General features: G+C 44.4%; 211 protein-coding genes, 12 pseudogenes, 1 riboswitch and 1 other annotated feature (2 of these 225 cut by a window edge). Of the genes and pseudogenes, 188 read left to right on the top strand and 35 right to left on the bottom strand.

The window, feature by feature from the left end; genetic code table 11:
- The 31 genes from A4V09_RS08365 to A4V09_RS08215 form a co-directional block, all read left to right on the top strand.
- Nucleotides 1-169 carry the 3' portion of a M73 family metallopeptidase gene (locus A4V09_RS08365; RefSeq protein WP_065541944.1) on the top strand. The gene continues 143 nt to the left of window position 1, outside the view, so the window shows 169 of its 312 coding nt (coding positions 144-312); its start codon lies off the left edge, out of view; its stop codon occupies nucleotides 167-169.
- A gap of 172 nt (nucleotides 170-341) precedes the next feature.
- Nucleotides 342-1088 (top strand): hypothetical protein, encoded by a 747-nt coding sequence (locus A4V09_RS08360; RefSeq protein WP_065541943.1) that lies wholly within the window; start codon nucleotides 342-344, stop codon nucleotides 1086-1088.
- A gap of 145 nt (nucleotides 1089-1233) precedes the next feature.
- Nucleotides 1234-1986 (top strand): bacteriocin-associated integral membrane family protein, encoded by a 753-nt coding sequence (locus A4V09_RS08355; protein WP_065541942.1) that lies wholly within the window; start codon nucleotides 1234-1236, stop codon nucleotides 1984-1986.
- Nucleotides 1986-2240 (top strand): ATP-binding cassette domain-containing protein, encoded by a 255-nt coding sequence (locus A4V09_RS25965; protein ID WP_084043489.1) that lies wholly within the window; start codon nucleotides 1986-1988, stop codon nucleotides 2238-2240. Before A4V09_RS08355 ends, A4V09_RS25965 begins: the two co-directional genes overlap by 1 nt.
- Entirely contained in the window at nucleotides 2234-2548 is a 315-nt protein-coding gene (locus tag A4V09_RS26965; protein WP_084043488.1) for an ATP-binding cassette domain-containing protein, read from the top strand. Before A4V09_RS25965 ends, A4V09_RS26965 begins: the two co-directional genes overlap by 7 nt.
- Nucleotides 2521-2961 (top strand): signal peptidase I, encoded by a 441-nt coding sequence (gene lepB / locus A4V09_RS08340; protein WP_084043487.1) that lies wholly within the window; start codon nucleotides 2521-2523, stop codon nucleotides 2959-2961. The genes A4V09_RS26965 and lepB overlap by 28 nt, the downstream gene beginning before the upstream one ends.
- A gap of 191 nt (nucleotides 2962-3152) precedes the next feature.
- Entirely contained in the window at nucleotides 3153-3656 is a 504-nt protein-coding gene (locus A4V09_RS25265; RefSeq protein WP_242964026.1) for a hypothetical protein, read from the top strand.
- A gap of 159 nt (nucleotides 3657-3815) precedes the next feature.
- A complete protein-coding gene (locus A4V09_RS08330) occupies nucleotides 3816-4517 on the top strand; it encodes a lantibiotic protection ABC transporter ATP-binding protein (RefSeq protein WP_171285517.1) in 702 nt (233 codons plus the stop codon).
- A gap of 3 nt (nucleotides 4518-4520) precedes the next feature.
- Entirely contained in the window at nucleotides 4521-5243 is a 723-nt protein-coding gene (locus A4V09_RS26410; RefSeq protein ID WP_065541939.1) for a lantibiotic immunity ABC transporter MutE/EpiE family permease subunit, read from the top strand.
- Nucleotide 5244: 1 nt separating this feature from the next.
- Nucleotides 5245-5976 (top strand): lantibiotic immunity ABC transporter MutG family permease subunit, encoded by a 732-nt coding sequence (locus tag A4V09_RS08320; protein WP_065541938.1) that lies wholly within the window; start codon nucleotides 5245-5247, stop codon nucleotides 5974-5976.
- Nucleotides 5969-6784: a NisI/SpaI family lantibiotic immunity lipoprotein gene (locus tag A4V09_RS08315; protein WP_065541937.1), complete on the top strand. Its 816-nt coding sequence runs from the start codon at nucleotides 5969-5971 to the stop codon at nucleotides 6782-6784. The genes A4V09_RS08320 and A4V09_RS08315 overlap by 8 nt, the downstream gene beginning before the upstream one ends.
- 61 nt (nucleotides 6785-6845) lie before the next feature.
- Complete coding sequence (locus A4V09_RS08310) at nucleotides 6846-7505, top strand: response regulator transcription factor (protein WP_065541936.1); 660 nt, start codon at nucleotides 6846-6848, stop codon at nucleotides 7503-7505.
- On the top strand, nucleotides 7496-8863 hold the full coding sequence (locus A4V09_RS08305; RefSeq protein WP_065541935.1) for a sensor histidine kinase: 1368 nt from the start codon (nucleotides 7496-7498) through the stop codon (nucleotides 8861-8863). The genes A4V09_RS08310 and A4V09_RS08305 overlap by 10 nt, the downstream gene beginning before the upstream one ends.
- A gap of 422 nt (nucleotides 8864-9285) precedes the next feature.
- Nucleotides 9286-9459 (top strand): gallidermin/nisin family lantibiotic, encoded by a 174-nt coding sequence (locus tag A4V09_RS08300; protein WP_065541934.1) that lies wholly within the window; start codon nucleotides 9286-9288, stop codon nucleotides 9457-9459.
- 28 nt (nucleotides 9460-9487) lie between these two features.
- The gene (locus tag A4V09_RS08295) at nucleotides 9488-9661 is read left to right on the top strand and encodes a gallidermin/nisin family lantibiotic (RefSeq protein ID WP_065541934.1); all 174 of its coding nucleotides are present in this window, start codon (nucleotides 9488-9490) and stop codon (nucleotides 9659-9661) included.
- A gap of 27 nt (nucleotides 9662-9688) precedes the next feature.
- Complete coding sequence (locus A4V09_RS08290; protein ID WP_065541934.1) at nucleotides 9689-9862, top strand: gallidermin/nisin family lantibiotic; 174 nt, start codon at nucleotides 9689-9691, stop codon at nucleotides 9860-9862.
- Nucleotides 9863-9890: 28 nt separating this feature from the next.
- A complete protein-coding gene (locus A4V09_RS08285; protein WP_065541934.1) occupies nucleotides 9891-10064 on the top strand; it encodes a gallidermin/nisin family lantibiotic in 174 nt (57 codons plus the stop codon).
- Between the two features lie 27 nt (nucleotides 10065-10091).
- Nucleotides 10092-10241, top strand: coding sequence for a gallidermin/nisin family lantibiotic (locus A4V09_RS08280; protein WP_084043486.1), 150 nt, complete (start codon nucleotides 10092-10094; stop codon nucleotides 10239-10241).
- 146 nt (nucleotides 10242-10387) lie between these two features.
- Nucleotides 10388-11053, top strand: a complete 666-nt coding sequence (locus A4V09_RS08275) for a response regulator transcription factor (protein WP_065541933.1) — start codon at nucleotides 10388-10390, stop codon at nucleotides 11051-11053.
- Nucleotides 11038-12411, top strand: coding sequence for a sensor histidine kinase (locus tag A4V09_RS08270; RefSeq protein WP_065541932.1), 1374 nt, complete (start codon nucleotides 11038-11040; stop codon nucleotides 12409-12411). The genes A4V09_RS08275 and A4V09_RS08270 overlap by 16 nt, the downstream gene beginning before the upstream one ends.
- An 82-nt stretch (nucleotides 12412-12493) precedes the next feature.
- Entirely contained in the window at nucleotides 12494-15559 is a 3066-nt protein-coding gene (locus A4V09_RS08265; RefSeq protein ID WP_065541931.1) for a lantibiotic dehydratase, read from the top strand.
- On the top strand, nucleotides 15546-17351 hold the full coding sequence (locus A4V09_RS08260; RefSeq protein ID WP_065541930.1) for an ABC transporter ATP-binding protein: 1806 nt from the start codon (nucleotides 15546-15548) through the stop codon (nucleotides 17349-17351). The genes A4V09_RS08265 and A4V09_RS08260 overlap by 14 nt, the downstream gene beginning before the upstream one ends.
- Nucleotides 17352-17353: 2 nt before the next feature.
- Entirely contained in the window at nucleotides 17354-18676 is a 1323-nt protein-coding gene (locus A4V09_RS08255; RefSeq protein ID WP_065541929.1) for a lanthionine synthetase C family protein, read from the top strand.
- A 71-nt stretch (nucleotides 18677-18747) separates the two neighbouring features.
- A complete protein-coding gene (locus A4V09_RS08250; protein WP_065541928.1) occupies nucleotides 18748-19425 on the top strand; it encodes a DUF6973 domain-containing protein in 678 nt (225 codons plus the stop codon).
- 453 nt (nucleotides 19426-19878) lie between these two features.
- Nucleotides 19879-20259 carry a helix-turn-helix domain-containing protein gene (locus A4V09_RS08245; protein WP_084043485.1) on the top strand — a complete coding sequence of 127 codons (381 nt, stop codon included), beginning with the start codon at nucleotides 19879-19881 and terminating at the stop codon, nucleotides 20257-20259.
- A gap of 26 nt (nucleotides 20260-20285) precedes the next feature.
- Nucleotides 20286-21011, top strand: a complete 726-nt coding sequence (locus A4V09_RS08240) for a LytR/AlgR family response regulator transcription factor (RefSeq protein WP_065541927.1) — start codon at nucleotides 20286-20288, stop codon at nucleotides 21009-21011.
- Nucleotides 21004-22332, top strand: a complete 1329-nt coding sequence (locus A4V09_RS08235) for a sensor histidine kinase (RefSeq protein WP_065541926.1) — start codon at nucleotides 21004-21006, stop codon at nucleotides 22330-22332. Before A4V09_RS08240 ends, A4V09_RS08235 begins: the two co-directional genes overlap by 8 nt.
- A gap of 70 nt (nucleotides 22333-22402) precedes the next feature.
- Nucleotides 22403-22555, top strand: a complete 153-nt coding sequence (locus A4V09_RS24860; protein WP_157766918.1) for a cyclic lactone autoinducer peptide — start codon at nucleotides 22403-22405, stop codon at nucleotides 22553-22555.
- A 1-nt stretch (nucleotide 22556) separates the two neighbouring features.
- Nucleotides 22557-23165 (top strand): accessory gene regulator ArgB-like protein, encoded by a 609-nt coding sequence (locus A4V09_RS08225; RefSeq protein ID WP_065541925.1) that lies wholly within the window; start codon nucleotides 22557-22559, stop codon nucleotides 23163-23165.
- On the top strand, nucleotides 23158-23556 hold the full coding sequence (locus tag A4V09_RS08220; protein ID WP_065541924.1) for a PleD family two-component system response regulator: 399 nt from the start codon (nucleotides 23158-23160) through the stop codon (nucleotides 23554-23556). The genes A4V09_RS08225 and A4V09_RS08220 overlap by 8 nt, the downstream gene beginning before the upstream one ends.
- 63 nt (nucleotides 23557-23619) lie before the next feature.
- Nucleotides 23620-24072 carry a hypothetical protein gene (locus A4V09_RS08215; protein WP_065541923.1) on the top strand — a complete coding sequence of 151 codons (453 nt, stop codon included), beginning with the start codon at nucleotides 23620-23622 and terminating at the stop codon, nucleotides 24070-24072.
- Between the two features lie 305 nt (nucleotides 24073-24377).
- On the opposite strand, the gene A4V09_RS26730 is transcribed toward A4V09_RS08215, so the two are convergent.
- The 3 genes from A4V09_RS26730 to A4V09_RS08200 all read right to left on the bottom strand — a co-directional run bounded on the left by A4V09_RS26730 (nucleotide 24378) and on the right by A4V09_RS08200 (nucleotide 26039).
- Complete coding sequence (locus tag A4V09_RS26730) at nucleotides 24378-24674, bottom strand: transposase (protein WP_084043483.1); 297 nt, start codon at nucleotides 24672-24674, stop codon at nucleotides 24378-24380.
- Nucleotides 24659-25090 carry a hypothetical protein gene (locus tag A4V09_RS08205; RefSeq protein ID WP_157123475.1) on the bottom strand — a complete coding sequence of 144 codons (432 nt, stop codon included), beginning with the start codon at nucleotides 25088-25090 and terminating at the stop codon, nucleotides 24659-24661. The genes A4V09_RS26730 and A4V09_RS08205 overlap by 16 nt, the downstream gene beginning before the upstream one ends.
- Before the next feature lie 94 nt (nucleotides 25091-25184).
- Entirely contained in the window at nucleotides 25185-26039 is an 855-nt protein-coding gene (locus tag A4V09_RS08200; protein WP_065541922.1) for a transposase, read from the bottom strand.
- A 944-nt stretch (nucleotides 26040-26983) separates the two neighbouring features.
- On the opposite strand from A4V09_RS08200, the gene A4V09_RS08190 reads away from it, so the two are divergent.
- The 9 genes and pseudogenes from A4V09_RS08190 to A4V09_RS08150 all read left to right on the top strand — a co-directional run bounded on the left by A4V09_RS08190 (nucleotide 26984) and on the right by A4V09_RS08150 (nucleotide 34251).
- On the top strand, nucleotides 26984-27316 hold the full coding sequence (locus tag A4V09_RS08190) for a helix-turn-helix domain-containing protein (RefSeq protein WP_157766917.1): 333 nt from the start codon (nucleotides 26984-26986) through the stop codon (nucleotides 27314-27316).
- A gap of 952 nt (nucleotides 27317-28268) precedes the next feature.
- The gene (locus A4V09_RS08185; RefSeq protein ID WP_065541920.1) at nucleotides 28269-28700 is read left to right on the top strand and encodes a hypothetical protein; all 432 of its coding nucleotides are present in this window, start codon (nucleotides 28269-28271) and stop codon (nucleotides 28698-28700) included.
- Nucleotides 28685-29161 carry a hypothetical protein gene (locus A4V09_RS08180; RefSeq protein ID WP_065541919.1) on the top strand — a complete coding sequence of 159 codons (477 nt, stop codon included), beginning with the start codon at nucleotides 28685-28687 and terminating at the stop codon, nucleotides 29159-29161. Before A4V09_RS08185 ends, A4V09_RS08180 begins: the two co-directional genes overlap by 16 nt.
- 77 nt (nucleotides 29162-29238) lie before the next feature.
- Nucleotides 29239-29730, top strand: coding sequence for a hypothetical protein (locus A4V09_RS08175; protein WP_157123473.1), 492 nt, complete (start codon nucleotides 29239-29241; stop codon nucleotides 29728-29730).
- A gap of 21 nt (nucleotides 29731-29751) precedes the next feature.
- Nucleotides 29752-30501: a hypothetical protein gene (locus A4V09_RS08170; protein WP_084043480.1), complete on the top strand. Its 750-nt coding sequence runs from the start codon at nucleotides 29752-29754 to the stop codon at nucleotides 30499-30501.
- A 4-nt stretch (nucleotides 30502-30505) separates the two neighbouring features.
- Nucleotides 30506-31060: a DUF4314 domain-containing protein gene (locus tag A4V09_RS25950; protein ID WP_065541917.1), complete on the top strand. Its 555-nt coding sequence runs from the start codon at nucleotides 30506-30508 to the stop codon at nucleotides 31058-31060.
- A gap of 49 nt (nucleotides 31061-31109) precedes the next feature.
- Nucleotides 31110-31640, top strand: a pseudogene (locus A4V09_RS08160) (ABC transporter ATP-binding protein); the annotation flags it as partial.
- 17 nt (nucleotides 31641-31657) lie between these two features.
- Nucleotides 31658-32647 (top strand): FtsX-like permease family protein, encoded by a 990-nt coding sequence (locus A4V09_RS08155; RefSeq protein WP_065541916.1) that lies wholly within the window; start codon nucleotides 31658-31660, stop codon nucleotides 32645-32647.
- Entirely contained in the window at nucleotides 32599-34251 is a 1653-nt protein-coding gene (locus tag A4V09_RS08150) for an ABC transporter permease (protein ID WP_065541915.1), read from the top strand. Before A4V09_RS08155 ends, A4V09_RS08150 begins: the two co-directional genes overlap by 49 nt.
- Nucleotides 34252-34341: 90 nt before the next feature.
- Here A4V09_RS08150 and A4V09_RS08145 read toward each other — a convergent pair whose 3' ends face one another.
- Nucleotides 34342-35556, bottom strand: coding sequence for an FprA family A-type flavoprotein (locus A4V09_RS08145; RefSeq protein ID WP_065541914.1), 1215 nt, complete (start codon nucleotides 35554-35556; stop codon nucleotides 34342-34344).
- Nucleotides 35557-35933: 377 nt separating this feature from the next.
- Nucleotides 35934-36031, top strand: a riboswitch (purine riboswitch).
- Nucleotides 36032-36085: 54 nt separating this feature from the next.
- Between A4V09_RS08145 and A4V09_RS08140 the strand changes: the two genes are divergently transcribed.
- From A4V09_RS08140 to A4V09_RS08110, 6 genes are all read left to right on the top strand, one after another.
- Complete coding sequence (locus tag A4V09_RS08140; RefSeq protein ID WP_065541913.1) at nucleotides 36086-36733, top strand: CatA-like O-acetyltransferase; 648 nt, start codon at nucleotides 36086-36088, stop codon at nucleotides 36731-36733.
- 602 nt (nucleotides 36734-37335) lie between these two features.
- Entirely contained in the window at nucleotides 37336-37899 is a 564-nt protein-coding gene (gene ahpC, locus A4V09_RS08130; protein WP_065541911.1) for an alkyl hydroperoxide reductase subunit C, read from the top strand.
- A 72-nt stretch (nucleotides 37900-37971) separates the two neighbouring features.
- Nucleotides 37972-39621, top strand: coding sequence for an FAD-dependent oxidoreductase (locus tag A4V09_RS08125; protein WP_065541910.1), 1650 nt, complete (start codon nucleotides 37972-37974; stop codon nucleotides 39619-39621).
- Between the two features lie 151 nt (nucleotides 39622-39772).
- The gene (locus tag A4V09_RS08120; RefSeq protein ID WP_065541909.1) at nucleotides 39773-41524 is read left to right on the top strand and encodes a putative bifunctional diguanylate cyclase/phosphodiesterase; all 1752 of its coding nucleotides are present in this window, start codon (nucleotides 39773-39775) and stop codon (nucleotides 41522-41524) included.
- An 82-nt stretch (nucleotides 41525-41606) separates the two neighbouring features.
- Nucleotides 41607-42884 carry an ABC transporter substrate-binding protein gene (locus A4V09_RS08115; protein ID WP_065541908.1) on the top strand — a complete coding sequence of 426 codons (1278 nt, stop codon included), beginning with the start codon at nucleotides 41607-41609 and terminating at the stop codon, nucleotides 42882-42884.
- Nucleotides 42881-46225, top strand: coding sequence for a response regulator (locus A4V09_RS08110; RefSeq protein ID WP_065541907.1), 3345 nt, complete (start codon nucleotides 42881-42883; stop codon nucleotides 46223-46225). Before A4V09_RS08115 ends, A4V09_RS08110 begins: the two co-directional genes overlap by 4 nt.
- A gap of 96 nt (nucleotides 46226-46321) precedes the next feature.
- Here the strand turns inward: A4V09_RS08110 and A4V09_RS26405 are convergent.
- Nucleotides 46322-46450, bottom strand: a pseudogene (locus A4V09_RS26405) (DUF2461 family protein); the annotation flags it as partial.
- A gap of 199 nt (nucleotides 46451-46649) precedes the next feature.
- Here A4V09_RS26405 and A4V09_RS08100 point away from each other — a divergent pair.
- Both A4V09_RS08100 and A4V09_RS08095 read left to right on the top strand, forming a co-directional pair.
- Nucleotides 46650-49820, top strand: coding sequence for a response regulator (locus A4V09_RS08100; RefSeq protein WP_065541906.1), 3171 nt, complete (start codon nucleotides 46650-46652; stop codon nucleotides 49818-49820).
- A gap of 31 nt (nucleotides 49821-49851) precedes the next feature.
- On the top strand, nucleotides 49852-51261 hold the full coding sequence (locus A4V09_RS08095; RefSeq protein WP_065541905.1) for a GntR family transcriptional regulator: 1410 nt from the start codon (nucleotides 49852-49854) through the stop codon (nucleotides 51259-51261).
- A 60-nt stretch (nucleotides 51262-51321) separates the two neighbouring features.
- Here the strand turns inward: A4V09_RS08095 and A4V09_RS08090 are convergent, their stop codons facing one another.
- The 3 genes from A4V09_RS08090 to A4V09_RS08080 are packed head-to-tail and all read right to left on the bottom strand — an operon-like array spanning nucleotide 51322 to nucleotide 55020.
- Nucleotides 51322-52284 carry an FAD binding domain-containing protein gene (locus tag A4V09_RS08090; RefSeq protein ID WP_065541904.1) on the bottom strand — a complete coding sequence of 321 codons (963 nt, stop codon included), beginning with the start codon at nucleotides 52282-52284 and terminating at the stop codon, nucleotides 51322-51324.
- Between the two features lie 11 nt (nucleotides 52285-52295).
- Entirely contained in the window at nucleotides 52296-54542 is a 2247-nt protein-coding gene (locus A4V09_RS08085) for a xanthine dehydrogenase family protein molybdopterin-binding subunit (RefSeq protein WP_065541903.1), read from the bottom strand.
- Nucleotides 54529-55020: a (2Fe-2S)-binding protein gene (locus tag A4V09_RS08080; RefSeq protein WP_065541902.1), complete on the bottom strand. Its 492-nt coding sequence runs from the start codon at nucleotides 55018-55020 to the stop codon at nucleotides 54529-54531. Before A4V09_RS08080 ends, A4V09_RS08085 begins: the two co-directional genes overlap by 14 nt.
- A gap of 177 nt (nucleotides 55021-55197) precedes the next feature.
- On the opposite strand from A4V09_RS08080, the gene A4V09_RS08075 reads away from it, so the two are divergent.
- Nucleotides 55198-57384: a BTAD domain-containing putative transcriptional regulator gene (locus tag A4V09_RS08075; protein WP_065541901.1), complete on the top strand. Its 2187-nt coding sequence runs from the start codon at nucleotides 55198-55200 to the stop codon at nucleotides 57382-57384.
- 76 nt (nucleotides 57385-57460) lie between these two features.
- Nucleotides 57461-58990 carry an HAL/PAL/TAL family ammonia-lyase gene (locus A4V09_RS08070; protein ID WP_065541900.1) on the top strand — a complete coding sequence of 510 codons (1530 nt, stop codon included), beginning with the start codon at nucleotides 57461-57463 and terminating at the stop codon, nucleotides 58988-58990.
- 43 nt (nucleotides 58991-59033) lie between these two features.
- Here the strand turns inward: A4V09_RS08070 and A4V09_RS08065 are convergent, their stop codons facing one another.
- From A4V09_RS08065 to A4V09_RS08050, 4 genes are all read right to left on the bottom strand, one after another.
- The gene (locus tag A4V09_RS08065) at nucleotides 59034-60803 is read right to left on the bottom strand and encodes an oleate hydratase (RefSeq protein WP_065541899.1); all 1770 of its coding nucleotides are present in this window, start codon (nucleotides 60801-60803) and stop codon (nucleotides 59034-59036) included.
- Between the two features lie 139 nt (nucleotides 60804-60942).
- Complete coding sequence (locus A4V09_RS08060; protein ID WP_065541898.1) at nucleotides 60943-61509, bottom strand: TetR/AcrR family transcriptional regulator; 567 nt, start codon at nucleotides 61507-61509, stop codon at nucleotides 60943-60945.
- A gap of 25 nt (nucleotides 61510-61534) precedes the next feature.
- Nucleotides 61535-62806 carry a 3-phosphoshikimate 1-carboxyvinyltransferase gene (gene aroA, locus A4V09_RS08055; protein ID WP_065541897.1) on the bottom strand — a complete coding sequence of 424 codons (1272 nt, stop codon included), beginning with the start codon at nucleotides 62804-62806 and terminating at the stop codon, nucleotides 61535-61537.
- Between the two features lie 9 nt (nucleotides 62807-62815).
- A complete protein-coding gene (locus tag A4V09_RS08050; protein ID WP_065541896.1) occupies nucleotides 62816-63913 on the bottom strand; it encodes a prephenate dehydrogenase in 1098 nt (365 codons plus the stop codon).
- A gap of 335 nt (nucleotides 63914-64248) precedes the next feature.
- Between A4V09_RS08050 and A4V09_RS08045 the strand changes: the two genes are divergently transcribed.
- From A4V09_RS08045 to A4V09_RS07980, 14 genes are all read left to right on the top strand, one after another.
- The gene (locus tag A4V09_RS08045; RefSeq protein ID WP_065541895.1) at nucleotides 64249-66339 is read left to right on the top strand and encodes an elongation factor G; all 2091 of its coding nucleotides are present in this window, start codon (nucleotides 64249-64251) and stop codon (nucleotides 66337-66339) included.
- Nucleotides 66340-66479: 140 nt separating this feature from the next.
- Nucleotides 66480-68072 carry a hypothetical protein gene (locus A4V09_RS08040; RefSeq protein WP_065541894.1) on the top strand — a complete coding sequence of 531 codons (1593 nt, stop codon included), beginning with the start codon at nucleotides 66480-66482 and terminating at the stop codon, nucleotides 68070-68072.
- A gap of 115 nt (nucleotides 68073-68187) precedes the next feature.
- Nucleotides 68188-68417, top strand: a binding site (T-box leader).
- Between the two features lie 90 nt (nucleotides 68418-68507).
- The gene (leuS, locus tag A4V09_RS08035; protein ID WP_065541893.1) at nucleotides 68508-70922 is read left to right on the top strand and encodes a leucine--tRNA ligase; all 2415 of its coding nucleotides are present in this window, start codon (nucleotides 68508-68510) and stop codon (nucleotides 70920-70922) included.
- Between the two features lie 132 nt (nucleotides 70923-71054).
- Nucleotides 71055-71450 (top strand): hypothetical protein, encoded by a 396-nt coding sequence (locus tag A4V09_RS08030; protein ID WP_065541892.1) that lies wholly within the window; start codon nucleotides 71055-71057, stop codon nucleotides 71448-71450.
- Nucleotides 71438-71764 carry a hypothetical protein gene (locus A4V09_RS08025; RefSeq protein WP_065541891.1) on the top strand — a complete coding sequence of 109 codons (327 nt, stop codon included), beginning with the start codon at nucleotides 71438-71440 and terminating at the stop codon, nucleotides 71762-71764. Before A4V09_RS08030 ends, A4V09_RS08025 begins: the two co-directional genes overlap by 13 nt.
- Nucleotides 71751-72572, top strand: a complete 822-nt coding sequence (locus A4V09_RS08020) for a CheR family methyltransferase (RefSeq protein ID WP_065541890.1) — start codon at nucleotides 71751-71753, stop codon at nucleotides 72570-72572. The genes A4V09_RS08025 and A4V09_RS08020 overlap by 14 nt, the downstream gene beginning before the upstream one ends.
- A 4-nt stretch (nucleotides 72573-72576) precedes the next feature.
- Complete coding sequence (locus A4V09_RS08015) at nucleotides 72577-72948, top strand: response regulator (protein WP_065541889.1); 372 nt, start codon at nucleotides 72577-72579, stop codon at nucleotides 72946-72948.
- Nucleotides 72949-72962: 14 nt separating this feature from the next.
- Nucleotides 72963-74639 carry a methyl-accepting chemotaxis protein gene (locus A4V09_RS08010; protein ID WP_065541888.1) on the top strand — a complete coding sequence of 559 codons (1677 nt, stop codon included), beginning with the start codon at nucleotides 72963-72965 and terminating at the stop codon, nucleotides 74637-74639.
- An 18-nt stretch (nucleotides 74640-74657) separates the two neighbouring features.
- Nucleotides 74658-75281: a chemotaxis protein CheC gene (locus tag A4V09_RS08005; protein ID WP_065541887.1), complete on the top strand. Its 624-nt coding sequence runs from the start codon at nucleotides 74658-74660 to the stop codon at nucleotides 75279-75281.
- Nucleotides 75274-75750, top strand: a complete 477-nt coding sequence (locus tag A4V09_RS08000; protein ID WP_065541886.1) for a chemotaxis protein CheD — start codon at nucleotides 75274-75276, stop codon at nucleotides 75748-75750. Before A4V09_RS08005 ends, A4V09_RS08000 begins: the two co-directional genes overlap by 8 nt.
- 17 nt (nucleotides 75751-75767) lie before the next feature.
- Nucleotides 75768-76709, top strand: a complete 942-nt coding sequence (locus A4V09_RS07995; protein WP_065541885.1) for a GGDEF domain-containing response regulator — start codon at nucleotides 75768-75770, stop codon at nucleotides 76707-76709.
- Between the two features lie 13 nt (nucleotides 76710-76722).
- On the top strand, nucleotides 76723-78789 hold the full coding sequence (locus A4V09_RS07990; protein ID WP_065541884.1) for a chemotaxis protein CheA: 2067 nt from the start codon (nucleotides 76723-76725) through the stop codon (nucleotides 78787-78789).
- Nucleotides 78776-79219, top strand: a complete 444-nt coding sequence (locus A4V09_RS07985) for a chemotaxis protein CheW (RefSeq protein ID WP_065541883.1) — start codon at nucleotides 78776-78778, stop codon at nucleotides 79217-79219. The genes A4V09_RS07990 and A4V09_RS07985 overlap by 14 nt, the downstream gene beginning before the upstream one ends.
- A 309-nt stretch (nucleotides 79220-79528) precedes the next feature.
- Nucleotides 79529-81157, top strand: coding sequence for an amidohydrolase (locus tag A4V09_RS07980; RefSeq protein ID WP_065541882.1), 1629 nt, complete (start codon nucleotides 79529-79531; stop codon nucleotides 81155-81157).
- Here A4V09_RS07980 and A4V09_RS07975 read toward each other — a convergent pair.
- Nucleotides 81154-82902 carry an Rqc2 family fibronectin-binding protein gene (locus tag A4V09_RS07975; protein ID WP_065541881.1) on the bottom strand — a complete coding sequence of 583 codons (1749 nt, stop codon included), beginning with the start codon at nucleotides 82900-82902 and terminating at the stop codon, nucleotides 81154-81156. The genes A4V09_RS07980 and A4V09_RS07975 overlap by 4 nt on opposite strands.
- A 271-nt stretch (nucleotides 82903-83173) precedes the next feature.
- On the opposite strand from A4V09_RS07975, the gene A4V09_RS07970 reads away from it, so the two are divergent.
- The 7 genes from A4V09_RS07970 to A4V09_RS07940 all read left to right on the top strand — a co-directional run bounded on the left by A4V09_RS07970 (nucleotide 83174) and on the right by A4V09_RS07940 (nucleotide 88526).
- Nucleotides 83174-84052: a YicC/YloC family endoribonuclease gene (locus A4V09_RS07970; RefSeq protein WP_065544692.1), complete on the top strand. Its 879-nt coding sequence runs from the start codon at nucleotides 83174-83176 to the stop codon at nucleotides 84050-84052.
- 13 nt (nucleotides 84053-84065) lie between these two features.
- Entirely contained in the window at nucleotides 84066-84338 is a 273-nt protein-coding gene (locus A4V09_RS07965) for a DUF370 domain-containing protein (protein WP_065541880.1), read from the top strand.
- Nucleotides 84331-84963 carry a guanylate kinase gene (gene gmk, locus A4V09_RS07960; protein ID WP_065541879.1) on the top strand — a complete coding sequence of 211 codons (633 nt, stop codon included), beginning with the start codon at nucleotides 84331-84333 and terminating at the stop codon, nucleotides 84961-84963. The genes A4V09_RS07965 and gmk overlap by 8 nt, the downstream gene beginning before the upstream one ends.
- 3 nt (nucleotides 84964-84966) lie before the next feature.
- Nucleotides 84967-85227, top strand: a complete 261-nt coding sequence (rpoZ, locus tag A4V09_RS07955) for a DNA-directed RNA polymerase subunit omega (RefSeq protein WP_065541878.1) — start codon at nucleotides 84967-84969, stop codon at nucleotides 85225-85227.
- A 106-nt stretch (nucleotides 85228-85333) separates the two neighbouring features.
- Nucleotides 85334-86674: a 30S ribosomal protein S12 methylthiotransferase RimO gene (gene rimO, locus A4V09_RS07950; protein WP_065541877.1), complete on the top strand. Its 1341-nt coding sequence runs from the start codon at nucleotides 85334-85336 to the stop codon at nucleotides 86672-86674.
- On the top strand, nucleotides 86658-87200 hold the full coding sequence (pgsA, locus tag A4V09_RS07945; protein WP_065541876.1) for a CDP-diacylglycerol--glycerol-3-phosphate 3-phosphatidyltransferase: 543 nt from the start codon (nucleotides 86658-86660) through the stop codon (nucleotides 87198-87200). The genes rimO and pgsA overlap by 17 nt, the downstream gene beginning before the upstream one ends.
- 45 nt (nucleotides 87201-87245) lie before the next feature.
- The gene (locus A4V09_RS07940; RefSeq protein ID WP_065541875.1) at nucleotides 87246-88526 is read left to right on the top strand and encodes a competence/damage-inducible protein A; all 1281 of its coding nucleotides are present in this window, start codon (nucleotides 87246-87248) and stop codon (nucleotides 88524-88526) included.
- 126 nt (nucleotides 88527-88652) lie between these two features.
- Here the strand turns inward: A4V09_RS07940 and A4V09_RS25250 are convergent, their stop codons facing one another.
- On the bottom strand, nucleotides 88653-89609 hold the full coding sequence (locus A4V09_RS25250) for a hypothetical protein (protein ID WP_242964023.1): 957 nt from the start codon (nucleotides 89607-89609) through the stop codon (nucleotides 88653-88655).
- 12 nt (nucleotides 89610-89621) lie between these two features.
- On the bottom strand, nucleotides 89622-89954 hold the full coding sequence (locus tag A4V09_RS07930; protein WP_065541874.1) for a hypothetical protein: 333 nt from the start codon (nucleotides 89952-89954) through the stop codon (nucleotides 89622-89624).
- Between the two features lie 108 nt (nucleotides 89955-90062).
- On the opposite strand from A4V09_RS07930, the gene A4V09_RS24280 reads away from it, so the two are divergent.
- Nucleotides 90063-90221 (top strand): hypothetical protein, encoded by a 159-nt coding sequence (locus tag A4V09_RS24280; RefSeq protein WP_157123471.1) that lies wholly within the window; start codon nucleotides 90063-90065, stop codon nucleotides 90219-90221.
- A 92-nt stretch (nucleotides 90222-90313) separates the two neighbouring features.
- On the opposite strand, the gene A4V09_RS07925 is transcribed toward A4V09_RS24280, so the two are convergent.
- Nucleotides 90314-90568: a chorion class high-cysteine HCB protein 13 gene (locus A4V09_RS07925; RefSeq protein ID WP_084043477.1), complete on the bottom strand. Its 255-nt coding sequence runs from the start codon at nucleotides 90566-90568 to the stop codon at nucleotides 90314-90316.
- An 81-nt stretch (nucleotides 90569-90649) separates the two neighbouring features.
- Entirely contained in the window at nucleotides 90650-92344 is a 1695-nt protein-coding gene (locus tag A4V09_RS07920; protein WP_065541872.1) for a S8 family peptidase, read from the bottom strand.
- Nucleotides 92345-92459: 115 nt separating this feature from the next.
- Between A4V09_RS07920 and A4V09_RS07915 the strand changes: the two genes are divergently transcribed.
- The 7 genes from A4V09_RS07915 to A4V09_RS07885 all read left to right on the top strand — a co-directional run bounded on the left by A4V09_RS07915 (nucleotide 92460) and on the right by A4V09_RS07885 (nucleotide 99241).
- Nucleotides 92460-93302 carry a S8 family peptidase gene (locus tag A4V09_RS07915; RefSeq protein ID WP_065541871.1) on the top strand — a complete coding sequence of 281 codons (843 nt, stop codon included), beginning with the start codon at nucleotides 92460-92462 and terminating at the stop codon, nucleotides 93300-93302.
- 126 nt (nucleotides 93303-93428) lie between these two features.
- Nucleotides 93429-94817, top strand: a complete 1389-nt coding sequence (locus tag A4V09_RS07910; protein WP_065541870.1) for a hydroxymethylglutaryl-CoA lyase-like TIM-barrel protein — start codon at nucleotides 93429-93431, stop codon at nucleotides 94815-94817.
- Between the two features lie 24 nt (nucleotides 94818-94841).
- The gene (locus A4V09_RS07905; protein WP_065541869.1) at nucleotides 94842-95543 is read left to right on the top strand and encodes a GntR family transcriptional regulator; all 702 of its coding nucleotides are present in this window, start codon (nucleotides 94842-94844) and stop codon (nucleotides 95541-95543) included.
- Nucleotides 95525-96736: an NADP-dependent isocitrate dehydrogenase gene (locus A4V09_RS07900; protein ID WP_065541868.1), complete on the top strand. Its 1212-nt coding sequence runs from the start codon at nucleotides 95525-95527 to the stop codon at nucleotides 96734-96736. The genes A4V09_RS07905 and A4V09_RS07900 overlap by 19 nt, the downstream gene beginning before the upstream one ends.
- Before the next feature lie 164 nt (nucleotides 96737-96900).
- Entirely contained in the window at nucleotides 96901-97551 is a 651-nt protein-coding gene (locus A4V09_RS07895; RefSeq protein WP_065541867.1) for a TetR/AcrR family transcriptional regulator, read from the top strand.
- A complete protein-coding gene (locus tag A4V09_RS07890) occupies nucleotides 97548-98447 on the top strand; it encodes an ABC transporter ATP-binding protein (protein WP_065541866.1) in 900 nt (299 codons plus the stop codon). Before A4V09_RS07895 ends, A4V09_RS07890 begins: the two co-directional genes overlap by 4 nt.
- Nucleotides 98444-99241 (top strand): ABC transporter permease subunit, encoded by a 798-nt coding sequence (locus A4V09_RS07885; RefSeq protein WP_065541865.1) that lies wholly within the window; start codon nucleotides 98444-98446, stop codon nucleotides 99239-99241. Before A4V09_RS07890 ends, A4V09_RS07885 begins: the two co-directional genes overlap by 4 nt.
- Before the next feature lie 24 nt (nucleotides 99242-99265).
- Here A4V09_RS07885 and A4V09_RS07880 read toward each other — a convergent pair whose 3' ends face one another.
- A complete protein-coding gene (locus tag A4V09_RS07880) occupies nucleotides 99266-101173 on the bottom strand; it encodes an ABC-F family ATP-binding cassette domain-containing protein (RefSeq protein ID WP_065541864.1) in 1908 nt (635 codons plus the stop codon).
- Between the two features lie 243 nt (nucleotides 101174-101416).
- Between A4V09_RS07880 and A4V09_RS07875 the strand changes: the two genes are divergently transcribed.
- The 4 genes from A4V09_RS07875 (at nucleotide 101417) to A4V09_RS07860 (ending at nucleotide 105265) form a co-directional block, all read left to right on the top strand.
- Nucleotides 101417-102061: a redox-sensing transcriptional repressor Rex gene (locus tag A4V09_RS07875; protein ID WP_065541863.1), complete on the top strand. Its 645-nt coding sequence runs from the start codon at nucleotides 101417-101419 to the stop codon at nucleotides 102059-102061.
- 69 nt (nucleotides 102062-102130) lie between these two features.
- Nucleotides 102131-103633: a bifunctional ADP-dependent NAD(P)H-hydrate dehydratase/NAD(P)H-hydrate epimerase gene (locus tag A4V09_RS07870; RefSeq protein WP_065541862.1), complete on the top strand. Its 1503-nt coding sequence runs from the start codon at nucleotides 102131-102133 to the stop codon at nucleotides 103631-103633.
- On the top strand, nucleotides 103630-104769 hold the full coding sequence (gene alr, locus A4V09_RS07865; RefSeq protein ID WP_065541861.1) for an alanine racemase: 1140 nt from the start codon (nucleotides 103630-103632) through the stop codon (nucleotides 104767-104769). The genes A4V09_RS07870 and alr overlap by 4 nt, the downstream gene beginning before the upstream one ends.
- 145 nt (nucleotides 104770-104914) lie before the next feature.
- Nucleotides 104915-105265: a type II toxin-antitoxin system PemK/MazF family toxin gene (locus A4V09_RS07860; protein WP_018594007.1), complete on the top strand. Its 351-nt coding sequence runs from the start codon at nucleotides 104915-104917 to the stop codon at nucleotides 105263-105265.
- On the opposite strand, the gene A4V09_RS07855 is transcribed toward A4V09_RS07860, so the two are convergent.
- On the bottom strand, nucleotides 105258-105497 hold the full coding sequence (locus A4V09_RS07855) for a hypothetical protein (protein WP_065541860.1): 240 nt from the start codon (nucleotides 105495-105497) through the stop codon (nucleotides 105258-105260). The genes A4V09_RS07860 and A4V09_RS07855 overlap by 8 nt on opposite strands.
- A gap of 523 nt (nucleotides 105498-106020) precedes the next feature.
- On the opposite strand from A4V09_RS07855, the gene ltrA (A4V09_RS07845) reads away from it, so the two are divergent.
- Entirely contained in the window at nucleotides 106021-107310 is a 1290-nt protein-coding gene (gene ltrA / locus A4V09_RS07845; RefSeq protein WP_065541859.1) for a group II intron reverse transcriptase/maturase, read from the top strand.
- 254 nt (nucleotides 107311-107564) lie between these two features.
- Here the strand turns inward: ltrA (A4V09_RS07845) and A4V09_RS24275 are convergent, their stop codons facing one another.
- Nucleotides 107565-107705, bottom strand: coding sequence for a hypothetical protein (locus A4V09_RS24275; RefSeq protein WP_157123470.1), 141 nt, complete (start codon nucleotides 107703-107705; stop codon nucleotides 107565-107567).
- Between the two features lie 213 nt (nucleotides 107706-107918).
- On the opposite strand from A4V09_RS24275, the gene A4V09_RS07840 reads away from it, so the two are divergent.
- The 10 genes from A4V09_RS07840 to rlmH all read left to right on the top strand — a co-directional run bounded on the left by A4V09_RS07840 (nucleotide 107919) and on the right by rlmH (nucleotide 119295).
- Entirely contained in the window at nucleotides 107919-109298 is a 1380-nt protein-coding gene (locus A4V09_RS07840) for a hemolysin family protein (protein WP_065541858.1), read from the top strand.
- The gene (locus A4V09_RS07835; protein ID WP_065541857.1) at nucleotides 109268-109996 is read left to right on the top strand and encodes a YebC/PmpR family DNA-binding transcriptional regulator; all 729 of its coding nucleotides are present in this window, start codon (nucleotides 109268-109270) and stop codon (nucleotides 109994-109996) included. The genes A4V09_RS07840 and A4V09_RS07835 overlap by 31 nt, the downstream gene beginning before the upstream one ends.
- A 141-nt stretch (nucleotides 109997-110137) precedes the next feature.
- Nucleotides 110138-110842, top strand: a complete 705-nt coding sequence (locus tag A4V09_RS07830; RefSeq protein ID WP_065541856.1) for a ClpP family protease — start codon at nucleotides 110138-110140, stop codon at nucleotides 110840-110842.
- A gap of 147 nt (nucleotides 110843-110989) precedes the next feature.
- On the top strand, nucleotides 110990-111865 hold the full coding sequence (locus A4V09_RS07825; RefSeq protein WP_065541855.1) for an undecaprenyl-diphosphate phosphatase: 876 nt from the start codon (nucleotides 110990-110992) through the stop codon (nucleotides 111863-111865).
- Nucleotides 111866-111902: 37 nt separating this feature from the next.
- Nucleotides 111903-114437: an FtsK/SpoIIIE family DNA translocase gene (locus tag A4V09_RS07820; RefSeq protein ID WP_065541854.1), complete on the top strand. Its 2535-nt coding sequence runs from the start codon at nucleotides 111903-111905 to the stop codon at nucleotides 114435-114437.
- 70 nt (nucleotides 114438-114507) lie between these two features.
- Nucleotides 114508-115635 (top strand): chitobiase/beta-hexosaminidase C-terminal domain-containing protein, encoded by a 1128-nt coding sequence (locus A4V09_RS07815; protein WP_065541853.1) that lies wholly within the window; start codon nucleotides 114508-114510, stop codon nucleotides 115633-115635.
- A 122-nt stretch (nucleotides 115636-115757) separates the two neighbouring features.
- Nucleotides 115758-116645 (top strand): sulfide/dihydroorotate dehydrogenase-like FAD/NAD-binding protein, encoded by an 888-nt coding sequence (locus A4V09_RS07810; RefSeq protein ID WP_065541852.1) that lies wholly within the window; start codon nucleotides 115758-115760, stop codon nucleotides 116643-116645.
- Nucleotides 116645-118039: an NADPH-dependent glutamate synthase gene (gene gltA, locus A4V09_RS07805; RefSeq protein WP_065541851.1), complete on the top strand. Its 1395-nt coding sequence runs from the start codon at nucleotides 116645-116647 to the stop codon at nucleotides 118037-118039. Before A4V09_RS07810 ends, gltA begins: the two co-directional genes overlap by 1 nt.
- A gap of 84 nt (nucleotides 118040-118123) precedes the next feature.
- Nucleotides 118124-118819 carry a DNA alkylation repair protein gene (locus A4V09_RS07800; RefSeq protein WP_065541850.1) on the top strand — a complete coding sequence of 232 codons (696 nt, stop codon included), beginning with the start codon at nucleotides 118124-118126 and terminating at the stop codon, nucleotides 118817-118819.
- The gene (gene rlmH, locus A4V09_RS07795; protein WP_065541849.1) at nucleotides 118816-119295 is read left to right on the top strand and encodes a 23S rRNA (pseudouridine(1915)-N(3))-methyltransferase RlmH; all 480 of its coding nucleotides are present in this window, start codon (nucleotides 118816-118818) and stop codon (nucleotides 119293-119295) included. Before A4V09_RS07800 ends, rlmH begins: the two co-directional genes overlap by 4 nt.
- Nucleotides 119296-119327: 32 nt before the next feature.
- Here rlmH and A4V09_RS07790 read toward each other — a convergent pair whose 3' ends face one another.
- Nucleotides 119328-119885, bottom strand: a complete 558-nt coding sequence (locus A4V09_RS07790; protein ID WP_065541848.1) for a ferritin-like domain-containing protein — start codon at nucleotides 119883-119885, stop codon at nucleotides 119328-119330.
- Nucleotides 119886-120069: 184 nt separating this feature from the next.
- On the opposite strand from A4V09_RS07790, the gene A4V09_RS24270 reads away from it, so the two are divergent.
- Both A4V09_RS24270 and A4V09_RS07785 read left to right on the top strand, forming a co-directional pair.
- The gene (locus A4V09_RS24270; protein ID WP_157123469.1) at nucleotides 120070-120228 is read left to right on the top strand and encodes a hypothetical protein; all 159 of its coding nucleotides are present in this window, start codon (nucleotides 120070-120072) and stop codon (nucleotides 120226-120228) included.
- 31 nt (nucleotides 120229-120259) lie between these two features.
- Entirely contained in the window at nucleotides 120260-121138 is an 879-nt protein-coding gene (locus A4V09_RS07785; protein WP_065544690.1) for a carbon-nitrogen hydrolase family protein, read from the top strand.
- Between the two features lie 367 nt (nucleotides 121139-121505).
- On the opposite strand, the gene A4V09_RS07780 is transcribed toward A4V09_RS07785, so the two are convergent.
- Together A4V09_RS07780 and dapA are read right to left on the bottom strand one after the other, a co-directional pair.
- The gene (locus A4V09_RS07780; protein ID WP_065541847.1) at nucleotides 121506-121772 is read right to left on the bottom strand and encodes a hypothetical protein; all 267 of its coding nucleotides are present in this window, start codon (nucleotides 121770-121772) and stop codon (nucleotides 121506-121508) included.
- Between the two features lie 94 nt (nucleotides 121773-121866).
- Nucleotides 121867-122739 (bottom strand): 4-hydroxy-tetrahydrodipicolinate synthase, encoded by an 873-nt coding sequence (gene dapA / locus A4V09_RS07775; RefSeq protein ID WP_512698673.1) that lies wholly within the window; start codon nucleotides 122737-122739, stop codon nucleotides 121867-121869.
- Nucleotides 122740-123019: 280 nt separating this feature from the next.
- On the opposite strand from dapA, the gene A4V09_RS07770 reads away from it, so the two are divergent.
- The 10 genes from A4V09_RS07770 to A4V09_RS07720 all read left to right on the top strand — a co-directional run bounded on the left by A4V09_RS07770 (nucleotide 123020) and on the right by A4V09_RS07720 (nucleotide 130790).
- Nucleotides 123020-123352: a DUF6054 family protein gene (locus A4V09_RS07770; protein WP_065541845.1), complete on the top strand. Its 333-nt coding sequence runs from the start codon at nucleotides 123020-123022 to the stop codon at nucleotides 123350-123352.
- An 81-nt stretch (nucleotides 123353-123433) separates the two neighbouring features.
- Nucleotides 123434-123967, top strand: a complete 534-nt coding sequence (locus A4V09_RS07765; RefSeq protein ID WP_065541844.1) for a DUF3877 family protein — start codon at nucleotides 123434-123436, stop codon at nucleotides 123965-123967.
- Nucleotides 123968-124476: 509 nt separating this feature from the next.
- Nucleotides 124477-124866, top strand: coding sequence for a BlaI/MecI/CopY family transcriptional regulator (locus tag A4V09_RS07760; protein WP_065541843.1), 390 nt, complete (start codon nucleotides 124477-124479; stop codon nucleotides 124864-124866).
- Nucleotides 124867-125189: 323 nt separating this feature from the next.
- Nucleotides 125190-125912 (top strand): alpha/beta fold hydrolase, encoded by a 723-nt coding sequence (locus A4V09_RS07750; RefSeq protein WP_065541841.1) that lies wholly within the window; start codon nucleotides 125190-125192, stop codon nucleotides 125910-125912.
- A gap of 297 nt (nucleotides 125913-126209) precedes the next feature.
- A complete protein-coding gene (locus A4V09_RS07745) occupies nucleotides 126210-127112 on the top strand; it encodes a damage-control phosphatase ARMT1 family protein (protein ID WP_242964021.1) in 903 nt (300 codons plus the stop codon).
- On the top strand, nucleotides 127109-128098 hold the full coding sequence (locus A4V09_RS07740; RefSeq protein WP_065541840.1) for a DUF4003 family protein: 990 nt from the start codon (nucleotides 127109-127111) through the stop codon (nucleotides 128096-128098). Before A4V09_RS07745 ends, A4V09_RS07740 begins: the two co-directional genes overlap by 4 nt.
- Before the next feature lie 2 nt (nucleotides 128099-128100).
- Complete coding sequence (locus A4V09_RS07735; protein ID WP_065541839.1) at nucleotides 128101-128697, top strand: sce7726 family protein; 597 nt, start codon at nucleotides 128101-128103, stop codon at nucleotides 128695-128697.
- A 15-nt stretch (nucleotides 128698-128712) separates the two neighbouring features.
- Nucleotides 128713-129183: a hypothetical protein gene (locus A4V09_RS07730; protein WP_065541838.1), complete on the top strand. Its 471-nt coding sequence runs from the start codon at nucleotides 128713-128715 to the stop codon at nucleotides 129181-129183.
- A gap of 101 nt (nucleotides 129184-129284) precedes the next feature.
- Nucleotides 129285-129989 carry a 3'-5' exonuclease gene (locus A4V09_RS07725; protein ID WP_065541837.1) on the top strand — a complete coding sequence of 235 codons (705 nt, stop codon included), beginning with the start codon at nucleotides 129285-129287 and terminating at the stop codon, nucleotides 129987-129989.
- Nucleotides 129990-130010: 21 nt separating this feature from the next.
- Nucleotides 130011-130790 carry a GNAT family N-acetyltransferase gene (locus A4V09_RS07720; RefSeq protein WP_065541836.1) on the top strand — a complete coding sequence of 260 codons (780 nt, stop codon included), beginning with the start codon at nucleotides 130011-130013 and terminating at the stop codon, nucleotides 130788-130790.
- 65 nt (nucleotides 130791-130855) lie between these two features.
- Here A4V09_RS07720 and A4V09_RS07715 read toward each other — a convergent pair whose 3' ends face one another.
- Nucleotides 130856-131458 carry a TetR/AcrR family transcriptional regulator gene (locus A4V09_RS07715; protein WP_065544688.1) on the bottom strand — a complete coding sequence of 201 codons (603 nt, stop codon included), beginning with the start codon at nucleotides 131456-131458 and terminating at the stop codon, nucleotides 130856-130858.
- Nucleotides 131459-131817: 359 nt separating this feature from the next.
- On the opposite strand from A4V09_RS07715, the gene A4V09_RS07710 reads away from it, so the two are divergent.
- Nucleotides 131818-133926, top strand: coding sequence for an efflux RND transporter permease subunit (locus A4V09_RS07710; protein WP_065541835.1), 2109 nt, complete (start codon nucleotides 131818-131820; stop codon nucleotides 133924-133926).
- Nucleotides 133923-136634: a YhgE/Pip domain-containing protein gene (locus A4V09_RS07705; protein ID WP_065541834.1), complete on the top strand. Its 2712-nt coding sequence runs from the start codon at nucleotides 133923-133925 to the stop codon at nucleotides 136632-136634. Before A4V09_RS07710 ends, A4V09_RS07705 begins: the two co-directional genes overlap by 4 nt.
- A 111-nt stretch (nucleotides 136635-136745) precedes the next feature.
- On the opposite strand, the gene A4V09_RS26725 is transcribed toward A4V09_RS07705, so the two are convergent.
- On the bottom strand, nucleotides 136746-136880 hold the full coding sequence (locus A4V09_RS26725; RefSeq protein ID WP_157123559.1) for a DUF3795 domain-containing protein: 135 nt from the start codon (nucleotides 136878-136880) through the stop codon (nucleotides 136746-136748).
- Between the two features lie 80 nt (nucleotides 136881-136960).
- Between A4V09_RS26725 and A4V09_RS07700 the strand changes: the two genes are divergently transcribed.
- From A4V09_RS07700 to A4V09_RS07620, 17 genes are all read left to right on the top strand, one after another.
- Entirely contained in the window at nucleotides 136961-137497 is a 537-nt protein-coding gene (locus tag A4V09_RS07700) for a DUF2284 domain-containing protein (RefSeq protein WP_084043475.1), read from the top strand.
- A 156-nt stretch (nucleotides 137498-137653) separates the two neighbouring features.
- Nucleotides 137654-137929: a YabP/YqfC family sporulation protein gene (locus tag A4V09_RS07695; RefSeq protein WP_065541832.1), complete on the top strand. Its 276-nt coding sequence runs from the start codon at nucleotides 137654-137656 to the stop codon at nucleotides 137927-137929.
- A 20-nt stretch (nucleotides 137930-137949) separates the two neighbouring features.
- Nucleotides 137950-139182, top strand: coding sequence for a sporulation protein YqfD (locus A4V09_RS07690; RefSeq protein ID WP_065541831.1), 1233 nt, complete (start codon nucleotides 137950-137952; stop codon nucleotides 139180-139182).
- 188 nt (nucleotides 139183-139370) lie between these two features.
- Nucleotides 139371-139775 carry an ACT domain-containing protein gene (locus A4V09_RS07685; RefSeq protein WP_065541830.1) on the top strand — a complete coding sequence of 135 codons (405 nt, stop codon included), beginning with the start codon at nucleotides 139371-139373 and terminating at the stop codon, nucleotides 139773-139775.
- A 1289-nt stretch (nucleotides 139776-141064) separates the two neighbouring features.
- Nucleotides 141065-143254 carry an alpha-galactosidase gene (locus A4V09_RS07680; protein ID WP_065541829.1) on the top strand — a complete coding sequence of 730 codons (2190 nt, stop codon included), beginning with the start codon at nucleotides 141065-141067 and terminating at the stop codon, nucleotides 143252-143254.
- Nucleotides 143255-143477: 223 nt separating this feature from the next.
- Nucleotides 143478-144488: a LacI family DNA-binding transcriptional regulator gene (locus A4V09_RS07675; protein ID WP_065541828.1), complete on the top strand. Its 1011-nt coding sequence runs from the start codon at nucleotides 143478-143480 to the stop codon at nucleotides 144486-144488.
- Nucleotides 144489-144796: 308 nt separating this feature from the next.
- A complete protein-coding gene (locus A4V09_RS07670) occupies nucleotides 144797-146164 on the top strand; it encodes an ABC transporter substrate-binding protein (RefSeq protein ID WP_065541827.1) in 1368 nt (455 codons plus the stop codon).
- Nucleotides 146165-146253: 89 nt separating this feature from the next.
- Entirely contained in the window at nucleotides 146254-147255 is a 1002-nt protein-coding gene (locus A4V09_RS07665; RefSeq protein WP_065541826.1) for a carbohydrate ABC transporter permease, read from the top strand.
- Nucleotides 147252-148103, top strand: coding sequence for a carbohydrate ABC transporter permease (locus tag A4V09_RS07660; protein ID WP_330396530.1), 852 nt, complete (start codon nucleotides 147252-147254; stop codon nucleotides 148101-148103). The genes A4V09_RS07665 and A4V09_RS07660 overlap by 4 nt, the downstream gene beginning before the upstream one ends.
- 27 nt (nucleotides 148104-148130) lie before the next feature.
- Nucleotides 148131-149153: a glycoside hydrolase family 130 protein gene (locus A4V09_RS07655; RefSeq protein ID WP_065541825.1), complete on the top strand. Its 1023-nt coding sequence runs from the start codon at nucleotides 148131-148133 to the stop codon at nucleotides 149151-149153.
- Between the two features lie 2 nt (nucleotides 149154-149155).
- Nucleotides 149156-150370 (top strand): AGE family epimerase/isomerase, encoded by a 1215-nt coding sequence (locus A4V09_RS07650; protein WP_065541824.1) that lies wholly within the window; start codon nucleotides 149156-149158, stop codon nucleotides 150368-150370.
- Entirely contained in the window at nucleotides 150367-151536 is a 1170-nt protein-coding gene (locus A4V09_RS07645) for a glycoside hydrolase family 130 protein (RefSeq protein WP_065541823.1), read from the top strand. The genes A4V09_RS07650 and A4V09_RS07645 overlap by 4 nt, the downstream gene beginning before the upstream one ends.
- A 28-nt stretch (nucleotides 151537-151564) precedes the next feature.
- Complete coding sequence (locus tag A4V09_RS07640; RefSeq protein WP_065541822.1) at nucleotides 151565-152215, top strand: hypothetical protein; 651 nt, start codon at nucleotides 151565-151567, stop codon at nucleotides 152213-152215.
- A gap of 84 nt (nucleotides 152216-152299) precedes the next feature.
- Nucleotides 152300-152842, top strand: coding sequence for a YesL family protein (locus A4V09_RS07635; RefSeq protein WP_157766915.1), 543 nt, complete (start codon nucleotides 152300-152302; stop codon nucleotides 152840-152842).
- A gap of 93 nt (nucleotides 152843-152935) precedes the next feature.
- Nucleotides 152936-154660 (top strand): phospho-sugar mutase, encoded by a 1725-nt coding sequence (locus A4V09_RS07630; RefSeq protein ID WP_065544686.1) that lies wholly within the window; start codon nucleotides 152936-152938, stop codon nucleotides 154658-154660.
- 84 nt (nucleotides 154661-154744) lie between these two features.
- Nucleotides 154745-156598 carry a type I phosphomannose isomerase catalytic subunit gene (locus A4V09_RS25945; protein WP_065541820.1) on the top strand — a complete coding sequence of 618 codons (1854 nt, stop codon included), beginning with the start codon at nucleotides 154745-154747 and terminating at the stop codon, nucleotides 156596-156598.
- 47 nt (nucleotides 156599-156645) lie between these two features.
- Nucleotides 156646-160008, top strand: coding sequence for a glycosyl hydrolase (locus A4V09_RS07620; protein ID WP_157766914.1), 3363 nt, complete (start codon nucleotides 156646-156648; stop codon nucleotides 160006-160008).
- Between the two features lie 255 nt (nucleotides 160009-160263).
- Here A4V09_RS07620 and A4V09_RS07615 read toward each other — a convergent pair whose 3' ends face one another.
- The gene (locus tag A4V09_RS07615; protein ID WP_065541818.1) at nucleotides 160264-161169 is read right to left on the bottom strand and encodes a LysR family transcriptional regulator; all 906 of its coding nucleotides are present in this window, start codon (nucleotides 161167-161169) and stop codon (nucleotides 160264-160266) included.
- A gap of 347 nt (nucleotides 161170-161516) precedes the next feature.
- Between A4V09_RS07615 and A4V09_RS07610 the strand changes: the two genes are divergently transcribed.
- Nucleotides 161517-161996 carry a GNAT family N-acetyltransferase gene (locus A4V09_RS07610; RefSeq protein ID WP_065541817.1) on the top strand — a complete coding sequence of 160 codons (480 nt, stop codon included), beginning with the start codon at nucleotides 161517-161519 and terminating at the stop codon, nucleotides 161994-161996.
- Nucleotides 161997-162284: 288 nt separating this feature from the next.
- Here A4V09_RS07610 and A4V09_RS07605 read toward each other — a convergent pair whose 3' ends face one another.
- The 5 genes and pseudogenes from A4V09_RS07605 to A4V09_RS26400 form a co-directional block, all read right to left on the bottom strand.
- Nucleotides 162285-163829 carry an amidase family protein gene (locus A4V09_RS07605; RefSeq protein ID WP_065541816.1) on the bottom strand — a complete coding sequence of 515 codons (1545 nt, stop codon included), beginning with the start codon at nucleotides 163827-163829 and terminating at the stop codon, nucleotides 162285-162287.
- A 156-nt stretch (nucleotides 163830-163985) separates the two neighbouring features.
- Nucleotides 163986-164108: a hypothetical protein gene (locus tag A4V09_RS25710; RefSeq protein WP_274537192.1), complete on the bottom strand. Its 123-nt coding sequence runs from the start codon at nucleotides 164106-164108 to the stop codon at nucleotides 163986-163988.
- 124 nt (nucleotides 164109-164232) lie between these two features.
- Entirely contained in the window at nucleotides 164233-164397 is a 165-nt protein-coding gene (locus tag A4V09_RS24855; protein ID WP_084043474.1) for an ATP-binding protein, read from the bottom strand.
- Nucleotides 164398-164434: 37 nt separating this feature from the next.
- A pseudogene (locus A4V09_RS26720) lies at nucleotides 164435-164512 on the bottom strand (hypothetical protein); the annotation flags it as partial.
- Entirely contained in the window at nucleotides 164512-164865 is a 354-nt protein-coding gene (locus A4V09_RS26400) for a response regulator (RefSeq protein ID WP_089280659.1), read from the bottom strand. The pseudogene A4V09_RS26720 and the gene A4V09_RS26400, both read right to left, overlap by 1 nt.
- A gap of 155 nt (nucleotides 164866-165020) precedes the next feature.
- Here A4V09_RS26400 and A4V09_RS26960 point away from each other — a divergent pair, with 155 nt between their 5' ends.
- From A4V09_RS26960 to A4V09_RS07565, 6 genes and pseudogenes are all read left to right on the top strand, one after another.
- Nucleotides 165021-165581 (top strand): P-loop NTPase family protein, encoded by a 561-nt coding sequence (locus A4V09_RS26960; protein ID WP_242964019.1) that lies wholly within the window; start codon nucleotides 165021-165023, stop codon nucleotides 165579-165581.
- 44 nt (nucleotides 165582-165625) lie between these two features.
- Nucleotides 165626-165739, top strand: a pseudogene (locus A4V09_RS07585) (arsenate reductase/protein-tyrosine-phosphatase family protein); the annotation flags it as partial.
- 221 nt (nucleotides 165740-165960) lie between these two features.
- The gene (locus tag A4V09_RS07580) at nucleotides 165961-166218 is read left to right on the top strand and encodes a hypothetical protein (RefSeq protein ID WP_065541813.1); all 258 of its coding nucleotides are present in this window, start codon (nucleotides 165961-165963) and stop codon (nucleotides 166216-166218) included.
- A gap of 286 nt (nucleotides 166219-166504) precedes the next feature.
- A complete protein-coding gene (locus A4V09_RS07575) occupies nucleotides 166505-167533 on the top strand; it encodes a GGDEF domain-containing protein (protein WP_162291104.1) in 1029 nt (342 codons plus the stop codon).
- A gap of 15 nt (nucleotides 167534-167548) precedes the next feature.
- The gene (locus A4V09_RS07570; protein ID WP_065541812.1) at nucleotides 167549-168790 is read left to right on the top strand and encodes a GGDEF domain-containing protein; all 1242 of its coding nucleotides are present in this window, start codon (nucleotides 167549-167551) and stop codon (nucleotides 168788-168790) included.
- 233 nt (nucleotides 168791-169023) lie between these two features.
- Nucleotides 169024-169491 (top strand): hypothetical protein, encoded by a 468-nt coding sequence (locus tag A4V09_RS07565; protein WP_065541811.1) that lies wholly within the window; start codon nucleotides 169024-169026, stop codon nucleotides 169489-169491.
- A gap of 1283 nt (nucleotides 169492-170774) precedes the next feature.
- On the opposite strand, the gene A4V09_RS07545 is transcribed toward A4V09_RS07565, so the two are convergent.
- Nucleotides 170775-171536, bottom strand: coding sequence for an EFR1 family ferrodoxin (locus tag A4V09_RS07545; protein WP_065541809.1), 762 nt, complete (start codon nucleotides 171534-171536; stop codon nucleotides 170775-170777).
- 369 nt (nucleotides 171537-171905) lie between these two features.
- Nucleotides 171906-172982: a helix-turn-helix domain-containing protein gene (locus tag A4V09_RS07540; RefSeq protein ID WP_065541808.1), complete on the bottom strand. Its 1077-nt coding sequence runs from the start codon at nucleotides 172980-172982 to the stop codon at nucleotides 171906-171908.
- 236 nt (nucleotides 172983-173218) lie between these two features.
- On the opposite strand from A4V09_RS07540, the gene A4V09_RS07535 reads away from it, so the two are divergent.
- The 11 genes and pseudogenes from A4V09_RS07535 (at nucleotide 173219) to A4V09_RS07490 (ending at nucleotide 184180) form a co-directional block, all read left to right on the top strand.
- Complete coding sequence (locus tag A4V09_RS07535) at nucleotides 173219-174595, top strand: MFS transporter (RefSeq protein WP_065541807.1); 1377 nt, start codon at nucleotides 173219-173221, stop codon at nucleotides 174593-174595.
- The gene (locus A4V09_RS07530) at nucleotides 174582-177137 is read left to right on the top strand and encodes a glycoside hydrolase family 2 TIM barrel-domain containing protein (protein WP_065541806.1); all 2556 of its coding nucleotides are present in this window, start codon (nucleotides 174582-174584) and stop codon (nucleotides 177135-177137) included. The genes A4V09_RS07535 and A4V09_RS07530 overlap by 14 nt, the downstream gene beginning before the upstream one ends.
- A 56-nt stretch (nucleotides 177138-177193) precedes the next feature.
- A pseudogene (locus A4V09_RS26395) lies at nucleotides 177194-177316 on the top strand (transposase); the annotation flags it as partial.
- Nucleotides 177317-177508: 192 nt separating this feature from the next.
- On the top strand, nucleotides 177509-177748 hold the full coding sequence (locus A4V09_RS26390) for an alpha/beta hydrolase family protein (protein WP_065541805.1): 240 nt from the start codon (nucleotides 177509-177511) through the stop codon (nucleotides 177746-177748).
- A gap of 115 nt (nucleotides 177749-177863) precedes the next feature.
- Nucleotides 177864-178939 (top strand): annotated as a pseudogene (locus A4V09_RS07520) (ABC-2 transporter permease); the annotation flags it as partial.
- A pseudogene (locus A4V09_RS07515) lies at nucleotides 178936-179942 on the top strand (C40 family peptidase). The pseudogenes A4V09_RS07520 and A4V09_RS07515, both read left to right, overlap by 4 nt.
- A gap of 15 nt (nucleotides 179943-179957) precedes the next feature.
- The gene (locus A4V09_RS07510; RefSeq protein WP_065541804.1) at nucleotides 179958-180851 is read left to right on the top strand and encodes a conjugal transfer protein; all 894 of its coding nucleotides are present in this window, start codon (nucleotides 179958-179960) and stop codon (nucleotides 180849-180851) included.
- Between the two features lie 161 nt (nucleotides 180852-181012).
- Entirely contained in the window at nucleotides 181013-181705 is a 693-nt protein-coding gene (locus tag A4V09_RS07505) for a response regulator transcription factor (RefSeq protein WP_065541803.1), read from the top strand.
- Complete coding sequence (locus A4V09_RS07500; protein ID WP_065541802.1) at nucleotides 181706-182626, top strand: sensor histidine kinase; 921 nt, start codon at nucleotides 181706-181708, stop codon at nucleotides 182624-182626.
- Nucleotides 182627-182736: 110 nt separating this feature from the next.
- Nucleotides 182737-183234: pseudogene (locus A4V09_RS07495) on the top strand (ABC transporter ATP-binding protein); the annotation flags it as partial.
- Nucleotides 183235-183502: 268 nt separating this feature from the next.
- Entirely contained in the window at nucleotides 183503-184180 is a 678-nt protein-coding gene (locus tag A4V09_RS07490; protein WP_065541801.1) for a DUF6664 family protein, read from the top strand.
- A 139-nt stretch (nucleotides 184181-184319) separates the two neighbouring features.
- On the opposite strand, the gene A4V09_RS07485 is transcribed toward A4V09_RS07490, so the two are convergent.
- Entirely contained in the window at nucleotides 184320-184568 is a 249-nt protein-coding gene (locus A4V09_RS07485; protein WP_065541800.1) for a helix-turn-helix domain-containing protein, read from the bottom strand.
- 140 nt (nucleotides 184569-184708) lie between these two features.
- On the opposite strand from A4V09_RS07485, the gene A4V09_RS07480 reads away from it, so the two are divergent.
- Nucleotides 184709-185011, top strand: coding sequence for a hypothetical protein (locus A4V09_RS07480; RefSeq protein WP_242964018.1), 303 nt, complete (start codon nucleotides 184709-184711; stop codon nucleotides 185009-185011).
- A 35-nt stretch (nucleotides 185012-185046) separates the two neighbouring features.
- On the opposite strand, the gene A4V09_RS07475 is transcribed toward A4V09_RS07480, so the two are convergent.
- Nucleotides 185047-185283: a helix-turn-helix domain-containing protein gene (locus A4V09_RS07475; RefSeq protein ID WP_065541799.1), complete on the bottom strand. Its 237-nt coding sequence runs from the start codon at nucleotides 185281-185283 to the stop codon at nucleotides 185047-185049.
- A 114-nt stretch (nucleotides 185284-185397) separates the two neighbouring features.
- On the opposite strand from A4V09_RS07475, the gene A4V09_RS07470 reads away from it, so the two are divergent.
- The 44 genes and pseudogenes from A4V09_RS07470 to A4V09_RS07235 form a co-directional block, all read left to right on the top strand.
- A complete protein-coding gene (locus A4V09_RS07470) occupies nucleotides 185398-185799 on the top strand; it encodes a hypothetical protein (RefSeq protein ID WP_065541798.1) in 402 nt (133 codons plus the stop codon).
- A gap of 217 nt (nucleotides 185800-186016) precedes the next feature.
- Nucleotides 186017-186925 (top strand): ParM/StbA family protein, encoded by a 909-nt coding sequence (locus A4V09_RS07465; protein ID WP_162291132.1) that lies wholly within the window; start codon nucleotides 186017-186019, stop codon nucleotides 186923-186925.
- Nucleotides 186922-187185, top strand: a complete 264-nt coding sequence (locus A4V09_RS07460) for a plasmid segregation centromere-binding protein ParR (protein ID WP_065541796.1) — start codon at nucleotides 186922-186924, stop codon at nucleotides 187183-187185. Before A4V09_RS07465 ends, A4V09_RS07460 begins: the two co-directional genes overlap by 4 nt.
- Before the next feature lie 199 nt (nucleotides 187186-187384).
- On the top strand, nucleotides 187385-187789 hold the full coding sequence (locus A4V09_RS07455) for a hypothetical protein (RefSeq protein WP_065541795.1): 405 nt from the start codon (nucleotides 187385-187387) through the stop codon (nucleotides 187787-187789).
- A gap of 82 nt (nucleotides 187790-187871) precedes the next feature.
- Nucleotides 187872-189053: a DNA (cytosine-5-)-methyltransferase gene (dcm, locus tag A4V09_RS07450; protein WP_065541794.1), complete on the top strand. Its 1182-nt coding sequence runs from the start codon at nucleotides 187872-187874 to the stop codon at nucleotides 189051-189053.
- A gap of 85 nt (nucleotides 189054-189138) precedes the next feature.
- Nucleotides 189139-190036: pseudogene (locus tag A4V09_RS07445) on the top strand (amidoligase family protein).
- Between the two features lie 16 nt (nucleotides 190037-190052).
- Nucleotides 190053-190556 carry a gamma-glutamylcyclotransferase family protein gene (locus tag A4V09_RS07440; protein ID WP_065541793.1) on the top strand — a complete coding sequence of 168 codons (504 nt, stop codon included), beginning with the start codon at nucleotides 190053-190055 and terminating at the stop codon, nucleotides 190554-190556.
- Between the two features lie 59 nt (nucleotides 190557-190615).
- On the top strand, nucleotides 190616-194974 hold the full coding sequence (locus A4V09_RS07435; protein WP_065544683.1) for a SpaA isopeptide-forming pilin-related protein: 4359 nt from the start codon (nucleotides 190616-190618) through the stop codon (nucleotides 194972-194974).
- Nucleotides 194967-195737, top strand: coding sequence for a class B sortase (locus A4V09_RS07430; protein ID WP_065541792.1), 771 nt, complete (start codon nucleotides 194967-194969; stop codon nucleotides 195735-195737). The genes A4V09_RS07435 and A4V09_RS07430 overlap by 8 nt, the downstream gene beginning before the upstream one ends.
- A gap of 308 nt (nucleotides 195738-196045) precedes the next feature.
- Complete coding sequence (metK, locus tag A4V09_RS07425; RefSeq protein ID WP_065541791.1) at nucleotides 196046-197206, top strand: methionine adenosyltransferase; 1161 nt, start codon at nucleotides 196046-196048, stop codon at nucleotides 197204-197206.
- Complete coding sequence (locus A4V09_RS07420) at nucleotides 197206-198174, top strand: DUF3991 domain-containing protein (RefSeq protein WP_065541790.1); 969 nt, start codon at nucleotides 197206-197208, stop codon at nucleotides 198172-198174. Before metK ends, A4V09_RS07420 begins: the two co-directional genes overlap by 1 nt.
- 5 nt (nucleotides 198175-198179) lie before the next feature.
- Nucleotides 198180-199337, top strand: coding sequence for a hypothetical protein (locus A4V09_RS25230; RefSeq protein ID WP_242964016.1), 1158 nt, complete (start codon nucleotides 198180-198182; stop codon nucleotides 199335-199337).
- 29 nt (nucleotides 199338-199366) lie between these two features.
- The gene (locus A4V09_RS07410) at nucleotides 199367-200182 is read left to right on the top strand and encodes a DNA-methyltransferase (RefSeq protein ID WP_065541789.1); all 816 of its coding nucleotides are present in this window, start codon (nucleotides 199367-199369) and stop codon (nucleotides 200180-200182) included.
- The gene (locus tag A4V09_RS07405; RefSeq protein WP_065541788.1) at nucleotides 200172-201101 is read left to right on the top strand and encodes a DUF5688 family protein; all 930 of its coding nucleotides are present in this window, start codon (nucleotides 200172-200174) and stop codon (nucleotides 201099-201101) included. Before A4V09_RS07410 ends, A4V09_RS07405 begins: the two co-directional genes overlap by 11 nt.
- Nucleotides 201102-201185: 84 nt before the next feature.
- Entirely contained in the window at nucleotides 201186-201512 is a 327-nt protein-coding gene (locus tag A4V09_RS07400) for a DUF7768 domain-containing protein (protein ID WP_065541787.1), read from the top strand.
- 128 nt (nucleotides 201513-201640) lie between these two features.
- On the top strand, nucleotides 201641-202009 hold the full coding sequence (locus tag A4V09_RS07395) for a hypothetical protein (RefSeq protein WP_065541786.1): 369 nt from the start codon (nucleotides 201641-201643) through the stop codon (nucleotides 202007-202009).
- Between the two features lie 4 nt (nucleotides 202010-202013).
- Nucleotides 202014-202322 (top strand): plasmid mobilization protein, encoded by a 309-nt coding sequence (locus tag A4V09_RS07390; RefSeq protein WP_065541785.1) that lies wholly within the window; start codon nucleotides 202014-202016, stop codon nucleotides 202320-202322.
- A gap of 6 nt (nucleotides 202323-202328) precedes the next feature.
- Nucleotides 202329-203636 carry a relaxase/mobilization nuclease domain-containing protein gene (locus tag A4V09_RS07385; RefSeq protein WP_065541784.1) on the top strand — a complete coding sequence of 436 codons (1308 nt, stop codon included), beginning with the start codon at nucleotides 202329-202331 and terminating at the stop codon, nucleotides 203634-203636.
- 4 nt (nucleotides 203637-203640) lie between these two features.
- Entirely contained in the window at nucleotides 203641-204435 is a 795-nt protein-coding gene (locus A4V09_RS07380; RefSeq protein ID WP_065541783.1) for a PcfB family protein, read from the top strand.
- A gap of 6 nt (nucleotides 204436-204441) precedes the next feature.
- A complete protein-coding gene (locus tag A4V09_RS07375; protein ID WP_065541782.1) occupies nucleotides 204442-205392 on the top strand; it encodes an ArdC-like ssDNA-binding domain-containing protein in 951 nt (316 codons plus the stop codon).
- An 80-nt stretch (nucleotides 205393-205472) separates the two neighbouring features.
- On the top strand, nucleotides 205473-205781 hold the full coding sequence (locus A4V09_RS07370; protein WP_065541781.1) for a hypothetical protein: 309 nt from the start codon (nucleotides 205473-205475) through the stop codon (nucleotides 205779-205781).
- A 472-nt stretch (nucleotides 205782-206253) separates the two neighbouring features.
- Entirely contained in the window at nucleotides 206254-207669 is a 1416-nt protein-coding gene (gene ltrA / locus A4V09_RS07365; RefSeq protein WP_065541780.1) for a group II intron reverse transcriptase/maturase, read from the top strand.
- Between the two features lie 544 nt (nucleotides 207670-208213).
- Entirely contained in the window at nucleotides 208214-209455 is a 1242-nt protein-coding gene (gene ltrA, locus A4V09_RS07360; protein WP_065540556.1) for a group II intron reverse transcriptase/maturase, read from the top strand.
- 177 nt (nucleotides 209456-209632) lie between these two features.
- Nucleotides 209633-209890 (top strand): DUF4314 domain-containing protein, encoded by a 258-nt coding sequence (locus A4V09_RS07355; protein ID WP_065541779.1) that lies wholly within the window; start codon nucleotides 209633-209635, stop codon nucleotides 209888-209890.
- Between the two features lie 65 nt (nucleotides 209891-209955).
- Nucleotides 209956-210642 (top strand): type IV secretory system conjugative DNA transfer family protein, encoded by a 687-nt coding sequence (locus A4V09_RS07350; protein WP_330396523.1) that lies wholly within the window; start codon nucleotides 209956-209958, stop codon nucleotides 210640-210642.
- A 938-nt stretch (nucleotides 210643-211580) separates the two neighbouring features.
- A pseudogene (ltrA, locus tag A4V09_RS26385) lies at nucleotides 211581-213253 on the top strand (group II intron reverse transcriptase/maturase).
- Between the two features lie 194 nt (nucleotides 213254-213447).
- Complete coding sequence (locus tag A4V09_RS07330; protein ID WP_084043471.1) at nucleotides 213448-214485, top strand: VirD4-like conjugal transfer protein, CD1115 family; 1038 nt, start codon at nucleotides 213448-213450, stop codon at nucleotides 214483-214485.
- 111 nt (nucleotides 214486-214596) lie between these two features.
- Nucleotides 214597-214875, top strand: coding sequence for a glutamyl-tRNA amidotransferase (locus A4V09_RS07325; RefSeq protein WP_242964014.1), 279 nt, complete (start codon nucleotides 214597-214599; stop codon nucleotides 214873-214875).
- A 71-nt stretch (nucleotides 214876-214946) separates the two neighbouring features.
- A complete protein-coding gene (locus A4V09_RS07320) occupies nucleotides 214947-215786 on the top strand; it encodes a VirB6/TrbL-like conjugal transfer protein, CD1112 family (protein ID WP_065541775.1) in 840 nt (279 codons plus the stop codon).
- Nucleotides 215787-215820: 34 nt separating this feature from the next.
- On the top strand, nucleotides 215821-216240 hold the full coding sequence (locus tag A4V09_RS07315; protein WP_065541774.1) for a DUF4313 domain-containing protein: 420 nt from the start codon (nucleotides 215821-215823) through the stop codon (nucleotides 216238-216240).
- 2 nt (nucleotides 216241-216242) lie between these two features.
- Entirely contained in the window at nucleotides 216243-216689 is a 447-nt protein-coding gene (locus tag A4V09_RS07310; RefSeq protein WP_065541773.1) for a PrgI family protein, read from the top strand.
- On the top strand, nucleotides 216682-219009 hold the full coding sequence (locus tag A4V09_RS07305; protein ID WP_330396521.1) for a VirB4-like conjugal transfer ATPase, CD1110 family: 2328 nt from the start codon (nucleotides 216682-216684) through the stop codon (nucleotides 219007-219009). Before A4V09_RS07310 ends, A4V09_RS07305 begins: the two co-directional genes overlap by 8 nt.
- 22 nt (nucleotides 219010-219031) lie before the next feature.
- On the top strand, nucleotides 219032-219400 hold the full coding sequence (locus tag A4V09_RS07300; RefSeq protein WP_065541771.1) for a hypothetical protein: 369 nt from the start codon (nucleotides 219032-219034) through the stop codon (nucleotides 219398-219400).
- 30 nt (nucleotides 219401-219430) lie between these two features.
- Nucleotides 219431-220612, top strand: coding sequence for a lysozyme family protein (locus tag A4V09_RS07295; protein ID WP_065541770.1), 1182 nt, complete (start codon nucleotides 219431-219433; stop codon nucleotides 220610-220612).
- Between the two features lie 725 nt (nucleotides 220613-221337).
- Entirely contained in the window at nucleotides 221338-223155 is a 1818-nt protein-coding gene (ltrA, locus tag A4V09_RS07285) for a group II intron reverse transcriptase/maturase (protein ID WP_198135805.1), read from the top strand.
- A 101-nt stretch (nucleotides 223156-223256) separates the two neighbouring features.
- Nucleotides 223257-223871: pseudogene (locus tag A4V09_RS07280) on the top strand (CHAP domain-containing protein); the annotation flags it as partial.
- Nucleotides 223872-223963: 92 nt separating this feature from the next.
- Nucleotides 223964-224554: pseudogene (locus A4V09_RS26380) on the top strand (CHAP domain-containing protein); the annotation flags it as partial.
- Nucleotides 224555-224653: 99 nt separating this feature from the next.
- Nucleotides 224654-225178, top strand: a complete 525-nt coding sequence (locus A4V09_RS07270) for a GNAT family N-acetyltransferase (RefSeq protein WP_065541766.1) — start codon at nucleotides 224654-224656, stop codon at nucleotides 225176-225178.
- Nucleotides 225179-225551: 373 nt separating this feature from the next.
- Nucleotides 225552-225833, top strand: coding sequence for a hypothetical protein (locus tag A4V09_RS07260; RefSeq protein ID WP_157123468.1), 282 nt, complete (start codon nucleotides 225552-225554; stop codon nucleotides 225831-225833).
- 238 nt (nucleotides 225834-226071) lie between these two features.
- On the top strand, nucleotides 226072-226482 hold the full coding sequence (locus A4V09_RS07255) for a hypothetical protein (protein WP_065541763.1): 411 nt from the start codon (nucleotides 226072-226074) through the stop codon (nucleotides 226480-226482).
- A gap of 58 nt (nucleotides 226483-226540) precedes the next feature.
- Entirely contained in the window at nucleotides 226541-228046 is a 1506-nt protein-coding gene (locus tag A4V09_RS07250) for an amino acid adenylation domain-containing protein (RefSeq protein WP_065541762.1), read from the top strand.
- 4 nt (nucleotides 228047-228050) lie between these two features.
- The gene (locus tag A4V09_RS07245) at nucleotides 228051-229268 is read left to right on the top strand and encodes a diaminopimelate decarboxylase family protein (RefSeq protein WP_065541761.1); all 1218 of its coding nucleotides are present in this window, start codon (nucleotides 228051-228053) and stop codon (nucleotides 229266-229268) included.
- A complete protein-coding gene (locus A4V09_RS07240) occupies nucleotides 229234-229461 on the top strand; it encodes an acyl carrier protein (protein ID WP_065541760.1) in 228 nt (75 codons plus the stop codon). The genes A4V09_RS07245 and A4V09_RS07240 overlap by 35 nt, the downstream gene beginning before the upstream one ends.
- Before the next feature lies 1 nt (nucleotide 229462).
- A protein-coding gene (locus A4V09_RS07235; RefSeq protein WP_065541759.1) for an MBOAT family O-acyltransferase crosses the window boundary here: on the top strand, nucleotides 229463-230686 show its 5' portion. 366 nt of this gene lie beyond the right edge of the window; only the first 1224 of its 1590 coding nucleotides appear in the window; its start codon is at nucleotides 229463-229465; the stop codon falls past the right edge of the window.

The following is a 230686-nucleotide window of genomic DNA, read 5'->3' as shown; positions in this document are numbered from 1 at the left end:
TCCGGGAGTTTATGCATCATCTTCCTATTATCACAGAACAGCGACACATTCAGCTTCAGCACAGGTTGGAACGGGAAGCGTTGTTGTAGACGTGAAAAATCCTGGTGGCACAGCGCAGGCAACCGCATATGGTGTAGGAACAACCAGAGTATGGTGGGATGTACTTTAATATTGTCTTAGCGGAGAAAAGGGATGGACGGCTAGCACCATCCCTTTTGCCGCATAGTGTGGTTTGGCTTTAGTATTGTAAAAGTTGCCTGACACACAACTTCGATATTATTTTGAGACGGTTATATTTTAGGTATGATATTATAGATACCAATAGAAACAGGAGGGCAACAATGAAAAAGTTAATGACAATGAGTTTTATTATCTTATTTTCAGTGCTTGCGGTTTTGTCTTGTATAAATTTTTCATATAATGCACTTGAGACCATTGAAAATGACAAACAGACTATTACGATAGAAAAGCCTGAAGATATTACAAATGAAAAATTTTTGGAAGATATAGATAAAGCACTAGGAGAAAATAATGCGGATATTATGTATAGGTATGTTGATGTTACTGGTAAGAAACCGCATTATATATACTTTAAAACAAATCATACAAATAATTTTATACATGGTGCCAGTTTGAAATCGGACTTTCAGATTAGTGAAGAGGAATGTATTTCTACGCTGACCCCTATGGGGTATGAGGTATATCCATTGTATGTATCTTCTGTGTTTCAAGATATTTCGTTTTATAATTGGGCAGATGCCGCAAAATACGATCTATCATCATGCACATACTATGTGAAAAATGATGTGTGTAGCGAAAGTGCAGGGATAATAAGCCAACTGGGATATCATGTAATAATTAACACAAATGTATTTCTGTCTGGGAAAATGCCGGTCTTATTGTTTTCCTTTATTCCTATATTTCTGTTAATAATGAGTATGGTGTTTTATGTGCTTGCAAATGGAAAAAGAAATGTAATAAAAAAGATGGATGGATATACTTTAAAAAGCATTCTTCTTGATGAGATAAAAGTCTGTGGGGTTAATTTTATTGGCTCATTTTTGATCGTTGAATTGACGGGAGCATAATGGAATTCTGATTGATGCAAGTAACTATGAATATAATATAACTACAGGATCAACGCTGTGTGAACAGTATGGACAGGACTATGTATCTATTAATTACAACTATTTGCTGTTTAATCCGGTTTACGATGTAGATGGAAATCAAATAATGGCGGATTCTTTTAATAAAGATAAATTAAATGTATTGCTGCCATTAACAAAACAGAAAGAGACTGAGAAATATGAGGCATTCGCTAGTGAGGCATATTCTTTGGAAGCAAATGTTATTTTATATGATGATGCGATTTTAGAAATATATTCATACAATGCCAGAGTAGGAACAGGGAATTTTGGACGAATAGAATCACCGGTTATTCTTGCGTTACCTGATGAACTCATGAGTGGAATATTTATTAAAAGTTATTGTTCAAAAGGAAGTTACTTCCTTAAAACGAAGACAGATGATCCGTATTTGGAATTGCAGCCTATACTGAAGAAAACTGGCATTGATAAAGTCACACCACAGACACCGTATATCTCTTCTAATTTTAACGAGATTTTAGATCAGCAATTTCAGATGTTGATTTTATATGGTTCGCAGACATTGATATTATCAATAGGATTGCTATGTTTGATAATATTTACTGGGAAATTATATTGTGAAAATTACCGGGATCGTCTGGCTTGTAGACTATTTGAAGGATATACACTGGAATTATGTATGCAAAAGCACTTTGTTCTTACATTTGTTAATTATATAGTAAGTATGCTGGCAATTTACGTCATTGGGAAAATGGTAAATATGACGATTAATGGATATATTCCAGTTTTTACATTAGTTTTAGATATTATCTGTACGATTATACTATGTAAGAAATATACAATGAAAAACTTGCATGAAGTGTTGAAAGGAGCAGAGTGATGGCAATTATAGAACTGAAAGAGATTTGTAAAAATTATGGTGACCATGTTGTGTTGGATAAGTTTACATTGGAAATAAATGAGGGAGATTACGTGTCAATTACTGGCCCAAGCGGGAAAGGAAAAACAACAATTCTCAATATTATAGGATTGCTAGACAACCCAACCAGTGGAAGTGTTAAAATATGCGGACATAGGAATTTAAAGTTTTCTTCCAGGGCAGCAGTAAATATTAGACGCAATAATCTATCGTAAAGATACGGAAGTCTGAGAAGCGTGAACTGATTTCTAATGCTTTAAGTCAAGTGGGGCTGGCTGGATATGAAAAGAGAAAAATTTATACATTAAGCGGTGGCGAGCAACAAAGAGTAGCATTGGCAAAAATAATAGTCAAATCACCTAAAATTATTTTAGCAGATGAGCCAACAGGAAGTTTGGATGAAGTAAACAGAGACTATGTTTTAAAGGTATTAGAAAAATTTAATGAGGAGGGAAAAACAGTAATTGTAGTTACTCACGATTCCTGTGTAGCATCATGCGCAAAAAGACATATTTGCTTATAGGGAGCATACAAATAGTCATTATAATCGTTTTTATACTTTTGTTTAAAATTACAATTATAAGCGGGCAATCAATGTCTCCTACATTAAAAGATGGTCAAATAACACTGGTATATAAGAGTTGTGATGACTATGAAGTTGGAGAGATTATTACTGTGAACACTAATGAATATGGCGTTTGCGTAAAAAGAATCTTGGCCAAAGGAGGAGATGTGATAACATTTCACGATGGAAAAATTCTAAAAAATGGAATTGAGTTACAACCATATGAATGTGAACCTAATTTAGAGCAAGAGTATAATTTGGAAGATGATCAATACTTTATTATAGGCGATAATTATAAGGCAAGCATAGATAGCCGAAATTATGGGCCTGTTATGAAAAGTGATATTATTGGAAAAGTGGTATTGTATTAAGAAGAATAAAAATGTAGTTTACAGAGATATTGTTTCATAGATGAGAGACATCTACGAAATAATATCTCTGTTTTTACGTTATGGTAATACAAGTGGAAATGATAATTGAGTAATTGTTTGTTTCTATTATTTGTATCAGAATGTGCTGATTGAGTTTGTATGAGATTATTGCTAAGCAGATGAGAGATTGATTGTGGAAAATCGTATCAGACAGCTTCGTGAAAAAGGGACTTAGCGCAGTAGAGATAGAGGTTTACAGAACGAATGCGGAAAAGAAACTGCATCAGATTGTCTATCAGTGGCGTTCAGTCATTGACTATTCGGAGGTTGATGTGTGGGAGGTGTTGAAATGTCATCGTGCTAACCAACATCCCTGTTACAGCGCCGGGTGGAAACGTTGCAACTGTGCTATGTGTATTTTCACTGCACCGAAGCTGTTTGCCGGGATTCGTGAATTATATCCGGAAGAATATCAGTTGTTAAAGCATGATGAAGAAATTCTGGAATTTATGCTGGATAATAAGTGTGATTTGGATACCTTTGTGGGAAATGCAAAATCCTGTGTGTATCATGGAGATGAGAAAGCGATTCGCAGTCTGGTCGCTGGAAAGTTTTCGGTAGACGATATCTATGTAGAAGGACAGTGGATGTATCCGGCAGGGGCATTTCATGGGGTAGAAGGAGAGCCATGTTGAAGGAAGGATAGAATACCAGTTTATTCAAGTGATGAAACAAAAAATTCATAGAAGAGTATTTTACTATTTCAAACTCATTTGCTGTATAGATGGAATATCTTTATGAAATCTTCAAAATTGATTGATATTATGAAAAAAACAGAAAGGATGATTATAAATATGAATATGATTTTAAAAACAACAAATCTCTGCAAATCATTCAGCGGGCAGACAGCCGTAAATAACATATCGCTGAACATTGAAAAAAATTCCGTCTATGGATTGTTAGGACCAAACGGAGCCGGAAAATCCACAACACTCAAAATGATAACAGGCATTTTGAAGCCCACATCTGGGAGCATTGAGTTTGACGGCCACGCATGGAAGCGGAGCGACTTAAACCATATTGGAGCATTGATTGAAATGCCGCCGCTTTATGAGAATTTAACCGCCTATGAAAATCTGAAAGTTAGGTCAACCCTTTTAGGGCTGACAGACAATAGGATTGAGGAAGTGCTTCAAATCGTCCGGCTGACAGAAACAGGCAGAAAAAGAGCCGGACAGTTTTCTCTTGGAATGAAGCAGCGGCTTGGAATTGCAATTGCATTATTAAATAGTCCGAAGCTGCTTATTCTTGACGAGCCTACAAACGGTCTTGACCCGGTGGGGATTGAAGAACTTAGGGAGCTTATCCGTTCATTTCCGGAAAAGGGAATTACCGTTATTTTATCCAGTCATATTCTTTCCGAGGTACAACAGACCGCCGATCATATCGGCATTATTGCGGGCGGTGTCTTAGGCTATGAGGGGAGACTTAATGCGAATGAAAATTTGGAACGGCTTTTTATGGACGTTGTGAAAAGCAATCACAGGGAGGGCTAAAGTATGAATTACTTAAAATCAGAGCATTTGAAATTCAAAAGGACAATATCAAACAAGCTGCTTTTCATCATTCCGCTAATCACAGCTATTTTTGCATGGATAGTGGGAGGTTTTATCGGGTTTCAATATATAACGCTTTACTGGTGGTATGCGTTCCTGCTTCCGGGAGCAATCGCAATCTTATGTTCCTTATCACACCGGAAAGAAGAAAGTGCGGGGAAATATTATTCTGTATTTTCTATGCCCTTGAACCTTTCAAAATTTGAAATGGCAAAAGGAATGATTTTGATTGAAAAGCTGCTTGTGGCAGGAGTATTTTTAGCATTGCTTATCTCAATCAGCAATATCATTTCCCCGGCAACAGCGGTATATTCTGTTCCGCAGAGTATGGCAGGCAGTATAGCGATTGTGATAGCGTCCGTCTGGCAAATCCCATTGTGCCTGTACCTTGCGCGTAAAATAGGACTTTTTGTACCGATAATGCTAAATACTGTACTTGGGATATTTCTTCCTATCCTGTTAGGAAACACAGCCGTTTGGTGGCTCATGCCGTATTGTTGGGCGGCGAAGCTGGCGGAGCCGCTTATGGGGATTGAATTAAACGGAACTTTTGCGGGAAATTCCGGTTTTTCTTGTACCATTTTTATCTCTGTCGCACTATCAATATTCTTATTCATTGTCTTATCTTTTGTAGACGCGAAGGACTTTGCAAAAGGAGGTAGATAAGATGGGCTTTCTTGGGGCGGTTCGTTCCGAACTAATAAAAGTAAAGCATACGTCCTTTGGGGTAATTCATTTATGCGTACCTGTTCTTGGGGCGTTACTGTTTATTGTTTACTATGTCCTATATGGAAACACAGCGGATTACAAAAAACTAAAAATGATATTAGAGCTTACGGCGACTATTTTCCCTTTGCTGATAAGTGTTGTTGTGAGCTTGAATGTCTTATTGGAAGAAAAGGCTTCACACTTTCAAATATTGCTCGGAGTGCCTAACCGGTATAAAGTTGTACTGACAAAATTAGCCGTTTTATATGGAGCAGGAATAACCGCGCTGTTTTGTCTATTCCTTGTCTTTCTGCTCGGCGTTCATTTTTTGAGAATAGATGATACCGTACAACTTAGTATGTTAGTCAAAGCAGCCGCAGGAATGGCATTTTGTAATTTAATTATTTATGCGCTGCACTTATTCCTTAGCTTTCGATTTGGACTGGGTATCTCATTGTTTTGGGGAGTATTTGAAAGTCTGCAATGTATTCTATACAGTAATATCGAATTAAAAGGTGTAGGGCGATATATCCCCTTTGCATGGTCTATGAACTGGGTGCATGATGTTATGAACAACGTGCTGTCCACTCATGGGACAGAATGGATAGGAATTGCTGTATTGACAATGGGCGGTGTATTATTAACTTTACTATGGTTTTCTCATTGGGAGGGACGAAAAAATTATGAATAAAAACAAAAAAATAGTTATATTTCTGCTGTTTACCTTTATCGTTTGTGTGGCTCTTGCAGGCTGTTCTTTACAGGACAGAATCGAAGAATATTCCAGTGACAAAGAACAATGCTATTTGAATACGGAAAGCGTAACACGTTTTTCCTATAAGGGTAACGATTACACCATTTTGGCAGATACCGTATCAAATGGTGGGCTTGGAGAATGGATTGGATATATCCGGCAGCTTGCCGCCATAGATGAGAACGGAAAAATATTGCTGCAAGAAAATGTTGAAACGGCGACTTTTCAATCCTTAGCGGATTTGGCAGAGAAAGCACCAGAAGCCTCTTACATTATTCCGTTTCTCAATGTATATGCAGCACCTAACGCAGACGATTATCTGATTGTAGATGTAAACGGAGGGTATCATAAAGCTGTTATCAGCGAGAATATCAAGGATAGCGATACTGTTTTTGATTTTAAGGAAACAGAAAAATCTATAAACGGCAGCTTTGAAATCAATCCAGAAAATGCGACACAGCTTCTTTGTGGCGGGACGGTTTATCAAGTAACGTCTGAAATGGTATCTGATGATAAATTAGGCAGCTACATTGATATTCTTGCAGAAAGTGTTACATTTGACACAGAAACGAAAATCCCTTTGTCAAAGGAAGATTTAAGCAATGTTGACTGGTACGGGGAGAATACCGGACAGGGGCGGGAGTATTGGTTTTACACAGATGTCTATGAGATTTACGGAACCGATAAAGCGGAAGCGGTTGCGGTCAAGATAAATAATAACTACTATATTGCAAAGCGGCAATGACAGCTTTCCTGCCCTTGTAGCTTGTGCTATACTAAAAAGGACAACGAAAGGAGGCGACAATATGGCAGCGATCCTTATGATTGATGATGAACGGGCTATTTTAGAGCTTGTCAAAAATGGGCTGCAAAAGGACGGGCATTTCGTGACCGCTTATACCTCTGCTGCACAGGTACCGCTTGATAAGCTGAACAGATATGACTTGATTATACTGGATATTATGATGCCGGATATAGACGGCTTTTCCTATTGTGATAAAATCCGTTCCCTTGTGGACTGCCCTATTCTTTTTCTGACAGCAAAGACAATGGAGCATGACATCACATTTGGGCTTGGTCTGGGCGCAGACGACTATCTGACAAAACCATTCCGCATTGCAGAATTGCGGGCGAGGGTAAATGCCCACTTACGGCGTGAACACAGGGAACGACATACCGCACTTACCTTTGACCGGATAAAAATTGATTTGTCTGCAAAAGAATTACGGGTAGATAACACGCCCGTTGCCTTAACCAAAAGCGAATATCTGATTTGTGAATATCTTGCAAGGAACAAAGGACAGGTATTTTCAAAAGAACAGATTTACGAAGCTGTTTTCAGCTTAGAGGGCGACAGTGATAATTCTACGATTTCTACTCATATCAAGAATATCCGGGCAAAATTGAACAAACTGGATATTCAGCCGATAGCGACAGTCTGGGGGATTGGATATAAATGGGAATGAAGAAAACAACATCATTGAAAGCGTCTTTTTGGAAATTCTTATGTATGCTACTGATTGGACTAATAGGTGCGGTGGCGATACCATTCAGTCTTATTTTAGCCGGAACCAGTACGGGACTTATTACCTATGCGGATTATTCAGAACGCAGCGCAAAAAACCTTGCTCCTGTTATTGCTGCAACGCCGGATTTGACAGACGTGCAGCTTCCTATGGGTTGCAAGTATTTGGTACTGGATAAGAATTATCAAGTGACTGAAACGACCTTAGGGGGCGACGATTTAGACCGGGCTATGGAGTATGCAATATCCGGGAAGATAAATACAAACCTCAACAAACAGTATTTGCTTGTGACCCGCGAAAATGAATATGTGGTGCTGCAATATTATATAGGCTCACAGTTTACAAATGAATGGCTTTATGAGCATTTCCCCTCACCGGAAATTCTGCTTTATATTCTTATAACAATCAACTGTATTACAGTATGCGTGATATTAACAGCGAAGTTTGCAAAAAATATGCGGGCGCAGCTTTCCCCGCTTTTTGAAGCAACAAGGCAGGTTGCGGGACAAAATCTTGATTTTGAAGTAGGACATTCAAAAATCAAAGAATTTGAGGACGTACTTTGTTCTTTTGCGAATATGAAAGATAATCTGAAAATATCTTTAGAGAAACAATGGCACGCGGAACAATTACAAAGAGAACAGATTGCAGCACTCGCTCACGATTTGAAAACACCTTTGACCGTCATTCAAGGAAATATTGATTTGATAAGTGAAACAGAACTCAATGAGGAACAAAAGTTATATGCAAGGTATATTACAGAAAGTTCAGAGCAAATGTTCACTTACATTAAATTGCTAATTGATCTTTCTAGGGTATTAGGTGGTTATCAGTTAAAAATAGAAGAGGTAAATGTTGATGAATATATACAGCATATAAAAATGCAAGTAAAATCTTTATGTGATTTTGGAAAGATTCATTTACAAATGAAAATATTATCTATGCCTAAAAGCCTGAAAATTGATATATTATTAATGGATCGAGCAATACTGAATGTTGTGGATAATGCGCTAGAACATTCTTCAAAAGGAGGAACACTTTATATTGAAGTTCGAATTGAAGAAAAATATCTGGTGATTTCCATAATTGATGAAGGGATTGGTTTTTCTAGGGAAGCATTGAGATATGCTCAAGATAAATTTTTCATGGATGATCATAGTAGAAGTTCTCGAATGCATTTTGGAATGGGATTATATATTACCGAGTCGATTATGAAACAACATGGGGGGTGCCTTGTTTTAGAAAATTCTCTCCAAACACATGGAGCAAAAGTAAGCATGAAACTGCCATGTGATTAGGCAATTATTTAAGAGTGGAATAATAAAAGGACTATCACAATTTTTTGTGATGGTCTTTTTATTTGAAATTAGTGAGAATATTTAAAATAATTTATTATTCTTGATTTTTTTTTGATTTTTAGAAGATATAACTATTGATATAAAGAAGCAAAACATTATTCTTAGAAATTTATTTTCCAAATGAATTAGTGTTTTGTGAAAAATGCATTTATTAATTAGGAAGGAGGGATAAAAAAACATGGCCAGGTTTGATGATTTTGATTTAGACGTTACTAAAATTATTAGAACACCAAATGCAATGCCAGCAAGCACTGTGGGGAGTCATTCGTTGTGTAGTACACAATTTTTGTGTCCACAAACTTTAACCTGCGGATGCCAGATTACTGGTAAATAAGTTAAGAAAAAAATAGGAGGAAAAGACGATGGCAAAATTTGATGATTTCGATCTGGATGTAACAAAGACAGCAGCAGGGGAAGGCGGAGTAGAACCGCGAATCACAAGTAAGTCCCTGTGTACACCGGGTTGTGTGACGGGAATCCTGATGACCTGTCCGGTTCAGACAGCAACCTGCGGATGCCAGATTACTGGTAAATAAGTTAAGGAAAAAATAGGAGGAAAAGACGATGGCAAAATTTGATGATTTCGATCTGGATGTAACAAAGACAGCAGCAGGGGAAGGCGGAGTAGAACCGCGAATCACAAGTAAGTCCCTGTGTACACCGGGTTGCGTGACGGGAATCCTGATGACCTGTCCGGTTCAGACAGCAACCTGCGGATGCCAGATTACTGGTAAATAAGTTAAGAAAAAATAGGAGGAAAAGACGATGGCAAAATTTGATGATTTCGATCTGGATGTAACAAAGACAGCAGCAGGGGAAGGCGGAGTAGAACCGCGAATCACAAGTAAGTCCCTGTGTACACCGGGTTGTGTGACGGGAATCCTGATGACCTGTCCGGTTCAGACAGCAACCTGCGGATGCCAGATTACTGGTAAATAAGTTAAGGAAAAAATAGGAGGAAAAGACGATGGCAAAATTTGATGATTTCGATCTGGATGTAACAAAGACAGCAGCAGGGGAAGGCGGAGTAGAACCGCGAATCACAAGTAAGTCCCTGTGTACACCGGGTTGTGTGACGGGAATCCTGATGACCTGTCCGGTTCAGACAGCAACCTGCGGATGCCAGATTACTGGTAAATAAGTTAAGAAAAAATAGGAGGAAAAGACGATGGCAAAATTTGATGATTTCGATCTGGATGTAACAAGGATGGAATCAGGAAATAATAAAACGCAGCCAAGAATTACAAGCATTAGCTTATGTACTTCCGGTTGTAAAACAGCCTTTTTTGGGACATGTTCATTTACAAAAGACAAATAAACTATTATATTTTTATACATAAAAGTGCTTTACCCTTTAGATTTGAAGGGTAAAGCATTTTTTACGTGGTAGAGGGGTTTTTATTACGAGATGCTTATGAAGCAACAGTTTTTTGATATACTTGAGAAAAAATAAGAGGACTAGATATGTCAAAAATACTTGTTATTGATGATGATAAAAAAATACTGGAATTAGTATATGAGGTATTGATGCGAGAAGGGTACGATGTAGAAACAAAAGAGTATATTGAAAATATAAATATAGCGGAATTTGAAAAATTCGATCTCATTTTACTTGATATTATGATGCCAGTATTTGATGGATTTGAAATCCTAAAAAAAATAAAGTGTATTATTTCGTGCCCAGTAATTTTTCTTTCCGCAAAATCTAGCGAAGATGCAAAGGTAAAAGGATTGATGGAAGGCGCGGATGATTATATAACAAAGCCATTTAGCATAAAAGAATTGGTGGCTAGAATAAAAGTTGCGCTAAGAAGAAATACGAATATTAAAGAAGATAAAGTAGAAGTTGATGGATTAGTATTTGATTTAAATACAAATTCTATTGCACTAGATAATAAAACTATTATCTTGACTAAGAATGAATTTAGAATATGTAAAATTCTTGTACAAAATCAAGGGCAAACTTTTTCAAAGGATATGTTATATGATTTTTTATATGATTTGGATACGGATACTCAATTAAGAACAATCACGGAATACATTTATTCAATACGGAAGAAATTCAAACGTTTTGAAAAAGATCCAATAAAAACTGTATGGGGGATTGGTTATAGATGGTGCATAGATTAATACCTATGAAGAAACAGTTAATGTTCTATATATTACAGTTAGTATTAGGATTGGTAATAGTAGGTATGGGATGGCTATTTATCACAAATATATTGATATGTGCCAAGATAGTTATTCCTGCAAATTATAGTGAAAATATATTAAAAGAAAATAGTGCTAAATTATCAACTTTGGATAAAGTTACATCAGATTTTTTGCCAATCGGATGCGAATTTGCTGTATTTGATTTTAATAATAATAAAAAATATGGAAATATGAGTTCGATTAATGAACAACATGCTTTGAACGTTATTCTTGGAAACGAGAATAATATCCAAGGAAATAAGATTTATTCAGTGATATTTAGGGAAAAAGAAATTTGTGTAGTTAAATATAATATGCGACCTTATTTCAATTTGACGAAAAGAAATTTGCAACTTCCCAATTACGATATTATTTCCTATGCAGTTATGCTAATAGTGTATGTTATATATGTTTATATTTCTACATTCAGGCTAGTAAAAAATTGGGGAAAGGAGTTTGAAAAAATCAAAAAAATAACTTTAGAGATTGAAAATGGGAATTTAGATTTTGAATATTGTTCTAGTAAAGTAAAAGAGTTTTCTAACGCTATAGATTCCTTAATAAGAATGAGAGATGCTTTAAAAGATACATTATATTCGAATTGGAAAATGGAATATGAAAAAAATGAAGAGATAGGTGCCTTGGCACATGATATTAAAATTCCATTAACTATTATTAAGGGAAATACGGAATTAGTATTAGATTACAATTCTGATTCATACAATTTTTTACATTTGAGAAATGTGCTAGAGGCGGCTGAAAAAATAGAAAAATATCTTGTAGTGCTTCTTCAATATGTCAAAGCTAAAAAAATAGAAAATAATAAAAGGGAACGAATTGATTGCGATACGTTTTCCGAAAGGATTTGTCTTGAAGTGAAAAAGTACACAGCTAATTTACATACAAAATTTGAATTTTCAGTTGACCATGTTAGCGGCATGATTTATATAGATTACTTTTCTATAGAAAGGGCCATATTTAATATCATAGATAATGCGATTGAGTATAAAGTCGAAGATGATAAGATTTTATGTCATACGATGCTAGAGGATGGAATGTATACTATTTCTGTATCAAATAGTTGTGGACAATTTGACAAGGAAGTTTTAGCGAATGCTACTAAATTATTTTATACATCAGATAAAAATAGAAATACATTACACTACGGAATTGGATTGGCATATGTACAAAGAGTCGTTGAAACGAACAATGGATATATGAGTATATTTAATTCAGATAAATTGGGTGCGACAGTAAAAATTCAGTTACCGATAATATCAAAAGAAAATAGTTGATTTCTTTAATTTACTGATTTGATTTTGAAAATTAAGTGATATAGTTTCAGCAAAAAATAAATTTAAAATTCGGAGGATAAAAATGAAAAAATTATTTTATGACATTGGAGAATTTATGTATCGCAGACCGACTGAGTATAAGTCTCAAATTGACTTTTCCGAACATGAGGTTAAGTTAATATGTAGCAATCCTGCATTTAGGGAAAAAGTAAATATTGCAAGTCCTTCATTGGTGGAAATGATGGATATATATATGAAAAATCCTAAACAATTATCAGAAAAGAAATCAAATGGATTAAATATTTCTTTATTGAAATATTTAATCCGGAGTAAAGAAAGGACTACTCCGTTTGGCTTGTTTACAGGTGTTGGAACTGGCTGCTTTAGCAAAAGTGAAAAATTCCCCATATTGATGACGAAGACAGAAAAAAAAGTTAATGTTGATTCTGAATGGTTATTTGGACTAGTAAATATTGTAGAAAAAAATTATGCTGAGAAATTGGAATTTAAGTTTAATGACGCATGTTATATAAAAGGCAATAGAGTTATATTAGTATACTCAACTGAAAAAGATGCAGAAGAAATCAGTATTCGATTTACAAAAGTTTTTAAGGTACTTTTTGATAAAATTAAGGATTACGAAAGATATGAAAAATTCATTGAAATACTTAGTTCTGAATATCCGAGTACTTCAATGAAGAAAATCAAATTGTATATAAATGAACTGATTTCTAAAGGTTTTTTGATTTCTAATTTGAGACCATCGTTTAGCAATGCAGATCCGCTAATGTACTTTATCAAGCAGTGTGAGCGAATGGAAATTACAGATATATGTGAAAAGGCTAATGAAATATATAAAATGTGTGAGGATTATAGCAAAACAGATATTGGTAATGGGATAATTAAGTATAATGCGATAAAAACAAAAATGCAGACATTATATAAATGCTCATCATATTTACAAGTGGATACTGTTATAGGTGGAGGCGACTTTCAACTTAATCAAGACATTTCCAAGGCAATATGTGAAGTGGCAAGTCTATTTGTGTATCTTAGTAATAGTCCTAAGAAACAACATGGTTATTTAGAACATTATAGAAATAAATTTATTGAAAAATATGGAATAGATCGGGAAGTACCTTTATTGGAAATGATTGATTCTAGTAATGGTATTGGAGCTCCAACACCATACTTAAAGCCACAAAATGATTTTTACGATGAGTACAATACAAAAGACAATTATAAATATGAACTAAAAAATTATTTTTTGGTGGAGTATGAAAAAGCTTTGGCTAATAATTCATACATTGATATTAATATGGAGACTCTTCAAAAAATAACAGATTGTACCGTGCAAGAAGAAGAAATCCCTATTTCTTTAGAATTATATTTTATTTTGAAAGTAGAAGATGGAAAAGTGAGTCTTAATCTAAGTCCTAATTGTGGCTCATTTGTGGCAGGTAAAACTTTTGGTAGGTTCTCCGTACAGTCTGACAATTTTGCAAATGTTTTAAAGAAATGTAACAAAGAAGAAAGAAAAATTCGTAGTCCGCATAGTGAAATTTGTGAAATAAGTTTTTTGCCTTCTCCAACGAGAAATGGAAATATTGTAAGAACATTATCGTTTAGAGAGAAAGAAACTGCCGTTTTTACCTGTGGCAGCAAGGATAAAAAAGACATTGTTAGTCTTAATGATATTTATATAGGAATATTTAACGAAAAGTTTTATGCAAGGGATAAAAAGACTGGGAAACTGATTATTTTCGAATCAAACAATATGTATAATCCGATGCTTAATCCCAATGTTTTTAGGTTTTTGCAGGATATTTCTTATGAAGGAAAAAGGGAGTGGTCTGAGTTCCCATGGAGTTATATCTATGCAGATTTGAGACATATTCCAACAATAAAGTATAAAGGAATTGTACTCCAAAATGAAAAATGGAAAGTTAATATACAAGAACTTGAATTACTCAAAAAGGATTTTGAAAGTTTTAAAGAAAAATTTTTAGCATTGATTATTGGCCGCAACATGCCTTTGAATATTTATATTGTTGATGCAGATAACCGTATTAGACTTAATCTGGCAACAGATTTATCGATGCGGATTGTTTATGACGAATTTAAGAAGCATAAGGATAGTGATTTGGTTTTTGAAAAAGTAGAAAATGGTTCAGATATTATTTATGATGATGGGAAAACGTATGCAACGGAAATAGTTGTTCCGCTTTTCAGGAAAAATAAAGAAGAACTATCATTAATTCCATTATCCCAAAAGACGTATACCAGAGAGCAGCATATGATTTTGCCATTTAATAACTGGCTTTATTTAAAATTGTATTGTAATGAGAATCGAGAGGAGGAATTAATTGCATTTTATATTATGGATTTTTATGAATCATTAAAGGAAAAATATGGTATTTCATATTTTTATATGCGTTATGCTGATCCGAAGCCACATATAAGATTGCGATTACATGCAACAAGAGAATTGCTATTGCAAGTCTATCCACAAATCTTGAAATGGTACTCAGAATTGTTCTCAGATCAGATAGTAGGGGATATGACTATTTCTGTATATGATCGAGAAATTGAAAGATATGGAGGGGCATTGTTGATGGATACTGCGGAAAAGGTATTTTTTGAAGATAGTTATATTGTTGAAAACATACTGCGTTTAAAACGTTTGGGGAAAATATCTTTAAATTTGGATGATGTTGCTGTTGTTTCCATCATAATGTATGTTTCGCAGTTCTATAATAAATATGAAGAGCAATTGCAGTTTTTGTCAATCAATTATCATTCTTCCGATTTTATAAGCGAATTCAAGAAGAAAAAAGATAATCTATTAAGAATTTGCGATATTGAAAATGAATGGAATAATCTAAATAGCATGAAAGACGGTAAAGTTGTTTATGAACTTATGTGGCGAAGATGTAAAGTAATTAGCGAGTATAGTGAAAAAATTAGGAAGATTAATCCAGATCCGATGTTTAAAAATAGTATTGTTGCAAGTGTTATTCATTTACATTGCAATAGATTGATTGGTACAAATCGTGAATTAGAAAGGAAGCTGATGGCATTTGCAGAAAGTGTGTTATATGCAAAAAAATATGTAATGAGAAGGATTGAAGTCAATGGAAAGAAATAGAATTGGAATCAAAGATATACTAATAGCTTTAAAACAATTACCTAAAACGGTTTCTATTATTATGCATGTAAGTAAGGGATTGTTTTTTCTTATTATATTATTTAGTGTGGTTGCTGGAGTTTTTCCGGTAATTACACTGATTCTTTCCCAAGAATTGATTAATTGTCTTGTGCAAGGGAAAAACTTTTTTGATGGTACATTTATAATGTTTGTATTATATTTGCTTGCATCATTTGCCGGAGAACTAATTATTGAAGCAAAAGGATTTATAGAGGGAAAATTTCAATATTTGTTACAGTATCGCTTGAATTATCTGGTTATGGAAAAATGTACGGATCTATCTTTGGAAGATTTTGAAAACTCTGAAATGTATGACAGAATCGAAAAAATAACAGGGGAAATTGCATATAGACCATTTCAGATTTTTCTGGCGATTATTAATCTTTTGACATCTGCGATTACTATGATATCGTCCGCTATTTTGCTTTTTAGCTGGAATCCTTATATATCAATTGTTTTATTGGTTGTTCCTATTGTTTCAGTACTATATTTTTTGAAAATAGGTCAGCAGGAGTTTGATATTATATGGAATCGTGCAAAAGACGAAAGAAAGACTTGGTATTTAAGCTATTTATTGACACATGATTTTTCTTACAAGGAAATATCTTTATTAAATATAAAAGACTATCTTTTAGGAAATTTCATAAAAATAAGTAATCGTTTTATTGAACAAAATATCAAAATCTTAAAAAAGAAAACAGTATTTAACATTATCTATGAGATGATCATGCAAGTAGTAAGTGGCTTGATTATTGGTGAGGCAATTATATCGGCATACGCAGGGGATATTCTTGTTGGAAACGTTATGAGCTATATACGGAGCGTGGGATTAGTTCAGAGCAATTCACAGGCTATTATGGCAAATATCTATACCATATATAATAGCTCATTATATATGGATATGTTATTTGAGTTTTTGAAATATTGTGGAAAAGGTAAGATTACTGGGAATATGAAAAAAATTGAAGGTGAGATTACAACGATAGATATAAAAAATCTCTCTTTCTCTTATAAAAATAAAAAAGAGACGTTGAAAGATATTAGCATCAGTTTTCAAAAAGGGGAGAAAATTGCATTAGTAGGTCCTAATGGCTCTGGGAAAAGTACATTAATTAAAATTTTAAGTGGATTATATGAGATTAAGTATGGCGAAATTTTGATTAATGGCATACCTCTAAAGAAAATTGATATTGAAGATTATCATACGAAAATGTCAGTACTATTTCAGGACTTTGTAAAATATGAACTCACATTGAAGGAAAATATAGGATTTGGAGATATAAAGGAATTTAATTCAACTGATAGAATGAAAGAAATTCTTGATAAACTTCAAACAAAGTTTCTAAAAAAAGATGGTGAATATGATTTCGATATGCAGCTTGGAAATTGGTTTGATGATGGACAGCAGTTATCACAAGGACAATGGCAAAAAGTGGCACTTGCGCGAGCATATTTTAAGAACGCATCAATTTATATCTTGGATGAGCCGAATGCTGCGCTTGATACAGTTTCTGAACGGGAAATTTTTGATGATTTTTTTGAAATATCAAAAGGAAAAATAGGAATTTTTATATCACATCGACTTAATGCGGCAAAAAAGGCAGACAAAATAATTGTTATGGATGATGGAAGAGTTGTTGGAATGGGTAAACATGAAGACTTACTAAAAAATTGTCTTGTATATCAAACTTTATATCAGGCTGAGACATACGAGAATGAGGAGGATATGTAAATATGGATAACAGCATAATTTCTATTGTAAAAGAGATTGCTAGAAACTTAGGCGACTATGATAATGTAAAGAGGATTGTAGCGGATAAAGACAATATACGAGTGATGGGAGAATTTAATTTTCAGGGATGGGAACCACTTACATTAAGTCATGGAATACCAGGAATCTGTTTGCTATATGGGAAATTAATGGAATGCTTTCCTGATGAGGAGATTTGGGCTGAATTAGCACATCAGTATCTTGGTTATTTGGTGCAGGAAATAAATAAAGAGGGGTTTCAAACCTTGTCAATGTTTTCAGGAACTTCTGGTATTGGGTTGGCTGTTGCAAGTGTTTCAAATAATTTTTGTAACTATAATAAACTGTTAAATACGATAAATTCGTATATAATTAATTGGTTTGATGAGTTTATTGATAGTATTGATTTAAAAAAAGGGACTAGAAGTATCTGTTATGATGTAATAGAAGGCTTGAGTGGTATTTTGAGTTATTGTTCAATATACTATGAACAGGAATCCTTTTCTCCGATATTACTTAAAGGCTTGAAAAAATTAGTTGAACTTACATATGATATTGAAGTAAAAGGATACCATGTGCCTGGATGGTATATTCCATCGGATAATCAGTTTAGTACTGTAGAAAAAGAGTTATATCCATATGGTAATTTTAATACAAGTTTTTCTCATGGAATTGCAGGTCCATTAACACTACTTTCAGAAATGAAAAGTAAAGGATTTATGATTGAAGGACAAGAAGAGGCAATTGAAAAGATTGTAAAATTTCTATTTGATTTTAGATCTAACGATCAAAAACGAGATTTTTGGAAAGGCCAAATTGACTTCCATGAATATATAACCGGAAAAGTGTCAGAAAAAAATATAATTCGTCGAGATGCTTGGTGTTATGGAAATCCGGGAGTGTGTTATTCACTTATTATGGCTGGCAATGCAATGAAAAACCAAAGTTGGATAGATTATGGAATACATAATATGAAAAAGACATTGAGCGATGTAAAAGGTATATTTTCACCTACATTTTGTCATGGTTTTTCTGGATTGTATCAAGTTGTTAATTCTATAGAATTTACTATTGGAAAGGACATTTTTTATAGTGAGAAAAAAGAATTGCTTAATAAAATTATGAGTTTTTATGACTCTAACTATATTTTTGGATTTAGAAATATGGAGGTAGGTGATGAGAATGGAAATATAAGAGCTTTTGAACATTTAGGTTTATTAGATGGTACAATTGGAGTATGTCTGGCTCTTTTAGAAGGAGAGCATAAGACAAAGAACATTTGGAAAAGAGCTTTTTTGTTAGCATAGGACTCAATCTTAGGTTATAAACAATAAAGTTGTGCGTATGATTGCGATAAAAATACTAGGAGGAGATTATTATGAAACACAATTTTTTAAAAACTACAGTAGTATGTTGCACTTGCACTATGTTGATTGGAATTCCCATATCTGCGTCCGCAGAAACAGTTTCATCAGCAATTAGTGAACAAGTAGTCACATCTTCTGAAATGGAGGATTTGATTGAAACGGTATTGGAAATTAAAAATGCTAATCCAGAAAACTCTGAAGATGAAATTGTAAGTATGATTTCATTACATATAAATACAATGCGAAATGAAAACATAGGAATTTCAGATATTTGGAATGCATTAACAGATTCGGAAAAGAAATTGGTTGTTAGGTATCCGTTTGCGGCATTGAAAGTAAATGATGCAAAAAATATAGCGACAACGCAAACGGAAAGAAAGTTCGGATATAATGGTTTGGGAGACCGGAGCGATGCTTTTAGACATGGAATTTGGAATGCCGAAATGACCATCCTAATTGGCACCGAAAAAGCGGAACTATTTGCAACTGCACATGAGGATAAAGACACTTCTGGTTTGGAATCGGATGGCCATACTAAGGAAGAACATAAAAACATGGACTTACACAATAACAGCATTGGACGGGATATTGGACAGTCTAATCCTAATCTAACAGAGGATCAGATGGCCGATTACATATATGAAGTGATTTATCAAGAAAATACACCGTTTATCTGGCTGAACAATTAAAACATAAAAAGCCTAGTCTACTGTTTGGTAGGCTGGGTTTTTTCTATAAAAAGATAAAAATAAACAATGTTAAATATAAAACTATCTATTTCAATAAAATGTATTTGTTTTCAATCTGGATCATAATTGAATATTTTGATATAAAATGACCAATATTTATGATATGAGTTGTGCGCTGATTATTTGATTGAGTCAGCTTACTGAATTAAGTACCGCAAGATGACACTAACATTAACTCCAGATGCAGTAATTTCAGCAACAGTAAAAATTACATGATCATTCGTATTTATTACGCGATGATTACATAATCTTTTTTGGAAAAATAACGGTCGTAAATGGTCATTATCTTGATGATGAGTCATATATATTCCTAAAATGAGAAGTATATATGTGTTAATAAGTCATTTTTGTGTGTGTATGATATAAATATATTCTTATTGTGGAGGGACTCCAATGGAATCGAAAGCAAATACACACAAGGGTGAAAGCCGTAAGTGCAGACGAAATGTACAAAATGATTTGTATGTAGAAATAGGGAAAAGACTTCGTATTTCACGCATTGAATTAAATTACACACAGGAACAGATGGCGGAAATATTGGAGATGAGTTCTGCATATTACGGAAAGGTTGAACGGGGACTTCATGGATTATCACTGGAAAAGCTTGTTATTGTGAATAAAAAACTAGATATGGATATAAATTATTTGCTTACAGGGACGAAACGGGGTGAGATCTCCCTGGGTGAAATTATGGAACAATGCCCGAAAAGCAAAAGATCCGATATGGAGATACTGATAAAATGTGCTATGAATCTTGCAAAGAGTCCAGAATAATGTCTGCAGGATAAGGGAGAAAATCAATGCTGGAAATTGCGGTATGTGATGATGAAACATTTGTTGCATCAAATATTGAGAAAATGATTGAAAAACTGGCGGTAACAACAGATACAAAGGTAGAAATAGATGTATTTTATGATGGGAGTACATTGGTTGATTATATAGATAAAGGGAAAAGATATGACATTATTTATCTTGATATAGAGATGACAAAACAAAACGGAGTAGATGCTGCAAGAGCTATCCGTGTAGTGGATACAAAGGTGTTGATTATTTATGTTACGAGCCATGAAAGTTTTGCAAAAGAAGTGTTTGAGGTGGAAGCTTTTCGCTTTATCACAAAACCGATTGATCAACGAAAGTTTCAAAGATACTTTTTAGATGCAAGAAAAGAGATATTAAAAAAGCCGAAATATTTTCAATATCAATATAACAAAGTATCCTATAGAGTGGCTATTGATGAGATAATATATTTTCAAAGTGATAGACGTGTTACATATATTATTACAAGTGACGGAAGTAAAAAATGTTATGGGAAATTAAATGATATTGAAAAGAAATTGGTACAGTCAAATACATATTTTTACAGAACGCATCAATCCTTTTTAGTTAATCCCAGATACGTGTACAGGTATATTTATGATTCGATGGAATTAATGGATGGGACAACTTTAACAATCAGTGAGAATAGAAGGAAAAGTGTAAATGAACTTTTTTGTATGCTAAAAGGGGAAGATATTATTGTTTAGTGATAGCATAATATGTAAATTGGGTACAGAGCTATTGACAACATTTTTGTCGATTGTCATACTTAAAATTTATTTTGGTATTTTCTTTAAAAGGAGTAAAGGAAGTTTCTTTGGCATTACTACATGGCTGATTTACTTCATGTGGCAGATGTTGATCGGGAAGGGAAATGCCTTTCCGGCATATGTAAATGTTGCAATAAGTATTATTCTCGTATGTGGAATATGTATTAGTGCATACACGGGAGGCATTTTACAAAAAATAGTTTTTTCAGCGCTTATTAATGTCATATGGATGCTGGCGGAATTTTTAGTAGGCTACATATTTATAATGTGTGGAATTTATTATACGGTTCCACAATTTTGGGGATCAATTTTATCAAAGTTGTTAACTCTGCTTTTGCTTTTCGGATTGAAGAAGTTCTTCAAAAGTGAAAATATGAGAGATATATCAAATAATTATAATTTGATTTTTCTATTGATTCCTATAGGAAGTATGTATGTAGTTTATAATATATTTATGTTGAGTATCGATTTAAATAATCAAAAATATATTAAGGAATCATTGACAAGCTCTGTGATTGTTTTACTGATCAATTTTATTATATTTAAACTATATTTAAGTTTATCGAAAGAAAAAGAATTACAAAAGTATAATACTGTTTATGAACAGCAATTAGAGTTATGCAATCAGCATATGCGTGAAAAAGAGACTGTTATGATGGATTTTCGAAATGCCAGACATGACCTGAAGCAACATTTTATTGTACTTATGGAAATGCTGGATAATAAAGAAAATGAATCGGCTACAAACTATTTAAGAAAGCTTATTAGTATGGATACATTCAGTAATATTGGAATATCAAGGACTGACAATATAGTGGTAGATTCTTTAATAAATGCAAAATATTCGATAGCCTTGAAATTGAAAATAAAATTTGAATGTGATATTCATATACCTATGCAGCTTCCATTTAGGAGTGCTGATATAAGTATTTTGTTGGGAAATATTCTCGATAACGCTATTGAAGCATCAATGCAGATTGAAGAAGAGAAAAGATATATAAAGTATTTTATGAAATATGAAGTAAATACATTGATCATAACAGTCATAAACGCATTTAATGGTGATATAATTAGAAATCGTGATGGAAAAATCATAACGAATAAGGGAGATCCGTGGAATCATGGGATAGGGTTGGAATCGGTAAAAAAAGTAGCAGACCGATATCATGGTTCTGTGGTGATTGAAACAAAGTCTGAAAATTTTAAAATAAAGATTATTCTGTGTGATATACAGAAAAAATTACAGACAACCTCGTAAAAATTACATGCTGGATTCTTTGGTATGTTTCTATGGTAAGATAGGAAAAAATGAAATGGAGGCATTAAAAATGAAAAAAATCGAACATTTTATTCAAAGTCATGTAAACGTCTTGGCGAGTCTGGCAATGGTGTTTAGTGTACTAGCTGCTAACAGTCGATGTGTATGTATTTACCATCAGCCAAGTATTCCTGAAGGTTTGCAGAAATTAAAGAGAAGTTAACATGGAAAGATTTGCAACATTTTTAACGGATTGCATTGCACACAAAAATGCTATTACCGAAGAAGACTATGAAATCTATAAATATGGATTTCTAACTGGTTTGGAATTGTTCGTCTATATGGTTACGTGCCTTACTGTAGCCATATGGATGGGCATGACTGTAGAATGTATAGTATTTTTACTCATATTTTTTTGCTTACGGTCTTTTGTAGGTGGCTTACACATGAACAGTTTCAAAGTATGTTTTCTTTTTTCGTGTATTGTGACATTTTTTTCACTTTTAGTAATAAAATATTGTCCTATATCAAAAGAAATATCCATTGTTGCATCTGTTTGTGAAATTATTTTTATCTTTTTTTTGCCACCAGTTGAAAATGTAAATCGTCTAGTAGATGAGAAAGAAAAAATCATTTTTTCACTTAAAATAAAAAAAATTTTATTAGCGTTATCTTTGCTTGTAATATTCTTTTATATTTCTGGGCTTGATCGTTATCTGACTACAGTTACTTATACTTTAGCTGTCATTATTTTCTCTATGTTTTTGGGAAAATATAAAAATACAATTGATGAATGTAAAGGGATTGATGAGTGTGGAGATATTATTGATTAGTGAAGATGATATTGTATATCAACAGACCAAAAGAGTGTTGGATGAACAGGCAAAATTAACAGTGATTTCATTTGAAGAGATTAAAGAGAAATTGTATATACATATACCATATGATATTCTAATTATCGATTTTAATCAGACAAAAGTAACCGAAAGGGAGTTTAAAACAATTCTAGATATAAAATGTAGAAGTAAAATTCCAATTCTTGCACTTATGGAAAAAAGTAGCATTTCGGATCAGTTCGAAGTATTGTCTATGGGAGCGTTGGATTTTCTTAAACGCCCTGTAAAAGATGAGGTATATGCCCAAAAAATAAATCAATTATATAAATGGAAGTGGTATTATGATTGGGAAAAAAAGAAGGTATCTGACGAGGACCATGGTAAGTAATAGAAGTTTAAAGGGTCAGTCACAGAATGACTGACCTTTTACTATGTAAAGGAGAAACCAGACATGGAGATAGTGGGACTGGATGATTTGATTATGATTACATATAATGGAGACGACGGAATACTTACTTTGGAATTTGTTGGTACACTTTTGTTGAATTTAAAACTTACTAGTAAGAAACGCATATTTAAAGTAAAAGATATGTTTCATAAAGACGAACTATGTAAGAAAATAAGATTGTTAAATAAAAAAGAAGCTGCGAATAAACACAAAATAGCCAATTATATTAGTTGTAAAAAATTTGGCGAAGTTCTTTCAGAAAAGTTGAAAATGATGAGGATTGGAAATCGGAAGTGTTTTAGAACTGTGAGTTTAACATCTAACTACCAAAATGAACTAATGTTAGAGATTACTTGTACAGAATATCTTTGGAAAATTCTGCAACATAAGGCAGAATTGATTTTTATAAGAGAAGAGCATGATAATATATATTACAAATTAACAAGGTATAATTAAAAATATCAGACTGCCTTTTGGAATTCGATTTAGATTTGAATAGAATATATGCCTGGTTGCTCATATTCAGGTTGCGGCCAGTATGAAAGAGCAAAGTGAACACTTTGCTTTTTTTGTTTACGCGCCATGGACGCGCTCTAACGGGTGCAAGTCGTGTGTTCTTCAAGCTGTTATTGGCTTGCCAGTGAAAGTCTGGTCAAGGTAATCGCCAGTGAACCTTGTAGCGAGCCTCCAATTAGTACAAGGTGTTTGAGTATTCCGGGCGGTTTTACACCGCAATTCCGGAGGTTGGGGTTCTTCCGCAATTATCCGTTCCCGTTAGCTTTCATGCACCTCAATTTTGCTTCTAGCAGTTGTTTCCTACAGCGACCAATCATCGTTCTTTTTATCATTTTTAATCTGCTGTTAGTTCCCTCTACAAAACCATTGCTGTATTCATATGCGACTGCATTCTCAACTGCATCCATTTCGCGTTTTAATCCGTCAGCAAAGCTCTTAAGCCCTTTAATCTCACTGGTGCTGTACTTTTCCACAAACAGATAAAGCAACGGGACATTTAGCTTTTTAAATATATCCCGAAACTCTTTTATACAGCAATCCATTCCCAAATGTGTGGGTACTTATCATAAATATATTTTTTATGCTCTTCTGCGAGTTCTGTATTCATCCACATATGCCGGAATACCCCTTCCCGTGTAATATAATCCATATTTTCTCCCTTGCTGCCTGTTTTATATTTTAGACCCTCCGTCATTGTCCGGACATATGGTTGTGGCTCAAAGTATTTATGTTCCTTTTCTTCGATTTTGCCCAAATGCTCAAAAGCGTTGCTGACTGAACCGCTATAACCTTTTTCATATATCGCTTTTACCGTTTTGCTTTTACTCCATCCTAAATTGAGACACTGGATGATAAAGTCGTAATACGGATCCAGTTTACTCTGTCGGATCCCGTACATACTTAACTCTTTTGGATCCCCTTCCCGATACTTCGCAATCGTATTGCGGCCTATTCCCATACGTTTTGCTATTTCCCGGTAACTACATCCTTCTTTTAAAAATTCCTGTATCTGACAGACCATCTGATAACGTTTTTCAGAAAAACCAGGACAGTTATCCACATCCGATGCGATTTTTTTTACACTGCTTCTCATTGTCTGTGGACTTCTCATCGTGTGGAATGGTGATTGTAGCTGGAACCTCATGGTTTAAAGCTTTTTTAATTGTTTCCAGCAGATTTTGATGCAGGTGAAATCTGTCAGCAACCTGCATTACATCTGGCAATTCTTCTGAAATCACTTTTGCATATGCGCTTGCGCGATCACGCGTAACAACTTTGATATGTTTATTGTTTTTAAGCCATTCCCGTAATGTGTCCCCATTTCTTCCATCCAATAGTGTAATGGGTTCATGTGTTTTTTCATTTACAACAATCGTTCCATAAGTATACCGTTTTTTATACGCAAAATCGTCTACGCCTATCACATCTCCAACTTTCGGATCCGGAAGGGATTCGTATCTTCTCAGGAGTAGTCTTATAACGGTATCCCCGCTGGTCTTAATTCCAAGCGTCTGGCAAATACGGGCACAGCCTTCGCAGCTGCTTTCCATTGCCAAAGTACAAATAAAATCAACGCATCTTTCCGTCATACGGCTATAAGAATTGAGGAATCCGCCAAAAGTTTCAGCAATCGATATAGTTTCACATTCATCATTCGTGCATTCATACTCATGTGACCGTATCTCGAGCTGAACATTTTTCCCCAATATTGGGAGATCCTGTACCTTGAGGATATAAGTTCCGTGATATTTATCCGTTATACAGTTACACCTTGGGCACTTACAGCTTCTGGATATAGATTTCATTTGTATCAGGATTTTATCTTTTTGTTGTTTGACTTCTGTTATCTTCAAATCTTTTTGTGGATAAAATGTATCTATGTATAATGTACTATTTGAATCACCCATATAAATATCTCCCATATAGCTTGATATATCGATTATATAATATATCAAGCTATGTGGATAGAGAAAAAACGGAAAATTGCGGAAGAACCTCCTGCACGAGAATATTCAGTGTTGGGGTTTGATCTCCGGGGGCTGTTTGATGACATCAGACATGATTATCTGGAGATGGTAAAGAGACATACCCGGGAGAAGTGAAATCCGGAACCCCGTAAGACGGGTACTAAGTCCGGTATTGGTAAAACTGTTTCCGCGCTATGTGTTTGATGAGGATTTCATGGTAAAGAAATTTCCGACGATACCGTAGACACTGCGCCCCCAGAAACAGACAAAATATTTACGGAGAAGGTTGTAACAGAGATTTCAGAGTTATGGACTGGAACTGAACTAGGAAAAGACAGTCTGGTAAAGTGGGTTCGGAGGAAGTATAAGAAGCACAAGGCGCGAGACGAAAGGTAGAACATTGGCTTGGTAAGATAGTAAAGCGTGCCAGGAAGTTGTTTGCGTACTGGAAATTTGGGATATTGCCAGCGGCTGGATAATGGGAGCCGCATGAGCTAAGAGGTTCACGTACGGTTCTGAGAGAGACTTGAGGGGAGGTTTCTCAGATCTACTCACGGCAGGAATGCTAAACTCCACGCTGACTAAAACAATAATAGTGGATAGGCTTGGATATCCGTCCATGTAGGTCTACTATCTGAAAATCCGTATAAACTATTGAACCGCATAGTACCGAACGGTACGCTACATGGTGTGGAAGGGGAGTGTAAAATCTTCTCTATCCGATGCCTAAATAATAGAATTTTTTGTGGTGGAGTTATGTGTCAAATATTGAAAAAAATGGACTAAATTCTGAATTAGACATATCTGGATAAAAATGTCACTGTTGGTCACTATGCAGATTGAATTTGGATTTATATAATAAAACACGCAGGGAGGTAATGTGGATGTACATTGGAGATAGCGATATAGGAGAAACAATTAGAATATTGCGTACTGAACGTGGAATGTCTCGTGAAGAGCTGGCAGAAAGAGTAGGAATCAGCCGTTCTCACTTGAATAAGATAGAGGTGGATATTAAGCGGCCGAGCATCATTACATATCAAAAGATTATGGATGTCCTTGAAGCGGATATATCCATACGGGATGAAGAAAAGACAGAAAAAGGGAAATGCGTTGCAAAGGCGAAAGATATTTTGATGAGAAGGCCAGAGAAAGAAGTTAAATATCTGGTCAAAGTATTGGAGTGTGCAGCGGATAACTTGGATTATGTAGTTTAACGACAGGTAACGTTTGTCAGCCTGCCAAAGTATATCAGAAAGCTGCTGTATTTTGGCAGGCTTGTAAACGCAGCCGTAGCGGACCTTGAAAACTGAATATCAGTATGGTGATATTTTTTTGAATAGAACATGTCATTTCTGACATTAAAAATAGAAATATCTTAGAGGACACAAAACATTCAGAACATCCTTTATGGGATGATGAGGGGCAATGAGCTGCGCGAAGAGGTATTTGTCTGCGTGATGCGATATTAGGACTGGAAAATTGCAGATCAAACAAGGAATCGTAATAGAAGAAGGAAAAGTATGAGCGGCACCCCGGCATGGGATATCGGTGGCAGATATTCCGAAAGTTTGAATGATAATGATACCTTTGCTGAAACGAAAACACGGCAACCAGGGTAGCGTCTGGTGCATGTTGCGGCGGGACAGGGTGCCGCAGGGTGTAAGGCGGTCGGCCTGACCGGTCCTACATACTCCGATCCACACCGGGGAGAGAAATAAAAGCCAAACCAGACGTATGTACAGTTTGATTTATGTGTCTGGTTTGGAGTGTGGATATTTTTAGAAAGGATTGAAGGAATGAAAATCTTTGGCTATATCATGTGGGGGATAATCATTTTTGATTATATTATGATTTTTTTATTCCCCCATTACTTTTGTTTAGTATTTTCCTCGTTTTTTGAGAATCATTCATCCCGGAGATATGCGGAAAATCTTTTTCCGTATATCCCTGGGATGAAAACAGAATAATGGATTCTGTATGGGATGGGCAAAAGGCTTGTGTGGCTGGTGGCTCATTTTTATTTCGCAGGAAACGGGAAGCACATAAGAAATATATGCAGCAACTTACCCACAGAAAAAGGTTCTGTATGAAAGAAAAGTACTTATAGAGAAAACAGTATAAAGGATGCTGGAAAATAGAATTTGAAGAAATGTGGAGGTAAGAGATTTGACAGCAGCAGTATATCTCAAATTTTCAGGACCGGAAGCATGGTCGCGCTTAGAAGTATATAAAGAAAAGGCATTTCGGTATTGCGAAAAGAAAGGATACGATATTCTTGTCCTGATTGAATATGTGGGACCGGAAGATATCGTAAAGGAGCAGGGGCGAAAAAAAATCCTGGAATTGGCCAGAAAGGAATTGGTTGATGCGATCATCATTCCGGATTTATATACGATCTCCGGATTTCTGCCGGAGGCGCTCTCTGTACTGCAGGAGATATACGATTATGGTGTGACGGTGGAAGATTTGGATTGTGATCCCGTGGAGCATGATATATTCCTGCAGCATTATAAAAAAATGAAGGTAACAAAAGGCAAAGATAGAACAAAGTGGGTGTTTATTCGGTGGAGCCGATTGAAAAAATGGTGCTTCAACTGATCAGACAACAGGCGGCAATGGCAGATGAAACATTGAAACAGATTAAAGAAATGAATAAGACGCTGGATATTTCAAAATTGAGAAGAAAGAAGGGCGCATATGAAGGACAGCTAAAAAACTGTAGGAGCAGGAAAATGGAGCTTTATGAATCATATGCGACAGGTAATCTGACAAAAGAGGAATATCTGGACAAAAAGAAAGGGATTGCCCAAAAAGAGTCAGGGTACAAAGAACAACTCCTTGAACTGCAGGAAAAGATTGCAGAAGCCGAAGCACAGAAAGCAAAAGAAAAAGATCCAGGGCTGAAGGCATTTGTCAGATATAAAAATCTGGAAGCACTTTCTTATCCGGTGGTACAGGAACTGGTAAAAGAAATCCGCTTTTACGACCCAGAGCATATGGAAGTGATCTGGAATTTTCGGGACGAGTATATGGAAGCGGAAAAAAGAATATCGGATTAAAGATTTTGATTTATAAAAGCGGGAAGGTTTGCGATGCAGCCTTCCTCTTTTATTTGAAATGAAAATAGCAGGTAAATATGAAAATGAGGAGAAGTATGTATCTTGAAAGGATGACGATTGATGAAATAAGGGAACTGATCGAAAGTAAAGGATATCAGTCTTTTGAAGCTATGGCAATTTTGGAGGAAATAGAGAATTCAAAACGGATTTATGACCGGCTGATAGCTGCACAGGGAGTTGAAAATGTGGGAAACGCCGGTTTAGACAATGCTATAGTGAGGTACTATTTATTTCAACTTGACCAGTTAAAAAGCGAGTTGCCATATGACGCTATGGGAGGGCAATTTGTTGTACCGATTTTATTAATGCAGGAATTCCGGGATAGCGGCATTGTTGATAAAGTACGGAGTTTCTGCGGACCTAATGCATATTTGAGTGAAAGAGAGATAAAGGGGGAAATACAAAAGTTTATTACGGTTCATCTTGATCCGCAGGGGATTGTCCTTTATATGGATATACTGGGGCATTTGTCGGATATGAAAAAAAAGGAACATGACAATAATCGGTAGGTAAAGGATGGGAGGCAGCATTTGGTAAAAGAAAGAAAACTTGCCGTGCCTGATTCAACGATATTTATAGCTCAATTGCCGGCAGGGACCAGACATATTATCCGTGAGGATTTAGAACAGCACGCACGGGAGAACGGATACCGCCTTGAGTGGGATTGGGAAGCAAAGGACTATGTAGGCATGACAAGACGGTTTTGCGATGTTGATGAAATATATAAAGATACAAAACTGATATTTTGTGAACGTGGAGAAGATATAGAAGCTTTTGAATTGAGTAAACGGCGGAATATGACGCTGGTCTTACCAGATGATGATATTGATGCGTTATGTAAGAAAGCTGGAAAATACCAATTAACAGTTTCTCAGTTAATAGAAAATTTCATATCTGATCTGATTGAAGGCTCGAAGACGAATGGCTCGGACGAGCGTATGTATGCACAGCAGTGGTTTGAACGCTGTTGGTTCAGTACTCTTAGTGAAAAGACTTTTCTCTCTTATCTGATTGATTTCGATCAGATAGATTCTGTAATAGAAATGTGGGAAGAACTGCAATATTACAAAAGACAGGACGAGTTAGATGAGTACGCTAAAGAAGAGAAGGAAGTACTTCAGGAAGAGCTGGAGGAAATGTTTAAGGATTACAGGGAATGGTATAGTGAACCTGAGGATGCAACGCTTGAAGATGGAATGGAGAAAGTTGCTGCATGGAGTAAGGAACGTGAGGGGCTAATAAATGGGAGTAAAAATATAGAACAGAAGAAGGCAAGATAATATTATGGAGAGGAGAGAGAATATTGTGGTTCATACGCTGACGAAAGCGGAAAGACTGATTTTGGAGGAAATATACCCGGTTGGCAGCCGGGTACAGCTCGAATATATGGAACCTGATCCATATAGTAAGTTGAAGCCGGGGGACATGGGGACTGTTAAAATGATTGATGATGCCGGAGGGATACATATTTCTTGGGACCGCGGCGGCAGTCTTGCTTTGATTTATAAGGTAGACCGATGTAATTGCCAGATGAAGAAAGAACAGATGGATGCTTTTTTTAATCATTTGTTCATAATGCCTTTTGAAAACTGCGAAAAAATGAAATCCTGGATTGAAAAAAAGTTAAGGCCTGCGTTTCCGGCAATGACCTTTGAAAATGATACGAAAGGCAGATTGGAATTGAGGTTAAATGTAAATGCTTTTGAAATGAAAAGTACCCAGATCGGTATTGAATATCAGACTGACGAAAACGGGCATTTGTTTATTAAAAAGTGTGGATGGACACAAGATGATCCGGCGAAAGATAAAATCAGTAAGACACAAAAACCGAAGAGATAAAAAGTTGCAGAAATCGACAATTTTTTTTGAACAGTAGTTGACACATGGAGGTAAATCCACCCTCCTTAATCTGCTGGGCGGCCTGGATGTTCCCACAAGCGGAAGGGTGATCATGGATATGAAACAGCTGGAACAGCTCAGTGACGATGAATTGACTATTTTCCGCAGAAGAAAGATAGGGTTTATTTTCCAGCAGTTTAATCTGATCCCCATGCTGAATGTGTGGGAAAATATCATTCTGCCGCTGAAGCTGGATAATAAAAGGGTGGATAAAAAGTATATCCAAGATATTATTGGGATTTTGGGACTGGAAAAGAAATGTGTCAGCCTGCCGGGGCAGCTTTCAGGCGGACAGCAGCAGAGAGTGGCAATTGCCAGGGCAATGGCAATTAAGCCCTCCGTGATCCTGGCTGACGAGCCCACCGGAAATCTTGACTCTAAAACCAGCCAGGATGTACTCGGAATCCTGAAAGTGACCAGTGAGCAGTACCATCAGACCATCGTTATGATCACCCATAATGAAGAGCTTGCGCAGATGGCTGACAGGATTGTCCGAATCGAGGATGGAAAAATAGTTTGATGATGGGGAGGAGACCAATGGAAAGACAGGAAGAGGCGGACAGCAGGTTATGTCTGCGGCATCGTTTTATGAGGAGCTATAAAAAGAACACCCTTGCCTTATTATCCTGCTTTGTTCTCAGCGTAACGCTGATCACATCCTTACTGATCCTGGTTCATACGAATCATAAGATGGAAAATATTCAGGGTAAGATGGTTTTTACGGATTCTGACTGCAGCATAAATGAAATTGATGGCAGCAAGGTGGAAAAGCTGGCTTCTGACCCTGATTTGGAGTGGCATGCAGTGAAGCAGCTGGAGTATGGGGAATATCAGAAGGATTTTCAGGACAATCGCCTGGAGCGTGGGGACAGCCGCTATATTACCCTGACCGCGATCGTAGAAAAGGGAAGACTGCCAAAGACGGAGCATGAAGTGGCAGCAGAGCGCTGGGCACTTTTAAATATGGGGATAGAACCCGTATGCGGGCAGGAAGTGGAGATATACAGCGAAAAAGAAAACCGTACAGAGACGTATAAAGTAGTGGGGATCCTGTCGGATGTGCCGAGCAATAAAAAATACGGGGTCAAAATGCTCTATGCACCTATAAAGTCCGGAGGAGAGGACAGCTTTTCTGTGTATGTCCGTTTCCGGGATGGAACGGATTACGATAAAAAAGTAAGCGAAGTCTGCAGGGATTTGGGCATAGAGAAAAGGCAGGTGAAGAAATGTCCGGGCAGGGAAGATATTCAGGGGTTATGGCTGACTGACATTAAGTTTATCAGTGTGCTGCTTCTGATAACTATGATCGTCTTTTATGGGATATTTCAGATCACTATAATGTGGCGGAGAAATCCATATGGTATCCTGAGGGCTGTGGGTATGCAGGCAGGCCAGCTTAGGAGGCTTATTTTATCGGAAATGTATGAGATATTTCTTCTCAGCATTCCGGTAGGAGGGTTCCTGGTATTGGCATTGCATTGCTTATTTCCAAATTATCAGGAGACAGCAGTCAGGAAATTTGCCTGAATAATGAAAAAATATCATTTGCACCTGTTATACCCATTTGGCAGATCGCGGTCTGCATCGCAGTCATTGCATTTCTGATCGGACTTGTGGGGTATTTTACAGGAAAAAAAATCGTACGTGAGCCGGTGCCGAATCTGATCACAAACCATGGGAATAAAGAGAATCTGAGTGACCTGTTCATGCGTCATTTTCACCGGAAAAGAAGCGAGGACAGACACGGAAGGGCATATACATTGTTCTCACTTGGCAACAAATATATTTTAAAGGAGAAAAAGACTTCTGTCTTTGTTGTGCTGACCATATGTGCCGGGGTTACTTTATTTACAGGTCTGGCCTATCAGACAAAAATTGCAGAACACTACCGGGAAGACACGGAAGAGATGTACTATTTAAACGGGCAGTACGAGATGGGGACACTGCGTATAAACAGTACGGCAGATGGGGTATCCAGGGAGTGCGCAGAAGAGATATCATCTCTGGAGGGGATCCACAGTATCAAGACCCAGGCCGGAATCCCGGTTCGTGTGATAGATGATAAAAAAATCAAGAGAAATGATGCCTATTATAAGGAGAGGAATGAGGCGTTCCTGAAATATCAGGGGTATCCCCTTGCCGGAAATGACGGGAAGGACCAGATTTTTAAATCGCTTATCTATGGGTATCATAAAAATGCATTGTTGGAATTAAAGAAATATGTGATAGACGGGGATTTTGATGAAAACGGATTAAAAGATGACGAAATTATTCTCTCCATCCTGCACATGGATGACACAAAGAATAACCAGTATCCCGGTAACTATAAGGAAGGTACCCCGCTGATGCAGTACCGGGCAGGGGATGAGATTCAGGTCAAGTACCGCAAAGATTTTGACACCGCGCATTTGCCTTATGAACAGTTGACCGATACAGAGGCACAGTATTGTTACAAAACTTATAAAGTGGCGGCGGTTGTTTCCTTTGCCTACATGTATGACTGCAACATAACCGTGTACCCGCTTTTGATCACCAGCGATGACCAAGTACAGAAGCTTTGCCCGGACAGTCATTTCCAGCGCATATACATGGACGGAGAGGAGTACCTGACAGAGAAAGACCGGGATAAATTGGAGCGGAAGCTGATTCAGCTTGGCAATCAGTTTCAGGGTATATCCACCCGGAGTATGATATCTGATATCAAAAAAAATGAGGTGCTTTTCCGGAAACAGATGGTATATGTGGCAGGGATCGCAGTGATTTCTTTCATCCTTGTATTGATAAACATAATCAATAACCTGAGTTACCGGATGCAGATAAGAACACAGGAGATTTGTATGTTCCGTGCCATAGGCATGAGTGTAAAAATGATCCGCCGCATGATGATATTTGAGAATACCATGCTTGGGTTTTGTGGCGCGGTACTGGCATATTTTTGCTCCATTCCTGTACTCCGGTATCTGTATAGGCAGTCCGATATGAGGGCCTTTGGCCACAAATACCAGTTTGACTATCCGGCCTTTTTCATGATTTCCGCTGTGGCGGTTTTACTGTGTATCCTGCTGGCTGGCTGCCTGTCAAAAGACTGGAAAACGAAAAAAATCATGGAGCAGATGAATAAGGTAGTTTAATAAAATCAAGTTTCTGCAGAAGAATGCAGCCATGAATATTTATGATCGGGCATACGCTGTAAAGCGGATGCCCGATCATTATCTTTCTGTCTATTCTGCATTTGCCTGAAGGGAGGCAAGAATACTTTCTTTCAGCGCATTGAGTTTGTCCATAGAATCCCCTTTCAGAGCGGATTTGATGGTGACTGCAGGTTCCAGTATCCGCATCTGCTTCATTTCTTCCAGCAATGCTCTTATCTGTTTGGTACTGGTCGGTGCCCAGGTGCCGTTTTCTATGAGTCCAATGGTCCGGTTCTGGAGATTCAGGGCCTTCATATCATGGAGCAGATTCAAAGCGGCCGGATAGATTCCGCCGTTGTAAGTAGGTGACGCGATCACAAGATGGCTGCAGCGGAATGCCTCTGCGATCAAAGTGGAGATATGGGTGTTTGAGATATCATAAACAGCTAGGTTTCTCACTCCTGATTCTGCCAGTCCGGCGGCCAGTATGTTGGCAGCGTTTTCCGTATCTCCGTACATGGAAGCATAGAACAGTGCCACAGCCTGTTCTTCCGGCAGATAACTGCTCCAGTGGGCATATTTGTCCAGAAGGTACTCCAGGTTTTCTCTCCAGACAGGGCCGTGGAGAGGGCAGATCATACGGATATCCAGTCCGGACAGCTTTTTCAGCGCAGATGTGACCTGAACGCCGTATTTTCCCACAATATTGCTGTAATAGCGCCGTGCATCGGGCAGCCAGTCTTTGTCAAAATCCACCTCATCGCTGAACAAATGTCCGTTCAGTGCACCGAAGCTTCCGAAAGCATCTGCGGAGAAGAGGATTTTTTCGCTTTCCTCATAAGTTACCATGACTTCCGGCCAGTGTACCATAGGTGCGAAATAGAAACGCAGCGTATGCGCACCAAGGGAAATAGAATCATTTTCCTTTACGGTTATGGTCTTGCCCTCCAAATCTGTGTCATAAAACTGTTTGGCAAATGCCAGAGTTTTGGCATTTCCCACAACTTTCAGATCAGGGAACCGCAGCAGAAGTTCTTCGATATTGGCACAGTGATCCGGTTCCATGTGATTGATGATCAGATAGTCCAGAGAACGTCCGTCCAGGACATAGTAAATATTTTCCATGAACTGATGGGTAATAGAGGCATCCACTGTGTCGATCAATGCCGTTTTTTCATCTGTGATCAGGTAGGAGTTGTAAGAAACACCCCGGGGTATGGGAAACAGGTTTTCAAAAAGTGCCAGTCTGCGGTCATTACCGCCTACCCAGCTTATTGTGTCATTCAATTTTCGCGTGCAGTGCATAAATGATTGCTCCTTTCGTAGAGAAACTTTCATAAAAATATGTATTTTATTATGTACGTTAGAATTTGCTAACTTATAAAAGAATATAACATTTTTCTGCAAAAATCAATAGAACCGAAGGAACATCTTATGGTTTTCTTAAAAAACAAAATTGTGGTATAATAAAACAAAAAATACCGGACGAGCAGGACATGAAGCGTTTGGTCAAGTGTTATTTTTATTTATTGACGCAAATTTGCTCCTGCGGACGGTTAGAAGCCGTTTTCGGGAGTAGGTGGTATAAATCCTGTTCCCCGTTGTCGGCGGCGAAATGTCACGGCAAAAATCCAGACGGTCAAGGGTTTTATTCACATAAGATGTTGCAATTAAGGTTTGGATATGGTATTATATATGATAATTATATAAGCTCATAATATGGTTGAGCGTCTCTACCAACTTCCGTAAATAGTTGATTATAATTTTAGGTATATCAACTATTTACGGAAGTTTTTTGTTTGTTTCTATATTTTATAAAGAAAGAGGGATTACAGTGGATTACAAATATCTGGATATGAGCGTATACAATAGAAAAGGGCATTTTGAGTATTTTAATAGCTTATCTTACCCATATGTTGGATTAACAGTAAATGTTGATATAACAGACTTACTGAAAAAAATCAAAGCGAAAAATCTGCCGTTTTTTCTTACGGTTTGCTACTGTGTGTCGGAAGCTGCCAATGGTGTTCCTGAATTTAAGCAGAGAATACGGGATAATAAGATCATAGAATTTGATAGCTGTGAAACATCCCATACGGTAGCTTTGGAGGATGGAACCTATTGCTACTGTACCCTTAAAAGTAACATGCCGTTTTTAGACTTTATACCTTATGCGGTACAGAAGCAGGAAGCCGCACGACGAAATAGAACAATAGACGAAGATGATACCAATAAATTCAATAAAATTTTTATCTCCACATTGCCTTGGGTCTCTTACACATCTCTTGTTCAGCCTGTGCCGATTCCGGCAGACAGCAATCCAAGGATCACGTGGGGAAAATATTTTGCTCAGGGAGATAAAATATTGATACCTGTATCTGTGCTGTGCCATCATGGATTAGTTGACGGAATACACATTGCTGGTTTTTATCAATTATTGGATAAGTATATTTTCTCTATTAGTCAGTCAGGGCTAGCTTAGATCGGCAGGTTCTATAAAGGATAGTGCGCCCTGCCCGGCGGAATCACAGTGTATTTTATTTTGCTGGCAGTTACCCTGTTTTGTTTTAGAAGGCCGGTGACCGCAGAACTGTTATGATCGTGGGGTGGGCTATGCTGGCCTGGCAGAAATCAATGCCCTGTATTCCTGCCAATGTTTTCCCTGGCGCGTTGCTGTTGTATTTATAATTGTGATCGGTATAGCGGTGGTATCAGTCTGGTATGTTATGTGCCCTATTATCATCTGGACAGCGGTGCGCGCTATTATGACGGCATGGTGCCCTTATGGATGGCTGCACTGGTGATGTTGGGGATCACGGTTGTCATGGTGACCCGCAGATAATGAAAAAATTTCCTGATAAATCCACTTGCTTTGCCAAAAGAAGTGTGTTATATTTACAATTAGTTAGCAATAACTAACTGTAAAATGATCGTATGGTGCATATATTTTCCGTCTTACTTCATAGGTTGGCCGCACCCCGGAGGATGTGGAAGAAATGCCGGGAATGATTTGACACCATGCAGACAATAATAAGACTAGTGCGATGGAGCACTAGAAAACAGTACATCACTAGGAGGTAATATATGTCATTAATAAATAAAGAAATCGGATACTTTACTGTCCAGGCTTATGTGGACGGAGATTTTAAAACAGTAACAAAGGCAGACGTGATCGGAAAATGGAGTGTATTCTTTTTCTATCCTGCTGACTTCACCTTTGTGTGCCCCACAGAGCTGGAAGACCTGGCAAATAAATATGAAGAATTCAAAGGGATTGGATGTGAGATTTACAGTGTCTCCTGCGATTCCCATTTTGTGCATAAGGCATGGCATGACGCATCCAAAACCATTCAAAAAATCAAGTATCCTATGCTGGCAGACCCTACCGGTGCCCTGACAAGAGACTTTGAGGTGATGATCGAGAAGGATGGTATGGCAGAGCGGGGAAGCTTCATTGTGAATCCGGAAGGAAAGATCGTGGCATATGAAGTGATCGCCGGTAATGTTGGAAGGAATGCGGATGAACTGTTCCGCCGCGTTCAGGCATCTCAGTTCGTAGCTGAACACGGAGACCAGGTTTGCCCTGCAAAATGGCAGCCAGGAGCAGAAACTTTGAAACCGAGCCTCGACTTAGTTGGATTGATCTGAGCATACTCAGAAAACAGAACCCTCCCATCTCGTCCTGAGTTGCGGAGGGTTTTTAATAAGAAAGGAGATGCCATGCAGACAGAAAATGATCTATATGACCTGGCAATCGTCGGAGGCGGTCCTGCAGGTCTCTCTGCCGCTCTTTATATGGCCCGTGCCAAATACAGAGTCATTGTTCTGGAAAAAGCGGAGATTGGCGGACAGATCACCATAACCTCTGAGATCGTGAATTATCCGGGAGTGGAAAAAATAAGCGGAAAAGAGCTGACAGGGAACATGCGCCGTCAGGCAGAGAATTTTGGCGCAATATTCGCGGCTGCCCAGGTGCTTGACATGGAGCTTGCAAAGGATATCAAGATCCTGCGCACCACCAAAGGGGAATATAAGGCTCTGGGCGTGATCCTGGCAACCGGCGCGAATCCCCGGAAGCTGGGATTTAAAGGAGAGCGGGAGTTTCAGGGCAGAGGTGTTGCCTACTGTGCCACCTGTGACGGTGAATTTTTCTCCGGCCTGGATGTTTTTGTCATCGGAGGCGGATTTGCTGCTGTGGAGGAAGGGATTTTCCTTACAAAATATGCGAAAAAGGTGACTATAGTTGTGCGGAAGAAAGAATTTTCCTGTGCCAGGACGGTTTCTGACCAGCTGAAAAATTTCAGGAATATAGTGGTCCTTTTTGAGACAGAGCTTTTGGAAGTGGGGGGCCGGGATATGGTCACTTATGCCAGATTCAGAAATAACCGAACACAAAAAGAGTGGGTCCACGAGGCAGGGAATGATCCCGGATTCGGTGTTTTTGTATTTGCCGGATATGTACCGAATACGGACTGGATCGGTGCGGAGGTGGAAAAGGATGCCCATGGATATCTGCTTACGGACCACAGCCAGAAGACAAATCTGGACGGTGTCTATGCAGCGGGGGATGTGTGTGTGAAAAATCTGCGCCAGGTTGTGACTGCAGTATCGGATGGGGCCGCTGCTGCTACTTCCCTGGAAAAAGAAGTATCCGAACTGCACAAGAAATTAGGGATTCCCGAGCTGGTTACAGAGACAAGCACGCCGCAGCCCCAAAAAACAGAGTCTGCTGCGGCCCATGAGTGGGGCGGGGAGGGATTTCTCAATGATGCCATAAGAGGACAGCTCCAAGGGGTGTTTGGAAAGTTCAGGCAGCCTGTGGTGTTGAAAGCCTGGCTCAATGAGGAACCCTTGTCAGGGGAGATCCTTGGCTTTCTGCGGGAACTGGAAGGCGTCAGTGATAAGCTGACCTGGAAAGAGGCAGGGAATGAGGAATCGGCAAAAGGCCGCATTCTGCCCTCCATAGAGGTGTGTTACCCGGACGGCAGAAGCAGCGGGATCTGGTTCCACGGAGTGCCGGGAGGCCATGAATTTAATTCCTTTATTATTGCCCTTTACAATGTGGCAGGACCGGGGCAGGAGATTGGACAGGAAATCAGAGAAAAACTGGAAAAGCTGGACAGCCCGGTCAATATAAAGGTCCTGGTATCCCTGTCCTGTACCATGTGCCCGGAGACGGTCATGTCCGCGCAGAAGGCTGCCGCTGTTTCCGGATATGTAGAGGCGGAAATGTTTGACCTGGCGCATTTTCCAAAACTGAAGGAAAAGTATAAAGTGATGAGTGTACCCTGTATGATCCTCAACGATGAAAAAGTGTACTTTGGAAAAAAAGGAATTGGTGACATTGCTGATATTTTGAATAAGAAGTAATTTATCAAAATTATGATTCAGAGCAGAAAAAGGCTGAGGCTGTTTTCTGCTCTTTTCTTTACATAAATAGGCATAATATTACAGAAAACCACCTGGTAAAGACAAATAAATTAAGTTATAATGTATTTATTAAGGTGCACAGGAGGTTGCCATGCCTAATTTAATTAAACAAACGGAATTTTCAGCCAGTGTATTTTTGGATCTGCTTTCCGAGACTACAGATGATTATCTATATATGTGGGATATCCAGAACGGAACTTTTTACATATCGGAAAATGCATATGAAGATTTTAATGTAGACCGGGGCATAGAGGAGGATGTGGTTGCTGTCTGGGGAAGCGTGATGGTAGCGGAAGATCTGCGGCTATGGCTTGAGGACCTGCAGCTTATCCAGGATGGTGTCAAGGACTATCATGATATGGAATACCGGGTCTATGGAAAAACAGGACAGATCATATGGGTATCGTGCAGAGGAAAAGTGAAGACCGATGAACAGCACCGGCCCCTTTTTATGCTTGGCAGGATTTCCAACATTGGTAAGCAGAACAAATTCGACAATGTTACAGGTCTGATGAACAGAAACCAGTTTGAACACGATATCTGTCAGGTCCTAAAATGTGGGAAACGTATGCAGGGAGTCATGGTAGTCCTGGATATAGACAATTTTAAAAATATTAATGAAAAATATAGTTATGCTTTTGGTGACAGGGCACTCAACATGATTTCCACACGCATATCAGAACTGCTTCCCCCGGGATGCCAGATGTATCGTTTGGATGGAGATGAGTTTGCCTTCTGGATGGAGGGGGGTACCAGGGAGAACATCCAGGAGATTTATGATAATATTCAGTTGTTTGTTGCAAATCAATTTACTGTGGATGACCAGACGCTGCTCATATCTGTTTCTGCCGGGGCCTGTGTGATACCTGGGGATGGACGGACATATCAGAAATTATTCAGGCACGCGGAAAATGCAGTGGAGATCGCGAAGATGAACGGAAAGAACCAGCTTGTGTTCTTTTCCAGGGAAATGTACAACAGAAAGCGGAAGATCATGGAACTGCAGGAGAGTCTGCACACCTGTGTAAACAACGGATGCAGTGAATTTGAGCTGTTTTATCAGCCCCAGATCGATGCGGAAAATAAGCGAGTAGTGGGGGCGGAAGCCCTGCTGCGCTGGCATTCCCCTGACCACGGCGAGGTCTCGCCTATTGCATTCATTCCTCTTCTGGAAGAAAATCATCTGATCATCCAGGTGGGAAAATGGGTATTGGAGGAGGGCGCAAAGCAGTGCCGGGAGTGGCAGAAATATAATCCTGATTTTACCATGAGCATCAATGTGTCTTACATCCAGTTGAAAGAAAATGCCTTGCTGGAATATCTGAAAAATGAACATGTGCCCAAGGTATCCGCAAAAAATCTGATCCTGGAGCTGACAGAGAGCTGCTGGGTGCCCAATCTGCATTTCCTGAACCAGGAATTTAAGGATATGCATGAGATGGGATACGGAATCGCCATTGATGATTTTGGGACAGGTTATTCTTCTCTGAGCCACCTCAAGGAACTGCCGGCCAATGTCATTAAGATAGACCGCAGCTTTATCAAGGGCCTCTGCAAAGACAGTTATGAGTATATTTTTCTGGAGTACATTGTCAAGCTGGCACATATCATTCATTTAAAGGTCTGTGTGGAGGGTGTGGAGACAAAAGAAGAGTTTGCGACAGTTATGCAGGCTTCACCGGATTATATACAGGGATTTTTATTCGGAAGGCCTGTGAGTGCCGGCGAATTTGAGAGACTTTATTTTTCGGAGGAGGGCGGCTCTGTTTTATCACTGCCTCATAAGACAGCAGAACAGGGGTTACAGATTGATTGCACTTTTTGCACTCCTATGATAGAATGAAACATATATGAACAGAGTTTGCGGGGTTCGGGTGACTGTCATACATATACAGAACATAGAGGGGCAAAGGAGTGCGGGCTGGATGAAAAGAAAAGAGTGTGTACTGCTTTCGCTGGTGGTATTGAGCAGCATTTATACACTTGGCGGATGCGGTGAAAGGAATACCGTGACAAATTATCAGGAGATACCGGAGAATGTTACATCCATAACTTTTTTTGGAAATAAATATGAACCTGAAAATGTAACGGTTATTGAGGAGATCATATCCGGATTCATGGATGAGAATCCGGATATTCGTGTGTCGTATGAAAGCCTGAAGGGGGATGAATATTTTGAGGCTCTGAATAAGAGAATGGATGCCCAAAAAGGTGATGATGTTTTCATGGTGAATCACGATGTGGTGCTGGAGCTGGAGCGCCAGGGAAAGCTTGCGGAGTTGTCAGGGCTGGATTCCATATCAAATTACACGGAAGCCATGAGGGGGCAGATGGAGGACGACGGAGGTATTTACTGGGTTCCCACTACAGTGTCTGTATTTGGTCTGTACTGTAACCTGTCCCTCCTGAAAGAACATAAACAGGAGGTTCCGGGGAATCTTGAGGAGTGGGAACAGGTCTGCAGTTATTTTGTAAAAGAGGGAATCACACCTGTGATCGCCAACAATGATATCTCTTTAAAAACACTGGCTATTGGAAAGGGATTCTATTCCGTATATCAGGACAACAGCCAGGCGGAGGTGTTTGAACGGCTCAATCAGGGCAAGGTAAAGCTCAGTGAATATCTGGCCCCCGGTTTTTCTCTGGCGGAGAACATGATCACCAAAGGATATATCAATGCAGCAGCAGCTTTGGAAACGAATAAGACTTCCGATGATCTGGTGGAGTTTGTCAAGGGGAAAACCCCGTTTATGCTGACCGGAGCCTGGGCTGCCGGACGGATGAAGAGTATGAATCCGGAATTTGAGTTTGAGGTGGCGCCCTATCCTGTATTGGAGGATGGTTCCCTTCTGGTCATCAATGCGGATACCAGGCTGGGTGTGAATGCGGACAGTGAACACCTGAATGCTGCGCTTCAGTTCGTTGAATATTTTACCGGGCCGGAAAATATACAGAAGCTTGCGGACCAGCAGTGCTCCTTCAGCCCCTTAAAGGGTGGAAGCCCTTCCTCTGTCCAGGAGATCCAGCCTCTGGTCTCCTGTTATCAGTCAGGAAAAACGGTGATAGGAACTGACGGGCTTTTGTCCATTCCCATATGGGAATGGACAAAAGAGGTTTCTGTCAAACTGCTTTCCGGGGAGACTCTGGATGAGACCATGGAATGGATGGATGAACAAAATACCGCAGAAAGGGGATCACAGTGATTCAAAACAAAGAAGCTTCAGGCATAAAGAAAAAGACGGCACTGGCTGCAGTGCTGGTGGGTATTGTTCTTTTCCTTCTTACTTTTCTTTTTGTGCAGGGGGTTAAAAAACAGCTCTGGGAACAGTCGATCAATACCATCATGGAGAGCACCCGGCAGGGATGCAACACACTGAAGGTTCAGCTCGGGAAAAATTATGAGTCTATGGATACCATAGCCGGTTATATGGAGCAATATACAAGGGAACAGGAACAAGAGCTGGCTGATGTGATGGAAGATTACAGTAATTTAGAAAGCGGTATGCAGCTCTATCTCTCAGACGGCACTTGTATTCCTGAACAGTCCGAAAAGGATGAAGCGGTGGAGAAGGCCCTGCAGGATAAGAAGCAGGATTCCGGAATTCTGGACACCCATATCAGCAGTGTTACAGGCATCAATGTTTTTGAATTGTTTGTCCGGGTAAAACTGCAGGATGCCACTGGATACCTTATAAAACAGTATGAGGTGGAGAGTATTGTGAACAGTTTCAGCCTGTCCTTTTACAATGATGCCGGATTTTCTTATGTTGTCAATACCCAGGGGGATGTGCTGATACGTTCGCCTCATCCGAACAGTAATAAAACGGTCCAGAATTTGTTCGATATGCTGCCGGCTGCCAAAAATGAGGAGGCTGGTATTACAGAATTCCGGCAGTCTCTGGAAGACCTCCGTACCGGATGGGCTGTTTTTTACTATCAGGAGGAGGATACGGTTTTTTGCTATACGCCCCTGAAGCTGGATACGGACTGGTATCTCATATCCATTATACCAAAGCAGGTGGTGGATGCACAGACCAATGTTATCCTGCTGCGCTCTCTGGCGCTTATTGCCAGTATACTGGTGGGGATTTTCCTGCTTTTTGCATTCTACCTGCACTATGTGAATAAAACGAATAAAAGGCTGAGAAGCCAGGCGAATTATATCGGACATTTATATAATGCCATTCCGGAGGGCGTTGCTCTCATAACCGTGGAGCAGCCCTATCATCTGCTTCAGCTGAACAGAGAGGGACTGCGCCTTTTGTCTTATCCGGACAGCGCCTCCAATGATGCGCCCAAAGGGGTCAGCCTTCAGGAAATCATCCATCCGGATGAATATCAACAGGTAACAAGACTTTCTAAAGTAAAAGCGGACAGGGATAATAAACATATATTTGAAAACAGGGTCATAAAAAAAGACGGCACTTATTTCTGGGCTGCCGGGATTGTTGAGAAAACTCTGGATGAAAATGAAAATCCGGTTTTGATCGCAACCTTCCATGATGTGACGGAGGAAAAGTTAAGAGCAGAGGAAGAAGAGAGACAAAAGCTTCAGGAGCGTCTGACTTTGGTAGGGGCGATCTCCAATGCCTATCCGGTTATCATCAGTGTGAACCTTACAAGAGATTCGCTTGGATTTATCTATATCGACCCGGCACTGAAGCTGAACATAGGAAAACAGGAAACATACAGTGAACTTTTTGAAGACATGCTGCATACCATACATGAGGACAGCCTCAGTGATTATATCAGCCGGTTTGCACTTGAAAATCTAAGAGAGGTGCTGGGGACAAAAAAAGAGGTATTTATGGAAGCCAGGCAAATGCTCACAGACGATGTCTACCACTGGACCTCCACACAGATCATCCATGTGGATAACCCGTATTCTGAGGACAGGCTGGCAATCCTGATATCACGCCGTATAGATGAGCAGCGCTATGAGGAGGAACAGCAGCGTCAGGCGCTTCAGAGTGCCCTTGACAATGCCATGGCGGCCAGCAGGGCAAAGAGTCAGTTCTTGTCTAATATGAGCCATGATATCCGGACCCCCATGAATGCCATTGTGGGAATGGCAGCTATCGCGGCAGCCCATCTCAACGACAGGGACCGTGTAGCAGAGTGCTTGAAAAAAATCGGGCTTTCCAGCAAACATCTGCTCAGTCTGATCAATGATATACTGGATATGTCAAAGATTGAGAGCGGAAAACTCTCCCTAAGATATGAACCTTTTAATTTCGCGGAGCTTATATCTGAACTTACGGAGCTTTTAAGACCTCAGGCAGACGCAAACAGGCTGAACCTGGAAGTGGAGCTTATTAAACTGCGGAATGAAAAGGTTATCGGAGATTCCCTGCGTGTCCGGCAGGTATGCATCAACATTCTGAGCAATGCCATTAAATATACGCCTGCAGGGGGAAACATCCATGTGACTGTGACGCAGAAAGCAGGGAACCGCAAGGGCTATCTGAATTATGTATTTTGCTGTGAAGATACCGGAATCGGCATGAGCGGAGAATTTATAGAACGGATTTTTCAGCCGTTTGAGCGCGCCCAGGATTCCACAAACAGTAAAGTGACCGGTACCGGGCTTGGGATGGCTATCACAAAAAATGTAGTTGATCTGATGAACGGTGATATCCAGGTGGAGAGTACACCGGGGGCAGGCTCTGTATTTACGGTGACGCTTTCTTTGAAGCTGCAGGAGAACGAGGAGGAGGAAGTGCCCCAGGAGTGGATCGGCGTTCGCTGTCTCATGGTGGATGACGATAGGCTCATCTGTGAAAATGCGGCCGAACTGTTGGAAGAGATGGGACTCAAAGCTGAATCTGTCACAGACGGCAGCACCGCTGTCCATAAAGTCCTGCAGGCAGAGAAGACGGCAGACCCCTATGGTCTGGTGATCGTGGACTGGAAGATGCCGGATATGGACGGAGTGGAGGTGACCCGCCGTATCCGAAGAGTTATAGGAGCCGGGATTCCCGTGATCGTACTGACTGCTTACGACTGGTCAGAGATAGAGCGGGAGGCTGTGGAAGCCGGGGTTACAGCATTTCTGGCAAAGCCGTTTTATCATGCAAAGCTGTGCGGCCTGCTGGAGGAGCTCAGCGGCGAAAAGCCATCAAAGGAAATGATACGGCCTTCTGTCAGGAAAGATTATTCAGACAAGAGGATCCTGCTTGTGGAGGATAACGAGATCAACAGAGAGATTGCCCGGGAACTGATCGGGGAAACGGGAGCAAGGATAGAGGAAGCGTGTGACGGGGAGGAAGCCGTGAAGATGGTATCTGATTCCGGGGAAGGGTATTATGATATGATACTCATGGACATCCAGATGCCGCGGATGGACGGATATGAGGCTGCCAAAATAATCCGCGGGATGGACCGGAAGGATGTGAAAAAAATGTCTATTATAGCCATGACTGCCAACGCATTTGCTGAAGATGCACATGCAGCCATACGGGCAGGCATGAATGCCCATTTTCCAAAACCCATAGACATGGATGCTCTGGATAAACTTCTGTATCAATATCTGGCAGTGGAATAAGGAATATAAGCACCCAAGGAAAAAAAGGAGAGCCTGCTGTCCGTGATACGGAAGGGGCTTCTCCTTTTTTGTGTGTTTTAGAAAATCAAGGTCTCTCTCATCACCTATGGGATATTCCAGATACCAGCTTTTATCTTTCAGGTATTGGGCCTGAGGATGTGCTTTGTGGTATCCGGCAGGTACATTTTTCAGGGAAGTGCCGCCGACAGTAAAATATTTTAGTTTATGATCAGTTACATGATAGAGGATGGGGCAGGAAGAAGTAATGATGGAATACCAGGGAGAAAAAATCCGCCGGGTGGTGACGTATGCGCCCGCGCACATAAAATGCACCGTTTACAATAATTTCGATAAGTGTTAAGATAAAATGAAGAGGAAAAGAGACAAGCAGAAGGAAGAATGCTGTAATGAGAGGAATGAATCAATGGGAAAGAAAAGAGATGCCGGGCTGGCTGTAGAAGAATTCTGTAATACCTGGTTCGCACTGCGGGAGCCTGAGAAGGCAGCGGAATTTTTGGACAGTGATATTCGCTTTATGGACGCCGGAAAAAGGGAATATGCCCATGGAAGACAAGAGGTGCTGGATCATATCCGCAGAGATATAGAAAATATAAATGATGTTTTTTATCCGCAAGTCTCTGTTATATACGAACAGCCTCTGGGCCATGGGATTTGCAGCCTTTCCTGCAGGCTGGATTTAAGAAATGAGACATATACCTGGCAGATGGAGGGACATTTCACACTGGCCCTGGATCAGGAAAAATGGCTGATAAAGAATATCTGTCTCTCGGATACAGGGGGACTCCATGAAGATCTGCTGCATATCTATAATAATATACCCGGTGCGGTATTCCGCTGCAGATTTGACGAGTTCTTTTCCGTCATTGAAGCCAATGACGGTCTTTTTGAATTCCTTGGCTATACCAGACAGGAGTTTGCCGGCATGGGCAGCCGCATGTCTTCTGTTATTTATCCCGAAGATCTGGCGGTCATGAAAGACAAGCTGAAGGCCCAGTTAAAGTATGGCAATACCATACATAATGAAAATCGTCTGATCTGCAAAGACGGTACTGTCAAATGGATCTCCATAAAGGCACAGCTCTTTACCGAAAAAACAGGGGAACAGTATTTTTACTGTATCTTTGTGGATATTACAGAGGAAAAACAGATTCAGGAGAGGTCCAGGGAATTGTTTGAAAAAGAGATGGCTTATTTTGCGGAGCTGTCCTCCTCAGAGAAAAATTTCCGAGGCCGGATCAATGTGACGAAGAACTGTGTGGAGAGCTATGTATCTGCCTTCGATGATGCCATTACCCATGTGGGCGCCACATATGAGGAATCCGTGCAGAATATGGCACAGTCTGCTGTGGATTGGCAGTACGGAGAGAAGATCAGCAGCGCCCTTGACCGGGAGAAAGTGCTGGCGGACTATCATGGGGGAAAAGTAGATTACAGGTTTGAATTTTTAAGAAGGAGAAAGGATGGGAGCGTATTCTGGAGTAATACCAACTTCCGTTCCCACTTAAATCCCCAGAGCGGTGATATCATTACCTTTTTTTATACCTTTGATGTGACGGAACAGAAAATGCAGGAACAGCTCTTGAAAAAGATCACGGATCTTGGTTTTGAGCTGATCGCGGATATTGATATCCGTCGTGATACCTATCATCTCATTTCTTTTGATGAACGGGCATACGGAATTCTTCCGAGGAGCGGGCGTTTCCAAAGTGAGATCAAAAAAGTGGCAGCAGGGACCATGGAGGAACCAATCTGTACCTCCTATCAGAAGCACTTGGAATACAGCTATATGGAAGAACAACTGGAGGAATGTGAATCCTATTCCTTTATTGTGGAGATGAAGGATGAGACCGGGAATCTGCGGGTTAAGCGCTGTGAGGTTTTCTACATAGACAAGGAACTGGGACGGGCATGTCTTGCGAGAACGGATGTGACTGACGTGGTGCGCCAGGAACAGCGTCAGAAGGAGGAGATGGCAGCAGCCCTGGTTGCCGCGGAACAGGCCAACGCGGCAAAATCAGACTTTTTGTCACGCATGAGCCACGAAATCCGTACACCTATGAATGCCATCATAGGTATGAGCACCATAGCGGCCCAGTCGATCGGGGATGATGAGCAGGTGGCAGACTGTATTGCCAAGATAGGCATTTCCTCCCGTTTCCTGCTGTCATTGATCAACGATATTCTGGATATGAGCCGGATCGAGAGCGGCAAGATGCTGCTGAAGAATGAGAAGATCCCCACAGAGGAATTCCTCAATGGGGTCAACTCCATCTGCCATGCGCAGGCAACCGCAAAAGGTGTGGACTATGAGTGTATTGTGGACCCCGTGCTGGATGATTATTACATGGGAGACGCCATGAAACTGCAGCAGGTGCTTATCAATATCCTGTCAAATGCCATAAAATTTACCGGTGAGGGCGGTAAAGTGACCTTCTCGGCTGCCCAGATGCGCAGAACAAAGAATGATGCTGTCCTGCGGTTTGTCATCAACGATACAGGCGTGGGGATGAACGAGGAGTTTCTCCCCCATATATTTGAACCCTTTTCCCAGGAAAGTACAGGGACTACCGCTCTTTATGGGGGAACAGGCCTTGGCCTTGCCATTTCTAAAAATATTGTGGATATGATGGACGGACGTATTATTGTCCGTTCCATCAAGGAGATCGGTTCAGAATTCACTGTGGATGTAAAGCTGGGCATCACAGAGGAGGAGAAACTGCATCATAAGCAGAAGAAACAAACCTATAATTTTGCAAATCTTAAAACACTGGTGGTGGATGATGATGTGGCAGTGTGCGAGAGTGCCATGGTCACCCTGAAAGAGATGGGAATATCTGCGGAGTGGGCCGACAGTGGGTTTAAGGCGGTGAACCGGGTCCGGGATTTGTGGAATAACGGGAAATATTTTGATATGATACTGATCGACTGGAAAATGCCGGAGATGGATGGAATCGAGACGGCCCGGCGTATCCGCGGCATTGTGGGGCCTGAGGTGACGATCATCATAATGACGGCATATGACTGGAGTTCCATTGAGCATGAGGCGAAATTGGCAGGTGTTAATCTGCTGATCAGCAAACCTATGTTCAAATCCTCTCTTATATCTGCATTTTCCAAAGCGCTGGGCAAAAAGGATGAAGAGAAGGCAGAAAAAAAAGAGGCAGAGATGGACTATGATTTTACAGGAAAACGTGTGCTTTTGGCTGAGGACCATCCCCTGAATACAGAGATAGCGGTCATGCTACTGGAAGGAAAAGGGTTTATTGTGGAGACAGCGGAAAACGGTCTGCGTGCCCTGGAGATGTTCAGCAAATCAGAGGAGAAATATTATGATGCAATTTTGATGGATATCCGGATGCCTCTCATGGATGGCCTGGCAACAGCCACCAATATCCGTCATCTGAGCAATACCGATGCCAAAACCATTCCGATCATTGCCATGACAGCTAACGCCTTTGACGACGATATTGAGAAGAGCAAAGCAGCGGGAATGAATGCGCATCTGGCAAAGCCCATAGACCCGGCAAGACTATTCCAGACATTATATGATTTCATCTTCAGAAAAGAAGACTAAAATACCAACGAATCCATTGAGGTGAAGAATTATGCTGCTTGAAAGCGGAATTTACAGACTTGTTTATGAATATTATGAGACCAGAATCCTTTTTGGGTACAATAGATACGGGGATCATCTGCCGTCCATCAGCAGAATCTGTGATATGTTCCAGATGGCTCCCGCTACGGTGAGAAACGCGCTTTCTGTCCTTGAAAAAAAGGGACTTATCCAGGTGGATGCGAGAAAAACCGCAAAAGTTATTTATAAAAGCAGCCCGGCAGGCTTCCGAAAAAATGCGATGAAATACTTTGCTCCCAGAGAAGCAGGAATCCAGGAACTGTGCGAATCGGGAAGGCTTCTCCTGGAACCTCTCTGGGAGGAAGGGGTCCGCAGGTGGGATGAAAAAAACTGGCAGTGGTTTATGAACAAACTCATGGCTCCATCGGCCAATGCCGTATCCCTTCCGGTGGAATTCTACTATCTGGCTCTTCTAAGTCTGGATAATGGTCTGGCGCTGAATTTTTATTGGGAGGTCATCGGCTATATCCGGCTCCCGTATCTGGTAAATAAGGATGAAAAAGAAATCATGCCCTACACCAGTACAGGCAGCCGGCGGGAAAACGTAGTTATATGGCTGCATGAGCAGTTTGCAGATTTTTACTGCGAAGCAGTACAGGAGATCAAGACATTTCTCCGCAAAAATGAGAAGACGGTATTTCCAAAAGGCGCGGAACAGTTACCTTTTCACTGGAATGTTTACAGACAGAGGCCTCAGCTCTGCTATACCATGGTGTCCCTAATAATCAGGGAAATCAACCTGGGCGTCTATACAGCAGGCAGCTATCTGCCGTCACTGCCCAAGATGGCAGAGATATATGAGGTATCTGTCAGCACGGTGCGCCGTACCCTCAGTATTCTAAACAGTCTGGGTCTGACAGAGTCTTATCATGGAAAAGGGACACAGATTTGTACAACTGTGCGCTCCATGGATTTCTCCAGAACAGAGATAAGGGAAGGGATGCGTCTGTATCTGGAAAGTCTGGAGGTCCTGGCTCTGACCATACGCCGGATTTCTTTTTATACGCTGGAGCATATTTGTGAGGATGAGAGAAGACGGCTGGAGGAGGAATTTGTAAAGATGCTGAGGGAAGGAAAAAGCTATCGTTCTTTTGAAATCTGTCTCTTTTTTATAGAGGAAAAGTGCCCGCTTTCCATTGTGCGGGAATGCTATGGAAAAATAAGAGAGATGCTGGCTTGGGGATACCCGTTTACGCTGCACCGGCTCAAGGCACGTTCTCTTCATGATGAATATAAAGAACGAATCCAAAAGGCTGCAGAGGATTTGCACCAAAAGAATTATATGGCGTTTGCAGAAAAGTGGGAATCCCTGTTAAAGCATGAGGAGAAAATGATGAAATCCAGACTGTCAAATGATATGGCGGCAGCAGAAAAAGAGTAAGGGGCAGGTGAGGGCGTTCACCTGCTCCTTACTCTTTATAGGGAATGAGAATTTGAAGAATTATCCTTCCGGCGGGCAGATCAGGGTTTTCAGCAGCGTGCGGATATTTTGAAAGGAATCTTTCTTTACCTTTACGGAAATGGTAGATTCTTTGATCAACCTGCTTTTGGAAAGAAGCTCTTTTACTGCTGTTTCCGCTATTTGATCCAGGTCAGTTTCCTTTCCGGCAGAGATGAAGGCTGCGGTGTCATGCAGTTCCACGGGATTGTCAGCCACAGCTCCAACGAGGAGCCGTGCATCTCTGGTCTCGGGACAATAAGCGCCTGCAAAATTGACGGTGGGGAAATCAACAGAGCCACGGATACTTATTTTTTCAAAGGCACTTTGGTATCCCTTTAGCGGGAAGGGAAGCAGAAACCCTTCAAGAAGGATATCTGATCTTTCCGTGGTTCCGTTCTGTGCGGTATGGTTTTGAATGAAAGTTTCTACGGGCAGCTTGTGTTTTTCTCCCTTTTTGTAGAACAGAGCCTGCGCGTGATAAAGCATCAGGGCGGGGGCCAGATCTGAATAATACAGAGCGCGGCACACAGGAGAGTTGGGAATCTGGTGGCAGAGGTTTCCGCCTGTTTTAAAACATTTCGGTATACTGCTCCTCCAGTAAGAAGACTGGTTGAAATAAATGCAGCGCCTGTCCTGGAGGATATTTCCGCCGATAGTCCCCATATTTCTTATTTGCGGGGAAGCCGTAACACGCAGAGCCATCTCAAGAGCAGGATATGAGGTACAGAGGGCAGAATTGCAGGAAAGTCCGCTTAAAGTAACGGCAGCCCCCAAAAACCAGCCCTCTGTTGTCCTCTTGACTGCGCGGAGGCTTGGAATGTGGGTGATATCCAGATAATTTCCAGAGGGCTTTAAATCGTTTTTTATTAAAGGCATAAGATCTGTCCCGCCGGCAAGGATGACGGGGGATTCGGAAGACAGGCAGGAAAGCGCGTCTTCCAGATTCTGCGGTTTATAATACATGGTCATCTCTCCTATTTTTTGTTTGGTTTTATGAAAAAGGACTCAGACAGCGGTATCCGGTTGATCTCTCTGCCCGATGCCTGTGATACGGCGTCTGCGATGGCAGGCGCTACGGGTACGGTAGTCAATTCCCCTACACTTTTTGCGCCCAGGGGACCGGTAGGCTCAAAACTTTCAATGTATTCTCCATGGATATCCGGCATATCCGAAATTAACGGTACACGGTATGTCAGAAGATCCGAGGAGATCACCTTGCCAGCGCGGCGGTTGTGCTCCAAAGTCTCTGTCAGAGCGTAGCCCACCCCTTGTCCGATCCCCCCCTCAATCTGCCCTATGACAGTGAGGGGATTGATGGGGGTGCCCACGTCCACAACCTCGATCACGTGCCGCAGGATGATGCTGTTGGTTTTCTTTTCGTATTCTGCCTTCACCATGCAGACGGCAAAGGGGTTGGGGCTTTCCTGGGCTTTATAGCTGGAATTTCCCATAATGACTGCTCCTTTCATACCGAAAAACACCTGCCCCGCAGCCTCCTGAAAAGAAAGATGCTGATTTTTTGACGGGATATGGAATTTTTTGTCTTCCCCGAATGTTATATCCATGCTGCCGTAACAGTCTGACAGGGCATGGACAAGCTTTTGTATGATATCCTGACAGGCAAGCACAACCGCGTTTCCGCTTACATAAGTCTGGGAACTGCCAAAGGTTCCGGTATCGTAAGGGGAGATTCCGGTATCGGCCGCAGTGATCTTAACAAGAGAGAAGGGAATTCCCAGGCATTCCGCCGCTATTTGGGAAAGCATGGTTTCACTGCCCTGTCCAATATCCGCGGAACCGGTCATAAGGTGGATGCTGCCGTCATCGTTTGCCAGTATGACGGCAGAACTCATTCCTTCTTTGGAGGAGGGACCTGATCCATGACAGGCAAAAGAGACACCCCACGCCTGCCGGATTTCCTCATTATGGGCCAGCCCTTCCTTTTCGTCGATCTCCCGCCGGATCTCCTGACAACGGCGGGCACACTTTTCAATGCCGCAGCTCGTAACCGCTGCTGAGGCGGCAGGGAACTTTTCTCCTGCCTGTACATGATTGCGCAGACGGAATTCCACGGGGTCAAGGTGGAGCTTTCTGGCGATCCGGCTCATCATAAGTTCCCGTCCGAAGGTGAGCTGTGCATTGCCGTATCCCCGGAAGGCGCCTGCGGTGGGACCGTTGGTCGCTATGCTGTATCCGTTAAAAAGATAATTGGGTACCTTGTACTGGAACTTTCTGCTGGCAGCAGCCACGATCGTGGGGGTGTGGGTAGTATAAGGACCTGCATTCAGATAGTATTCTGTCCGGAAGGCAGTTAAAATGCCCTCTTTTGTCACACCGAATTTTAAATGTGTCTGCATTTCATGGCGTACTACGGAAGCATACATCTCTTCTTCCCGAGTGTTGATAAGCTTAACGGGTCTTCTTATTTTTTTTGACAAAAGGGCAGCGGCAGGCTGGTTATGGAGCTGCTGCCTGGCACCGAAACCTCCGCCCATGACAGGCTTCACAACACGGATATCATTTTCGTTCATCCCAAACAGTTCCGCCATAATTCTTCGCTCCTGATAAGGTGTCTGGGAGTTGCTCCAGATATGCAGTTTCCTGCCGTCAGTAAAATCGCAGATACAGGATGTGGGTTCCATAGCCACATGCTGCATGGCTGAAGTGTGGAAATCATCCTCAAAAATATAGTCCGCTTCTTCAAAGCCTTTTTCCGTATCACCGGCAGAGGCTTCCCTGGAAGCAAGAATATTGTTTTGGGACAGATGCGGCTGGATCGGAGCGGCATCAGCCTTTAATGCATCCTTTATGGTATGTACGGAAGGCAGAAGCCTGTAGCTGACCTTTACGGCTTTGGCTGCCTTTAAAAGCGCCTGTGGGGTCCTGGCGGCAATGGCCAGGATGCGGTCTCCCACACAGAGAGGGTGGGCGGTGAGTATCTTCTCATCTTTCATGAGCAGCGGGGACGGGGGATTGCCGGAACAGTTGTAAAAGGTGTCAGGAACCTCCCAGGGAAGAAGTGCGCCTATGTAGCCTTCGGTTTTCTCCGCTTGGGAAAGGTCAATGTCTGTGACTTCTGCATGTGCATGAGGGCTTCGGATCATCATGCCGTACACCATTTGAGGAAGGGAAAAATCTCCTGTGTAGAGAGCCTTTCCGGTGACTTTTGCGGCGGACTCATGTCTTGGGATTCCGTGTGCAGCAGTTTTATATGGATTCATGGGACACCTCCTCCAGTTTTTGGGCGGCAGTTTTAACGGCTGCCTCAATCTTTGTATAACCGGTACATCTGCAAATATTTCCGGAGAGCGCTTCCCGGATCTGGGAACCGTCAGGCTTGGGAATCCGGTCCAATAGGGCTTTTGTGGACATGATCATGCCCGGTGTGCAAAAACCGCACTGTACGGCACCCTCGTCCATATAAGCCTGTTGAATGGGATGCAGCTCATTTGGAGATTCCAGCCCCTCAATGGTTTCAATTTCCCCATTGTCCGCCTGCAGTGCCAGTACACAGCAGGAATTTACGGCTTTTCCGTTCAAAAGCACAGTGCAGGCTCCGCACTGCTCACAGCCGCATCCCTGTTTGGTGCCTGTAAGTCCTGCTTTTTCGCGGATCACGTCGAGAAGGGTATCTTCTTCCGTGACGGAAAAAATGAAGATTTCCCGGTTAATGGTAAGGGTAATGTTATAATGGTTCATAGAACAGATTCCTCCTGCTTTCCCTTAGAGTTGTTTAAAAATTCATTCCTGGAACTTTTGTCTCTATTATGGAACATAGCTGTTGAAGTTTTGTTAAAAAAGTGTTATTGACTAATTTCCCTGTGGTGCCTATGATAAATAGATAGAGTGTGCGGAACAGAAAAGGGAGAGGACAGCATGGATAAAATAGAAGTTTTTCTTTTAGGAACACCCAGAGTTTATGTAAATAAAAAAAGATATCTGTTCCCCTATGGAAGGGCGGAGGGAATGTTCTATTACCTTATTACCAAAGGATATGAAAATAAGCAGGTACTGGAAGATATCTTCTGGGGAGATAAATATGATGAAGAAAAGGCAAACAGAAATTACAGAAATGCGCTCTATCATATCAGAAAGGCTTTCGGGAAGGATTTTTTGATCACAGACGGCAGACAGCAGCTCAGGATCAACCCGGAAGCGGACTTGTGGATGGATCTGCATGAGATGAAAAGTGATCTTGAGATCCTTTCCGGTAAGGAGAATTTCTGGTATTTAGAACATTTTGAAGTAAAAGAAAGCAGTCAGTTTGAAAATTTTATACGTCAGAAAAGGATCGAGACCGCAGAGAAGATTTATTTCCTTACTGAGGAGGAACTGTTCAAAGACAAGTGCAGACTGGATCTGTGTGAGGAGATATGTAAAAACCTCATAGCCATGGACGAATTCTGTGAAAAATATTATCAGCTTCTTATGAAACTATATGAAAAGGCAGGGCAGAGGAACCGGGCGGATATGGTCTACCGGGAGCTGCAGTACATATTGGAACAGGAACTGGATGAGGTGCCCGGTGAGGAGATCACAAAGCTCTGGCAAAAAATCATCAGCCAAAAAGAGCGGGAGCGTGTGCAGGAGGAGGAAACGCATTTCTCCCATACGGGTGAAAGCCAGTCGGATATCTGCAAAAGCCTGCTGGAATGGATATCCATGTTCTGCGACAGAGCGGAATACAGAAAATTAATGTATTTTTCCGGCCTGGGGGATTCCCTGTTTGTGGAGGGGATAGAATCCCTTGTCCAAGGGGGGATGATACGGGAGGAAGAGGATGCCGGCAGGATCTATTATTCTTTTCCGGATGAGGAGGAAAGGATAAGGGTTTATGAAGGCCTCAGCCTGACGAAAAGGAAAAGTCTTCACAGCCTCATGGCAAAACGGTTTGAGAAGCAGTTTTTTATGGGAAAGAACGAGGATCTCCTGCCTAAGATCAGCTATCATTACTTTAAGAGCCAGGACAGAAAAAAATCGGATTTTTACCTGAAAGAATATCTGCGCAGATATCTGGCCATCGCCCACGAATTTTTCCCGGTACTGCATGCTTACGATGTGATGTATAACACGGAAACATATCTGAACAACAGAAAACAGATAGAATTTATTTATCAGCAGATGGAAGCCTATGTGGAAGCGTATAAAGAATCCGTCAATCCCGGGGGCTTTGAAAAAGAGCGGCTGGAGCTTTATCTCACTATGCTGGTCCAGTCCTATGTAAAGATCCCGGACTATGAAAGGTCCTGGGAATATATCGGTCTGCTGGAGCAGCTGCAGGGCACGGCAAAGGAAACTCTGAAGCAGAAGGCGTATCTTGCCATGGACACCTGTCAGGCGGATGCACTCATCCGTTTCAGCCGGGAAGGACTTTGGCAGGCTGCTGACACATCTGCAGAACAGGGCTTCTGGAAAAGGTTTCAGGGCATTGGCTATGTGCTCAAAGGGGAGATGGAAAAAGGCAGCCGGGAACTGCTTGAGGCAGCGGATATCTTCCTGGATAAGGAGTGGAAAGAGGAATGGGGGGCCAATGCAGCAGTGGCCTACAGCTGGCTGGGAGAAATCGGCCGTCTGACAAAAGATTATGACAGTGCCATGGAATATTACAGAAAATCACTGGATATCCATGCCAATATCCATAATATCAGCGGCAAAACCCTGCTGTATCTCCATATGGGAAAAGGATTGTTTGATACAGGCAATGACTGTATGGCAGAGCGTTATATAAAAGCAGCGGTCCAGAGCTTTGAACATCTCCATGTGGTGTATAAGAGAAGCACTGCCTATGCCTACGAAGCGGTTCTGTTATTCAGAAAAGGCGACTTTGAGGGAGGTGCCATGTATCTGAAAAAGGCCGGACAATACGCGCGGCACAGCAGAGACCCCGTGGAACGCTGTCTGTACAGCAGGATCTTCGGCCTGATCACCCACTCTTCAGACTGTCCTTGTGAAAGCAGGCTGAAGATCGGGGAAGACAGGCAGACCTTTGATGTCAGAGAGGAACGGTCAAAGATCCCATCCATATGGGAAAGAAAATATCTCGACCAATTCTGCATTTTTTAAACAAAATTTTGATGGAAATATATTATATTTTCAGAAAACAGTGCAACGGTACTGAACAGAATGGGAGAGAACAGTTATGGAGAAAATTGTTTTAGACGGAAAGAATCTCACCTTGGATCAGATTTACGAAGTGGTATATCACGGAGCCATTGTGGAACTCTCGGAGGAAGCCATGAAAAGGGCCGAAAAGGCTAAACAGGTATTATACAGAATGGTAGATTCGGAAACACCTGTTTACGGGACAAACAGAGGGGTTGGATGGAACAAAGACCGAAAGGTTTATACCGAATATTTTGACCAGTATAATAAAAACCTTCTGCGTTCCCATTCTCTTTGTGTGCCTCCGTATTGTACGGAGGAGGAGGTCAGAGCCATTATGCTGATCCGCCTGAATACGGCTTTGTACGGCTGTGCAGGCCTTTCCCGGGACGTACTGGAACGTTACAGGGATTTTTTAAATAAAAGGATCCATCCCCTGGTTCCGAGAAGAAGCTCTGTGGGGGAAGCGGATCTGGCGGTAAATGCCATGATCGGCATGTCCATAATCGGGGAGAATGATGTACTCTATCAGGGCCAGCCCACAGACAGCCGGAAAGCCATGGAAAATGAGGGAATGAAGCCTCTGGTCCTGGGTCCAAAAGACGGCCTTGGCATTGTATCCTCCAACTCTCAGGCGGCTGCCATGGCGGCTCTGCTTCTGAGAGAAGTAAAAGAGCTGACCGATAACTCCAATCTTATATACTGCATTGGACTGGAGGGATTAAACGGACAGATCCAGCAGCTTGATGGGAGTGTAACAGAGGCAAAAGGATTTCCGGAACAGACAGAATGTGCGCAGGAATGCCTGCATATGTTAGAGGGCAGTTATCTCTTCGACGGTACAGAGGGCAAAGCGCTTCAGGACCCTTTAAGTTTCAGGGATTCCGCTTTTATAAACGGAGCTGTACTGGAATGCGTCAAGCTGCTTGAAATGAGTCTGAACCAGCATCTGAACCATTCGGATGACAATCCCTGTGTTCTTCCTGATGAGGAGAGGGTGTCTGTGAGCTGTAATTTTGAGCCTCTGAATCTGGCGTTAAAGGCGGAAATGCTGAATATTGCACTGAACCATATATCAAAAGGCGCATGTCACAGGATTCTCAAGCTGGCAGATCCATCCTTTACAGGGCTGCCCCGGTTTTTATCCCCGGACGGAGGCAAGACCGTGATCGGATATTCCACCATCCAGAAGACGTTTACATCTCTGGATACCGAGAACAGAGCTTTGGCGAATCCCTCATCCATGGATTTCTTTGCATTGTCCGGGTATATTGAGGACCATGCCTCCAACGCTGTGCTCATATTGGAAAAATCCTTTAAAATTGTGGATAATCTCAGGTATATCCTGGGTATGGAACTGATGCACGCAGCGCAGGCAGTGGATCTGCGCGGAAACTATAAGCTTGGGAAATGTACGGGAAAGGCGTTTGAGGAATACAGAAAAATCGTTCCTTTTTTGGATAAGGACAGGAAGCTGTCTGTGGATATCCAGGCTTCCTATGAAGCGGTAAAAAGTAATAAGCTGTTAAAAGCAAGTGGGTGCTGTAACTCAGTACCACGGCAGTGATGATGGGAGGCAGGTGACGGATCTCACCTGCCTCCCCTTTATCTTATATCACATTATATTCTTTCAGCAGTTCTTCGATCACCGTGCCGGAAATCTTTCGCAGGGCTTTCTTCTCCACGAGCTTCATGATCCACGGCACCTTCATCTCTATGGCTTTTTTGCCGTCCAGCATTTTGGATGTGGCATCCAGAAGGGTACGGATATCATAACAGGAACCATAGACTTCGGGTACGCCGCGGTCCACGTCCAGTAGTGTGTAGACTGCCTCCATGGCTGTCCGCACGGAATACTCCGTGGTGAATACTGTGTCGCGGACGGTATCTGAAAACTGTCCGATAAATGCAAAATTCACGCAGCCGTCCGGCACCACCTTAGGTCTGTCGCCTGCTGTCCTTGGCATGAAGAACGCTGTGATATACGGCATCATGCAGGGGATACAGCGGGCCGAATTGGCTGCCATATCCGGGATTTCTTCTACAGGGACGCCCAGATGGTACAGCCATTCCTCCGTGATCTCTCTTCCTGTACATTCACGCATGGGCTTTTTTACATAGTCTCCGGGAACATCTGTGAACAGACCGTAGACCCAGACCACGAGCTGGTCTTTGGGCTGTTCCTTAAAGTGCGGCTGCCGGTTTAAGGTATAGCTCATAAGCCAGGAGGAATCCTTGCAGGTCACAATGCCTCCGGTTACCACTTTGCCGCTGAAGGGGTCCCTTTTGCAGACTTTCCGGATATAGGCGGGAATCCTGTCATCCAGGGTGGTGACGGTTGCGGATTCCCAAGTGGTCTTATCTGTTTCACTGCAGAACTTGTCAGGATTTCCGAAGGAGAGGTCCTGGGCTGCAATGTTTTTCCACAGCTCCCAGCATCCGCCGGGAGTGTCATTGAATACCGGGGCGTGATCATCATCCCCAAGGCTGGAATTCTCTGTACAGCTTCCGTTGGTGACAAAAACCAGGTCATCATCCAGCAGATCAATGCACTCTTCCCGGCCGTTGTGGATCATCATGATTTTTCTGGCAGCCTTTTTTTCCGGTGTGATGTCAAAAATCACGTTGGTCACTTTGGTGTCATACTGGAACTGAACTCCATGAGCTTCCAGGTATTTCACCATGGGCAGGATCAGGGATTCATACTGGTTATATTTTGTGAATTTCAGGGCAGACAGGTCCGGAAGCCCGCCGATATGGTGGATGAAACGCTGGATATACAGCTTCATTTCCAGAGCGCTGTGCCAGTCTTCAAATGCAAACATGGTTCTCCAGTAGAGCCAGAAATTGGATTTGAAGAATTCCTCCGTAAAAACATCATTGATTTTTTTGTCGTACAAATCCTTATCTTTTGTGAAAAAGAGCTGCATGATCTCCATGGCTGCCTTGTCGCTCAATGCGAATTTATTGTCCGTGTGGGCATCCTGCCCCCTGTTCTCGGTCACACGCATGAGAGAGTAGTTGGGGTCTTTTTTGTTCAGCCAGTAAAATTCATCCAGCACAGAGGCGTTCTCCACCTCAAGAGATGGAATGGAGCGGAAAAGATCCCAGAGACATTCAAAATGATCTTCCATCTCACGTCCGCCCCGGATGATAAAGCCTTTCTGCGCATCTTTGATGCCGTCACAGGCGCCGCCGGGCAGGGACAATTCTTCCAGAATGTGGATATGCTCCCCCTTCATCTGTCCGTCTCTCACCAGAAAACAGGCGGCTGCCAGGGAGGCCAGTCCGGAACCTGCCAGATATGCGGATTTTTTATCCACGCCTTCGGGTTTTACCGGGCGCGCGAATGCTTCGTAATTGCCATTGCTGTAATACATAGGAATACCTCCTTGTTCTTGGGGATCATAGTTTTTTGTTTTATCTGTCTTTACTATAACCGCTGAGAGAGAAGACTGCCATAAACAGAAAATGCGCAGTGTCAAAACTTTTGACACTACGCAAAAAGTGTATAAAAAATCAATGCCTCTTATCTGTCCGAAACCGTTCCAGCGCTCCGGTGATGGTACCGTGTACCAGAAGGCTCAGGCGGTCGGTCATGGCCTGGGGATTTTCTTTCATGCCATCCTCGATCCACTCACAGATCAAACCCACAAAGGCGTATTTATAAAAATTGGCGATAAACTGTTTATCCGTGTCGCGGACAGCCATGCCTGCCGCTTTTTCTTCTATGACTCCCAGCAGAAGCCGGTACATCTGCCGGAAAAGGAAGTGTTCCAGATACTCCCTGCTGACAGAGTGGTACGTGTTTTTTACAAAGTTCCGGTTACTTAAAATATAGGAGAGGATTTGGAGAAAACCTTCCTGCCAGGTATCATATGTGGTCTTTTCTCCCAGCCGTTTTTCCGCCTCATTGATATAGATCCATTCGATCAGGTCATAGATATCCTGAAAATGGTAGTAAAAAGTCTGACGGTTCACGCCGCAGTCTTCGGAGATATCCACCACGGTTATTTTCTCCAGGGGTTTTTGTTCCATGAGATGTTTCAGGGACTGGGACAGTGCCCGTTTTGTAGTCTGCGACATATTCCGCTCCTTTCTGCGGCAGGTTTTATTTTTTCAGCAGATCCTTGTAAAATCCGGGGTAGGAAATATCTACACAGTCTGCCTGCAGGATTTCTGTCTCACCTTCCGCGGCAATACCTGCCACGGCAAAGGACATGGCGATCCGGTGATCCAAATGGCTTTCCAGTACAGCGCCGTGGAGCATTCTGCCGCCTTGGATCATCATACCATCCTCTGTTCCCGTGATATCAGCACCCATTGCGCTTAAATGGTGCACCAGAATATCCAGCCTATTGGATTCCTTGACTTTTAGCTCCTGTGCGTCACGGATCATGGTGCAGCCTTCCGCAAAGGCTGCCATCACTGCAAGTATGGGAAGTTCATCAATGAGTGTGGGGATCGCCGCCCCTTCAATGACTGTTCCCTTGAGCGCACTGTGCTTTACCAGCAGATCTGCCACCGGCTCTCGGCCATGTTCCCTTTGGTTCAGGATCGTGATGTCAGCGCCCATCTGACGGCATACGCGTAGGATACCATCCCTGGTGGGATTGATGCCCACATTTTTGATCAGCAGTTCAGAGCCTGGCACTAAAAGGGCAGCAGCGATAAAATAAGCAGCGGAAGAGATATCTCCCGGTACGGCTACCTCCTGTCCAACCAGTTCCGGTTCCGGCTGTATGCTTACGGTGCAGCCCTCTGTTTGAAGGCTGGCTCCAAAGCCTGACAGCATACGCTCCGAGTGGTCTCTGGAGACATAGGGTTCTGTGACGCTTGTCTGGCTGTCCCCGTACAGTCCGGCCAAAAGGATACAGGATTTTACCTGGGCGGAGGCCACGGGGGAATCGTAATGTATCCCTTTTATATGACTGCCCCGGATGCGCAGAGGAGCACAATCATTTCCATGGAGGCTCTCAATATCTGCCCCCATCATAGACAGGGGGGTGATGATCCGTTTCATGGGGCGCTTCCGGATGGAGGCGTCTCCTGTCAGTGTACTTTCAAAAGTCTGTCCGGCCAGAATGCCGGATATGAGTCTTGCAGTGGTTCCGCTGTTGCCTACATCCAGGGTATCCGACGGGGCCTTCAGGCCATGGAGGCCTTTTCCGTGTACCAAAATCTGTTCCGGGGACACCTGGATGTCAATTCCCATTTTTCGGAAACAGGCTATGGTGGAGAGACAGTCCGCGCCTCTTAAAAAATTAGTGATACGGGTGGTGCCCTGTGAGATGGCGCCCAGCATGACTGCCCGGTGAGAGATGGATTTGTCTCCGGGTATGGTAACTTCGCCCCTCAGGGCATTTCTTTTTGTGAATTTCATGTGCTGCTCCTAACGCTCATATATAATATAGTTCCGTTTTCCAAGCTGTTCTGCGGCCTCTTTCTGGGCTGTCTGATCATAGAAATCAATTTTTAGTACACCTTCGTCAAATTCCCGGTTATGGATAATGCCGATATTTTTAATACTGATATTGTTCATGGACAATAAGGTGGCAATGGTGGCGATGGCACCTGTCTCGTCAATAATATCACAGTATAGGGCATACTCTTTCTTGATGGGCCCGCTGGAAGTGTCGCTGATGGAATCCCTGTACTCCCTGGAGTCTGAGAACATCCGGAACAGACCCTCCCCGTCGTGCTGGTCCACCAGATATTTTGCCTGTACGATCAGGCGGATAAACTCATCTAAGACCTGGGAGATGTTCTCCGGGTTTTCCATGCAGATCTGCTGCCACATATAAGGGGAGGAGGAGGCGATCCTGGTAATATCCTTAAAACCTCCGGCCGCAATGGCTTTCATATGCTCCGAGGGGGAATCCAGCTTGTGGACCAGATTCACAAGGGCGGCTGCCACCACATGAGGCAGATGGCTGACTGCTGCGGTAATGTAGTCGTGTTCCTCATAGGTCAGTATCATGGGCAGGGCACCGATAGAGGTCACAAGCTCTGTGTAAACCCCTATTTTGTCAAGCCCTACCTCCTCGGAAGGAGTCAGGATATAGTAAGCATTTTCAATCAGATGGTCAGTGGAATGTTCATATCCGGTTTTTTCGCTTCCCGCCATGGGATGCCCGCCAATGAAATTTGGGGCCATGGACAGGGCTGTGATCGCTTTATGTATCTCGCCCTTCACACTTCCCACATCGGTGAGAATACAGCCGGGCCGTATGATCTGCTTCAGCCAGGGGAGACATTCTATATTATAGTCCACGGTGGCGCACAGGAAAATAATGTCACAGAGGGCAAATTTGGAATCCTGTTCATCACAGGCAATATCCACAATACCGTCGAAGACGGCGTCCTCTAAAGTGTCCCTGGTCCGGTTGTATGCGAGAATCTGATATTCCGGATGAAATTTCCGGATGGCTTTGGCTATAGAGCCGCCGATCAAGCCGAGACCGATAAAGCCAATCGTAGTTGTTTCCATAAGATATATGCTCCTTTTTCGTAACTGTTCCGTCAAATCTGCGCATGGACTGCGCCGACCGTGTATAAGAGTAGTTACCCTTCTTCTTTTTGTGACAGCAGAAAGCCTGTAACCGATGCATTTCTGCCGTAATAAACAGCGGATATATGTCCGCCAAACATTATTATTTTATGACAAGGAGCGTCAATTGTCAACGATTTTGCGCTTTAAAGTGATACACTGCAAGGATAACCAAACATATAGAAAAATTTCTTGTCTAATTTGAATAAAATACTTGAATTGTTGCTACCTTTTTAGTAAAATATATACATATCAAAAATTGGGAGGTATTACATATGGACGTTTTCAGAAGCGACAGAATTAGAAATGTGGTCCTGCTCGGTCATGGCGGTGCCGGAAAGACAAGTCTGGTGGAGGCAATGGCTTACTTGTCAGGTATTACGAACCGCTTGGGAAAGGTAACAGATGGTAACACGGTAAGTGATTATGATAAAGAGGAGATCAAAAGAAAATTCTCAATTTCGACATCTGTGGTTCCGATTCAATGGGGAAAAGTAAAAATCAATGTACTGGACACCCCGGGCTATTTCGACTTTGTAGGGGAAGTGGAGGAAGCAGTTGCGGCAGCCGACGCGGCGATCATTGTGGTTTCAGGAAAAGCAGGCGTACAGGTGGGAACCCAGAAAGCCTGGGAGATGTGTGAAAAATACAATCTGCCCCGCATGTTCTTCGTCACAGAAATGGATGTGGACAATGTAAGCTACAGAAAAGTAGTGGAAAGCCTGACCGAACTGTACGGAAAGAAAATTGCACCTATCCATATGCCGATCCGTGAAAATGAAGAATTCGTAGGCTATGTAAACATTGTAAAACAGGCCGGAAGAAGATACATAGACAGAGGCCAGAAAAAGGAATGCCCGGTTCCTGACTATCTGCAGGATTACCTGGAGCAGTACCATGATACCCTGATGGAATCCGTTGCTGAGATCAGTGAAGAATTCATGGACCGTTACTTTGCAGGGGAAGAGTTCTCCGTGGCAGAGGTTTCGGCAGCCCTGAAGATGAATATCTCAGACGGCAGCATTATTCCCGTATGTATGGGCTCCGCCGTGAACGTACAGGGTGTTGCCAACCTGCTGGATGATATCTGCGGTTATTTCCCAAGTCCGGACCAGAAGACATGCGCAGGCATGAATGCCAAGACAAACGAGATTTACCAGGCCAACTATGATTTCGCCAAAGCAAAATCCGCATACGTGTTCAAGACCATCGTGGACCCGTTCCTGGGCAAATATTCACTGGTTAAGGTTTGCTCTGGTGTTATCAAAGGTGACGACACCTTATACAATGCGACCAAGGATTCGGAAGAAAAATTAAATAAACTGTATGTGCTGGAAGGCTCCAAACCCATCGAGGTACCGGAGCTGCATGCCGGTGATATCGGTGCCATTGCCAAATTAAACACCGTGGCTACCGGAGATACGCTTTCAACCAAGAGCACCCCTCTTGTGTTCGGCAAGACAGAGATTTCCGTTCCGTATACATACAAGAGATACAAAACCGTGAACAAGGGCGATGACGACAAAGTTTCCCAGGCTCTGTCCAAAATGATGCAGGAAGATTTGACACTGCGTGTGGAGAATGATTCCGCCAACCGCCAGACCTTGATCTATGGTATCGGTGAACAGCATCTTGACATTGTGATGAGCAAAATGAAAGAACGCTATAAAGTGGATATTGAGCTTTCCAAACCTAAAGTTCCGTTCCGCGAGACTATCCGTAAAAAAGCTGACGTGGAGGCAAAATATAAGAAACAGTCCGGCGGCCACGGCCAGTATGGCCATGTAAAAATGACCTTTGAGCCTTCCGGCGATCTGGAGAAGCCTTATGTGTTTGAACAGATTGTAGTCGGCGGCGCAGTTCCTAAGAACTACTTCCCGGCAGTGGAAAAGGGTGTTCAGGATTCCGTGGTGAAAGGACCGCTGGCATCTTATCCGGTCGTTGGTGTGAAGGCAGTGCTCTACGATGGTTCTTACCACCCGGTAGACTCTTCTGAGATGGCGTTTAAGACAGCCGCAGTTCAGGCCTTTAAGAAGGGCTTTATGGAAGCGTCCCCGGTACTTTTGGAGCCGATCGTTTCCATGAAAGTAATGGTTCCGGACAAATACACCGGTGATGTTATGGGTGATCTGAATAAACGCCGCGGCCGTGTGCTGGGCATGAATCCGGATCCTGACCATAAGGGATGCACCGTGGTGGAAGCAGATGTACCGATGTTATCTATCTATGGATACTCCACAGACCTGCGGTCCATGACAGGCGGAAGCGGAAACTTCTCCTTTGAATTCTCACGTTATGAGCAGGCACCTTCTGATATCCAGGAGAAAGAAATTGCAGCCCGCGCAAGTGCAGAAGAGAACGAATAATCAGATATTTTCACCCCGGAAACCGAAAGATTCGGTTTTCCGGGGTCTTTATATGAAAAAAACTTGTATCCGGCGTTCTCTCATGGTAAACTGTATGCTAAACAAATCGGGTGAGCACCCGGAAAGGATTTGGTAAAAGTATGAAGAAAAAAATTGCGGCGGGTCTTGCTGTGGTAATCCTGGCATTCCTCTATTACTATTTTACGCTGCCTGCCATCAACATTCATGAAAGCGGCTTTTGGTTCTTCCTGGCAGCGATCGTAGTGGTGATCCTGGTAGTGTACGGAATCAGGAAGCGCTTTCACAGTGTGGAGGACATAAAAAAGAACAAGGTGATGAAGGGGGGATTGCTGGTGATCGCAGCGATCATCGCAGTATATGCCATTGGAACCCTGTTGTCCTCCCCGATCGTAAACGCCAACAAGTATCAGCAGCTTGCAGCACCGGAAGAGAGGGATTTTACAGAAGACATTGAGGAGATCAGTTATAATCAGATTCCTCTTCTTGACAAAGATTCCGCAGAACTTCTGGGCAACAGAAAAATGGGAAGTATGGTGGATATGGTGTCCCAGTTTGAGGTGAGCAAAATTTATTCACAGATCAACTATCAGGGACAGCCTTACAGGGTAACGCCTCTTGTGTACGCCAGCCCCATCAAATGGCTGACAAACCAGAAGGAGGGAATCCCGGCTTATATCCGCATTGATATGGCCACACAGAATACAGAGCTGGTAAAGCTGGAGGAGGGAATTAAGTATTCCGAATCCGAGTATTTCAACAGGAACATTTACAGACATCTGCGGTTCAGCTATCCAACCTACATGTTTGACCAGTTAAGTTTTGAGATCAACGATGAGGGAGTTCCTTACTGGATCTGTCCTGTTAAGAAATTCAACATAGGCCTTTTCGGCGGACAGACCATCGGCAAGGTGGTTCTCTGTAACGCCATCACAGGAGAGACCACAGAATATAAGATAGAAGACTGTCCCCAGTGGGTAGACCGTGCCTATCCGGCAGACCTTTTGATCCAGCTCTATAATTATCACGGAATGCTGAAAAACGGATTTTTTAACAGCATTCTTGGACAGAAGGGATGTCTCAAGACAACAGACGGGTATAATTACCTGGCGCTGGAGGATGATGTGTGGGTATACACAGGCATTACCTCAGTCAGCGGCGACCGTTCCAACGTGGGATTTGTGCTGATGAACCAGCGTACCATGGAGACAAGATATTACTCCTGTGCCGGGGCTGAAGAGTATTCCGCTATGGAATCCGCGGAAGGACAGGTACAGAACCTAAAATACACGGCAGCGTTCCCGCTGCTTCTGAATATCTCCGGGGAGCCCACATATTTTATGGCTTTAAAAGATGGGGCAGGTCTGGTGAAAAAATACGCCATGGTCAATATCCAGAAGTACCAGAATGTGGCCATCGGGGATACAGTGGCTGAATGTGAGAAGGCTTATGTGAAGCTATTGTCAGCCAACGGCATCTCCTCCGACGGCGGAGAGCTTACGGCACAGAAAGTATCCGGCAAAATTAAGCGTGTGGCCCAGGCGGTCATTGACGGAAACTCCCATTTCTATGTTGTGCTGGAGGACAAAAACCTGGTGTTTGATCTGCCGGTAACCGAGTATCCGGAAATCGTGAAGTTTGATGTGGGTGATTCCCTTACGATTGAATATACGGAAGGGGAGCCTGTCTGCACCGTGCTTTCTTTGGAAGAATAGAAACTGCTGCTCACAGTCACGAACAGGATTTTTTGGAAAGATACCGTATAGAGTCTTGACAAAATCTGGCGATATCGGTAGAATAACAGGTAGTTTATAACAAAAAGCCAATATGGAAGAGACTGTGATGAGGAGTAGTAGAGAGTATTCTTTATTCAGAGAGCTGCCGGCTGGTGCAAGGCAGCATAGAGAAGCTTTTGAACTGGCCTCGGAGTTCCCGTACTGATAGCCGGAGTGCAGGTAAGTGGGGGCGGGAGTTCCCGTTACAGAACCGAAATGAGTGCATCCGGCATTGTGGATGAATTAGAGTGGTACCACGGAAAAATAAGCCCTTTCGTCTCTAAATATAGTGACTAAAGGGCTTTTTCTATGCTTCGGCATAAATGATAGCTGCCCAAACAGGCATGAAAAACGAAAACCAGGAGGAATAAAATTATGGCAGTACCTTATAATCATAAGGCGATCGAACAGAAATGGAAAAAAAACTGGGAAGAAAAGCCGGTGAACACAGATGACGGCCAAAAGCCCAAATACTACTGTCTGGATATGTTCCCATATCCGTCAGGAAACGGACTTCACGTAGGACATTGGAGAGGATATGTTATCTCTGATGTGTGGAGCCGCTATAAAATGATGCAGGGTTATTATCTGATCCATCCCATGGGATGGGATGCGTTCGGCCTTCCGGCTGAGAATTACGCCATTAAGATGGGTGTTCATCCTGCAAAATCCACCGCACAGAATGTGGCGAACATCAAGAAGCAGATCAATGATATTGCAGCTATTTATGACTGGGACAGAGAAGTCAACACCACAGATCCGGGCTTCTACAAATGGACTCAGTGGATTTTCGTGAAAATGTTCAAAGAAGGCCTTGCGTATGAAAAGGAATTCCCCATCAACTGGTGTCCGTCCTGTAAAACAGGTCTTGCCAATGAGGAGGTTGTAAACGGATGCTGTGAACGCTGCGGTTCTACTGTGACGAAAAAGAACCTTCGCCAGTGGATGCTCCGCATCACAAAATACGCGGACCGTCTTTTAAGTGACCTGGACAAACTGGACTGGCCGGAGAAGGTTAAAAAGATGCAGTCTGACTGGATCGGAAAATCCTACGGTGCTGAGGTAGACTTCCCGGTTGAAGGTCGAGATGAGAAAATCACAGTTTACACCACAAGACCGGATACGCTTCACGGCGCTACCTTCATGGTTTTAGCACCGGAGCACAAACTGGCTGCCTCCCTTGCCACACCGGAAAACAAGGATGCCGTAGAAAAATATATCTATGACGCTTCCATGAAGTCTAATGTGGACCGTCTCCAGGATAAAGAGAAGACGGGTGTGTTCACAGGGACTTATGCAGTCAATCCGTTAAACGGAGCGAAAGTTCCCATCTGGCTGTCAGATTATGTACTGGCGGACTACGGCACAGGCGCTATCATGTGTGTACCTGCCCATGATGCCCGTGACTTTGAGTTTGCCACCAAATTTCATATTCCGATTATCCAGGTGATTGCCAAGGACGGCAAAGAGATTGAAAACATGACGGAAGCCTACACAGAGGCCAGCGGTACCATGATCAATTCCGGTGAGTGGAATGGCATGGAATCCTCGGTGCTGAAAAAAGAGGCACCTGTTATGATAGAAAAAATGGGAATTGGCAAGAAGACCGTAAATTACAAACTACGTGACTGGGTATTCTCCCGCCAGCGTTACTGGGGCGAGCCTATTCCGGTCATCCACTGTCCGCACTGCGGAAATGTTCCGGTTCCGGAAGATCAGCTTCCGCTCACACTGCCGGAGGTGGAATCCTACGAGCCTACAGGCACTGGTGAGTCACCGCTGGCCGCTATTGATGAGTGGGTCAATACCACCTGTCCCGTCTGTGGTGCTGCTGCGAAACGTGAGACCAACACCATGCCTCAGTGGGCAGGGTCCTCCTGGTACTTCCTGCGTTACGTGGACAATAAAAATGACGAAGAATTGGTTTCCAACGAAAAAGCAGATAAATACCTGCCGGTTGACATGTATATCGGCGGTGTGGAGCACGCGGTTCTCCACCTTTTGTATTCCCGTTTCTATACCAAGTTCCTTTGCGATATCGGAGCGATTGATTTTGATGAGCCTTTCCAGAAACTGTTCAACCAAGGTATGATCACCGGCAAGAACGGCATTAAGATGAGCAAGTCAAAAGGAAATGTAGTTTCCCCGGACGACCTGGTAAGAGACTACGGATGCGATTCCCTGCGTCTCTACGAATTGTTTGTAGGACCGCCGGAGCTGGATGCAGAGTGGGATGACAGAGGGATTGACGGTGTATACCGTTTCCTGAACCGTTTCTGGAAGCTGTCCATGGATAGTTTGGAAGCAGGCATCGCTGAGACAAAAGAGATGGTGAAGCTGCGCCATAAACTTGTCTTTGAGATCACACAGCGTCTGGAGAGCTTCAGCCTGAATACCGTTATTTCCGGTTTCATGGAATACAACAATAAGCTGATCGAGCTTGCCAAGAAGACAGGCGGAATAGATAAGGAGACTATAGAGACATTTATCAAGCTTTTGGCTCCTTTTGCACCCCATCTGACAGAGGAGCTCTGGGAGGCGTACGGACATGAAGATTCTGTATTCCACACAGAGTGGCCTGAGGCTGATGAGGAGGCCATGAAGGATGACGAGATCGAAGTGCCGGTACAGATCAACGGCAAGACAAGAGCGGTTATCAATATAAGCGCAGAGGCATCCAAGGAGGAGGCCGTTGCCGCAGGAAAAGAAGCCATTGCAGATAAGATCACCGGGACCATAGTAAAAGAGATTTATGTTCCGAAAAAGATAATCAATATTGTGCAGAAATAATCTATAACCATATTCGGCGCAGGCAATGAATGCGAATCGTTGCCTGCGCTGTTTTTATATTTATATTGTCTTTTCTGCGGCAATCAAGTATTATAGAGATAGTAGAAATCCATTAAGAAAGGCGGCGTTGTAATGGGAGACCAGCAGCTGGAATATCTGGAATTTATGGCAGATGAAGTGCATTATCTTCTTCCTCTGTCCTGGGTGGACAGAATCAGCGAGAGGACGAAAAAAAAAGGGAAAACTTCCCTTATAGATTTTGCCGGACTTACCAGCCCCGGATATAAAGGAAAAACACAGGAATACCTGATTCTGGCGGACGAGGAGAATGCAGGGTTTCTGGCGGAAAGGGTATTGGGGATCCGGGTCCTTGACAAAAGAGCTTTCCTGTCTCTGGCTGAACCGGCATGGAATGAGACGAATCGGTATCTGGAGGCAGCTGTACTGCTTCAGACAGGGCAGGAGGATGAAGTGCTGGCCTATGTGCTGAAGCCGGAGATATTGAAGGAGAGACAATGGAAGTTATAAAGGTGAGAACCAGGGAAAGAATTTTGTATATAGAGAAAGAGAAGACGGAAACCCTTTACCTGAATCCCCAAATATGGAAAGTTCCCGGAGCAGGAGACGAAATACTGGGCATCTCTGTTTATAAAGGCCGCCTTGCCGTATATTACCGTCTGGGCAGCGGAAGAGATGCAAAATGCGGTATTCTTATGAAGCCGCAAGGTGATTTGATCGTGGGGGCTGCTGCAGAGGAACTGACCGGGGAAGAAGAGATTGACCGGGAAGAATTGACAGAAGTGAAACCGGGGATATGGGAGAGAAAAAGTGATCAGGCTTAAAGAAGAAGAATTTGCTGAGATAGTGGAATATATGCGTCAGAGTTACGGCATTAATCTGGAGAAAAAAAAGACATTGATCGAATGCCGCATGTCCAAAGAACTGGAATCCCAGGGTGTGACAACCTTTGGCAGATATATGGAGCTTTTAAAGAAAGACAAAACCGGAATGACGGCTTCCAATATGGTAAGCCGTCTGACTACCAATTATACATATTTTATGAGGGAGCCGGCTCATTTTACAATCCTGCGTGACCATATCCTGCCGGAATTATCCAAAAGCAGCAGAGGTATTCTGAATGTTTGGTGCGCGGGATGTTCCACCGGAGAAGAGTGTTATACCATTGCCATGATCCTGCAGGATAACAGGGACCGGACAGGAAAACTGTTAAATTACAGGATCCTGGCAACAGACATTTCCGGTCAGGTGTTGGAAAAGGCGGGGAAGGGGATCTACACGGCAAAAGAAGTGGAAGGGCTTCAGGCGGATTGGAAGAATAAATACTTTCGGTCAGCGGATGCAAAAACATTCTGTGTGGAGGAGCGGCTGAAGCAGAACATCCGGTTTCAGAATCAGAATCTGCTGTCACCTTATATGGGGACGGAGCAGTTTGATCTGATCTTCTGTAGAAATGTTATGATATATTTTGATAAAAAAGCCAAGGAGACCCTGGTGAAGAAACTGGAGGCCAGCCTGAAGCCGGGGGGCTATCTGGTGATTGGACACGCTGAACTTTTAAACCGCGGTGAGATCAAATTGGAACCGGTATTTCCTGCCGTGTATAAAAAAAATAGAGAGAAGCTAAGGTGAGTATATGGAAAAGAAAATCTTGATTGTGGATGACGCCATGTTTATGAGAAAGTCCATCCGGAAAATTTTGTCCGAAGGAGGATATGCCAATGTGGAGGAGGCCAGGGACGGTGATGAGGCAATTGCCATGTTCGGAGAATACAACCCGGATCTGGTCCTTTTGGATATCACCATGCCGGGCAAATCCGGACTGGAAGTGCTGGAAGAGATTTTAAGGCAGGACGAGGATGCCGCGGTTGTAATGTGTTCAGCTATGGGTCAGGAAACTGTGATCCAGAGAGCGATTGTAATGGGGGCCAGAGATTTTATTGTAAAGCCGTTCAAGAAGGATGAGTTTTTAAGAATCGTGGACAGTTGTTTTCCCATAGATGAGTGAAAGGAAAAAGTGTGATGAAAAACTACTTTTTGAATCTGAAAATAGGAACAAAACTGATCGCAGCTTTTGCGTCAATTATTGTTTTGTATATATTTACTGTTTTCATCTCTCTGCATACCATCCGGAACATGTCGGAAAAAATAGATAATTTTTATAACCAGCCTTTCGCCAATGTGGAAGCGTCCATGAGTATGTTGTCCAACCTTCATCTGGTTGGAAAGAATCTGACTATTATGGCGGCAACGGATAATGTCATGGATGAAGATGAACTGATGATGCAGACAAAGTCAGCTAGTCAGGAAGTGGAAAAAAAGCTGGAATTTCTGCAGACCGGATACGGAAGTGATACAGAACTGATCAAGAATCTGGGCGAAGGATTCGCATCCTATAAACTCACCAGGGACAGGGTCATATCCCTGCTGGAGAGCGGTGATGCAAAACAAGCGTTGGAAATCTATGTAAATGAATACGCATCAAAAATGAAACAAGTAAGTGATACCCTCTCCCAGGTGACCGATGAATGTATAATGGATGCGGAGAATACGCTGAATACTTCCCTGATATCCAACGGGGAGGCCAGGATCATGATCCTTATCCTGGCTTTTGTCAGTATCCTGATCACCTGTGTCTTGTGGCTGACCATTACCAGAAGTATTCTAAAACCTGTAAATGAGATAAAAAAAGCGGCGCAGTCTGTGGCGGAGGGGAAACTTCAGGCCAATCTGTCCTTTACCTCCCGAAATGAGCTGGGGCAGCTTGCGGAAAGCATCCGTCAGACCACAATGGCCCTGAATGCCTATGTATCGGAAATTAAGACAGGAATGACAGCCCTTGGCAAAGGAAAGTTGAACTATCGTACCAAAGTAAAATTCAAAGGGGACTTTGTAGCCCTGGGAGATGCCCTGGATGAAATCGGGGAGCTGCTGCGCAATGCGATCCGGCAGATCAACGGCAGTGCGGAGCAGGTGGCAGGCGGCGCGGAACAGGTATCTAACGCTGCACAGACCCTGGCACAGGGGACATCCCAGCAGGCCAGCTCCATTGAGGAATTGGCTGTCAGCATCAGCGAGATCACAGAGAGCATCAACGGCAATGCAGAGAAAGCCGTAAGATCCAGCAAACTGGCAGATAACGTGGGACGCAGCCTGGAAAACAATGACCAGCAGATGCACAGACTGCTGACCGCCATAAAAGAGATCAAGAACAATTCTCAGGAGATCACCGGGATTGTAAAAGAAATAGAGGATATTGCCTTCCAGACCAATATACTGGCTCTGAACGCATCTGTGGAGGCAGCAAGAGCCGGGGAAGCAGGAAGAGGCTTCTCTGTGGTGGCCGGAGAGGTCCGCCGCCTGGCATCTAAGACAGCGGAAGCATCCAAACTGACTGCAGGACTGGTAGATAAGAATTCAGAGGCAGTCAATGTAGGGATGGATACGGTCCATACCACGGCTGACTCTTTAAAGGACTCTGTAGAAAGGGCCCAGGAAGTAAATCAGATGATGGATGAAATCTCAGAAGTATCGGTCCAGCAGGCGGATGCGATCATGCAGGTGCGCAAAAGCATGGATTTGATCTCTGATATTGTACAGGGCAATTCGGCATCCTCGGAGGAGAGCGCGGCTGCCAGTGAGGAGCTGTCCGCACAGGCGCAGATGTTAAAGGAACTGGTGGAACAATTTGAGATTTGATGGATAAAGGGGAAGAGAATGAATTGTGAAGTGGAATTGGAGGAACTTTCTAAGGATTTTATAAAGGAGCTGGGCAATATCGGGACCGGAAATGCGGTCAGTGCTCTGTCTCAGCTTCTGAACTGTCCGCTGGAGATTGATACGCCCAATCTGAGAGTATTGCCTTTTCAGCAGATAACAGAGATCATTGCCGAAGCGGAAACACCGCTCACAGGAATTATGGTGGAAGTTTTCGGAGAGATAAACGGTATGTTTCTCTTTCTTCTGGATGAGACGTTTACCGGCCAGGTGGTGCGTCTGGTACTGGGTGAGGAGATAACAGATTTCACCAGACTGACAGAGATGGAAGAATCATTGCTGCTGGAACTGGGGAATATTATGTGCGGCTCTTATATCCGGGCCCTGTCCCAGCTTCTGGATATGGAGATGGATGTTTCGGTTCCCCAGATCAGCGTTGATATGGGCGGTGCCATACTCACTGCCGCTATGTCACGTTTTCTCAGAACAAGTGAGGAACTCTTGATGATAGATAATCTGTTCTGTATGAATACCGGAACTTTTTCAGGCCGTATCTTGTTCCTTCCGGAAATGGATACTCTGCATACTTTGCTCCGGAAACTTGAGGAGTTGCAAAATGGATAAAATTACAGTAGGTATTGCGGAAGGCAGGATTGCCTTTGACGGACAGATGCTGGTCACTTATGCATTAGGGTCCTGTGTGGGTATCTGCCTGTACGACAGCAAAATAAAAATAGCCGGACTGGCTCATATCGTGCTGCCGGATGAGAACAGCGCTACCGTAAAGAGTAATCCCTATAAGTTTGCAAAAAGCGGGATTCCCGCACTGATCATGGAAATGCAGAAACACGGGGCCGACAAAAAAAGGATGACAGCTAAAATAGCCGGGGGAGCCAAGATGTTCCATACCGGCGGTTTGGAATGGGATATTGGTGAAAAGAACACTGTGGCTGTCAGGCAGACCCTGCGTATGGCAGGTATCCGTATTGTTGCCGAGGACACAGGGGCCAATTACGGCAGGACTCTGGAATTTTGTGCTGACGACGGCACAGTCCAGGTAAAAACAGTAAGAAAAAAAACAGTAAATTTATAACAATATGGGAGGCAGATATGGATTTTAACGGTAAGAATATCGTTTTGGCTGTTGATGACAGCTTGATGGTATGTAAACAGATTCAGACAGCACTGAAAGAAGAGCCTGTTTTTCTCTGCGAGGCACATAATGGGCAGGAGGCTGTGGATATGGCTATGCAGTATCAGCCGGATTTGATCCTTCTGGATGTGGTACTGCCGGATATTGAGGGATATGAGCTGATTGGAAAACTGAAGGAAGTAGGGCAGAACGAAGCAGCAGTTTTGTTTCTCACTTCTAAAGACAGGGACGAGGATGTGGTCAAGGGATTTTCTATGGGCGCCTGCGATTATATCAAAAAGCCTTTCACCACTGCAGAACTGCGGTCCAGGGTTCACGCCCATCTTGAGATGAAAAAGCAGAAAGATATGCTGAACCGGCAGAATAAAGAGCTGCTCACCAATATGGAAAAGCTGAATTTTATGGCTTTCAGAGATGGGCTTACCGGTCTGTACAACAGGAGATATGTGGTTGGGAACCTTATGGAGGATATGAGGGACCATAATGCGGAGAAAGCCACAGAAGTTCTGATCATGGCAGATATTGATGACTTTAAGAAAATCAATGATACATACGGACACGATGCCGGGGATGCAGCACTTGTGTGTATTGCCAATATACTGGAAGAGCAGTGCAGGGACCACAGGGTCATCCGCTGGGGCGGGGAAGAGTTCCTGATCGTCCTCTTTGCCGTGACGGAGGAGGAGGCTTTTGAGATCAGTGAGCGTATCCGCAGGGAAGTGGAGGCATTCCGGATTTATCATCCGGACGGGGAATTCTCCTGTACATTGACTATGGGGCTTCATACCTATAAGGAACCGGACAGGATAGAGGACAGCGTCAACTGTGCGGATAAAGCACTTTACTACGGGAAACGAAACGGAAAGAACCGCAGTGTCTGGTACAAAGACATACGGTGAGCGGTGAATAAATATGGGATATTTCGATGCAGATGCAGAAGAAATGCTGGAAGTGTACCTTCTGGAGACACGCCAGCTTATGGAACAGCTAAACGGAGTCCTGCTGGAAGCGGATAAAAACAAGACGTTTTCAGAGGATGATATCAATACAGTTTTCAGGATCATGCACACCATCAAAAGCTCTTCCGCCATGATGGGGCTTCACGCTCTGTCAGGCATGGCACATAAACTGGAAGACCTCTTCTCCTATTACAGGGAGCAGAAAGGGGAGATCAGCCGCATAAAGCCGGAGCTGTTTGACCTGCTGTTTAAGGTGTCTGATTTTGTGGATAATGAACTGAAGCGGATGCTTGAGGATAATTATACGCCAAAGGATACTAACGAGATAGAGAAGAAAATAGAAGACTACCTGAAAAGTCTGGAGGAGTTAAGTCATATAAAAGATGCGGCGGATATGCCTATACCGGCAGAAGCGGATTCTGCTTCTTCCCGGACAGAAGAAACAGAAAAAAAATCAGAGACCATACCGGTAGGAATCCCGGAAAGCTTCCAGAAAAAGCCAGGTGTTGTTATACGGATCCGGTTTGAAGAAGGCTGCCGTATGGAGAACATCCGTGCCTATATGATCATCAGAAAGATCGGAAGTCTCTGCAGCAGTGTGGAGAGTTATCCCCAGGATTTGGAAAAATCCCAGCAGGGAGCAGAGTATATCAACAAAAACGGGGTTTTCATCCGGTTTGAAAGTGATAAAAAGGAAGAAGTCCTGGATGCAGTCAAACGCGGACTTTTTGTAAAGGATCATGAAGTCCTCAGAGATGAAGAGAAGAAACCGGAAGCACCGCCGGAAAAGAAAGCACGGAAAGCGGACAGTCCTTCAGAGACAAAAGAGGTGGAGTTTCTCAATGTACGGACGGACCGTTTGGACAGACTTCAAAACCTGTCGGGAGAACTGCTGATACTGATGCTGACTCTGGATGAGGAGCTGAAAAGCCGTGGTATGGATGATTTAAGAGAAGGGACGGCCTATCAGGTCAACCGTCTGATCGAGGAGATGGAGCGTACCGTCATGGAAATCCGTATGGTCCCCGTGTCAAAGGTCATTCCAAAGCTGAAGCGGATTCTGCGGGATATCTGCAGGGACCAGGGAAAAGAAGCGGAACTGATTGTAAACTGTGGTGATATTGAAGCGGATAAAAGTGTGGTGGACTATGTCTCAGAATCGCTGCTCCATATTATCAGAAACGCGGTGGACCATGGACTGGAACTTCCGAAAGAGCGTGAGGCAGCAGGCAAGAATCCAAAAGGCAGCATTACTTTCAGTGCGGAAAATACCATAGGTGAGCTGATGATCTCCGTTTCTGATGACGGAAGAGGCATAAACTTAGCAAAAATCCTGGAAAAAGCCAAGGAAAAACATCTCCTTACAAAACCGGAAGAAGAGTACGATCCCCAGGAGACTCTGGAACTGATCCTCTCCCCTGGGTTTACCACCAATCAGGAGGTTACAGAGTATTCGGGCCGGGGCGTAGGTTTGGATGTGGTGAAGAATATTCTGGAGGAGGCAGGGGGCCATCTGTATATCCAGAGTGAGGAGGGGAAGGGAAGCACCTTCACGATCACCCTCCCCCTGTCCCTGGCCACCATTGAGTGTACCAGGTTCCGGGTGGGAGAATACCGCTTTTCTGTTCCATCCAGATATGTACAGCGCTTTTTCAGCTATGAGGAGAACAGAGATTATATACACTGGAGAAATGACAAAAAGTATATCTTGTATGACAGCCGTATGTTTCCCCTGCTGGATTTGAGGGAAGCTTACCAGATAGAGGGCGCATATCCTGACACCTCCCTTTTGGTATATGTGAAAAGCGCCAAGCGGGAGGGTGTTCTTATCATTGACTCTATGTATGAGCAGAAGAGGATCGTGGTGAAGCAGCTTCCGGCTCTGTTCGGCCCTGGCTTCAGGCGGCATACGGGCATCAGCGGATGCAGTATTATGGGAAACGGCAAAATATGTGCGGCTCTTGATATTGAAACCCTGATTGAAAAGTTTACGAAGGAGGCAGTCCATGAGCGAGAGTGAAATAACGGAAATTCTGTGTTTTCCCGGTAGCAGAAAAAATTATGCAGTGGACTTTTCCTGCGTGGTTGAGATCAGCTATGACTTTAAGATTTCAAAGATTCCGTGTATGCCATGGGATTTTGAGGGGGTGTGCAGCTACAAGGGAGCTATGATTCCTGTCATAAAGATTGAGGAGGCACAGGAAGCGGATGAGGGGAATCAGAGTCGGGTGATCGTGGTGATCGTAAAGCACCGGAAGTATTTTCTGGGCATCCGGCTTTCCAGGGAGCCGTACATCATCTCCTATACAGATGCGGAAAAGATAACAAATCCACTGGGCGTAGCTGCTTCAGAGAGATGGAAAGAGAAGGGGCTTTACCGGTACAGGGATAAATTGTATTCCGTCATTGATGTGGAAAAAACACTGGAGGGCATGGTCTTTTATCCCTGACCGTATCCCCTCAGTTTAGGAAGTGTTGATGCACCAACAGAGAAAAAACAAGCTCTGTTGGTATTTTTTTATGCTTTTTCTTATGCTATAATTAATGGCAGGAGGAAAACAAGCTGCTTCTTCTGAAAGGGGAGCGGCTTTTTGAAGAGACTGTGGGTGATAACAGACGGCGGATGGAATATGAAATACAGAAATTTGAAATGGTGTTAAATACAAGGGACCGGGGTAAAATAGAAGAAGCGGCAAAACATTTTGCACAGGTTATGGAAGAGGTGGAAGAAGATAATTTATAGACCCGGAGGTATGAAAATGGGACAGAAACTATATGAGAATGGAACGATCCTGACTATGGAAAAGCAGATGTATGCGGAAGCGGTACTTGTCAGGGACAATAAAATAGCGGCGGTGGGAAAGAAAGAGGCTGTGGAGGCTTTTGCTTCCCCGGATGCAGAGAGGATAAACCTGGAAGGAAGGACCATGATGCCGGCCTTTTTGGATGCCCACAGCCATTTTATGGCCTGTGCCAACGGGGAACTGCAGATTTCACTGGATGGTGCGGGAAGTTTCAAGGAGATTGCGGAGCGCATAAAGAACTATATCAGCAGCAGGCACATAGAAAAAGGGACATGGCTGGTGGGAAAAGGATATGACCACAATTTTCTGGAGGAGAGATCCCATCCTGACAGGCGTCTTCTGGATGAGGCAGCACCCGACAATCCTCTGGTCATCCAGCACCAGTCCGGCCATATGGGGGTCTTTAGCACAGAGGCCCTCAGGCAGTTAGGCATTCCCATGGACGGGACCGGAGACCTTTTGGAAATACCGGGGGGAAAAATTGCAGTGCAGAGCCAAATCCCCACAGGGTACATGGAGGAGAATGCATTCCTTACCTTTCAGAAAAAAATCCCGCTTCCCTCACCCAAAGAATTTATGGAGGCTGTAAAAAAGGCGCAGGAAAGATATGCCTCCCACGGAATCACCTTGGTTCAGGAGGGCTTTATGGTGGAGGAGATGCTTCCTCTTTATCAGGGGATCATAAGTGCCGGGATTTTGAAGCTGGATATAGTGGGATATCTGGACATAAAAGGCACAGGAAAATTTCTGGATGCCATGAAACAACACAGAGAAGGATTTTTCCGCCACTTTAAGATCGGGGGATACAAAATCTTTCTGGACGGTTCTCCCCAGGGCAGGACAGCCTGGATGAGGACTCCTTATACACCGGGAGAGGAAGGCGCGGGATACCGGGGATATCCGGTACACACAGAGGAAGAGGTCCTCACTTTTGTGCGCCGGGCCATGGAAGAACACATGCAGCTACTGGCCCACTGCAATGGAGATGCGGCCTGCGAACAGTATATCCGGGCTTTTGAAAAGGCTGTTTCCATGGATAGCAGTGTACTTCCCGCTGATATCCGCCCGGTTATGATACATGCGCAGCTTCTTGGAATTGACCAGATACCAAGTGTAAAGGCCATGGGTATGATCCCCTCCTTCTTTGCCGCACATGTGTACCACTGGGGAGATATCCATACAGCCAATTTCGGCATGGAGCGCGCTTCCCATATAAGTCCGGCAGCTTCCGCCCAAAAAGAGGGCGTTGTCTACACCTTCCACCAGGATTCTCCGGTCATTGAACCGGATATGCTGGAAACCGTGTGGTGCGCTGTGAACCGCTGTACAAAGGACGGAAAAGTGCTTGGAAGTAAGGAGCGCATCTCTGTGGAGGAGGCGCTGAAGGCTGTCACCCTGCATACAGCATACCAGTATTTTGAGGAGCGGGAGAGAGGCAGCATTGCGCCGGGAAAGAGGGCTGATTTTGTGATCCTGTCAGAAAATCCCCTGGAGAAGGAAAAGATGCAGATAAGAGAGATCAGGGTCCTGTCCACCATAAAAGACGGGGAGGTCATTTACCGCAGGGACCCTGACTGCTTTTAGTCGTCTACCTGCGTGATCCCGGTGATATCGGGTTCAATGATCAGGGAATAATTGGTGTAATACACCACAAAGCCCGGTTTGGAGCCGTTTGGTTTTTTGACATGTTTTTTCTGGATATAGTCAATCTCTACCTTGGGCGCAGTGCGTCCGCCGGAGTAATACCCTGCCAGACGGCCCGCCTCCTCGAAGGTGCGGTCAGGCAGGTCTTCACTGCCTGATTTTACGATCACATGGGAACCGGCCATTTTTTTTGCATGGAACCACCAGTCATTGCCTGTGGCAGATTTGAAGGTCAGTTCCTCATTCTGGTAATTGTTTTTTCCCACAAACATGTGATAGCCGTCGCTGGAGATATAATGCAGGGGTTTTGATTTTGCCTGCATTTTCTTTTTGCCGCCGGTATAGTGTTTTTTAATATATCCGTATTCCGTCAGTTCATCTTTGATCTGAGACAGATCATTTTCCTGCTGGGCAATATCAAGGGCAGCCTGTATGGACTCCAGGTGGCGAATCTCACTTTCCGTATCTTCAAGCTGTTCTTTCAGGGCCTGAGCCGTGCGTTTCAGCTTGTTGTACCTGTCAAAGTATTTCTTTGCGTTCTCCTGGGGTGTCATGGTGGGGTCAAGGGGGATGGTGATCTCCTCATTGGTGTAATAGTTCAATGCTTTGAAGGATTTGCAGCCCTCCTCCAGGTTGTAGCCGTAAGTGTTGATCAGTTCCCCGTAGACTTTGTATTTATCCATTTTTTTGGTGTCCTGCATCTGCTTTGTCTGCAGGTCGAATTTTTTCCAGTTGCGGTCCAGGGCGGTCTGCACGATTTTGCGCAGGTCGGCTGATTTTTGGCGGATACGGGTGATGATATTTTTCTGGGCATAAAACTGCTCCAAAACCTGGGAGATGGAGTCATACGTCTTAACAGTATAATCTGTATACTGGGTCAGCGCGACAGCTCCGTATTCCACAGGCTCTCCGGATGGGCTATATACGATATTGGGTGTAAAATGCCCTTCCCGGACATCCTCCATAAAACGTGTGAATGACCGGAATACCTGTTCCTTTTCCTGTACCCCAAGCCCGTCTGCCGGGTCACTTCCGTGCACCAGCCCGCGGGCGCAGATCGCCTCCGCCGCCACAGGACTCAGTCCTGTGAGGGAGGTATAGAGGGCTTTTGTAAGATTGGACGGCTTCCGGTATACGGTCTGATAAAATTCTTCCTCTGTGACGGTAAGAGGGTTCTTCTTGTCCTGGGTCTGCACAATAAAATAATCCCTTCCCGGAAGGACTTCCCTGACAGAGCTTATATTCAGGGATACATGCTTGATGCTGTCCAGGATCATCCGCTCCTCATTGAGGAAAATGATATTGCTGTGCTTGCCCATGATCTCCACCACCAGGGTCTTAAAACACAGGTCTCCAAGTTCATTTAAATGTTCTATTTTTATTTCTATGACACGTTCCAGCCCGGGCTGTGTCACAGCCGTGATCTTGCCGCTTCCCACGTGCTTGCGCAGCAGCATACAGAAATTGGGGGCGGTGAGTGGGCTTACTTTATTTTTTTCCGTAAAATAGATCAGGGGCAGGGACGCGCTGGCTGATATGAGCAGCCTGTACTGGGTCCTGTTATTTTTAATAGTCAGGATAAGCTCATCCGCCTCAGGCTGGGCAATCTTGTTGATTTTACCCCCTACAATGGTGTCATTTAGTTCTTTTACTATATTTGCAATGGTAATACCGTCAAATGCCATATAAATTCTCCTTCCGATTCCACTATCACGATTATATACGAAATGGAAACACAAAGCAAATAAAAAAAAGATTTGACTGGCAATTGTGATTGCTTTATAATAACCATGTATGTTTATGTTACGATTCGCGATGCACACAGAATGCAATAAATTGCATTCCGGCGCTGACTGACTCGGGATCTTGCTTTGCAAGATACCCCGCGGAACTGTCACTGTGAATAGTAACAGGTATATGCCATGTGCAAATAATAACAGCAGAAAAGAGAAAGACATGATAAAGAGCATGACAGGCTTTGGAAGAGCCGAGGTGATTGACGCAGAAAAAAAAGTTACGGTTGAAATGAAATCCGTAAATCACCGTTATCTGGATATCAATATGCGCATGCCCAAAAAGCTGAGTAGTTTTGAGGCTTCCATACGTGCCGTATTGAAAGAATATCTCCAGCGCGGCAAGGTAGACCTCTTCATCACCTATGAGGACTACACCCAGTCCCGTGTTTCCGTAAAGTACAACAGGGAGATCGCAGGACAATATTTAGAATACTTACAACAGATGAGTGAAGAATTTCATCTGGAAAATGACATAAGAGCGTCCAGGCTTCTTAGCTGCCCGGAGGTGTTCACCATGGAAGAGCAGACAGTGGATGAAAAAGAACTGTGGAGTTCCCTGGAGGAAGTGTTAAGGGAAGCTGCCCGGCAGTTTGTGGATACCAGGGTCAAAGAGGGCGGACATTTAAAGAGCGATATTCTCGAGAAGCTTGACGGCATGTACAGCAAAGTAGAGCAGGTGGAGGCACGTTCCCCTGAGATCCTGCGGGAGTACAGGGAAAAGCTGGAGACAAAAGTGGGAGAGCTTCTGCAGGATACCCAGATAGAGGAGAGCCGCATTGCGGCGGAAGTGATCCTTTTCGCGGATAAGATCTGCACGGATGAGGAGACGGTGCGCTTAAAGAGCCATATTTCCCATATGAAGGATGTACTGGAAACCCAGGACGGCATCGGCAGAAAGCTTGACTTCCTTGCCCAGGAGATGAACCGGGAGGCCAACACCATTTTGTCGAAAGCCAATGATCTGGAAACCTCTAATCTTGCCATTGACTTGAAGACAGAGATAGAGAAAATCCGGGAACAGATTCAGAACATTGAATAAAGGCAGGAAAACTATGTCCAAATTGATCAATATCGGTTTTGGTAATGTGGTGAACACAGATAAAGTGGTGGCAGTTGTTAGCCCGGATGCGGCGCCCATTAAGCGGATGGTGCAGTCAGCAAAGGAATCCGGCAGATCCATAGATGCCACACAGGGCCGCAAGACAAAAGCAGTGATCATCACCAACAGTGATATGCTGATCCTATCGGCACTGCAGCCGGAGACCATTGCAAAACGTTTTGGTACGTTTTATGAGAATGATACAAAAGGGGAACAGGATGGATAACAGAGGAATCTTAACCGTGGTATCCGGTTTTTCCGGTGCGGGAAAAGGGACGCTCATGAAGCGTCTGCTGGAGAAATATAACAATTATTCCCTTTCTGTTTCCGCGACCACCAGGGCACCGCGGGACGGCGAGGAGCATGGAAGGGAATACTTTTTTCACACAAAAGAGGAGTTCGAGGAGCTGATCTCCCAGGATGCACTGATTGAATATGCCCGGTATGTGGAAAACTATTACGGTACACCAAAGGCATATGTGGAAAAGCAGCTGGAAGCAGGCAGGGATGTGATCCTGGAAATTGAGATCCAGGGCGCACTGAAGGTAAAAGAAAAAATGCCGGATACCCTGCTGATGTTTGTCACGCCCCCCACGGCCCAGGAGCTGAAACGCCGCCTGACATACAGGGGAACAGAGACTCCGGAAGTGATAGAATCCAGGCTTCGCAGAGCATCTGAGGAAGCAAAGGGAATGCCGTGTTATGATTATGTGCTCATCAATGATGATCTGGAAGAATGCGTTGACAGGCTGCACGGTATTATTCAAAGCCAGCACAACACTGTGAAAAACAGTGGACCTTTTATAGAAAAAATAACTAGTGAAGTAGCAGTATTTGCGAAAGGAGAATGAGATATGATACATCCGTCTTACACAGAATTAATGGACGCAATCAACGAGGAGGGCAATATTGAGGACGAACCTTTAGTGACCAGCCGTTACTCTGTCGTACTGGCTACCAGCAAGAGGGCCAGACAGCTGATCGCGGGCCGCGAGGCTATGGTACACTCTTCAGGTAAGAAGCCTCTTTCCACAGCCGTGGAAGAGATCTATCAGGGCAAGGTGAGGATCATGCCCGAAGAACCTGAGGAAGAAGAAGGGACCGAAGAAAACTAAGATATGATAAAAAGTACGCTTGGCGGACTTTTTATTGTTATGAAGGATACGGGGACTGCCGCCAGATGCGGGCAGTCCTTTCTACCATTACTGACAAGGAGTATGCATGAGGAAAGTTTTATTTATATCTCTTGGATGTGACAAAAACCTGGCGGATTCTGAGGAAATGCTGGGTATGCTCGTGGCGCATGGCTATACCATCGTAAATGATGAGACAGAGGCTGATGTGGCCGTTGTCAACACCTGCGCCTTCATCCATGATGCCAAAGAGGAGAGCATTTCCAACATTCTGGAAATGGCAAAGTATAAGGAGACAGGTACACTGAAAGTTCTGCTGGTGACAGGCTGTCTGGCGCAGCGGTACAAGGAGGAGATCATAGGGGAGATTCCAGAGGTGGACGCTGTTCTGGGGACCACAAGCTTTGATGGTATCATCGAAGCGCTGGATAAGGCCTTTGAGGGGGAAAAATATCTGGAATTCAAGGATACCTCCTATCTGCCGGAGGTGGAGACAAAGAGAATGATCACCACAGGAGGATACTATGAATATCTGAAGATCGCAGAGGGATGTGACAAGCACTGTACCTACTGCATTATCCCGAAGCTCAGGGGCAGATACCGCAGTGTACCCATGGAAAAACTTATAAAACAGGCCCGATACCTGGCAGAGCAGGGCGTGAAGGAACTGGTCATAGTGGCCCAGGAGACAACCATATACGGCTGTGACCTGTACGGGGAGAAATCACTGCACAAGCTTTTAAAAGAGCTGTGCCGCATTCCGGGTATTGCCTGGATCCGGGTTCTCTACTGTTATCCGGAAGAGATTTATCCTGACCTGATCCGGGTGATGAAGGAGGAGCCGAAGATCTGCCATTATCTGGATCTGCCCATTCAGCACTGTAATGACAGGATCTTAAAGCGCATGGGAAGGCGTACCACCAGGCAGGAGCTTGTGGATATGGTCACGGTTCTGAGAAAAGAGATTCCCGATATTGTACTGCGCACAACACTGATCACAGGATTTCCGGGTGAGACACAGGAGGAACACGAGGAGCTGATGGACTTTATTGATGAGATGGAGTTTGACAGGCTGGGCGTCTTTACCTATTCCCCGGAGGAGGATACCCCTGCGGCTGGTATGTCCGATCAGATCGACGAGGAAGTGAAAAAGGAACGCCAGGCAGAGCTTATGGAGCTTCAGCAGGAGATTTCCCTGGACAAAGGCCAAGATAAGATCCATTCGGAAGTCCAGGTCATGATCGAAGGCAGGGTGGCAGAGGAAAATGCTTATGTGGGACGCACGTACGGTGACGCACCGGGTGTGGACGGATATATTTTCATCAACACGGATACCGAGCTTATCTCAGGTGACTTGTGCACGGTGCATATAACCGGTGCTCTGGAATATGATTTGATAGGAGAGTTAAAAGATGAATACACCGAATAAACTGACCATCGCAAGAGTTGTTATGATTCCGTTCTTTGTGGCTTTTTTAATGTATGATATTGCAGGGGATGCCGGGAAATGGATCGCTCTGGCTATCTTTATCATTGCCAGCCTCACGGATACCCTGGACGGATATCTGGCAAGAAGAGATAATCTGGTGACAAACTTCGGCAAGTTTATGGACCCGCTGGCAGACAAGCTTTTGGTCTGCTCCGCTCTGATCTGCTTTACCGGCCTGGGTGAACTGCCGGCCTGGATCACCATCGTTATTATAGCCCGTGAGTTTATCATCAGCGGTTTCCGACTTGTGGCCGCGGACAACGGCATAGTGATCGCTGCCAGCTACTGGGGCAAATTCAAAACCGTATCACAGATGATCATGATCATCCTTATGATCATGGATATAAGGAATCAGGCATTCCAGATCCTGATCCAGATTTTTGTGGTAATCGCAGTTGCGCTCACCCTGATTTCTCTTGTGGATTATATTTTGAAGAATAAAAGTGTTTTAAGCATGCAGGACTAAAGGAAGAGAAACTTCGGCTATGCTGCCTGGGAAGGAGAGAGACTTATGACAGCGGAATTAATATGTGTGGGAACAGAATTGCTGCTGGGCAATATCGTGAATACGAATGGGGCCTACCTGGCAAAAAAATGTGCCGCCCTTGGGCTTTCTATGTATCATCAGAGTATTGTGGGTGACAATGACAAACGCCTGGAGGAGACGATCCAGACGGCGGTAAAGCGTTCGGATGTGGTGATCCTCTGCGGCGGCCTCGGGCCAACCAAAGATGACTTGACAAAAGAGGTGGCTGCAAAGGTTATGGGGAAAAAGCTGGCAGAGGATAAACACTCCAGAGAGCGCATTCAGGCCTATATGGAAAACTATGTGAGAAGCCATCCGGGCACCAAGATCACAGAAAACAACTGGAAGCAGGCACTTCTCCCGGAGGGGGCCATTGCAGTGGACAATGAAAACGGAACTGCACCGGGGATCATCATGGAGGAAAACAAAACCATTCTGATCCTGCTTCCCGGCCCGCCAAACGAACTGATCCCCATGTTTGAGGATAAGATCTATCCTTATCTCAGGAAAAAGCAGCCGGAGGTGATCGCTTCCGAGATGGTCAAGGTCTGCGGTATTGGTGAGAGCCAGGTGGAGACAGATATTGCGGATCTGATCGAGAAGCAGTCTAACCCGACGATAGCCACATACGCCAAGACCGGGGAGGTACACCTGCGTGTGACAGCCAAGGCGGAAAATGATAAAGCGGCAAGAAAGCTGATCAAGCCGGTGGTGCGTGAACTGAAGGTGCGCTTTGGCGCCAATATCTACACCACCGACGAGGACAAATCCCTGGAGTGTGCGGTGGTGGACCTGCTCCGAAACCAGGATATTTCCCTGACCACAGTAGAATCCTGCACAGGCGGTGCCCTGTCAGCCAGGATCGTGGATGTACCGGGTGCTTCTGATGTACTGAAACAAGGATTCGTCACATACACCAACCGGGCTAAGAGAAAATACGTCATGGTAAAGAAAAGTACCCTGAAGGAATATGGGGCAGTCAGTGAAAAATGTGCAAAGGAAATGGCAAAAGGCGGATGCTTCGTCACAGGCTCTGATGCCGCAGTCTCCATTACCGGATTTGCCGGGCCGGACGGCGGTACAGAGCAGGCTCCTGTGGGTACGGTATTTATCGGATGCTGTTTAAAAGGAAAGACCGTGGTGCGGGAATTCCACTTTGGCGGAGACCGCAGCAAGATCAGGGAGCAGGCAGCAACGTATGCGCTGATCCTTTTAAGAGAGTGCATATTGGAAAACTTTGAGCGCCGCAATGAAGAGAAAGCGTAACGGTTCAGCAGGTCCGTGTTGTTAAGACGCTGACCGTAAGAGAATAGCTGCTGTACAGACAGCCGTCCGGTATTGTATGCCGGACGGCTGTTTTTAACGAATGCGCAGACCTGCTGCCTGGTTATATCAATGCATCATTTTAACAATCTGCATCATACGGTTGATGCGGGATACCTCTTCCGGTGATTTTCCCATTTTTAATACCTCTATTATGGTGTCCATCTCCTGACGCGAAAAATCAAGTCCCCCGGGTTGACTTTTGTTCTGTGAAACTGCTGACATGAGAAAGGGCATCAATTCATTCATTCCCTTCTGACTGCCCTGATTTGCTATATTGTTGAGCATTTTCAGTTTTTCGGGGTCCATGCCTTTCAGATTAGGATTGTTCATCCAGTTATCCTGTGAATTGCTCTGCTGCTGCGTATTTCCCTGCTGCTGTGCATTCTGCTGGTACTGCCCGTATGCCTGCGGCCCGGATTGGTATGGGGGAATTCCCTGCTGCGGGCCGTTTTGGTAAGGCGGGGTTCCCTGCTGCGGGCCGTTTTGGTAAGGCGGGGTTCCCTGCTGCGGGCCGTTTTGGTAAGGCGGGGTTCCCTGCTGTGAGCCGTTTTGGTGAGGCGGGGTTCCCTGCTGTGAGCCGTTTGGATAAGGCGGAGTTCCCTGCTGCGGGCCGTTTGGATAAGGCGGGATTCCTTGCTGCGTCCCATTGGGGTTAGCATAGGAGGCATTTCCCTGCTGCGGACTATTTTGATTAGATGTATTTCCCTGTTGCGGACTATTTTGACTAGATGTATTGCCCTGCTGGGAACTATTTGGGCGGGACGTACTGCCCTGCTGAGGCCGGTTCTGAAATGGCGGGGAGCCAGACGGGGAGTTGTTCGGATAAGCCGTGGATTCTGTCTGGGAACCGGGCTGCGGGCCGGCGTGGTAGGGCTGCTGGTTTCCCTGGGGATAACCGGGACCATTTTGCCGGAAGCTGGTCTTGTTTAAACCGCCCTGGCGGTGATTGGGCTGCTGTGTTTCGTCTGCCCCGGGCTTTCCGGCAGGATTCTTGAAATTCTGCCTGTAATTCTGATTATTCATATTTACCTCCGTTTACTGTTTCGGCATATCCTGTGCCAGCTCGAAGAGCTGCAGCATAGCCATGGTATTGATGAGATTCTCTATTCTTTCTTTTGCCGGCCCGCTGCATACTTTACTGCAGGCTGAAAGCATTTCCAGTGGGTCTGCATTGACCTGTTCCTGGGCATGCATCTGCATATCTGCCTGCGGCCGTGAGAAAAGACGTATGGTATTGGATAACTCCAGAAATTTAGCATAGACGGATATAAGCCTCTGGCCCTGCGCCGGAAGATAAGGCATGGCCGCTTTTAGAATTTCTACCTGATCCTCCGATATCATTTCGTCCAGAATATTATGTTCTTCCATTCTCGCTCCTTCCAAAACTTCCGCTTTTTAAACCTTATGTTTCCACTATACAGGATATGACGAAAAACCAGTTCTGCCATAGTATAATAGGGAAAGGAGTGTTTAAACATGGAACAGCATGAAATCAGACTGGTGGAGGAAGACAACACCATTTATGAAATAGATATGGACTGTGTAAAAAGAAAGCAACTGGCAGCCAAAAGAGCCATGGAGGCGGAAGAAAAAAGAAAATTGAATTGGGAAAACAGGAAAGCAAAAGAAATGTAAGCAAATTAAAAGCCGGGGCTCATCACCCCGGCTTTTCTAAGATGAGGCTGCTTTACAGCAGCCCCACACTGGTATTTTATGCTCTATTCAGATTAGCAGAATCCATTTCCGCCGCATCCGCACAGAAGCAGCAGGATGATGATGATACAACTGCAGTCGCCGCCGAAGCCGCCGCCACAGCCACAATCATTTCCACAGCCGCTGTTTCCATTTCCACAGCAGCAAAGCAGAAGAAGAATCCAGATAATACAGCTGCAATCGCCGCCGAATCCACGGGAAACTCCACATCCTCCTCCACAGTTATCGTCGCATCCGCAACCACAGTTTGTAGCAGCTAAATCACTCATTTTGTATCCTCCAAAGAATTTTGATTACACTTACATGATATGTGCCGGGGAGGAATTGGTGCATCTTTGTGTGAAAAAAGTTTAAATATTTGTGAAGACCGAAAAGATCCGGTACACATCCAGAGCGCCATATCCCCATTCCCGGTTGGGATAAAGCTGCACCTGGCTTCTCCTGGCTCCCCGGATGAAAAGGGCTTTAAGTTCTGCGTTATTAAAAATTTTGGGCGGATTTCTTTTAGCGCCCCATTCGATCACCAGGGCACAGGCGCCGGCAGTGATCGCCGCCGCCACGGAGGAGCCTGTCATGGTGGTAAAACGGCCGCCCGGAGCCGGACCGGGGACATTTACACCGGGAGCCGCTATATCGGGTTTGATGATGCCTGTGCGGGTGAATCCCCTGCTGGAATTGACGAACAGGCTGTTAGTGTATCCATTATAAGTAGATGTAGTGAGGGCAACCTGTGCGGCGGAGGGGGCTGTAATGGTGGTGTTGGGATCAGGTCTTAAAAATGTGACGTCCGGCTGCATAAAACCAGAGACCGGAAGCCAGATATGGAAGTTCCCCGCATTGTTGCTGCTGGAATAAACCTTGATCTTCCAGGCGCCGGGCGTTGGATTTGAGAACCGGAAAAATATCAGCTGATCCCCGGATACAGTCTGGATCAGTTCTGAGGCAATAAAAATCTCTGTATCTTCCAATACAAACTGTATGGTATCTGTGTAATTGATCCTGGTAGGCAGCCTTTGGATGACTTCTCCCAGGGGAGATTCAAACCCCACGGAATAGATTTCTGGAGGAGCACCCCATAACTCTGCGGTGAATCCCCTGGTATTTTCTGGAACCAGTATCTCCACTGTCACGCTGGTATCGGGTGCAGGTGCGTCCGAGAAGAAATGATGTGCCTTCCCCGCTTCATTCCCTGCGGCTGCAACAGAGTAGACCCCCCAGTAATTGGCGGATAAGGTCAGGGATATTGCCAGGGCAGATTGTCCTGAATGAGCTCCCTGGTTTGAACCCAGGCCAATGCAGATGACCAGCGGTGCCTGCAGTTCATTGGAGAGAAACAGAAGATAACGGATTCCCATCATAATGTCTGATTCCTGGTAAACAGGGTTGTCGCTTGTGTGGTAGAAGAGTTCTTTCAGATACTTTTTCGATTCTTTTAGCTTTACCACTGCCAGCATACTGGACGGGGCCGCTCCGATAAAATCATTTTCGGGTATGCTGCTTCCGGCGGCAGTGCCGGCCAGAAATGTTCCGTGTCCAATGGTATCCTGGGAGGGGACAAGTTCCAGCGGATTTTCCGAAGCCAGCGCGTTATTCAGATCTTCATTTGTATACCCGCTTCCATACAGCATTTCATATGGCGGCGTACCACTCTGGATGGTCTGGTCCCACAGTCCGTATATACGGCTGCTTCCGTCTGAACGCCGGAATGCCGGATGGGTGTAATCAATTCCCGTGTCAATGAAGCCGATGAGAATTCCCCGTCCTTTCAGATTGAGGGCAGGCTGGTTCTGAACCGTGGTGATCCCTGAGACCTCCAGATTGACGGTATCCAAAAGTGAATAGAGATTCGGGACTGTATTGTAAAAAAGCCCGTTTGAATAGTAGTCTCTGATATCTGAGGAGGGAAGAAGCCTATGGATCATCCCATAATAGTTATTGAAAAGCTGGGCACCGTACTGCCGGTAATCATCCAGAAACTGCGGATATATGGGGAGGATATAATCTGCATAGTCCTCAGATAAAATCATTTCCTTTATTGTGGCCATAAAATTTCCATACTGTCTGTTTTTAATAAGTCTATGAGGAAAGCCGGGAAAATATTGGCAGTAAAGCTGTTTTCTGAATACCATAAAGAAGAACTAATATACGGAGCTTTGAGAAATGATGCAGAAATGGCTTACTGGAAAAAATATAGGTGTCGCCATCCTGGACACCGGGATTTATCCTCATATAGATTTCGACTGCCGGATCCGTGCTTTTCTGGATATGGTACACGGGAGAACCTTCCCTTATGATGACAATGGGCATGGCACACACGTGGCCGGTATTCTGGCCGGAAACGGGGCTGCGCTGAACGGAAAATACAAAGGCGTGGCTCCTGGCTGCGATATCATTGCAGTGAAGGTGCTGGATGAGAGCGGCAATGGCAATAAAGAGCAGGTCATCGAAGCACTGCACTGGATCAAGGAAAACAGGATAAAGTACAATATCCGGATCATCAATATTTCCGTGGGCACCACACAAAAAGAATCTCACCAGGATTTGATCCATGCAGTGGAATCCGCCTGGGACGATGGTTTTATTGTTGTGGCAGCAGCAGGCAATATGGGTCCGGGGCAGGGGAGCATCACAGCTCCCGGAAGCAGCCGGAAGGTCATAACCGTAGGTTCTGCGGATATGCTGGTGCGCCATCAGGGCATATCCGGGAGAGGGCCTACCTGTGACTGTATTATCAAGCCGGATATTGTGGCACCGGGCAATGCCATTGTTTCCTGCGCCAACAGAAGCGGCAGTATGCCCTATGCAGTGAAAAGCGGTACCTCCATGTCCACGCCCATGGTGTCAGGAGGGATTGCCCTGCTTCTTGAAAAAGATCCCGCCCTGACAAATCTGCAAGTCAAAAAAAGACTCATGCAGACAGCAAAGGATTTAGGTTATCCCCACAACCTGCAGGGTTGGGGGCTTTTTCAGTTAGAGCATTTTTTATATGACGAAAAGAGTTGAAAATTTATATTGACAAATAATGTATCATTGTATACAATGATACAAGAAATTCATTAGGATAAAGTGATAGCATATTGAAAATGTGATGCCGGGATATCCCGGAAGTTAGGATGAGGAGTGACGAAAATGATAAACAGAGCTGTCAGAATGAATTACCATACAAATTTACTGGAACTGGAAGAGCATATGTATCCCCTGGTGGATGTACAGACGCCGAATGTATTTCACAATCTGTTTCCCTACACAGAGGTACCAAAGATTGCGTTTAACGACAGGATCGTGCCCCACCATATGCCGGATGACATTTGGATCACTGACACCACGTTCCGCGACGGGCAGCAGTCAAGAGCTCCTTACAGCACTGAGCAGATTGTGACCATCTTTGATTACCTGCACAAACTGGGAGGTCCAAACGGAAGGATCCGTCAGAGCGAGTTTTTCCTCTACAGCAAAAAGGACAGAGACGCCGTATATAAATGCCTGGAGCGGGGGTATAAATTCCCCGAAGTCACAAGCTGGATACGCGCCAGCAAAAAAGATTTTGAACTGGTAAAGGACATCGGACTTAAGGAGACAGGTATCCTGGTAAGCTGTTCGGATTACCATATTTTCTATAAAATGAAAATGACCAGAAGAGAGGCCATGGAGCACTATTTGAGTGTGATCCGTGAATGCCTGGAGACAGGGATCAGCCCCAGATGCCATCTGGAGGATATTACAAGAGCCGATATCTACGGCTATGTGATCCCCTTCTGTTTGGAGCTGAACAAACTGATGGAGGAGTATTCCATACCGATCAAAGTGCGGTGCTGCGACACTATGGGTTATGGCGTCAACTATCCCGGTGCTGTGATCCCCCGCTCCATACCGGGTATTATCTACGGTATTTTGACACATGCCGGAATCCCCTCTGAGCTGATAGAGTTCCACGGCCATAATGATTTTTACAAAGCTGTGAGCAACTCCACAACCGCATGGCTCTACGGCGCAAGCGGTGTGAACTGTTCCCTGTTCGGTATTGGTGAGAGAACCGGCAATACCCCCCTGGAAGCCATGGTATTTGAGTATGCCCAGATCAAAGGCTCCCTGGATGGCATGGATACAAGGGTCATCACAGAGCTTGCAGAATATTATGAAAAAGAGATTGGATACAAGGTTCCCTCCACTACACCGTTTGTGGGAAGCGCATTCAATGTGACAAGGGCCGGTATCCACGCAGATGGTCTGCTGAAAAACGAGGAAATCTACAATATCTTTGATACGGATAAATTCCTGGGCCGTCCGCCTCAGGTGGCTGTTTCCAACACTTCAGGCCTGGCAGGTATTGCCCACTGGATCAACAACCACTACCGCCTTTCGGGTGAGAGCCAGGTACGGAAGAACAGTGAACTGGTGCAGATGATAAAAGTCTGGGTGGATGCCCAGTATGAGGAGGGACGTGTCACAGTCCTGACAGACGAGGAGCTAATATCCGTCATTGAGGAGAGCTGCAGGAGATTGCATATAACCTTATAAGGCATAAGCGAGGAAGGAAGTAAAATGGCAGTTAGAGAGAAGTCCCTGCGGGGCCAGGTATTTGACAAGATTCGTTCTGATATTCTGAAAGGCCATTACCAGCAGGGAGATGAACTGGTGGAATGCACCATTGGAAAAGAACTGGGAGTCAGCAGAACTCCGGTGCGGGAAGCCATTAGACAGCTTGAACTGGAGGGGCTGGTGCGCCTGGTGCCAAACAAAGGAGCCTTTGTCAACGGAATATCCGCAAGGGATGTAACGGATATTTATTTGATCCGTTCCCGGCTGGAAGGGCTCTGTGCCCGGATGGCCGTGGAAAATATAACACCGGAACAGTTAGAAGCCATGGAGGAAGCCATCGTATTGTCAGACTACCACGCGAAAAAAGAACATTATGAGCAAGTCTGTGAGATGGACGGCAAATTCCACAAGCTTCTCTATGAAGCCTCCGGCAGCCGGATGCTTTCCCACACACTGTCTGATTTCCATCAGTATGTACAGCGTGTGCGGCAGGTATCCATCATGAACCGTATGCGCCTGAATAAATCAGGCAACGAGCACACAGAAATATTGGAAGCCATAAAAAATAAGGATGCAGATTTAGCGGAACAGGTGGCGGCGAGGCATATTTTTAATACGGTTGAGAATCTGAAGCATTATAATCTGGAAGAAATTCTGCAGGAAGAACGGAAAGGAGAAGGACAACAATGGAAAGAATTAAAATGACAACACCTTTAGTGGAGATGGATGGAGACGAGATGACACGAATCCTCTGGAAAATGATCAAAGAGGATTTGCTGGAGCCATATGTGGAACTCAATACAGAATATTATGACTTGGGACTGGAATACAGAAATGAGACAAATGACCAGGTTACAGTGGATGCGGCCAATGCCACAAAGAAGTACAAAGTAGCAGTTAAATGCGCAACCATCACACCCAATGCGGCGCGTATGGATGAGTACCACTTAAAAGAAATGTATAAAAGCCCCAATGGTACCATCCGTTCCATGCTGGACGGTACCGTCTTCCGTGCTCCTATTGTAGTAAAGGGGATTGAACCCTGCGTAAAAAACTGGAAGAAACCCATCACCCTGGCAAGACATGCCTATGGAGATGTCTATAAAAATACGGAGATGGTCGTTCCGGGACCGGGAAAAGTGGAGCTGGTTTATACCTCTGCTGACGGCACAGAGAAAAGAGAACTGGTGCACAATTTCACAGGTGCCGGTGTGGCACAGGGGATGCACAACTTAAAAGACTCGATTGAGAGCTTTGCGAGAAGCTGTTTTGAGTATGCGCTCTCCACAAAACAGGATGTATGGTTTTCCACCAAGGATACCATCTCCAAAAAGTATGACCATACCTTTAAGGATATTTTCCAGGATATTTACGATAAAGAATACAAAGAAGCTTTTGAGAAGACCGGTATTACATATTTCTATACGCTGATCGACGATGCAGTGGCACGTGTCATGAAAGCAGAGGGGGGCTTTATCTGGGCCTGCAAGAACTATGACGGGGATGTTATGAGTGATATGGTATCCTCTGCCTTCGGTTCTCTGGCTATGATGACTTCTGTTCTGGTATCCCCTCACGGATATTTTGAATATGAAGCAGCACACGGAACCGTGCAGCGCCACTATTACAAACATCTGAAAGGTGAGGAAACTTCCACCAACTCCGTGGCAACTATTTTTGCCTGGACAGGCGCACTTAGAAAACGGGGAGAATTAGACGCAAGCAGCAGCCTCTGCCAATTTGCTGACCGTCTGGAAAAGGCCACGCTTGCTACGATCGAAAAAGGCGAGATGACAAAAGACCTTGCGCTGATCACATCACTGGAGAATCCGACTGTGCTGAACAGCCGTGAATTTATCCTGGCTGTCAGAAAAAATCTGGATGCTTTATACGCATAAAAATAAGCTTAATTCATTTCACAAGTCCATGTAAGAGAGTATAAGTCCCTGCTTACATGGACTTGTTCTTTTATAAAAAGTTTTCAGACAGGGGTTGAAAATCTGAGTCAATTTCTTATAATGGGTATTAACCGAATCGGTAAAGTACATAAAGGGGGCTCAATATGGAGGACAAACTTAGCAGTCTTTCAGAGGAAAAAAAGAATGCGATCGTCAATGCGGCACTGGAGGTTTTCGGCACCTGTGAATATAAACGTGCATCTACAGATCTGATCGCCGCCAAAGCCGGGATCTCAAAGGGACTGCTGTTTTATTATTTTAAGAACAAAAAAGAGCTGTATATGTATCTGTTTGAGTATGTCTTTGAAAAGGTGGGTTCACGTCTTTTGGATCTGCGTTTTTTTGAAATTACGGATTTCTTCGAGTTATTGGCTTACACAACCGAAAAGAAAGCCCGCATTCTCTCTGATTTCCCCTATCTTATGGAATTCAGCGTCCGGGCATTTTTTACATCCAGGGAGGATGTATCGGAGGCAATGAATTCCTTTATGAAAAACCAGATTGCAAATATGTTTGAGGACTATTGCAAAAATGTAGATATGACAAAGTTCAGGGAGGATGCAGAACCCAGAGAGATACTGCATATGCTTCTCTGGCTTACTGACGGATATATGCATCATAGAATGTTCTATACCGATACGGTAGATGCGGATTTATTGATGCAGCAATTCAGAAAGTGGTCGGAAATGCTGAAGCGGATCGCATACAAAGAGGAGTATCTGACAGAAATGGTTGGAAGGAGGCAAGAAATATGAACGTAATAGAAATCAGCCATATTACAAAAGACTATGGACAGAACCGCGGTGTTTTTGACGTGAGTTTTTCGGTGAAACAAGGAGAGGTACTTGGATTTTTAGGCCCAAACGGAGCCGGGAAGACCACAACGATCCGTCAGATCATGGGCTTTATCAAGCCTGACAGCGGCAGCCTGTCTATCCTGGATATGGATTGTTTTAAGGAGGCGGATAAAATCCAGACATCCCTTGGATATCTTCCCGGGGAAATTGCTTTTATTGACTCTATGACAGGAATGGAATTTATCCGTTTTGTGGCAAAGATGAAGAAAATGAGAGATTTGGGCCGGGCTCAGGAATTAATGAAAATGTTTGAACTGAATCCCTCCGGCAAGTTGAAGAAAATGTCAAAAGGCATGAAGCAGAAGATTGGAATCGTCTGTGCATTCATGAATCCGCTGGCAAGCATCCTGATCCTGGATGAACCGACCAGTGGTCTGGACCCTTTGATGCAGAACCGGTTTGTAGAGTTGATCCTTTCAGAGAAGAAAAAAGGAAAAACCATACTTATGTCTTCCCATATGTTTGAGGAGATTGAACGAACCTGTGACCGTGCCGCGATCATCCGTGACGGGCGCCTGGTTGCGGTGGAGGAAATTGAAAAATTAAAAGAGGGAAGACAGAAAGTGATAGAGATCACTTTCCGGGAGCCAGCTATGGCGGAAGCGTTCGCTGCTGCATTTCCTGAGGTCTCTTATCAGGCCGGGGGAAAAGCAGTGACTGCCAAAGTGGGAAAAAATATTGATCCTTTCCTGAAAAAGGCCAGTGCGTATACGATAACAGATTTAGATGTGCGCACACAGAGTCTGGAAGAGTTTTTCATGCATTTTTACGGAGAGGAGGCAGCACGACCATGAATGCTACGTTATTTAAAAAAGAGATCAAATCAAACTGGCTGCTGCTCGTCATCTTTCTTGCGGTTCTCAGTGTCTATGGCAGTATGATCACTATGATGTTCAATCCTGAAATGGGAGACAGCCTGAAAATGATGGCTGACAGCATGCCGGATTTGTTCGCGGCATTTGGCATGGCTGATGTGGGCCAGACATTGCTGGAATTTGTATCAGGATACTTATACGGAATGCTGTATGTGGCTTTCCCGGCGGTATTCATCATAATTCTCTCAAACAGACTGGCAGCCAAATACGTGGACAACGGCTCCATGGCTTACCTTTTGGCGGTACCTGCCAAACGCTGGAAAATCATGATGACACAGTGTGTTTTCATGCTGGTGTCCCTGCTTGTCATTGTCATTTATGTGACTTGCCTGATACTTGTTGTCAGTGAGGTGCTTTTCCCCGGGGAAATGGAAACAGCAGCGTTTATCCGGATCAATGTGGGTCTGCTGGGAATGCTTGTATTCTTTGGCGGTGCATGTTTCTGTGCTTCCTGTTTCAGCAATGAGTCAAAAACTTCCTCTGCAGTCAGCACAGCCATAGTAGTATATTCGGTCCTTGTGCAGATGATATCGCAGGTTGGAGACAGATTTGAGAAAGTAAAATATGCCACACCTGTGACTTTGTTTGACATAGACGGTCTGAGCGCAGGTGACGGAAAAGCATGGATGATGTGCGGTATTTTGTATCTGGCGGGGATTTTACTTATGGGAATCGGAATTATACGGTTCAGCAAGCGGGACCTGCCCTTATAACAGGAAAAACGGGAAGAACTGGCATTATGCCAGTTCTTCCCATTTTTCATAGAGTTCTTCCAGTTTTTGTGCGATTTCGGCTTTTTCGTTGGCCAGCTTTACGCATTCGGCCACATTGACCGCCACATCCGGCTTCTCCATCTCGGCGTCAATCTCCTTGTCTTTGGCTTCCAGGCGTTCAATCTCTGCTTCAGTCTTTTTCAAATCATTTTCGCGTTTTCTTTGACGTGCCTGTTCCTCTTTCTGTTGTTTCCAGTCCAGCTTTGTGGCAGAGACAGATTCCGCAGTTTCTTCCTCCGCCTGGCCAGGTGCATAGATACGGGTAAGTTCCTCTCTTTTTTCCATGTAGTAATCATAATTGCCGATGTAATTCACCATACTTTTGTTAGTCAGCTCCAGGATCCTGGTGGCTGTCCTGTTGATAAAATACCGGTCATGAGACACATACAGCACAGTTCCGGTGTAATTGCACAAGGCATCCTCCAGAATCTCCTTTGACATAATATCCAGGTGGTTGGTAGGCTCATCGAGGATCAGAAAGTTGGCTTCTGACAGCATGAGCTTAGCCAGGGATACACGTCCCCGTTCCCCGCCGCTTAACGAAGAGATCTTTTTAAACACATCATCTCCGGTGAAGAGGAAAGCTGCCAGCAGATTGCGGATCTCTGTGTTGGTGAGCTTTGGAAAATCATCAGAGATCTCCTCAAAGATGGTTTTCTCCATATGGAGTACATGGTGCTCCTGGTCATAGTATCCGATGTGTACTTTGCTTCCCAGATGAAAGACCCCGGCGTCGGCGGGAACCAGCTCGTTTAAGATTTTCAGTATGGTGGTCTTACCTGTTCCGTTGTTTCCGATGATCGCTACCCGTTCCCCCCGTTTGATAGAAAAATTCAGGTCCGAAAAGAGGGGGAGAGAGGGGAAGGATTTTGTGAGATGTTCCACTGTCAGTACATCCGTTCCGCTTTCCATACGGGGCTTTAAGTAAATACGCATGGAAGCGTTTACCTCTGTGGGCTTTTCTATGACTTCAATCTTATCCAGCAGTTTTTCTCGGCTTTCTGCCCGCTTTATGGATTTCTCCCTGTTAAACTGTTTTAATTTGGCGATCACTTCCTCCTGATGTTTGATCTCCTGCTGCTGGTTCAGATACGCCTGGTAGGCATCCCTGCGAAGCTGGGCCTTTTTCTCACTGTAAGCAGAATAATTTCCGGTAAATGAGCTTACCTTTCCGTTGTCAATATCAATAACTTTGGTTACGATCCTGTCCAGAAAATACCGGTCATGGGATACGATCAGGACAGCTCCCGGATAGTTCAGCAGATAGGTCTCCAGCCAGGAAATGGAATCCATATCCAGATGGTTGGTAGGCTCATCCAAAAGGATGATGTCCGGTTTTGACAAAAGCAGGCGTCCAAGTGCCACACGTGTTTTCTGCCCTCCTGACAGAGTGGAGATTTCTTTTTCAAAGTCACTCTCAGGAAAGCCAAGCCCTTTCAGCACGCCCACAAGCTCGCTTTTATATGCGTAGCCGTTTTCCATTTCAAATTCATGGGTCAGCCGGGAATACGTCTCCATCAGGTGTTCCAGTTCTTTCCCGGAAGCGTGCTTCATCTGCTTTTCCGTTTCCCGCATATGAAGCTCCATATCCAGAATATGCTGTTTGACCTGCAGCAGGGCATCGTAGATGGTGAGGGCGCTGTCCAGCTCCTGGTGCTGGGCCAGGTAGCCGATGGTCCTGCCTCTGGATAAGATGACCTCCCCGCTGTCCGCAGGAATCTCCTGCATGATAATGCGCAGTAGTGTGGATTTGCCCGCTCCGTTGATGCCCACTAAGGCGGCTTTTTCGCGTTCCTCTATATGGAAGGAGGCGTCATGGATCAAATTCATGCCTCCAAACGATTTTTCAATATTTTGACATGCCAGTATCATATTTAAGAATCTCCTTTATCTTTAGGTGTAACTGTTTTGTCTCTTACAGTCATAGACAAAATTCCACTGGGAATGGTCTTTGGCCGTGGGATTTTTGCTTCACCCTTCCTATTATATCTGAAATTCAGAATTTGACAACAGATAAAAACAACAATAACTGGAATTGTATTTGACTTTATTTTAACAATTATATATAATATTCCTATATGAAACAGAAAACTAAGACATAAGGAGGGTAAAGTCGTGGACGAAAAATGCATATCAAAAGCAGTCATCAGAAGACTTCCCCGATATTACAGATATTTAGGAGAACTTTTGGAAGATGGTGTGGAGCGTATTTCCTCAAATGAGCTGAGTACCAAAATGCGCGTGACGGCATCCCAGATCCGCCAGGACCTGAATAATTTTGGGGGTTTTGGGCAGCAGGGATACGGATATAATGTGCAGTACCTGTACACGGAAATAGGTAAGATCCTGGGACTTGACCGGACCCACAACATGATCATCATCGGAGCCGGTAATCTGGGCCAGGCTCTGGCGAATTATGTACAGTTTGAAAAACGCGGGTTTAAGGTTGTAGGCATCTTTGATGTGAATCCGGTTCTGAAAGGCATCTCCATACGAGGCAACGAAATTCTTATGATGGATGAACTTCCCCAGTATCTGAAGGATAATGACGTTCAGATAGCAGCGCTCACTCTGCCTAAGAATAATGCGGAGGAGACAGCGAACCTGCTGGTGGAAAACGGGATCAAGGCCATCTGGAATTTCGCACATCTGGATCTGGAGGTGCCGGAGGATGTTATTGTGGAAAACGTACATCTATCCGAGAGCCTCATGCGATTGTCTTATAATCTGAATTGTTATGTGACGGAACATAAAAAGTAAGAAAAGGCTGCTGCGGGACTTTTGCGGCGGCCTTTTTGCTGATACCGGCAAAAGAGAGGAGTGAATGACATGAAACAAATCGTAACCGGCGGACAGATGAAATTTTTGGATGATTATACCATCCGCAAGATCGGGATCCCATCCCTGGTCCTTATGGAACGGGCAGCCCTGAGTGTGTACCAGGCCCTCCTGGAGGAAAAATTTCCGCTTAAAAAGGTTCTGGTACTCTGCGGAACCGGAAATAACGGTGGGGATGGCGTAGCTGTGGCCCGTATGCTTCATGTGACAGGGGTTTCGGCAGATATCTGTATCCTTGGAAAAAAGGATCATTATACAGAAGAAATGAGAAAGCAAGTGAATATTGCGGAAAATTATCACATATCCTTTGTCAAGAATGCCGTACCTGCTGAATATACTACTATAGTAGATGCTGTCTTTGGTGTAGGACTGTCCAGAGAAGTGGATGGAATTTACAGAGACACCATCGAAGCCCTGAACCGGTCAGAGGCCAGGATCATGGCAGTGGATATCCCCTCCGGTATCAGCGCGGATACGGGAAAGGTGCTGGGCTGCGCAGTGAAAGCTGACGTGACTGTGACCTTTGCCTATGAGAAGGCGGGGCTGTTATTCTATCCGGGTGCTTCCTATGCGGGAAAGGTCAGGACTGCTGATATCGGGATCTATAAACTGCCCCGGAACGATTTTGAACTGTCTGTACTGCGCTGTGAGGAGAAAGATCTGTACCGGATCCCGGAAAGAAAGCCGGATGGAAACAAGGGAACCTATGGGAAGATATTCCTGGCAGCCGGAAGCCGTGATATCAGCGGCGCAGCGTATCTCTCTGCCTGTGCAGCACTCAGGACAGGTGCAGGCATGATCAAGGTACATACCAGGGAGGAGAACAGGCAGGTACTGACCACAATGCTGCCGGAGGCTATGTACAGCTTCTATGACGATGAGGAGATCAAAAAAGAACAGATACAGGAAGGGCTTACCTGGGCTGATGTGATCGGAGTAGGACCGGGACTTGGCACAGGACAGCAGGCAGAAGATATTCTCTACACCATACTGGCCGAGGGCGGTAAACCGCTGTTGATTGATGCGGACGGGCTGAATCTGCTGGCGGGCAGGATGGAGGTGCTGACACAGTATCCGGCACCTATCCTCATAACCCCCCATCTCGGTGAGTTCTCCAGAATCTCCGGGGTCTCTGTCAAAGAGTGGAAGGAAGCCCCCCTTTACCTGACAAGGCGTTTTGCACAGAAATATCACCTGACCGTAGTGTGCAAAGATTCACGTACCGTCATATCCGACGGCAGTGAGGAGATATTTATCAACACTTCCGGCAACAGCGGAATGGCAACAGCGGGAAGCGGAGATGTGCTTTTCGGAATCCTGATGGGGCTTTTGGCCCAGGGCCTTACGGCAAAAGAGGCAGCGCCTTTGGGTGTTTATTTCCATGGGATGGCAGGGGATCTGGCAGCTTCCCAAAAGGGAGAGTACAGTATGATAGCCGGAGATATGATTACACAGACAACGGAAATCTTGAAGAAAAGAGGAACAGTTTTATGAAGACACCAAGCAGGATTTACGTTTCCATAGATTTGGATGCGGTTTCCTATAATCTGGAAAGTATGAAGAGCCATATCCGCAAGGATACAAAAATCATAGCCGTACTGAAGGCGGACGGCTATGGACATGGTGCACTTCCCATTGCCAGGCATATAGAACCCCTGCCTTATATCTGGGGCTTTGCTGTAGCCTGTGTGGAAGAGGGACTTGCACTCAGGGAAGGCGGAATTGAAAAACCCATTCTGATCCTTGGATATACCTTCATGGAAGATTACGAGACGATCATTGAAAACGACTTCCGTCCCACCGTTTTTACCGGAAAGATGGCTGAAGATTTATCGGACACGGCAAAACGGCTGAATAAAACAGTAAAGATACATATTAAGCTGGATACAGGCATGACACGTATCGGCTACCGCAACCTGGAGCACGATGTACCCGAGATCCTGAAAATCGCTGAAATGCCCGGGCTTTTCGTGGAAGGGCTCTTCACACATTTTGCCAGGGCAGATGAGACGGGCAGGGAACCGGCCTATGTACAGCTTGAAAGATATTTGGAATTTGTCCGGGCCTTAGAGGAAAAAGGGCTGCATGTGCCTATGAAGCATTGTTCCAACAGTGCGGGTATCATCCGTATTCCCGAGGCGAATATGGATGCCGTGCGGGCAGGTATTATTCTGTACGGTCTCTATCCGTCCGGTGAGGTGGAAAAGGAGCCGGTGCCTTTAAAACCGGTTATGGCTCTCAAAAGCAGAGTTGTATACATAAAGACAGTGGAACCCGGCGTGGAGATCAGCTACGGCGGCACATTTGTCACAAAGCGCCCTACCAGGGTTGCCACCATTCCCGTGGGATATGCGGACGGGTATGCCAGAGGGCTGTCAAACAAGGGCAGTGTGCTGATACGCGGCAGGCGTGCGCCGATCATAGGACGAGTCTGCATGGATCAGTTTATGGTGGATGTGACGGATATTCCGGAAGCGGAAGAGCTGGACGAAGTGACATTAGTTGGACGGGACGGGGAAGAGAGCATTACGCTGGAGGAACTGGGAGAGCTTTCTGGCCGCTTTAATTACGAGTTTGCCTGCTGTATAAACAAGCGTGTGCCCCGCCTTTTTCTTCCCGCAGAACCGTAAGAACACATCCCGCAGCAAGCAAAAATCCTACCGCCCAAGGCGGTTTGGCTTCAGAAAAGTAAAAAACAAGAAAAACCATGGAATACACACGAGAGAACTTGGGAAGAATTATATCTGAACAGAAAAAAATCGGAGTGTGAAATGTGTGGTTATCAAACGAGGTGATATTTTTTACGCGGATTTAAGGCCGGTAGTCGGCAGTGAACAGGGCGGGATCCGTCCGGTGCTGATCATTCAGAATGACATCGGCAATAAACACAGCCCCACAGTGATCTGTGCGGCCATAACATCAAAGATGAATAAGGCGAAGCTGCCTACCCATATAGAGATCGACGCGTCCTCCTACGCCATTGTGAAGGATTCCGTGATCCTGCTGGAGCAGCTTCGCACCATTGATAAACGAAGATTAAAAGACAAGGTATGCCATCTGGATGCGGAAATACTGAAGAAAGTCAATCATGCCCTGTGCGTGAGCCTGGAACTTCCCACTACATAGTGAAAATTTCCTTTTCGCAGGCTTTCGCCTCCTGCATGGCGATGGGGAACCACCAGGTCTTTACCGGGACGAAGGCAGTTGTATAGATTCCGTTCTTAGCGCAGGATAAAACTTCTTCCCGGATACGGCTTCTGACTTCCTCCTCTGTCAGGCTGCCTGCCGCTGCCGCGGCTTCCAGATCCTGATATTTCGGTGTGATGTTATAGGACAGGCTATGGCCTGTCTTTTTCATTGCTGTGTGTCCAGCGAAGCTGTACCACACTTGCCGGTGTAAGTCCGGTCACGGTAATCGCCAGTGAGCCGTGTAGCTAAACTCGGTGCGTTGTAGTAATACAGGGTGCTAAGCGAGTGGATAAAGTAACCCGATAAGGGAGCGAGCAATCATGCAGACCGTAACATAAAGTGAATTCTGCCGTATCGTTAAAAAAAGGTCTCGAAAGAGAACAAAGGGAAGTTGAGCCTTGGGCATATGGGCGAAAACCATGGAACGTGTGAAGATACTGGAAAGCAACACGGAGGAATCCCTCGGTATAGAGGAAGCGGTATGTATGAAAAGTGTGGTTCGGAACTGGAGAGACCCTACCCATCACCGAAAGGTAAAGAGAAAGCGTATAAGCTTGGCGAAGTCGTATTTCTGATGGGAGGGAGTCGGAGGGGAACATAGTACCGATAATGACTGTGCAAGAAAACGCAGTCTATGGAAAGGTTCCCTGCTTCATTCATGTTTGTAGAGAGGGTAAGAGTGAGAGAATGTAATGAATACTAACAACTCCAAAGAAAAAGTTCGACAACTTCAAAACAAACTATATCTGACAGCCAAGAAATGTGATAGCCGAAGATTCCATGCACTATACGATAAAGTATATCGGGATGATGTGCTTTTCGAAGCATGGAAACGAATAAAAGCTAACAAAGGTTCTAGTGGTGTAGATGGTATCAGTATCGAAAATATTGAGACGATGGGGATTGAGAAATACCTAACAGAAATCAAATCGGAACTGATGGATGGAAAATACAAACCATTCCCAGTAAAACGTGTCATGATACCAAAACCAGACGGAAGTGAAAGACCACTTGGAATACCAACGGTTAAGGACAGAATTGTGCAGTTGGCTACAAAGATAGCGATAGAGCCAGTATTCGAAGCTGACTTTAGAGATTGTTCCTATGGATTCAGACCAAAAAGAAGTGCAAAACAAGCACTAGAGGTGGTAAGAAAAGCATGTAACAACAAAGGCTATTATGTAGTAGATGCAGATATCGAAAAGTTCTTTGATAACGTAAACCAAGATAAACTGATGTTGCTTGTGGAACAACGCATATCGGACAGAAGAATTCTGAAACTGATAAGACAGTGGCTTAAGTCAGGGATACTGTATGGAAATATCCTAACAGTCTCTGAATTAGGAACAGCCCAAGGTTCGGTGATATCTCCGTTACTGGCAAATATCTACCTAAATACACTAGACAGACTATGGAAAAAGTATGGACTTACTCATGGAATTCTTGTAAGGTACGCAGATGACACAGTGGTTATCTGTAAGAACAAGAAAAGTGCAAATCATGCACTGAATCTGCTTCAATACATCATGGGAAAACTGGATTTAAAGATACATCCAGTGAAAACAAAAATTGTCAGTATGTGGGATGGTAAAGAAGGATTTGATTTTCTTGGTATGCACCACAGAAGAATGACAACGGAAACAAGCAAAGGGCAACTGTATAAAGAAACATACCAGTACCCAAGCAAAAAAGCCATGAAGAAGATGAAAGCAGAAATCAAAAGGAATGTTAATAACCGATGCATGCTGGTTGCAAAGGAAGAAGATTTAATTAAAAATCTAAATCCGAAAATCACAGGATGGAAGAATTATTATTCAACCAAAACTAACGAAAAATGGATGCTGGCACTGGATTGGTATATTATCTGCACCTTTACAAGATGGTATAACAAGAAACACCTAAGACGAAATCATATGTCTAAGGTAGGCTTTGTTAGAAAAAGTATTTGCGAAAAAGGACTAAAGAAAATGGCTAGCGCATGACGTAATGCTGTAGAAAGAAGAATGTCGGAAAGCCGTGTGAGGGATAACCTCATGCACGGTTTGATGAGGGGCGAGTGAAAATATCACTCGCCTACTCTACCCCACAATGTCGTTGATGCCCTGTCCCTGGAAAGAATCAATACCTATTTCCGGAAACTCGGCAATGATCTGGTCCATTTTACCGCAGGAATGCATATCGAAAAACATGCCCAGTGTATGGCAGTGTTCCGCGATTTTTTTGATCCGCGGTTTTATCAGGCTGCGCCAGATTTCAGGTCTGCCAGCCGGTCGTAAATTGCGCCCACCTCATCCGGATCTGTGAGCATGGCGCAGAGGGCATTTTCAAATCCCATGAGTGTGTGAAGCCGTTGTCTGCCTTGGCGCTTGCCTCCCAATCCACAGCATCCAAATCCGGGAATACCACTTTTTCTCTCCAGTCACAGATATCCTCCAGAATCGGCAAAATACTAGTGTCGGGAATTACGGCTTTGCGGCCCGGACAGGCATTCTTTTTTCTTGACTGCTGTGCATGAAAATGGTATCTTATTATAGGACAGCCCTGTAAAAAGGGCAAATATGAGGGAAGAAAGAAGGAATTTTTTAATCATATGGATGACGGGAGTAGTCCTTTATGGGCGGTAATGGTTTTTCTATTATTCATCATCATTAACGGGATTTTATATGGATTTGGCTCTGCCATACAGAAAGTAAGCGAAAGTGAAGTGGAGAAGCGGCAGCAGGAGGGTGATAAGAGGTCCCGCTGGCTGTTGGATGTGGTGAACGATCCGGTTATGGTTGTCAATACCATTCTTACTGTGGGCACACTTTTAAGCATACTGGCCGGGTATGTGGGAATTCGCCGGCTTGTTCCCCATCTGTATACGGCACTGCATGGGGTTTCCGCATTTTCCTACATACCGGACGCTGTTCTGCGCGGCATCTGCATTGTGGTCGTGGTGCTTCTGGTATTGATCTTACTTGTGGCTGTAGGCGTAATTTCCGCCAAGAAGCTGTTTACCTGTAATCCGCACCAATGGGTTTACCGGACAGCAGGGCTGGTACGGCTGATCGTAAAGCTGTTTTATCCGATCACGTTTCTGATCATGAAACTGTCCAATGGGATGGTGCGCCTGCTGGGTGTGGATCCCCATCATAACGAAGAAGATGTGACGGAAGAAGAGATTATTTCAATGGTGGATGATGCCCATGAACAGGGTGTGATTGAAGAGAATGAAGCGGAAATGATTCAGAATATCATGGAGTTTTCCGACAAGGAAGCGCAGGATATCATGACTCACCGGAAAAATGTCAGCGCCATAGAGGTAAATACCCCTCTTGCTGAGGCCCTTTCCTATATGCTGAACGGAAGTAATTCCAGGTATCCGGTATACAGGGAAGATATGGATGATATTATCGGCATCCTGCATCTGAAGGATGCTATGAAGCAGATGACCTTTGAGAATAAAGGAGATGTTCCTGTGGGCCAGATACCGGATCTGATTCGTGAAGCCTCCTATATTCCAGAGACCAGGAGCATCAACGATTTGTTTAAACGAATGCAGGCCAAGAAAATCCACATGGCTGTGGTGGTGGATGAATATGGACAGACTTCCGGCATTGTTACCATGGAGGACATACTGGAAGAGATTGTGGGCAATATTCTGGACGAATATGATGAAGACGACCATTTTATTGTGGAACAGCTTGATGACTCCTATCTTATGAAAGGTCTCACACCTCTGGAAGAGGTGGGGGAAGTGCTGGATATTGATTTTGAGGATGAGGATTATGAGACATTAAACGGATATCTGACCTCTTTGCTGGGCCATATCCCCAATATCCAGGAGGACAAGGAAGTCAGGACAAACGGATATTTATTTACCATCCTGGGGGTGGAAAATAATACAATTCAAAAAGTAAGGGTAGAAAAACTGCTCAAAAAAGAAGGAGAAGAGAGATGTCAGGACATTCAAAATTCGCAAATATAAAACATAAAAAAGAGAAAAACGATGCTAAAAAAGGCAAAATTTTTACTGTGATCGGAAGAGAGATCGTGGTAGCCGTAAAAGAGGGCGGCCCGGACCCGGCCAACAACAGTAAACTGCGTGATGTGATCGCGAAGGCAAAAGCCAACAACATGCCAAACGACACCATTGACCGCGGGATCAAAAAAGCAGCGGGCGATGCCAATGCTGACAACTACGAATATATCACCTACGAAGGCTACGGCCCAAGCGGTGTGGCTGTCATTGTGGAGACGCTGACAGATAACAAGAACCGTACAGCCAGCAATGTGAGAAGTGCATTCACAAAAGGAAACGGCAATATCGGAACACCTGGCTGTGTGTCTTTCATGTTCGATAAAAAAGGGCAGATCATCATTGACAAGGAAGAGTGCGAGATGGATGCGGACGACCTGATGATGATCGCCCTGGATGCAGGCGCAGAAGATTTTTCTGAGGAGGAGGACAGCTTCGAGGTCCTCACCACTCCGGATGACTTCAGCGCTGTGCGCGAAGCCCTGGAAAAGGAAGGAATCCCTATGGCAGAGGCAGATGTTGCCATGATCCCCCAGACTTATGTGGAGCTTTCCGATGAGCAGGATGTGAAGAACCTGCTAAGAACACTGGATTTACTGGAAGATGACGACGACGTGCAGTATGTATGGCATAACTGGGACGAGTAAATAAAATCCCCCCTTTGCGTTTTAACAGGCGCAGAGGGGGCTTTTTTCCAGCCAACGAGCCGTACATCTGCACCGGAATGTGCATAATAATCACCAAACTACGCATCCTACCTCCAGGAATAAATTCTTGGAGGTAGTTTTATGTCTGAAGAAAAGAAAAAAGAACTGGAAAAAACAGAAAAACAAAATGAGCAGATAGAAGATATGGGGCAGTTAGATTTATCCGACAATGAAAAACAATATCATATCCACCTTTTGTCCATTATTGGTGAGGTGGAAGGCCATGAATCTCTGCCAAACAACAGCAAGACCACCAAATACGAGCATGTTCTTCCAAAGCTTGCCGTGATCGAGGACAGCAAAGATGTGGACGGCCTTCTCATCCTCCTCAACACTGTGGGTGGAGATGTGGAGGCAGGACTTGCGATTGCGGAGATGATCGCATCCCTGAGCAAGCCAACCGTTTCTTTGGTCCTTGGCGGCGGCCACTCCATCGGCGTGCCTATGGCAGTCTCCGCTGATTATTCTTTTATTGTGCCCTCTGCAACTATGGTGATACATCCGGTCCGGAGCAACGGTATGTTTATCGGCGTGATGCAGTCCTATAAAAATATAGAAAAAATACAGGACCGCATCACAGGCTTTGTCTCCTCCCATTCCAAGATGTCGCAGGAGCGTATCGAGGAACTGATGCTGGATCCCACACAGCTTGTAAAGGATGTGGGTACAATGCTGGAGGGTGAAGAAGCAGTGAAGGAAGGACTGATCGATGAAGTCGGCGGAATTTCCCAGTCTTTGGAAAAACTGTACGAACTTATTGAAAAAAACAGAAAAAATGAGGGATGATCGAAATTTCTTAAATTTTGTAAAGACTTTTAAGTTGTGTGAAATGCAATTTTATGATAGAATAAACATTTGATAAAGTTTATCACTCCATCTGTGCGCTTTACACAAAAAACAGATGGAGAAAATACATATGAAGAGGTTGACCACATGTCATTACTACAGGCACTTCTGCTTGGGCTGGTGCAGGGGATCACAGAGTTCCTTCCGGTGAGCAGTTCCGGGCATCTGGCTATTATGCAGAATCTTTTAAACATCAACACGGACACAGGCGTGTTGTTCGATGTGATTTTACATTTGGGAACGCTGACAGCTATTTTTATTGCGTTCTGGAAGGACATTAAGAAACTGATTCTGGATGGATGTGGGATGATTTATGACATTGTTCAGAATTTCAAAATATGGTCACACAACAGAAGAGAACACGATGCAAAGCGTTATAAAAAAATCGTGTCCACCAATTACCGAAAATTTATTCTGCTTATTATTGTCTCTACCATTCCTACGGCAGTTGTGGGACTGCTTCTAAAGAACGTGGTGGTGACAGCCGGCAGTAATCTGCTGGCACCCGGGGTGGGACTCTTCATCACCGGAATTTTGCTTTTGGTGGTGGATTTCTTCCCGGCAGGAAATAAAATACCAAGAGATGTATCCTTTGGGATCGCACTGGCTATCGGCTTTTTTCAGGGAATTGCGGTATTTCCCGGGATCTCACGGTCCGGTATGACCATAGCAGCCTGTCTGCTCTGCGGTCTCAACAGAAAATTTGCAGTAAAATATTCATTTATCATGTCCATTCCGGCTGTATTGGGGGCAGCTATCCTGGAATTAAAGGACATACCCGGCTCGGGAGCCACACTTCCCATGTTCGGGGAATATCTGGCAGCAGCGGTTCTGGCAGGAGTGGCGGGGTACTTCTGTATCAAGACAATGCTGCGGTTTGTGCAGCGCAAAAAATTCCGGTATTTCAGCATTTATTGTTTTATCATGGGAATTGCCGCTGTAACGTGTAATTTTGTCCTGTAGGCACAGGCCGCAGGAACTTTAAGGGGAGTCAAGAAAAATGGCAGCGACGAAAAAAAACAACACAAGAAAAAAGACGGGCACCCGCTCTGGAAGCAGAAATAAGAAAAAACAGGACGAAGGGATCGGCCTGTATACGGAGATTATTTTATGGATCACACTGGCAGGTTCTATCCTGCTGTTACTTAGTAATTTCGGCATGGGAGGTCTGGTAGGAAAGACGGTCAGCGGTGTGTTTTTCGGGCTGTTTGGCCTGGTGGCTTACATATTTCCTATCTTTTTATTTCTGGCTGTATCCTTTGTCATATCGAATAACAGAAATCCGAAAGCTTACCGGAAAATGGCAGGCTTTCTTTTGCTGTTCATTTCTGCCTGCGCATTGATGCAGCTTTTAACGGACGGCTACTTCAGCGGAACTTCCATTATGGACTACTACAAAACTTCCTCCACATACCAGACCGGCGGCGGTATATTGGGTGGCCTTCTCTGTAATATCTGCGGAAAAGCCTTCGGTACTGTGGGAACGTATGTGATCGTTATCATTGCAATGATCATTGCTTTGATCCTGATCACCCAGAAATCTATGTTTGCCCTTCTCAAAAAAGGCAGCACCCGTGTATATGGAAGCGCAAAAGCAGGCCATGCCCGCAGAAAACAATATGTATCAGAGAGAAAAGACAATCCAGTCACAGGAAGAAGAGCAAAACACGGGGAAAAGACACAGGAATCCGAACCTTTAAAATTGAAAACAAGAAGAAACAAGAACGAAGACAATGCTGCAGCCAATCCGGCTGCTGAAAATATAGACAATATCCGGAAAGAGGCCGCTGCTGCAGAAGCGTTTGCAGCGGAACCTGTGGAAGAGATTCCGGCAGATGACATCCTTTTAAAACCTGAGAACGCTTTCCCGATCCATCGTTCCGACGCAGCCCCGGCGGAGGTGGAAGAAATTGTGGAGGAGATCCCTGCAGAACCGGTGCGGGAGGAAAAACCACAGAAACCAGCATCTGCGAAAAAAACACGTTCCTCCAAAGATGAGATCGCGGACGGAATTGAAAATATTAAGGATGAGATCGCAGACAAAGAGCAGGAGATAAAAAAGGAATATGAGATACCACCTGTTTCACTGCTGAAAAAGGGAAGCGGGGTAAAAGGCGACTCTGATTCCCATCTGCGCAGTACAGCCAAAAAGCTGCAGGAAACTTTACACAACTTCGGCGTTAATGTGACGGTGACCAATGTAAGCTGCGGTCCGGCGGTCACGCGGTATGAACTGCAGCCGGAGCAGGGGGTTAAGGTCAGCAAAATTGTCAGCCTGACAGATGATATCAAATTGAATCTGGCGGCAACGGATATTCGTATTGAGGCACCCATTCCCGGTAAGGCAGCTGTTGGAATAGAGGTCCCCAATGCCACAAACAGTGCAGTTATGCTTCGTGAACTGATACAGTCCGAGGCTTTTTCCACATGCAAATCAAAACTGGCTTTCGCAGCAGGAAAAGATATCGCCGGACAGCCGGTCATAGCGGATATTGCCAGGATGCCCCATCTGCTCATAGCAGGTGCCACGGGTTCCGGTAAATCTGTATGTATCAACACCTTAATTATGAGTATCCTTTACAAAGCCTCCCCGGAAGAGGTACGGCTTATCATGATAGACCCAAAAGTTGTGGAGCTGAGTGTTTATAACGGCATCCCCCATCTGCTGATCCCCGTGGTCACAGACCCAAAGAAAGCAGCCGGCGCCCTGAATTGGGCGGTTGCGGAGATGACTGACCGTTATAACAAATTTGCAGAGTACAATGTCAGGGATTTAAAAGGATACAATGCAAAGGTTGATAAGATCAAAGATATTGAAGAGGAAGGGAAGCCGGAAAAGATGCCGCAGATCGTTATTATTGTGGACGAGCTGGCAGACCTTATGATGGTAGCTCCCGGTGAGGTGGAAGACGCGATCTGCCGCCTGGCACAGCTTGCCCGGGCAGCGGGGATCCATCTGATCATTGCAACGCAGCGGCCTTCCGTCAATGTCATTACCGGCCTGATCAAGGCAAACATGCCTTCCAGGATTGCCTTCTCCGTATCTTCCGGCGTGGATTCCCGGACGATCATTGATATGAATGGTGCGGAAAAGCTTCTGGGCAAAGGTGACATGTTGTTTTATCCCCAGGGCTACCAAAAGCCGGCCCGTGTACAGGGGGCTTTTGTCAGTGACCAGGAAGTGGGGGCTGTGGTTAAATTCTTATCAGAGCAGAACCCTGCCCATGTCTACAGCCAGGAAATCCAGGACAAGATAGAAGCGGCCAAAGATGCTTCCGGTAATCAGGCGGGAGCAGCATCCGGCGGCAATGACCGGGATGCCTATTTTACAGATGCAGGCAAGTTCATCATTGAGAAGGAAAAGGCCTCTATCGGTATGCTGCAGCGTGTCTTTAAGATTGGCTTTAACCGGGCGGCCAGAATCATGGACCAGCTCTGTGAGGCCGGCGTTGTGGGTGAGGAGGAAGGTACCAAACCCAGGAAAGTTCTTATGTCCATGGATGAATTTGAACAGTATATAGAAGAATGTCTGTAACTGTGAGGGGACGGAACAGGTAAAAGAATATTTGTAAAATGTTGATATAGATGAGAAATGAGGTATTTACATGAAATGTGCGAACTGCGGTACAGAATTTGAGGATGGCATATTGTTCTGCCCCGTATGCGGCAAAGAAGTTCAATGGGTGCCGGAATATAATACGCTGGAGACGATCATCCAGCAGCGTGAGATACAGGAAAAAGAAAAGAAGAAAAAGGAAGAGCAAGCGCTTCGGGAAAAAAAGCGGCAGGAGCAGGAGATGAAACGGCGAAAGAAAAAACGTATGGCTGTGGGCTTTACAGTCGTCGGGGTATGCGTGCTGGCAGTGGGCGCCGGTGTCATCTTTTATCAGAAGCAATACAATTCTTTTGATTTCCAGATGGCCCAGGCAGAGTCCGAGTTCAGCAACAAAGACTATGACACTGCCCTGAAATACCTGGAGCGTGCTCTGCACCTGCATCCCGACAGTACGGAGGCAAATATTCTGCAGGCCAAGATATATCTGAAAAACCAGGAGGAGGACAAGGCTCTGGCGATCCTCATCGCTACGATCTCCAATGCGCCTGACAGTGTCAGCGCCTACGGGGAGCTACTGCGCCTGTATGAAAAGCAGGGCGAAGTGAAAAAGATAAAAGAACTTATGGATGACTGCGAGAGCACAGAGGTCAAGGAGCGCTATTCTTCTTATATCAGCACGCTTCCCGTCATTTCACTGGACGGCGGCACTTACAACAGCAAAGAGGAAGTGGATTTCAGCGCGATCGAGAACGGGACCAAAGTGTACTACACTCTGGATGGAAAGGACCCGGATACTACAAGTACATTGTATGATTCTGCCAGTGGGATATTACTGGAGGAAGAAGGGGAGTATACCCTGAAATATGTGGCATATAATGCCAAGGGAATCCCAAGTGATATCGGCATGATGTCCTACACGATAGAGTTCAAGGCGCCGGATGCGCCAAGGATAACCCCTGCCTCCGGACAGTATGAGGATTCTATGACTATAAAAGTATATGTGCCAAAAGGGTGCACTGCATATTATGAATTTAACGGAACGCCAACCACTGACAGCGAAGAATATACAGGACCGGTTTCCATGCCGGTTGGGGAAAATATTTTCTCCGCAATTTTGGTGGATGAAAATGGCAAGATAAGCAGTCCTGCAAGTGCAACTTATGTCATTTATCAATGATTTATAAAGTAATTTGGAAATTTTTCTAAAATTCGGATTGAATTTTTGTTCATTTTGCTCTATACTAAAAAGAGCGACTATAGCAATAGAATTACCATATTTGGAGTTGTGAGGAGGACATTATGTACAAGATTCTGAAAGCAGAAAAGCTTAATGAGATAGTTTATCTCATGGTTGTTGACGCACCAAGGGTTGCAAAACACTGCGAGCCCGGACAGTTCGTCATCGTGAAAAAGGACGATGCAGGGGAGAGAATTCCGCTTACTATCTGTGATTATGACAGAGAGGCAGGAACTGTTACGATCGTTTTCCAGCCGATAGGTGCTTCCACGGAAAAATTCGCTAAAATGCAGACAGGAGATTTCTTTGAAGATTTCGTAGGTCCGTTAGGATGTCCATCTGAATTTGTAAATGAAGATTTAGAAGAGTTAAAGAAAGAAAGACTTTTATTTGTAGCCGGCGGCGTTGGAACAGCACCGGTATATCCGCAGGTAAAATGGTTGCACGAGCACGGCATTGAAGCTGATGTCATTGTGGGTGCTAAGACAAAAGACCTGATCATCCTGGAAAAAGAGATGGAAGAAGTAGCAGGTAATTTATACATCACCACAGATGATGGTACATATGGACGTCACGGAATGGTAACAAAAGTCATCGAGGATCTGACTGCTGAAGGCAAGTCTTATACAAAATGTATTGCCATCGGACCAATGATCATGATGAAGTTCTGCTGCCTGACAACTAAAAAACTGAACCTGCCGACTATTGTTTCCATGAACCCGATTATGGTTGACGGAACCGGTATGTGCGGAGCCTGCCGTGTTATCGTCGGCGGCGAAGTAAAATTCGCCTGTGTGGACGGTCCTGAATTTGACGGTCATCTGATTGACTGGGATCTGGCAATGAAGAGACAGCAGATGTACAAGACAGAAGAAGGAAGAGCATTATTAAAACTTCGTGAGGGGGACACCCATCACGGCGGATGCGGAAACTGCGGAGGTGACGAATAATGGGTGATGTATTAAAGAAAGTTCCTGTAAGAGAGCAGGACCCAAAAGTGAGAGCAACAAACTTTGAAGAGGTTTGCTATGGATATAACAAAGAAGAGGCAATGGAAGAAGCAGCTCGCTGCCTGACCTGTAAAAATGCCAAATGTATCAAAGGATGTCCCGTAAATATTGATATTCCGGGATTCATCAGAGAAGTAAAAGAAGGTAACTTTGAAGAAGCGTTCAAAGTGATCGGACAGTCCAGTGCCCTTCCGGCAGTCTGCGGACGTGTCTGCCCTCAGGAAACACAGTGTGAAGGCCTGTGCATCCGCGGTATCAAAGGCGAGCCGGTTTCCATTGGTAAACTGGAACGTTTTGTTGCTGACTGGGCAAAAGAAAACGGAATCAAACCGGAACCTCCCAAGGAGAAAAACGGACATAAAGTGGCAGTGATCGGTGCCGGACCTGCAGGCCTTACCTGTGCAGGCGATTTGGCAAAGATGGGTTATGATGTGACTATCTTTGAAGCCCTTCATCAGCCGGGCGGTGTTTTGGTATACGGTATTCCTGAATTCCGTCTTCCGAAAGACAAAGTCGTAAAAATGGAAGTTGAAAATGTAAAAGCCTTAGGCGTTAAGGTTGAGACAAACGTTATCATCGGAAAATCCACCACGATTGATGAACTTATGGAAAAAGAAGGCTTTGAAGCTGTATTTATCGGTTCCGGCGCGGGACTTCCTATGTTCATGGGAATTCCGGGTGAGATCAGCAACGGTGTGTTCTCTGCCAATGAATACCTGACAAGAAGCAACCTGATGAAAGCGTTCCGCGATGACCATGATACCCCCATTAAAATGGGCAAAAAAGTGGCTGTTGTAGGCGGTGGAAATGTTGCAATGGATGCAGCAAGAACAGCACTTCGTCTGGGCGCTGAAGTACATATTGTATACAGAAGAAGTGAAGCAGAGCTTCCTGCTAGAGCAGAAGAAGTACATCATGCAAAAGAAGAAGGCATCATTTTTGATCTTCTGTGTAATCCAACAGAGATCCTGGCAGATGAAAACGGCTGGGTAAAAGGTATGAAGTGCGTCCGCATGGAACTGGGCGAACCTGATGCATCCGGAAGAAGACGCCCGGTACAGATTCCAGATTCCGAGTTCGAGATGGAACTGGATACCGTTATCATGTCTCTTGGAACTTCCCCGAACCCGCTGATTTCCGCCACCACCATCGGTCTTGATACAAACAAGAGAAAATGTATCATCGCTGATGAAGAAAACGGCAAGACAACCAAAGACGGCGTTTACGCTGGCGGTGATGCTGTAACAGGCGCTGCTACGGTTATCCTGGCTATGGGTGCTGGTAAAGCAGCAGCACAGGGAATTGATGAATTTATCAAAGGAAAAAATAATTAATTAAGCATATAGGGAGCCGTCACCGGACGTGGCGGCTCTTTTTGCAACTATATGGAAGCTGTTTTGTAAAACACGAGGAAGATCATGATCGAGGCAATAAGAGAAGAACTGCGGCAGTCTGCTGATGCGAAATACAAAAAATTTCAAGAGTCCCTGGTTCCGGGCCTGACCACAATGATGGGGGTCCGAATGCCAAAGCTCCGGGAAATGGCAAAGAAGATTGCAAAAGAAGATATTACGGAATTTTGGGAAAAAGCGGATGATACCTGTTATGAGGAACTGATGCTGAAAGGTATTGTAATTGGATATGTGAAAATGGATCAGGAAAAACAGGCCCAGGCATTGGAGGATTTTGTTCCTAAAATCAATAACTGGGCAATTTGTGACTGTAGCTGTGTCACTTACAAGTTTATGAGAAAGGATACTTCCTACTGGTTCGCATTCCTGGAACGGTTTCTGGACTCGAAACATGAATTTGAAATCCGTTTTGCCCTGGTGTCCATGCTGAACCATTTTGTAACAGAAGAGTATATAGACCGTCTCCTGGAAAGATTGAACCATATAAACAGCCATGCCTATTATGTCCAGATGGCAGCTGCTTGGGCTGTGTCTGTGTGTTATATCAAATTCCCGGAAAAAACGACACTGTTTCTGCAGACGGATACTATGGATACTTTTACACACAATAAATCCATCCAGAAGATCAGAGAGTCCTACCAGGTGTCTAAAGAGGAGAAAGACAAACTTTTGAAATGGAAGCGGGAGGAATCCGGCAAATGAAAATTACTGTGCTGACGGTTGGAAAAATCAAAGAGAGATTTTATCGTGACGCCATTGCGGAATACGCAAAACGCCTTAGTAAATACTGTAAGCTTGAAATCCTGGAAGTGGCAGATGAGAAGACCCCGGATGCCGCCAGTGAAACCCTGGAGGAGAATATCCGCCAAAAAGAGGGGGAGCGCATCCTGAAATGCATCCGGGAGGATTCCTATGTGATCACACTGGAGATCAATGGAAAGATGCTGGATTCCGTTGAATTCTCCCAAAAAATAGAGAGTCTGGGGATACAGGGAAAGAGCCACATTACGTTCGTTATCGGCGGCTCCATTGGACTTTGCAAAGAGGTGCGGAAACGTTCTGATCTTGCCCTCAGTTTTTCCAAAATGACTTTTCCGCACCAGCTTATGCGGGTGGTACTGCTGGAACAGATTTACAGGAGTTATCGGATCATCAATGGGCATTCTTATCACAAATAACAGACATATTTCTGCTGGATGCGGCGGTACATTTAGTATTTTTTACAAAGACTTTCAAAAATTTCAATATGCAGTTCCTCATCTGAAATAATGCGTTTCAGGCATTTTACCATATGGACATCTTTAATATGTTCACATTGCATGGTGTATTTTTGTACGGCTTTCTTTTCCCCTTCCAGTGCATTTATAAGCAGAGGTTTTAAATCCGTGGGATAGCGATTGCAGCCGGGTGACCAATACTGCATTTTGTTCCCTCTGTGAGTCCAAAGCCTTGGATTTTCTCCGTTTAGTCTGGCAAGCTGTCCGAATATTTCCAAATGATGCATTTCCACAATACTGATTTTATGGAAAACATAAGACAGATATTGGTCAAAATCCAACAGCAGATTATTGTAAAGATAGAGGCTTACAGCAGACATTTCCGAATTGGCGCCCCCTATATTATCCAACATCATACGTCCATATGTACAATTTCTTTCAGCTATGCATACAGGTGGATATGGCTTTTGAGAGGCAAATATTTCTTCGTTTTCTGCTGTGTCTTTTTCCTTATTGTTACACTCATTTTTACTGCTGCCGCAATTTTTCATATATGGCTGCCCCTTTAAAAGGAAGTTTGATAGAACAATCTATGAAAGGAGATGGCAAAATATGATAGAAATCCGAGGGCCTGTTGGTTATGGCCTATAAAGCAGTAAATGTCATTGTCCAGGCGGTCGGGAGATTTAAAAATAGAATTGCGCGGAGCACATAAGAAAGGATGATCGAAAGAGCATGGAATTATTGATTGAACGTGGTGCTTACAGTGATTTAGATGAAATAGAGCACTTATATAATGACGTTAATGAAGCATTGGAAATGGGTATTAATTATCCCGGATGGAAAAAGGGCGTGTACCCAATACGGGAGGATGCCATAGTTGGAATTATATAACGAAAACAGATTTATAAGGAAAATGGTTGAAATGAAAAGTCTAAAAGTAGCATTACTACAATTATTGCCGGAGAACACTCTGGAGGGAAATATGAAAAAGGGCATGGATTTCTGCAGGAAAGCCAAAGCTATGGGAGCGGATATTGCTTTATTCCCGGAAATGTGGAGCAGCGGCTACCATATTCCGGAAGATATAGAGGAGCTAAAGGCGGCTGCCGTGTCATCTGACAGCGAATTTGTCCGTTCCTTCGGTGCACTTGCAAAAGAGCTGCACATGGCTGTGGGTATCACATTTCTTGAAGCGTTTGAGCCACTGCCCCGCAACACGATCTGTCTTTTTGACCGTTTTGGAAGCTGTGTCTTAAAGTATGCCAAGGTACATACCTGCGATTTTGGGGATGAGTGCAGGCTGACGGCAGGGGATGATTTTTATACTGCGGTTTTGGATACGGAGCAGGGCAGGGTGAAGGTTGGAGCCATGATCTGTTATGACAGGGAGTTCCCCGAAAGCGCCAGGATCCTCATGCTGAAAGGAGCTGAAATTATTCTGGTTCCCAATGCTTGTCCCATGGAAATTAACCGGATTTCCCAGCTTCGGGCAAGAGCTTACGAAAATATGACGGGAATAGCCACCGTCAATTATCCTTATGGAAAACCTGACTGCAACGGACATTCAACGGCTTTTGACGGAATCGCGTACAGGGAGGGACAACCCGGTTCAAGAGATACACTGATTTTGGAAGCTGGGGAACGGGAAGGGATTTATCTGGCTGATTTCCCGATAAAGGAGATCCGTGCCTACAGGAAACATGAAGTCCACGGTAATGCATTCCGCCATCCTCGAAAATATGGTCTGCTTATTTCCGAACTTATAGAGGAACCGTTCATCAGGGAATGTTACAGGAAATAGCCCTACAATATAAAAAACGGAGAATGATAATGTTTAAAGTGATCTTATAGACGGAACACTGCTCAATTTTGACAAATCAGAGAAATATGCATTGCGGAAGTCTTTTGCAAAATTCAATCTGAATGACTGCACAGATGCCCTGATTTCCAGGTATGCGGAAATAAACAAAAGTTATTGGAAACGTCTGGAGGCCGGACAAATTACAAAAGAACAGGTATTACCCGACCGGTTCAATAGGCCCTTATGAGAAGAAGGACATCCTTATAGCGGGAGATTCCCTGACCAGTGATATGCAGGGGGAAACAATGCGCAGATCCCCTGCTGCTGGTATGAGCCCAAGGACAAAGAAAACAATACAGAGCCGACATCAAGCCGGCTCTAAAATATTTCGGAAGAGATATAAGTGCTTTTTCTGCAGAAAATAAATGATCCAGTAAGCACTGCCTGAATCCTCCTTTTCTTCCCTGATATCCACAGTATACACTTCTCCCTCAATCCTTACCAGCAAAGAATCCCCGGTGATCGGGCCGGAATAATATAGATCATGTTTGCGGCAGAATTCTTTGATCAGGGAAAAAATCTCTTCTTTATTCTGCGGGTACTCATTTCTAAATAGGATATATGCGTCCTTCATATGAAATCTCCTTCTTGTATTTCCTAAAATGTCCAATGGTCCTTAGCCTGCATGGTTACAAGATCACACATTATGTTTGAGAACCGAACCGGTGTTACCAGGCATCGGAGTGTGTGTGTTTGGATGCTTCCGTCAGATTGTATTTTTCCAGTACAGCATACAACTTTTCTGCCATGGTATTGTCCATATTGCAGAGGGGCAGCCTGCAGGGACCCACGTCATAACCCATGGCGCGCATTGCCTGTTTTAAAGGAATAGGATTTACATCTAAAAACAGTGCTTCGATAAGCTCCAGATATTTTAGTTGTAAATGATCACTCTCCTCATGGTTCCCCTCAAAATAAGAGGTACAGATAGCGTGTGTTTCATTTGGTATAAGATTGGAGAGAACAGAGATCACCCCTTTTCCGCCAAGAGCCAGGGATGAGGTGATCTGGTCATCATTTCCGGAATATATCGTTAAATCCTCTTTACATAGGCTTGCAATCTTTGCTATCTGAGAAAAATTGCCGCTTGCCTCTTTTACAGCCACTATATTTTCTGTTTCGCTAAGGCGTTTATACGTGGCCGGACAGATATTGACCCCTGTACGTGACGGTATATTATATAAAATGATGGGCAGCTTGGTTGACTTGGCACATTCCGTAAAATGCAGAAACAACCCCTGCTGGGACGTTTTATTGTAATAGGGGGTCACATGGAGAAGGGCATCCGCCCCTGCTTTTTCACATTCCTTTGACAGATAGACTGCATGGGCGGTATTGTTGCTTCCGGCACCGGCAATGACCGGAATACGTCCTTTGACATGTCTGACTGCGTGCCGAATAAGTTCTATATGCTCTTCATCTGTGAGCGTGGCACTTTCTCCTGTTGTGCCCGCAACTAGAATTGCATCCGCGCCGCCTGCGATCTGCATATCCAGTAAATCCTCAAACACAGAATAATGAATAGAAAAATCCTCTTTCATGGGTGTAACGATTGCTGTACCCACGCCTTTAAATATTTGCTTTTTCAATTTCATATCCTCCTGAACCTTTGTATTTAGATTATGGAAATTATAGCAGTTTGGTTATTAAATAGGAGTGAAGTTCCGGACAGGGGTATTAAGTTTCGATTAAAGAAGAAAAGAACAGCTAAAAGATAATGATTGTCATAATTTTCAATATATTATATAATTAATCTGGAACTTTTTAACGGGCAGCGTGGTAAATGCACAGACCTGCCGCGTTATAACAGGAGGATGTCATATGGCAAAATACGAAAAAGTTGTCCACGGAGATTTTGATGATATTATAAATAAACTGCACGATGCTGTAATGAAGGGAAGTATGTCCGCATCATACGAGGACAGCAGTAATTTCAGCAATGGGGATTTTCAGTGTGCCGTGAGAATCTATGAGCGTTACAGCGCAATGGGCAGCAACAGAGTCAGTTTGTCCATCACTTTAGTTGGAGGCAGAGGTGAATATTACTTGTCCGCGATCACATCCGGCGGGAGTCAGGGGATAGTCTTTAAGTTGAACACGTATGGGGAAGAATCTTTCCTGGAGACTATTCGGGATGTGGTGGACAGTTTATAGATCAATGCAGAATTTGCAGGGCGTTTCAAAGTTAAGCCGCTTTGCGGGTCGCTGCAAATAAAAAAGACAGGAGCATGCAGCATGGATTTAAAAAGGAATATTTTTGACAATATTAAAGAGTGTGAAATAAAGATCGGTTACCGGGAAGAGGATATGAATCTGTATTATCCAAAAGAATCTTTGCAGGAACTGCTCTTGGCAGCAGAGGAAGACCTTTCCCAGGTCATCGAAGCATTTTGTAAATCTGCAGAACAGGAGCTGGGCGGACTGACCATAAAGGAAACAGAGGAAAAGGGCCGTTATTGTATCCGTGTTCCTTCTGAAGGAGTAAAATATGTTCATGAAAATGTAAATGACAGCCCATTTTTAAAGGCTTTTTTAGAAGAAATATTTAAACCCGGGAATTCTGTGGACGATATTGTAAATATTTTCAAAAGATTCTCCCAGGATGTAGTAGTTGAAAAAATTCATGAACATGAATGGGGCATTTCCTTTCAGAACCCGGAAATTGACCCTTACGTTTATTACCTGGAACAAGATGAGTTCGGCCTGCAGTATCACCGCTTTACAAAGAAGGCCTATGATGCTCTGAAAGACAATCATAGAACGGAATAAGATTAGATATGATCCCCCTGCTTTTCTATCGAAGCAGGGGGATTTCCTGTGTGATCCAAAATCCCTCCAGGCAGAATACGCACTGCCGGCAAGTAGGTGATAATCGAAAGCGGCACCTCTTGCACAGGAAGACGAGTCTTTTGTTCTTGCTGACTTTTAATGATATTTAAATATATTTTAATGTACCATCATGCAGTTTGGCAGCTTTGTGTTGATTGACGGAAAGATGTTAGTCTTTGGGATCCTGTTCCTTGTCTTGGGCAAATTCACGCTGCATAAGACAGAAAAAATAAAAGTGAGGTACAGCAATGAAATTTATCATGTCATACAGCTGCGGCAAGGACAGTCCCCTTGCGCTGCACAATGAAGTATTGGAGAAATTTTCACAAAAACCATTGACATTTATCTACTACTAATGTAAAATAACAATATGTATTACGATTGTAGAAAAACACTCTGTAACCTAACCTGAAAATCCGGTATCTGCAGACAGTACAGGAGGTGATAACATGAAAAACCGTATTCAAAAACTACCTGATTCAGAGCTGGATGTGATGCTGGCTTTATGGAACGGCCATCCGGACATGACACGTCTGGAGGTGGAGGCTTTTGTGAATCAAAAGAAAGAGCTGGCACCCACCACAATCCTCTCCATGCTCACACGGCTTGAAAACAAGAATTTCGTCTCAGTAAAAAGAGAAGGAAAAACCAATCTCTACAGCCCTGTTGTGATGCAGAGTGAATACCAGCAGCAGGAAGGGAAAAGCGTGCTGGAGAAACTGTATGGGAATTCATTGAAGAATTTTGTGGCATCCCTGTACCAGGGAAAACAGATTGGCGGAGAAGAGATACAGGAACTGGAGAAGTTCCTGAAGGAGCTTGAGCGAGAGGGGGAATAGTTTATGGCAGAGTTTATGCTGCACATAATTAAGGTGAATGTTTTATCGGCTGTCATCATTTTCATAGAATAACAGCAGTGTCAGCATGGAGGGGATCCGCTGCGGACAGCAGTGCAAAGAGGCGGAATCAAACCTTCTGCAGAGCGGATACCGGAATCTGGGTGACAGCGATCCGCGGCCAGCAGTACACACTGACCTTTGTTGTTCCGAATATGGCACAATAAAATTATCTGGATTTGATGACGCCATCACTCTTGGTGACACCTTCTGGAATTCGCAGGCCATGCATACAAGTTAAATAATTTTGAAATCGGAGAGTGAAAATGCAGTATAAAAAAAGGCCCTGGCCTCTATGGAAGAAACTATCTTTAAGCCTGTCAACCGCAGTGCTGTTTCTGTTTTTTGGTTTTGCCGTGTATGTTTCAAATTATTACCATTCACAGGCATATGAACCAAAGGATGCCATCACAACCGAATCGGACGATTACCTTACATATGGGGATAAGAACAGCGGCACAGGCTTTATCTTTTATCCGGGAGGCTTGGTTGAGGCCAAAAGCTATGCGCCGCTGCTTGAAAGGATTGCAGGGGAAAATGTCTTTTGCGTTCTGGTAAAAATGCCGTTTCATCTGGCTGTTTTTAACTCTAATGCGGCAGATACGGTGATCCAGGATTTTCCGGACGTAAAAAACTGGTATCTTGGCGGACATTCACTTGGTGGTGCTATGGCTTCCTCTTATGCGCAGAAACATGAAGACTCACTGGAAGGACTGGTTTTGCTTGCGGCGTATCCCACAGATACGCTTAAATCACTGCCGGTTTTGTCCATCTATGGCAGCAGGGACGGAGTTCTGAACCGGGAGAAATACAAAGAATCCATTAAAAACGCAAAAATCTGTAAGGAAATAATCATACAGGGAGCCAATCATGCAGGCTTTGGAAATTACGGAGAACAGAAAAAAGATAAAACAGCCAGTATTTCCGGTGAAGAGCAGTGGGACAGCACGGCTGAATATATACTGGAATTTTTGGATGCATTGGCATAGGAAAATGCATGACCATACTGGCAGGAAAAAACAGTAACTAAATCCGGTAACGGAAAAGAAAAACCAAGAAAAGCAGCGGCATTTGAACCATAGATGCCCTGCTTTCTTTTTGTTCCAATATCTGCAAAATATGCCGCTGTTTACACGCTGCGATCCCGGAAGACGATTCATAAGAGCAGACAGGCCGGATGCTTTTTACTATTGGAAATCAACACACAATAGGGTATAATGAAATCGTAAATAAATAAAATACCAGTAAGGATCCTGGGACATTCTATAAATTGAAACGGAGATACCATGAAAATATCCACAAATGTAAAATTAAGCGCCCAGTGTATGAGCTGCCTGATCACCCGTCAGATGGAGAATCTGAAGGACGTCGCTTCCGAGGAATTAAAGTCTGCCTATATGCGGGAAGTGTTTCAGATCATCGGTGCAGCGCAGCCGGAGGACACAGCACCCGTGCTCATCGCTAAAATAAATGTGATCCATCAGAAGTATTTTGGACGCGCATACAGTTTTGAACAGTTAAAAAAAGATTACAATCATAGGATGCTGGAGGCAGAGGATGCGGTACGCAGCCGGATCGCCCAGTCAGACGACCCTGTATACCAGGGGATCCTGTACGCCCGGGCAGGCAATTATATTGATTTTGGAGCCATGGGCAGTGTGAGCGATGAAAAGCTCTGGGAGCTGATCGACACAGCTTCCGGGGAAACCCTGGATGCCTCCGAATACAGTGATTTCACAAACCAGATGGAGACTGCCGGAAACCTGGTCTACCTTACCGATAATTGCGGTGAGATCGTTCTTGATAAGCTTTTGATCGAACAGCTTATGAAAAAATATCCGCAGATTCATGTTACCGTTATTGTACGGGGTGAACCGGTGATCAATGATGCCACAATTGAGGATGCCAATATGACCGGGCTTTCTGATCTGGTGCCTGTCATCGGCAATGGCACGAAAATTGCAGGCACAAGCCTGAAGCATATCTCCAAAGAGGCCAGGGACCTGATCGCTGCTGCGGACCTGATCCTCTCAAAAGGCCAGGGAAATTTTGAGACGCTGAACAACAGCGGGCTGAATGTCTACTACATGTTTCTCTGCAAATGTTCCTGGTTCGTGACCAGATTTGGGCTGGAGCAGTATAAAGGTGTGTTTGTAAATGACAGAAGTCTTGGGAGGGATATATCTTGAGAGAAGAACTGAGAAAACGCTGTGATCTGTTTATTGAAAACAGAGATATCATCAAATCCACCTTTGGGTGGGAGAGCCCGTATGTCTATCCAATGTGCGCGGGGATCCTGACGTCAAGAGGTTCTCTTGCCGATGCGGACCGCCTGCTTAGCTGCCGGGATATTTTAAAGGCCAATACCGGACCTTTTTCTAATTTCAGAGGTGTTTCAAAACTGGCTGTCATTACCATGCTCTCGCTGACGGAAAACCCCGAAATGGTGATGGAGCAGATGCTGACGCTTTACGGACGGCTAAAGGAATACTTCTGGGGTTCCGAATATCTGACAGTGGCGGCTGCCACCGTAGCGGAGATGGCAGACCCGTCCCGGTATGAGGAGATCATACGCAAAACAGGCCGTATTTACAGCCGTATGAAAAATGCCCATCCATTTCTCACATCCGGCGAGGACAGTGCATTTGCCGTACTTCTTGCTATGTCTGAACTGGATGATTCCTGTATTGAACGGGAGATGGAGCAGTGCTATCATATTTTAAAGCCCTGCTTCTTCTCCGGGAATTCGGTGCAGTCCCTCAGTCACATTCTGGCTCTCGGTGAGGATTTTGCGGTGCCGAAGTGCAGAAGGGCGCTGGAATTATTTGATTCCCTGAAATCCCGGGGGCTGAGATACGGAACAGGCTGTGAGCTTGCAACATTAGGTGTTCTGGCGCTTCTGGATGTGGAAAAAGATATACTGGTACAGGATATCACAGAGGCGGATGCTTTTCTGAAATCCCGGAAAGGATTCGGGGCTTTTGGTGTGGGGGCCAGACAGAGGCTGATGTATGCCGGCATGATGGCTTCCTGCGATTATGTGCCGGACCTGCATTCCATGCAGACAGCGGCATTAAACGGCGTTGTGGCTTTGGTCATAGCCCAGCAGGCCGCAATCTGCGCCTCCGCAGCCGCAGCCAGTGCAGCCGCGGCTTCCTCCTCCTCCAATTCCTGATCATGCTGTACGATAAGGATATCCGGGAGCCTCTCTTTGACTTTTTAGAGGAGAGGTACGGTAAGATCAGGATCTTGGAGGAAAAACAAATGGGTAAGTCACGTGCGGACATTGTGATGGTCCTGCCGGACACCATTGCCGGTATTGAAATAAAGAGCGATGCGGACACCTATGTGAGACTGAAAAGACAGGTGAGAGATTACAACCGCTATTATGACAGCAACCTTGTTGTGGCAGGATCCACCCACGCTCTGCACATCAAAGAGTATGTTCCTAAATGGTGGGGAATCATCACAGCGGAAAAGATGGGAAATACCGTGGATTTTTATACCCTCCGGGAACCAAAGCCTAATCCGAAAGTGGATATGAAGAGAAAGCTCAGTATCCTATGGCGCCCGGAACTGGCACATATTCAGGAACTGAATAAGATGCCAAAATACAGGGAAAAAAGCAAAGCCTTTGTGATTGAAAAGATACTGCTGAAGGTTCCACGGGAGACGCTTGCCCTGCAGATCAGTGAAGAATTGTTTGAGAGGGATTACACCACAATTGAGGAAAGGATAAGGGAGTATAAGAGGAAGAAAAAGCATGGTTTATAAAGGAGTAAGGGGTATATGACAAGATACGAGAAAATGAGCCAGCTTTTTAATGAGGATTACCGGGTGATTGATTTTCTGCCCGGAAGGGTTCCCCATGAAGCTGAAACAATATTTGAAGAAGTAGAACAGTATTTTATGCAGGACAAACAGCTTCAGGTTTTCTGTGATAAGGTGATTGCTATTGTGTTGAAGCTTTTATGCTATTATCCTTTTGAAATGTATGTGCAGGAACATATTCCGCTCATTCGTCAGAGGGAAGGATGGCTGAAAGATAAACGCTGTGATACCATAGTCAAAATCATGAAAAAGACCATTTTGAAAAGGAAAGGACAGATTGACATTCTCCTGACCAGGGAAAACTCCATGCTGAGTATCAGCGGAGGGACACTGAGTATTGCTGTCTATAATGAAAGTGACTCCCTGCGGGAAATGCTGCAGCCCATGGTGCACACAGAAGGTCTCTACGACTGGAGGTTCAGAGCATGAAAGCCGTTGCCGGATACTGTCGGAAACTATAAGGCAGGCAGCAGGGCGGACCCGGAACGTCCGTTTAAACAGAAGAGAAAGAGAGGAAGACGCAGCGCGATATGTTAAAATCATACATAGCTTTTGACATAGAAACTACAGGTCTAAGTCCAGAAGAAAATGAGATCATAGAGATAGGCGCATTAAAGGTGCGGAACGGAAAAGTACAGGAACGTTTTATGGAATTTATTAAGCCAAAACTTTTTATTCCAGCCAATATCACAGGCATTACCGGAATCACCAATGAAATGGTGGAAAATGCCAGGTGCCGGGAAGAGGTGATTCCTGATTTCCTGCATTTTTGTGAGCAGGATATTTTGATCGGGCACAATGTGCTGTTTGACTACAGCTTTGTCAGGCTCAGCGCCGAATCTCTGGGTTATACCTTTGAAAAAGACGGCATTGACACTTTGAAAATAGCCAGAACCGTGCACAGGGACCTTCCGTCCAGAAGTCTGGGCGAGCTGTGTGAGCACTACCGGATCAACAATTCAGCTGCCCACAGGGCCTATCATGACGCACTGGCAACTGCTAAGCTGTACCAGACCATGGCACACTATTTTGAGGAGAAAGAGCCCCATCTGTTTGAGCCGTCTCCTCTGGTCTGCACAGCCAAAAAATGCCCGCCCGCTACAAAAAAGCAGATGGATTTTCTTATGCGTCTGATAAAGCAGAAGGGCTTGAAACAGACTTTTAACCCGGACACACTGACCAGAAATGAAGCCTCCCGGTTAATAGACAGTATTCTGTCCGGCCAGGCGGTATAGTCCGGCCGCAGAGAGGTGAGTATGACGAAAAGAGAAGAACTTATAAAGTTAAAACCCGACAACCATGATATGCGCCTGAAATACTACGAGCTGGTCCTAAAGAGCAGCAGTCTTGAAAACCTTCCCGGCTTTTCTCTGCCAAAGGGATACCGCTATGTCTATTACAGGGAGGGAGATAAGAAGGACTGGATTGCCATAGAAACATCTGCAAGAGAATTTGTTCTTCCGATGGAGGGGGAGGCTGCCTGGGAGAAGTACTATGCCGGGAAAGAAAAAGAGCTGGAAGAGAGAATGTTTTTTGTGGAGACTTTGGATGGCGAAAAAGTTGCCACAGCCACAGCATTCTATGAACCACGGGACTTATCCGGCGCGGGATGGCTGCACTGGGTGGCTGTAAAGAGAGAATACCAGAGGCAGGGCATTGCAAAAGCCCTGATCTCCCATACTCTGCAGCGTTTAAAAGAACTGGGCTATCCCTCCATTAAGATACCGACGCAGACAAATACCTGGGTAGCTGCCGGAATGTATCTGGATTTCGGGTTTCGGCCAGTACCGGAAAATGCTGTAAACAGCAGGGAAGGGTACGGAATTCTCAGGACATTGACGAATCATCCGGCACTTGCAGCCTTTGAACCCGTACCTTATGAGGAGATTTGGGATTCCCATATGGTTGAGATAGAGAAAAAACTGAGGGAACAATATGCTGATTTGGTCCATTTCAGGGTTTTGGAGGAGAACGGGCAGGAGAGGATCCTGTTCTGTACTCAGACCGGGACTGGAGAATGGAAGAAAGCATTTTAGAGACAGAGCAAAAGGACCGGAGACTTGTACTGCATATATGCAGACAGCCGCCGGTCCTTTTACAGTCAGCTTGTTGTATAAGCAAGAAAAATCTGGTGGATGGCTTTATGAAGATATGGCAGGTATTTGTCCATGGTCACCGGCTGTTCAAATAAAATACAGTTGTAACAGGTGGACCCCACCAATTCAATAAAAGTAAAAAGCATAAGCTCAGGTTCCTCACAGGTCACTGCGCTTTTTTTCATCATTTCAAGATAGTATTCATAAAACTTCTGTGATTCTTCCGGTACGGTACGTGCAAAGGCATTTTTGAAAATACCCCAGGATAGATTCTTTGCAATGAACTGAAGAAGGGTATGTTCTTTCTGGAAACGTTCAATGATATAGTCCATCATCCACATCATCTGATTCTCAAAACCTGTAATCTCCCTGGCCGCCAACGCCTTATGGGCATCCGCAAACAATTGTCCGGCTTTGTAAGCGATCAATTTATCCCTCAAATCATATTTATCCTTGAAATAAAGGTAAAAAGTTCCTTTTGCAAGCCCGGCCTGATTGACGATGTCAGAGATTGTGGTTTTGGCAAAGCCTTTATTTGTAAATAGATCAAATGCGGTCTGGAAGAGAGCACTCTTTTTCTGCCGCTTGTTTATCTCCAGTTTTCCCATGGCTGTCTCACCTTTCATATGTGTTTTTATCACACCTGAATTTTGATTTTAATCTCATTATCTAATAAAAATGACTATAAGTCAATACCTTAAAAATGACCAAAATTCATTTTGCTATTTCATGGATTTCTGTGAGTTTTAAATATTGACTATTAGTCATTTTCGCTTATAATGGAAGTTGATATGAAATATAAGAGGTAACACTTCAGCAGGTCCGCACATTTTCTGCGTTGACCGTAAGAAAGCGTTCAGTATCAGGCAAAACCTCATGGCTAAAGACAGTTTATCATGGATTTTTGCTTGTCACTTGTGAAGGCACTGAACAGTTACAAAGAAAGACAGAATAGGGGATGATTTCTATGGTCAAAGCGGGCAAGTGGATCGCCAGGCACCGGGTTCTCATATTACTTTTGGGGATTCTGCTGCTGGTTCCATCCGTAATAGGTATGGCTAAAACAAAAATTAACTACGATTTGCTCAGTTATCTGCCGGAACACCTGGAAACCGTAAAGGGTCAGGATATCCTGGTGGATGAGTATGGGATGGGTGCATTTTCCATGGTTGTTGTGGAAAACATGGACCTAAAGGACGCACAGAAACTGGAAGATAAGTTCAGCGATATACCTCATGTAAAAGATGTACTCTGGTATGACGATGTGGCAGATTTAAGCCTTCCGGTGGAGATGATCCCAAAGGATCTGCGGGAAGCCTTTTTCCGGGGCGATGCAACCATGATGCTGGCATTGTTTGACAACACCACTTCCTCCGATGAGGCAATGGAAGCAGTGACACAGATGAGAAAAGTTGCGGATAAGCAATGTTTTATCAGCGGCATGACAGGGATCGTCACAGATATCAAGAACATATCCCTGCAGGAACTGCCCATCTACGTGGTCATTGCCACATGCCTTGCTTTTCTGGTTCTGGAACTTGCCACAGAGTCCTTCCTTGTACCTGTATTTTTCCTGCTCAGTATTGGATGTGCCATTTTATATAACATGGGGACCAACCTGTTTTTGGGGGGGATTTCTTACATTACGCAGGCTCTGACCGCTGTACTGCAGCTTGGTGTTACCATGGATTACTCCATATTCCTCCTGAACAGTTATGAGGAAAATAAGCTTCGCTTCCCAGGCGACAAGAACAGGGCCATGGGGCATGCCATTTCCAACACGTTCAAATCCATTGTGGGCAGCTCCGTGACTACGATCGCCGGATTCGCTGCGCTCTGCTGCATGACGTTTACTCTGGGCAGGGACTTGGGTGTTGTTATGGCAAAGGGAGTGGTGATCGGTGTTATATGCTGTGTCACCCTGCTTCCGTCCATGGTACTTATATTTGATAAGGCGATTGAAAAAACAAAGCACAGACCTCTGATAAGAAATGTAGAGGGTCCGTCCCGGTTCATTACAAAGCACTACAAATTATGGCTGGCAGTTTTTCTGCTCCTGCTCCTGCCGGCAATATACGGAAATGATCATACGAAAGTGTACTATAATATTGCGCAGTCACTGCCCTCATCCCTTCCGGGTAATGTGGCCAATGAAAAGCTGCAGGATGATTTTGATATGAGTACCATGCATATGATACTTATGAAAAAAGATATGGACAGTAAAGAAAAGCGTGACATGATGGAGGCAGTTGACCAGGTAGATGGCATTAAATGGACCATTGGCATGAACTCCCTGTTCGGTCCGTCCATTCCTGATTCCATGATACCGAAGGATATTAAAAAGATGCTGCAAAGTGATAAGTACGAGCTGGCCTTTGTATGCTCGGAATATGAATCGGCCACGCCAACCGTGAACAAACAGATTGCAGCCATTGATAAGATTGTAAAATCATATGATGATTCTGCCATGGTAATCGGTGAAGCGCCTCTGATGAAAGACCTTCAGGATGTTACAGACGTGGACCTGCGCAATGTGAACATAATTTCCATTGCCGCCATTTTTATTATTATCATGCTGGTGTTTAAATCCCTGTCCCTTCCGGTTATCCTGGTGGCAGTCATAGAATTTGCCATTGCTGTGAATATGGCAGTGCCTTTTTATCAGGGGACCAGCCTTCCCTTTGTGGCAAGCATTGTCATTGGTACCATTCAGCTGGGGGCAACGGTTGATTATGCCATTTTGATGACCAGCCGGTATCAGAAGGAACGACAGAGAGGGCACAGCAAAAAAGAGGCCATATCCATTGCACATAAAGCAAGCATGCTGTCTATTATCACCAGCGGATGCAGCTTTTTCGCCGCAACCTTTGGAGTTGCCTGCTATTCTGAAGTGGATATGATAGGCTCTATCTGCACCCTGCTTTCAAGAGGAGCCCTAATCAGTATGGCTGTAGTTATCATGGTACTTCCGGCCATGTTTATGATATTTGATAAAGTGATATGCAAGACATCCATAGGATTTCTGGGTAAGAAGACAAAAAGACAGCGCTCATCAGGAAAGGAAGTAATAGAATGAACAGAAACAGAAAACTGAAAAATAAGATGATGACAGGACTTGCCGTGAGCATGGCCACTGTTGTGGGTGCCATGCCGGTTTATGCAGCAGGGGAAACGGAGAAAGAAGTATCCAAGGAAGAAACGGTCTATGTGAATGCCGACGCAGCCGGCAAAGAAAAGGATGTGACAGTGTCCAGCTGGCTTAAAAACGCCGGAGTGGAGAAGAAGCTGAAAGACCAGACTGATTTAAAAGATATAAAAAACGTTAAGGGTGAGGAGACATATACGGAAAAAGGGGATTCTGTTATCTGGAATACTGAGGGGCAGGATATTTATTATCAGGGAAAAACCAGCAAAGCCCTGCCGGTCTCTGTAAACCTGGCCTACTATTTAGACGGAAAGAAAATGAGCCCCGAAGATTTGCCAGGAAAGAGCGGGCATCTGCAGATCAAGATCCATTATGAAAACCATGTCAAACAGACCGTAAAGGTGGACGGAAAAGAGGAAACCCTCTATAGTCCTTTTGTTATGATGACAGGACTGATTCTGCCGGAAGATATTTTTTCAAATGTTATGATTGATAACGGAAAGGTTATTTCAGACGGCAGCAGAAATATTGTGCTTGGTATTGCCATGCCCGGCCTGAAAGAAAGCCTGGGGCTTGACAAAAACCTGAATAAAGGTAATGACAGTGACGGTATTACCCTTCCGGAGAGCCTGGAGGTGTCCGCGGATGTGAAAAACTTTTCTATGGACCCTACTTTTACCATAGCGCTGACGGATATCATGAAGGAACTAAATACAGAAGACATCACGGATATGGATAAACTGAAGGATTCTCTGAATGATCTGGAGGACACTGCCCTTAAACTGGTAGACGGTTCCGCGGAGCTGTCTAAAGGGGCTGATACCCTGGACAGCAAATATAAAGAATTTGACGATGGTGTGAACGTGTTAAAGAGCGGAATTGATGTGCTGAACAGCGGCGGAGTACAACTTGCAGACGGAATCGGCAGTTATACAGAGGGTGTGGATCAGTTGGATAACGGGATCCAGACCTATTTAGGAAGCAGCGGCGTTCTCACAGGAAAGGTTACAGAGTATGTGGACGGGATCAATACCATAGTGAATGGGGTAAAACAGTATACCGACGGTGCTTCTTTACTGGCAGACGGCACAACGGCCTATATTGCCGGGGAGAAACAGCTCGCTGCCGGAGCAGAAGGACTCAGGCCCCTTATAGAGGGGCTGCCGAAAATAACAGATGCTGTCGGACAGCTGAACAGCGCACTGGACGGAAAGGGCAGCACCACGGATGATATCCGCCTTGCTGCTGATACGCTGGCTGCCGGCACCCAGCAGTTAAAAGATACGCTGGACAGTACAGATATCCATGCAATGATGGCGCTGGTGGATCAGATGACAGGCACAGGCCAGGAACTGCTTAGGGAGACAGAGGACCTGTCCTCCATGATGCAGGAAAAGATTGCCGTTCCTGTCAGTGAAATGATTGCCGCAGGTGAGAGCCTGAAGAACAATCTTAGCTCTCTGCAGTCATATCTCACCACGATTCAGTCAGAATCAGAAAGGGCTATTGCCCAGGCAGAACAGGCAGTAACCAATGATGTAAATAGTAAAATTGATATGAAAAACACCCAGATCCAGAACATGGCAAATACTGCGGCAGATACTGCACAGGAAGCCGCCAATGCAGAACTCCAGGCAGCAAGGGATGCTTTGGATGCACAGATCGCCGCTTCCGATGATGAGGCAGTGATAAGTGCTCTGACAGCCGCCAAAGGCCAGCTTGGCAATGTGACAGTGGACGCGGAAAACATGGAAAAGCTGGAACATATACAGGTTCCGGCAGTCAACGTAAATATTCCTGCTTTCGATGCTTCCGGAATCGTAAATGCTATAGAAAAAATGGCTGGCTCCTATCAGACGGTTGAAGCAGCCGTCAGTGAACTTGGCAGCGATGAATTTCCGTTGATCCAAAAGCAGCTGGAAGGAATCACTGCCATGAAAAATCAGATTCCAACAGCACCTATGGAAACTTTAAAAGAGAGTGTATCTGCCCTTAACACAGGCATGCAGCAGCTAAAAGGCGGTATCAGCCAGCTTTCTGGCAGTGTCAGCCTGCTGGACCAGAGCACATCCACACTTCCAAAAACCAGCAAAGGGATCCAGTCTCTTCTGGATGGATTTAAGAACCTGGGAAATGCCAATCAGAAGCTTTTAGACGGTGCAGGGGAATTAAAACAGAATGCGCCTATATTGGTACAGGGGGTAGGAACACTTCAGGGAGGCACTTCACAGTTAAGCCATGGACTGGATGAGTTGAGTACAGAGCTTTGTTCCGGTGCTGCCATGCTTTCCGCAAACAGCGGCACACTGCGGGAAGGAGCTGCCACACTGACCTCAGGCACCGGGGAACTGTTGTCAGGCAGCAACACCCTGCAGGACGCAAGCGGTCAGATACAGGAGGGCATATCCCAGCTAAAAGACGGGGCAAAGACATTGAAAGACGGCATGAAGGAATTCCATGAAAAAGGCACTAAAAAATTGAAGGACACCATTGAGGATAAGGTGGGTAATATACTGGACAGAGTGAATGCACTGAATTCCGAAAACTGCACGTATGACACCTTCAGCGGGAAAGCAGACAACATGAACGGCAATGTGAAATTTATTATCGAAACAGACGCTATAGAGGCGGAAGAGTAATACAGAAAAGAAAAAAGATTTATCAGGCGGTACAGCAAACGGTTGCTGTACCGTTTTTTGTATGTTGTGCAAAAGACTTCCTTTGTCATATTTTTCAACAAGAGTATACATCTATATTGACAGCATATAACCATTGCCATATAAAAAGGCCCGGATGCGGACACTGTCAAACATCTTCTCTTTACAGGGAAACGCTTCACATTCCCAGCAGCCCTCTATCCCCTTTTGGAGACAGCAGGGGCGTATTGGTTGCCATTATACGACATTTCCTGTATAATAAAACACAAATGAATGAGGAAATAAGAGAGAAAGAAGAGGATTAACCAATGATTTCACATGAAAAATTGGAAGCGTTCATCTGCCAGTATCCGGTTTATCAATACGCCTTTTTCAGTCCGGAAGAAATCGAATTTTCCTACCGTGTCAGATGGATCTGTGAAAAAGAATGCCAACGCTTCAACACGACCTGGGCCTGCCCGCCTGCTGTCGGAAGCGTAGAAGAGTGCAAACACCGCTGCCTAGCCTACAAAGAATGCTTCCTGTTCTCCACTATAGCGGAAGTTACTGATGTCATTAACTTTGAAGAGACCCTGTCCACCCGCAAAGAACACGAAAATATAACAGCCGCCATCGAGCAGTTCATCAACTCCCAGGGTTCCCAATGCATGGCCCTTTCCACCGAATCCTGCGACATCTGTGAAATCTGCACCTATCCATCCGCCCCCTGCCGTTTTCCGGGAAAAATGCATCCCTGCGTGGAAAGCCACGGCATCATCGTCAGCGAACTGGCCGAAAAACACCACCTTGACTTCACCTTGTCCCCCACCCAAATCCTCTGGTTCGGCATCATCTTCATAAAATAACCCATATCCCCCGCACCTCCGGCCCACATCCCCCGCTAGGGGAATCAGCCGGAAGGTCCAGGGGCGCGGAGACCGGGTCATTCCCCGTCCCCCTTTGTCATCATTTCCCCCTTCTTCGCATACTCATAATAGTAAGACATCACCCCGGAGACTCCCATGCGCAAAAAATCCACCCCCCTCACCGGCCGCATCGCCGACTCCCTCCAAATTCCCAAAGACCTGGCATACCGGGAAGCCATCTTCACAATGACCGGCTCCAGGGAGCTTTTCATAGAAAATTACAAATGCATCCGCCAATACGAGGACACCTGCATTGTCCTTCTCACCAAACACGATGCTATAAAAATAGAGGGAACCCACCTCACCATTGACTACTACACCAACGAGGAAATGAAGATCACGGGAAGCATCTGTTGTGTTTCCTTTCTATAAGAAAATGGGAGGTAACAAAGTTGAAGGCTTGGAATTATTACTGTAAAGGCTATGTCCGCATCCGGCTGCAGAGCGGCGGCCCGGAACGTTTCCTGAATATGTGTGCCCACCATAACATCCCCATCTGGGATTTGCAGAACCGCGGCGGTTTTTATGAGATGAATGTAAGTATTTCCGGATTCTACCAGATGAAGCCCATATGCCGAAAGACCGGTTCCCGTGTGAAAATCATAAAAAAATACGGACTGCCCTTCTTTTTTTACCGCAACAAAAAAAGAAAGGCATTTTTTATCGGCATTTTAGCAGGTTTTTGCCTGCTGATGGTATTATCCCAGCATATCTGGAATATTCATGTGGAGGGCAACCGCCACAACAGCACCCAGACCATACTCAATTATCTGGATGAAATCCAAATCCATCACGGCATATTAAAAAAGAATGTGGACTGCTCCTACATAGCGGAACAGATGCGTAAGGAATTTCCTGATATCACCTGGGTTTCCGCAAAAATATCCGGTACACGGCTCATTTTGGAAGTTAAAGAAAATGCCACGGCAAACAAGATGATCAAACAGACAGAAGAGAATCCCAGCAGTATAATTGCCGGAAGATCAGGCACCATTGTTTCCATGATCACCAGAAAGGGCACACCGTGCAAAAAGGTGGGGGAGACCTGCGAAAAGGGTGAGACACTGGTGTCAGGAAGAGTAGATATCATGAATGACAGTAAAGAAGTGGTGGGGTATGAATATACGGAGTCTGACGCAGATATTTACATTCAGTCACAGATGCAGTATTACCATGAATTTAATATGCACTTCCAAAAAAATGTCTATACCGGTGAAGCCAAAAAAGGCCCGGTTCTGCAGTTTGGAGATTACGTGCTCAACCTGAAAGGGGAAAACCGTTTTGACCAGTTTGATACTGTGACAAAACTACATCAGGTGCGAGTGACCGAAAATTTCCGCCTTCCCATTTTTTATGGGAGCTGTATAGATTACGAGAGCGTCACAAAGCCCTACAAATATACAAAGGAAGGCGCGGAAAAGAAAGCGCAGGAACAGCTTGACCTCCTGCTGGAAACACTGCGGGAAAAAGATGTCCGGATAGAAGCAAACAATGTAAAGATCCAAGTTCTGGACAATGTCTGTGTGGCGAAAGGACAATTGACCATCATAGAAAAATCCATACAAAAACAACCTGTGGAGATACTGGAGCAGCCCCCGCAAACTACAGAGGAAACAGAAGAATGAATCCGCCCCCGACAGCCCGTCTCAGCTGCCGGGGACACTTCCCGGGTATTTTTCCGGTTTCCGGCTTTTTTAAAATAGGTTGACAGAACCGTGAGACAGAACATATACTTGTGTTAGAATTGTGTAACTGTGGCGGTACAGAACAGTTACGATTTACTAACATAAGTTAATTTTCAGGAGGGGAATCTATGCTTAAGCAAATATCCATATTCGCAGAAAACAAAAAAGGAATGCTGCAGTCTGTCACCGGTATCCTTGCAAGAGAAAACATTAATATTATGGGGTCTGTCACCAACGACAGTGCCGAATACGGCATTATCCGCATGGTGGTCTCTGACCCGCAAAGGGCGCTTGACGCACTTTCTAAAGAGGGCTTTATCTGCCGTGACACAGATGTTCTGGGGGTGGAGCTGGATGATGATCCTGGTGCTTTGGACAGGCTTTTGATATCCTTGCTGGACAGCAACATTAATGTGGACTATCTCTATCTTTCTTTCAACCGCAGTTCGGGAATGCCTATTATGATCCTTCATGTAGACTGCATCAGTGAAGTAAAAAACTGCCTGCAGGCCAAGGGACACTGTGTCCTGTAATTCTTTTCTGCTCTGCTGCGTCCCCTTCTTGCACAATACGAGGGGGCTGCCCTGCAGAGCGTCAGCGCATTTCTAGATCACACAGGTATAAAAAACCAGATCAGATGAGGATGCGTTTAATGACCTATGCCTTTTAAATGGTATTGCAGAGGTAAAGTTATATAATGACTCAGCGAAAATGTAGGCGTTATATCATCGACGGGTGCAGGAGACGGAACATACCCAATCATGACATCTCGGCGTAATGGTCAGATTGTTGGGATTAAAATAGATTTTATGTAAGTAAATATAATAAAAGCGGGGGCGGTCGCACTAAGCAATTATGATATGATACCTCCTAAGCAGACAAGGTAAATAACCAAAATCTACTTAGGGGGTAATTTTTATGCCAAAATCCTTTTATGAGAATAAATGATATCCCTAACTGGATCCGGGTGAACAACAATTGAAAGTCGCTGTGACGAAAAACAAAAACTGGATTGATTTGGTCCTGAGCAAAAGGCATGGGCGGAACACAATGATACAGCGATCACCCTGCTAAAGTAAAATCTCCCCCCTGGAAACCTGTTGTAGAAGGCCATGTTAAACTCGTTACTATGCACATCCTTGTAGATATAGACGATATGACTTTTTATTCTCTAGGATGAACTGAATCAGGTTCCCAGAGAAAAGTCGGCTACTCTGTACCGGTTGAATTGATATTGTAGATCAGCTTCATGAAACCTCCAGGAAAATCAACATCGTTGACCGCCTTCTCAGCATCTTGCAAAGGGCACCCCCAAGGAAGCTAAAATGTGGTGTCCTGCTCAGCCTGTTATCCATATCGACGACAGCGAGGTTTTGGAAGCTTTCTTGAAAATTTATTGGAAAAAGTCAAAATTTCTCGTTTCATTTGGAATCCCCTTTCTTTTTGTTTAGTGAGATTTTTGTTTAGTAGCTTAATTTTACATCAAAAAGGAATAGGATTCCTCATATTTTTGGCATTTTTAAAAAGTTATGTATATTTAGAAACAGCAATGGTGGTTCTGTGGACGGAACTGCGGAAACTCAAGCATTTAGCTATTGACGGATGCAATAAAAAATGATAAAGTGAAATTAAGTTAAAAAAAGTTAAATTAAATTAAACGCAAACTATTTAAAAGATATTATATTTTGCCCATTTGCACTGTGAGGAGCATTAGTTATGAATAAAAGACCATGGGGAGAAGGCGCTGCTGCCGGGGGAGCTGCACAAAAAAATATAGAAAAGAAGTGAAGCAACACTCAAAATAAGTAGGAGGAATTATAAAATGACAATTCAGTTTAACGAGGAAACTAAAATTTTCAAGCTGGACACAAAGGAGACGACCTATTTAATAGGGGTTTCCCCGGAGGGATATGTAGGACATATCTATTATGGAGAACGGATGGAAGCGGAGGATGCGTATTATCTTCTCAGGACAGAAGAGCCCCCCTATACACCAGGGGTGAATGCAAGAGAAAAATCTTCATTTCTTGACTTTTTTCCTATGGAATATCCCTCAGGAGGGGTTGGAGATTACCGTGAAAGCTGTATTAACATCCGGAATGAAGCCGGATGCATGGGAAGTGAATTTCTGTATGAGTCGTATACGATCAGAGACGGCAAGCCGCGCCTGGAAGGTCTTCCGGCTTCTTTTGGAGCAGAGGATGAGGTACAGACATTGGAAATCACCTGTACAGATCCGGTGCTGCAGGTAAAAATTGTTCTTGCCTATTCTGTTTTTGAAAAAGAAGATGTCATAACAAGAAGTGTAAAAATTATAAATGAAGGAAAACGGCATCTGAAATTAGAAAAAGTCTATAGTGCATGCCTGGATATGGACGATGAGTCCTTTGATATGATTACGCTGTGCGGATCATGGGCGAGAGAACGCCACATCCAAAAGAGGAGAATCGGATATGGGAAACAGCTTGTTTCGTCTGCAAGGGGAGAGTCCGGACATCAGGAACATCCGTTTCTTGCACTTGCAACACCGGGTACGACACAGGAACAGGGGAAAGTCTATGCGATGCATTTTGTGTATTCGGGAAATTTCATCGGCCAGGCAGAGAAGACCCAATTTGACGCAGTGCGTATGGTGATGGGGATTCATAAGGAGGAATTTTGCTGGAATCTTAAGGAAGGAGAGGCATTTCAGGCACCGGAAGTGGTTTTGGTTTATTCGGCAGAAGGATATGGAAAAATGACCAGATCTCTTCATGACTTTTATCGAAACCACATGATCCGAAGTCCCTATAAAAATAAAAAACGTCCAATCCTGATCAACAACTGGGAAGCTACATATTTTGATTTTAATACGGAAAAGCTGTTGGATATTGCCAGAGAAGCCAAAAAGGACGGAATTGAGATGCTCGTCATGGATGATGGCTGGTTTGGCAGGAGAAATAGTGACAACTGTTCTCTGGGAGATTGGACTGTCAATGAGGAGAAGATCAACGGAGGTCTTCGTCATTTGGTTGAAGAGGTGAAAAAAATCGGTCTTCAGTTTGGAATCTGGTTTGAACCGGAGATGATCTCGCCGGATTCAGAACTCTACAGAGCACATCCGGATTGGGCGATCCAGATTCCGGGGCGTCAGGCTACCATGAGCAGAGAACAGTATGTGCTGGATTTGGCTAATCCGGAAGTTGTGGAGTATGCCTATGAATCTGTAGCCAAGATTCTCAGAAGTGCTCCGATTGACTATGTGAAATGGGATATGAACCGGCAGCTTAGTGATATGGGCAGTGCCTATCTGCCGGCGGACGCTCAGCAGGAGCTGTTTCATCGGTATGTGCTGGGTGTATATCAGATGCAGGAAAGGCTTCTGACAGAGTTTCCGGAACTTCTTTTGGAAAATTGCTCCGGCGGCGGGGCCAGGTTTGACCCGGGAATGCTCTACTACAGTCCGCAGATTTGGTGTTCCGATGATACAGATGCAGTAGAACGTCTGGAGATTCAGGAGGGAACGGCAATGCTCTATCCGCTTTCTGCTATGGGAGCTCATGTCAGTGACTGCCCGAATCATTCTGTAGGGCGTATCACGCCATTTGAGACAAGAGGGCACGTGGCTCTTGCAGGAACTTTCGGATATGAGCTGGATATTACCAAAATCCCGGAAGAGGACCGCAAAATGATCCCGAAACAGACGGAACTGTATCACAAATACAATGATCTGGTGCGGGAAGGAGATTACTACCGTATTGCATCTTACTCGGATAATGGAAAATATGACTGTTATCTGGTAGCGGCAAAGGACCGGTCTGAGGTGTTGATGACTTATGTACAGGTCAGAGGTGTTGCAAACAGCCGAAGCAGAAAAGTAAGGCTGAAGGGACTGGATCTGACAGCAATGTATATGCTGGAAGGTACGCAGGAAAAATACACAGGGGAAATGCTCATGAAGGGTGGATTCCTGGTCAAAGGTATGTGGGGAGACGCGGTAAGCAGGCTGTATCATTTTATAAAAATTTCGTAATTGTTTAATTTCCTCATAGTTACGAGTAAAAATCCGTGCAAAATTGCCTTTGGCGATGGGAGTTTTGCCTGGCCGCTGAACGCTTTCTTACGGTCAGCGTAATAAATGTGCCGGCCTGCTGAACAGTTATAAAATTTCATACGGGAAATACAGAGATTGATTGACATTTTAACTTAAAAAAATTATAATTTAGGCATTAAACAGACCGAAAGAGGTGCATAAAATGGCAAAAGTAAGACTGGCGGATATTGCAGAGAGAACCGGTGTCAGCACCGTAACTGTGCATAATGCGCTGGCTGGGAATAAGGGAGTCAGCCATGAACTGCGGGAGGAGATCCAGGCGGTTGCCCAGGAGATGGGCTATCTGGCATTACCTGCTAAAAAGGCGGAGAAGGAGACAGGAGAGTTCCGGACAATAGGGGTATTGATCGCGGAGAACTATCTGGCACAGTATACCACATTTTACTGGAAGATGTATCAGGAACTGGCGGTTGTTGCGACAGATAAGCACTGCTTTACTGCAGTGGAGGTGTTGAAAAAGGAAGATGAGAAAAGGACGCTGCGGATGCCCTCCTGTATCGGGGAGAAACAAGTAGACGGACTGATCGTGCTTGGAGAAATTGATAAGAATTATATACGAAAATTAAAATTAATGTCACAGGTTCCGGTGGTGTTCCTTGACTTTTACGACAAAGAGCTTGCCAAAGATGCAGTAGTAACAGATAACTTTTATGGAATGTTTCTCATGACAGAATTTCTATTCGAGCAGGGAATTGATGAATTGGGATTTGTGGGATCTGTTTTCGCTACAAGCAGTATTATGGACCGTTACTGTGGTTTTATGAAGTCCATGATGCTGCACGGGAAGAATATCCATCCGGAGTGGGTGATCGAAGACCGTGATGAAGTAGGGCAGATGGGTTTTGAACTGCCGAAAAAGCTGCCTAAGGGATTTGTATGCAACTGTGATCTGGCGGCTGTTATGGTGATGGAACAGCTCCAGCAGCGGGGATTCAGAGTGCCGGAGGATATTTCGGTCGTTGGTTTTGATAACTATCTGTATCCGGGACTTGCGGACAGAAAGATTACCACTTATGAAGTAAACACCAGAGCTATGACAAAGGTGGCACTGGAAAAGGTATTAAAACAAATTCGTAATCCAAAGTCCGGCAGAGGGATGGATGTGGTATCTGGTCATATGGTAATTAAGCGAAGTGTCAAGTTGAAAGAATAGCATACAGATAAGAGTAAAACCTCTTTTAGAACAGGATATGAATCTTGTTTTAAAAGGGGTTTTTTATTTGCCCTGATCATAGATTAAAAGGCAGGCAGAATTGGTTTATTGATATTAAATGATTAAATTTAAAATTAAGTAGAGTTTAAGCCATATAATTGTACAAATATACTAAAAAAGTTGGTTTTAAATTTTGATATATGCCGAAAACGCCTGATGAAGTTAATAATACTTGAAAAAAATATCCGTGTGATGTAAAATTAAATTTAGTTAAAAATAAATTAAATATGATTAAAAGGAGAAAAATTATGAAAAACAAAAAAATGATAAGTCTTGGACTTGCGGCAGCCATGGTGTTTTCACTCGCAGCATGCGGAGAAAAAGACCAGAAGACAGGAGGAACTGCCAATACCAAAGTGCCAACCATCGACCAGATTAAACTGGGAGAAGATTATAAGGATTTAAAGGCTGATATTAAGATCCTGACCAACCGTACTGACATTGTAGACAGCGTATATAAGGGATATGCAGAAGAATTCATGAAGATGTACCCGAATATCAAAGTTACATATGATGCGGTGACAGATTATGAAGAGTCATTGACACTTCGACTGACCAGCGGAGATTGGGGTGACATTTGTTTCATTCCATCTACAGCGGATAAGGGTGAATTAGGGAACTATTTTACTCCATTGGGAGATTATGAAACTCTGAATGGAATTTATAATTTTGTTACAGAGAAAACCTATGATGATACTGTATACGGAATTCCAAACGGAGGAACAGCAGGCGGAGTTGCTTATAACAAGAAAGTATGGGCAGACGCAGGGATTACAGAGCTGCCGAAGACTCCGGATGAGTTCCTTGCAGATCTGAAGCTGATCCAGGAAAAGACAGATGCCATTCCTCTGTATACAAATTTCTCCGCAGGCTGGACCATGGGAGCATGGAATGATTATGTGGGAATTGCATCTAACGGAGATCCGGATTACAAAAACAACAAACTGCTTCATGCAAAGGATCCATTCACAAAGAATGAAGAAAACAGCGGCCCTTATGCAGTTTACTATACCTTATATGAGGCTGTAAAAGAAAAACTGGTAGAAGAAGATCCCGCATCCAGCGACTGGGAATCTTCCAAAGCAATGATCAATAATGGTGAGATTGGTTCCATGGTACTTGGTTCCTGGTGTGTACAGCAGTTTAAAGATATTGATCCTGCAAATGCGGACAATATTGGATATATGCCATTCCCCATTACTGTAAACGGAAAACAGTCTGCAGCATCCGGCGGAAATTATGCATATGCAATTAATAAAAGCGCAGCAACAGATAACCAAATTGCAGCCATGCTTTATGTAAAATGGCTTCTGGAAGAGTCACCCATCTTTGACGATGAGGGAAGTATTCCGGCACTGAAAGGGGAAGAGCTTCCGGATTCTCTGGCAGAGTTCGATGGCGTAGAATTGCTTTCTGATAATGCATCACAGAAGGGCGAAGAAAGTCTTTACGATGATATCCGTAATTCCGCTGAAGTATTAAGCGGCGATTATCCGGTAGGAGAGGTTCTGGAAGCAGCGCTTTACGGAAACAAGTCCCTGGATGACCTGATGAATGAGTGGAATGCAAAATGGACATCCGCACAGGAGTCTTTCGGTGTGGAGATTACAGAGTAGTTACAACAAATGAGCGTATAATATCCGGCAAAGGACGGCTGCAGAAGCGGCCGCCCTTACTGGCCGGACCTGTTGGAAAGGAGAGAACGATGAGTGATCCGAAAACAGATAAAAAAAGCTTTAAGGAGTGGATTGGGAGCCGAAGGATTCAGAAGAGACTGGTTATTTGCACGTTTATGTTTCTGCCCCTTTTCCTTCTGCTTTTGTTTACCTATATACCTTTTGGTAAGATGGTTCAGTTCAGCTTCTATGATATGAAATATCTGGGAGCCAGAACTTTTGTAGGTATTAAAAATTATGTGGATGTATTTAAACGCTCCGATATTTTTGGTTCCTTATTCGTCAGTGTTTACTACATGGGCGGCGCGGTGCTTCAGCTAGCTCTGTCGCTGTTTTTTGCAACCATGATGGTGTTCAAAGTAAAAGGAGAATCTGTATTTAAGGGAGCTATGTTTTTCCCCTACTTAATTTGTGGTATTGCAGTTGGCTTTATTTTTAAGTTCTTTTATGCAAGAGGATATGTACTGGATACAATTCTTCAGGCATTTGGTATGAATCTGGAAGATATCCCCCTGTGGCTCCAGGATAAAAGTATCAATAACTTTGCCCTGGTGGCAACTTCTGTATGGAGATATACAGGACAGAATATGATTTTATTCCTGGGAGCCATGATGTCTGTGGATACAGATCTTTATGAGGCAGCATCTCTGGACGGTGCAAACAAATGGCATCAGTTCCGGTACATCATTATGCCAAGTATCAAATCCATCATTGTGCTGAATCTGATACTTTCCATCAGTGGTTCTCTGAGTGCATTTGAACCGCCATATGTTATCACAAATGGTCAGATGGGAACCGGTACATACTTCGTTATTATGAACCGTCTTGCTCATGAAAACCAGAAAGTCGGTCTTGCCTGTGCAATGGCTTTGGTACTTTTGGTGATCATCATTATCTGTACTGTGGCACAGAAGCTGTTTTTCAAATATGCATTTGATGATGGCAGCAGTGATGAGTCCAAGGCAGCTGTAAGACGTAGAAAGAAAGAAGAGAAGAAACGTCGTGCAATGGCGAAAGGAGGAGTCAGATGATGAAGTTCAAGAAGATGAAACCTGCTGCAATTATATTCAGTGTAATTAAATATATATCATTGATTCTTGCATCTGTAATTGCACTGGTTCCGGTCAGTGTGTGTATATTGACTGCATTTAAGACAAATGAAGAATATGCTGCGACTTCACCATTGGATTTGCCGGCTACATTTGGCAATTTTGAAAATTTCAGGATTGCTTTAGAAAAGGCAAACATGCTGAGAGGGTTTCTGAACACGGCAGTGGTACTGCTTGTGGTGCTTACCGTTTCCGTATTTGTGGGGTCTATGCTGGCATATATACTGAACAGATTCAAATTCCCGGGACGCGGTATGATTGAAGGATTATTCCTGTTTGCATCCCTGCTTCCGGGTATCGCAATGCAGGTGACAATTTATGAAATCATGACAAATCTGCATCTGATCAATCATCTGTATGGATACATGATCGTGCTGATGGGAACAGATATTATTTCCATTTATATTTTCCTGCAGTTTTTTGAAAATCTGCCCACCTCGCTGGATGAGTCTGCGATCATGGATGGCTGTACCTATTTTGGGGTATTCTTCCGGATTCTGTTTCCGCTTTTAAAACCGGCGATCGTAACCTCTCTGGTGCTGAAAGGTGTCAGCGTGTATAACGAATATTACGCATCCAACCTGTATCTGCAGCTTCCGGAATTGAAGACCATATCCACAGCGCTTTATACTTTTACAGGACCTTACGGTAACCAGTATAACTATATCTGTGCCGGTGTAATTATAACGATTATTCCCATCCTGATCTTCTTCCTGGTATTCCAGAAACAGGTATACAGCGGAATGGCAGCAGGGGCAGTCAAGGGATAATAAATAAGAAAAATAAGGAGAGCTATTATGAGTAAATTTAAGTTGATAAGCCCGGAAGTGGCAAATGTTCCATGGCAGGAAAAGCCGGAAGGACTGACAGGTGCTCCTATCTGGCGTTACAGCGAAAACCCGGTCATCGGAAGAAATCCGGCAGAAGGGGTGGCAAGAATCTTTAACAGCGCCGTGATTCCTTATGAAGGTGCTTTTATCGGTGTGTTCCGGGGGGAACAGGTGAACGGGATCCCATACATTTACATGGGAAGAAGCCAAGATGGCATCCACTGGGAAATTGAAAAAGAGAAGATTTCTTTTGTTGACGAAAATGGAGATCCATTTATGCCGGTGTATGCATACGATCCCCGTCTGGTTAAAATTGAGGACGTATACTATATCATTTGGTGCCAGGATTTTTATGGTGCAGCCATTGGTATGGCAAAAACCACGGATTTTAAAACATTTACAAGAATAGAGAACCCGTTTCTTCCGTTTAACCGGAATGCGGTTCTTTTCCCGCGAAAAATAGATGGAAAATTTATGATGCTCTCGCGGCCAAGTGACAGCGGCCATACACCATTCGGAGATATTTTTGTCTCTGAAAGTAAAGATATGGTGTACTGGGGCAAACACCGTCATGTTATGGGCAAGAGCAGTGAATGGTGGGAGTCAGTGAAGATTGGAGGAGGAGCAGCTCCCATTGAGACAAGTGAAGGATGGCTCCTGATTTATCATGGAGTCAGCGGAACTTGTAATGGATATGTGTACAGTATCGGTGGTGCGATTTTAGATATTGATAATCCATCCATTGTAAAATACCGCTGTGAGAATTTCCTTCTGACACCGGAAGAATGGTATGAAGAGCGTGGATTTGTGCCGAATGTAACCTTCCCGTGTGCCACGATCCATGACAGTAAAACAAATAAAATGGCAGTCTATTACGGCGCTGCAGACAGCTATGTATGCCTTGCATTTACCTATGCAGATGAGCTGGCAGCTTATATCAAAGAACACAGTATGGTAAGAGAAAACGATACAGAGATTGGCAGGAGATAGGTATGGGAATGAGAGAGGAAGTAAAGCAGGAGCTTGTACATCATATTATTCCTTTCTGGGAAAAGCTGAAAGACGAGGAATACGGCGGTTATTACGGATATGTGGATTTCGAGCTTCATGTGGACAAGACCTGTGAAAAAGGCTGCATTCTGAACAGCCGTATTCTCTGGTTCTTTGCTAATGCGTATATGACACTTGGAGATGCAGGGCTTTTGGAGTATGCCAGACATGCATATGACTTTTTGAAAAAATACTGCTGGGATACGGAATGCGGCGGTGTATTTTGGTCGGTAACCTTTGATGGTAAAACGGGGGATGAGACAAAGCATACATATAGTCAGGCATTTGCAATTTATGCCTTGTCTTCTTATTATGATGCATCGAAAGACAGGGAAGCGCTTAAACTGGCCTGGCAGCTCTTTCACAGAATCGAAGAATCCTGTACCGATGCGTTTGGTTATCTGGAATCATTTACAAGAGACTGGAAACCGGAGGATAACGAAAAACTGTCTGAGAACGGACTGCTGGCAGATAAGACCATGAACACACTGCTTCATGTGCTGGAGGCATATACGGAACTCTACCGGGTGTCAGGAGATGAAAAGGTGAAAGAAGCACTTTACAGAAGTCTTCGGATTTTCCGTGAAAAAGTATACCGTGAGGATACGCAGCAGTTAGAAGTGTTTTTCGATACAGAGATGCGGACCATTTCGGATCTGTATTCCTATGGACATGATATTGAAGCCTCATGGCTGCTTGACCGGGCAGTACAGGTGCTTCGTGACGGGAAACAGGAATCTCTGGATGAACAAAACGCAGAGCTTCTTGCGGAAACATCGGAATATACCACTCGAATTGCTGAGAGAATTGCAGAGCGTGCACTTTGTGATGTTTCAATGAATCAAGAGGCAATGAATAACGAGTGTTTTCTCGGTGTTGTTGATACGACCCATGTGTGGTGGGTGCAGGCGGAAGCCATGGTGGGATTCTATAACTGCTATCAAAAAACCGGAAATTCCCGTTTCCTGGAGATTACAGAACATATCTGGAATTATACCAAAGAATATGTAATTGATGAACGGGAAGGTGCCGAGTGGTACTGGGATCTGGACAAAAGCGGAAAACCAGTTAGCGGGAAACCAATTGCAGAACCATGGAAATGTCCGTATCACAATGGAAGAATGTGTATGGAGATTATCAGGAGGACAGAAAAATGATTCATCCCCAATATTATGCAGAGCAGACAAAGCTGGAGCAGATGATCCAGAGAAAAAACAGAAAAAGTTCCTTTTATAATGGAATCTTTGACCGGTACGAAGATCCTGTATTGACAAGAGAGCACATCCCGGTCACATGGAAGTACGATATTGATGCTGAGACAAATCCGTATTTTATGGAACGCCTTGGAGTGAATGCCGTGATGAATTCAGGAGCGATTGTGCTGAACGGCAGATTTTATCTGGCAGCCCGTGTGGAAGGCGCTGACAGAAAGTCCTTCTTTGCGGTGGCAGAGAGTGAGACAGGTGTTGACGGATTCCGCTTCTGGGACTATCCGGTAGTTCTTCCGGATACCTGTCCGGAGGAAACCAATGTATATGATATGCGTCTGACAAAGCATGAGGACGGTTACATTTATGGTGTCTTCTGCTCAGAGAGTAAGGATTCGGATGACGCAGATCTTTCTGCTGCAGTTGCACAGGCAGGGATTGTAAGGACAAAAGACCTCAAAACCTGGGAGCGTCTGGATAACCTGAAGACTCTTCGTTCTGCGCAGCAGCGCAATGTAGTTCTGCACCCGGAATTTGTAGACGGAAAGTATGCATTTTATACCCGGCCTATGGACGGATTTATTGAAACCGGAAGCGGCGGAGGAATTGGATTCGGTCTTTGTGAGGATATCTGCCACGCAGTGATCGATGAGGAAAAAATTATCAGCAGAAGAGTATATCACACGCTGACAGAAGCGAAAAACGGAGCCGGGGCTGTGCCGATCAGGGGAAAGAAATGCTGGATCCATGTGGCACACGGAGTGCGAAATACAGCAGCCGGACTGCGGTATGTGCTTTACCTTTTCGGAACGGATTTAAAAGAACCGGACAAAGTTATCGCCAAACCATCGGGAGTATTCTTAGTTCCGCTGGGGAAAGAGCGTGTTGGTGATGTATCCAATGTGGTATTTACAAACGGCGCTGTAGCAAAAGAAAACGGTGATGTTTATATCTACTATGCATCCTCAGATACAAGGATGCATGTGGCCGTAACAACCATTGACAAGCTGGAGGATTATCTCTTTGGTACACCGGAGGATCCCCTTCGCTCACCGGACTGCGTAAAACAGCGGTGTGATCTGATCAAAAAAAATCTGAGGCTCCTGAATCAGTAAGACACAGGAGAAAGGACGGGATGAGAGAATGAACATATTGCAGAAAATCAAAGAAAATACCAGTGGCATGACAGGCCGGGAACGGGCAGAGTATGTACTGACCTATTACTGGTATCACATGCTGGGTATAGCGGCAGCCATAGGGATTGTGGTGTTTTCAGTTGTTCATTTTGTCTTCCCGGAACAGCCTCCTGCCTTTTTATGTGCATTGGTCAACCAGCGTATTGACTATGAACGGGATGAAAAACTGGAAGATGCATTTGCCCGTGCAGCGGATCTGGAGGCAGAATCAGTGGTTATAGATTCTGACTACCACATTTCTTATCCGGGCTATCATCTGGAGGATGCCAATGAAAGCTCTTTTGACAAGTTGTTTTTTAAATGGTCCGGCGGAGAACTGGATGCAGTCGTAATGTCAGAGGATTTCCTGCGGTACTGTGTGTCAGTGGGCGGCGAGTTTTATTCAGCGGAGGAGCTTGAACAGGAAAAAACAGATACGGAGACAGAATGGCAGGATGTGAATGGTGTATCTGCTGTTTCTGTATCCGAAACCATACTACAGGATTATCTGAAAAATAGCAGCGAAGAATTAGAGAAAGAAAACTTACTTCTGGTGTTTCCGAAAGAAGGAATCAATCATGCGGAGTGCCGGAAGTTTTTAAATTTTATCTGTGGATAAAAATAGAGTGAGGTAACAAAATTGAAAAAACTGAGTATTGATCATCCATTTTTTTGTTGTATGGGTAATCTGGGAGATATGATTTTGCTGAATTTAATATTTTTGCTTACCTGCATTCCTGTTATCACAATCGGAACAGCACAGACAGCTCTTTACCGTGTGATGCTGCGGCGGGTAAGGAAGGAGAGCAGTTATCCGGTGAAGGAATATCTGGAAGCTTTTAAAGAAGAGTGGAAGCAGGGAACTGCAAGCTGGCTGCCGTTTTTAGTTATTGGCGGTGTCCTGATCTTTGATGTTATGTATCTGGGAAGAGAATGGAGCATATGGGGCGTAGGCACAGGCGTTTTGATTAGTGTGTGGTGTATTTTTGCAAGTTATGTATTTCCGGTACAGGCACAGTTTGAAAACACTACAAAAAACATCTGGAGAAATGCAGCCTTCATGGCTGTGAGGCATTTCCCCTGCACCATTCTCATTGTATTTGTAAATCTGATCCCGGTTCTGTGTTTCCTTGCAGGAGGAGCCGTGATGCAGCTTACGGCGCCCATTTATCTTACGGCTGGGTTTTCGCTGGCAGCAAGGGTGAATGCCGAGCTGTTCGGAAAAATTTTTAAAAAGTGTATGTAAAAGCGAAAACGGATGGAAGAAGATAGGGCAGAGGAAATATCGGATGGAAGTGATAAATATAAGAGATGGCCGGGCAGGCAGATAGGAGAGAAAATGAACGCAGGAAAAATTTACGAATTTTGGCTGAAGGACTCATATTTTGATGAGGACACGAAAGAAGAATTGCGTAACATTGCAGAAGATGAAAAAGAGATCGAAGAGAGATTTTACAGAGATTTAGAGTTTGGTACAGGCGGGCTTCGTGGAATTATCGGTGCCGGAACAAATCGCATGAATATCTATACTGTCCGCAAGGCAACCCAGGGACTTGCAAACTTCATTCTGAAGGAAAAGGCAGAGAAAAAGGGTGTTGCCATAGCCTATGATTCTCGGAATATGTCCCCGGAGTTTGCCAAAGAAACGGCGCTTTGTATGGCTGCAAATGGAATAAAAGCATATATTTTCCCGTCCCTTCGCCCGACACCAATACTGTCCTTTGCTCTTCGTGAGCTTGGCTGTACAGCAGGCGTTGTGGTGACTGCAAGCCATAATCCCCCGGAATACAACGGCTACAAAGTATACTGGGAAGACGGCGCTCAGATTACGCACCCGAAAGATAAGGAAATCATTGGAGAGGTCAGTGCGATTACAGATTACAGTCAGGTAAAGACAACAACAGAAGATGCAGCAGTAAAAGCGGGACTTTATGAAGTGATCGGCACGGATATGGATGACAAATATATGAAAGCGCTTAAAAAACTGATACTCCATCCCGAGGTTATCAGAGAAGTTGCAGATAGTCTGAAGATTGTATACACCCCCCTTCACGGAACAGGAAATCTTCCGGTCCGGCGGGTGTTAAAAGAGCTTGGCTTCAACCATGTATATGTTGTAAAAGAACAGGAGCTCCCGGACGGGAATTTCCCCACAGTATCCTGCCCCAATCCGGAGGATAAGAATGCATTTTCACTTGCCCTGAAACTTGCAAAGGAAGTGAATGCAGATATTGTGCTTGCCACAGATCCGGATGCAGACCGCCTGGGGGTATATGCGAAAAATACAAAGACAGGGGAATATGTAAGTTTCACAGGCAATATGTCCGGCATGCTGATCCTGGAGTATATCCTGTCACAGAGGAAAGCAATGAACCGGCTGCCAAAGAACGGCGCGGTTGTTACAACCATTGTGTCGGGCAAGATGGCCCGTGAGATAACCAAAGCGTATAATGTGGATTTGATCGAAACACTGACAGGATTTAAATATATCGGTGAGCAGATCAAATTCTTTGAGCAGAATCATGAACATGAATACATATTCGGATATGAGGAGAGCTACGGATGCCTTGTCGGGACGCATGCCAGAGATAAGGATGCGGTGGCTGCGGTTATGGCACTTTGTGAAGTGGCCGCATGGTGCAAATATCAGGGGATCACACTGGCTGACCAGATGGAGAAGCTGTTTGAAACCTATGGTTTTTATAAAGAAGGGCTCTGTACCGTAACATTGAAAGGTCTGGATGGTGCGAAGAAGATTGCATCTATGATGGAAAGTATCCGAAACAATATACCAAAGAACATCGGAGGATTAAAGGTAACGCAGTTCAGAGATTATAAAGAAGATGTACGGATTGATTTGACGAAAGATGTGAAAGGGACAACAGGACTTCCGGCCTCCAATGTGCTGTATTTTGAATTGGAAGATGCGGCATGGTGCTGTATCCGTCCATCAGGTACGGAGCCGAAGATTAAATTTTACATTGGCGTAAGAGGGCAAAATGATAAGGATGCAGCTGTAAGGCTTGAGACATTGAAAAAAGCGGTTGAGGGACTGACTGCGTAAGTCTGTGCACCGCGAAGCAGTTAATTGTGAAGGCACGGAACAATTGCGCTGCGGCAATTATCCGAATCAATACAGGAGAAAAATATGTGTTTATTGAAATTAAAACCAAGTTGTAAAGATTATATCTGGGGCGGCCATCGTCTGGCAGAAGAGTATGGTAAGGAATATGACGGGGAAGTGCTGGCTGAGACATGGGAATTATCCTGTCATCCGGATGGACCATCTTATATAGCTAATGGGAAATATGCCGGACAGACATTACAGCAGTATATTGACGCAGAAGGAAAAGAAATGCTGGGAACAAACTGCAGACGTTTTCGTGATTTTCCTATTCTTACAAAATTTATTGATGCCAGAGACAACCTGTCTATTCAAGTGCATCCAGACAACCGTTATGCATTAAAAAATGAAGGGCAGTACGGTAAGACAGAGATGTGGTATGTGATGGACGCCGGAAAAGAAGCATATCTGTACTATGGATTCAAAAAGGAGATCAGCAAAGAGGAATTTGCCAGAAGAATCCGGGAGGATACACTTTTGGAAGTCCTCAATGCCGTACCGGTGCAGAAAGGCGATGTACTGTTTATTGAATCCGGTACCATTCATGCGATTGGCAAAGATATACTCATCGCGGAGATTCAGCAGAATTCCAACATAACATATCGTGTATACGACTATGGAAGAATCGGAAGAGACGGGAAAAAGCGAGACCTTCATATTGAGAAAGCCCTTGCTGTGACCAATCGGGTGCCCATTGTAAAGGATAAGAGAAGCTATCCCCATGTGGCGGACTGCGATTATTTTACTGTCGATAAGTTAAACTTAGACGGAAATGTCATGAAGAAGATGGAGGGCAGCGTGTCCGATCTCTCCTTTGCCAGCATCCTGATGTTAGATGGAGAAGGAATTATTTATAATCAGGGTGAAACACTGGAGTTCAAAAAAGGAGACAGCTTTTTTCTGGCAGCAGGGAGCGGAACTTATACGATTGAAGGCTCCTGTGATGCACTTATTACGACTATTCGTGCAAAAGCAGCGCCGGTACATATCGGAGTGGATATTGGAGGAGCAGAAACAAAGATTGGACTGGTAGATATCCATCAGAAGCTGCTTGCATCAGAAGTGATGGAAACCAATGCAAATCATCCGGCAGAAGAGATCATCCGTGAGATTGGACAGCGTGTTCTTAAACTTCTGGACACGCAGGGGATTTCCATGGATCAATGTGTGGGAGCCGGAATTGGTGTTCCGGGAACCGTGGACCGCAAAAATGGGATTGTAAGATACTCAAATAATATTTGCTGGGAGCAGGTAGAACTTGCCAAAGAAATGGGTAAATACCTGCCTATACCAATCCGGATTGCCAACGATGCCGACTGTGCTGCACTTGGAGAGGCAGTTGCGGGCGCAGGACGGGAATGTCAGGATGTTATTATGATAACGCTTGGAACCGGTGTGGGCGGCGGCATTATTCTGGATGGTGAAATCTATGATGGTAAGGGGATCAGCGGAAGCGAGATTGGACACATGGTCATTGTGGAAGGCGGAGAACCATGTACCTGCGGCAGAAAGGGATGTCTGGAAGCATATGCATCGGCAACTGCACTGAATCGCGACGTAAAGCGCGCCATCGGCAGAGATTTACCGCCAGAGGAAGTTTTTGAAGGTGCTGAAAACGGCGATGCAGGGCTTCAGAAAATTGTAGAGCTGTATATCAGAAGACTGGGAGTTGGAATTGTCAATGTGGTAAATATCTTTCGGCCGCAGCTGGTGCTGCTGGGAGGCTGTATCTCTGTGCAGGGAGAGACACTTCTTTCACCGCTCCGTGAGATGATGAAAGAAGGATGCTTCGGAAGAGAAAAGGGTCAGCTTCCGGAGATAGAAACGGCAACGCTTGGAAAGGAAGCGGGAATCATTGGGGCAGCCAGCCTGATCTGATTCTGATAAGAAACAGGGGGGACCCGGAGAAAGGAAAAGGTAAAAATATGAAGAGAAAAGTGTGTGCCATGCTGATGACAGTGTTGATGACAGCAAGTATGTGTATGCCGGTATTTGCGGAAGGAGCAAATACGGTTCCGGTTGTGACAACGAATGCCGACGAAGAAACCGGTCATGCAGAAGAAACCGATAGTTTGGAAGAAATCAATAGTTTGGAAAAAACCGGTAATTTGGAAGACGCCGGGAGCTGGTATTACGGAGCAGGATGGGAGTTTCAGTATTCAGGTGCAGAAAATTCCGCAGTATCCGCAGAGGACGGTAAGGTAAAGGTTACGGTAGACTACAGTGCCGATATGGATAAGGACTACAGTAAAATGGCAATCTCTGACTGGAATGATGACGGTATCCAATTTGAGTCGGTAACAAAAATTACACTGGATTTCTGCTACGATGAAACAAAGATGACAGGCGGCGGCTTTAAAATGGCGGTAAATTCAGATGCTCTGAATGTAAATGACACCATCCTTGATCTGGAAAAAGCAGAGACTGTGGACGGGATAAAAAAACTTCCGGTTATATTGGAGTGTGATGAGGCAAATGGTACTGTTAATGGCATTACTTTTTGCTTAATCGGTGTCAATACGGATTACAAGGGAGATATATGGCTGGATAATATCCGCTTTATCTCTGAGGAGCAAAAGCCTGCTTCAGATGTGAAGGTATGGGATTTCGAGGATGACACTGTTCAGGGCTGGCATTTTGATAATAGCTGGGCAACAGACAGTTATCATGGAGCAACCGAGGATGTCTGCAGCGTGGAAGATGGAAAATTGAAGGTGAATATGGATTATTCCGGCGATGTGGATAACGGATGGGTACAGCCGGCTATCAGCGTTTCACCGGAGGGCGGTATAGACTTTTCTGGTTCGGCCATGCTGGGATTTGAATTGTATTTTGAAAAGGATGCCATGACCACAGGAAATATCACCATAAAGGGTGTGGCCGGAGATGTTCTGAAAGATCAGATGTCCGGAATAAAAAATATGGAGACAGAAGATCTGGGGAATGGATTAGTGAAAGCTGTGATAAATTTTGAAATTGATTCTGCTGCAGCAAATAAAGAAACGCCGGATAAGCTGATGATTCTTATGGTGGGCAATAACACAGATTACAAGGGAGCGCTTTACTTTGATAATATCCGTCTCTATACTCCTGTAGTTGAGGATGTCTATGTAGATGCAGCGGAGAAAGCAGAGACTGAGACAAATATTTCAGGAAATGGTTCAGCTCTTACCGTGAATGGAAACAGCTATGATTACGCAAATAAGATTGCACTGGCAGACCCGGATGCGGATGCTGCTACCAAAGCGCTCTATCAGTATTTAAAAGCAATTGGGCAATCCGATGCGGCTCTTTATGGACATATGGAGGATACCGTTTTGAAGGCGGGGGCTTCTGATCTGTCAGATTCTGACACAAAAGATATAACAGGCTCTCTGGCAGCCATCAATGGTCTGGACTGTGGCGGACTGTTTTCCGGATTTGTTTCTAAATACAATGCACGTTATCCGGGTCAGGAGCAGCTTCCGGATACAACGGAAGGAAATATTAAAGCAGCAGCACTGTTGTCAAATGAGGCAGTCAGAGAAGGCGCAGTCATGACACTGTCCTGTCATATGCCTAATTTTGCATTTGCAGTGGAAAAAGACAGCACAGCTGCCAAAACATATGACCGTTATGATTACAGCAGTGCAGATTCCTATCATTTAAAGGGAGACTGTATGAATCAGATCTTGCCGGGCGGCGCGTATAATCCCCAGTTTACGGCTTTTCTGGATTTGGTTGCCGAGTATGCCGAACAGGTGGACGGTCCGGTGCTTTTCCGGCCGTTTCATGAGAATACCGGAAGCTGGTTTTGGTGGGGAAAGGCATTCTGCGATGCGGAAACGTATAAGAGTGTATTTAAATATACAGTAGAGTATCTGCGTGATATAAAAGATGTACATAATCTGTTATATGTATATGGACCAGGGTCTGAGGCAACAACCATGCAGGAATACGAAGAGCGTTATCCAGGAGATGAATTTGTTGATATGGTAGGATTTGATACTTACGATGACAAAGCATCTGCGGATGAAAATTATTCGTTTATGAAGAATTTTGAAACAGTAGTAAAACTGACAGATCAGTTTGCCAAGGAGCATAATAAATTATTTGCAGTTACAGAAACCGGTATTACGAACAGTGCAATGAAGAAAACCGGAAATGAAAGACCGGAATGGTTTACTGAGATTCTGGATATTATCACAAAACCGGAATATGACTGTGCATACTATATGGTATGGTCTAATTATGATTCTAAGAGTAATTATTATACACCTTTTGTTGTATCAAAAGCAGAGGACGGAATTCTTCACGGACATGAACTGATGGACGGATTTCTAAGGTTTTACAACAATGAAAAGAGTATTTTTGCAGCAGATCAGGAACAGGTGATAAACGGAGAGAAACCAGCTTCACCATCTGTGAACCAATGGGGAGCAACAGGCTATATCACCACGCCAACCGCAGGGAAACGTATACTTTCAGCGACTGACATAACAGCACAGCTCAGTGAAGGAACAACAGATGTCCATTTTGCAGTCTCTAATGGAACAAAAGAAATTAAACTGGTTACGGATGTGGATGGAAGAACAGCTACGGCCAGACTGACAGATGAGATTTTGAGCCAGCTTGGAGAGGCGGCAAATGGAAAGATAATCCTTTACCAACAAGATAAAAAGCTGGCAGAAATCACAGCAATCTTTAATATCGGGGAAAAAGAGCCAGATCCGTATATGGTAGATGATTTTGAAAGCTATTTTGGTATGGACAGTATGCTGAACCGTGTATGGGCAACAAACAAAGCTTCAGGCAGCACAATCGTTTTGAATCTGACAAACAAGGAAGGTGAAGCTCAGGATGGTTATGCTATGAAGTTTACATACAAAGAGTCAAGCGAAGGCTGGGCAGGAGCTACGATCAATAAGAATGTTGACTGGTCTGACTGTAATGCACTTCAATTCTGGACAATTCCGGACGGTAAACAGCAGAAGACCGTTATTCAGATTCAGGCCAATCATACCTGTTATGAAGTATATTTGAATTTATATGATGATTATAATCTACGGGGAGGCAAACCAACCTTAGTAACGATTCCGTTTTCAGAATTCTGCCAGCGTGATACAGCAGGCAATCCCAAGGGCGGTCTGGTAAATGACTGCGGACAGGTTACAAGCTTTGGTTTATGGGTAAATGCGGTTGATAATGAATATTTTGAAGGCGATACCGTAGAGGGCAGCATTTGGTACGATAATATCACAGCGATTCGTACGGACAGCGAAACAGCAGTATTTGCAGATCCAGAATAGCCGGTTCATGCCATATGAGTATGTTTACAATGAAAAGGTGAGCGTGAGCCCGAAGTAGGGCGGAAGCGCTATCCACCAATCCGGAATATCTGGCGGTGCTTGATGAGGATCAGCGTTTTCAAGAAATAGGGATCTCGAGTTTTGAAGCAAAAACGGCGCAGCCATTAAAACATTGGGCTGCGCCGGCTGGAAAGGCGAAAACTGTCATATGGAAACTGTCGGGATCGCGGGGTATTATGTACCCTCTAAAATTTTTCATAATGCTAAACTTCCACTGATAGGAGTCTCTATTTCCTTAAGAAGTTGTAGGAATAAACGCATAGCAGGTGTCATCCATTTATTCTTATGATATGTACATACTGTCCCAACCCATTTGCTTTGGATAGCGGTGGGGATTTCCCGGATGATATTATTTTCTAATTCTTCCTCTATGGTGAAATGGGGGAGATATGCAATCCCCAGATTTTCTTTTACAAGTTGTTTTATTGCTTCCGTACTGAAAAGATTGACTTCACTTTCTAAAATAATGTTTTTGGCCTGTAAATATTCACGGAAATTCTTATAATAGCAGCTGCTTTGATCGGCCAGTAAACATAGTTCTTTTCGTTGATTTTCTGTGATAAAATCTATATCTGTCATATCAAGCTCTACACTGCCAATCAAAACAAACTCGTAATGGTGTAGTTTTTCAGCTACAATAGTATTTCCGTAGCCGCCAATATCATAGTGGACGCCGAGGTCAACGGCCCCATTCATCACCTGTGCCCGTATATCATAGCAATTTGAAGAATGTATTGACAATGTTACATTAGGGGCCATGTTTCGGAATCGCTTCAAAATCTGTGGCATTTGATAAGCAAGAAGGGTTTCCGGTATGGCGACGCGTAAGTTCCCAGTCAACTCCTGATTGCCCTTTCCATGATTTTCCAATCGCTGAACAGCTTCAATCACACCATCTATATATGGAATCAGCTCTTTCCCTGCCTGTGTCAACTTCATATTACGACCTATTTTTTCAAACAATTTTACAGAAAGCTCCTGCTCCAACGCCTGCATTTGCAGGGTGATGGTAGATTGTGCATAGTTAAGATATTCAGCCGCTTTCTGAAAACTCCCAGTTTCCAGTATGGCTTTAAAAGTGTTAAGATATTTTATCTCCATAATTCTCCCTCACAACAATAGTTCATAAAAAATGAATTAATGATTCTAATAATTCTATAATACAAAACAGTCTATGTATATTATTATATTTTTATGGAAGTGATATGTCAAGGCATTGTGGGGGAAAGCTTAATGGATACAGCATTGCAGATTGTGGAGAAGGCAGAAGAGCTTGGATATGATAAATGCGGTATTATTCCGGTAAGCCAAATGTCGGGGTACGCTGACAAATTGGAGCAACGAATCCATAGGTTTCCCGAAACCGAGAAAAAATTTGCTGCGGCGGCAGTAGAAAAAACGGTTCCACAAGAAAAGAAAATCAATATATTCTATGAGGAGGCGGCAGAATGGAAATTCAAACATATATCGAAGCGGATCGTGAAGAAATCATTGCGCTTGTCCTGCATTGTCAAAATGACGGTACACGCCCTCTTGTATCCGTAGACGATCAGCCAGAACTGTTACATATCAGAGAAAAATATTTGGATAATGGCGGGAATTTCTGGGTTGCAAAGGAGCAGGGGAAAGTAGCTGGATCCATCGGTCTAATGATGTACAGCAGCGGCCTTGCTATTCTGAAGAAGTTTTTCGTTTATGAACCCTACCGCGGAAAACCGCACCATTTAGGACGGCAATTATATGAAACGCTTTTGAGCTTTGCAAAAGAGAATGGCGTGAAAAAGATAATTTTAGATACCCCTAGAAATACAGACAGAGCGCATCAATTTTATGAAAAAGCCGGGTTTCATAAGATTTCAAAGGACCAATTGCCAGTGGATTATGATTATCCGTATGAGGACAGCGATTTCTTTTCCATAATGATTTAGCCAGCTATATGAAAATGTTGCTAAGGATGAGAAGAAATACGAAAAGCGGAGAGCACTGGTGGTTGAAGACAAGGCCGAGATGTGCGGGCAGATAAAGCAGCTCTTGGAGGATTTAGGCGTGGGTGCTGATTGTTCACATCCACGTTTGCGAAACTATTCGAGACAATCCGCCCGGCGAAGCATTGAGAAGCCTAAGCGGGCGGTGGATTATAATGTCTCTGAAGGATAGGGTTAGTAAAGCCCATATTGAACCTAGTGTAGCAAACATGATTACAACTGGCTGTTACACTAGGGAGTTTCCAGTGGATTTATGCGGCCCTTTGTATATTCCTGAAAACTATACCCCATTTTTAACAGCGCCTCATCTTCGCCGGATGGAACGGTTAAGGTGGCTCCCTGTGGTACACCGTCCTTATCCCTCCCTAAAGGGAGTGTGAGTTCAGGGAAGCCTGCCGCTGCAGGCAAAGTGGAGGCCGTACTGTTTAAAAACGCAATGCCGTCCAGATCATTTTCTCTAAAGGCTGTATTTAGAACGGATTCGGCCTTTTTAATACTTTTGTTGATTTCATCAGAATCTGTGGCTTCCTTCTTTGCCGCTTCTTCGAGATAGTCCTGGCCATATTTGGCATTTGTCTCTTTTTCTTTATTATTAAAGGCTATCAGGTTGTCCAGGGTCTTGACTGGCAAACCATAAACACTGGCAAAATCTTCGTAATCTTTTTTGAATGTCAATTGGATATTGCTGAAGATAAAGACTCCTTCTTGGCTGAGTGTAATATCGATGACTTTTGCACCTGCATTCTGAAGTGCTTCTTTCAGGATACTTACCTGAGATTTGTCATTATATTCATAGCTGGTTAATCCGATGGTTTTACCTTGCAGATACTCTTTATCCCATGCAGGGGTGATAGCCTGATCAGACATGGCATTGTATACAACCGCTGCATCCTGGACGCTCTTTGTGATTGGGCCAGGGGTATCTATCTGCCGTATGAGGGGGAGAATACCTGTACCGGAGACTGTGGAACGGGTAGGCTTAAAGCCAACTACTGAGCCTGCGGATGCGGGTGCAACGATGGAACCGTCTGTTTCTGTGCCGATAGATACAGGGGCCAGATTGGCAGTTACGGAAACAGCGCTTCCGCTGCTGGAGCCGGATGCTGATATTTTTAAAGGCCCGAAAGGATTGATGGTCTGTCCTTTTGCGTTACTGTATCCGGCGGGGGCTATGCTGGACATGTATCCGGCAAATTCAGAAAGATTATTTTTCCCTAAAATAATAGCGCCGCGTTTTTTTAAACCGGCTGCAACATCAGCATCCTCGGCAGGAATAAAATCTGCCAGTGCAGCAGCGCCGGCACTGGTAGGAATTCCGGAAGTATTGATGTTATCTTTTAACAGAACCGGAATTCCGAATATTTCAGAGGTGTTTTCTGTCCGGCTTTTACGCTCCTGATCTTTTTGGCGGGCTTCTTCCATCGCATGGGGATTGATGGTCAGGACGGAATTAAAACCATGTTTATTTTGATCCAGGGTCTTGATCCTATAAAGACAGATGGCTGTCAGTTCCTCATAGGTAAGGCTGCCATCTTTTATATTGTCCTGGATATCTGCAATCTCTTGTTCAATTACATACTTTTCCTTATTCCGGACGATACCGGCCATATCCAAACCGGAAAGCTGGCTGTCGATATTGGATATCAATTCCTCATTATGATAAGCCAGGAATTTTTCACCCGGCGGAGCAGCCATTTTATAATAAAGGAAGCCTCCCGCAGCTATACAGAGAAAGAGGACAAGGATTCCAATCATGATTTTATATTTTTTAGTCATTTCGTTTCCCTCCGACGAATTAAAATTAGTTTGTGTATCTGAGATGCATTCTTGATGAAACAGCAGATGTAAATGTAAAATTATAGTCTGCGCTTTTGCCTGGAATTATACGGCAGGCATTTATTTATAAGATGACGGTAATCGCAGTTCCAACACCTACTGATAAGCCAGGAATTTTTCACCCGGCGGAGCAGCCATTTTATAATAAAGGAAGCCTCCCGCAGCTATACAGAGAAAGAGGACAAGGATTCCAATCATGATTTTATATTTTTTAGTCATTTCGTTTCCCTCCGACGAATTAAAATTAGTTTGTGTATCTGAGATGCATTCTTGATGAAACAGCAGATGTAAATGTAAAATTATAGTCTGCGCTTTTGCCTGGAATTATACGGCAGGCATTTATTTATAAGATGACGGTAATCGCAGTTCCAACACCTACTGTACTTTTCAATGTAATATCACCGCCGCAGCTCTCTACAATTGTCTTCACAACGGAAAGCCCAAGACCAGAACCCGGAATTTTCTGGGAACGGGATTGATCTGCACGGTAGGATAGAAGGCTCATCATCCATTTCCAGCACCTGCAGGGAAGTCTTTAAGACTGCCAGGGGAGTTTTGAGTTCATGGGCGGCATTTGAGAAAAAGTTTTTCTGTACTTCAAAGGAAGCCTCTAATCTGTCCATCATGCTGTTAAAAGACGAAGTAAGCTGCAGCACCTCTCCCGTAGCCTCTGGCAATTCAACTCTCTGATGGAGCTGCCTCTGATCAATGCGACCTTATCCGGAACACTGCTCCGCGCAGAAAGGATGAGTATACGCATAGTCTTATCCTGCTGACGAATTCGCCGCAATACTTCCATCCCGTCAAGTTTGGGCAGATTAAGGTCTAAAATGAGGAGGTCATAATTGTTAATGCTGTATTGCGCCAGAGCATCCTCCCCGTCATAGGCGCAGTCTATGGCATAACGGTCAACAGCAGAAGTTAGTGCAGGTGGAGCACACGGTTCCTTTTTCGCTATACCATATAAGTATAGCACAGTTTGCCTGACGTCTGAATAACTTTTCGTTTACTGGAGAGATGGCAAAACAGCCCCCGTCCATCAGGACAGAGGTTGTTCAATTTAAGTATAAAGTTTTGCAAAAACAATACCGCTAATCAGCAGGACAGCAGATCCAATTAAAAGCAGAATCCGTGGAAATCCTTCATGGTTCTGGGCATCTGAACTGGCAGACGATCCTTCCGTTTGGTTTTTCAAGCTTTCAGCTTCCTTGCGGCTCAGAGTTGAACATGTTTCTGGAGTATACCATGGCATCGGAAGAAAAATTTTCTCAGTATTTTGGTTTTACAGAAGAAGAGGTGGACATGTTATTTGACCGATACCTCTCCTGTACAGCCGAACCGTGCCTGACAAGGGAAGGGTTACAGGGCTGGTATGACGGCTTTTACTCGAAATCCGGCAAGAGGCTGTACAATCCCCGGTCTGTTATCACGTCACTGAAAAATAATAACTTTGGGAATTACTGGACAAGTGCGGGACCATATGATGAAATCGTTTATTATATTGAGTATAATGTAGCAGCTGTCCGTGATGACCTGGCATTGATGGCTGCAGGAATGGACGGGTGCATCGTTCCCGCGCCTTTGCTCCCAGGATGGGAATGCCCAGCCGGTGGAACAGGTAGTCGTTCACATCCTTACTACCCCGGCGCTGGTGGTAGATGGGAAGGTGGTCTGTTTTGGGAAGGTGCTTAAAGAAGGATGAAGTTGTCAGGCTGTTGAAAGAGGTACAGAGATAAATGGATAGAGAGAAGGTGAAAGTGGCTTTTGTCTGTGTCCATAATTCCTGCCGGAGTCAAATTGCCGAGGCCTTGGGGAGGCAGCTGGCTTCGGACGTGTTTAGGCGGTATGCTTATTGTCCGCAAAAATACTCTTAATATTTATTTTGTATGGGAATGTGCTATAATACAGGAATACATTGCCATATATCCAAAACATGGATTGAAATGTGAATAGAATTAGAATCATAGCCAGAAAGGGGAGGTGAATTTGCCTATTCTTACCATATTAACAAAAGCAACAATTGCATTTCCAGGAGAAACACAATATAATAAAAAAATGTTGGGAGGTATAAATGTGGGGTTATTTTTTAAATGCCTGGAGTAATTCTTTTGTTTTTCAGATGGTGATCGGTATTTTAATCTTTACGGATTGGGAATTAGAGCGGATGCGAAAAAAACGTCAGAGGCTTTATGGGTGCAAGTATCAGATTTTTCTGCCGAACGGAGCTTTCTATACCACAGACCAGGTATATCACACGTTTGATGGTCTGACTTTCACAGTGAAGGACAGGACGGCAGATATATTTCAAGGACCGGGAATATGGCATTAATATGAGAGTTAAGAAGACAACATAGAGCTATATATAATCTGAATGCAAATAGTGGATGCTATATGGCGGCAAGGGAACATGTGAACTGGAGATACCGCAGGGAAGGAGGGGGAGAATACTGGAGATTTCTATTGGATGGAGCCTGCTCATACCGGCGGCCCTTTATCTGCTCCGGGGGTATACATCCCTTCGGACAATGATAGCTTTGGGATATGCCCGTAAATGTACGTTGGTCCATAGTTTCTTATATATATTGCCCGAACTGATCTTGTTTTGTCTATGGTGTATGCTGGAGCTGCACCTGACGGTTGTCTATTTGCTGGCATTTCTATGTGATGCCTTCCGCTGGTGCCTAAGACGAAATGAATGGTCCAAAGGGACCTTCATGGTAAGCCTTACCCAGCCTCTCTATATCGCATTTCATATGATATTGATCGGATTGGTTTCCTTGGCCGTGAAAATACCGATGGGACTCATACTGCACAAGCCCGGATGGCGGATCGTGACAATCTCAACTGCTGTAGCTATCAGTATCTTGGCGGACATTGTTATCCTGTACCGGCCTAAGCTGCAGGAAGTACTCCGTGTGCAGGCTCTCAGTGAAGAAAAACGGCCGTTTATGGTTTTCCTTTGGTTATGTAATGTTTTCCTGCTCCTGGACAGCCTGCTCTGTATCGCGGGGATTCCGTGGTCATTACTGCCTTTGCTGTTGATCGGGGCGGCAGCACTCAAAGAATTCTTTATTATCCGCTGCCTGTTCCATCTGTATTCTATCATTGTGGAACACCGAAGCGAGATCCGGAACCGGGAGCTGTCCCAAAAGCTTGCCCGGCAGGAGCGGCGGACGGAGGAACTGAAAAACAGGAGCGACAGGGATACACTGACAGGGCTGTTTTCCCGCCAGTATCTGATGGAGCAGATGGAACTCCTTTTGGAGAAAAAACAGCAGTTTTCCCTGGCGTACATAGATTTGGACGGACTGAAACGTATCAACGACAGTCAGGGGCATGCCGCGGGGGATTCTTATCTCGTGCAGTTTTCCCAGTATATCCTCGGCCGGCTTCGGGAAAAGGATATATTTGCAAGGGTTGGCGGCGATGAATTTGTGATTGTGCTTTCCGGGTGCAGCGAGGCCGATGCGAAAGAAAAACTGGAGAAAATGCGTTCTGAGGTTGCGGAGGGAAAATTTGAGCACATACCGGCCTTCAGTTTCGGCATCGCGGAAGTAGATCTAAATACACAAGAGCGCGCATATCAACTGTTGGAGCGTGCCGATAAGGGTATGTACCAGGACAAAGAGAGCAGAAGGCACTAGAGAGGAGGCAGAGCTGTGGAGAGATTTTTCGTTCCTTTCAATGTATTCATTATCCTGTTGAATGCAGCGGCATATTTCTTCTATCACTGGAATTACTTCAACTTTGTCAGCAGACAGCGGCAGATGCCAGGGCTTCGCACCAGGGCGGTTATTCTGTTTTTTGGATTAAATTATATGGCTTTTGTTGTGTTCGGTGTGCTGGAATTCCATCTGATCATGAACTGGCTCTGTTTTGCTGTCCTCCTGTTTGGTGAAACCATGTTTTACACGGATAGGGACAGGCACTGCACGTTGTTCAGTACGCTGACCGGGATTATTTACGGCTTGGCAATTAATATTCTCTGCCGAAGTGCCATAGCGATCATCACCGGGCAGTCTTTGCAGGCCTTTGATAATCATATCAGCAGTTCCCAAAATCTGAAGGCTATTCCGGTATTTCTCGGATTTGTTCTGGCTGGCTTTACTATGCAGGTTCTGAGCCGGGCCCGATTTCAGGGATATCTGCGTCTGATCATGAAATACCGTCGGCGCCTGGGGTTTTTGCTGGAATTGCTTACATGCCTGTTCTTTTATCTGTTCCTGAACTTATTGGTCTATTCGACAGATGCAAATAACCTGCTTTTGAAGGGATGGAGCATCAAATCCAGCCTTTTCAGCATGATGGGGTTTGCCATAGGCATCTGGTACACATGGCGGATCTGCGTCATGGCGGAATACCGGGAAAAGAACCGGAGTATGGAGCAGGAGCTGGAAATCTACCGGCAGGAGGAGCCGCGCCTGCTGCAAAAGGCGATCCGGGACCCGCTGACAGGGTTATACAACCGGCAGCATGCCCTGGATGTGGGCAGCGATATGCTGTGCAGGGAGACTTCCATAACCGTTTGTTTCGTGGATCTGGACGGATTAAAGAAGATGAATGACCAGTACGGACATGCGGAGGGTGACCGCTATATCAGGACGGTGATCGGGCAGCTGCGGCATGCATGCCGGAGTGGGAAGGATATGCTGTTTCGTTATGGAGGGGATGAGTTCCTGCTGCTTTTTCCGGAGGCTCCGGTCAGCATTGTAGAAAGCCGTATGGAAGAAATTCTTTGTATGCTCACGGAGCAGGGGAGGACAGATCGCTTCCAAGGACCGCTTTCCTTCAGTTACGGTGTGATAGATGGACAGGGTTTTTCCGACTTTGCAGAATTGGTCCAGGCGGCAGACAAAAAGATGTATATGCAGAAAAAAGAAAAGCACAGGGCACGTAAATGAATAACCCTTGGCAATCCAGTTCTGGCGTTTCCGATCAGAAAAAGATATGATGAATATTTCTGGTACGGGATCTACGCTTTACCACATTTAGAGACCATGAAAATGCTTACGGGATATACTTGAAAATATGCCGGACATGGTGAGAGAAGTGCCAGATATTACAGAAAGTTAATTTTCAGTTGGTGGAGCTGGAAAATTTGGATTTACGGAGGGATTTAGAAGTGAGGAGAATTATGAAAAAAATAATCAGCACACTTATAATTTGTACTTTGTTGTTGACCGGATGTGGAGGCAATGTACTTAATCACAGAAATGAAGAAAGGGAAAAACAAAGTAAAATAGAGTTATATTCCGTTCAAGATGATAAACTTTTAAAAACGATTGATAACCAAGATGCTGTTAAACAGCTATTGGATACATCTAATTGGGAAGAAATAGAAAGATTATCATCTGATTTGATACCCGAATATAAAATGCTTGTATATCAGGAAAAAACATTACTGTATGGTCAAGACCCTAACGAAGAAAGGGACTATGAACTTATTGAAACAGTCATTACTTTCCAAAACAGTAAATATGTTCAAGAGATCATTTCGAGTAATGTTATAAAGAATATGGCCATTCCAGAAGACGCAATGACATTTTATTATAAAATACCTGATGATCTTCAAAAGGAATTAGATGAAATCATAAATGATTAAATCCCAGTTGATGTGACTGGAGAATGAATTTGATAAGGTGAGAAGATGATAACAGGATACTATTGTACAAATGTTTTCTCAGAGCAGGCGAAAGAACTCGTTGAGTTCTACTATTCAATGCGCAGCCAACAGGATATCCATCATTTGTTTTTCAAACAGAAAATCTTGATTCGGCGATGGTATGTATAAAGAAAAAAGGAGGTATCCCATCAGATATGATTGGGGAACTGACGAAGTCCGCTTAAAAGATCCTGATAAAAACGAAGTAGTGATAGTTGAGTTTAAGTACTCAACGTAAGCGCGGGGGAAATCTATGCAGACCGGGTTGTAAACGGATTTGATGTGCAATATTGATGGAAAAACAGTGTACAGTGATTGATTGGAATAGCTTTTAAAGTCAAGGAGGATGAAGTAAGTATGCAGCACAAGGTAAAATTAACGGTAATGAACAAGAATTTATATCCGGACCTTCAGGCGCAGTATTGTGCGGATCCAGCTTCAGGAGCCTGCCCCTTAACTTCACATACTGCATAGGGTTAAAAGTAATCAGCCTTTTGGGAAATACCGCAAAGCGGAAGGAATTTTGCAACACCGCCGAGAACAGGAGCATATAGCCTTTGCTCATTACTTTTGAGGTCGATCCATCTGGATTTTCCACGCCATAGCTTAGAAAGTCAATAAATGCCTGTAAATGGTCGGCGGTGACAGTTTTCAGCTTTCGCTTGCCGTTAGGGTATTGCTTGATAGATATTAAGACTGGAAAAACAATGAAATTCACCTGGTGCAGGGTAAAACAGACATTCCGTTACATATGCCAGTGTCAAAACAGGTATTGACTGCCGTTGCTGACTATATCCTCCATGGCAGACCGGAAACATCTGACTGCCATGTATTTGTCAGGCACATCGCACCATACAATTACTTCCATGACGGGGTATCCATTGCCTGCATCTTTCGTAAATATCTTAAAAAGGCCGGAATTGAGCATGTCACAGGCGATGGTAAGACATTGCATGGAATCCGGAGGGGGTTGGGCACGGGTACCTTAAATCGGCAATTGATAGGCATTAATGAAGCGATTCAGGATAACAATAAAGTCGGGATAAGTGGTGTGAGGGGCCGGCTTATCAACTAATGGTTAGCCTCCTACTCGATTATGCAAAGATGATTTCTTTTTCTACAATCTCAATCCTTTATTTTCAAGGTTTTCGGAGGAGTTTATTAAAACTCTGTAACCTTTGTTAAGAGGTCATAGTTTCTTGAAAATCAAATTTTGATTTGATTTATAGATAATTTTCAATCCTGCACTGTTCAACAACCTGTTTCCCTAATAGCGTGATTGCCTGTTTAGGGCAATTGCTAACGCAGCGGTAGCACATGGTGCATCGGCTATCTGCTGCCGCGATCCGGTCTCTTAAATCAATATTTTCCATAGGACATAGAGCAACGCACTTACCACAACCGATGCATTTTTGTGTAGCAATCTTCAATTTATCTGTATAGTGCCGTGTCTTGTTAGGAAAATATAATCTCTGTCCAAACAGACCGGCTAAATGATAGAAAAATCCGATTCCCTCCTGCGGCGGATTTTCATTTCGCAATTCTCGTACAGCAGCTTTTATTTTATTTTCCGCATTTGCAACAAGTCTTTTGTTTGTTTCCAAAGGTCGCTTTAATGCTTTTTCATCACCGATACTGTCCGGCATTTTGAGGTGCAGTCCACCAATGATGTGTGCGCCGTACTTTTCCAACAAGCGAGCCAACATACCAGCGCCGTCACCGCTGAACAAACCCATCGTGGCAATTACGAAAATCCGCTTTTCTTTCCAGATATTTTGGTGATTGATTATAAAATCTCTCACTATTTTGGGTATATTGCTATATTGCACCGGGTAAGCAAATACAATGTCTTCATGCTGTCCGATTTTCCTCAAAAGTTCTTCGTTTTCAATGGAAAACACGGCTGCTCCCGCATGGTATTCTTGTACAAATTTTTCTATACAATACTTTGAGTTTCCTGTTCCGCTAAAATATACTCCTATCATATTCTTCCCCCATTTCCACTTGATAGATTGGGAAACACATACAGCGATTAGAATAATTGCAATTATCAGTGTTATATCGTTATGCGCTACAAGGGTAATTATAGCTGATACGAATGCAAGAACTAATAAAATTTAAACAATACATTCTTCTTCAAGTGACTTACCTCCTCCAATTCTTCCGCATAAATTCAAATGTTATCGGCAGTCACTTTCTTTTCGATGTCCAATTCCATTTCTGTGATCTTCTAACAGTGATTTGAGATATTTTGATAAATTTATATTCCCTTCATTTCTGAACGTGTCAATAGCTGTATTCATCAATAACTCAGTCAGTCTCATAGGCAGTTCATCTACAGTAGGGGAGAACTTTTATTTTTTTCGCTGTTCTCTATATTTACTTGGCAGCATCCCAAACTGTTTTGTAAATAATTGGTTAAAGTGTCCCCAGTTAGAGAAATGTAGATTTTCCATAATGGATGCAATAGTCTGATCAGTTTCTACCAACAGTCTTGCAGCTTCGTTCATAGCAAAATCTTTACCATATTCAAAAAGACTCATTCCGGTATTTTTTTTAATAATAGAATTCAGATAGTTTCCACTATAATGAAGTGTCTGTTCAAGTCCAGTGCGGGTCATTCGACCGTGGGTATCTTCCATTAAATGGCGGATACGCGAGAAAAGGAGTGCATCGTTTTTGGTATGCAATGACACAGGAATAATGTGGAATGCTTCTTTTGTATCCAGATAATCAAACAATTCGTAGAGTAATCCTTTTATAATGTACTCACTTCCTAATCTTGGAAGAAATAAATTTGCAATGAGATCATTAGCTATTCTATGGAGATGGGAAGTGTTTTTTCTTCCATGAACATATATATTTTTATCACTGGCAGCTTCGTAATAATTCTGATATACAGGGAAGAAATCCAAATAATTTTTATGATGATCAGAAAGTAGGTTTTCTTCCATAAATGTGAACAAGCTATTAGAAATCTTAGGCGCGCCTTGAAAAAATGTGGATTGGCTATGCTCTATAAAATCAGTTATGAATTCGGTGGAGAATTCAAGATAAAATAAGGTTCCATCTTCTGAAAATTTTTCTGCATGTGAAACATTACGATTAATCAGACAGCAGGAACCAGCGGAATAAAGATAACTTTGTCCTTCTATTTCCTGATAAACTTTACCTTTTAATACTACTAATAATTCAAAAAAGTCATGCTTATGTTCAATGGAAAGGTAGCTATTTGAAACAGAAGGGGGAGTGTAGGTACTTCCAGTTGGAGAAACACAAAGTGCATTGGCGACAATTCCATTTTCAGTTTGCATATTGTATTTTACTGTTATATGAAGCGGTGTATGCAGCTTTAAATGAACAGTTTGATCTATTTGAAAATATTCTAATCCACTTTCTTGGATTAATGATGTTTCATTATTTTTAGTCATGATATCACCTCTTTTTTATTATACACGAATATGTAAGAAAATGATAGGACAAGATATTCTTTTAAGACGGTTGTGTCATAGTCATATAATCCGTGGAATGATATGATTACCTTACATTTTTAGTGTTCAGTTCATAGAGAGAGGAGGGAAATGGAAGGGTTTATTTAGGAAAGACCGTTTGAAGAATGAGCCATGCAGTAATACGAAAAAAAGTTTAATACAAAGGGAGGTTTATCATGAACACCATAAAAGAGGAGAAGCATTTGTCATTTATACAGAAAATTGGATATGGAATTGGTGATGCTGGTTCCAACTTATCTTGGACCTTTATCGCATCATTTATATTAATCTATTGTACTGATACACTTGGGATTAGTTCTGCAGTAGTCGGAACTTTGTTACTGATTTCAAAAGTTTTGGATGGTATCAGTGATGTTTTTATGGGTAGAATTATTGATGCTACCCATAGTAAGATGGGAAAAGCAAGATTTTGGTATTTTATTAGTGGATTTCCAGTAGCAGCTTTTACATATTTCTTGTTTAGTGTACCAGGAAGTATTGATCAAAATACAAAATATGTATATGTTTTTGTTATATATACATTGATTGGTGCAGTATTTTATACAATGAACAATATTGCTTACTCTTCATTAACGGCTCTTTGTACAAAGAACCAGAAGGATAGAGTGGAAATGGGAAGTTATCGTTCACTTTTTGCTATTATTGCAGTACTTATACTGAGTTCCGTTACAAGTGGGCTTGTTGAAAACTTTGGTGGTGGTCAGCACGGATGGAGTATGGTCGCACTCATTTATTCGATTATCAGCCTAATACTTTTAGAAATTCCAGTACTTGCGGTAAAAGAACTTCCAGCAGAAGAGTTGGGAGATGGTCAGCAGGGTAAAGAAGATAAAGTTGGTTTCTTAGCGGCTATGGTCTTATTGTGCAAGAATAAATACTTTTTGATGATATTGGGACTGTATTTGGTTATGTATCTGGCAGGTGGTATTACAGGTGGTATGGGTATCTACTTTGCTACTTATCAGTTAGGAAATCCAGCACTTCTTGGAACTCTTAGTTTTGCCAGTTTAATTCCAATTATGGCTGCATTACCTTTCGTTGCAAAACTTACAGCTAAATATGGAATCAGAAATGTATGTATAGTCGGACACGCTGTTGGTGTTCTGGGAGCGATACTCATTATTTTGGGTGGAATAAAAGGAAACTTTCCATTAGTAATGTCAGGATTTATTTTGAAAGCTTTGGGCTCTGCACCACAATCAGGCGCAACGAATGCTTTAATTGCTGAAGTTGATGAGTATTCCTATCTGAAATTTGGTCACAGACTGACTGGAACTATTTATTCATGCTCTTCTGTAGGTCTTAAGGTAGGAACTGGGTTAGGAACAGCTTTATGTGGATACCTTCTTGCTTTAGGAGGATATGACGGTACAGCGGCAAATCAGACAGTTATGGCTATTTCTACAATCAACTGGTCTTATCTCTTAGCGCAGGCACTGCTTCCAATTCTTTCAATTGTTCTTTTCTATTTTCTTAAAGTAGAAAAAGACAATAGATCATTACGAGGAAAACAGGTGAATGAAAGAAAGTAATCAGAAAAGGATAAAAGAGAGTTTCAGCAGGAAATCTTATAAGCAGTATAAACGTAGATTTAGTATAAGAAATGGAGGCTTATTTATGAAAAAAGAACTTTATAATTCAGGATGGGAATTTAGCTTGGGTTCGGAATCTTTTGCAGGTCTTAACCTTGGGGGATATCGAAATGCAGAGAAAAAAACAGTTCAGTTACCTCATGATTTTGTGATCGCAAAGGATGTTTCAGAAAATGCGGCGGGGGGACGTGATTCGGGTTTTTATGAAGGAGACATTGGGTATTACGAGAATACCATTTGGATGCCGGATAAATTACCAGGTTCAGTAATGCTGAACTTTGATGGAGTGTATAGAAACTGTGAAATAAAAGTAAATGGAATCCCGGCCGGCGAACATAAATATGGTTATACATCATTTATTGTTGATATCACGAGATTTTTGAAGTCAGGTGAAAATAATGTTTCCGTTATGGTTGATACACTTCCTGATCCAAGTGCCAGATGGTATACGGGCGGAGGAATATACAGAGACGTGCATATTTTTACAGGCGCGGCCAGACATATTGCACCTAATGGAATTTGTGTCAATACAGTAGATCTGTCAGAACATGCAGCAGCAGTTGAGGTCGAAGTGAAGCTGGAAGGAAAGACGGATTCCATTACGAAAGAAGAAATAATTTTTACTTTATCGGACAATACCGGAAGCGTAGTTGTCAATAAAAAATGCAAGGTAAATTCATTGACACCAGACGTAGTAAAAACAGTGTTTTCTGTGGAAGAAGCAAAACTTTGGAGTTTAGAGAATCCTAATCTGTATGAACTAAAGGTCGAACTGATTAATCACGACATGGTAACTGATACAGATTCAATCACCACAGGTATCCGAATCATATCTCTTGATAACAAAAATGGACTTTGCTTAAATGGAAAGAATATTAAGCTTCGTGGAGGCTGCGTTCACCACGATAATGGTATATTGGGAGCTGTATCTGTATATGATATTGAGGCAAGAAAAATTAGTAAATTAAAGGCGGCCGGCTACAACGCCATACGTTCAGCACACAATCCACCATCTTCTGCACTACTTGAAGCCTGTGACAGACTTGGGATGCTTGTATTGGACGAAGCATTTGACATGTGGAAAATTGCAAAAGGTACATATGATTACCATCGTGATTTTAATGCATACTGGAAAAAAGATATTCAGTCCATGGTAATTAGAGACAGAAATCATCCTTCAGTATTCATGTGGAGTATTGGGAATGAAATTCCGGATTTAGCCAATGAATCAGGATTAGATACAATGAAGGCACTTGTAGATGCGGTGAGAGAGATTGATAACACTCGAACGGTTATTGTGGCAGGAACTGGGCTGGAAAGGTGGAATCAGGATGATCTGGATGCAGCAATGGAGAAGTATGGGAAACGCGACCATACTGTTTCTGAGATGAGCTGTGAGATGGAGTCAATGTTTCCGTCAGATGTAGATTCGGACATAACCAAAACTATTGCAGAATATACGGGTGTAATTGATACACATTATTGCTATTTTAGAAATGATGCTTTAATAAAGAACTACCCTGATGCCGTTATTATGGGCTCTGAATCCTATGCAGAAACGACTGATCTGGCAATAGAATCCATGGATGAACATCCACAGGTAATCGGAGATTTTGTGTGGACCTGCTGGGATCATATGGGTGAGGCCGGACTAGGAAGATGCATACATGTATCAAAGGATGAAGAGATAAGGTACAATAATTTCTTTTACAAAATGGAGGTTATGATAAAAACTCCATATCCATACAGGACCTCAAACTGTGGAGATTTTGATTTGAATGGAAATGCCACAGTTCAAAGTATGTTTCGTCAGGTCGTTTGGGGGGATAAGGGTACTTATATTGCAGTACAACCGCCCAAAATCCATGATATGTATGAAGTGAGAATTCTTGGTTTTAGCTGGCCTGAGGAAAAGATGCACTGGAACTTTCGAGAGGATGAAGGTAAGCTGGTCAAAGTTACTGTATATTCAGGTGCTGACCAGGTGGAACTTTTCTTAAACGGGAAAAGCTATGGAAAAAAACCTGCAGGTAAAATTGCCAGATATCAGGCTTTATTTGAAACTGAGTATGAACCTGGTACAATTGAGGCAGTAAGCTATACAAATGGTGTTGAGGTATCTAGAAAATGTATTGAAACAACCGGCAATGTTACAAGAATAAAAACATTTCCGGAGACTCTGACAGCAGATAGTAATATTAACAGTCTTATTTGTGTGCCAATTGAACTTCAAGATGAAAACGGACGCAGAGTAGTTGATGCAGAAATCAAGGTTAGTGCAGAAGTAACCGGTGAAGGCATTTTAGCCGGATTTGGGAGTGCCGTACCGTACACTGACGAAAATTATACAAAGGGATGTTTTACCAGTTATGAAGGGCGCCTCATGGCAATTATCAGAAGTACAGGAAATCCCGGAGAGGTTAAGCTGCGTATTAAGTCTGATCACTTACCAGATGAAAATGTATCGATGAATTTCAACTAAATAGTATTTTATGCAAAGTTCGGATTTTTATGATCTCAAAGGGGAGAAACTGATACCGTTCCATTCAGACAGAAGGGCACTTTGGAGACCTCAAGGAAAATGAAGTCTTCCGGCGGTTCAATTACCGAACCACTGAAAAAGTATATAAAGAATTTATGCTGTATACGATGGGACGGGATTTTGCGGCCCCAAATAAGCAGTCTGATGAAAAATAAGCATATCCCACAAAGAATTGTGTTCTGAAAAACACGAAATTCTGTGGGATATGCTTATATTGTAGTAGGAGCCTTAAAAACGGTATTAACCGACAGCCCCTTTCTTTAATGCCTCTTTTACATCTGTACCAGTATGAATAGGAAAATGAATTTACTGTGGTGAACTGGGATCAGCGCAATGTGGGTAAAACATACTTTGCGAACGATCCTGCAGCAGTTTTACAGACCATGTGTGCGGAGCGTGTTCTGGAAGACGTCCATGAGGTGACGACATATCTGAAGCAACAGTTCAACAAGGAGAAAATTATCCTCGCAGGCCATAGCTGGGGGACAGTGCTGGGAACATTCAGTTCATCCAGAACATCGCCAGTCAGCTTTTTATTCTTGAATTCATAGAAAGACACATTGATGAATGACTTTGTTTCCATGCCGAATGATGAAATCAACCGCTATCTAAAAATGGAAAAGCTGTTGGAAAACAAAATCAGCCGACGCTTCAAGGTGCGACGCTTCCATGATACCGAGCTATGAAAGCATGGCAAAGCAGGCAATCGTAAGAGTGTTTAACACGATTATGACAAGGGCAGGAATTACGCTGATTGTAACGGTCGCCTTTAGTATTTCCAGTATGTTTTACAACATATCCACGGACTACCCGTTCTTTATGGTGGCGTTCTTACAGATAGTGTGTTTTGCAGGTATCTACATGAAGCTAGGCGATTTAATGAGTATGTTCTCTTTAAACGCTGGCGACAGTCAAAGTGCAGGATTTTCCGTCGTCCGTATCTGTTCATGCGACATAGAGCTAGACGTATGGAACATAGACTTGCGAGAGCGGTGGGAAAAGGAAGTAAGGTCGGTGCAGGAGCTGGTGCAATGGCTGGTTCTATGGTATCGTCTGGCGGTTCATCAGCAAGGAACAATACACCAAAACAGCCAACCCGAAGCAACAGCACTTCTTCTCTTGGCGGTAAGGCTGGTTCAGCCGTGGGAGCTGTCCTTGATACAAAGAATAAGGTCAAGGATAAGGCAACTGCCGTCAAAGAAAATATCAAGGATATGCCGACACAAACCGCTTATGCGGTTCACTCTGCCAAAGAAAAGGCAAAGTCCAGTGTGTCCGATTTCAAACGTGGCGTAGTGCAGGAACAAGAAAACCGCCAGTCTGGACGTTTAGAGAAACAACAGCTCCATAGACAGAATATTGCTGACAAGCGTATGGAGCTTCAAAAGGCACAAGAAGCAAGGCAGGCAGGTAAGAAAATGGACGGATCAGCGACAAGCGGAGCTACCCGTCCCCATGAAAGACCAGCGACTACTCCTAAGGTCAATGTGGAAAAACAGCAGGAAGTCAAACGCCCTGCCACAGCTTCAACCATTAAGAATGATGAAGCTATCAAGAAAAATGCTGTCAAGGAACGTCCGCTATCTTCTGGCGGTTCATCAGCAAAGACCGTCAATCAAGAAACCACAAGACAGAATTACAAGACTGACCGTGTTACGAAAACAACCGTTCAGAAGCATACACAGCAGAATACCGAGAAGAACAAACGAACCATATTCAAGAAAGGACAAAAGAAGAAATGAAACTAAAACATATCGCTATTGTTGGCAGTCTGTTTCCTATCCTCTTTTCTCTCGTATTATTCTTTGGGGTTCTGATTAGTGCCGAGGACGACGACGGGGGCAATGGTTATTCCTCTAATTATGTAGGTATGAACCTATCTGCCGAAGTCTTGAAACATCAGCCTATGGTAGAAAAGTATGCCAAAGAAAACGGCATTTCCGAGTATGTCAATGTGTTGCTGGCAATCATACAAGTGGAAAGTGGCGGTACAGCCGAGGACGTTATGCAAAGATCTGAAAGTCTGGGACTACCACCCAACTCATTAGATACAGAAAGCTCAATCAAGCAGGGGTGTAAATATTTTGCGTCCCTGCTTTCTTCCTGCAAAAATCAAGGTATCAGTGATATAAATGTCGTGATACAGTCCTATAACTATGGCGGTGGCTATGTGGGATATGTATCAGGAAACTGGAAAAAGCATACATTCAACCTTGCGGAAAATTTCGCAAAGGATAAATCCGGCGGTCAGAAAGTAACCTACACGAACCCTATCGCTGTGGCGAAGAATGGGGGCTGGCGTTATGGCTATGGAAATATGTTCTATGTGGAGCTTGTGAACCAGTACCTTATCGTCAATCAAGTATCGGCGAACTGGCACAAAAGATAATGAATGAAGCGTTGAAGTATCAAGGCTGGAAGTATGTGTATGGTGGCAGTAACCCGAATACTTCTTTTGATTGTAGCGGACTGACGCAGTGGTGCTATGGCAAGGCTGGTATCTCATTACCGAGAACGGCACAAATGCAGTATGACGCAACACAGCATATTCCTCTATCGCAGGCAAAGGCTGGTGATTTAGTCTTTTTCCACAGTACCTACAATGCAGGAAGCTATGTAACCCATGTCGGTATCTATGTAGGAAACAATCAGATGTATCATGCAGGCGACCCGATAGGATATGCCGACCTTAATAATTCGTATTGGCAACAGCACTTGATTTGTGCTGGAAGAATAAAACAGTAGAAAGGATTGGAAACCATGTTTAAAAAGAAAGAAAAACCAGTAAAAGAAAAAAAGGTGCGTACTGTCAAAGTAGGCACGCATAAGAAATCTGTGATTGTATTGTGGATGGTGCTTATCGCAAGTGTGAGTTTTGGAGTTTATAAGAACTTTACCGCTATTGATATGCACACGGTACATGAAACAGAAACCATTCAGCTAAGACTAAATGACACCAACGGGATTGAAAACTTTGTGAAGAACTTCTGCAAGTCCTACTATACATGGGACAACAGCAAAGAAGCTATGGAAGCAAGGACGCAGGCAATCAGTAACTATCTGATAAAGGAATTGCAGGACTTGAACCTTGATACCATTAGAACGGATATACCGACCAGTTTCGTTGTTACAAATGTGTTGATTTGGGATATAGAACAGTCTGGAACGGACGATTTTATCGCTACCTACGAAGTAGATCAGCAGATAAAAGAGGGAGAACAGACAAACAATGTCAAGGCAACCTATACCGTCAAAGTCCATGTAGATAAAGACGGCGATATGGTTATCGTGCAGAACCCGACCCTTGCACCAGCGATTGAAAAGTCCGACTATGAACCAAAGGCACAAGAAGCCGACGCAAGCGTGGACGCTGATACCGTCAATGACGCTACGGCATTTTTAGAAACATTCTTTAAGCTGTACCCGACAGCAACCGAAAAAGAACTTGCCTACTATGTAGCTGGCAATGTGCTTGAACCTATCGGCAGGGACTACCTCTATTCAGAATTAGTCAATCCTGTGTTTACGGCGGACGGGGACAATGTGAAAGTCAAAGTTGCTGTGAAATTCATTGACAATCAGACAAAGGCAACGCAGGTATCACAGTTTGAGCTTGTGCTACATAAGGATAGCAACTGGAAGATTGTAGGATAATCGAAGATAAAGCGTGTAATTCAAATTGGAAATACACGCTTTAATTTTATACGGGACTAATATTTGTTGACACTCTTTTTTAGCAGATATATCATAATAAATAAGGGGATTTACAAATCAGATACAAAAATATGAAATTATGCTTTAAGGAGATGTTATACATGACAACTAAAAAACAAAAATCCGTTATGATATTAGAAGATGATACAGATTTGGCAGAAGGTATTGAATTATCTTTGCAAAGTGAAGATTTAAAATTTGTAATATGTAAAACGATAGCTGATGCAAGAAAAGCACTAGGACTTTATCAGTTCGATTTGCTTATATTTGACATCAATCTTCCCGATGGCAGTGGATTAGAATTTTGTCGAGAATTGAAACGAGAATTAAAAATGCCGATTGCTTTATTAACAGCAAAAGGTATGGAAATGGATATAGTAAAAGGTTTGGAAAGCGGAGCGGATGATTACATTACAAAACCTTTCAGTTTAATGGTTCTTCGTGCTAGAATTAGAGCTTTACTTAGACGGAATATTACAACAAGTGAACAAGAGTTTAGAAATTCTGTTTTTTTGTTTCGTTTTGAAACTATGGAATTTTATAAAAATGGAATCCCTCTGGAATTAAGTAAAACAGAACAGCGGATTTTATATCTGCTTGTATCGAATCCGAATAGAATTTTAACAAGGGAACGATTACTTGAATGGGTATGGCCAGAGGGAACAGAATATGTTGAAGATAATGCCTTATCTGTTGGAATAAGACGTTTAAGAGATAAGATTGAAGATGATTCATCTATTCCACTATATATAAAAACTGCTTATGGCAAAGGCTATATTTGGGAGAGTATGTAAATGCGTATCTATATTATTTCGATTATTAGTATTATAATTTTAAATGTTATTATTATCAGCTTAGTTATTCGTTGGTATAGAAATAATATTTTACGCCAGTATAATAACTTTTTAAATAAAGCTGATGAAATACTTAGCGGAAAACCGATAGATATTATGTATGATGAATCTATAGATTCAGCTATTTCTGAAAGGCTAAACCGTATTGTTGAAATATCTCGTATGCAAAAAGAGGTGGCTGAGGAAGAAAGAGATATAATAAAATCTTTGTTGTCTAACATTAGTCACCAAATCCGAACGCCACTAACAAATATTACACTATATGCTGGATTGTTGAAAGATGAAGTAAAAGAATCATCTGCTTTTCGATTAGCTGATAAAATAGAAAAAAATGCAGAAAAATTAGAGTTTTTTATGAAAGAACTGCTAAAATCTTCATATGCAGAGCAGGAAATAATTTCGGTTAAACCTAAGATAGTTGAATTAGATAAGGTGATGAAAAAAAGCTGTCAATCTGTGGAATTGGACGCAATGAAAAAAAATATTCATGTGAGTTCAGAATACACTAATTATAAAGTTTTTGCTGACCTTAAATGGACAGAAGAAGTTTTTACAAATATTATTGAAAATGCAATAAAATACTCACCGAATGGAACTGAAATAATTATTAAATCTATTTTATATGAATCTTTTGTATGTGTTCAAATTATAGATAATGGAATAGGCATACCAGAGCAGGAACAAGGAAAGATATTTCAAAGATTTTATCGAGGAAGCAATGTAACTGATAAACAAGGCTTTGGTATTGGATTATATTTAGCAAGAGAAGTTTTAAGAAAACAACAAGGATACATGAAAATAAAATCTGGGTTGAATAACGGAACTACCGTTGAAGTTTTTTTGTCCCGTAGAGCATTTTAAACAAGACTTTTTTCTCAATCTTTAATTGTGTCAGAACTGTCACTTTTGAGAAAGATTTGAGAAAGAAGTCTTTGCTATTATTATGGCAAACAAAGAAAGGAAGATGAAAAATGAACATTTTATCAGTTAGAAATCTAAAAAAATATTACAATACGGGAGAAAATAAAGTAAAAGCACTAGACGGAGTGGATTTGGATATTCGTAAAGGGGAATTTTTAGCGATTGTCGGAACATCTGGAAGCGGAAAATCTACTCTGTTACATATGCTCGGTGGATTGGATAATCCCACTTCGGGAGAAGTAATTATTGATGGCAGAAATATATCGGGATTGTCACGTGATGAATTGACTATTTACCGCAGAAGAAAAATAGGATTTGTATTTCAAAACTATAATCTTCTACCACTTATGAATGTATACGAAAATATCGTACTTCCCATTAAATTAGATGGTATAAAACCAGATAATAATTATATTGAAGAAATTCTTAAACTATTAAAATTAGAAGATAAAAAGTATTTCATGCCGAATCAATTATCTGGCGGACAACAACAGCGTGTCGCATTAGCAAGAGCTTTGGCGATAAAACCAGCCATTATTCTTGCTGATGTAAACTGGTGTAGCCTTTTTGGTTGTGTATCCAGTGTATAGAGTAAAAAAGAATAGAATATAGGTACTGAATACACAGTCGATACAAAGAAATGTGTATGACGTAAGAGGAAAATATGGATATCTGGTATGTGGGAATAGAATCTCATAACCAGTTTTTTTATTGTCAGATATGCACAGTTTATGTAAGAGTAGTTTGGTAGGTTCTGTGAATGGATTATCTGCCGGAAGTGCGGTAGTGTTGTCTCGAAAAAGGAGGTGGCACTGGATGGAACCTAATAATGGAAATATCCCTTGGCTGGATGGGATGGAAGCAGAGCTGGATAACAGAGTGGTTCAATATCTCGTAAATAATAATGCTGAGTACCGTAAGCTGCAAAATCAAGTGATAGCACTTCTGGATGAGACACCGGCAATAAAGGAACTGCTGGATGAATGCAAAGAACTTCAGCTATCAGAGCAGGAACATCGGATGTATCAGGAATACCGGCGGCTGAGGACAGAGAGGGATGCATTGGAGCGGAAATATCTGTATCTGGCAGGGCAGGCAGATATGAAGCCGTATGTGCAGACCCTGCAGGGACTACGGCAGAAGGGCACAGCAAATGGAACATATAAAATCGACCATCTGCATCTGGAATTCTGGCAGATGGAAATCATCAATCATGCAGTGGAAGAAGCGGAAAAAGCGGCACGAAGGAACTGCAAAGAATACGGCGAGATTGAGAAAAGGATCAGCGGATTATATAATAAATACCCTTTTATAGATTCCTTTACAGATAAAAGCAAGAGAAAAGAAGGCGGGACTTTTTCAAAAGAAGAGCTGCAGAAAGTCTCTGAATGCCTGGCTTTAGAAGATGACAAACGTTACATTGAACAAACAGAATTATATCTAAAAGGAATCAGGGATGGATATGCCCTTAAAAAATTTTTAGAATCAGAATGACAAAGAACAGCTGGAAACGAGCATGGAAATCGTTGCTGGCTGTTTTCTTAATAGGATGAAACAGAGAACTATTATTTAAACAGAATGGGAGAAAGAAGAACTAAAAACGCCGGAGCGTTCGGATATTTTCCTGCTCCGGCTATTTCTTCCCTTCAATCAGATATTCATAACTGACCTCAAAAATTTCAGTGAGGGCTTTTAATTCCAAATCGGTTACATACCGCTTATTCGTTTCGATCCTTGTGATCACATTTTTGTCCATATCATAGCCTGCCAGCTGGAGTGCATGCGCCAAATCACGCTGGGACAGATTTTTCTCCCTGCGAAGTTCAATCAAGCGCTGGCTGATCAGGTTCTTACCGCCGGACTGGGTTCTGGGCCTAGACATATCCGCATCCTTTCCTGCAAAAAGAATAGAAAAGTTTCGTCTCACTTTTTGCACCTTTTCTATTGATTTTACAGGGTTATAAGGGTAAAATCGGTTGTAAAAGTGAGACAAGTAAAATTCTGGCAGTAGAGAAAGGATAAATGATGGAAAAAAACAGCATGGAATTTAAACGAATGCTCTATGAGCTGATGAATGGAACGCTGGACCTTGAGACGCACCCGGTTCCAGAGAGCAGGAACGTAAAAAATGAGTTTGAAGAGGGAGGGGTGTGCGGTGAACTTTATAAAGAAGTGTTCGAGGCAAACCGCAGAATCTGTGAGCGTTTTGGTGTGCCAGAAGATAAAGACGTGGAAATAATCATATCGAAGCTATTGCAGATAGGGGAATATGAATGCATGAAGATGTATGATTATGGCGCCCTGTTTTCCAAAAACAGTAAATAAAAACATTAAGTGAAGATGTGTTGTGCAGGGATTTTCTATAACAATCCAGAAAAGAACGCATTGATATCCGTGCCGAATATTTTCGCAAGGGCAACAAGTTCGGATACTTTGATGTTCATCCGGTTTGTCTCTAATTTTGCATATGTGCTTTTCGTCATGGGGATGCCCATCAGGTTCAATTTTGCAATGACCTGTTCCTGAGTCATCTTATTCTGATAGCGTATCGCTTGAATATTCTTACCAATATCCATATCTGGTCTGATCTTTTGCATGGCACCGTCCTCTGATAAATGTTTCGCAATAAAGAAACTTTTGTATTGATTTTACTTGTTTCGCTTTTTATAATGTTTCGTAATAAGGAATTATTTTCAGATAAGGAGAACTTTATGCAGAAAACAGATACAGAAAAGCAGATCTTCTTACAGCTGTGCGGAGAAAAAGACAGAATGCTGCTTACGGAAACAGAAAAAATGAGCCTTGGAGATTTTGACCGATTGACCTATATCACTGATTTTTTAGGGTTCACCAGTTATAACCTGAAACTCTGGAATGAGGTGTCCCCGCAGTTTACGGAACAGTTTGACTGTTTAATGAGATTAATGGAAGACTGTGATGTTGCAGAGTGGACCGATGAAACGGAAGGGGAGTATCATCTGCATGATATGTGGCTGATGGATTTTTTAAGGAATATACCCAAAGAGGAAATAAGAGAAAATTTAAAAGAGGTTATGCGAAGGCTCTATAAAGAAGAGGGCTGGGAGTTTCCAGAGCAGGAGTACATGCTTTAACAGGCGTGTGCCCTGCTTTTTCTTTTCTAGCGAAAATCCTTGGATAAGAGTTCTCCTTTTATTCCGGGACATGAACCGGGACAGTTTAGGACCTAACCTTCTGGGAAGAACAATGTTCAGCATCCCAGCACTCCCCTCTCTCCTACGCAACCCCCTTCCAACCTTATATTTCCCATATTTCTCATTAATATATTTTTTTGAAAGGATGTGATGCCCTATCATCATAGGAATCGACCATGGCTATTATGCCATAAAAACCCCGCACTTTTGTTTCCCAACGGGGCTGTCCGTATATGAATATGAACCGTATACCATGCAGAATGTGCTGCAGTACGGCGGAAAATATTATGTCTGCGGTACCGGACGGCAGTCGCTGGTCAAAGACAAGACAGCCAATGATAATTATTATCTGCTGACGCTGGCTGCCATTGCACAGGAATTAAAGTACCGGAAAGCGCCGGAAAAGGAGAGGGTTGTTCTGGCAGCCGGGCTCCCGCTTGCCGGATTCGGCAGGGAGAAACAGAGATTCAGGGAATATCTGTTGCGAAAGAACCAGCCCCTCCGGTTCCGTTACGAGAGCGTAAGCTATGAGGCTGCCATTGAGGATGTGAGGCTGTTCCCGCAGGGGTATTCCGCCCTGGCCCTGCACCCGGAATACCTAAGGGAGGAACCGTCTGTGCTCCTGATCGACATCGGAGGCTGGACGGTGGATCTGATGCGGCTTGACAACGCCGTCCCCAATGCCGCCACCTGCCGAAGTCTGGAAATGGGGATGATACGGTGTATCGATGAAATCATGGAGCAGGTCAGGAGGAACGTGGGGCTGTCTGTTACGGATATGCAGATCGAGCGTGTCTTAAACGGGCAGCCCTGCAGCCTTGACCCGGCAGCAAAAGCAGTCATCCAGCAGTGCGGGAGGGAATATACGCAGCGGATACTCTCCTGTGTTACAGAAGCGGGGTTTGACATGAAGGCAGTCCCTTCTGTAGTCATGGGCGGCGGAGCCGGCATCGTAAAGCGCCACGTGAGGCCGCAGGACGGGCTGTGCCGGCAGATTTATCTGGAGGACGTCCATGCCAACGCCATGGCCTTTGAGCGGCTTGCCGGGCAGATGCCGGCGCGATGAGCCGCCCGGTCTTTTCCTTCCGTCCCAACATGGAGAACCCGGACCATAGACAGGCATGGGAAGTGCTGCAGGGTGTTCCGGATGGCGGGAAGAACGCCTTTCTGGTGCGGGCGATCCTGCAGGCAGAGGGCATGGAAGCCATGGAACGGATCATCCGCAGGACTGTTCGGGAAGAACTAAAATGTGGCAGTCCGGCACAATCTGAGCCGGAGAAAGAGAATATTCCGAAACCGATGCTGGATTTTTTAGACAGCCTGTGACAAAAGAAAAAATCCGTTGAAGCAGAAAAATGAAACCAATCGTGAAAGGGGGGATGCCTACTGAAAGCATGAAATATCCTGTTATGTAATATGCTTCGTTTTGGAACGTGAGGGTGCCATATATTCGTGTAGTAATGTGAATGGATATTCCTGCGCTTTTGGAGTATGTTGTGTGTAGCAAAGGAAAGGAGAAGCGCCTATGGAAGAGAAGAACATATGCGGACCCATCCCGATAGAGCTGCACAAAAAAATACGGCAGGAAATCGAGAGGGATGAGATTACTACAAAAGAATTTCTAAGGAAAGTCATTGAAGAACATTTTATGGAAAAAGGAGTGGATCATATGGCAGCAAGAACGGTAGCGGTGCAGGTGTCAGAGGAACTTTTCAAAAGACTGAAGCGGGTGGTTGCAAAGAAAAAATGCAAACAAAAAGATTTCCTGCTCGAAATAATCGAAAGCGCAATCGCCAGAGAGGAAGAGGAAATCCTGCAACAGGAGCTGAAAGAGGAGGAAAGCCCCCATGGGGAGGATAGTGAAGAACCAGAAGGGGAGGAACCAGAGGGACCGGATCTTTTGACGGAAGAGGAACAGGCAGAGGCATAACAAAAAGACAGACAAGAACATATGGTTTTTAAAAGCAGCGTGGAGTTTCCATGCTGCTTTTTTTCACAAGTAAAAAAGGAGGCTGATAGATGCAACCATAAGATTTTTTGATTTATTCAGCGGGATCGGAGGGTTCCGTGAAGGGCTTGCAAGAGCCGGAGGGTTCACCTGCGTGGGGCACTGTGAGGCGGACGCGCATGCAGACAGGAACTACCGGAGGCTGTTCGATACGGAAGGGGAGTGGTTTTGTGACGATGCAAGAACAATTGAAACAGGAAGAATGCCGGACTTTGATCTGCTATGCGCAGGATTTCCTTGCCAGGCATTCTCAATCGCCGGAAAGCGGAGAGGATTTGAAGATGCCAGAGGAACCCTTTTCTTTGAGATCGCCAGAGTGGTTAAAGATAAGCGCCCTTCTTATGTTCTCCTTGAGAATGTACCCGGACTGTTATCGCATGACCAGGGGAGGACGTTTCACACCATCCTCGGCACGCTTTTTGAACTGGGGTATCATGTGGAATGGAAAGTGCTTAACAGCAAGGATTTCCGAGTCCCACAGTCAAGGAAGAGGGTGTATATTGTCGGATATCTTGATGGACGATGTGCCGGAAAAATACTTCCTTTCCCAGAAACAAACGGAGCAGCTCTTACACAAGTCATTCCAGGGCCGCAGGGAAACCGGGTCTACCACCCGGACGGATTGAGCTGCACTCTGACCGCGCAGGGCAGGAAGACCGGATTATATGAGATGGGTGTCCCGATCAAGGAAAACACGAAGAAAGGCTACAAGATGGCGTATCCCGGTGACAGCATTGATTTAGGCTATGCATCCATGAATACCAGGCGGGGCCGGGTGGGGCGGGGCATTGCCCATACGCTGACTACCGGCATCCAGCAGGGGACCCTTCACCTTACAGAGCCGCCCAAAATGCGGCATCAGGAAGGCCCCAGAGCCATCCTGGCGCCTGCAAAGGCAGAGACAAGGCAGAACGGGAGAAGGATGAAAGAGCCGGAGGAGCCTATGTTTACGCTCACGGCAACAGACCGCCACGGGGTAGTCTGCCATGGCAGGATCCGGAGGCTTGTGCCCAGAGAGTGCCTGAGGCTGCAGGGCTACCATGACAGCCAGATAGACAAGATGCTGGAAGGAATGTCAGACGCCCAGCTATATAAGCAGGCAGGGAATGGAGTCACGGTTACGGTCATAGAGGCAATCGGTATCCGCCTGCGAAGTATAGACGAACAGATAAAAGAAAAAAAGTGATGGGGAGAGAAAATCAATGATGCAAAAAGGAAGGCAGGGATGATTTATCGATCTGAAAGACCAGTATTTTGGAACAGAGATTGAGATGACGGGAATCACAAGGGAAAAGGCAGCTAAAATTATTGGGGAAATGTTTCAGTCACAGCCACACCATAGGAATTCCTATGATGCATGGTGTGTAAACGATTCAGAAGGAAAAGAGTGGAAAATTATGCGGGATGTCAGCATACGGCCAGAATTAAGGTATGGCGGACAGACCATGCTGGCTGGAGACGAATACCGCACAGAGATGGTAAGTCCAAAACTGGAATACAGCGAGATGAAAAAACTGCAGGAGGTTATCAGGTGTCTGCGGAGGCATGGCGCAAGGGTAAATGCATCCTGCGGAATGCACGTCCATGTGGATGCATCCAACCATACGCCCCGGAGCTTAAAGAACGCCCTTACCATTATGTATGCCAAAGAAGACATCCTGTTCAAAGCGCTGAAAGTACAGACGGCAAGGGAAATAGATTACTGCCAGAAAGTCAGAAAGACAGTCCTTGAAGATATCCGGAAACTGCCGTCCAACAACATGTCTATGGAGCAGGTCAAGAGGCTTTGGTATGAAGGCAGGGACGGCAGCTATGAACATTATGATGATACCCGGTATCATGCATTGAACCTTCATGCTGTATTTTCAAATGGAATGGAGGTGTTTTGAAAGCACCCTCCATGCCGGAAAGGTGCGGGCGAACATCACGCTCGCCCTTGCCATTTCCGCACAGGCCATCAACCAGCAGAAAACCCAGATGAGGAAGACCGAGATCTCGGAGAATCCCTGTTTTACCTTCCGCACCTTTTTACTGCGGCTGGGGCTGATCGGGCCGGAATATAAGAATGTCCGGGATCACCTGCTCTCCAATCTGGAGGGGAGCCGGGCATGGAGATATGACAAGAGCGTCTATGAGAACCGCAGGCAGAATGCGGGACAGACGAGGTGAAGGGAGGTGACAGGTGATGAAGGAGAAATTATATTTTGCATATGGGAGCAACATGAACTTAGACCAGATGGAATTCCGGTGCCCGGATGCCAAGGTGGTAGGAAACGTGCAGCTTAAGGATTACCGGCTGGCATTCTGCGGCAGGCCCTCTGGAGGCGGCGTGGCAACCATACTGCCGGAAAACGGGAGCATGGTAGACGGGGTGCTTTGGAAGATCACGCCATCCTGTGAGGGGAGCCTGGACCGATACGAAGGGTATCCCCATCTGTATAGCAAAGAGACCATATCCGTGCAGGACACAAAGGGGAAAATCTGGAAAGCAGCCGTTTACACCATGAACGCTCCCTACAAGGACTGCCCGGCTGTCCCTTCCGATTTTTATTTAAGAGGGATCATAGAAGGCTGCGGACAGAACGGTGTCCCATCCAAGCCCGTTATGGACGCGGTGAAACGCACCATGTCCGAGGTAAGGAAAAGGCGGGAGAAACAAAGAAAAACTGAAAAACATCCAACACGATAGGAAGCCGCGGGTAAGCAGAAACCTGCGGTTTTCTTCTGTATTTAGGAAAGGGGATCATGATGAAGATTAGAAACATAAAGCAAAGGATCACAGCGCTGGGACTTGCCATACTGATGGGGGCAAGCTCCCTTGGAAGCGCCCCGGTGTTCGCCGCAGAGGAGACAAAAGAAGCCCCTGTCGCGGCAGAAACTGTTGCAGCAAACACGGATACACAGGAAAGAGCATCGGCAGAGGATATCACAAAAGAAATATCCGACCCGGATTTTTCCATAGAGACCTGTATGGAAGGAATCCGCTATGATGCAGAAAGGGAAGATGTGGCCCTGACAGAGATCAAGGGGGAAGACGGCGGTGACTACCATCCGGATCAGGCAGGAACCTACATTGCCAGTTACCTTGTTATGCCAAAGGATCAGAGGGACAGTTATGTCATTACCAGAAAGGTCATCCTGACGGACACGGAAGGACAGGCACAGGACCATACAAACGGCGGGGAGAAGCAGAAGGAGGACACGGCATCCGAAGAGGATTCGCAGGAAGGACCCAAAGAGCCGGAGGTAAAGATCATCAGTTCTGACCAGACCGACACAAAAGAGTCTCTGAAAGCGCTGGAAGACAAGATCGAATCCGGGAATGTGATGGTCTTTTCCGGGGCAGAGAACCGCTTTAACGCCCGAACCACGGTAAACCTCCAAAAAGGCGAGACCATCTATTACCCAAGCTATATCGGGAATTACCTGACCTGCTGGTTCACTGTAAATGGGAAGATCGCCTATTGTCTGGAATCACAGAAGGCATCGCCTCCCACCGGGGACTATGTGGCGCAGGTGCTGGATTCCAATAAAAACCTGCAGAAAGTTTTATATTATGGCTATGGCGGCGCAGGGGATATCACCGGCAGTTATCTGTCCGAGAAAAGCGCAGAAGAAAAATATGTCTATACCCACATTGCAGCCAGCTATGCGTATGCAGGGGAAGCCGGGTTCACGGGCTGTGATTACAACGACCTGGTCAATGCAGGCGTCATCGGATACATCGATCATCTGTTTGGGATGGAAGAACCGCCAAAGGGCGAGATCAGCTTATCTAAAACAGATGTCAAGGCTGTAAGGGACGGGGACAGCCAGAAGACTCCGGGCATCAAGCTGGAGGGCGACCACCGGAACTATATCACCATCGCCGTACCAAAAGATGTGACCTGTGTAAACAAGACTAAGGGGACTTCCAAAACCAATGGAAATATCCGCATTTACGGCGGGGATACGTTCTATCTGACCGCCCCGCTGACCGTGACCGGGAACTATGCATCCGGCAGGCTCCACGGATCTGTAGGGGAGACATGGAGGACGCTGGTGCTTTCCACAGGGGAAGCCAGTCAGGATATCGGCGTGTTTGAATCGGAAAGCGCAGAGCCAGTCAGCTTCCGCGTGGACTGGCTGGAAATGACCAGAATCGAACTGACGAAAAAGGATGCGGACACGAAGAATCCGCTTGCGGGGGCGGTATATGGCATTTATACCGATCAGAAATGTGAGAATCTCCTGATGGCTATGCCGGCCACAGGAACAGATGGGAAAGCCGTCAGCGATTATTTTGATTCGGCGCTGAAGACGGTATATGTGCGCGAGATCACCGCGCCGGAAAATTATGTATGGAATCCTGCCATCCACAAGGCAGAGTTAGAAGCCGGAAAGACAATTGAAATCGAAGCAGCCGATGAAAGAGTAACCGGAAGCGTCCATATCAATAAGATCGATATAGAAACGGGCAGTTTTCAGCCGCAGGGGGATGCTTCCCTGGCCGGGGCAGTTTATGGCCTGTACGCAAGGGAGGATATCCTGCATCCGGACGGGCGGACAGGAGTGGTGCACAAAAAGGACAGCCTGATCGCCCAAGGAGTGATCCGGCAGGACGGCACGCTGGATTTTTCACAGTTATATCTGGGGAAAATGTATGTAAAAGAGATCACGCCGCCTCCGGCCGGCTACACATTAGATCCCACGGAATATGACGTGTCGATCACCTACGAAGGCCAGGCAAAAGCAGAAGTCACCCGTGACTTAACGGTCCGTGAGACTGTAAAAAAGCAGGCGTTCCAACTGATAAAGATCAGTGAAGACGGGGATCAGACAGAAGTGGACCTTGTCAAGGGAGCCGGATTTAAGGTCTATCTGGTCAGCAGCCTGTCCAAGGTGAAAAGCGGGGAATTAAAGCCGGGAAATGGAATCTCCTATACGGCAGAGGATTTTATCGGCTATGATTTCAGTAAGGAACAGACAGCCGTCACTTATAAGGACGGACAGGCAGTACCGGTACCGGAACTGGTGACTGATGCCAAAGGCTACGCCATCAGCCCGGAGCTGCCGTATGGACTGTATGTGGTGGATGAAAGTACCGTGCCGGAAAATCTAAAGAAGGTGAACCCCTTCCTTGTAACCGTGGATGAAGACAGCAGGGAGCCCATGCAGTGGAGGATCTTTGATGACAGGCCCTTTGAGTTCCTGCTGAAGATCATCAAAAAGGACGCCCAGACCGGAAATACGGTATTAAAAGCCGGGGCATCCTACAAGATCTATGACTGCGAAAAGGAAACCTATGTAGAGCAGATTATCCAGTATCCCAAGAAAGAAAAAATCAGTGTGTTTACGACAAATGAGGAAGGATATCTGGTAACACCGGAAGAGCTGAAAGCCTCCACTTACCGGATTGAGGAAGTGGCTGCACCGGAATCCTTCGTAAGGCAGGGATACGAAATGTCCCTGTATGCAGAGAATGAAAAGGTATCCGCACTTGAAATCGCCGGCTCTGGAGAATACAGGGAGAATCCCAAAGAAGCAGTCACCATAACCGTATCCTCCAATACCGCACACCAGATCGATCCGGATACCGGGGCAGTTATCGTGGAAGTGGAACAGCCAAACGATGAGCAGGTGGGAAGCCTGACCCTGACGAAGACCGGGGAACAGCTGAAAGATGTGGACGGGGATTCCCTTCTGGATACAGCAAAAGGCGTGTTCACCAAACTGGTAAATGCCATTACGGGGGAAGAGGGAAATACAGGAATCTTCCGTAACTTTATTTATGAAGAATCTGGTGTAGAGGGAGCTGTTTTTGAACTCTACGCAAAAGATACGATCTATTCACCGGATGGGGCAAAGGACGCAGATGGGAATCCGGTTGTCCGTTACGAAAAAGACGACCTGGTGGCAACGCTGACTACGGATGAAAAAGGAAAGGCAGTCCTCCATAACCTGCCTTTAGGCTCCTATTACTTAAAAGAGACCGTAGCAGGCGATCATTTTGTCCTGAATACGGAGCAGAAGGAATTCACGCTGACTGCAGAGGATGACACACAGGCAGTGGTATACGAAGGGGTAGCCTATAAAAATGAGCGCCAGAAGATTACGGTGTCCATAGAAAAGAAGGATGCCGTAACCGAGGAACCGCTGGAAGGAGTGGTATTTGGGCTCTATGCGGCAGAGGATATTTTATCCTTGCAAGGGAAGGTACTTGTGGAAAAAGACACGCTGCTGGAGAAGAAAGCCACAGATGAAAAGGGAAAACTCACCTTTGACAGCGACTTGTTTCACGGGAATTATTATGTCAAAGAGGAAGTGCAAAAACCGGGCTATCTGCCAAATGAGGAAGTCTGGGATTTTGAGGCGCTTTATGAGGATCAGAACGTGGAAATGATCACGCTGAGCAAAGAGGTTTCTAACCAGCCCACGGAAAGCCATTTTACAAAGACAGATGCCACCACCGGGGAGGAACTGGAAGGTGCAACCCTGCAGATCATCAATAAGGACGGCGAGGTAGTGGAAGAATGGGTCAGCACCAAAGAGCCGCACATTGTCTATGCCCTGCCGGAGGGAATTTATATGCTGCATGAAGAACTGGCACCATATGAAGATGGCTATGTGTCCGCCGCCGATGTGGAATTTGAAGTAAAAGAGGATGGCAGTGTCACGGAAGTGGAAATGAAGGATGAATATTCCAAAGCGGACATTTCCAAGACGGACATCACCACAGGAGAGGAACTGGAGGGTGCAAAGCTGCAGATCCTTAATAAGGACGGAGAGGTACTGGAAGAGTGGGTGAGCGATGGGAAGCCCCACAGGATCGAGAGGCTCCCGGTCAAAGAAGAACTGACCCTGCGGGAGATCACTGCGCCGGAGGGCTACGAAATCGCAGAGGATGTGAAATTCACACTGGAAGACAGCATGGAAGTCCAGAAAGTGGAAATGAAGGATGAAAAGACGCCAGAGACACCGAAGGCTCCCGGCTCTACGCCAAAGACGGGGGATGACCCGTGGAAGCCTGCCGCACTGCTGGCGCTTTGCGGAGCCTCTGCGCTGGCGTTTGCGGTGGTGACCATCCGCAAAAGAAAACAGAGGAAAAAGGAGCATATGTATGAATAAATACCGGATCTTACAATTCCTGTTCTTTCTTCTTTTCTGTACCGGAGCCGGATTGCTGCTCCACCATCTGGTCATCGTGCCGGAAAGGAATCAGAAGAACATAGAGGCACTCAAAGAGGAATTCTCGGAAGATGCTTCCGGGGATCCCTCCCCCGAAGGGGAAGACCCCTTACCTTCTGGGGAAGAAGAGGGTATTGGCTCCGTGGATTTACTGGCTCTGCAGTCACGGTATCCCGACATCAAGGCATGGATCACCATCCCCGGCACAGGCATTGACTACCCTGTGCTGCAAAGCATAGAAGAGGATCCGGAATTTTATTTAACACATGATTACCGGAAGGAATATGATGCCAATGGGAGCCTGTTCTTTCAGGCAGACTGTGACGTAAAGAAAAGTGAGAATCTGGTCATTTACGGCCATAACATGAACAGCGGGGCGATGTTCGGCAGGCTGGATTCCTATACGGATGCGGCATATTGCAGGGAGCATCCGGCCATTTGGATTCTGACTCCGGAGGGGGAAGCTGCCTATGAGATCGTGTCTGTAACCAAGGCAGATCCCTCTATGCTGCCCTTCACACAGGTGGATTTTCCGGGACATGACGGGATCCTCAGCTACGTGGACCAGGCAAAGCGGATGGGGCTGTTTGAAACCGGAGTATCGCAGCCCTACTATGAACAGACCTTGACTCTGGTGACCTGCTCATATGAATGGAAGGAAGCCAGAACCGTAGTGGTAGCGGTCAAAAAGACGGCGGAATAGGAAGTAGCGTGTTCAGAAAAGCCAGTTTTGCCACGATTTGAAGCGATAAGCGGGGTACAATACGGGAAAGTGTTCAGAAAAGGCAGTTTTGCCACAGTTTGGAGCAGCATATGGGGCGCAGCTGGGGAGTGTTTGAAAAGGCGTTTCAGCACATCTTGTTAAAGGCAGGATGTGTTCAATTGATAGAACGTTTAAGAAAGTATAAGAATTACAACTAAAAATAAGATAATAGAAGCATTAGATAACAGCAGGGTATGTCCTTTCAAAAGGATGTGCCCTGCTGTTTTTTTGAGAAAGAGGTGGTTTGAATGAAGCGTTATTATACAGCGGAAGCAGTAACAGAAGGACATCCGGACAAGCTCTGTGACCTGATAGCAGACAGTATTCTGGATGAATGTCTGAGAGAGGACAGGGAATCCAAAGTGGCATGTGAGGTTCTGGCGACCAAAGGGCATATCCTTGTAGCCGGGGAGATCACGAGCAGGCATGAGCCTTATGTGTTTGGAATCGTAAAGAAGGTTCTGGAAGAGGTGGGCTATCCTTCGGAGGAGGTGGAGATGGACGCCCAAATCCACCAGCAGAGTCCGGATATTGCCAAAGCCGTGACCTGTTCAAAAGAAAAAAGGGAGTGTCGTAGTGCGGACCAGAGTGATCCCGGGGCAGGAGCCGGGGATCAGGGCATTATGATCGGCTATGCCTGCATGGAGACCTCACAGATGCTGCCCCTCCCGGTAGTGCTGGCAAACCGGATCGTCCGGGAATTATCCGCCTGCAGGGTGAGCGGGTACATCAGGGGGATCCTGCCAGACGGTAAGGCACAGGTGACCGTGGAGTACGAAGACGGTACGCCAGTGCGTATAGACAGCGTGGTGGTGTCCTGCCAGCATGTGGAGGATAAAACGCTGAAAAAACTGGAGCATGAGATCCGGGAAAAGGTGTTAAGGCCAGCCCTCCGTCCTCTGCCCCCGGACGAAGATACCAAGATCCTGATAAACCCGTCCGGCAGGTTTGTCTGCGGCGGCATGGATGCGGATACCGGGCTGACAGGCCGGAAACTGATGGCGGATACTTACGGGAGCATGGTTCCCCATGGAGGCGGTGCATTTTCCGGGAAGGACTGTTCAAAGGTAGACCGTTCAGGCGCTTACATGGCAAGGTATATCGCCAAGAACATAGTTGCCGCCGGGCTGGCTGAAAAGTGTCAGGTATCCCTGGCCTATGCCATCGGTGTGGCAGAGCCTGTGATGGTACAGGTGGACACCTTTGGGACAGGGACAGCCTGCGCGGATGACTGTCTGGCTGCCGCTGTCCCGCTGGTGTTCGGGCTGACCCCGGCACAGATCCGGGAGAGCCTCCGCCTGGACCGCCCGATTTATAAACATACAGCCGTGTTTGGGCATTTTGGAAGAAAGGAGTTCCCATGGGAGAGGACGGATAAGACCGGCGCCCTTCGGGATGCGATCCTTTAATGCCCTGGATGCCGGAAGAACAGATCCGGGCCGCAAGGGCAATGTCCGCCATCGAATATCTGAAAACCCATGAAGCAGGGAGGCTTAAGAAATCTTCCGCAAGGCATGAATGGGAACTGACGGACCACGACAGCTTTAAGATAAACGAAGTCACCAGTGCATGGCACTGGAAATCCAGAGATATCGGGGGATATAATGCTTTGGATTTTCTGGTAAAGGTGGACGGCATGGGTTTTGCGGAAGCCGTGCAGTTTTTAAGCGGGCAGAACCCATCCTATATACCGCCGCTTCATGTGCAGGAAGAGACGGTTCCCTTTGAACTGCCCCAAAAAGCGCCAAACTGTGGAAGGATCCGCAGGTACCTGCAAAAAAGAGGAATCAGCGATCCTGTCATGACCTACTGCATCCAGCGGGGGCTGCTGTATGAGAGCCTACCTTACCACAACGCGGTGTTTGTCGGGTACGATGAGAAGCAGGAGGCCAGATATGCTTTCCTGCGGGGGATCCATGAAACTGGCGGCAGGGCATTTAAGATGGAACAAAGGGGCAGCGATAAACGCTGCTCTTTCTGTATCCCGCCAAAAGGATCCTCAGTCCGGGTGGCTGTCTATGAAGCCGCCGTGGATGCGCTGGCCCATATGACGCTGGAGAATAACCGGGCGGATAAATACCGGCTGTCCCTTGGGGGGATCAGTGCGCCAAAGGAAGGGGAAATACACAAAACCTTTAAAAAGCCAGCCGCACTGGAAACTTTTTTAGGAAGGCATCCGGAGGTGACGGAGATGGAACTCTGCACGGACAATGACTTTGCCGGGAGATGGGCGGCGGGGCAGTTAAGAAAAGCTTATGGGGGAAAATATCGGATCATAGAGAACCTGCCGGCCATCGAAGGTGCAGACTACGGGGATATGGCAGCCATGGAATGGGACAAACACAGGCAGAGAAAAAAGACGGAAAAGGAGAGGTGAGGACAATGAGAAAGGGAGAACAAAAGATACCGCAGATAGAGCTTTTGACTCCGTTAAGGGGCGAATTTTATCCAGACGAACCAGACGGAGAATATGACTATGACTGGGGAGGGGAGATGCTGGATGGTGCAGACCTTGTCCCGTATCAGGAAGCGATTCAGGCTATGGTGGACCGGGAAAATAACTTAGGGACGGACCATCCGCCCTGCAACCTGATGGACTATTTTTACGGGGAGGACACGATCCGTAAGAAGGTGAAATGTGCGGTCGTGTCCGTCAAAAAGGTAGAAAACACCTTGTATGGCTGTACCACCCTGACCCTGCAGGAATTTTTGGAAGAGCCGGAACTAAAGCAGTTGTGTGAATACATCACCGGCCAGTACAGCGATGGCTGGGGAGAAGGGTTTGAACAAAGAGAGGTCAAGGTGGGCGGAGGGATCCTGCATGTGCATTTTTACCAGAAAGAGCCAGTTCAGATTCAGGAAAAAACAGAAGCCAAAATAAAACAGGATGTGCAGGCTTTGAGCCAGAAGTATGAGGAACCGCCAGCGCATTTGCCGGAAAAGCAAAAGAAATATGAGATCACAGACATTTGCCATCCCAAATATCCATGGCTCCGTAGGGTCCGGGCGCTTGTCCGGATCAACGAACAGGTGGAGGCAGGGACGCTTGGCGGCTTTGTTGAATCGGAAGCGAATCTTTCACAGGATGGAGGATGCTGGATCTATGATCAGGCCATCTGCTGTGGGGACGCTGTGGTGGAAAAAGAGGCCGGGATGTTCGACGGCACGCTGGCAAGGGATTCTGCACTCATAACAGGAGATGCCTGCCTGTTCGACCGGGCAGCTGCGGAAGGGCAGTGCTGCATCAGAAGCGGTGAGATCAAGGACCGGGCAAGGGTGGCAGGAGATGCCGTTATCTCTGAGAGTATTCTGGACGGTCTTTCGCCTTTGATTGCCGGAGACAGCCATGTTTACGGGGAAGTCCGCGGACGATTTGTAGTCAAAGACCTCGTTCTTCCGGGGGAAAAGCTGGTCAATCCGACAGCCGATCTATTCATTCTGGAAAACAGGGAAAGACATGTCCTGGTGAAGACAAGAGAGCTGAAGCCGCCGAAAGATTATCCGCAAGGCAGGAAGAAAAAGAAAGATCTGGAACGTTAACAGAACAGAAATGGAAAGGATGATGCCTATTGGGAAATAAACTGGAACTGGAGACATTGATGAAAGAAGGGATGCTTACGGAGGAACACCGGGGAGGCGTGAATTGGGAAATTTTCCACGGGGATACGTTAAAGCTGGTCAAAGCCTTTCGGCCCGGTGTGTTTGACGCCGTAATCACGGACCCGCCCTATGCCAGCGGCGGGACAAAGCAGAATGAGAGGAACCGCACCACAAACCAGAAGTACAGCAGCATGAGGCAGGAGAATGCCCTGCCGGATTTTGACGGGGATAATAAGGACCAGCGTTCCTGGACCCACTGGATGGCTGAATGGCTGTATGATGTGCGGAAAGCCTGTAAGACCGGCGCCCCTATCTGCCTTTTTATCGACTGGCGGCAGTATCCGTCCATCACAGATGCCCTGCAGTGGGCTGGATGGATCTGGCGTGGGACGGCTGTCTGGGATAAACAGAATTCCCGGCCGCAAAAAGGACGTTTCCGCCAGCAGGCAGAGTACATCGTATGGGGAAGCAACGGGCCGATGCCCATAAGCCGCCCGGTGTCCTGCCTGCCCGGCGTGTTCCGCTATGGGAATCCCCAGAACCGGATCCATGTGACGGAGAAGCCGCTGCAGCTGATGCGGGATGTGGTGCAGATCTGCGAGCCGGGAGGCCTGATCTTAGATCCCTTTGCCGGAGCCGGGACCACCATCCTCGGTGCGGTGAAGGAAGGCTATCAGGCCGTGGGCATCGAGGTGACAGATGCGTACTATCAGCTGGGAACGGACCGGGTGGCCTATGCATTACAGGCAGAAGAGCAGAAAGGGGAGGAACCAGATGGAAAGTAAGATGTCGTATCAGGAATTTCAGGAGCGGCTGTGTCAGGAAGTCCAAAGGGAACTGAACCAGCAGGGGACCTACCACTGCGAGGTGATGCAGAACCAGAAAAACAATGCCATCTTATGGGGCCTGTCTGTCAGGAAGGAAGACAGCAGCATGGCTGCGGTGATCTATCTGGACAAGCCCTATCAATCGTATCTTAGGGGGAAACCCCTGGAAGAGATCAGCAGGGAATTGATCAGCGCCTACCAAGACCAGAAGATTCCCCAGATTGATGAAACATTTTTCACGGATTATGAAACAGTGAAAGACAGGATTCAGGTAAGGCTTGTGAGCAGGGAAAAGAATCAGGCATATTACAGGCGCGGCCCTTATAAAATGCATCCCATGGGAGCAGAGGTGCTGTTTATAGAACTGCAAAGTGATAGGGAGGGCACCATGCAGGCTCAGGTGACAAACAAGATGGCAGAGCAGTGGAAGATCCCAAAATCCGTTTTGTTCCAAAAGGCGCTGGAGAACACGCAGAGCCGGAACAAAGCCGTATTCTCCGCTATGGGTGATGTAATCGCGGAGCTTATCATGGGGGAGGGTGCAGAAGCGCCGGAGACAGAAGGTGTATCCCCCCTGTATGTCCTGAGCAATGAAAAACGGGAATATGGAGCAACTGTCCTTCTGTATCCCGATGTACTGAAAGCAGTACGAAAAAGGCTGGGTGAAGATTTTTACATCCTGCCCTCCAGCCTCCATGAGAGCATCATTTTGCCGAAAGGGCTGGTCATGATGGACGTGAAGGAGCTGCGTGACGTGGTACGGGAGATCAACCAGAATGAAGTCCGGCCGGAAGAGGTCTTGGGAAATGAGGTATACGAATACAGAGGCGCTACCAATAGAGTGAGAAAATGCAGCAAAGAAGACAGGGAGCGGTAGTCAGGGCATCCACATGGATGCCCTGAAATCTTATCCCCAATAAAACAAGGCATCCATGTGGATGCACAGGAAGGGAGGGATCGCATGGAACAGGCATTGGCATATGTATGCTGTTCACCGGAGGAGAGCCGGACAAAGATACAGAAATACTGCCGGAAGATTTATGAGATGGGTTACGTCCCCATCTGTCCCCGATTTGGCTTCGCACCGTTTTTAGATGAAAGTGAAGCCGAGGATCTGCAGGCATTGAACCGGATGTCCCATCTGATATTAAAGAGATGCCGGATGGTGGTGGTCTGCGGACGGGAGGTCACCGGAACCATGAATACGGAGATCAGCATGGCGGACCGGCTGCATATCATCTGTACCACTTTGGACGGGCTGGTCAAAATCAAAGAAAATGAATCTTAGAAAGTGTCGGGGAGTCGGTACCACAGACTTGCTGGTGCGACTGGTTTTGCAAGCATAGCGTTTGGATATCCAAACGCACTTTGGGGAGACCCCCAAACCCCCGGATATAGAAGAAAAGGAGAAATGTGATGTTTGGAATTGGAATGGCAGTGGGATGCGCACTTGGAGGAACGATAGGCGTGCTGTTTATGGCGCTGGCAGTTGCAGGAAAAAGGGAAGACGAGCAGATGGCGGCATTGTTTGAAAAAAAGAAACATGAGAGAAAAATCTGCTTTCTGGATAAAGATGCGAACCGGCTGTTTTTTATCCCGGATGGAGGATATCTGGAACTGATTGCCGGAAATGGAGATAAGCAGGTCTGTAGCTGTAATTACGTGGATGATGAGCATATGAAAGTCAATGGAACACTCTGGCAGGCTCTGGATTTTGCAGAGCACATGGAAGAACGGGGGATCGCATACCGGCCGTTGCCGCAACAGAAAGAGAGAGGCAGGTGATGAGATGAGGAAAAGAAACCATGTGATCCCGGTCCGGCTCAATGCCAGAGAACTGCGGTATCTGGATGAGCAGGCAGCAAAGAGCGGATTCCCAAGGGAAGAGTATCTGCGCACTTTAATCATGGGCGGGGAGGTTAAGGCGAAGCCCTGTGAGCATCATGCGGACCTGCTCCGCAAGACAGCCGGGCTTTGCAACAATGCCAACCAGCTTGCCCATGTGGCAAATGCTTCCGGGGCTGCCAGTCAGGAGAGCGTAAGGGAGATGACCCGGATCGCAAGGGAAGTCTGGCAGCTGTTGAAAGAGGAATGGTAGTGCCTTATGGCCTATACGAGCATCATTCCCGTCCACCGCCTGGACAACTCCATTGACTATGTGCAGGATAAGGAGAAGACTACGAAAAAACCGGAACAGGCCGGGTCACTGGAAGAGGCCATTTCCTATGCCATGAACCGGGAGAAAACAGAAGCGGCGGTGTTTGAAGACTGCATCGGCTGTACTTGTGAGACGGCATTCGAGGATATGGCAGCCACCAAGAAACGGTTCCACAAAACCGGAGGGGTGCAGGGCTACCATCTGATCCAGAGTTTTGCCGAAGGGGAAGTCACCCCGGAGCTGGCACATCTCATAGGGCTTGAACTGGCAGAGCAGTTATTAAAGGGGCAGTTTGAGACCGTCATTACAACACACTTAAACACCAGCCATTACCATAACCATATCGTGTTTAACTCCGTGAGCATGGAAGACGGCCATAAATATCACAGCAACAGCAGGAGCTACTACGAGGACATCCGAAGAATGTCGGACGGCCTGTGCAGGAAATACGGGCTTTCCGTGATCCAGACAAATGGGAAGGGGATGTCCTATGCCCAGTGGCAGGCAGAAAGGGACGGAAAACCAACGTGGCGCACCGGGATACGCATGGATATCCGGGAAGCGGTGCAGATGAGCTTTACGTGGAGACAGTTCCTGCATCAGATGGAAGCAAAAGGATATGAGTGGAAGCTGGGCAGAAAATACATTTCCCTGAAGGCTCCGGGAATGGAGCGGTATGTCCGTCTAAAGAGCCTTGGGGAAAAATATACGGAGGAAGCCCTCCGGGTATGGATTCTGCAGCCGGGAGGCTTGCAGCTGGGGCGTTTACAAAAGCAGGCTGGGAAAGGAGGCGGGAACAAGCCGCACAAAAAAGCTGCCGGCCTGCAGGCTCTCTATTATTTTTACATGTACCGGCTGGGGATCTGGGGGAGAAAGACTTCCAGTCATTCTTACTCCCTCCGGGCAGATATACGGAAATTAGACCAGCGCATCGAACAGTTGGACTTCCTTAAAAAGCACGGGATCACCACCAGAGAGCAGCTGCAGGCCTACCGGGAACCCTTGGAGGAAGAGGCGCTTCTGCTTATGAAGGAGCGCAGGCGGCTCTACCGCACCAAGCCGCAGTCGGAACGGATCGGAGAGATCAAAGAGGCTCTAAAGCCAATCCGAAAAGAAATACGGATGTGCAGCCGGATACAGGTGCATTCCGTCGAGATAGAGCGCAGATTACAGGAGATGGAGCAGTGGGAGAAAGAAGCCGGACAGCAAAAAGCAGAAGCAGAAAACAGGAAGGAAAAGAAGGAAGAGAGGTGATTGCATGAACCTTGGAGGTGACGCCGCAGACCAGATCGTGAAATACAGCATGGAGGGTCTGGAGGCAGGCGGGAAACTGGCATTTGACGGGGCGGATAAGATCCTGCGCCTTTCCGGAAGAGGGGCACAGCATCTGGCCGCCTTTTTCTATGCCGTACTGACGGACAATAAAAAGAGCATGGGCAGGACCCGTGTGGTGCGCATGTTAAAGGAGAATAAGCCGCTGAAATTTTTCACGGTCCCCAAGGACCGGCTGAAAGAGTTCTGTGAGGAAGGGAAAAAGAGGGGGCTTCTCTATGTCATCATCAGAGACAAAAAAGACCCGGAGACGTGCGAGATCATGGTGTATGCCGATGACGCCGCAAAGGTCAACCGTGTCATGGATAAGATGAACCTTGACTTTACAGAAGCCCAAAGCGGCCAGCTCACCCATGAAGTGGCAGATGAGATAGGGCTGGAAGCGGAAACCAAGACAGAGACGGTACAGATGCCGGAAGGAGAAGTACAGTTTGAAATCTTTGACGCTGAGCAGGATTTTAATTTTGATATCCCAAAAGAAGAAAATTTTACGCAGGCGCAGGAGGAAGACGCAAAGAGTCCGTCCGAACCTTCCTTGCGCAGCAGCGATATTTCTACCGGGCAGGAAACGACTGAGAAGCCCTCTGTCCGGGAAGAACTGAGCAAGATCAAGGAGGGGCAGAAGGAGAAACAGAGACAGGCCAAAAGTCGGAAGAAGCAGAGGGGAAAGAACCGCTCTGCCGGCCGCCGGAAGAAAAAAGCAAAAACGAAAGGAAGGTAATGCCATATGGACTTGAATAAATATTTAAATCAGGGATCCGAAGCCCCCGCACAGGGGGAACAGAGGATGTCAAAGGAAGAATACGCCGCCATGAAGAAACAGGAGCGGGAAGAGGTCTGGGCGGAGGTGGACGCCAAGTCGCAGGATGTGTTCAAGGATGGGGAATCCCTGAAAGGGTTTCTCAACTTCATGGCACAGTGTACGCCCCAGCGGACGGCCAACCTGCTGCTATTGTACAGCCAGAACCCGGAGATCCGGCAGGTAAAGACCTATGAGAAGATTCGGGAGGAAGGGCATTCCATCCGTCCGGAGGAGCGGGGGAAAGGCTACCGCTTCCTTGCAGGGAATGAATATGAGAAGGACGGGGTGACGATGCAGGGATACAGCATTGCCAAGTCCTATGATATCAGCCAGATCCGGATGAAGCAGCCGGAGGCAGCGCCGCAGAAATCCATGGATGAACTGATGGGGGCGCTGCTTACCGAATCAGAAGTCCGGATTCAGATCGCGGATAACCTGCCGGAAGGGGTGCAGGCACAGTATATCCCTGCCCAGCGCTCCATTTATGTCAGGAACGGCATGGGGGAGGTCACCACGTTCCACGCCATCAACCGGGAACTGGCCTGTGCGTCTATGGATATGCGTAACGGAACCTACAGCAGGGGAAAGGTATCGGCTCCGGCCTTTTGTGCGGCCTATGTGGTGGCACAGAAATACGGGGTGGAAAATTCCGCGTTCCAGTTTGACAGGGTCTGCCAGATGCAGGAATACGGAAGCCGTGACCCAAAAGAGCTGCGTGACTTCATCAATGACGTCAAAAATGCCGCCTATACCATAGAGAAGCATATGGACAGGAATCTGGGACGCCCGGAGCAGGAATTTGTTGCCGATGAGTTCCATGTGGGAGAAGGAAAAAAAGCAAAAACCACGAAAGCAAAGAGCCAGCCGGAACGCTGATATTTGTTGGCTTTTTTAGAGAATAACAGTAGATATTCCTGAAATCCTGTGGTATGTTGTGGAAACGGAGGCTGGCATATATGGAAAAACAACGATGCGTAAAAATGGATGAGATCATGAAAAACATGCTTTTAGTTGCCCTGCGGGATGTGTTCCGGGAAGAAAAAGCAAAAGGAGTGTCCGTAGAGGAAACCAGAAATCTGGTGCTGAAGCTGGTAGATTATCAAGATACGAAGCTGTTTATGACAGACAGTGAGTACAAGAAAGTTATTGAAGCGCTGAATAAACTCAGGGATACTTATCTGGCCGCTGGGAGGTATGCGGATGGGATCGATGTGGTGTTTTATAAAATATTAAAGGCAAAATATAAACGATGTGCAGTTCGGTGAGAAGGAAAACGAGAAGGTGCAGATGGGAAAGGGGAAACCTTTCTGTCTGCACCTTTTTAGTGCGCCCGGCGGGCGCACGTTCTAACGGGTGAAAGTCCCGAATCCACCCGGCAGTGGGAAGGATATAGCTGAACACCAAGGTTCTCGCCGTGAGGTTTAAGAGGGCTGAAGGAAGGTGCAGGCAAACCTCTGCCCCAACGCACAGAAACCATTTCAGGCTGAACACGGAGGATAAGGCTGCTAAACAAGCCAAAGTCCAATAACTGCGCGGAATCCGACACAGTAAAAATGGTGGGGACATGGAGGGAAAGAACGTGTGAGTACCCGGGGAGGTCTCACGGACGTGGAAAAGGCGATAAAACATTCGTTACCACGGAGTAAAGCTTGCCGTGAGAAGTCAGCAGAGGTCATAGTACCGGGATGGTTGCAAACGTACCGGGAAGGACTGAACAATAGGAGATGTCATTTTCAAATGGAAACCGGACATGGAATTAAGTACAGACAACTTCATATAGAGGACTACCTGCGGATGGTACCTGCGGAACAGAAAGAGCAAGCAGGAGTGTACGCCCATGGAAGGATTACCGGAAACCCTGACACCCACACGGACTTTTGGATGGACAACCTGTTAGACACGATTCTTAGAAGTGACAATCTAAACGCCGCCTATAAGAAAGTGAAAGCGAACAAAGGCGCAGGCGGAATCGACGGTATGCAGGTAGATGGACTTCTGCCCTACCTGAGAAAACACCAGGCCGAGATCGTGGAACAGGTAAGGGAAGGGAAATATAAACCCAACCCAGTACGAAGGGTAGAAATACCCAAAGAGGAGAAAGGAAAATTGAGAAAATTAGGAGTACCCACGGTAGTGGACAGGGTAATCCAACAGGCAATCGCACAGGAACTAACCCCTATTTATGAGGAACAGTTTTCGGATAACAGCTTCGGATTCCGACCAGGCAGAAGTGCGCATGAAGCGTTGGGAAGATGTAGGGAATACATCAATGAGGGCTATGTGTATGCAGTGAGTATGGACTTACAATCCTACTTTGACACCGTGAACCACAGCAAACTGATCGAGGTACTGTCGAGGACGGTGAAAGACGGGAGGGTCATCTCGTTGATACACAAATACCTGAACGCCGGGGTCATGGAAGATGGCGGATTCCACGCGACACCGGAGGGCGTGCCGCAAGGCGGGCCATTGAGTCCGTTGTGTGGAAATGTGATGCTGAACGAGCTGGATAAGGAACTGAAACGAAGGGGACATAAATTTGTGAGGTATGCCGATGACTGTCTGATACTATGCAAAAGCAAGAAAAGCGCAGAGCGGACGTTAGAGAACATTGTGCCGTTTATCACGAAAAAACTGTTTCTGAAAGTCAATCTCCAGAAAACGGCAGTAAGACATATAAGCAAGATAAAATATCTTGGATACGCATTCTACAGACATAAGGGAAAATGCCGGATGTGGGTACACCCGAAATCAGTGGAGAAAATGCGGAATAAATTGAGGGAACTGACGACCAGAGGGAATAAATGGAGCAATGAGGTAAGGGAAGAGAAACTCCGAAGCTATGCAAGGGGATGGATAAACTATTACCGATATGCAGATATGAAAAACCTGATGGAACAGACGGATGAATGGCTGCGCCATAGAATCCGGGCAGTATACTGGAAGCAATGGAAGAAGGTGCGCACGAGATACAAGATGCTTCGGGCGCTACATCTGCCAGAGTGGAAAGTACATGAAATGGCGAACTGCCGGAAGGGAGTGTGGAGGGCGGCGGCTATGTTGAACTCGGCACTCACTAAGAAAATAATAGTGGACAGACTTGGATATCCATCCATGTCAACCCGCTATCTAAAAGTACGTGTAAACTATTGAACCGCCTTGGTACCGAACGGTATGCCAGGTGGTGGTGTGCCATGCAAGGCATACAGAAGATGAAGGTAGGTCCTTCGACAGGAATTGAACAGGCAAGCCTGTCAAATCACTCTAATGCTGCTGTGATTCAGGTCATGGTAGTGAGCGATTAGAGAAAAGGTTGTACAAACAATCAGATATGATACATGAAGATGAATGAAAATGAACCATTGAAGAAGTGTCGAAAGCGTAAGATTTCTGCAAAACTTACTTTTCACCACTGAGTAAGGATGAGGATGGAGGAAACCTGTAAAGCTGACCATCCGTGGAACGGCATTAAGATGGCATGAGCATGTATCAGGCTTCTGTGTGAAACATGGGAACCTGTAGAATAATGAAAATCGAAAAGATTCAAGTCACAGAAAGATAAGGTCGAAAGTAGAGACGTATTCTACAGGGGCGGAGTTACTCGTAGTAGTGTTGAAGTTGTTGTAATGACAATGGAGCAAAGGGGTAACATCATTCTGCTTGATACTGAAAACAACTAGGAAACTAGGAGGATTTGATGAGCGAGAGCAAACAATACGAAATACCAAAGAAAGTGGTTATTGAAGCTTATAAGAGAGTAAAAGCAAACAAAGGAAGTGCGGGAATTGATGGTATAGATTTTGAACAGTTTGAAAAGAAACTGAATAATAATCTATATAAGATATGGAATCGAATGAGTTCAGGAAGTTATTTTCCATCTCCGGTATTAGCGGTAGAAATACCAAAGAAAACTGGTGGAACCAGGAGATTGGGCATACCAACTATTACAGATAGAATTGCACAGATGGCTGCAAGAATGTATGTAGAACCTGTGGTAGAGCCCATGTTTTGCGATGACTCATATGGGTACAGACCAAACAAGTCTGCAATTGATGCAATAGCAACAGCAAGAAAGCGATGTTGGAGATATGATTATGTCATTGAATTAGATGTAAAAGGATTGTTCGATAACATCGATCATGAACTTCTAATGAAGGTTGTAGCAAGGCATGTAAAAGAAGAATGGATATGTCTCTATATAAAACGATGGCTAGAAATTCCGTTTGTAACAAGAGAGGGGCATGTAATTGAGAGATTGTCTGGGACACCACAAGGAGGAGTAATAAGTCCAGTTTTAGCAAACATGTTTTTGCATTATGTATTCGATATGTGGATGGAAAGAAATTTCCCACAAGCACCATTTGAAAGATATGCGGATGATGGATTAATACATTGCCGTACAAAAGAGGAAGCTATCTTCATAAAAGAAAAGTTAGCAAATAGACTTGAGGAATGTAAGCTAGAACTGCATCCTATTAAAACAAGAATAGTGTATTGTAAGGATAAGGACAGAACCAGGGAGGAAGAACTTACAGAGTTCGATTTTCTTGGTTATACATTCAAAGCAGTATACATCATGTGTAAAGATGGAAAAATCAGACATAACTTTATTGCATCTGTAAGCAACTCTTCATCTAAAAGCTTTCGAGAAAAAATAAAGGCTATGGAAGTTCATAAGAGGACAGGGTGCAAAATAGACATCATAGCAGAAATGCTGAATCCCTTAATTCGTGGTTGGATGAACTATTTTGGTAAGTTCAATCCATCGGCAATGAAGGGAACGTTACAATGTATTGAAAGAAGACTTGTGAAATGGGCTATGTGTAAGTACAAGAACTTTCGAGGTAGACGACGTAGAGCAGAGAAATGGCTCTACACCGTGAGACAGCGAGAGCCAAAACTGTTTGCTCACTGGAGCAATTTATATTCGTATTGTTGAATGATAAGAGCCGTATGAAAGGAGACTTTCACGTACGGTTCCGGGAGAAGTTTGAGGTGAAAGTCCTCTTACTTACTCGACTGGAAGGGGGACTAATCATCCCCCTATCCGATTGAACTGACAGACACTGTTTACAATCACGGGCAGTGGGAAATACCGGACGAGTAGGAAGGAGGAATGTGTTTGGATTATGAGAGAGCAAAAATTGAACAGTTAAGGAAGCGTTACCCGGAGGGGACACGGATTTGTCTGGATGAGATGGACGGGGAGCCGCAGATGCTGGCCGGGTTAAAAGGCAAGGTATTCCATGTGGACGATGCCGGGCAGATCCATGTGGAATGGGAGAATGGGAGCACGTTGGCACTGGTTCCGGGAGTGGATCAGTTCCATAAGACCGGAGGCCCGGAGAAAAAGAAAGAGGTGCCGTCCCGGTAGCACAGAGCAGAAAGTCAGAGTGGATACTCTGGCTTTTTGCTTTACCCATTGTCTGGTGGGGAGCGGTGCTTTTTGCAGACTGCATAGAGCCGGGCCAGAACCTGCTTGGAATCATGGAAGCACTGAGCCAAAAACTGGAGCATCCCTTTGCACTTCATGCGACCAAGTATACTTTGAAATCGGTACTGATCTGTACCGGAATCTATGGCATGGGGATCGGCATCTATTATTCCAGCCAGAAAAACTACCGCCGGGGAGAAGAGCACGGCTCCGCAAAATGGGGGGATGTGAAAAGGCTCCGAAAGAAGTACGAGGATAAGGATTACTTCCACAACCTCCTCATGACCCAGAATTTCCGTATCGGGCTGGACACCTATCGGCACCGCAGGTGCCTGAACGTACTGGTGGTGGGCGGTTCCGGCGCGGGAAAATCCAGAGGGTATGCCCTGCCAAACATCATGCAGTGCAACTGTTCCATGATCATTACTGATCCAAAGGCCGAGCTGCTTCGAAAGACCGGGGGACTGTTAAAGAAAAAAGGCTATGAAGTCCGGGTATTCGACCTGATCAACCCGGACACGTCCTTTTGCTACAACCCGTTTGCGTATGTCCATGATGACAAGGACGTGCTGCGCCTGATATCCAACCTGATCCAGAACACCACGCCAAAAGGGTCGCAGTCCCAGGACCCGTTCTGGGGTGCGACACGTTCCGTAGTGAAAAGCTACGGCATAAGAACGCACATGATTTGATATATAAAACTGAATCAGTTCTTAGAGAACTGATATTCCGACAGGTGGAATGAAGGGGTAACGCCCGGAAACGCCTGCTCTGATACTCCGGTATGCGTCTGGAAGTGCATCCTTCCAGTGGTATAACGCCCGGTGAAGTCGGCTGTATACACCCGCTGTGACGATCACGCACGTTGCGGCAAACCAAGCCAGAGGTGGCTGTGGGTGATAGGCCGGGAGTCTATAAAATGCTCATGGTGAGGATTCCATGTCGGATGCATGGATGACGAACAACTGAATGTACGAGTCTATAAAGGGAATCGGGAGAAAAGCCCGATGCTACGTGAAGTAGCGTATGTGTGGTAGAGTAAGTTTCCCAGAGATGAAATACCATGATGTATTACAGGTACATCCAAGCATACAGGCTCATAGGGAGCACCTAAAAGCATATGTAAAGATAGGAATATCGGAACGTGGAAAGGTCGGGACACATGGTAACCCGTTGCAGGGGTGTGTTGTCAAGGAAACAAATCTAATTGAAGAAAGGAATTTGAGGGAACTTGACTTTATCCGGCTGAGAGCGACGGCACAGTACCGTGGAAACCGTGGATAACACGGTGGAGGGATAGCCGTTAGTCCGTATGTAACTTAAGTACAAGAATTACACAATCAACAAAGGTTCGAGTATGACTAACAGAGGCAAACTTCATCAATAAATCGAATTGATACTAAGGAGGTAGCCGACTTTGTCAGCAAATGAACAGATAGGAAAAAGGCAGAAACTCCGTAATGCGGAATATTACAGCCTTCAGAAGTCTTTTGACAGGCTGTATGCAGAAAGTCTGGATGGCAGGAAGTTCAAGAAACTGCTATCCCTCATCCAGTCGGATGAGAATATCAAACTTGCATACAGGAGCCTGAAAAAGAACAAGGGAAGTAAGACACCGGGTACGGATGGAATGACCATCTCAGATATTGAAAAATATCCGGAGAAAAAACTGATTTTCACAGTAAGGAAACGGCTGGAGAATTATATCCCACAGCCTGTAAAACGTAAAGAGATACCTAAGCCAAATGGCGGCACCCGCCCGCTGGGTATACCAACTATTCTGGACAGATTGATACAGCAGTGCATAAAGCAGGTGTTGGAACCAATCTGTGAAGCAAAGTTCCATGAACGGAGCAATGGATTCAGACCAAACCGAAGTGCTGAAAATGCACTTGCACAATGCTATAAAATGATGCAACAGATGAATCTGCACTATGTTGTAGATATTGATGTGAAAGGATTCTTTGATAATGCAAGCCACGGAAAACTATTAAAACAGATGTGGACGCTGGGAATCCGGGATAAGTCATTGATATGCATTGTGAGTAAGATGCTAAAAGGAGAGGTTGCTGGAATCGGCTTTCCAGATAAAGGTACACCACAGGGGGGATACTTTCTCCATTATTATCCAACATAGTCCTGAATGAACTGGACTGGTGGGTAACAAGCCAATGGGAAGGGATGAAAACGCGTAAAGAATTCACAAAATATATCTGTCCTAATGGAACGGTGTCAGACAATGGAAGAATCAAATCTCTTAGGAAATTTAGCAATCTAAAAGAGTGTTATATTGTCCGGTACGCCGACGATTTTAAGGTATTTTGCAGAAACTATGAAGATGCCAGATGTATGTTTATCGCTATCAGGAAGTGGCTGAAAGACCGGCTGGATTTATCCATTTCAGAGGAAAAATCAAAGATAGTGAACCTGCGGAAGAACTACTCCGAATTTCTTGGATTCAGGCTGAAGGTCAGGAAGAAAGGGAAAAAGAGGGTAGTCACATCCCATATCAGCCAGAAGGCAAAGGAACGCATCAAAGTGGAAGTCAAAGAATTGGTAAAGGACTTACAGAACCCTAAAGATATGGAGGAATCCTATCGGAAGGTATGCAGGTATAATGCATATATTTTGGGAGTCCATAATTATTACCGATATGCAACAAATATACAAGAGGATTTAGACCCGATTGCCTTTAATATCAGAAAGAACCTGGAAATACGATTAAGAACTAGATTAACGAAATCAACAAGACGAATGGTGCCACGGTACATAGCAGTCCGCTATGGAGACAGTAAGCAGTTACGATTTGTGGACGGACTGCCAGTAGCACCGCTTGGATATGTACAGCATAAAAGTCCGATGTACAAGCCAAAAGCCGTTAATAACTATACGAAAGAGGGCAGGGCACTGATACACCGTAATATTCGGACAGTCAGTGCGGATAAAATCGAATATTTAATGCAGCACCCAATACCCGGAGCCACAATAGAGATGAACGATAACCGCTTATCTTTATATGTAGCCCAGCAGGGGAAATGTTTTGTCAGTGGTGTTGAATTGGATGTTAAAAACTGTGTCCTTCATCGGAAAAGGAATCTGCCGGCTGGAATGAGAGATAAGTATCAAAATCTGGTACTGGTCATTCCACAGGTGAAAAATTTGATTTCCTTGGAAGGAGCAGAGCCGGAAATCTATAGGAAAGCGGTGGAAAAGCTAAAGTTGGACAAGAAAGCATTGGAAAAGTTGAATAGGTTAAGAAGATTCAGAAATCGTGAACAGATAGCAATGTCTGTCATTTGTTGAGAATTGTGTACTAATTAGAAAAGGAAACATATGGATGGAAAGCCGTGTGATGGGAAACTGTCGCGCACGGTTTGGGGCGGGGGAAAACTTGGAGATGATATCAAAGAGTTACCTATCGTTAAAAGTGTCTACCCCACAGGTAACTGTGGGGGTGGCACCCATAGAAGAGCGAAACGGCGCTCCTGCAGGCCTTGATGCTGTATCTGATCCATGAAGCACCGCCGGAGGAACAGAATTTCTCCATGATCATGGAAATGCTGGGCTCTGCACAGGTAAAGGAGGAAGACGAGGAATATGGGGCTCCTCTTGATATCCTGTTTGAGCGGCTGGAGATGCGGGAGCCACAGAGCATTGCGGTGAAGCAGTACCATATTTACAAACAGGCGGCAGGGAAGACGGCAAAGTCCATCCTGATCAGTGTTGGGGTACGTCTGGCGGCTTTCAACCTCAAGCAGATTGCCAGCCTGACCTGTATGGACGAACTGGACCTTGCCAGCATGGGGGAGAAAAAGGTGGCCCTGTTCTGCTGTATCCCGGATGCGGATTCCAGCCTCAACTATCTGGTGGGAATGATCTACAGCCAGCTGTTTCAGACGTTGTATTACGTGGCAGACCGTGTGCATGGAGGGAAACTGCCTGTACCTGTAAACTGTATTATGGATGAATTCCCGAATGTTTCCCTGCCAAATGAGTTTGAGAAAATATTGGCGACCTGCCGTTCCCGCTCTATTTTTTGCAGCATCATCATCCAGAACATGAGCCAGCTTAAGGCGCTGTTCAAGGACAGCTGGGAAAGTCTCGTGGGCAATTGTGATCAGTTTTTATATCTGGGCGGCAATGAAAAAGAGACCCATAAATATGTCTCGGAGCTGCTGGGAAAAGAGACCATCGATACCAATACCTACGGGCAGACGAAAGGGCGATCCGGCAGCTATTCCACGAACTACCAGCAGAGCGGCAGGGAGCTTTTAACACCGGATGAAGTCCGGATGCTGGATAATTCCAATGCACTTTTATTCATCCGGGGCGAGCGGGCCATCATGGACAGCAAGTATGACCTGATGCGGCATCCGAATATCAAAGATACAGAGGATGGAGGGGCTAAGCCTTTCAATTATGCAGAGGCTCCCCTGGCTCATGATGGGTTTTTATTTGATGCGGCACGGTACGATGACTATGAACTGCTCTCTGAGGAAGATATCCTTGGAGAGCCTTTTTCTGTGACGGGCTAAACAGCCAGTCATTTCAGATGGGAGGAATGTAATATTAAAATTTTAAAAAAGAGCAAGGAAGCGAAAGAAGATAAGAAAAAATACACACCGAAACAGCGGCTGCAGAGAGGGATGGCATGCTGTTATGTGGGCGCTGTCTGCTTTTTCACGGTCGGAGGTATCTCCGTCTATGCCGCAGGGGATCCGCTGACGGTGGTCAATAACCTGTCCACCTTTATTTTTTCGCTCATCCGTGCCATCGGCCTGATCCTGCTGGGGTTTGGCGTGGTACAGGTGGGACTGAGCCTAAAGAGCCATGACCCAAGCCAGAGGGCAAACGGATTTCTGACACTGGCAGGAGGGGTCATTATCACCTTTGCAAAAGAAATCCTGGACCTGATCATGGGATAGCCACAAAGCGGAGATGGGGATGCCTGGCGCATCCTCATTGATCAACTTTTGCAGAAAAGAGGTGAAAAGGATTGAGTGATAACTGGATCGTACAAAATTTGAATTCGGCGCTGGAGACATGGAGTGAGAAGCTGGCAGAAATATGGACATTGCTGACCCAGAACCCGGAAACCTTTAAAGGCGGGGGAATCTGGAACGTGATGGTAAATATCAACGATGCGTTAAAAGCCATCGGATACGGCCTGCTGGTCTTATTCTTTGCCGTGGGCCTTGTCAAGACCTGCGGGAGCTTTACAGACCTGAAAAAACCGGAGCATGCATTAAAAGCCTTTATCCGGTTTGCGCTGGCACAGGGGGCGGTCATGTATGGGATGGAGCTGATGAATTCCATCTTTTCCATTGTGCAGGGAGTCATATCCAGGATCATGTCCGGTTCGGGCATGGGGGACGGCGGTGTGACGGAGCTTCCCGCAGAGATCATAGAGAAAGTAGAATCGGTGGGCATGCTGGAATCGATCCCCCTGTGGATCGTGACGCTGCTGGGCAGCCTCCTTATCACGGTGCTGTCCTTTGTGATGATACTGACTGTTTATGGAAGGATGTTCAAGCTGTATATGTATACGGCCATTGCGCCCCTTCCCATAGCCAGCTTTGCGGGGGAACCCACACAGTCTGTGGGGAAGAATTTCCTGCGTTCTTATGCCGGAGTGTGTCTGGAAGGCGCGGTCATCGCCCTGGCCTGCATCATCTTTTCGGTATTTGCGGCAAGCCCGCCTGCCGTGGGAGACACCAGCCTCTCCGCCGTGACGATCGTCTGGAATTATGTAGGGGAGCTGGTGTTTAACTTATTGATACTGGTAGGGGCGGTAAAGGCATCCGACCGGATCGTGAAGGAGATCATGGGATTATAAAAAACAACAAAGAGCATTCGATGGGAGGAATGGTATGGAAGAACAAAAAACATTGGGATATGATTGGGAGTTTGGACATGAGGAACTGATGCTGGAGGTAGGGGCTTACACTTATGGCGACCGGCTGTATATCGGGCTGTGCCATATGGAAGAGGGGAGGAAAGAGTCTTTTGCAGACCTGACAATCAACCTCCCCTACTCGCCGGCGGAACAAAATGAGGCGTATATCGATACCTTTGCCGAGAAGAGCAAGCTAAATTTTATCCGGAAACACAAGCTGGGGAAGGTGCTTCCGGAGACCGGGTATTCCGGGTATGCCAGATACCGCAAGGTAGCCTTTGACCTGGACCGGCTGGCAAGCTTCGACCAGAAGGGTGTGGAGAAGTACCGGAAACTGCATGAGCCGCCAAAGGAAAACAAACAGAAAAAAAGAAACAGAGGGGAGGTACGTTAGAGATGGAAGTAAAAATGAATAAGGAAATCCGCAACTACAACGAATCCATGTTTTTTGGCCTTGATTTCCGGCAGTGTGCCTTTTCCCTATTGGCGGTTCTTGCCGCAATAGGCATTTATTTTGGTACAAGGGATATCCTTGGCGAAGAATTCACAGGCTGGCTTAGTATTTTGGGGGCAGCCCCTTTTGCCGCCTGCGGTTTTTTCAAATACCACGGGATGACGGCGGAACAGTTTTTGTGGGCAGTGATAAAATCGGAACTTTTCTATCCGAAAAGGCTGGTGTCCAAACCGGAAAATCTGTATTACGCCTGTCTGGAGGAGGGCATACGGGCCGGGGAACAGACAGGGAAAGACGGGACGGAAATCCTTATGAAGCGCAGGAAGGCCGCCCAGAACAAAAGCAGGAAACCTGTAAAGAAAAAGGGAAGGGGGAATGCGTTTGATTAAAACATTAAATCAGGCAGTCAAAATGGACCGGGAGAAATTCAAAGTCCCAAAGTCCGTACAGCAGTTCATCCCGATCCGCAGGATCTGGCGGGACGGGATCTTTCAAACAGGCAATAAATTTTCAAAAACCTTTCGGTTTTCTGATATCAATTATTCCATTGCAAGCAAAGAGGACAAGACAGAGATGTTCCTTGATTACTCGGAACTCTTAAATGCACTGGATTCCGGCACATCTGCCAAGATCACGCTGAACAACAGAAGGATCAACAAAGAGGAATTTGAACAGTCCCTTTTAATTCCGATGAAAGAGGATGGACTGGATGAGTACCGCAGGGAGTATAACGAAATGCTCTTATCCAAAGTCAGCGGCACAAACAACAGTATCTATCAGGAAAGGTATCTGACCATCAGCATCCATAAGAAGAACATTGACGAGGCGAGGACGTATTTTGCACGTGTGGGTACGGACATCATCACCCATCTGGCAAAGCTCTCCTCTGTGGGGGAGGAGCTGGACGCAGAGGAACGGCTGCAGATCTTCCGGGATTTCTTCCGGGCGGACATGCCCCAGAGCTTCCCTTTTGACCTGAAAGCATTTGCCCAAAAAGGGCACAGCTTCAAGGATTGGATCTGCCCGGACTCCATGGAGTTTCACAAGGACTATTTCAAGGCAGGGGAACGCTTTGGGAGGGTGCTGTTCATGCAGGATTACGCCAGCTACGTGAAGGATGACATGGTGTCGGAGCAGTGCGACTTAAGCCGGGACCTGATGCTGTCCATTGACATCCTGCCAGTCCCTACGGATGAAGCGGTGCGGGAGATCCAGAACAAGCTGCTGGGCGTGGAAACCAATGTGACCAACTGGCAGAGGCGGCAGAACGCCAACAATAACTTTTCTGCCATTGTTCCCTATGATATGGAGCTCCAGAGAAAGGAGACCAAGGAAATGCTGGATGACCTGACCACCAGAGACCAGCGGATGATGTTCGGCCTTCTGACCATGGTGCATATGGCAGACACCAAGGAACAGCTGGATTCTGATACGGATACCCTGCTGTCCGTGGCCAGAAAACACCTGTGCCAGATGGCAGTCTTGAAGTGGCAGCAAGTGGACGGTCTGAACACAGTCCTTCCTTATGGACTGCGCAAGATCAATGCCCTGCGCACCTTGACCACAGAGTCCACGGCAGTGCTGATCCCCTTCCATACACAGGAGATCATGCAGCCCGGGGGCATCTACTACGGACAGAACGCAGTCAGCAAAAACATGCTGGTGGCAGACCGGAGGAAGCTGCTCAACGGGAACTCTTTCCGTCTGGGCGTGAGCGGCTCCGGGAAGAGCTTTTCCGCAAAGGAAGAGATCGTGGATCTGGCGCTTTCCACAGAAGATGACATCCTGATCCTGGACCCGGAATCCGAGTTCGGCTCTCTTGTGGAGGCGCTGCAGGGGGAAGTGGTGAAGATATCCGCCACCTCGAATACCCATCTGAATGCACTGGATATGGATTCCGCCTATGGCAATGACAAAAATCCCCTGATCGAAAAATCAGAGTTCATCCTCTCCCTGTTCGAGCAGCTGGTGGGGGCCGGGAACCTGTCGGCAAAGGAAAAGTCCATTCTGGACCGCTGTACGGCGGATGTCTACCGGGATTATATGCGGGGCGGCTATACCGGGGAGGTACCGACACTGAAAGATTTGTACCGCCAGTTGATGCTCCAGCCAGAAGAAGAAGCCAGAGGGCTGGCACTGTCGGCAGAACTGTTCATCAACGGAAGCCTCAACACCTTTGCACAGCACACCAACGTGGATACGAAAAGCCGCATCATTGCCTATGATATCCGGGAATTGGGCGAGCAGCTGATGCCCCTTGGCATGCTGGTAACGCTGGACAGCATCTTCAACCGGGTCATCCAGAACTGGAAGCGGGGCAGGACGACCTGGATCTTTGCAGATGAATTCTATCTGTTGTTCCGGTACCAGTACAGTGCGGACTTTTTCTATCGGCTTTATAAGAGGATAAGGAAATATAACGGCTTTGTGACCGGGCTGACCCAGAACGTGGAGGAGCTTTTGAAATCAGATACGGCAAGGCTCATGCTGGCGAACAGTGAATTTTTGATCCTGCTGAACCAGTCCAGCACGGACCGGGAGGAGCTGGCAAACCTTCTGAACATTTCCGATAACCAGCTCAGCTACATCACCAATGTCAGCGCCGGGCATGGGCTGATCCGCTGTGCCGGGAACATCGTGCCCTTCGAGAACTCATTCCCCAAGGGAAAACTATATCGTTTGATGACAACAACGCCAGGCGAAAACTAAGGGCCTGTGGAAAGGAGAGCATATGAAACAGAAACACGTACCGGGCATTACCTTCTATGCCGCGCAATGTATGGAGTTTCCGGACCATTGGGAACTCCATGAGAACCTTACGCTGGAGCAGGCTGTGGCTGCCTATCGGCAAATCTTGAAGAAGGGGACAAGCTGCGGGCCGGGGATTGGATTTGTCCTGTATGATGAGAGGATTCCGGATTATTCCCGGATCCGGTGGCCCCTCTATGAGGGGCGGATCTGTGAAGCGCAGATCAACCTGATAGGGGGGTACCGAGAACACCCGCTGGTGAAACAAGCCATAAATGAAATGAAAGAGTATTTGCCGAAGCTGGAGGGGAAGGCAGAAAAGACCGGGAAAAGAAGAGACATAGAACGGTAAGATGGCAGGATATCCCAAAGGAGGTGGTGTATGAAAGACATTAAGACGAAAGAGCACAGCAGTAAGCCAAAGACCAGAAATCCCGCTTCCAGAATGCCCAAGGAACTGGTTCGGACTGCTGCATTGGAGATGAAGGAAAAATCCCGCCGGATTTCTGATGGGAAAGACAGCAGCGTAAGCGGGCTGTCCCCCTCAGAATATGCCAGTGGGAAACTGGAGTCGGCTGAAACGTGGACAGCCTCCAAAGCAGGGGAAGCCGCCAGGGCCGCAGGGCATAAGGCTGTGAAAAAGTCCTATGAAAAGATTAGGCAGCGCAAGCGGGACGGGCATACACAGGAGGCGGAAGAGACAGCAGAGGCAGCGTCAGGCGCTGTCCGTGATTCTATGAAAACTTCCGGAGACAGCGCTTCTATGGGAAGAAACGCTGCAGCACAGACAGGCAGCAGACAAAAGGAAACGGTAAAAACATCTGCAGAGCAAGCCGTGAAGCAGGGGAAGATCAAGGTAAAGCCGCAGGACAACCTCCTTCCGTCTGTAGAGCAAAAATATGTGGTCAAGAAAGCCCCCCGCACCATCAGATCCCCTGTGATGGGAAAACCCCCGTCAGGCATAAAGGCGGGATACCACCAGTCAAAACAGGCGGCAAGGGGAATGCAGGCAGCCAAAAAGAGCGCGGCAGCATCCATCCAGATGACAAAGAATACTGCATCCGGCACAAAAACAGCAGCTAAAGGTGCGGCGGCCGGCATAAAAGCAGCCGCATCAGCAGTAAGATCCGTCTTTATGGCTTTAGGAGCGGCCGGCGGCGGGATCGTCCTGTTCCTAATACTGATAGCAGGCATCATCGGCGGTGCTGCTTTTTCCGGAGGTACCTCCAGTGCAGAGCCGCTGAGCGCAGAGGTGCTGGCATACACATCCACGATACAAAAATACGCCAGCCAATACGGGATCCCGGAATATGTGCCCGTCATACAGGCGATCATGATGCAGGAATCCGGCGGCAGGGGGACGGACCCTATGCAGTCCTCCGAGTGTCCCTATAATACCAGATATCCCAACAGCCCCAATGCGATTCAGGAACCGGAGTATTCCATAGAGGTGGGAATCCAGTATTATGCATCCTGTGTGGAGGAGGCAGGATGCGGCAGCCCTTATGACATGGACAAGTTAAAGCTCAGTTTACAGGGCTATAATTGTGTGAAACGTTCCTAGCTGAAAAGGCTAGGCAGACAGCAAGTGCTGTTTAGAACTATTACTTTGAGAAATCAAATGAGTGGGTAACGCCACAAAGGGTTTCCTCTAATACTCCGACATGCGGGAAAAGTTGATATTAACATGAACCGTATGAAGCTCGGTGAAGTCGGTTGAAAGTGACCGTAAAGCATTATCAAATGCTACGAAATCTGCTCAGAGGTGGGCGGTGTCACCCATAGACCGGGAGTCTATAAAATACTCATGGATAGAATGGGTTCGCAAAACTATTGGCGAGACGAACCTGACGAATCTCCGAATGTACGGGTCTATAACCCTAATGCACAGAAATGTGTATGCCACGTGCGTGGTGTCAGTGCGGACGAGTAAGATTAGTTGTTATGAAAATCCGTTTATTGTTAAAGGCAGTAACAAGCTGACAGGCTCAAAGGAGAATCCTAAAAGTATATGTAAAGATAAAAGTAATGGAACGTTGGAAGCTGCCAACATGGAGAAAATATCTTCTATGAAGTGGTTGAAAGGAAATCTTTTGTGAAAATAGCAGAAGTATAACTTTATTTATGGCAGTGAAAGCGGTGACATGGTACTGATGAAGCGTCTAACAAACGTGGAGGGACGGTCACTAGTCTATGAAAGATGTATCATTCATTCTTCTTAGTAAGTTGTTAGAATAAGGTTCTGGTGAGACTAAAAAGGGCAAACCTCAATTAAGGAGGAGCCAACTTATTAAAAAGACAAACAAACTAAGGTACGCTGAGTATTATGATATGCAGTCTAAATTAGACCAATTATATATGCAAAGCAAGAATGGAAATAACTTTTATAAGCTGACAAAGCTTATGGAAAGTGAAGAAAATATCCGATTAGCCTATCGGAATATAAAGAAGAACATGGGCAGTCATACTGCTGGTGTTGATGGAAAAACAATAGCTGACATCGAAGATTTGACAGTTGAGGAAGTTGTAACAAAAATACGGGAAATGTTCAAATGGTATGAACCTGAAAAAGTCCGAAGAGTGTATATCCCTAAACCTGATGGACGGAAACGACCGTTAGGCATTCCCGCTATATGGGACAGGTTATTCCAACAATGTATTCTTCAGATTTTAGAACCTATATGTGAAGCAAAATTTCATCCACACAGTTACGGATTCCGACCAAACAGAAGTGCTCATCATGCAATAGCAAGAGCAAATCATTTTATGAATAATAAAGGGAACGGATACCATTATTGTGTTGATATGGACATTAAAGGATTTTTTGATAATGTAAATCATGGAAAATTGCTAAAACAAATGTGGACAATGGGAATACGAGAAAAGAAACTGCTTTCCATAATTTCCACTTTATTAAAAGCAGAAATTATCGGAGAGGGTAAGCCGATAAAAGGAACACCGCAAGGCGGTATATTAAGTCCGTTATTGGCAAATATTGTGTTGAATGAACTTGACTGGTGGATTAGCAATCAGTGGGAAACAATCAAAACTATAAGAGAATATACAACACATAAGGGTGCAAGAAGAGCCTTGATGAGACAAAGGAAGAATCTAAAACATTGCTATATGGTTCGTTATGCCGATGATTTTAAAATCTTCTGTCGAGATTATCCGAGTGCATTGAGATTGTATCATGCTACGCAAGATTTTATTGAAAGAAGATTGAAATTGGAAATCAGTCCCGAAAAATCAAAAATAGTCAATCTTAGAAAACAGCGAAGTGAATTTCTGGGTTTTACTATGTATGTAAGACCAAAAAGAAATGGTTATGTGGCTTATAGTCACATGAGTGACAAGGCAATCAGACATGCACATGATAAACTAAAACAATCTATTAAAAGGATTGCAAAGGAACAATCACGTGACGCAGTGTGGAAATATAATACGGTAGTAATGGGAATCCATAATTACTATGAAGTAGCCACGCACGTAAACAGAGATTTAGCCCATATGAGTCAACACCTTACAAAATCTTTATACAACAGGCTGAGAAGAGATTGGAGACCAGCGAGTAAAGCAGATTTATCCATAACACTTTTAAAACGTTATGGCAGGTATAATCCAAAATGGTATAAAGCTCACGATATGATTATCATTCCTATATACACATGGAAACACAGGTATGCGATACAATTCAATCAAAATATCTGTCCATATACAAAAGAAGGAAGAGCCTTGATACACAATAATCTAAAAGCGGTGAGCAGGGAAGTTCTTATACACATACAGAGATATTATTGTGATTATCGTTCTATTGAATATAACGATAATCGTATCTCAAAATTTATTTCTCAATATGGAAAATGTGCAATCAGTGGCGAAGAATTAACGTTGAGGGATTGGGAGTGTCATCATAAAGTTCCCTTGAAATATGGTGGAACAGACAAATATAACAATCTTATTATTATGATACTACCATTTCATAAAGCAATTCATAAAAGGGATAGAAAAGAACTTGACAATCTAATGGAGAAGTATCAGTTATCAGAACAAAAAAGGAAGTTATGTATAGAATTACATGAACTGGCTAATCAATCAGAAAAATAGATACATTGGAGTAGATGGCACGCCGTATGAGGTGAAAGTCTCATGTACGGTGTAGAGTGGGGGAAAATTCGGAGATAATATCAAAGAATTACCTATCACTATTTGGAAACGGATACATAACCTGGGCCATCCGCAATCACGGCGGGTATAGTGGAGCTAATGCCCTGCAGTTTTCGCAGGAGCAGGCAGCGTCCCACGGATGGGCGAGGTATGGGGATCCGGAGTATGTCCCCCATGTGCTGCGGTACTATTCCGGGGAAAATCTGTTTGCAGGATTTTTCGGGAATGACCAGATCGTTTCGATAGCAAAGGCACAGCTTGGAAATGAGGGCGGCCAGAAGTTCTGGTCATGGTATGGTTTTCAGGGGAGAGTGGAATGGTGCGCCTGCTTTGTATCGTGGTGCGCCGAGCAAAGCGGACTGATATCATCCGGGTCCGTGCTGAAATTTTCTTACTGTCCGACAGGGGTAGAATGGTTTAAATCACAGGGAAAATGGCAGGATAGGGGATATATGCCTACGCCGGGAACGATTATCTTTTTTGACTGGCCAAAAAACGGGGCGCAGGACGAAATCAGTGACCATGTAGGAATTGTGGAGAGGTGTGAGGCTGGAATGGTGTATACGATTGAAGGAAATAGCGGTAACAAAGTGAAACGGAATAGTTATGATGTCAATTCTAATTCTATTTTGGGATACGGCTCAATAGGAAAATAACTTGTAATAATTTGGGCGATTAGTGGGATAAATGTACTAACTAATGGTGTATATCATAAGAAACTTCTGAAATGTACCATGCGTGAATATTCATACGCAATTATGGAGGATATACATTGGAAAATGCCCTGCGGTTCAGCCAGGAGCAGGCAGTGTCTCATGGATGGTTAGGATATGGCAATCCAGAGTATGTGCCCCATGTGCGGCGGTATTATTCTAATGGAAATATCTTTGCCGGTTTATTTGGAAATGAACAGATCGTAACCATAGCGAAGACACAGATCGGAAATAAAGGAGGACAAAAGTTATGGTCCTGGTATGGATTTACAAAGAGGGAAGCATGGGTGTGCTTGCTTTCTCAGCTGGTATGCAGACCAATGCGGTTTGATAGATTCTGGTGCAGTATCCAAGTTTTCACTGTGTGATAACGAGATTGCATGTGGTTTCGAGAAAAGAACAAGTGGAAAGGGAAAGATTATACACCTGCAGCTGGAACATTTATCTTTTTTGACTGGCCAGATGAGAATGGAAACAGAGATGGGAAGAGCGATCATGTAGGGATTGTGGAATGGTGTGAAAATGGGATTGTGTATACAATAGAAGGAAATCCAGGAGATGAAGTGAAGGAAAACAGTTATCCTATAGGCTATAGTTCCATTATGGGATATGAAATAACTTATTAAAAAAATGACTGTTAAGAATTGTTAAGAAGTAGTTAAGGATTTAAATATATTGTATGATTTATATTGGCAACATTAACTTTGAAAAGGAGTAATACGATTATGGAGCGCAATATAGAGTTGATTGCAATCAAAGAAAATGAACGGGAATGGTTTATTAAAGACTTACAGAAAGCATTTGCAACTGCAGTTGTAGAAGCATTCGGAGAACAGGAGGAAGAAATTATTCCAAGGGTGGACATTACAGATGCGATGGATACCAAGGGAGCAGAGACTTATCACATTATCTCCAATGGAAAGATTACGGGAGGTGTGGTGATTGTTATAAATGCAAAGACACAGCACAATTCGCTGGAGTTATTATTTATCAATAGGACATATCACAATAAGGGATTAGGTCTGGCTGCATGGAGAAAAATAGAACAAATGTATCCAGATACGAAAGTCTGGGAAACAGTTACGCCATATTTTGAAAAAAGAAATATTCATTTTTACGTGAATAAGTGTGGCTTCAAAATTGTTGAGTTTTTAAATCCACATCATTTGGATTCCCATGAAGAGAAGAAGGGAGAAGATGATTGGTGTATGTTTCGGTTTGAAAAGATTATGGGGGATAAAAATAATTAAATGTTTTAAGTAGTTCAAATATAATAAAAAGCTAAGGAAGGCTAATTGAAAGAAAGAGGATGTATTGTTTCTCAACTCTCTATTGCCTTCCTTTTAAATTTTTTGAGTCAAATTTTAATCGTTTTGTTAAGGAAAACGGTGGTATGTTCATTTCTATTTTTATTTCTTGAATATTCTTCTATTTTTTACTTGGAAATACCTCAACTTCTTCCTGTTATGGCAGAAATAGTAATATTTGTTTTCATCAACTATTATCGTCATGTTCTGATATTCATAATATTTTCCGGATTGCAGATTAGATTTATTAAGACTTCCTTCAGAATCTATTCAGCATTACTTGCGATAATAGGTACATCTTTGAAGCAGGAGGTGATTGAGAATTAGTAAAAGAATAAAATTTATGATATTGACAGTGTTGGTTATAACAAATTTTGTAGTCAATATTCAAAACAAACTTACTCAAAATACAGAGATAAATGAATTGAGTAGCCAAAATTTTTCTGTAATTCAAAAAAGTATAACTTTTGAATTAGAAACTGATGACAGGGCGAATGGCAGATCGACTAAGAAAAAAGGAAGTTCTGGAATCGGTCAGATACTAAAAGATATTAGAAGAGTTTACAAAAGAGATTATATTTCTAAATCAAAAGAATGAGAGTTTAGATTTGTTTAGAATTCATTTAGAAACGGTTAAGATGTTACTGCCATAATAAACTTATCAAAAGGAACAGCTTTTGATAATTGTGGAAAGGAGATAAAAGGAGAAAGCCAGTGGATACGTTTGTCTGGCAGAGAAATTACCAACAGAAAAAGGTAGTACATAGTAGAATCCCAATAAGGGAAACCATGATGGCATGTAAGATATATGCCACTATTTAGAAAGGAGTTTAACCATGAATAATATTCGCAATAAGAAATGGAAAGGATTTTTAAAGAAAGGACTTGTGTTCTGCATGATTGGCGTAATGGCACTAGGGCTGGTAGCCTGTGGTGGAAAGGATAAGAAATCAGATACAAAAGCGTCGAAAACACAAACTGAGCAGTCTACAAATAAAAAGACAAATAAGAAACCATCTTCCCAGACAGAGAAAAAGGATGATGTAGATATTGAAGAACCACAGAGTAAGACCGGAGCGGATCAGAATAAGACAGATGATACAAAGGCGCAGGATGGAGCAGACAAAAAGTCTGACACAAAGAAATCAACCCAAAAGAATTCAACTAAAAAGAATTCAACAAAGAAAAACAGCACAGTGCAGAAATCCAATAAAAGTGGTTCGACAACAAAAGACAAAGAAGAATAATTAAGCAGAATGGACCACATGGGAACATGTGGCCCATTTTTCTTGAAAGGAATACAATATGAAGAATATACTGGAGTTTTTGGAAAAGACAGAACAGCAATACCCCTGTCGCACAGCGTTGGACGATGGAATCTTTGTATTTACCTGGAAAGAATTAGCAGAGTTATCCAGACAGATGGGGACAGCATTTGCAGGAAAAACAGAGCCAGGGCAGCCAATTGTCATATTGGCAGAAAAAAGTTCGGTCACGCTGGCAGCTATGTTTGGGGCGGTATATGCCGGATGTTTCTATGTTGTAGTTGAGCCTTCGCAGCCAGCGCAAAGAATACAGGAGATTTTGAATGTGCTGGAGCCGGAGCTTATTGTGACAAATGACAGAACAAGGGAACTTTTAGTACAGATAGATTACAAGAGGAATACATATCTGGTAAAGGATGCCATGAATGAACAGACAGATTGGCAAGTTCTTCAGAAGATCCGAAGGGGCTGTCGGGATACAGATATCCTGTATGGAATCTTTACTTCCGGTTCAACCGGAAAACCGAAAGGAATCGTAGTCAGCCACCGGGCAGTGATGGACTTTATCACACATTTCGTGGATACATTCGGATTCACAGTTCATGACAGGATTGGAAATCAGGCACCTTTTGATTTTGATGTGTCAGTGAAAGATATTTATACCAGTATGTTTACTGGGGCAGAGCTTGTTATTATTCCAAAAGAAATGTTTTCTGCGCCACCTCTACTGCTTAATTATATTTGTGAAAAGAAAGTAACCGCACTTATATGGGCAGTGTCCGCCCTCAGTCTGGTGTCAGCATTAAAAGGACTTGCCTATCAAGTACCTTTGACGGTAAAAAAGATTCTTTTCAGCGGAGAAATCATGCCAGTAAAGCAGCTCAGAATATGGCAGGCAGCATTACCAAGTGCAGAATTTGTTAATTTATACGGACCTACGGAAATCACCTGCAACTGCACGTATTATCGGGTAAAAGAAATGCTTCAGGACGGAGAAAAAATTCCGATTGGAAAAGCATTTCCGGGCAGAGATGTGTTCCTTTTAGACGAAAATGAAAAAGAAATTGTATCTCCAGGAATGGTTGGGGAAATTTGTGTTTCAGGAGAGTCGCTGTCGGATGGATATTATCACAACCCCAAGGAAACAAAAGAGAAATTTATATTTTATGTGCGAGGTGGTGATGGAGGTGTGCGTTGTTATAAAACCGGCGATTTGGGATTCTACGGAAAAGATGGTGAACTTTACTTCTCTGGACGGAAAGATTTTCAGATTAAACACATGGGACATCGAATTGAACTAGAAGAAATCGAGCATGCAATGGATCAGACTGACGGTCTGGAGAGAGGCTTATGCCTGATGGATCAGAGAACAAACAGACTGGTGGCATTTTATATGGGGGATGTAAGTAAGGAACAGATTTTGAAACAGATGAAGGAAAAACTCCCGGCCTATATGATTCCTCATAAGTTGATAAAAACAGATTTGATGCCATTAAACAAAAATGGAAAAATAGACAGGGAGTATTTCCGGCAGAAGTTGGGGTGATGAAATGGAAATGGAATATTTGGAATATGGAATTGTGAGATATGGTACACCTCTCTATGTATTCAATATGGACGAAATGAGAGACACGGTATTGCTCATTCGGAATGAACTGGCAGGGAAGGCAGGGCTTTGTTTTGCTATGAAAGCCAATCCATTTTTGACAAGGCAGATGGCAGCCCTCATAGACCGGATCGAAGTCTGCTCAATGGGAGAATTTGAAATTTGTAGGAAACTTGAAATCGAGCCTGAAAAAATACTGATATCAGGTGTGTTGAAGGAAAAAGAGGATATTTATTCAATTCTGAGATATTACAGGGGAGCATGTACCTATACCATTGAATCCCTGAATCAGTTCCATGCCTTTGCAGAGTGGTGCGATGCTAATAATGAAGTAATTCATGTATATCTCAGACTGAGCAGCGGAAATCAGTTTGGCATGGATGCAGAAATTATTCAAAATATAGTATCTATGAGGGAGATGTGTCCATTTTTGAAAATTCAGGGAATCCATTACTTTTCCGGAACACAGAAAAAATCAATGGAAAAGATAAAAAAGGAGTTAGCATATCTGGATAATTTTTTAAGGGAATTGGAAAAAACATCCGGATTTCAAATAGAAGAATTGGAGTATGGCCCTGGAATTCCTGTTTCGTATTTTGATGGACAGCAGGATATGATGGAGGAAAACATCCATATGATTGCCGAACAAATTCCGGCAATGCAATGGAAAGGAAGTGTTATGCTGGAGATGGGACGTGCACTTTCAGCAAGATGTGGGTACTATCTGACTAGCGTAAAGGATATTAAGCTGAACAACGACAGGAATTACTGCATCGTAGATGGTGGGATTCATCAAATTCATTATGATGGACAGATTAGAGGTATGTATTGTCCGAAGCTTCAGGTAAGCCCAGAGCACGAGTTTGGTATAGAAAAAACATATACCGTCTGTGGATCTCTCTGTACGGTTAATGATATATTGGTGCAGAATGTGGCAATTAAAAATTTGAGGGTTGGAAATGTACTGATTTTTGAACGTGTGGGAGCTTATGCCATAACGGAGGGAATGGCGATGTTCTTAAGTCATGAATTACCACAGGCTGCGTTTTACAGTAAAGAAATGGGATGGAAGCTGGCAAGGAAAAAACTGGAGACATATAAATGGAATATGGAGGATGAGATAGACGATGGAAGCATTGATGAATATTTTAATGGAAATTGATGAAAGTATTGATTGGAAGAAGGAAAATTCATTGATTGACGACAGGCTGTTGGATTCTTTCGGAGTAATTACTCTTATCTCGGAGCTTGAAGAAGTATTTGCTATTGAAATAGAGGCGGTGGAAATTGTTCCTGAGAATCTGAACTCTGTGGATGCTATATGGAAAATGGTGCAGAGGTTAAAGGAGAACTGATATGGCTTATCATACGTCCATATATTTATTCCTGTTTTTGCCGGCAGCACTTCTTGCCTATCAGTTGACGCCGAAAAAGTTCCGATGGATGACATTAGTGTTATGTGGCTATACGTTTTTCTGGACGGTCAGCGGCAAATTGGTTTTGTATCTAGTGGGGACGACACTGGTAACCCATTACATAGGCGTGTGGATCTCTTCAGTAAAACTTCAGTGTAAGATGAATACATCAGGATTGCACAGAGAAGAAAGCAATGCCATTAAGAAACGATATAAGAAAAAAGAGAAACAAATACTGGCTGGTGGAATTTTTATACTGATATCTGCACTTGCATATCTAAAATACTATAATTTTTTCATACAGAATGCGAATATTCTGTTGCAGGGAATAGGGAGCCAACTTTTATTAGATGCTAAAATACTGGTGCTTCCCATTGGAATCTCCTTTTACACCTTACAGGCTATTGGCTATATAATAGATGTCTATTGGGAAAAAATCGACGGACAACAGCATCCGGGAAAGGTGGCATTGTTCCTTGGATTTTTTCCACAGATTATGGAAGGACCGATCAGTCTGTATTCCCAGACCACAGATACACTTTGGGCAGGGACTTCCCTAAGAGGAGAAAATATATCTAAAGGCTGTGTCAGGATTCTGTGGGGATTATTCAAAAAAATGGTCATTGCAGACCGTCTCTATGTGTTGGTACAGGCTGTTTTTGAGCATTATGAGAATTATCATGGAGTGATAATTGCAGTTGCGGCTGTGGCCTATACCATCCAGCTCTATATGGAATTTTCGGGGTGTATGGATATCATCATAGGGAGTGGCAGAATGTTCGGTGTGACTTTGCCTGAAAATTTCTGTCAGCCCTTTGCCTCAAAAAATGCAGCAGAATTCTGGAGACGGTGGCATATCACGCTGGGCGTATGGTTTAAAACCTATATTTTTTATCCGGTATCGGTATCTGCAGCAGTAAAAAAATGGAATAAATTCGGGAAAAAACATTTGGGAAAGTACATCACAAAGCTTGGTGTCTCTGCGTTTTGCCTATTTCCAGTGTGGCTGTTTAACGGTCTGTGGCATGGCCCAAGGTGGAGTTATATTTTCTATGGGATGTATTATTTTGTGATTCTTCTGACCGGAGTCGCTCTTGAGCCAATCAGAGATAGAATCATAAAGTATGCCCATTTGAATGAGCATGCGTTTTATTATAGGGTTCCA

The sequence above is a fragment of the Blautia pseudococcoides genome, from assembly GCF_001689125.2.
GTDB lineage: Bacteria > Bacillota > Clostridia > Lachnospirales > Lachnospiraceae > Blautia > Blautia pseudococcoides.
Note: the sequence above shows the minus strand (reverse complement) of the source record. Positions and strands in the feature narration are given on the sequence as shown.

Coding starts and splice junctions, on each gene's coding strand:
- A4V09_RS08360 (WP_065541943.1), top strand. CDS start 342: ATGAAAAAGTTAATGACAATGAGTTTTATTATCTTATTTTCAGTGCTT.
- A4V09_RS08355 (WP_065541942.1), top strand. CDS start 1,234: ATGGCGGATTCTTTTAATAAAGATAAATTAAATGTATTGCTGCCATTA.
- A4V09_RS25965 (WP_084043489.1), top strand. CDS start 1,986: ATGGCAATTATAGAACTGAAAGAGATTTGTAAAAATTATGGTGACCAT.
- lepB (WP_084043487.1), top strand. CDS start 2,521: ATGCGCAAAAAGACATATTTGCTTATAGGGAGCATACAAATAGTCATT.
- A4V09_RS08330 (WP_171285517.1), top strand. CDS start 3,816: ATGAATATGATTTTAAAAACAACAAATCTCTGCAAATCATTCAGCGGG.
- A4V09_RS26410 (WP_065541939.1), top strand. CDS start 4,521: ATGAATTACTTAAAATCAGAGCATTTGAAATTCAAAAGGACAATATCA.
- A4V09_RS08320 (WP_065541938.1), top strand. CDS start 5,245: ATGGGCTTTCTTGGGGCGGTTCGTTCCGAACTAATAAAAGTAAAGCAT.
- A4V09_RS08315 (WP_065541937.1), top strand. CDS start 5,969: ATGAATAAAAACAAAAAAATAGTTATATTTCTGCTGTTTACCTTTATC.
- A4V09_RS08310 (WP_065541936.1), top strand. CDS start 6,846: ATGGCAGCGATCCTTATGATTGATGATGAACGGGCTATTTTAGAGCTT.
- A4V09_RS08305 (WP_065541935.1), top strand. CDS start 7,496: ATGGGAATGAAGAAAACAACATCATTGAAAGCGTCTTTTTGGAAATTC.
- A4V09_RS08300 (WP_065541934.1), top strand. CDS start 9,286: ATGGCAAAATTTGATGATTTCGATCTGGATGTAACAAAGACAGCAGCA.
- A4V09_RS08295 (WP_065541934.1), top strand. CDS start 9,488: ATGGCAAAATTTGATGATTTCGATCTGGATGTAACAAAGACAGCAGCA.
- A4V09_RS08290 (WP_065541934.1), top strand. CDS start 9,689: ATGGCAAAATTTGATGATTTCGATCTGGATGTAACAAAGACAGCAGCA.
- A4V09_RS08285 (WP_065541934.1), top strand. CDS start 9,891: ATGGCAAAATTTGATGATTTCGATCTGGATGTAACAAAGACAGCAGCA.
- A4V09_RS08280 (WP_084043486.1), top strand. CDS start 10,092: ATGGCAAAATTTGATGATTTCGATCTGGATGTAACAAGGATGGAATCA.
- A4V09_RS08275 (WP_065541933.1), top strand. CDS start 10,388: ATGTCAAAAATACTTGTTATTGATGATGATAAAAAAATACTGGAATTA.
- A4V09_RS08270 (WP_065541932.1), top strand. CDS start 11,038: ATGGTGCATAGATTAATACCTATGAAGAAACAGTTAATGTTCTATATA.
- A4V09_RS08265 (WP_065541931.1), top strand. CDS start 12,494: ATGAAAAAATTATTTTATGACATTGGAGAATTTATGTATCGCAGACCG.
- A4V09_RS08260 (WP_065541930.1), top strand. CDS start 15,546: ATGGAAAGAAATAGAATTGGAATCAAAGATATACTAATAGCTTTAAAA.
- A4V09_RS08255 (WP_065541929.1), top strand. CDS start 17,354: ATGGATAACAGCATAATTTCTATTGTAAAAGAGATTGCTAGAAACTTA.
- A4V09_RS08250 (WP_065541928.1), top strand. CDS start 18,748: ATGAAACACAATTTTTTAAAAACTACAGTAGTATGTTGCACTTGCACT.
- A4V09_RS08245 (WP_084043485.1), top strand. CDS start 19,879: ATGGAATCGAAAGCAAATACACACAAGGGTGAAAGCCGTAAGTGCAGA.
- A4V09_RS08240 (WP_065541927.1), top strand. CDS start 20,286: ATGCTGGAAATTGCGGTATGTGATGATGAAACATTTGTTGCATCAAAT.
- A4V09_RS24860 (WP_157766918.1), top strand. CDS start 22,403: ATGAAAAAAATCGAACATTTTATTCAAAGTCATGTAAACGTCTTGGCG.
- A4V09_RS08225 (WP_065541925.1), top strand. CDS start 22,557: ATGGAAAGATTTGCAACATTTTTAACGGATTGCATTGCACACAAAAAT.
- A4V09_RS08215 (WP_065541923.1), top strand. CDS start 23,620: ATGGAGATAGTGGGACTGGATGATTTGATTATGATTACATATAATGGA.
- A4V09_RS26730 (WP_084043483.1), bottom strand. CDS start 24,674: ATGGATTGCTGTATAAAAGAGTTTCGGGATATATTTAAAAAGCTAAAT.
- A4V09_RS08205 (WP_157123475.1), bottom strand. CDS start 25,090: ATGGGAATAGGCCGCAATACGATTGCGAAGTATCGGGAAGGGGATCCA.
- A4V09_RS08200 (WP_065541922.1), bottom strand. CDS start 26,039: ATGGGTGATTCAAATAGTACATTATACATAGATACATTTTATCCACAA.
- A4V09_RS08190 (WP_157766917.1), top strand. CDS start 26,984: ATGTACATTGGAGATAGCGATATAGGAGAAACAATTAGAATATTGCGT.
- A4V09_RS08180 (WP_065541919.1), top strand. CDS start 28,685: ATGGTGCTTCAACTGATCAGACAACAGGCGGCAATGGCAGATGAAACA.
- A4V09_RS08175 (WP_157123473.1), top strand. CDS start 29,239: ATGAAAATGAGGAGAAGTATGTATCTTGAAAGGATGACGATTGATGAA.
- A4V09_RS25950 (WP_065541917.1), top strand. CDS start 30,506: ATGGAGAGGAGAGAGAATATTGTGGTTCATACGCTGACGAAAGCGGAA.
- A4V09_RS08155 (WP_065541916.1), top strand. CDS start 31,658: ATGGAAAGACAGGAAGAGGCGGACAGCAGGTTATGTCTGCGGCATCGT.
- A4V09_RS08145 (WP_065541914.1), bottom strand. CDS start 35,556: ATGCACTGCACGCGAAAATTGAATGACACAATAAGCTGGGTAGGCGGT.
- ahpC (WP_065541911.1), top strand. CDS start 37,336: ATGTCATTAATAAATAAAGAAATCGGATACTTTACTGTCCAGGCTTAT.
- A4V09_RS08125 (WP_065541910.1), top strand. CDS start 37,972: ATGCAGACAGAAAATGATCTATATGACCTGGCAATCGTCGGAGGCGGT.
- A4V09_RS08120 (WP_065541909.1), top strand. CDS start 39,773: ATGCCTAATTTAATTAAACAAACGGAATTTTCAGCCAGTGTATTTTTG.
- A4V09_RS08115 (WP_065541908.1), top strand. CDS start 41,607: ATGAAAAGAAAAGAGTGTGTACTGCTTTCGCTGGTGGTATTGAGCAGC.
- A4V09_RS08100 (WP_065541906.1), top strand. CDS start 46,650: ATGGGAAAGAAAAGAGATGCCGGGCTGGCTGTAGAAGAATTCTGTAAT.
- A4V09_RS08095 (WP_065541905.1), top strand. CDS start 49,852: ATGCTGCTTGAAAGCGGAATTTACAGACTTGTTTATGAATATTATGAG.
- A4V09_RS08090 (WP_065541904.1), bottom strand. CDS start 52,284: ATGTATTATAAACCGCAGAATCTGGAAGACGCGCTTTCCTGCCTGTCT.
- A4V09_RS08085 (WP_065541903.1), bottom strand. CDS start 54,542: ATGAATCCATATAAAACTGCTGCACACGGAATCCCAAGACATGAGTCC.
- A4V09_RS08080 (WP_065541902.1), bottom strand. CDS start 55,020: ATGAACCATTATAACATTACCCTTACCATTAACCGGGAAATCTTCATT.
- A4V09_RS08075 (WP_065541901.1), top strand. CDS start 55,198: ATGGATAAAATAGAAGTTTTTCTTTTAGGAACACCCAGAGTTTATGTA.
- A4V09_RS08070 (WP_065541900.1), top strand. CDS start 57,461: ATGGAGAAAATTGTTTTAGACGGAAAGAATCTCACCTTGGATCAGATT.
- A4V09_RS08065 (WP_065541899.1), bottom strand. CDS start 60,803: ATGTATTACAGCAATGGCAATTACGAAGCATTCGCGCGCCCGGTAAAA.
- A4V09_RS08060 (WP_065541898.1), bottom strand. CDS start 61,509: ATGTCGCAGACTACAAAACGGGCACTGTCCCAGTCCCTGAAACATCTC.
- aroA (WP_065541897.1), bottom strand. CDS start 62,806: ATGAAATTCACAAAAAGAAATGCCCTGAGGGGCGAAGTTACCATACCC.
- A4V09_RS08050 (WP_065541896.1), bottom strand. CDS start 63,913: ATGGAAACAACTACGATTGGCTTTATCGGTCTCGGCTTGATCGGCGGC.
- A4V09_RS08045 (WP_065541895.1), top strand. CDS start 64,249: ATGGACGTTTTCAGAAGCGACAGAATTAGAAATGTGGTCCTGCTCGGT.
- A4V09_RS08040 (WP_065541894.1), top strand. CDS start 66,480: ATGAAGAAAAAAATTGCGGCGGGTCTTGCTGTGGTAATCCTGGCATTC.
- leuS (WP_065541893.1), top strand. CDS start 68,508: ATGGCAGTACCTTATAATCATAAGGCGATCGAACAGAAATGGAAAAAA.
- A4V09_RS08030 (WP_065541892.1), top strand. CDS start 71,055: ATGGGAGACCAGCAGCTGGAATATCTGGAATTTATGGCAGATGAAGTG.
- A4V09_RS08025 (WP_065541891.1), top strand. CDS start 71,438: ATGGAAGTTATAAAGGTGAGAACCAGGGAAAGAATTTTGTATATAGAG.
- A4V09_RS08015 (WP_065541889.1), top strand. CDS start 72,577: ATGGAAAAGAAAATCTTGATTGTGGATGACGCCATGTTTATGAGAAAG.
- A4V09_RS08010 (WP_065541888.1), top strand. CDS start 72,963: ATGAAAAACTACTTTTTGAATCTGAAAATAGGAACAAAACTGATCGCA.
- A4V09_RS08005 (WP_065541887.1), top strand. CDS start 74,658: ATGAATTGTGAAGTGGAATTGGAGGAACTTTCTAAGGATTTTATAAAG.
- A4V09_RS08000 (WP_065541886.1), top strand. CDS start 75,274: ATGGATAAAATTACAGTAGGTATTGCGGAAGGCAGGATTGCCTTTGAC.
- A4V09_RS07995 (WP_065541885.1), top strand. CDS start 75,768: ATGGATTTTAACGGTAAGAATATCGTTTTGGCTGTTGATGACAGCTTG.
- A4V09_RS07990 (WP_065541884.1), top strand. CDS start 76,723: ATGGGATATTTCGATGCAGATGCAGAAGAAATGCTGGAAGTGTACCTT.
- A4V09_RS07985 (WP_065541883.1), top strand. CDS start 78,776: ATGAGCGAGAGTGAAATAACGGAAATTCTGTGTTTTCCCGGTAGCAGA.
- A4V09_RS07980 (WP_065541882.1), top strand. CDS start 79,529: ATGGGACAGAAACTATATGAGAATGGAACGATCCTGACTATGGAAAAG.
- A4V09_RS07975 (WP_065541881.1), bottom strand. CDS start 82,902: ATGGCATTTGACGGTATTACCATTGCAAATATAGTAAAAGAACTAAAT.
- A4V09_RS07970 (WP_065544692.1), top strand. CDS start 83,174: ATGATAAAGAGCATGACAGGCTTTGGAAGAGCCGAGGTGATTGACGCA.
- A4V09_RS07965 (WP_065541880.1), top strand. CDS start 84,066: ATGTCCAAATTGATCAATATCGGTTTTGGTAATGTGGTGAACACAGAT.
- gmk (WP_065541879.1), top strand. CDS start 84,331: ATGGATAACAGAGGAATCTTAACCGTGGTATCCGGTTTTTCCGGTGCG.
- rpoZ (WP_065541878.1), top strand. CDS start 84,967: ATGATACATCCGTCTTACACAGAATTAATGGACGCAATCAACGAGGAG.
- rimO (WP_065541877.1), top strand. CDS start 85,334: ATGAGGAAAGTTTTATTTATATCTCTTGGATGTGACAAAAACCTGGCG.
- pgsA (WP_065541876.1), top strand. CDS start 86,658: ATGAATACACCGAATAAACTGACCATCGCAAGAGTTGTTATGATTCCG.
- A4V09_RS07940 (WP_065541875.1), top strand. CDS start 87,246: ATGACAGCGGAATTAATATGTGTGGGAACAGAATTGCTGCTGGGCAAT.
- A4V09_RS25250 (WP_242964023.1), bottom strand. CDS start 89,609: ATGAATAATCAGAATTACAGGCAGAATTTCAAGAATCCTGCCGGAAAG.
- A4V09_RS07930 (WP_065541874.1), bottom strand. CDS start 89,954: ATGGAAGAACATAATATTCTGGACGAAATGATATCGGAGGATCAGGTA.
- A4V09_RS24280 (WP_157123471.1), top strand. CDS start 90,063: ATGGAACAGCATGAAATCAGACTGGTGGAGGAAGACAACACCATTTAT.
- A4V09_RS07925 (WP_084043477.1), bottom strand. CDS start 90,568: ATGAGTGATTTAGCTGCTACAAACTGTGGTTGCGGATGCGACGATAAC.
- A4V09_RS07920 (WP_065541872.1), bottom strand. CDS start 92,344: ATGGCCACAATAAAGGAAATGATTTTATCTGAGGACTATGCAGATTAT.
- A4V09_RS07915 (WP_065541871.1), top strand. CDS start 92,460: ATGATGCAGAAATGGCTTACTGGAAAAAATATAGGTGTCGCCATCCTG.
- A4V09_RS07910 (WP_065541870.1), top strand. CDS start 93,429: ATGATAAACAGAGCTGTCAGAATGAATTACCATACAAATTTACTGGAA.
- A4V09_RS07905 (WP_065541869.1), top strand. CDS start 94,842: ATGGCAGTTAGAGAGAAGTCCCTGCGGGGCCAGGTATTTGACAAGATT.
- A4V09_RS07900 (WP_065541868.1), top strand. CDS start 95,525: ATGGAAAGAATTAAAATGACAACACCTTTAGTGGAGATGGATGGAGAC.
- A4V09_RS07895 (WP_065541867.1), top strand. CDS start 96,901: ATGGAGGACAAACTTAGCAGTCTTTCAGAGGAAAAAAAGAATGCGATC.
- A4V09_RS07890 (WP_065541866.1), top strand. CDS start 97,548: ATGAACGTAATAGAAATCAGCCATATTACAAAAGACTATGGACAGAAC.
- A4V09_RS07885 (WP_065541865.1), top strand. CDS start 98,444: ATGAATGCTACGTTATTTAAAAAAGAGATCAAATCAAACTGGCTGCTG.
- A4V09_RS07880 (WP_065541864.1), bottom strand. CDS start 101,173: ATGATACTGGCATGTCAAAATATTGAAAAATCGTTTGGAGGCATGAAT.
- A4V09_RS07870 (WP_065541862.1), top strand. CDS start 102,131: ATGAAACAAATCGTAACCGGCGGACAGATGAAATTTTTGGATGATTAT.
- alr (WP_065541861.1), top strand. CDS start 103,630: ATGAAGACACCAAGCAGGATTTACGTTTCCATAGATTTGGATGCGGTT.
- A4V09_RS07855 (WP_065541860.1), bottom strand. CDS start 105,497: ATGAAAAAGACAGGCCATAGCCTGTCCTATAACATCACACCGAAATAT.
- ltrA (WP_065541859.1), top strand. CDS start 106,021: ATGAATACTAACAACTCCAAAGAAAAAGTTCGACAACTTCAAAACAAA.
- A4V09_RS07840 (WP_065541858.1), top strand. CDS start 107,919: ATGGATGACGGGAGTAGTCCTTTATGGGCGGTAATGGTTTTTCTATTA.
- A4V09_RS07835 (WP_065541857.1), top strand. CDS start 109,268: ATGTCAGGACATTCAAAATTCGCAAATATAAAACATAAAAAAGAGAAA.
- A4V09_RS07830 (WP_065541856.1), top strand. CDS start 110,138: ATGTCTGAAGAAAAGAAAAAAGAACTGGAAAAAACAGAAAAACAAAAT.
- A4V09_RS07825 (WP_065541855.1), top strand. CDS start 110,990: ATGTCATTACTACAGGCACTTCTGCTTGGGCTGGTGCAGGGGATCACA.
- A4V09_RS07820 (WP_065541854.1), top strand. CDS start 111,903: ATGGCAGCGACGAAAAAAAACAACACAAGAAAAAAGACGGGCACCCGC.
- A4V09_RS07815 (WP_065541853.1), top strand. CDS start 114,508: ATGAAATGTGCGAACTGCGGTACAGAATTTGAGGATGGCATATTGTTC.
- A4V09_RS07810 (WP_065541852.1), top strand. CDS start 115,758: ATGTACAAGATTCTGAAAGCAGAAAAGCTTAATGAGATAGTTTATCTC.
- gltA (WP_065541851.1), top strand. CDS start 116,645: ATGGGTGATGTATTAAAGAAAGTTCCTGTAAGAGAGCAGGACCCAAAA.
- A4V09_RS07800 (WP_065541850.1), top strand. CDS start 118,124: ATGATCGAGGCAATAAGAGAAGAACTGCGGCAGTCTGCTGATGCGAAA.
- rlmH (WP_065541849.1), top strand. CDS start 118,816: ATGAAAATTACTGTGCTGACGGTTGGAAAAATCAAAGAGAGATTTTAT.
- A4V09_RS07790 (WP_065541848.1), bottom strand. CDS start 119,885: ATGAAAAATTGCGGCAGCAGTAAAAATGAGTGTAACAATAAGGAAAAA.
- A4V09_RS24270 (WP_157123469.1), top strand. CDS start 120,070: ATGGAATTATTGATTGAACGTGGTGCTTACAGTGATTTAGATGAAATA.
- A4V09_RS07785 (WP_065544690.1), top strand. CDS start 120,260: ATGAAAAGTCTAAAAGTAGCATTACTACAATTATTGCCGGAGAACACT.
- A4V09_RS07780 (WP_065541847.1), bottom strand. CDS start 121,772: ATGAAGGACGCATATATCCTATTTAGAAATGAGTACCCGCAGAATAAA.
- dapA (WP_512698673.1), bottom strand. CDS start 122,739: ATGAAAGAGGATTTTTCTATTCATTATTCTGTGTTTGAGGATTTACTG.
- A4V09_RS07770 (WP_065541845.1), top strand. CDS start 123,020: ATGGCAAAATACGAAAAAGTTGTCCACGGAGATTTTGATGATATTATA.
- A4V09_RS07765 (WP_065541844.1), top strand. CDS start 123,434: ATGGATTTAAAAAGGAATATTTTTGACAATATTAAAGAGTGTGAAATA.
- A4V09_RS07760 (WP_065541843.1), top strand. CDS start 124,477: ATGAAAAACCGTATTCAAAAACTACCTGATTCAGAGCTGGATGTGATG.
- A4V09_RS07750 (WP_065541841.1), top strand. CDS start 125,190: ATGCAGTATAAAAAAAGGCCCTGGCCTCTATGGAAGAAACTATCTTTA.
- A4V09_RS07745 (WP_242964021.1), top strand. CDS start 126,210: ATGAAAATATCCACAAATGTAAAATTAAGCGCCCAGTGTATGAGCTGC.
- A4V09_RS07735 (WP_065541839.1), top strand. CDS start 128,101: ATGCTGTACGATAAGGATATCCGGGAGCCTCTCTTTGACTTTTTAGAG.
- A4V09_RS07730 (WP_065541838.1), top strand. CDS start 128,713: ATGACAAGATACGAGAAAATGAGCCAGCTTTTTAATGAGGATTACCGG.
- A4V09_RS07725 (WP_065541837.1), top strand. CDS start 129,285: ATGTTAAAATCATACATAGCTTTTGACATAGAAACTACAGGTCTAAGT.
- A4V09_RS07720 (WP_065541836.1), top strand. CDS start 130,011: ATGACGAAAAGAGAAGAACTTATAAAGTTAAAACCCGACAACCATGAT.
- A4V09_RS07715 (WP_065544688.1), bottom strand. CDS start 131,458: ATGGGAAAACTGGAGATAAACAAGCGGCAGAAAAAGAGTGCTCTCTTC.
- A4V09_RS07710 (WP_065541835.1), top strand. CDS start 131,818: ATGGTCAAAGCGGGCAAGTGGATCGCCAGGCACCGGGTTCTCATATTA.
- A4V09_RS07705 (WP_065541834.1), top strand. CDS start 133,923: ATGAACAGAAACAGAAAACTGAAAAATAAGATGATGACAGGACTTGCC.
- A4V09_RS07700 (WP_084043475.1), top strand. CDS start 136,961: ATGATTTCACATGAAAAATTGGAAGCGTTCATCTGCCAGTATCCGGTT.
- A4V09_RS07695 (WP_065541832.1), top strand. CDS start 137,654: ATGCGCAAAAAATCCACCCCCCTCACCGGCCGCATCGCCGACTCCCTC.
- A4V09_RS07685 (WP_065541830.1), top strand. CDS start 139,371: ATGCTTAAGCAAATATCCATATTCGCAGAAAACAAAAAAGGAATGCTG.
- A4V09_RS07680 (WP_065541829.1), top strand. CDS start 141,065: ATGACAATTCAGTTTAACGAGGAAACTAAAATTTTCAAGCTGGACACA.
- A4V09_RS07675 (WP_065541828.1), top strand. CDS start 143,478: ATGGCAAAAGTAAGACTGGCGGATATTGCAGAGAGAACCGGTGTCAGC.
- A4V09_RS07670 (WP_065541827.1), top strand. CDS start 144,797: ATGAAAAACAAAAAAATGATAAGTCTTGGACTTGCGGCAGCCATGGTG.
- A4V09_RS07665 (WP_065541826.1), top strand. CDS start 146,254: ATGAGTGATCCGAAAACAGATAAAAAAAGCTTTAAGGAGTGGATTGGG.
- A4V09_RS07660 (WP_330396530.1), top strand. CDS start 147,252: ATGATGAAGTTCAAGAAGATGAAACCTGCTGCAATTATATTCAGTGTA.
- A4V09_RS07655 (WP_065541825.1), top strand. CDS start 148,131: ATGAGTAAATTTAAGTTGATAAGCCCGGAAGTGGCAAATGTTCCATGG.
- A4V09_RS07650 (WP_065541824.1), top strand. CDS start 149,156: ATGGGAATGAGAGAGGAAGTAAAGCAGGAGCTTGTACATCATATTATT.
- A4V09_RS07645 (WP_065541823.1), top strand. CDS start 150,367: ATGATTCATCCCCAATATTATGCAGAGCAGACAAAGCTGGAGCAGATG.
- A4V09_RS07640 (WP_065541822.1), top strand. CDS start 151,565: ATGAACATATTGCAGAAAATCAAAGAAAATACCAGTGGCATGACAGGC.
- A4V09_RS07630 (WP_065544686.1), top strand. CDS start 152,936: ATGAACGCAGGAAAAATTTACGAATTTTGGCTGAAGGACTCATATTTT.
- A4V09_RS25945 (WP_065541820.1), top strand. CDS start 154,745: ATGTGTTTATTGAAATTAAAACCAAGTTGTAAAGATTATATCTGGGGC.
- A4V09_RS07620 (WP_157766914.1), top strand. CDS start 156,646: ATGAAGAGAAAAGTGTGTGCCATGCTGATGACAGTGTTGATGACAGCA.
- A4V09_RS07615 (WP_065541818.1), bottom strand. CDS start 161,169: ATGGAGATAAAATATCTTAACACTTTTAAAGCCATACTGGAAACTGGG.
- A4V09_RS07610 (WP_065541817.1), top strand. CDS start 161,517: ATGGAAATTCAAACATATATCGAAGCGGATCGTGAAGAAATCATTGCG.
- A4V09_RS07605 (WP_065541816.1), bottom strand. CDS start 163,829: ATGACTAAAAAATATAAAATCATGATTGGAATCCTTGTCCTCTTTCTC.
- A4V09_RS25710 (WP_274537192.1), bottom strand. CDS start 164,108: ATGACTAAAAAATATAAAATCATGATTGGAATCCTTGTCCTCTTTCTC.
- A4V09_RS24855 (WP_084043474.1), bottom strand. CDS start 164,397: ATGATGAGCCTTCTATCCTACCGTGCAGATCAATCCCGTTCCCAGAAA.
- A4V09_RS07580 (WP_065541813.1), top strand. CDS start 165,961: ATGTGGGGTTATTTTTTAAATGCCTGGAGTAATTCTTTTGTTTTTCAG.
- A4V09_RS07575 (WP_162291104.1), top strand. CDS start 166,505: ATGCTGGAGCTGCACCTGACGGTTGTCTATTTGCTGGCATTTCTATGT.
- A4V09_RS07565 (WP_065541811.1), top strand. CDS start 169,024: ATGAAAAAAATAATCAGCACACTTATAATTTGTACTTTGTTGTTGACC.
- A4V09_RS07545 (WP_065541809.1), bottom strand. CDS start 171,536: ATGATAGGAGTATATTTTAGCGGAACAGGAAACTCAAAGTATTGTATA.
- A4V09_RS07540 (WP_065541808.1), bottom strand. CDS start 172,982: ATGACTAAAAATAATGAAACATCATTAATCCAAGAAAGTGGATTAGAA.
- A4V09_RS07535 (WP_065541807.1), top strand. CDS start 173,219: ATGAACACCATAAAAGAGGAGAAGCATTTGTCATTTATACAGAAAATT.
- A4V09_RS07530 (WP_065541806.1), top strand. CDS start 174,582: ATGAAAGAAAGTAATCAGAAAAGGATAAAAGAGAGTTTCAGCAGGAAA.
- A4V09_RS07510 (WP_065541804.1), top strand. CDS start 179,958: ATGTTTAAAAAGAAAGAAAAACCAGTAAAAGAAAAAAAGGTGCGTACT.
- A4V09_RS07505 (WP_065541803.1), top strand. CDS start 181,013: ATGACAACTAAAAAACAAAAATCCGTTATGATATTAGAAGATGATACA.
- A4V09_RS07500 (WP_065541802.1), top strand. CDS start 181,706: ATGCGTATCTATATTATTTCGATTATTAGTATTATAATTTTAAATGTT.
- A4V09_RS07490 (WP_065541801.1), top strand. CDS start 183,503: ATGGAACCTAATAATGGAAATATCCCTTGGCTGGATGGGATGGAAGCA.
- A4V09_RS07485 (WP_065541800.1), bottom strand. CDS start 184,568: ATGTCTAGGCCCAGAACCCAGTCCGGCGGTAAGAACCTGATCAGCCAG.
- A4V09_RS07480 (WP_242964018.1), top strand. CDS start 184,709: ATGATGGAAAAAAACAGCATGGAATTTAAACGAATGCTCTATGAGCTG.
- A4V09_RS07475 (WP_065541799.1), bottom strand. CDS start 185,283: ATGCAAAAGATCAGACCAGATATGGATATTGGTAAGAATATTCAAGCG.
- A4V09_RS07470 (WP_065541798.1), top strand. CDS start 185,398: ATGCAGAAAACAGATACAGAAAAGCAGATCTTCTTACAGCTGTGCGGA.
- A4V09_RS07460 (WP_065541796.1), top strand. CDS start 186,922: ATGAGCCGCCCGGTCTTTTCCTTCCGTCCCAACATGGAGAACCCGGAC.
- A4V09_RS07455 (WP_065541795.1), top strand. CDS start 187,385: ATGGAAGAGAAGAACATATGCGGACCCATCCCGATAGAGCTGCACAAA.
- A4V09_RS07440 (WP_065541793.1), top strand. CDS start 190,053: ATGAAGGAGAAATTATATTTTGCATATGGGAGCAACATGAACTTAGAC.
- A4V09_RS07435 (WP_065544683.1), top strand. CDS start 190,616: ATGAAGATTAGAAACATAAAGCAAAGGATCACAGCGCTGGGACTTGCC.
- A4V09_RS07430 (WP_065541792.1), top strand. CDS start 194,967: ATGAATAAATACCGGATCTTACAATTCCTGTTCTTTCTTCTTTTCTGT.
- metK (WP_065541791.1), top strand. CDS start 196,046: ATGAAGCGTTATTATACAGCGGAAGCAGTAACAGAAGGACATCCGGAC.
- A4V09_RS07420 (WP_065541790.1), top strand. CDS start 197,206: ATGCCCTGGATGCCGGAAGAACAGATCCGGGCCGCAAGGGCAATGTCC.
- A4V09_RS25230 (WP_242964016.1), top strand. CDS start 198,180: ATGAGAAAGGGAGAACAAAAGATACCGCAGATAGAGCTTTTGACTCCG.
- A4V09_RS07405 (WP_065541788.1), top strand. CDS start 200,172: ATGGAAAGTAAGATGTCGTATCAGGAATTTCAGGAGCGGCTGTGTCAG.
- A4V09_RS07400 (WP_065541787.1), top strand. CDS start 201,186: ATGGAACAGGCATTGGCATATGTATGCTGTTCACCGGAGGAGAGCCGG.
- A4V09_RS07395 (WP_065541786.1), top strand. CDS start 201,641: ATGTTTGGAATTGGAATGGCAGTGGGATGCGCACTTGGAGGAACGATA.
- A4V09_RS07390 (WP_065541785.1), top strand. CDS start 202,014: ATGAGGAAAAGAAACCATGTGATCCCGGTCCGGCTCAATGCCAGAGAA.
- A4V09_RS07385 (WP_065541784.1), top strand. CDS start 202,329: ATGGCCTATACGAGCATCATTCCCGTCCACCGCCTGGACAACTCCATT.
- A4V09_RS07380 (WP_065541783.1), top strand. CDS start 203,641: ATGAACCTTGGAGGTGACGCCGCAGACCAGATCGTGAAATACAGCATG.
- A4V09_RS07375 (WP_065541782.1), top strand. CDS start 204,442: ATGGACTTGAATAAATATTTAAATCAGGGATCCGAAGCCCCCGCACAG.
- A4V09_RS07370 (WP_065541781.1), top strand. CDS start 205,473: ATGGAAAAACAACGATGCGTAAAAATGGATGAGATCATGAAAAACATG.
- ltrA (WP_065541780.1), top strand. CDS start 206,254: ATGGAAACCGGACATGGAATTAAGTACAGACAACTTCATATAGAGGAC.
- ltrA (WP_065540556.1), top strand. CDS start 208,214: ATGAGCGAGAGCAAACAATACGAAATACCAAAGAAAGTGGTTATTGAA.
- A4V09_RS07355 (WP_065541779.1), top strand. CDS start 209,633: ATGTGTTTGGATTATGAGAGAGCAAAAATTGAACAGTTAAGGAAGCGT.
- A4V09_RS07330 (WP_084043471.1), top strand. CDS start 213,448: ATGCTGTATCTGATCCATGAAGCACCGCCGGAGGAACAGAATTTCTCC.
- A4V09_RS07325 (WP_242964014.1), top strand. CDS start 214,597: ATGGCATGCTGTTATGTGGGCGCTGTCTGCTTTTTCACGGTCGGAGGT.
- A4V09_RS07315 (WP_065541774.1), top strand. CDS start 215,821: ATGGAAGAACAAAAAACATTGGGATATGATTGGGAGTTTGGACATGAG.
- A4V09_RS07310 (WP_065541773.1), top strand. CDS start 216,243: ATGGAAGTAAAAATGAATAAGGAAATCCGCAACTACAACGAATCCATG.
- A4V09_RS07300 (WP_065541771.1), top strand. CDS start 219,032: ATGAAACAGAAACACGTACCGGGCATTACCTTCTATGCCGCGCAATGT.
- A4V09_RS07295 (WP_065541770.1), top strand. CDS start 219,431: ATGAAAGACATTAAGACGAAAGAGCACAGCAGTAAGCCAAAGACCAGA.
- A4V09_RS07270 (WP_065541766.1), top strand. CDS start 224,654: ATGGAGCGCAATATAGAGTTGATTGCAATCAAAGAAAATGAACGGGAA.
- A4V09_RS07255 (WP_065541763.1), top strand. CDS start 226,072: ATGAATAATATTCGCAATAAGAAATGGAAAGGATTTTTAAAGAAAGGA.
- A4V09_RS07250 (WP_065541762.1), top strand. CDS start 226,541: ATGAAGAATATACTGGAGTTTTTGGAAAAGACAGAACAGCAATACCCC.
- A4V09_RS07245 (WP_065541761.1), top strand. CDS start 228,051: ATGGAAATGGAATATTTGGAATATGGAATTGTGAGATATGGTACACCT.
- A4V09_RS07240 (WP_065541760.1), top strand. CDS start 229,234: ATGGAAGCATTGATGAATATTTTAATGGAAATTGATGAAAGTATTGAT.